The 230686-nt window shown below is 70.6% G+C and carries 198 protein-coding genes, 1 pseudogene and 1 riboswitch (1 of these 200 cut by a window edge); of the genes and pseudogenes, 89 read left to right on the top strand and 110 right to left on the bottom strand.

Going from position 1 to position 230686, the window contains the following annotated elements:
* Positions 1 to 232 precede the first annotated feature (232 nt).
* A complete protein-coding gene (locus ACIHFB_RS34395) occupies positions 233 to 823 on the top strand; it encodes a TetR/AcrR family transcriptional regulator (protein ID WP_365287892.1) in 591 nt (196 codons plus the stop codon).
* A gap of 82 nt (positions 824 to 905) precedes the next feature.
* On the opposite strand, the gene ACIHFB_RS34400 is transcribed toward ACIHFB_RS34395, so the two are convergent.
* Positions 906 to 1862 carry a DeoR/GlpR family DNA-binding transcription regulator gene (locus tag ACIHFB_RS34400; RefSeq protein WP_365287890.1) on the bottom strand — a complete coding sequence of 319 codons (957 nt, stop codon included), beginning with the start codon at positions 1860 to 1862 and terminating at the stop codon, positions 906 to 908.
* 166 nt (positions 1863 to 2028) lie between these two features.
* Positions 2029 to 3477, bottom strand: a complete 1449-nt coding sequence (locus ACIHFB_RS34405) for an NAD(P)H-quinone dehydrogenase (protein WP_400128975.1) — start codon at positions 3475 to 3477, stop codon at positions 2029 to 2031.
* A gap of 97 nt (positions 3478 to 3574) precedes the next feature.
* Between ACIHFB_RS34405 and ACIHFB_RS34410 the strand changes: the two genes are divergently transcribed.
* From ACIHFB_RS34410 to ACIHFB_RS34420, 3 genes are all read left to right on the top strand, one after another.
* The gene (locus tag ACIHFB_RS34410; protein ID WP_210585497.1) at positions 3575 to 4012 is read left to right on the top strand and encodes a gamma-glutamylcyclotransferase; all 438 of its coding nucleotides are present in this window, start codon (positions 3575 to 3577) and stop codon (positions 4010 to 4012) included.
* A gap of 92 nt (positions 4013 to 4104) precedes the next feature.
* Positions 4105 to 4929 (top strand): purine-nucleoside phosphorylase, encoded by an 825-nt coding sequence (locus ACIHFB_RS34415; RefSeq protein ID WP_365287886.1) that lies wholly within the window; start codon positions 4105 to 4107, stop codon positions 4927 to 4929.
* Positions 4930 to 5011: 82 nt separating this feature from the next.
* On the top strand, positions 5012 to 6643 hold the full coding sequence (locus ACIHFB_RS34420) for a phospho-sugar mutase (protein WP_400128976.1): 1632 nt from the start codon (positions 5012 to 5014) through the stop codon (positions 6641 to 6643).
* Between the two features lie 225 nt (positions 6644 to 6868).
* Here ACIHFB_RS34420 and ACIHFB_RS34425 read toward each other — a convergent pair whose 3' ends face one another.
* The 12 genes from ACIHFB_RS34425 to ACIHFB_RS34480 all read right to left on the bottom strand — a co-directional run bounded on the left by ACIHFB_RS34425 (position 6869) and on the right by ACIHFB_RS34480 (position 22321).
* Complete coding sequence (locus tag ACIHFB_RS34425; protein ID WP_400128977.1) at positions 6869 to 7594, bottom strand: hypothetical protein; 726 nt, start codon at positions 7592 to 7594, stop codon at positions 6869 to 6871.
* Positions 7591 to 8439, bottom strand: a complete 849-nt coding sequence (locus ACIHFB_RS34430; protein WP_365287880.1) for a phosphate ABC transporter ATP-binding protein — start codon at positions 8437 to 8439, stop codon at positions 7591 to 7593. The genes ACIHFB_RS34425 and ACIHFB_RS34430 overlap by 4 nt, the downstream gene beginning before the upstream one ends.
* 31 nt (positions 8440 to 8470) lie before the next feature.
* Complete coding sequence (locus ACIHFB_RS34435; RefSeq protein ID WP_400128978.1) at positions 8471 to 9427, bottom strand: sortase; 957 nt, start codon at positions 9425 to 9427, stop codon at positions 8471 to 8473.
* A gap of 88 nt (positions 9428 to 9515) precedes the next feature.
* Positions 9516 to 11189: a hypothetical protein gene (locus tag ACIHFB_RS34440; RefSeq protein WP_400128979.1), complete on the bottom strand. Its 1674-nt coding sequence runs from the start codon at positions 11187 to 11189 to the stop codon at positions 9516 to 9518.
* A gap of 96 nt (positions 11190 to 11285) precedes the next feature.
* Entirely contained in the window at positions 11286 to 12266 is a 981-nt protein-coding gene (locus tag ACIHFB_RS34445; protein ID WP_365287874.1) for a hypothetical protein, read from the bottom strand.
* A 247-nt stretch (positions 12267 to 12513) separates the two neighbouring features.
* Positions 12514 to 14994, bottom strand: a complete 2481-nt coding sequence (locus ACIHFB_RS34450; RefSeq protein ID WP_365287872.1) for a hypothetical protein — start codon at positions 14992 to 14994, stop codon at positions 12514 to 12516.
* The gene (gene pstS, locus ACIHFB_RS34455) at positions 14994 to 16694 is read right to left on the bottom strand and encodes a phosphate ABC transporter substrate-binding protein PstS (RefSeq protein WP_365287870.1); all 1701 of its coding nucleotides are present in this window, start codon (positions 16692 to 16694) and stop codon (positions 14994 to 14996) included. Before pstS ends, ACIHFB_RS34450 begins: the two co-directional genes overlap by 1 nt.
* Complete coding sequence (gene pstA / locus ACIHFB_RS34460; protein WP_400128980.1) at positions 16691 to 17953, bottom strand: phosphate ABC transporter permease PstA; 1263 nt, start codon at positions 17951 to 17953, stop codon at positions 16691 to 16693. Before pstA ends, pstS begins: the two co-directional genes overlap by 4 nt.
* Positions 17954 to 18090: 137 nt before the next feature.
* Complete coding sequence (pstC, locus tag ACIHFB_RS34465) at positions 18091 to 19095, bottom strand: phosphate ABC transporter permease subunit PstC (RefSeq protein ID WP_365287866.1); 1005 nt, start codon at positions 19093 to 19095, stop codon at positions 18091 to 18093.
* A gap of 158 nt (positions 19096 to 19253) precedes the next feature.
* A complete protein-coding gene (locus ACIHFB_RS34470) occupies positions 19254 to 19514 on the bottom strand; it encodes a hypothetical protein (RefSeq protein ID WP_365287864.1) in 261 nt (86 codons plus the stop codon).
* Between the two features lie 437 nt (positions 19515 to 19951).
* Positions 19952 to 21616 (bottom strand): hypothetical protein, encoded by a 1665-nt coding sequence (locus tag ACIHFB_RS34475; RefSeq protein WP_400128981.1) that lies wholly within the window; start codon positions 21614 to 21616, stop codon positions 19952 to 19954.
* Positions 21617 to 21664: 48 nt separating this feature from the next.
* Positions 21665 to 22321 (bottom strand): PH domain-containing protein, encoded by a 657-nt coding sequence (locus ACIHFB_RS34480; RefSeq protein WP_365287860.1) that lies wholly within the window; start codon positions 22319 to 22321, stop codon positions 21665 to 21667.
* 577 nt (positions 22322 to 22898) lie between these two features.
* On the opposite strand from ACIHFB_RS34480, the gene deoC reads away from it, so the two are divergent.
* The 3 genes from deoC to ACIHFB_RS34495 are packed head-to-tail and all read left to right on the top strand — an operon-like array spanning position 22899 to position 26202.
* On the top strand, positions 22899 to 23855 hold the full coding sequence (gene deoC, locus ACIHFB_RS34485) for a deoxyribose-phosphate aldolase (RefSeq protein WP_400128982.1): 957 nt from the start codon (positions 22899 to 22901) through the stop codon (positions 23853 to 23855).
* Positions 23856 to 23861: 6 nt separating this feature from the next.
* Entirely contained in the window at positions 23862 to 25319 is a 1458-nt protein-coding gene (locus ACIHFB_RS34490) for an aldehyde dehydrogenase family protein (RefSeq protein ID WP_400128983.1), read from the top strand.
* Positions 25312 to 26202 (top strand): aldehyde dehydrogenase family protein, encoded by an 891-nt coding sequence (locus ACIHFB_RS34495; RefSeq protein ID WP_400128984.1) that lies wholly within the window; start codon positions 25312 to 25314, stop codon positions 26200 to 26202. The genes ACIHFB_RS34490 and ACIHFB_RS34495 overlap by 8 nt, the downstream gene beginning before the upstream one ends.
* Before the next feature lie 52 nt (positions 26203 to 26254).
* On the opposite strand, the pseudogene ACIHFB_RS34500 reads toward ACIHFB_RS34495, so the two are convergent.
* Together ACIHFB_RS34500 and ACIHFB_RS34505 are read right to left on the bottom strand one after the other, a co-directional pair.
* A pseudogene (locus ACIHFB_RS34500) lies at positions 26255 to 26818 on the bottom strand (DinB family protein); the annotation flags it as partial.
* A 47-nt stretch (positions 26819 to 26865) separates the two neighbouring features.
* Positions 26866 to 27159: a hypothetical protein gene (locus tag ACIHFB_RS34505; protein WP_400128985.1), complete on the bottom strand. Its 294-nt coding sequence runs from the start codon at positions 27157 to 27159 to the stop codon at positions 26866 to 26868.
* A gap of 180 nt (positions 27160 to 27339) precedes the next feature.
* Between ACIHFB_RS34505 and ACIHFB_RS34510 the strand changes: the two genes are divergently transcribed.
* Positions 27340 to 28188 (top strand): helix-turn-helix transcriptional regulator, encoded by an 849-nt coding sequence (locus ACIHFB_RS34510; RefSeq protein WP_365287848.1) that lies wholly within the window; start codon positions 27340 to 27342, stop codon positions 28186 to 28188.
* Positions 28167 to 28379, top strand: a complete 213-nt coding sequence (locus ACIHFB_RS34515) for a DUF397 domain-containing protein (RefSeq protein ID WP_365287846.1) — start codon at positions 28167 to 28169, stop codon at positions 28377 to 28379. The genes ACIHFB_RS34510 and ACIHFB_RS34515 overlap by 22 nt, the downstream gene beginning before the upstream one ends.
* Before the next feature lie 7 nt (positions 28380 to 28386).
* On the opposite strand, the gene ACIHFB_RS34520 is transcribed toward ACIHFB_RS34515, so the two are convergent.
* On the bottom strand, positions 28387 to 29865 hold the full coding sequence (locus tag ACIHFB_RS34520; RefSeq protein WP_400128986.1) for a PQQ-binding-like beta-propeller repeat protein: 1479 nt from the start codon (positions 29863 to 29865) through the stop codon (positions 28387 to 28389).
* Positions 29866 to 29918: 53 nt separating this feature from the next.
* Positions 29919 to 30548, bottom strand: a complete 630-nt coding sequence (locus tag ACIHFB_RS34525; protein ID WP_400128987.1) for a hypothetical protein — start codon at positions 30546 to 30548, stop codon at positions 29919 to 29921.
* Between the two features lie 345 nt (positions 30549 to 30893).
* Between ACIHFB_RS34525 and ACIHFB_RS34530 the strand changes: the two genes are divergently transcribed.
* Together ACIHFB_RS34530 and ACIHFB_RS34535 are read left to right on the top strand one after the other, a co-directional pair.
* Complete coding sequence (locus ACIHFB_RS34530; RefSeq protein WP_400128988.1) at positions 30894 to 31565, top strand: uridine kinase; 672 nt, start codon at positions 30894 to 30896, stop codon at positions 31563 to 31565.
* Positions 31566 to 31596: 31 nt separating this feature from the next.
* A complete protein-coding gene (locus tag ACIHFB_RS34535; protein ID WP_400128989.1) occupies positions 31597 to 31938 on the top strand; it encodes a DUF6281 family protein in 342 nt (113 codons plus the stop codon).
* Positions 31939 to 32093: 155 nt separating this feature from the next.
* On the opposite strand, the gene ACIHFB_RS34540 is transcribed toward ACIHFB_RS34535, so the two are convergent.
* Positions 32094 to 32837, bottom strand: a complete 744-nt coding sequence (locus ACIHFB_RS34540; protein ID WP_365287836.1) for a SigE family RNA polymerase sigma factor — start codon at positions 32835 to 32837, stop codon at positions 32094 to 32096.
* A 241-nt stretch (positions 32838 to 33078) separates the two neighbouring features.
* Here ACIHFB_RS34540 and afsQ1 point away from each other — a divergent pair, with 241 nt between their 5' ends.
* The 5 genes from afsQ1 (at position 33079) to ACIHFB_RS34565 (ending at position 36860) form a co-directional block, all read left to right on the top strand.
* A complete protein-coding gene (afsQ1, locus tag ACIHFB_RS34545; protein WP_055611283.1) occupies positions 33079 to 33756 on the top strand; it encodes a two-component system response regulator AfsQ1 in 678 nt (225 codons plus the stop codon).
* A complete protein-coding gene (locus tag ACIHFB_RS34550; protein ID WP_400128990.1) occupies positions 33753 to 35324 on the top strand; it encodes an ATP-binding protein in 1572 nt (523 codons plus the stop codon). Before afsQ1 ends, ACIHFB_RS34550 begins: the two co-directional genes overlap by 4 nt.
* Entirely contained in the window at positions 35324 to 35926 is a 603-nt protein-coding gene (locus tag ACIHFB_RS34555) for a hypothetical protein (protein WP_365287832.1), read from the top strand. Before ACIHFB_RS34550 ends, ACIHFB_RS34555 begins: the two co-directional genes overlap by 1 nt.
* Positions 35927 to 36015: 89 nt before the next feature.
* A complete protein-coding gene (locus tag ACIHFB_RS34560; protein ID WP_365287830.1) occupies positions 36016 to 36567 on the top strand; it encodes a VanZ family protein in 552 nt (183 codons plus the stop codon).
* A 92-nt stretch (positions 36568 to 36659) separates the two neighbouring features.
* Positions 36660 to 36860 (top strand): PspC domain-containing protein, encoded by a 201-nt coding sequence (locus ACIHFB_RS34565; protein WP_365287828.1) that lies wholly within the window; start codon positions 36660 to 36662, stop codon positions 36858 to 36860.
* Between the two features lie 78 nt (positions 36861 to 36938).
* On the opposite strand, the gene ACIHFB_RS34570 is transcribed toward ACIHFB_RS34565, so the two are convergent.
* On the bottom strand, positions 36939 to 37286 hold the full coding sequence (locus ACIHFB_RS34570; protein WP_365287826.1) for an ATP-binding protein: 348 nt from the start codon (positions 37284 to 37286) through the stop codon (positions 36939 to 36941).
* A 131-nt stretch (positions 37287 to 37417) separates the two neighbouring features.
* The gene (locus ACIHFB_RS34575; protein WP_365287824.1) at positions 37418 to 38581 is read right to left on the bottom strand and encodes an adenosine deaminase; all 1164 of its coding nucleotides are present in this window, start codon (positions 38579 to 38581) and stop codon (positions 37418 to 37420) included.
* Positions 38582 to 38694: 113 nt separating this feature from the next.
* Between ACIHFB_RS34575 and ACIHFB_RS34580 the strand changes: the two genes are divergently transcribed.
* Positions 38695 to 39456 (top strand): prolyl oligopeptidase family serine peptidase, encoded by a 762-nt coding sequence (locus tag ACIHFB_RS34580; protein ID WP_365287822.1) that lies wholly within the window; start codon positions 38695 to 38697, stop codon positions 39454 to 39456.
* Positions 39457 to 39540: 84 nt separating this feature from the next.
* Here the strand turns inward: ACIHFB_RS34580 and ACIHFB_RS34585 are convergent, their stop codons facing one another.
* A complete protein-coding gene (locus ACIHFB_RS34585) occupies positions 39541 to 40503 on the bottom strand; it encodes a LysR substrate-binding domain-containing protein (protein WP_365287820.1) in 963 nt (320 codons plus the stop codon).
* A 62-nt stretch (positions 40504 to 40565) separates the two neighbouring features.
* Between ACIHFB_RS34585 and ACIHFB_RS34590 the strand changes: the two genes are divergently transcribed.
* On the top strand, positions 40566 to 41843 hold the full coding sequence (locus ACIHFB_RS34590; RefSeq protein ID WP_365287818.1) for an MFS transporter: 1278 nt from the start codon (positions 40566 to 40568) through the stop codon (positions 41841 to 41843).
* Positions 41844 to 42153: 310 nt separating this feature from the next.
* A complete protein-coding gene (locus ACIHFB_RS34595; protein WP_365287816.1) occupies positions 42154 to 43173 on the top strand; it encodes a sigma-70 family RNA polymerase sigma factor in 1020 nt (339 codons plus the stop codon).
* Here the strand turns inward: ACIHFB_RS34595 and ACIHFB_RS34600 are convergent.
* Positions 43057 to 43443 carry an STAS domain-containing protein gene (locus ACIHFB_RS34600; protein ID WP_365287814.1) on the bottom strand — a complete coding sequence of 129 codons (387 nt, stop codon included), beginning with the start codon at positions 43441 to 43443 and terminating at the stop codon, positions 43057 to 43059. The genes ACIHFB_RS34595 and ACIHFB_RS34600 overlap by 117 nt on opposite strands.
* Before the next feature lie 164 nt (positions 43444 to 43607).
* On the opposite strand from ACIHFB_RS34600, the gene ACIHFB_RS34605 reads away from it, so the two are divergent.
* The gene (locus ACIHFB_RS34605) at positions 43608 to 44528 is read left to right on the top strand and encodes an AEC family transporter (protein WP_365287812.1); all 921 of its coding nucleotides are present in this window, start codon (positions 43608 to 43610) and stop codon (positions 44526 to 44528) included.
* A gap of 55 nt (positions 44529 to 44583) precedes the next feature.
* Here the strand turns inward: ACIHFB_RS34605 and ACIHFB_RS34610 are convergent, their stop codons facing one another.
* The 8 genes from ACIHFB_RS34610 to ACIHFB_RS34645 form a co-directional block, all read right to left on the bottom strand.
* Entirely contained in the window at positions 44584 to 45867 is a 1284-nt protein-coding gene (locus ACIHFB_RS34610; RefSeq protein ID WP_400129176.1) for a thymidine phosphorylase, read from the bottom strand.
* 78 nt (positions 45868 to 45945) lie between these two features.
* Complete coding sequence (locus ACIHFB_RS34615) at positions 45946 to 46335, bottom strand: cytidine deaminase (protein WP_365287810.1); 390 nt, start codon at positions 46333 to 46335, stop codon at positions 45946 to 45948.
* Positions 46332 to 47597 carry an ABC transporter permease gene (locus tag ACIHFB_RS34620; RefSeq protein WP_365287808.1) on the bottom strand — a complete coding sequence of 422 codons (1266 nt, stop codon included), beginning with the start codon at positions 47595 to 47597 and terminating at the stop codon, positions 46332 to 46334. Before ACIHFB_RS34620 ends, ACIHFB_RS34615 begins: the two co-directional genes overlap by 4 nt.
* Complete coding sequence (locus ACIHFB_RS34625) at positions 47594 to 48715, bottom strand: ABC transporter permease (RefSeq protein WP_365287807.1); 1122 nt, start codon at positions 48713 to 48715, stop codon at positions 47594 to 47596. Before ACIHFB_RS34625 ends, ACIHFB_RS34620 begins: the two co-directional genes overlap by 4 nt.
* 1 nt (position 48716) lies before the next feature.
* The gene (locus ACIHFB_RS34630) at positions 48717 to 50276 is read right to left on the bottom strand and encodes an ABC transporter ATP-binding protein (RefSeq protein ID WP_400128991.1); all 1560 of its coding nucleotides are present in this window, start codon (positions 50274 to 50276) and stop codon (positions 48717 to 48719) included.
* Between the two features lie 208 nt (positions 50277 to 50484).
* Entirely contained in the window at positions 50485 to 51531 is a 1047-nt protein-coding gene (locus ACIHFB_RS34635; RefSeq protein WP_365287803.1) for a BMP family ABC transporter substrate-binding protein, read from the bottom strand.
* A gap of 559 nt (positions 51532 to 52090) precedes the next feature.
* Complete coding sequence (locus ACIHFB_RS34640) at positions 52091 to 53134, bottom strand: BMP family ABC transporter substrate-binding protein (protein WP_365287801.1); 1044 nt, start codon at positions 53132 to 53134, stop codon at positions 52091 to 52093.
* A gap of 328 nt (positions 53135 to 53462) precedes the next feature.
* Positions 53463 to 54683, bottom strand: a complete 1221-nt coding sequence (locus ACIHFB_RS34645) for a M20 family metallopeptidase (protein WP_365287894.1) — start codon at positions 54681 to 54683, stop codon at positions 53463 to 53465.
* 476 nt (positions 54684 to 55159) lie between these two features.
* Between ACIHFB_RS34645 and ACIHFB_RS34650 the strand changes: the two genes are divergently transcribed.
* Positions 55160 to 55843, top strand: coding sequence for a methyltransferase domain-containing protein (locus tag ACIHFB_RS34650; RefSeq protein ID WP_365287799.1), 684 nt, complete (start codon positions 55160 to 55162; stop codon positions 55841 to 55843).
* A gap of 24 nt (positions 55844 to 55867) precedes the next feature.
* Here ACIHFB_RS34650 and ACIHFB_RS34655 read toward each other — a convergent pair whose 3' ends face one another.
* The 4 genes from ACIHFB_RS34655 to ACIHFB_RS34670 all read right to left on the bottom strand — a co-directional run bounded on the left by ACIHFB_RS34655 (position 55868) and on the right by ACIHFB_RS34670 (position 60791).
* Entirely contained in the window at positions 55868 to 56950 is a 1083-nt protein-coding gene (locus ACIHFB_RS34655) for a hypothetical protein (protein ID WP_365287797.1), read from the bottom strand.
* 120 nt (positions 56951 to 57070) lie between these two features.
* The gene (locus ACIHFB_RS34660) at positions 57071 to 58009 is read right to left on the bottom strand and encodes an N-acetylneuraminate synthase family protein (RefSeq protein WP_365287794.1); all 939 of its coding nucleotides are present in this window, start codon (positions 58007 to 58009) and stop codon (positions 57071 to 57073) included.
* A gap of 8 nt (positions 58010 to 58017) precedes the next feature.
* Positions 58018 to 59319 carry a cytidylyltransferase domain-containing protein gene (locus ACIHFB_RS34665; protein WP_400128992.1) on the bottom strand — a complete coding sequence of 434 codons (1302 nt, stop codon included), beginning with the start codon at positions 59317 to 59319 and terminating at the stop codon, positions 58018 to 58020.
* 107 nt (positions 59320 to 59426) lie between these two features.
* On the bottom strand, positions 59427 to 60791 hold the full coding sequence (locus ACIHFB_RS34670) for a DUF6716 putative glycosyltransferase (protein WP_400128993.1): 1365 nt from the start codon (positions 60789 to 60791) through the stop codon (positions 59427 to 59429).
* Between the two features lie 177 nt (positions 60792 to 60968).
* Here ACIHFB_RS34670 and ACIHFB_RS34675 point away from each other — a divergent pair, with 177 nt between their 5' ends.
* The 3 genes from ACIHFB_RS34675 (at position 60969) to ACIHFB_RS34685 (ending at position 64268) form a co-directional block, all read left to right on the top strand.
* Complete coding sequence (locus ACIHFB_RS34675; protein ID WP_365287788.1) at positions 60969 to 61955, top strand: glycosyltransferase family 2 protein; 987 nt, start codon at positions 60969 to 60971, stop codon at positions 61953 to 61955.
* Positions 61955 to 63289, top strand: coding sequence for an alpha-2,8-polysialyltransferase family protein (locus ACIHFB_RS34680; RefSeq protein ID WP_400128994.1), 1335 nt, complete (start codon positions 61955 to 61957; stop codon positions 63287 to 63289). Before ACIHFB_RS34675 ends, ACIHFB_RS34680 begins: the two co-directional genes overlap by 1 nt.
* A 304-nt stretch (positions 63290 to 63593) precedes the next feature.
* Positions 63594 to 64268, top strand: a complete 675-nt coding sequence (locus ACIHFB_RS34685) for an FkbM family methyltransferase (RefSeq protein WP_365280577.1) — start codon at positions 63594 to 63596, stop codon at positions 64266 to 64268.
* A gap of 81 nt (positions 64269 to 64349) precedes the next feature.
* Here the strand turns inward: ACIHFB_RS34685 and ACIHFB_RS34690 are convergent, their stop codons facing one another.
* On the bottom strand, positions 64350 to 66677 hold the full coding sequence (locus ACIHFB_RS34690; protein ID WP_365280580.1) for a glycosyltransferase: 2328 nt from the start codon (positions 66675 to 66677) through the stop codon (positions 64350 to 64352).
* On the bottom strand, positions 66674 to 67984 hold the full coding sequence (locus tag ACIHFB_RS34695; protein ID WP_400128995.1) for a glycosyltransferase family 29 protein: 1311 nt from the start codon (positions 67982 to 67984) through the stop codon (positions 66674 to 66676). Before ACIHFB_RS34695 ends, ACIHFB_RS34690 begins: the two co-directional genes overlap by 4 nt.
* A gap of 406 nt (positions 67985 to 68390) precedes the next feature.
* Here ACIHFB_RS34695 and ACIHFB_RS34700 point away from each other — a divergent pair, with 406 nt between their 5' ends.
* Positions 68391 to 69500, top strand: coding sequence for an acyltransferase (locus ACIHFB_RS34700; protein WP_365281607.1), 1110 nt, complete (start codon positions 68391 to 68393; stop codon positions 69498 to 69500).
* 110 nt (positions 69501 to 69610) lie between these two features.
* On the top strand, positions 69611 to 70522 hold the full coding sequence (locus ACIHFB_RS34705; RefSeq protein WP_400128996.1) for a class I SAM-dependent methyltransferase: 912 nt from the start codon (positions 69611 to 69613) through the stop codon (positions 70520 to 70522).
* Here the strand turns inward: ACIHFB_RS34705 and ACIHFB_RS34710 are convergent.
* Positions 70507 to 71157, bottom strand: a complete 651-nt coding sequence (locus ACIHFB_RS34710) for a TetR/AcrR family transcriptional regulator (protein WP_400128997.1) — start codon at positions 71155 to 71157, stop codon at positions 70507 to 70509. The two genes, ACIHFB_RS34705 and ACIHFB_RS34710, sit on opposite strands and share 16 nt — an antisense overlap.
* 72 nt (positions 71158 to 71229) lie before the next feature.
* Here ACIHFB_RS34710 and ACIHFB_RS34715 point away from each other — a divergent pair, with 72 nt between their 5' ends.
* Positions 71230 to 72627: an FAD-dependent oxidoreductase gene (locus tag ACIHFB_RS34715; RefSeq protein ID WP_400128998.1), complete on the top strand. Its 1398-nt coding sequence runs from the start codon at positions 71230 to 71232 to the stop codon at positions 72625 to 72627.
* A 16-nt stretch (positions 72628 to 72643) separates the two neighbouring features.
* On the opposite strand, the gene leuE is transcribed toward ACIHFB_RS34715, so the two are convergent.
* The gene (gene leuE / locus ACIHFB_RS34720) at positions 72644 to 73288 is read right to left on the bottom strand and encodes a leucine efflux protein LeuE (RefSeq protein ID WP_365280595.1); all 645 of its coding nucleotides are present in this window, start codon (positions 73286 to 73288) and stop codon (positions 72644 to 72646) included.
* 51 nt (positions 73289 to 73339) lie between these two features.
* The gene (locus tag ACIHFB_RS34725) at positions 73340 to 74920 is read right to left on the bottom strand and encodes a methylmalonyl-CoA mutase (RefSeq protein WP_400128999.1); all 1581 of its coding nucleotides are present in this window, start codon (positions 74918 to 74920) and stop codon (positions 73340 to 73342) included.
* A 139-nt stretch (positions 74921 to 75059) separates the two neighbouring features.
* Here ACIHFB_RS34725 and ACIHFB_RS34730 point away from each other — a divergent pair, with 139 nt between their 5' ends.
* A complete protein-coding gene (locus tag ACIHFB_RS34730) occupies positions 75060 to 75893 on the top strand; it encodes a L,D-transpeptidase family protein (RefSeq protein ID WP_400129177.1) in 834 nt (277 codons plus the stop codon).
* A gap of 204 nt (positions 75894 to 76097) precedes the next feature.
* On the opposite strand, the gene ACIHFB_RS34735 is transcribed toward ACIHFB_RS34730, so the two are convergent.
* From ACIHFB_RS34735 to ACIHFB_RS34750, 4 genes are all read right to left on the bottom strand, one after another.
* Positions 76098 to 77150, bottom strand: coding sequence for a hypothetical protein (locus tag ACIHFB_RS34735; protein WP_400129000.1), 1053 nt, complete (start codon positions 77148 to 77150; stop codon positions 76098 to 76100).
* On the bottom strand, positions 77150 to 77824 hold the full coding sequence (locus ACIHFB_RS34740) for an RNA polymerase sigma factor (protein WP_365280604.1): 675 nt from the start codon (positions 77822 to 77824) through the stop codon (positions 77150 to 77152). The genes ACIHFB_RS34735 and ACIHFB_RS34740 overlap by 1 nt, the downstream gene beginning before the upstream one ends.
* A gap of 326 nt (positions 77825 to 78150) precedes the next feature.
* Positions 78151 to 78846, bottom strand: a complete 696-nt coding sequence (locus ACIHFB_RS34745) for a hypothetical protein (RefSeq protein WP_365280607.1) — start codon at positions 78844 to 78846, stop codon at positions 78151 to 78153.
* A gap of 59 nt (positions 78847 to 78905) precedes the next feature.
* Positions 78906 to 79523, bottom strand: coding sequence for an RNA polymerase sigma factor (locus tag ACIHFB_RS34750; protein ID WP_365280609.1), 618 nt, complete (start codon positions 79521 to 79523; stop codon positions 78906 to 78908).
* 241 nt (positions 79524 to 79764) lie between these two features.
* On the opposite strand from ACIHFB_RS34750, the gene ACIHFB_RS34755 reads away from it, so the two are divergent.
* Positions 79765 to 82506 carry an FG-GAP-like repeat-containing protein gene (locus ACIHFB_RS34755; protein WP_400129001.1) on the top strand — a complete coding sequence of 914 codons (2742 nt, stop codon included), beginning with the start codon at positions 79765 to 79767 and terminating at the stop codon, positions 82504 to 82506.
* A 67-nt stretch (positions 82507 to 82573) separates the two neighbouring features.
* Here the strand turns inward: ACIHFB_RS34755 and ACIHFB_RS34760 are convergent, their stop codons facing one another.
* The gene (locus ACIHFB_RS34760) at positions 82574 to 82996 is read right to left on the bottom strand and encodes a hypothetical protein (protein ID WP_365280613.1); all 423 of its coding nucleotides are present in this window, start codon (positions 82994 to 82996) and stop codon (positions 82574 to 82576) included.
* Positions 82997 to 83134: 138 nt separating this feature from the next.
* Between ACIHFB_RS34760 and ACIHFB_RS34765 the strand changes: the two genes are divergently transcribed.
* Positions 83135 to 83629, top strand: coding sequence for a DUF1877 family protein (locus ACIHFB_RS34765; RefSeq protein WP_365280616.1), 495 nt, complete (start codon positions 83135 to 83137; stop codon positions 83627 to 83629).
* A gap of 10 nt (positions 83630 to 83639) precedes the next feature.
* Here the strand turns inward: ACIHFB_RS34765 and ACIHFB_RS34770 are convergent, their stop codons facing one another.
* The 3 genes from ACIHFB_RS34770 to ACIHFB_RS34780 form a co-directional block, all read right to left on the bottom strand.
* Positions 83640 to 84215 carry a hypothetical protein gene (locus ACIHFB_RS34770; RefSeq protein WP_365280619.1) on the bottom strand — a complete coding sequence of 192 codons (576 nt, stop codon included), beginning with the start codon at positions 84213 to 84215 and terminating at the stop codon, positions 83640 to 83642.
* 86 nt (positions 84216 to 84301) lie between these two features.
* Positions 84302 to 84805 (bottom strand): hypothetical protein, encoded by a 504-nt coding sequence (locus ACIHFB_RS34775; protein WP_365280622.1) that lies wholly within the window; start codon positions 84803 to 84805, stop codon positions 84302 to 84304.
* A gap of 90 nt (positions 84806 to 84895) precedes the next feature.
* Complete coding sequence (locus ACIHFB_RS34780) at positions 84896 to 86506, bottom strand: glycoside hydrolase family 20 protein (protein ID WP_365281612.1); 1611 nt, start codon at positions 86504 to 86506, stop codon at positions 84896 to 84898.
* A gap of 201 nt (positions 86507 to 86707) precedes the next feature.
* Between ACIHFB_RS34780 and ACIHFB_RS34785 the strand changes: the two genes are divergently transcribed.
* The 7 genes from ACIHFB_RS34785 (at position 86708) to ACIHFB_RS34815 (ending at position 91952) form a co-directional block, all read left to right on the top strand.
* Positions 86708 to 87232 carry a 2-oxo-4-hydroxy-4-carboxy-5-ureidoimidazoline decarboxylase gene (locus ACIHFB_RS34785; protein ID WP_365280625.1) on the top strand — a complete coding sequence of 175 codons (525 nt, stop codon included), beginning with the start codon at positions 86708 to 86710 and terminating at the stop codon, positions 87230 to 87232.
* A 240-nt stretch (positions 87233 to 87472) separates the two neighbouring features.
* Positions 87473 to 87853, top strand: a complete 381-nt coding sequence (sdhC, locus tag ACIHFB_RS34790) for a succinate dehydrogenase, cytochrome b556 subunit (protein WP_365280628.1) — start codon at positions 87473 to 87475, stop codon at positions 87851 to 87853.
* Positions 87854 to 87858: 5 nt separating this feature from the next.
* Positions 87859 to 88341, top strand: coding sequence for a succinate dehydrogenase hydrophobic membrane anchor subunit (locus ACIHFB_RS34795; RefSeq protein ID WP_210593849.1), 483 nt, complete (start codon positions 87859 to 87861; stop codon positions 88339 to 88341).
* 19 nt (positions 88342 to 88360) lie between these two features.
* The gene (sdhA, locus tag ACIHFB_RS34800) at positions 88361 to 90115 is read left to right on the top strand and encodes a succinate dehydrogenase flavoprotein subunit (protein WP_365280632.1); all 1755 of its coding nucleotides are present in this window, start codon (positions 88361 to 88363) and stop codon (positions 90113 to 90115) included.
* Complete coding sequence (locus tag ACIHFB_RS34805) at positions 90115 to 90876, top strand: succinate dehydrogenase iron-sulfur subunit (RefSeq protein ID WP_365280635.1); 762 nt, start codon at positions 90115 to 90117, stop codon at positions 90874 to 90876. Before sdhA ends, ACIHFB_RS34805 begins: the two co-directional genes overlap by 1 nt.
* A gap of 150 nt (positions 90877 to 91026) precedes the next feature.
* Positions 91027 to 91629, top strand: coding sequence for a hypothetical protein (locus ACIHFB_RS34810; protein WP_365280638.1), 603 nt, complete (start codon positions 91027 to 91029; stop codon positions 91627 to 91629).
* Positions 91630 to 91631: 2 nt separating this feature from the next.
* The gene (locus ACIHFB_RS34815; RefSeq protein WP_365280641.1) at positions 91632 to 91952 is read left to right on the top strand and encodes a hypothetical protein; all 321 of its coding nucleotides are present in this window, start codon (positions 91632 to 91634) and stop codon (positions 91950 to 91952) included.
* On the opposite strand, the gene ACIHFB_RS34820 is transcribed toward ACIHFB_RS34815, so the two are convergent.
* From ACIHFB_RS34820 to ACIHFB_RS34830, 3 genes are all read right to left on the bottom strand, one after another.
* The gene (locus ACIHFB_RS34820; protein ID WP_400129002.1) at positions 91949 to 92848 is read right to left on the bottom strand and encodes a hypothetical protein; all 900 of its coding nucleotides are present in this window, start codon (positions 92846 to 92848) and stop codon (positions 91949 to 91951) included. The genes ACIHFB_RS34815 and ACIHFB_RS34820 overlap by 4 nt on opposite strands.
* Positions 92849 to 92945: 97 nt before the next feature.
* Positions 92946 to 95435: a DUF4132 domain-containing protein gene (locus ACIHFB_RS34825; protein ID WP_400129003.1), complete on the bottom strand. Its 2490-nt coding sequence runs from the start codon at positions 95433 to 95435 to the stop codon at positions 92946 to 92948.
* Entirely contained in the window at positions 95435 to 95827 is a 393-nt protein-coding gene (locus ACIHFB_RS34830) for a hypothetical protein (RefSeq protein ID WP_365280650.1), read from the bottom strand. Before ACIHFB_RS34830 ends, ACIHFB_RS34825 begins: the two co-directional genes overlap by 1 nt.
* A gap of 128 nt (positions 95828 to 95955) precedes the next feature.
* Here ACIHFB_RS34830 and ACIHFB_RS34835 point away from each other — a divergent pair, with 128 nt between their 5' ends.
* Entirely contained in the window at positions 95956 to 96384 is a 429-nt protein-coding gene (locus ACIHFB_RS34835; RefSeq protein ID WP_365280653.1) for a VOC family protein, read from the top strand.
* Positions 96385 to 96445: 61 nt separating this feature from the next.
* On the opposite strand, the gene ACIHFB_RS34840 is transcribed toward ACIHFB_RS34835, so the two are convergent.
* Positions 96446 to 98851, bottom strand: coding sequence for an MMPL family transporter (locus tag ACIHFB_RS34840; RefSeq protein WP_400129178.1), 2406 nt, complete (start codon positions 98849 to 98851; stop codon positions 96446 to 96448).
* Positions 98852 to 99020: 169 nt separating this feature from the next.
* Between ACIHFB_RS34840 and ACIHFB_RS34845 the strand changes: the two genes are divergently transcribed.
* Together ACIHFB_RS34845 and ACIHFB_RS34850 are read left to right on the top strand one after the other, a co-directional pair.
* Positions 99021 to 99710, top strand: a complete 690-nt coding sequence (locus ACIHFB_RS34845) for a response regulator transcription factor (RefSeq protein ID WP_365280656.1) — start codon at positions 99021 to 99023, stop codon at positions 99708 to 99710.
* Positions 99707 to 101167, top strand: a complete 1461-nt coding sequence (locus ACIHFB_RS34850) for a sensor histidine kinase (protein ID WP_400129004.1) — start codon at positions 99707 to 99709, stop codon at positions 101165 to 101167. Before ACIHFB_RS34845 ends, ACIHFB_RS34850 begins: the two co-directional genes overlap by 4 nt.
* A 27-nt stretch (positions 101168 to 101194) precedes the next feature.
* Here ACIHFB_RS34850 and ACIHFB_RS34855 read toward each other — a convergent pair whose 3' ends face one another.
* The 3 genes from ACIHFB_RS34855 to ACIHFB_RS34865 all read right to left on the bottom strand — a co-directional run bounded on the left by ACIHFB_RS34855 (position 101195) and on the right by ACIHFB_RS34865 (position 103299).
* The gene (locus ACIHFB_RS34855) at positions 101195 to 101596 is read right to left on the bottom strand and encodes an ATP-binding protein (protein WP_365280662.1); all 402 of its coding nucleotides are present in this window, start codon (positions 101594 to 101596) and stop codon (positions 101195 to 101197) included.
* A 106-nt stretch (positions 101597 to 101702) separates the two neighbouring features.
* Complete coding sequence (locus ACIHFB_RS34860) at positions 101703 to 102983, bottom strand: metallophosphoesterase (protein WP_400129005.1); 1281 nt, start codon at positions 102981 to 102983, stop codon at positions 101703 to 101705.
* Positions 102984 to 103056: 73 nt separating this feature from the next.
* Positions 103057 to 103299, bottom strand: coding sequence for an SCO4848 family membrane protein (locus ACIHFB_RS34865; RefSeq protein ID WP_365280668.1), 243 nt, complete (start codon positions 103297 to 103299; stop codon positions 103057 to 103059).
* A gap of 91 nt (positions 103300 to 103390) precedes the next feature.
* Here ACIHFB_RS34865 and ACIHFB_RS34870 point away from each other — a divergent pair, with 91 nt between their 5' ends.
* A complete protein-coding gene (locus ACIHFB_RS34870; RefSeq protein ID WP_365280671.1) occupies positions 103391 to 104665 on the top strand; it encodes a D-alanyl-D-alanine carboxypeptidase in 1275 nt (424 codons plus the stop codon).
* Here the strand turns inward: ACIHFB_RS34870 and ACIHFB_RS34875 are convergent.
* From ACIHFB_RS34875 to ACIHFB_RS34890, 4 genes are all read right to left on the bottom strand, one after another.
* Complete coding sequence (locus ACIHFB_RS34875) at positions 104613 to 105530, bottom strand: YihY/virulence factor BrkB family protein (RefSeq protein ID WP_400129006.1); 918 nt, start codon at positions 105528 to 105530, stop codon at positions 104613 to 104615. The genes ACIHFB_RS34870 and ACIHFB_RS34875 overlap by 53 nt on opposite strands.
* Entirely contained in the window at positions 105518 to 105931 is a 414-nt protein-coding gene (locus ACIHFB_RS34880; protein WP_365281616.1) for a GtrA family protein, read from the bottom strand. Before ACIHFB_RS34880 ends, ACIHFB_RS34875 begins: the two co-directional genes overlap by 13 nt.
* A gap of 173 nt (positions 105932 to 106104) precedes the next feature.
* Positions 106105 to 106977 (bottom strand): decaprenyl-phosphate phosphoribosyltransferase, encoded by an 873-nt coding sequence (locus ACIHFB_RS34885; protein ID WP_400129179.1) that lies wholly within the window; start codon positions 106975 to 106977, stop codon positions 106105 to 106107.
* A gap of 190 nt (positions 106978 to 107167) precedes the next feature.
* The gene (locus ACIHFB_RS34890; RefSeq protein WP_400129180.1) at positions 107168 to 107662 is read right to left on the bottom strand and encodes a phosphatase PAP2 family protein; all 495 of its coding nucleotides are present in this window, start codon (positions 107660 to 107662) and stop codon (positions 107168 to 107170) included.
* A gap of 210 nt (positions 107663 to 107872) precedes the next feature.
* Between ACIHFB_RS34890 and ACIHFB_RS34895 the strand changes: the two genes are divergently transcribed.
* Both ACIHFB_RS34895 and ACIHFB_RS34900 read left to right on the top strand, forming a co-directional pair.
* On the top strand, positions 107873 to 109222 hold the full coding sequence (locus ACIHFB_RS34895) for an FAD-binding protein (protein WP_400129007.1): 1350 nt from the start codon (positions 107873 to 107875) through the stop codon (positions 109220 to 109222).
* Between the two features lie 63 nt (positions 109223 to 109285).
* Positions 109286 to 110041: a decaprenylphospho-beta-D-erythro-pentofuranosid-2-ulose 2-reductase gene (locus ACIHFB_RS34900; protein ID WP_365280680.1), complete on the top strand. Its 756-nt coding sequence runs from the start codon at positions 109286 to 109288 to the stop codon at positions 110039 to 110041.
* Between the two features lie 67 nt (positions 110042 to 110108).
* Here the strand turns inward: ACIHFB_RS34900 and ACIHFB_RS34905 are convergent, their stop codons facing one another.
* Together ACIHFB_RS34905 and trpS are read right to left on the bottom strand one after the other, a co-directional pair.
* Positions 110109 to 110687 carry a 2'-5' RNA ligase family protein gene (locus ACIHFB_RS34905; protein ID WP_365280683.1) on the bottom strand — a complete coding sequence of 193 codons (579 nt, stop codon included), beginning with the start codon at positions 110685 to 110687 and terminating at the stop codon, positions 110109 to 110111.
* A 173-nt stretch (positions 110688 to 110860) separates the two neighbouring features.
* Complete coding sequence (gene trpS / locus ACIHFB_RS34910) at positions 110861 to 111874, bottom strand: tryptophan--tRNA ligase (RefSeq protein WP_365280686.1); 1014 nt, start codon at positions 111872 to 111874, stop codon at positions 110861 to 110863.
* Positions 111875 to 111974: 100 nt separating this feature from the next.
* Here trpS and ACIHFB_RS34915 point away from each other — a divergent pair, with 100 nt between their 5' ends.
* The 4 genes from ACIHFB_RS34915 to ACIHFB_RS34930 all read left to right on the top strand — a co-directional run bounded on the left by ACIHFB_RS34915 (position 111975) and on the right by ACIHFB_RS34930 (position 115097).
* Positions 111975 to 112577, top strand: coding sequence for an RNA polymerase sigma factor (locus ACIHFB_RS34915; RefSeq protein WP_400129008.1), 603 nt, complete (start codon positions 111975 to 111977; stop codon positions 112575 to 112577).
* Positions 112564 to 113448, top strand: coding sequence for a hypothetical protein (locus tag ACIHFB_RS34920; RefSeq protein WP_400129009.1), 885 nt, complete (start codon positions 112564 to 112566; stop codon positions 113446 to 113448). The genes ACIHFB_RS34915 and ACIHFB_RS34920 overlap by 14 nt, the downstream gene beginning before the upstream one ends.
* 93 nt (positions 113449 to 113541) lie before the next feature.
* Positions 113542 to 114270 (top strand): hypothetical protein, encoded by a 729-nt coding sequence (locus ACIHFB_RS34925; RefSeq protein WP_400129010.1) that lies wholly within the window; start codon positions 113542 to 113544, stop codon positions 114268 to 114270.
* A 62-nt stretch (positions 114271 to 114332) separates the two neighbouring features.
* On the top strand, positions 114333 to 115097 hold the full coding sequence (locus tag ACIHFB_RS34930; protein WP_400129011.1) for a hypothetical protein: 765 nt from the start codon (positions 114333 to 114335) through the stop codon (positions 115095 to 115097).
* 207 nt (positions 115098 to 115304) lie between these two features.
* Here ACIHFB_RS34930 and ACIHFB_RS34935 read toward each other — a convergent pair whose 3' ends face one another.
* A complete protein-coding gene (locus tag ACIHFB_RS34935; protein WP_365280697.1) occupies positions 115305 to 116756 on the bottom strand; it encodes a glycine hydroxymethyltransferase in 1452 nt (483 codons plus the stop codon).
* Positions 116757 to 117000: 244 nt separating this feature from the next.
* Between ACIHFB_RS34935 and rocD the strand changes: the two genes are divergently transcribed.
* On the top strand, positions 117001 to 118221 hold the full coding sequence (gene rocD / locus ACIHFB_RS34940; RefSeq protein ID WP_365280700.1) for an ornithine--oxo-acid transaminase: 1221 nt from the start codon (positions 117001 to 117003) through the stop codon (positions 118219 to 118221).
* A 98-nt stretch (positions 118222 to 118319) separates the two neighbouring features.
* Here rocD and ACIHFB_RS34945 read toward each other — a convergent pair whose 3' ends face one another.
* Positions 118320 to 119504 carry a glutathionylspermidine synthase family protein gene (locus ACIHFB_RS34945; protein WP_400129012.1) on the bottom strand — a complete coding sequence of 395 codons (1185 nt, stop codon included), beginning with the start codon at positions 119502 to 119504 and terminating at the stop codon, positions 118320 to 118322.
* 19 nt (positions 119505 to 119523) lie between these two features.
* Positions 119524 to 119880 carry a hypothetical protein gene (locus ACIHFB_RS34950; RefSeq protein WP_365280706.1) on the bottom strand — a complete coding sequence of 119 codons (357 nt, stop codon included), beginning with the start codon at positions 119878 to 119880 and terminating at the stop codon, positions 119524 to 119526.
* 118 nt (positions 119881 to 119998) lie between these two features.
* Here ACIHFB_RS34950 and ACIHFB_RS34955 point away from each other — a divergent pair, with 118 nt between their 5' ends.
* On the top strand, positions 119999 to 120853 hold the full coding sequence (locus tag ACIHFB_RS34955) for a hypothetical protein (RefSeq protein WP_400129181.1): 855 nt from the start codon (positions 119999 to 120001) through the stop codon (positions 120851 to 120853).
* 87 nt (positions 120854 to 120940) lie between these two features.
* Positions 120941 to 121357: a hypothetical protein gene (locus tag ACIHFB_RS34960; RefSeq protein WP_365280709.1), complete on the top strand. Its 417-nt coding sequence runs from the start codon at positions 120941 to 120943 to the stop codon at positions 121355 to 121357.
* Here the strand turns inward: ACIHFB_RS34960 and ACIHFB_RS34965 are convergent.
* The gene (locus tag ACIHFB_RS34965) at positions 121329 to 124112 is read right to left on the bottom strand and encodes an AAA family ATPase (protein WP_400129013.1); all 2784 of its coding nucleotides are present in this window, start codon (positions 124110 to 124112) and stop codon (positions 121329 to 121331) included. The two genes, ACIHFB_RS34960 and ACIHFB_RS34965, sit on opposite strands and share 29 nt — an antisense overlap.
* Positions 124113 to 124246: 134 nt before the next feature.
* On the opposite strand from ACIHFB_RS34965, the gene ACIHFB_RS34970 reads away from it, so the two are divergent.
* Positions 124247 to 125623: a tetratricopeptide repeat protein gene (locus tag ACIHFB_RS34970; RefSeq protein ID WP_400129014.1), complete on the top strand. Its 1377-nt coding sequence runs from the start codon at positions 124247 to 124249 to the stop codon at positions 125621 to 125623.
* Between the two features lie 44 nt (positions 125624 to 125667).
* Here ACIHFB_RS34970 and ACIHFB_RS34975 read toward each other — a convergent pair whose 3' ends face one another.
* Entirely contained in the window at positions 125668 to 127053 is a 1386-nt protein-coding gene (locus ACIHFB_RS34975; RefSeq protein WP_400129015.1) for a PLP-dependent aminotransferase family protein, read from the bottom strand.
* Between the two features lie 47 nt (positions 127054 to 127100).
* On the opposite strand from ACIHFB_RS34975, the gene ACIHFB_RS34980 reads away from it, so the two are divergent.
* Both ACIHFB_RS34980 and ACIHFB_RS34985 read left to right on the top strand, forming a co-directional pair.
* On the top strand, positions 127101 to 127628 hold the full coding sequence (locus ACIHFB_RS34980) for a carboxymuconolactone decarboxylase family protein (RefSeq protein WP_365280721.1): 528 nt from the start codon (positions 127101 to 127103) through the stop codon (positions 127626 to 127628).
* On the top strand, positions 127625 to 128350 hold the full coding sequence (locus ACIHFB_RS34985) for an isocitrate lyase/phosphoenolpyruvate mutase family protein (RefSeq protein ID WP_365280724.1): 726 nt from the start codon (positions 127625 to 127627) through the stop codon (positions 128348 to 128350). Before ACIHFB_RS34980 ends, ACIHFB_RS34985 begins: the two co-directional genes overlap by 4 nt.
* A gap of 3 nt (positions 128351 to 128353) precedes the next feature.
* Here ACIHFB_RS34985 and ACIHFB_RS34990 read toward each other — a convergent pair whose 3' ends face one another.
* From ACIHFB_RS34990 to ACIHFB_RS35010, 5 genes are all read right to left on the bottom strand, one after another.
* A complete protein-coding gene (locus ACIHFB_RS34990) occupies positions 128354 to 129313 on the bottom strand; it encodes an ABC transporter substrate-binding protein (RefSeq protein ID WP_400129016.1) in 960 nt (319 codons plus the stop codon).
* Between the two features lies 1 nt (position 129314).
* Positions 129315 to 131249 (bottom strand): ABC transporter permease, encoded by a 1935-nt coding sequence (locus tag ACIHFB_RS34995; RefSeq protein ID WP_400129017.1) that lies wholly within the window; start codon positions 131247 to 131249, stop codon positions 129315 to 129317.
* Positions 131249 to 132388 carry a glycine betaine/L-proline ABC transporter ATP-binding protein gene (locus ACIHFB_RS35000; RefSeq protein ID WP_365280732.1) on the bottom strand — a complete coding sequence of 380 codons (1140 nt, stop codon included), beginning with the start codon at positions 132386 to 132388 and terminating at the stop codon, positions 131249 to 131251. Before ACIHFB_RS35000 ends, ACIHFB_RS34995 begins: the two co-directional genes overlap by 1 nt.
* A complete protein-coding gene (locus ACIHFB_RS35005) occupies positions 132388 to 133917 on the bottom strand; it encodes a GMC family oxidoreductase (protein ID WP_400129018.1) in 1530 nt (509 codons plus the stop codon). Before ACIHFB_RS35005 ends, ACIHFB_RS35000 begins: the two co-directional genes overlap by 1 nt.
* 135 nt (positions 133918 to 134052) lie before the next feature.
* Positions 134053 to 135564, bottom strand: a complete 1512-nt coding sequence (locus tag ACIHFB_RS35010; RefSeq protein WP_400129019.1) for an aldehyde dehydrogenase family protein — start codon at positions 135562 to 135564, stop codon at positions 134053 to 134055.
* A gap of 200 nt (positions 135565 to 135764) precedes the next feature.
* Between ACIHFB_RS35010 and ACIHFB_RS35015 the strand changes: the two genes are divergently transcribed.
* On the top strand, positions 135765 to 136664 hold the full coding sequence (locus tag ACIHFB_RS35015; RefSeq protein WP_400129020.1) for a GNAT family N-acetyltransferase: 900 nt from the start codon (positions 135765 to 135767) through the stop codon (positions 136662 to 136664).
* Between the two features lie 52 nt (positions 136665 to 136716).
* Here the strand turns inward: ACIHFB_RS35015 and ACIHFB_RS35020 are convergent, their stop codons facing one another.
* The 5 genes from ACIHFB_RS35020 to ACIHFB_RS35040 all read right to left on the bottom strand — a co-directional run bounded on the left by ACIHFB_RS35020 (position 136717) and on the right by ACIHFB_RS35040 (position 141768).
* On the bottom strand, positions 136717 to 137706 hold the full coding sequence (locus tag ACIHFB_RS35020; RefSeq protein WP_365280744.1) for a malate dehydrogenase: 990 nt from the start codon (positions 137704 to 137706) through the stop codon (positions 136717 to 136719).
* A gap of 402 nt (positions 137707 to 138108) precedes the next feature.
* On the bottom strand, positions 138109 to 139287 hold the full coding sequence (locus ACIHFB_RS35025) for a DUF2690 domain-containing protein (protein WP_400129021.1): 1179 nt from the start codon (positions 139285 to 139287) through the stop codon (positions 138109 to 138111).
* Between the two features lie 459 nt (positions 139288 to 139746).
* A complete protein-coding gene (locus ACIHFB_RS35030; RefSeq protein WP_365281630.1) occupies positions 139747 to 140205 on the bottom strand; it encodes a helix-turn-helix transcriptional regulator in 459 nt (152 codons plus the stop codon).
* Between the two features lie 110 nt (positions 140206 to 140315).
* Positions 140316 to 140801, bottom strand: a complete 486-nt coding sequence (locus ACIHFB_RS35035; protein WP_365281633.1) for a DUF3017 domain-containing protein — start codon at positions 140799 to 140801, stop codon at positions 140316 to 140318.
* A 112-nt stretch (positions 140802 to 140913) separates the two neighbouring features.
* Positions 140914 to 141768, bottom strand: a complete 855-nt coding sequence (locus tag ACIHFB_RS35040; RefSeq protein ID WP_365280750.1) for a bifunctional methylenetetrahydrofolate dehydrogenase/methenyltetrahydrofolate cyclohydrolase — start codon at positions 141766 to 141768, stop codon at positions 140914 to 140916.
* Positions 141769 to 142044: 276 nt separating this feature from the next.
* On the opposite strand from ACIHFB_RS35040, the gene ACIHFB_RS35045 reads away from it, so the two are divergent.
* The 4 genes from ACIHFB_RS35045 (at position 142045) to ACIHFB_RS35060 (ending at position 146004) form a co-directional block, all read left to right on the top strand.
* On the top strand, positions 142045 to 142692 hold the full coding sequence (locus ACIHFB_RS35045; RefSeq protein WP_365280753.1) for a hypothetical protein: 648 nt from the start codon (positions 142045 to 142047) through the stop codon (positions 142690 to 142692).
* A 148-nt stretch (positions 142693 to 142840) separates the two neighbouring features.
* Entirely contained in the window at positions 142841 to 143587 is a 747-nt protein-coding gene (locus ACIHFB_RS35050; RefSeq protein WP_400129022.1) for an FHA domain-containing protein, read from the top strand.
* Positions 143584 to 145164, top strand: a complete 1581-nt coding sequence (locus ACIHFB_RS35055; protein ID WP_400129023.1) for a serine/threonine protein kinase — start codon at positions 143584 to 143586, stop codon at positions 145162 to 145164. The genes ACIHFB_RS35050 and ACIHFB_RS35055 overlap by 4 nt, the downstream gene beginning before the upstream one ends.
* 237 nt (positions 145165 to 145401) lie before the next feature.
* Positions 145402 to 146004, top strand: coding sequence for an ALF repeat-containing protein (locus tag ACIHFB_RS35060; RefSeq protein ID WP_365280762.1), 603 nt, complete (start codon positions 145402 to 145404; stop codon positions 146002 to 146004).
* A 37-nt stretch (positions 146005 to 146041) separates the two neighbouring features.
* On the opposite strand, the gene ACIHFB_RS35065 is transcribed toward ACIHFB_RS35060, so the two are convergent.
* The gene (locus tag ACIHFB_RS35065) at positions 146042 to 146746 is read right to left on the bottom strand and encodes a hypothetical protein (RefSeq protein WP_400129024.1); all 705 of its coding nucleotides are present in this window, start codon (positions 146744 to 146746) and stop codon (positions 146042 to 146044) included.
* A gap of 433 nt (positions 146747 to 147179) precedes the next feature.
* Between ACIHFB_RS35065 and ACIHFB_RS35070 the strand changes: the two genes are divergently transcribed.
* The 4 genes from ACIHFB_RS35070 (at position 147180) to ACIHFB_RS35085 (ending at position 151261) form a co-directional block, all read left to right on the top strand.
* A complete protein-coding gene (locus ACIHFB_RS35070) occupies positions 147180 to 148073 on the top strand; it encodes a hypothetical protein (protein ID WP_400129025.1) in 894 nt (297 codons plus the stop codon).
* Between the two features lie 107 nt (positions 148074 to 148180).
* On the top strand, positions 148181 to 148636 hold the full coding sequence (locus ACIHFB_RS35075; protein WP_365280772.1) for a hypothetical protein: 456 nt from the start codon (positions 148181 to 148183) through the stop codon (positions 148634 to 148636).
* Between the two features lie 69 nt (positions 148637 to 148705).
* Positions 148706 to 149170: a hypothetical protein gene (locus ACIHFB_RS35080; protein WP_400129026.1), complete on the top strand. Its 465-nt coding sequence runs from the start codon at positions 148706 to 148708 to the stop codon at positions 149168 to 149170.
* Positions 149171 to 149176: 6 nt separating this feature from the next.
* On the top strand, positions 149177 to 151261 hold the full coding sequence (locus ACIHFB_RS35085) for a peptidoglycan-binding protein (RefSeq protein ID WP_400129027.1): 2085 nt from the start codon (positions 149177 to 149179) through the stop codon (positions 151259 to 151261).
* 101 nt (positions 151262 to 151362) lie between these two features.
* Here the strand turns inward: ACIHFB_RS35085 and ACIHFB_RS35090 are convergent, their stop codons facing one another.
* Positions 151363 to 152349: an ArsR/SmtB family transcription factor gene (locus tag ACIHFB_RS35090; protein ID WP_400129028.1), complete on the bottom strand. Its 987-nt coding sequence runs from the start codon at positions 152347 to 152349 to the stop codon at positions 151363 to 151365.
* A 173-nt stretch (positions 152350 to 152522) separates the two neighbouring features.
* Between ACIHFB_RS35090 and ACIHFB_RS35095 the strand changes: the two genes are divergently transcribed.
* From ACIHFB_RS35095 to ACIHFB_RS35125, 7 genes are all read left to right on the top strand, one after another.
* Entirely contained in the window at positions 152523 to 153401 is an 879-nt protein-coding gene (locus ACIHFB_RS35095; RefSeq protein WP_365280783.1) for a hypothetical protein, read from the top strand.
* A 96-nt stretch (positions 153402 to 153497) separates the two neighbouring features.
* Positions 153498 to 153986, top strand: coding sequence for a hypothetical protein (locus ACIHFB_RS35100; protein WP_365280786.1), 489 nt, complete (start codon positions 153498 to 153500; stop codon positions 153984 to 153986).
* Between the two features lie 173 nt (positions 153987 to 154159).
* The gene (locus tag ACIHFB_RS35105) at positions 154160 to 154906 is read left to right on the top strand and encodes an FHA domain-containing protein (RefSeq protein WP_365280788.1); all 747 of its coding nucleotides are present in this window, start codon (positions 154160 to 154162) and stop codon (positions 154904 to 154906) included.
* Positions 154903 to 156297, top strand: a complete 1395-nt coding sequence (locus ACIHFB_RS35110) for a protein kinase (protein ID WP_365280791.1) — start codon at positions 154903 to 154905, stop codon at positions 156295 to 156297. The genes ACIHFB_RS35105 and ACIHFB_RS35110 overlap by 4 nt, the downstream gene beginning before the upstream one ends.
* Before the next feature lie 116 nt (positions 156298 to 156413).
* Positions 156414 to 156983, top strand: coding sequence for a M23 family metallopeptidase (locus tag ACIHFB_RS35115; RefSeq protein ID WP_365280794.1), 570 nt, complete (start codon positions 156414 to 156416; stop codon positions 156981 to 156983).
* A 151-nt stretch (positions 156984 to 157134) separates the two neighbouring features.
* Positions 157135 to 157704 carry a peptidoglycan-binding protein gene (locus ACIHFB_RS35120; RefSeq protein WP_400129029.1) on the top strand — a complete coding sequence of 190 codons (570 nt, stop codon included), beginning with the start codon at positions 157135 to 157137 and terminating at the stop codon, positions 157702 to 157704.
* A 124-nt stretch (positions 157705 to 157828) separates the two neighbouring features.
* A complete protein-coding gene (locus ACIHFB_RS35125; protein WP_400129030.1) occupies positions 157829 to 159565 on the top strand; it encodes a protein kinase in 1737 nt (578 codons plus the stop codon).
* A gap of 55 nt (positions 159566 to 159620) precedes the next feature.
* Here ACIHFB_RS35125 and purH read toward each other — a convergent pair whose 3' ends face one another.
* Positions 159621 to 161204 (bottom strand): bifunctional phosphoribosylaminoimidazolecarboxamide formyltransferase/IMP cyclohydrolase, encoded by a 1584-nt coding sequence (gene purH / locus ACIHFB_RS35130; protein ID WP_400129031.1) that lies wholly within the window; start codon positions 161202 to 161204, stop codon positions 159621 to 159623.
* Positions 161201 to 161830, bottom strand: a complete 630-nt coding sequence (gene purN, locus ACIHFB_RS35135) for a phosphoribosylglycinamide formyltransferase (RefSeq protein WP_400129032.1) — start codon at positions 161828 to 161830, stop codon at positions 161201 to 161203. Before purN ends, purH begins: the two co-directional genes overlap by 4 nt.
* A gap of 347 nt (positions 161831 to 162177) precedes the next feature.
* On the opposite strand from purN, the gene ACIHFB_RS35140 reads away from it, so the two are divergent.
* On the top strand, positions 162178 to 162993 hold the full coding sequence (locus ACIHFB_RS35140; RefSeq protein WP_365280809.1) for a hypothetical protein: 816 nt from the start codon (positions 162178 to 162180) through the stop codon (positions 162991 to 162993).
* A gap of 9 nt (positions 162994 to 163002) precedes the next feature.
* On the opposite strand, the gene ACIHFB_RS35145 is transcribed toward ACIHFB_RS35140, so the two are convergent.
* Positions 163003 to 164682: a DUF6350 family protein gene (locus ACIHFB_RS35145; protein ID WP_400129033.1), complete on the bottom strand. Its 1680-nt coding sequence runs from the start codon at positions 164680 to 164682 to the stop codon at positions 163003 to 163005.
* Positions 164683 to 164778: 96 nt separating this feature from the next.
* On the opposite strand from ACIHFB_RS35145, the gene ACIHFB_RS35150 reads away from it, so the two are divergent.
* On the top strand, positions 164779 to 165924 hold the full coding sequence (locus ACIHFB_RS35150) for a helix-turn-helix domain-containing protein (RefSeq protein WP_400129034.1): 1146 nt from the start codon (positions 164779 to 164781) through the stop codon (positions 165922 to 165924).
* A 78-nt stretch (positions 165925 to 166002) separates the two neighbouring features.
* Here ACIHFB_RS35150 and sucD read toward each other — a convergent pair whose 3' ends face one another.
* The 7 genes from sucD to ACIHFB_RS35185 all read right to left on the bottom strand — a co-directional run bounded on the left by sucD (position 166003) and on the right by ACIHFB_RS35185 (position 177035).
* The gene (gene sucD / locus ACIHFB_RS35155) at positions 166003 to 166887 is read right to left on the bottom strand and encodes a succinate--CoA ligase subunit alpha (RefSeq protein ID WP_400129035.1); all 885 of its coding nucleotides are present in this window, start codon (positions 166885 to 166887) and stop codon (positions 166003 to 166005) included.
* Positions 166888 to 166909: 22 nt separating this feature from the next.
* Complete coding sequence (gene sucC / locus ACIHFB_RS35160; protein ID WP_400129036.1) at positions 166910 to 168088, bottom strand: ADP-forming succinate--CoA ligase subunit beta; 1179 nt, start codon at positions 168086 to 168088, stop codon at positions 166910 to 166912.
* Positions 168089 to 168628: 540 nt separating this feature from the next.
* Positions 168629 to 170479, bottom strand: coding sequence for a hypothetical protein (locus tag ACIHFB_RS35165; RefSeq protein ID WP_400129037.1), 1851 nt, complete (start codon positions 170477 to 170479; stop codon positions 168629 to 168631).
* A 324-nt stretch (positions 170480 to 170803) separates the two neighbouring features.
* Positions 170804 to 171904: a hypothetical protein gene (locus ACIHFB_RS35170; RefSeq protein WP_400129038.1), complete on the bottom strand. Its 1101-nt coding sequence runs from the start codon at positions 171902 to 171904 to the stop codon at positions 170804 to 170806.
* A gap of 274 nt (positions 171905 to 172178) precedes the next feature.
* Positions 172179 to 173342 carry a VWA domain-containing protein gene (locus ACIHFB_RS35175; RefSeq protein ID WP_400129039.1) on the bottom strand — a complete coding sequence of 388 codons (1164 nt, stop codon included), beginning with the start codon at positions 173340 to 173342 and terminating at the stop codon, positions 172179 to 172181.
* 145 nt (positions 173343 to 173487) lie between these two features.
* Positions 173488 to 175899, bottom strand: a complete 2412-nt coding sequence (locus ACIHFB_RS35180; protein WP_400129040.1) for a DUF5682 family protein — start codon at positions 175897 to 175899, stop codon at positions 173488 to 173490.
* The gene (locus ACIHFB_RS35185; protein ID WP_400129041.1) at positions 175896 to 177035 is read right to left on the bottom strand and encodes an AAA family ATPase; all 1140 of its coding nucleotides are present in this window, start codon (positions 177033 to 177035) and stop codon (positions 175896 to 175898) included. The genes ACIHFB_RS35180 and ACIHFB_RS35185 overlap by 4 nt, the downstream gene beginning before the upstream one ends.
* Before the next feature lie 133 nt (positions 177036 to 177168).
* Here ACIHFB_RS35185 and ACIHFB_RS35190 point away from each other — a divergent pair, with 133 nt between their 5' ends.
* Positions 177169 to 178524, top strand: a complete 1356-nt coding sequence (locus ACIHFB_RS35190) for an SWIM zinc finger family protein (RefSeq protein ID WP_400129042.1) — start codon at positions 177169 to 177171, stop codon at positions 178522 to 178524.
* 106 nt (positions 178525 to 178630) lie between these two features.
* Complete coding sequence (locus tag ACIHFB_RS35195) at positions 178631 to 180259, top strand: DUF5691 domain-containing protein (protein WP_400129043.1); 1629 nt, start codon at positions 178631 to 178633, stop codon at positions 180257 to 180259.
* A 155-nt stretch (positions 180260 to 180414) separates the two neighbouring features.
* Here the strand turns inward: ACIHFB_RS35195 and ACIHFB_RS35200 are convergent, their stop codons facing one another.
* Entirely contained in the window at positions 180415 to 180831 is a 417-nt protein-coding gene (locus ACIHFB_RS35200; RefSeq protein ID WP_400129044.1) for a cobalamin B12-binding domain-containing protein, read from the bottom strand.
* A gap of 638 nt (positions 180832 to 181469) precedes the next feature.
* Here ACIHFB_RS35200 and ACIHFB_RS35205 point away from each other — a divergent pair.
* Together ACIHFB_RS35205 and ACIHFB_RS35210 are read left to right on the top strand one after the other, a co-directional pair.
* A complete protein-coding gene (locus ACIHFB_RS35205; RefSeq protein ID WP_365280843.1) occupies positions 181470 to 182333 on the top strand; it encodes an alpha/beta fold hydrolase in 864 nt (287 codons plus the stop codon).
* Between the two features lie 248 nt (positions 182334 to 182581).
* Positions 182582 to 184090: a M23 family metallopeptidase gene (locus ACIHFB_RS35210; RefSeq protein ID WP_365280846.1), complete on the top strand. Its 1509-nt coding sequence runs from the start codon at positions 182582 to 182584 to the stop codon at positions 184088 to 184090.
* A gap of 42 nt (positions 184091 to 184132) precedes the next feature.
* On the opposite strand, the gene pcrA is transcribed toward ACIHFB_RS35210, so the two are convergent.
* Positions 184133 to 186619: a DNA helicase PcrA gene (pcrA, locus tag ACIHFB_RS35215; RefSeq protein ID WP_365280849.1), complete on the bottom strand. Its 2487-nt coding sequence runs from the start codon at positions 186617 to 186619 to the stop codon at positions 184133 to 184135.
* Positions 186620 to 186954: 335 nt separating this feature from the next.
* On the bottom strand, positions 186955 to 188043 hold the full coding sequence (locus tag ACIHFB_RS35220; protein ID WP_400129045.1) for a ScyD/ScyE family protein: 1089 nt from the start codon (positions 188041 to 188043) through the stop codon (positions 186955 to 186957).
* Between the two features lie 263 nt (positions 188044 to 188306).
* A riboswitch (cyclic di-AMP (ydaO/yuaA leader) is annotated at positions 188307 to 188479 on the top strand.
* Between the two features lie 7 nt (positions 188480 to 188486).
* Here ACIHFB_RS35220 and ACIHFB_RS35225 point away from each other — a divergent pair.
* The 5 genes from ACIHFB_RS35225 to ACIHFB_RS35245 all read left to right on the top strand — a co-directional run bounded on the left by ACIHFB_RS35225 (position 188487) and on the right by ACIHFB_RS35245 (position 193208).
* Positions 188487 to 189644 (top strand): NlpC/P60 family protein, encoded by a 1158-nt coding sequence (locus ACIHFB_RS35225; protein ID WP_365280855.1) that lies wholly within the window; start codon positions 188487 to 188489, stop codon positions 189642 to 189644.
* 106 nt (positions 189645 to 189750) lie between these two features.
* Positions 189751 to 190563, top strand: coding sequence for an ABC transporter ATP-binding protein (locus ACIHFB_RS35230; protein WP_400129046.1), 813 nt, complete (start codon positions 189751 to 189753; stop codon positions 190561 to 190563).
* Entirely contained in the window at positions 190560 to 191321 is a 762-nt protein-coding gene (locus ACIHFB_RS35235) for an ABC transporter permease (protein ID WP_365280861.1), read from the top strand. Before ACIHFB_RS35230 ends, ACIHFB_RS35235 begins: the two co-directional genes overlap by 4 nt.
* Before the next feature lie 15 nt (positions 191322 to 191336).
* On the top strand, positions 191337 to 192131 hold the full coding sequence (locus tag ACIHFB_RS35240) for a MerR family transcriptional regulator (RefSeq protein ID WP_365280864.1): 795 nt from the start codon (positions 191337 to 191339) through the stop codon (positions 192129 to 192131).
* Positions 192132 to 192206: 75 nt separating this feature from the next.
* Positions 192207 to 193208 (top strand): tellurite resistance/C4-dicarboxylate transporter family protein, encoded by a 1002-nt coding sequence (locus ACIHFB_RS35245; protein ID WP_365280867.1) that lies wholly within the window; start codon positions 192207 to 192209, stop codon positions 193206 to 193208.
* Here the strand turns inward: ACIHFB_RS35245 and ACIHFB_RS35250 are convergent.
* Positions 193186 to 193539: a hypothetical protein gene (locus ACIHFB_RS35250; protein WP_365280870.1), complete on the bottom strand. Its 354-nt coding sequence runs from the start codon at positions 193537 to 193539 to the stop codon at positions 193186 to 193188. The genes ACIHFB_RS35245 and ACIHFB_RS35250 overlap by 23 nt on opposite strands.
* 413 nt (positions 193540 to 193952) lie before the next feature.
* Between ACIHFB_RS35250 and ACIHFB_RS35255 the strand changes: the two genes are divergently transcribed.
* Both ACIHFB_RS35255 and ACIHFB_RS35260 read left to right on the top strand, forming a co-directional pair.
* A complete protein-coding gene (locus ACIHFB_RS35255) occupies positions 193953 to 194996 on the top strand; it encodes an NlpC/P60 family protein (protein WP_400129047.1) in 1044 nt (347 codons plus the stop codon).
* Positions 194997 to 195123: 127 nt separating this feature from the next.
* Positions 195124 to 195756 (top strand): hypothetical protein, encoded by a 633-nt coding sequence (locus ACIHFB_RS35260; protein ID WP_365280876.1) that lies wholly within the window; start codon positions 195124 to 195126, stop codon positions 195754 to 195756.
* A 30-nt stretch (positions 195757 to 195786) separates the two neighbouring features.
* Here ACIHFB_RS35260 and ACIHFB_RS35265 read toward each other — a convergent pair whose 3' ends face one another.
* Positions 195787 to 196506, bottom strand: a complete 720-nt coding sequence (locus ACIHFB_RS35265) for a response regulator transcription factor (RefSeq protein ID WP_365280879.1) — start codon at positions 196504 to 196506, stop codon at positions 195787 to 195789.
* Positions 196506 to 197831 (bottom strand): PspC domain-containing protein, encoded by a 1326-nt coding sequence (locus tag ACIHFB_RS35270; RefSeq protein WP_365280882.1) that lies wholly within the window; start codon positions 197829 to 197831, stop codon positions 196506 to 196508. The genes ACIHFB_RS35265 and ACIHFB_RS35270 overlap by 1 nt, the downstream gene beginning before the upstream one ends.
* Before the next feature lie 143 nt (positions 197832 to 197974).
* Here ACIHFB_RS35270 and ACIHFB_RS35275 point away from each other — a divergent pair, with 143 nt between their 5' ends.
* Both ACIHFB_RS35275 and ACIHFB_RS35280 read left to right on the top strand, forming a co-directional pair.
* A complete protein-coding gene (locus tag ACIHFB_RS35275) occupies positions 197975 to 199480 on the top strand; it encodes a PspC domain-containing protein (RefSeq protein WP_400129048.1) in 1506 nt (501 codons plus the stop codon).
* Complete coding sequence (locus tag ACIHFB_RS35280; protein WP_365280887.1) at positions 199467 to 199706, top strand: hypothetical protein; 240 nt, start codon at positions 199467 to 199469, stop codon at positions 199704 to 199706. The genes ACIHFB_RS35275 and ACIHFB_RS35280 overlap by 14 nt, the downstream gene beginning before the upstream one ends.
* A 9-nt stretch (positions 199707 to 199715) precedes the next feature.
* Here ACIHFB_RS35280 and ACIHFB_RS35285 read toward each other — a convergent pair whose 3' ends face one another.
* Together ACIHFB_RS35285 and ACIHFB_RS35290 are read right to left on the bottom strand one after the other, a co-directional pair.
* Entirely contained in the window at positions 199716 to 200246 is a 531-nt protein-coding gene (locus tag ACIHFB_RS35285) for a DoxX family protein (protein WP_365280890.1), read from the bottom strand.
* Between the two features lie 182 nt (positions 200247 to 200428).
* Positions 200429 to 201724, bottom strand: a complete 1296-nt coding sequence (locus ACIHFB_RS35290; RefSeq protein ID WP_365280893.1) for a hypothetical protein — start codon at positions 201722 to 201724, stop codon at positions 200429 to 200431.
* A gap of 197 nt (positions 201725 to 201921) precedes the next feature.
* On the opposite strand from ACIHFB_RS35290, the gene ACIHFB_RS35295 reads away from it, so the two are divergent.
* Positions 201922 to 202815 carry a DUF4429 domain-containing protein gene (locus ACIHFB_RS35295; RefSeq protein WP_400129049.1) on the top strand — a complete coding sequence of 298 codons (894 nt, stop codon included), beginning with the start codon at positions 201922 to 201924 and terminating at the stop codon, positions 202813 to 202815.
* Between the two features lie 60 nt (positions 202816 to 202875).
* On the opposite strand, the gene ACIHFB_RS35300 is transcribed toward ACIHFB_RS35295, so the two are convergent.
* Positions 202876 to 203676: a class II aldolase/adducin family protein gene (locus ACIHFB_RS35300; RefSeq protein WP_365280898.1), complete on the bottom strand. Its 801-nt coding sequence runs from the start codon at positions 203674 to 203676 to the stop codon at positions 202876 to 202878.
* 140 nt (positions 203677 to 203816) lie between these two features.
* Between ACIHFB_RS35300 and ACIHFB_RS35305 the strand changes: the two genes are divergently transcribed.
* Positions 203817 to 204284: a pyridoxamine 5'-phosphate oxidase family protein gene (locus tag ACIHFB_RS35305; protein ID WP_400129050.1), complete on the top strand. Its 468-nt coding sequence runs from the start codon at positions 203817 to 203819 to the stop codon at positions 204282 to 204284.
* 40 nt (positions 204285 to 204324) lie between these two features.
* On the opposite strand, the gene ACIHFB_RS35310 is transcribed toward ACIHFB_RS35305, so the two are convergent.
* Both ACIHFB_RS35310 and guaA read right to left on the bottom strand, forming a co-directional pair.
* Positions 204325 to 205152, bottom strand: a complete 828-nt coding sequence (locus tag ACIHFB_RS35310; RefSeq protein ID WP_365280904.1) for an alpha/beta hydrolase — start codon at positions 205150 to 205152, stop codon at positions 204325 to 204327.
* 330 nt (positions 205153 to 205482) lie between these two features.
* Positions 205483 to 207063 carry a glutamine-hydrolyzing GMP synthase gene (guaA, locus tag ACIHFB_RS35315; RefSeq protein WP_400129051.1) on the bottom strand — a complete coding sequence of 527 codons (1581 nt, stop codon included), beginning with the start codon at positions 207061 to 207063 and terminating at the stop codon, positions 205483 to 205485.
* Positions 207064 to 207398: 335 nt separating this feature from the next.
* Here guaA and ACIHFB_RS35320 point away from each other — a divergent pair, with 335 nt between their 5' ends.
* Together ACIHFB_RS35320 and ACIHFB_RS35325 are read left to right on the top strand one after the other, a co-directional pair.
* Positions 207399 to 207686: a chorismate mutase gene (locus tag ACIHFB_RS35320; RefSeq protein ID WP_365280910.1), complete on the top strand. Its 288-nt coding sequence runs from the start codon at positions 207399 to 207401 to the stop codon at positions 207684 to 207686.
* Positions 207687 to 208520: 834 nt separating this feature from the next.
* Positions 208521 to 209546, top strand: a complete 1026-nt coding sequence (locus tag ACIHFB_RS35325; RefSeq protein WP_400129052.1) for a cell wall protein — start codon at positions 208521 to 208523, stop codon at positions 209544 to 209546.
* 76 nt (positions 209547 to 209622) lie between these two features.
* Here ACIHFB_RS35325 and ACIHFB_RS35330 read toward each other — a convergent pair whose 3' ends face one another.
* The 9 genes from ACIHFB_RS35330 to ACIHFB_RS35370 form a co-directional block, all read right to left on the bottom strand.
* Complete coding sequence (locus tag ACIHFB_RS35330) at positions 209623 to 211401, bottom strand: GMC family oxidoreductase N-terminal domain-containing protein (RefSeq protein WP_400129053.1); 1779 nt, start codon at positions 211399 to 211401, stop codon at positions 209623 to 209625.
* Positions 211402 to 211414: 13 nt separating this feature from the next.
* Complete coding sequence (locus tag ACIHFB_RS35335; protein ID WP_365280919.1) at positions 211415 to 213043, bottom strand: succinic semialdehyde dehydrogenase; 1629 nt, start codon at positions 213041 to 213043, stop codon at positions 211415 to 211417.
* A 137-nt stretch (positions 213044 to 213180) separates the two neighbouring features.
* Positions 213181 to 215004 carry a protein kinase gene (locus ACIHFB_RS35340; RefSeq protein WP_365280922.1) on the bottom strand — a complete coding sequence of 608 codons (1824 nt, stop codon included), beginning with the start codon at positions 215002 to 215004 and terminating at the stop codon, positions 213181 to 213183.
* 68 nt (positions 215005 to 215072) lie between these two features.
* Positions 215073 to 216710 (bottom strand): serine/threonine-protein kinase, encoded by a 1638-nt coding sequence (locus ACIHFB_RS35345; protein ID WP_365280925.1) that lies wholly within the window; start codon positions 216708 to 216710, stop codon positions 215073 to 215075.
* Positions 216711 to 216826: 116 nt separating this feature from the next.
* Positions 216827 to 218251, bottom strand: a complete 1425-nt coding sequence (locus ACIHFB_RS35350) for a serine/threonine-protein kinase (protein WP_400129054.1) — start codon at positions 218249 to 218251, stop codon at positions 216827 to 216829.
* Positions 218252 to 218326: 75 nt separating this feature from the next.
* Positions 218327 to 219991: a serine/threonine-protein kinase gene (locus ACIHFB_RS35355; protein WP_400129055.1), complete on the bottom strand. Its 1665-nt coding sequence runs from the start codon at positions 219989 to 219991 to the stop codon at positions 218327 to 218329.
* 144 nt (positions 219992 to 220135) lie between these two features.
* Positions 220136 to 223123, bottom strand: coding sequence for a protein kinase (locus ACIHFB_RS35360; RefSeq protein WP_400129056.1), 2988 nt, complete (start codon positions 223121 to 223123; stop codon positions 220136 to 220138).
* Positions 223124 to 223276: 153 nt separating this feature from the next.
* Complete coding sequence (locus tag ACIHFB_RS35365) at positions 223277 to 225283, bottom strand: serine/threonine-protein kinase (RefSeq protein ID WP_400129182.1); 2007 nt, start codon at positions 225281 to 225283, stop codon at positions 223277 to 223279.
* 320 nt (positions 225284 to 225603) lie between these two features.
* The gene (locus ACIHFB_RS35370) at positions 225604 to 227310 is read right to left on the bottom strand and encodes a glycerol-3-phosphate dehydrogenase/oxidase (protein ID WP_365280937.1); all 1707 of its coding nucleotides are present in this window, start codon (positions 227308 to 227310) and stop codon (positions 225604 to 225606) included.
* 282 nt (positions 227311 to 227592) lie between these two features.
* Here ACIHFB_RS35370 and ACIHFB_RS35375 point away from each other — a divergent pair, with 282 nt between their 5' ends.
* Positions 227593 to 228801 (top strand): nucleotide sugar dehydrogenase, encoded by a 1209-nt coding sequence (locus ACIHFB_RS35375; protein ID WP_400129057.1) that lies wholly within the window; start codon positions 227593 to 227595, stop codon positions 228799 to 228801.
* Positions 228802 to 228860: 59 nt separating this feature from the next.
* Here the strand turns inward: ACIHFB_RS35375 and ACIHFB_RS35380 are convergent, their stop codons facing one another.
* Positions 228861 to 229985, bottom strand: coding sequence for a GuaB3 family IMP dehydrogenase-related protein (locus ACIHFB_RS35380; protein ID WP_365280945.1), 1125 nt, complete (start codon positions 229983 to 229985; stop codon positions 228861 to 228863).
* A 117-nt stretch (positions 229986 to 230102) separates the two neighbouring features.
* Positions 230103 to 230686, bottom strand: the final stretch of a protein-coding gene (gene guaB / locus ACIHFB_RS35385; RefSeq protein WP_365280948.1) for an IMP dehydrogenase. 922 nt of this gene lie beyond the right edge of the window; only the last 584 of its 1506 coding nucleotides appear in the window; the start codon falls outside the window, past its right edge; the stop codon is at positions 230103 to 230105.

Consider the following 230686-nt stretch of genomic DNA (forward strand, 5'->3'; position numbering starts at 1 on the left):
TCAACGCCCACAAGGCGGGCACCATCAAGGGCCTGTCCGCCGAGGTCGGCTCGTCCATCACCTCCGGCGCCGCGATCTGCGAGATCAAGGACTGAGTCGTACGACTCCCTGAAGCGCCCGGCGGGACTGTGCAACGGCCAGTCCCGCCGGGCGCTTCTCGCTGGGCCCGGTCGGCCTGCCTCAATGGCATCCTGGAGGCACACACGGGCGGACGAGAAGGCAGGTGGGAGCGATGGCGGGCGCGACCTCACAGGAATCCGCGACGCCCCGCGCCATGCGCGCCGACGCCCGCCGCAACTACGACCGGCTGCTCACCGAGGCCCGCTCCGCCTTCGCCGCGCACGGCACCGACGCCTCCCTGGAGGACGTGGCCCGGCGCGCGGGCGTCGGCATCGGGACGCTCTACCGCCACTTCCCCAACCGCCACGCCCTGCTGAGCGCGGTCTTCGAAGACGGCGTGAGCGACCTGCTCTCCCGCTCCCGCGAACTCCTCGACGCCTCGGAACCCTGCGCGGCCCTGGTGACCTGGCTGCGCGAGATCGTCACCCACGCGGGCGAGTACCGAGGCCTGTCCCGAGCGCTGATGTCGGTATCGCACGACGACAGCTCAGCCCTCGCCCGATGCAGCGACCCGATCCGCGACGCGGGTACGGCCCTGCTGACGCGAGCTCAGAAGGCAGGCACGGTCCGCCCCGGCGTGGCCATCGGCGACCTGCTCCAGCTGACCCACGCCATCGCCTTGGCGGCGGAGGAGTCGCCGGGGGACCCGGAGTTGGCAGACAGATTGCTGATGCTGACACTCAGGGGACTGAAAGCGACCTAGGGGCGCGGGGAACTGCGCGACCAGCCCCCACCGACCCGCACCCGCGAGACGAAGCGAACCCCCTACGGCGAAGCGGCACAGCCTAACGCCGCCGCATATCCGCAACCCGCGCCCGCTCAGCCCCCGCAGACTCCCCCAGCACCCCAGCCGTCCGCAGCCCCTGCCCCGCAGGGACCCGGCGCGGCCCCGGCACCGGTACGTCCCGACGCTGCTGGCGCGCCGGGACCGGATCACCGCCCCCCGCCCCCGCGTTTCCCGATCCCCCGGCGACAGCGATCTGCACGCCTTGGTCGGCGAGAGCCTGAAGCTCGGTGGCCGCACGGTCGTCATGGCCGGGCGGTTCGTCCGTCACCAGCCGGGTGATCACATCCGTGGGCACGGTCTGGAACATCGTGTCCGTACCCAGCTTGGTGTGGTCGGCGAGGACGACTACCTCGGCCGCCGCCTGCACCAGCGCCCGGTCCACGGACGCCGACAGCATGTTGGACGTGGACAGCCCGCGCTCGGCGGTGAGCCCGCTTCCGGAGAGGAAGGCCCGGGAGACCCGCAGCCCTTGCAGCGACTGCTCCGCCCCACTCCCGACGAGGGCGTAGTTGGAGCCGCGCAGGGTACCGCCGGTCATGACGACCTCCACCCGGTTGGCATGGGCCAACGCCTGGGCCACCAGGAGGGAGTTGGTGACGACGGTCAGTCCGGGGACCCGGGCGAGCCGGCGGGCCAGCTCCTGGGTGGTGGTACCCGCTCCGACCACGATGGCTTCGCCCTCTTCGACGAAGTTCGCGGCGAGATCGGCGATAGCCGTCTTCTCGGCGGTCGCGAGATGTGATTTCTGCGGAAAGCCGGACTCCCGCGTGAACCCGCCCGGCAATACCGCACCGCCGTGCCGGCGGTCGAGGAGTCCTTCTGCCTCCAGTGCGCGCACGTCCCGCCGTACGGTCACTTCGGAGGTCTGGACGACGCGGGCGAGCTCACGGAGCGACACGGCCCCGTTCGCTCGCACCATTTCGAGGATCAATTGGCGACGTTCTGCAGCGAACACGAAACTGACAGTAACCCCAACGACCGTCTGCTTTCAGCAGTTTGCGCCGAATAACAGAAGTTGTTCGCACAGGAAGGCGGGAAGTGGTATAGGGCCTAGTCCCGCCGACTATGCCGTACGAATGCTCGACAACTCCCTGTGACCAGCGAGGAGTCGGTTCCAGCCGTCAGGCGTCGCCGTTCGTCTTGCGGGTGTGGAGCTGCCTCGCCACCTCGGCGATCGACCCCGAAAGAGAGGGGTACACGGTGAACGCGTTCGCGATCTGTTCGACCGTCAGATTGTTGTCGACCGCGATCGAGATGGGATGGATCAGTTCCGAGGCGCGCGGCGAGACGACCACACCGCCGACCACGATGCCGGTGCCCGGGCGGCAGAAGAGCTTGACGAAGCCGTCGCGGATGCCCTGCATCTTGGCGCGCGGGTTGCGCAGCAGCGGCAGCTTGACGACGACGGCCTCGATCTTGCCGCCGTCGACGTCGGCCTGGCTGTAGCCGACGGTGGCGATCTCGGGGTCGGTGAAGACGTTCGACGAGACCGTCTTGAGGTTGAGCGGGGCCACCGCGTCGCCGAGGAAGTGGTACATGGCGATCCGGCCCTGCATGGCGGCGACGGAGGCGAGGGCGAAGACGCCGGTGACGTCGCCGGCGGCGTACACGCCGGGTGCGGTGGTACGGGAGACCTTGTCGGTCCAGATGTGACCGGACTCGCGCAGCTTCACGCCCGCCTCCTCCAGTCCCATGCCCTCGGAGTTCGGGATGGCGCCGACGGCCATGAGGCAGTGCGAACCGGTGATGACGCGCCCGTCGGAGAGCGTCACCTCCACCCGGTCCCCGACCCGCTTGGCGGAGGCGGCGCGGGAGCGGGCCATGACGTTCATGCCGCGGCGCCGGAAGACGTCTTCCAGTACGGCCGCGGCGTCCGGGTCCTCGCCGGGCAGCACCCGGTCGCGCGACGACACGAGGGTGACCTTGGAGCCGAGGGCCTGGTAGGCGCCGGCGAACTCGGCGCCCGTGACACCGGAACCGACCACGATGAGCTCCTCGGGGAGCTCGGTGAGGTCGTAGACCTGGGTCCAGTTGAGGATGCGCTCGCCGTCGGGCTGGGCGTCGGGAAGCTCGCGAGGATGACCGCCGGTGGCGATGAGGACGGCGTCCGCGGTGAGCGTCTCCTCGGTCCCGTCGGCGGCGCGCACGACGACCCTGCGGGAGCCGTCGAGGGCCTGCATGCCCTCCAGCCGGCCGCGCCCGCGCAGGACGCGCGCGCCGGCCCGGGTCACGGAGGCGGTGATGTCGTGCGACTGGGCGAGTGCGAGCCGCTTGACACGCCGGTTGACCTTGCCGAGGTCGACACCGACGACCCGTGCGGGCGTGTCGATGTGCGGGGTGTCGTCGGCGACGATGATGCCCAGCTCTTCGTACGACGAGTCGAAGGTGGTCATCACCTCGGCCGTGGCGATCAGGGTCTTCGACGGCACGCAGTCGGTGAGCACCGACGCACCGCCCAGGCCGTCGCAGTCGACGACGGTCACCTCCGCGCCGAGCTGGGCGGCCACCAGGGCCGCCTCGTATCCGCCGGGTCCGCCACCGATGATCACGATCCGAGTCACGTACCCCATTGTCCCGCACGCTTCAGGGTGGTCCTGCCGAGGGGGGCGGCCCGAGATACCACTGTTACGGGAGGGGCGGCCGATGCGGCTGTCGTACGCTCGACCCATGTCGCTCTACGCCGCGTACGCCGGCAACCTCGACGCGCGGCTGATGACCCGCCGCGCTCCGTACTCGCCGCTGCGCGCCACCGGCTGGCTGAACGGGTGGCGGCTGACCTTCGGGGGCGAGCAGATGGGCTGGGAGGGCTCGCTCGCGACGATCGTCGAGGACCCCGTGGAGCAGGTCTTCGTCGCGCTGTACGAGATCGCGCCGATGGACGAGGAGTCCCTGGACCGGTGGGTGGGCGTGGGCCTCGACATCTACCGCCGGGCACGGGTGCGGGTGGTCACGCTGGACGGCGAGGAGCCGGCGTGGGTGTACGTCCTGAACGGCTACGAGGGCGGATTGCCGTCGGCGCGCTACCTCGGCGAGATCGCCGATGCCGCGGAGTCCGCGGGGGCACCGCACGACTACGTGATGGAGCTGCGCAAGCGGCCCTGCTGACGTCTTTTCGTCGGAAACAACAAGACAACGATCGCCATCCCGTCAGGTCTGTCATCTACGCGCGTAGGCCCAGACCGGCTACCCTCATGCGCGTGAACGCATCTCTTCTTCCGGACGACATCCAGGGCGATCCGTACGCCGCCGCCGACGCCGCCGCCTCGCGCCTGCGCGAAATCACCGGCGCCGAGACCCACGACGTCGCCCTCGTGATGGGCTCCGGCTGGGCGCCGGCCGTGGACGCCCTCGGCGCACCCGACGCCGAGTTCCAGGTCACCGAGCTGCCCGGGTTCCCGCCGCCGGCGGTGGAGGGCCACGGCGGCAAGATCCGCTCGTACCGGATCGGCCACAAGCGGGCGCTGGTCTTCCTCGGGCGCACGCACTACTACGAGGGCCGCGGAGTGGCCTCCGTCGCACACGGCGTCCGTACGGCGGTGGCGGCCGGCTGCAAGACGGTCGTCCTCACCAACGGCTGCGGCGGTCTGCGCGAGGGCATGCGCCCCGGGCAGCCGGTCCTCATCAGCGACCACATCAACCTCACCGCCACCTCCCCCATCGTCGGCGCGAACTTCGTCGACCTCACCGACCTGTACTCACCGCGGCTGCGGGCCCTGTGCAAGGAGATCGACCCCTCACTGGAGGAGGGCGTCTACGCCCAGTTCCCCGGCCCGCACTACGAGACCCCGGCGGAGATCCGCATGGCCCGCGTCATCGGCGCGGACCTCGTCGGCATGTCGACGGTCCTGGAGGCCATCGCGGCACGGGAAGCCGGGGCCGAGGTGCTCGGTATCTCCCTGGTGACGAACCTGGCGGCGGGTATGACCGGTGAGCCGCTGAACCACGAAGAGGTTCTGCAGGCGGGCCGGGACAGCGCAACGCAGATGGGATCGCTGCTGGCGCAGGTCCTGGGCAGGCTGTAACCCCAGCCCCCCAAAAAATCCGCGGGGGCGAGAAACCCGGCCCGCACCCGACACCGTACGGACACAACGAGAGGCACCCGACGTGCACGACGATCTCATCGCGCGGGCCCAGGCATGGCTCGCCGAGGACCCCGACGCGGAGACGCGCGAGGAGCTGGCGAAGCTCATCGACGCCGGGGACGTCACGGAACTCGCCGAGCGCTTCGCCGGCACCCTCCAGTTCGGTACGGCCGGACTGCGCGGCGAGCTGGGCGCCGGCCCCATGCGCATGAACCGCACGGTCGTCATCCGCGCGGCGGCCGGACTCGCCGCGTACCTGAAGAAGAACGGCGCGTCCGGCGGACTCGTCGTCATCGGCTACGACGCCCGCCACAAGTCGGCGGACTTCGCCCGCGACACCGCCGCCGTGATGACCGGCGCGGGCCTGCGCGCCGCCGTCCTGCCCCGCCCGCTCCCCACCCCCGTCCTCGCCTACGCCATACGGCATCTGGGCGCGGTCGCCGGTGTGGAGGTCACCGCCAGCCACAACCCGCCCCGGGACAACGGCTACAAGGTGTACCTCGGCGACGGTTCGCAGATCGTGCCCCCGGCGGACGCGGAGATCGCCGCCGAGATCGACGCCATCACCACCCTCACGTCCGTGCCCCGCCCCGAGTCCGGCTGGGAGACCCTGGACGACGCCGTCCTGGACGCCTATCTGGCCCGTACGGACGCCGTTCTCGCCGCCGGCTCCCCGCGCACCGCCCGCACCGTCTACACGGCGCTGCACGGGGTCGGCAAGGACGTCCTGCTGGCCGCGTTCGCCCGCGCCGGCTTCCCGGCCCCCGCCCTCGTCGCCGAACAGGCCGAGCCCGACCCGGACTTCCCGACCGTCGCCTTCCCCAACCCGGAGGAGCCCGGCGCGATGGACCTGGCCTTCGCGAAGGCCCGCGAGACCGAGCCGGACCTGATCATCGCGAACGACCCGGACGCCGACCGCTGTGCGGTGGCCGTCAAGGTGGGCGCGGACTGGCGCATGCTCAGCGGCGACGAGGTCGGCTCGCTCCTCGCCGCCCACCTCGTCCGGCGCGGCGCGCACGGCACCTTCGCCGAGTCGATCGTGTCGTCCTCCCTGCTCGGGCGGATCGCCGAGAAGGCGGGACTGCCGTACGAGGAGACCCTCACCGGCTTCAAGTGGATCGCGCGCGTCGAGGGCCTGCGCTACGGCTACGAAGAGGCCCTCGGCTACTGCGTCGACCCGGACGGCGTGCGCGACAAGGACGGCATCACCGCCGCCCTCCTCATCACCGAGCTGGCCTCCGAGCTCAAGCAGGACGGCCGCACCCTCCTCGACCTCCTCGACGATCTCGCCGTGGAGCACGGTCTGCACGCCACCGACCAGCTCTCCGTCCGCGTCGAGGACCTGTCGGTCATCGCGGCCGCCATGCGACGCCTGCGCGAGCAGCCGCCGACGGAGCTGGCGGGCCGGGCCATCACCAGGTCCGAGGACCTGACGCGGGGCACGGACACGCTGCCGCCCACCGACGGCCTGCGCTACACGCTCGACGACGCCCGGGTCATCGTCCGCCCGAGCGGCACGGAGCCGAAGCTGAAGTGCTACCTGGAGGTCGTCGTACCGGTCGCCGCGCACGACGGGCTGCCCGAGGCGCGGGCCGAGGCCGCCGAGGTGCTGGCCGCCGTCAAGCGGGACCTCTCGGCGGCCGCCGGCATCTGAGCCGTACGACCCGTCCTGGCCCCATGGCGCCCTGGTTCACGGGGAGTTGGGCTGTCGCATGCTTCCCGGCCGCCCGCATCGATCGCAGCCGGGCGATGCTCGAACCGCGGTACGGATGCACTCCTCCCCCCTTGGAGGCATCCGCCCCCGAGGTGGACCGCCGCCCCCCTGTACACACACTCAGGCGGGACACCGGATGCCGCAGGTACGGGCCGGGCACGGGGTTCAGACACGCATGAGGTAGCTGAACCCCGTGTCGGGTCCCACACACGACTGAAGGGTGAGGTCGCCCCAGTAGAGCCCGGCGGCGGGGACTCCGCGGCCCGGCGTGATGTAGTTCGCGTACACCTTGTAGGCCCAGGTGCCGCTCGGCGAGGCGATCGTGACGCGCGTGCCCACCGGCAGGGTGGCGAAGCGGTCGAAGCCGCAGAAGTCATGGCCGACGACCACGGCCGTACTCAACTCGTAGCCGTTCTCCGTGCCCAGCGTGGGACCCGTCCACTGCACCGCGTCCCGGCACGCGTCCACCTCGTCCTGACCGCCCCGGACGATCCGCGCGTACCAGCTGCCGATGCGGATGGTGGTCCCGGTGGGGCGGCCTTCGGGAGCGGCCTTCGTGTCGGACTCGGGAGTCGCGGGGGCGGAGGCGGTACGGCGGGCGGTGGCCGACGGCGTACGGCGGGACAGGTCCGGGCCGCGCACCGGGCTGCTCGCGGAGGCCGAAGGCGACGGGCCGCCGGTGTCGCCGGGGCGCGGCCGGGTGCGCTCGGGGCTCGGCGAGTGAGCGGGCGCGGACGGCCGCGCGCTCGTCGGCGCGGCCTCCGTCGCCGTGCCCGGCGGGACCGCGGCCCCGGCCCTGGCCTCGCGCGTGACCTGCGTACCGGCCCCGCAGCCGGCGAGCAGAGTCGCGGCCGTGAGCGCGCCGACGGCCCTGGCGGCGCGCCCCCTCATCCGAACCGGCCGTTCACGTAGTCCGAAGTGCGGTCGTCCTGCGGGGAGTTGAACATCGCGTCGGTGTCGCCGTGCTCGACGATCACGCCCGGGGTGCCGTGCGAGGCGAGGAAGAAGGCGCAGTTGTCGGAGACCCGGGCGGCCTGCTGCATGTTGTGCGTGACGATGACGATCGTGACCTCCTCCTTGAGGTCGTGGATGGTCTCCTCGATCCGGCGGGTGGACGTCGGGTCGAGGGCCGAGCAGGGCTCGTCCATCAGCAGCACGCGAGGGCGTACCGCCAACGACCGTGCGATGCAGAGGCGTTGCTGCTGACCGCCGGAGAGCGCACCGCCGGGCTGACGAAGCCGCTCCTTGACCTCCTTCCACAGGCCCGCCTTGGTGAGGCACTCCTCGACCAGGTCGTCCCTGCCGTCGCGGGTCGACTTGATGGCGTTGAGCTTCAGGCCGGCGAGGACGTTGTCGTAGATCGACATCGCCGGGAAGGGGTTCGGCTTCTGGAAGACCATCCCGATCTGCCGGCGGGCGTGGGTGATGCGCCGGCCGCGGTCGTAGACGTCCTCCTCGTTCAGCAGCACCCGCCCGGCGAGTGAGGCCGAGCCGATCAGCTCGTGCATACGGTTGAGGATCCGCAGGAACGTCGACTTTCCGCAGCCGGACGGGCCGATGAGCGCGGTGACCTCGCGGGCGGGCATGGTGAGGGAGACCCGGTCGAGGACCTTGTGGTCGCCGAACCAGGCGGAGACGGCGTCGGCGCGGAGGGTGGCGGGGCCGGCGCCCTCTCGCGTTTCGATGCGCGGCTGGACGACGGTGTCGGTGAGGCCGGGATTCTCGGTGGTGGACATCGGTGTCAACTTCCGTGCGTGGTCCGGTGGTTCAGAGCAGGTTCGGCAGAAGTGCCGTGATGGCCTGGGAGTCGGCGAGACCGAGGGCGGCGAGCAGGGGTCCCGCACAGATCCAGGTCTGCCAGCGGCCCCAGACGCGGTGGGCGAACACCGCGAGCAGCGCGGCGAGCAGCAGGCCCTGGGTCCACAGGAAGACGCCGAGCCAGGCGTTCCCGTCCGTGCCCAGGGCCTGTTCGGACAGGGCGATCCAGCCCGACCGCAGGTCGCGCGGCGGGTTGGGCAGCACGGGCGTCAGCAGCTTGGCGTCGACGCGCACCACGCCGCTCGGGGTGTACGGAGCACCGGTCGAGGTGATGAGGGTGAGCCGCCCCTGTCCCGCGCCGGGGGCGACGGGCAGTTCGTCGCCCGCGTTGCGGATCCCGGTGACCTCGTAGACCGACTTGCCCTGGCCGGTGGTGAGTTCGAAGCGGGTGCCGACGGGCAGGTTGTGGATGTGGTTGAAGGGGCTGCCGTACGCCCACTGGCGGCCCATCACGACGACCGTGCCGGCCTGGCCGGGCAGCGGGGTGTCGCGGCGGTGGCCGGGGCCCGACATCAGCACGGTGGAGGTCGTGCCCTCGGCGACGACCTCCTTGATCTCCAGCGCGGGGATGCTGAGCAGCGCCACGGGTGCGCCCTGCTCCAGCAGGTTGCCCTCGAAGTCGCGCTGGCCCACGGGGGCGGTGCCCAGGGCGAGTTGGCGGCGCAGTTCGTCGTAGGCCGTCTGCTGGTCGCGGGCGTGCTGGAGGTGGCCGACGATGGTGAGGTTCGCGGCGAAGCCGAGGAGCACGGCGGCCAGGACGCACAACGCCGCTCCGGCGAGGGCGAGGCCGGGGCGGGCGGGGGGCCGAGGGGGCTGCTGCTTCGGCTCTTCGGTGGGCGGCGGCGGGTCGGGGGGACCGGCCGGAGGTGCCGACGGGTCGGCGGAGGGCGGGGCGAGCGTGGTCACGGCGTGTGCTCCTGGAAGCCGGAGGGTGGGACGAGGGGCGGGCGGGCCCGGAGGCGCGTCGGCGTGCGCCCCCGGACCGCCCGGCCGGTCAGTGGTGCTGCGGGGTGTCGCCACCGAAGGTCAGCAGACCCTTGCGGCGCATATGGAGGACCAGGGCCGAACCCGCGCAGAGCAGCGCGAGGGCGGTCAGGCCGATCGCGCCGACCTGGGCGCCGGTGGAGGCCATGGAGCCTGATCCGGTACCCGAGCCGCCGGTGTCGCCACCGGTGTCACCGCCTGCTGCGCCACCCGTGTCCGTACCGCCGTCGCTGTTGCCGGCCGAGTCGGACGGGGAGGGCTCGGGGCTCTCGCCGGGCACGTCACCGGTCGAGAACGCGAAGTCGACGGAGTTCCCGTCTTCCTTGTCCTCGGCGAGGCTCAGCAGGTGGTCGCCGTCCCCGATCTTCTTCGGGACGGTGAACTCGTACTTGTCGACGGTGCCTTCGGCGTTCGCCTTGGCGTCCTTGAAGGTGTCCTCGCTGTCGGCGAGGGTCACCTTGACCGCGGCGTCCTTGGTGTAGCCGTGGGCGGTGATGTTCACCGTCTGGCCGGGTTCGAGGTTGGGGTTCTCGTCGAGGGGGTTGCCGTCCTCGTCGGTCACTTCGAGGTCGGCGGGGTCGGTGGGGTCGGGGTCCGCTTCGTCGGTGCTGACGAAGAGGAACTGCGCCACCCGGGAGTTCGAGCCGCTCTCGTCGAAGTTCAGCGAGGTGTCACCGCTGATGCTCTGGTCGGGGACCGTGTACGCGTAGTCCACGACCTTGCCCTCGGCGTTCACGGTCGCGTCCGGGAAGGTCGTGCTGGACGTCGGCGACTGAGCCACCTTGACCGTGGCCCCCGGCGTGAAGCCCTGGACCGTGATCTTCACCGACTGGCCGATGGCGAGGGTGGGCTTGGCCCCGAGGGTCTTGCCGTCGGCGTCCTTGGCGGTGACGAGATAGCCGATGTTCGCGGTCGCACTGCCCTCTGCGGTGCTGAAGCCGTCGGGGTCGGAGGGCGTGAAGACGCCGGTGTACTGGTGGGGGCCGCCGATCGCGGGCGCCTTGACCGTCAGCTCGGCCTTGCCGCCGGTGACCTCGGCCGTGCCGACCGAGGTGCCGCCGCTCTTGAACTCCACGGAGCCTGCGGCCGCCGCGGGGCTCACCGTGGCGGTGAGCTTGAGGTCGCCGCCCACGGCGACACCGGAGGCCGCGCTCAGGGTCAGGCTCGTGGCCTGCTGCTGGAGCAGGGTCCAGGTGTCGCCCGTGACACTGATCTTGGCGAGGAAGACGGGGGAGGCGGTGCCACCGGTGCAGCCCAGACCCACCGTGTACGTACCGTCGAGCGGCGTCCCCGCGGGTATCCACGCGCGCAACGCCTGCTCCAGGCTCTTCTTGGCCGCGCCGTTCATCGACTTGAGGCCCAGCGTGAACGGAGCGGTGCCGACCGGGACCTTCTCCACGCTCTGGGCGAGGTTGGTCTGCACGTTGGCGTCCGTCGGCTTGTACACCTTGAGGACGCCTGTGGTGTTGGCCGGGTCGGGGCAGCCGGCGGTCGTGGTGACGGACGTGGCCATGGGGTCGTCCGCGATCTTCCCCGACGCCGGGGTCAGCGTGAACTTGCCGAGCTCCGTCGCGGCGTTGGCCTTGCCCGAGAACGCGAGAACGCCGGCCAGGGCGGCGCACAGCAGGGCACAGCATGTCAACAGCGACACCGGTGATCTGAGTTGTGCCAGACGGTGGTTCATGTGGTGGTCCCCCCGAGGGGTTCGGTTGTGGATGGACATGCCGTGAGGCCGGGCACCCGATGGGTGCCCGGCTGTTGTGCGGTTACGGCGTGGTGCTCAGCGCTCGGCCTGGAAGGCCTGGGCGCCGCAGTCGTCGCCGAGGCTGCCGAAGCCGTAGGTGGCGATGGTGGCGTCCTCCGCGCAGACCTTCGAGCCGGAGCCCACGAAGGTCTCCGCGATCGGCTGCGTGGCCAGCTTGTTGGTCGGGACGACGTTGTAGACGTCACGGGCCAGCGGGAAGGCGACGTTCAGCGAGCCGTCGGCGGCGTTGCGCGGGGCGACGCCGTTGATGCTGCCGAGGACGGCGTCACCGAGACGGGGCTCGACGACGAGGTTCTCCTGGGCGATGTACTGGGCCACGGAGAACGGGACGATGTCGCCCGCGGTGTCCAGCACCGTGCCGTCGTTCTCCTGGACGCCCTGCTGGACGCAGGAGCCGGGGGTGGTGACGTTGATGGACTGGAGGAAGAACTGCCGGGTGCCGGAGTTGGCCTGCGGCAGGATCGGGGTGAGCGCCACGCCGTCGAGCGAGGTGAGGGTGCACTCGTAGATCGACTTGAGCTCACCCGCGGTGAGGTTGTCGCGCAGGCCGCTGCCGGCCGGCTTCGCCCAGGTGACCGCGTCCTTGGCGTACTTGATCCAGGTCAGGTCCGTGGTGGACGAGTCCACCGGGCCGCGCGAGGAGCGGGCGAAGTCGAAGCAGCCGGTGCCGCCGTCCACGGCGGTGCGCAGGGCGTCGATGCCGGCCGAGGAGCCGTTGGGCCGCGCGATGTCGGTGCACTCGGCCTTCGCCTTGGTCGTGATGGTGGCGGAGCCCGTGGCGTTCCAGGAAGCGATGACCTTGCCGTTGGCGTTCGTGACCACGTCGCCGAGACCGTTCAGCACGTCCTGGGTGGTGTCGGAACCGCCGCCGGCCAGCTGACGGAGGTCGGTGACCGGGCTGGGGTCCGCGTAGGCGGCGGGAGCGGCCAGGGCACCGAGGCCGAGGGCGACAGCACCGATACCGGCACCGATACGCATGCGGGACTTGACGTTCACTTCGGTTCTCCTCCGTGGGAACGGATCGAGGAATGGACGTACAAGCAAATCCGGATTCTCTTTCGCCACCGACCCGTCGGCCGGTCGCCGAGAACAATTCCCCAGACTCACTCGGGGGGCCACTAATTCCGGCCGCTGATCAGGTTACGAATCCGTTTCCTAGGTGACTCCAAGGGAATTCACGAAACGGTGCGCGGATTCCCCGGAACTCATTTACGTCCCGGGGAATCCGGTTGACCGGCGGCGGTCAGCCGCTGCCGGCCGCCCGGCGGGCGGAGAGCCGCAGCATGACCGGACCGGCCAGCGCGGCGACGCCGCCCGCGATGAGCACGCCGAGCAGCACCCAGCGGATCAGTCCGAGCACCTCCGAGGGCGTGAGCCCGCCGGACTGGGCCACGTTCTGCTTCGCCGGATCCGTCTCGGGCGCGCCGGGCGGGGACGTACCTGCCCCGTCCACGCCCGCCGCGCCGGCCGTGCCACCGGCCGCTCCGGCCGAGTCGCCGCCGGTCAGGCCGCCGCTGCCGGTACCGCCGTCGAGCCCGCCGGCCGTACCGCCGCCGGAGCCGGAGCCGCCCGGCCCCTCCGCGCCCGCGCCCGGTGGCTCCGGGGAATCCGGCGCGCCCTTCTCCAGCCGCTCGGCGGCCTGCTGCGCCTGCTCACGCAGCGCGGTGGGCAGCGGGGCGTAGCCGTAGGGAAGTTGGCCCCCTGCCGTGCCCTGCGCCTGGCCCTTGTCGGCCGCGTAGCGGATCACCTTGGCGTAGTCCTGCCGCGCGTCCTCGGCCTGGTCGAGCGAGGCCGCCGCGTACACGACGGCGGCCAGCGGATAGGCGCCGTCCTTCATTTCGGCGGGGTCGGCAGCCCTGACGCCGGCCACGTCCGAGTCGGGCATCTCGGCGACCGCCTTGAGCAGGGACGCGTCGGTCGGCTCGATGTACTCGCCGTCGGCGTTCGGCAGGGCGGCGGTGCCCAGTTGGTAACGGACGGCGGACGCGTTGTCCACGATGCCGAACGCGCGCTGCTGGGTCAGTGCCGGGCGGCCGAGCAGCGTCATCTTCGACACGTTGTTGCCGGCTTGGCATTCATAGGCCGTGCCGATGTCACCACGACGGATCTTCAGCGCCCCTTCGTGCATATCGGTCGCGTAGGGGACGACGTCCTGCCCGGTACGGTCCATCGTGAAGCCGGAGTCCCCGCCGCACTTGACGCGGGTGGCCGCGAGGTCCGTCTTGGGGAAGTAGTCCAGGGAATCCGAGATCACCCCGTCCTGGTAGGCGGGGTTCACCTTCATGCCCGAGGGATCGGCTTTCCCTTCGATGAACTCCCTTGCTGCGGGGTCCGCGAGAATGTAGTCCCACACGATGCGGGCCGAGTCCGAATTCTCGGAGGTGACGACCAGGCCCAATGGAGCGTTTCTTTCGTTCTGGGCCAGGGCGTCGAGCCCGGGATTGAGCTGGAGGAATTCGGGGTCCACCGCAATCGATCTCGGATTGCCGGAGAGATACGCGGGAACCGGCTCGGCCGGCGAAACGAGGCTGCCGGGGTAGGACTGGGTGAGCGCCTTGGCCAGCAGTCTCTGGTTGAGCTTGACGTCCTTCACCGGCAGGGACTGGAAACGCCCGTCCGTACTCGCCTCGTACATCCAGACGAAGCTGATCGTCAGGCCGCTGATCGCGACGGGCGCGTGCACCACCGGTGTCGCCCCCTCCGCCGTCCGGACGGGGTCCAACGTCATGGCGAGCCCGGTCGAGGAGTCGCTCGGCGCGGTGACGCTCTCCCGGGCGTGCTGCTCGCTGGACTGGGTGTAGGTGAACCGGTGCGTTCCGGTCTTGCACAGTTCGGCCTGCCACGACGTGATCGCGTCGGTGGCCAGCTCGGAGCCCTCGATCCCGCGCTCCGGCTTGTCCGGGTCGCAGTTGTCCGTGACCGGCTCGAAGGCGAGCGGGAAGGCGATCCGCTGGTTCCAGTTGGACTGGCTCAGCGCCGATGTCTGCAACGACTGGTTGGCGCCCGTTCCGTTGGGCTCGTGCTCGCCCCGCGGGACCACGACCAGCCAGCAGGGCCGGATCCGGCCCGCCGACGTCGTGCGCGCACCGCAGCCCAGGTGCGGCGACTCGAGCGCCGACTTGACCTCGAAGGCCACGTCACCGCCGCCGTTGCCGTCATTGGCCGCGTAGGAGATGGAGTTGGTGTCGCCGTTGGTGAAGTACGTGAAGTCCGAACGCGAGGTGGTCCGCGGTCCCTCCACCGGCCGGAAGGGCACGAAGAGGGAGCCGTTGGGGTCCGTCGCGTAGTCCTTGTCCAGGGAATCGATGGCGGGACTGGCCTGGCGGGTGTTTCCCGGCAGATCGCCCAGCGTCTCCGCACCGAACTCGCACTGCTCCCGGTCCGGCCCCGTCTCCGCGTCGTCGCCCCAACACTGCATGATCTGGAGGAAGTTGTGCTTGAGACCGCCCGACTGGGGCTTGCCTCCCGTCCAGGTGACCCGAACCGCCTGGCCGCGCAGTCCCTCGGTCTGATGCACCGTGACCTCGAGGTCGGAGAAGTCGTCGTAGGTGCCCTTCGACCCGCTCTTGGTCACCGCGGACTCGTCGGCCACGGCGGCCTGCGCCTGGTCCGCCCCCTCGGGCAGCGGCAGCAGCGCGATCACCACGGCGGTGAGCAGACACCCGACACCCGCGGTCACCCGCCCCCGACGCCCGCGAGGCACCCGTATCGACAGCCCTCTCATCACAACTCCCCCTTACGGCGCGTACGTGCCGCCAGCATCCGCGCGGTGAGCGGCGGTCCGATGACCACCGCGACGAGCAGTACGGCCGACAGGGCCATCAGGGCGCTGCGCATCCCGAGCGCACTGTCGGAGGCGAGGCTCACGGGGTTCGCGGCGACGGACGTGTCGCCCGTGCCCGCCCCGTCGCCGCTGATCAGCTCACCGGTGTCCGGGTCGATGACACCCCCGGTGGAACCGTCGGTCGCGGCGGCGCTCTCCGTGGAGTCGGGTCGGCCGTCGCCGTCGCTGTCGGGCCCGCCGGTGCCGCCGCCCGTGCCGCCGGAGCCCCCGGACCCGCCGGTGCCGCCGCCGGAGCTCGAACCGCCGGTGCTGCCGCCGCCCTGCGCGCCGGGATTGACCGTGGTGGGAGCCTCGGCGCCGCCCGTGCCCGTCGAGCACTGCGTCGGCCCCTTCTTGTCGCAGGACTTCGGGAACGGCGCGTTCTTGATGAGCGTGTTGGTGCCGCCCGAGAAGGTGGGGTTGCGGCAGTCGTTGATGTCGATACTGCCGGTGGGCGCGCCCGGCACCTTGCGGATCTGGTCGAAGCCCGCCTGGACGAGGTTCTTCGGCAGCGGCGAGTAGCCCAGCCGGTCCGCCTGCTGCTGACCGTCGCAGAGGAAGTAACGGGCGAACGTGCCGAGCGAGTTGCCCTTGCCCTTGGTGAAGCCCGCCTCCTCCTTCGTCGGCAGGATCATGTAGCTGTAGCTGGAGAGCGGATAGGTGCGGGAGTCGGCGTTCTTGTAGACCCCGTCGAGGATCTGCGTCAGATAGTTGGCGGACTGCTTGTTCTGGTTGATCTGCGCCTTGGTCAGCGCCACCGCCACGCTGGAGGCCGTCGGCTCGACGTAGTAGTTGTTCTTGTTGAGCACCTTGGCCACGGGGAAACCGGTGTTCTTGGCGTAGGAGTACTCGACGTACGTGATCGCGCCCTCACCGGACGGCTGGCGCACATGGCCGGAGACGCCGAGCGAGGTCGACTTGGAGACCATCGCGGAGCCGCTGAGCAGCGGGTAGTTGGAGGTCATGCCGCAGTTGCCGCTGCCCCGGCCGGTGCGGGAGCAGAAGTCGCTCCACAGGGACCCGTACTCCTTGGACATCCAGGTGGTGAACTGGGCGCTCGTACCGGAGCCGTCGGAGCGGACGACCGGGACGATGGTGCGGGCGGGCATGGTCAGGCCCGGGTTGTCCGTGCGGATCGCCGGGTCGTTCCAGCGCGTGATCTTCCCCGTGAAGATCTTCGTGATGACCTCGCCGGACAGCCGCAGGTTCGTGACCATCTTGCCGTTGATCTTGAGGTTGTACATGAACGCCGTACCGCCGGCCACGATCGGCATATAGGCGTAGCCGCGCTGCGGCGGGACGTCCGTGACGCCCTGTTCCTTCAGGCCGTACGGGATTTCGGAGACCGCGAAGTCGACGGTGTTGTTCTTGAACTGCTCCCGGCCCTGCGAGGAGCCGTTGGCCGTGAAGTTGACCGTCATGCCGTAGTTGGCCTTGACGTTGCGGACCCACTGTTGGACCGCGTTGGAGCTCCAGGTCGAACCGGAGCCGGTGATCTTGGCGTAGGAGGCGGCGGCAGCGGGTGGTGTCTGGACGGCGAGCAACGCGCACAGCAGTGACAGCACGGTGGCCGCCAGACGGAAACGAGTGGCGGGTTTCACGACGAACTCCCGGGTTGGGTACGGACGGTGGGGCGCGGGGCGGGAAGTGAGGGGGCCGAACGGTCGGCGAAGCGACGCGCGTCACGCTTGGACGCGAGGACGCGGCGGTGTTCCTGACGGCGCGTCAACTGACCCGGGCCGCGGCCGCCGATGATGCGGGCGGCGATGAACAGCGTCAGCACCAGCGCCATGAGCAGCGCCGCAGTACCGAAACCGCGGGAGATCATCGTGGGCTCGGGCGACTTGACGAACTCGAAGGTCACGAGCGGCAGGGAGACCATCGGGTCGTGCAGCGGATTGAGGTTGAGCTCATTGGTGAAACCCGCGGTGAGCAGCACCGGAGAGGTCTCGCCGATACCGCGCGCGGTGCCGAGGATCACGGAGGTGGTCAGGCCGGAGCGGCAGGTCGGCAGGACCACGTGCCAGACCGTGCGCCAGCGGCTCGTCCCCATCGCGTACGCCGCCTCGCGCAGCGTGCCGGGCACCAGGCGGATGACGACGTCGGCGGCCCGGATGATGATCGGCAGCATCATCACCGAGAGGGCCAGGCCGGCGGCGAGGCCGGACTGGTCGAGACCGAGGCCGACGATGGCCGTCGCGTAGATGAACAGACCGGCGACGATCGACGGCAACGCTGTCATCGCCTCGACGATCGTGCGCACGAACCGGGCGAAGGGGCCGGGCACCTCGTTGAGGAACACCGCGCAGATCAGCCCGGACGGCACGGTGATCGCCAGAGCGATCGCGATCATGATCAGGGTGCCGACCGCGGCGTGCAGCGCACCGCCCACGCCGAGCGGCTCCAGCGGACCGGCCAGCTCCATGTCCTCGGTGAAGAAGTTCAGGTGCACCAGCGCCTTGCGGCCCTCGACGATCGCGTAGAACACGACGAACGTGAGGATCACCACGAGCAGCACGCCCATCGACCGCACCACCGCCGCCGCGATCCGGTCGACGATCGTGGGCCCGTCCTCGTCGAAGGAGACCAGCAGCGCATAGATCAGCAGGAAGAGGCCGTACGCCATGACGACGAAGCCGACGGCGCCGTTGAACGGCAGCAGCCAGGAGAACAGCAGCCAGGTCAGCGACAACGCGGAGGCGGCGGCACCGATCACGGCGTAGGTGTCGGTGGCGCGCAGCTGCGTCAGGGCGCGCCGACGCTCCCCGCCCGGTTCGGTGCCGCGGGACGGGCCCGGCAGCATGGTGCGCGGACGGCCGGTCGCCTGACGCGCACCGGGCGCTTCAGGGGCAACGGTCATGGTCGGATCTCATTCCTGGGAGGAAAAGGGGCGCGGGGCTGTATCGAGTTACGGCTCCGCCGTGCGGGAGCGACCAGCCACGACGGCGTGCGGACGACAGACGGCAGACGGCACTTCGGCGCACCCCCAGCGGAGCGTCAGGCGTCGCTGGACGCGCCCGATCGGGAACGGGCGACGATGGTGGAGGCCGCGAAGTTGACGATCAGCGTCATGACGAACAGCGCGAAACCGGCCGCCATCAGCGCGGACATGCTGAACTCGCTCGCCTCGCCGTAGCGCAGCGCGATCAGCGACGAGACCGAGCTGGTGCCGGACTGGAGGACATGCCACTGGACCTCGAAGGTCACCGAGATGATCATGAAGACGGCGATCGTCTCGCCCAGCGCGCGGCCGAGCCCGAGCATCGTGCCGCCGATCATGCCGCCCTTGCCGAACGGGATGACGACGCTGCGGATCATGCCCCAGCGGGTCGCGCCGAGCGCGTAGGCGCCTTCCCGTTCACCGGCGGGCGCCTGGGAGAAGACCTCGCGCATGATCGAGCAGATGATGGGCGCGATCATCATGCCGACGACGAGCCCCGCGATGAACGTCGAGGACGTGTAGATGCTCTCGGGCGCGAGCGGGTCGTTCGGATCGGCGCCCCGTACGTCGAAGACGGGGATCCAGCCGAAGTACGCGGAGATCCAGCGGGCCGTGGGCAGGATCTTGTCCTGGAGGAAGAACAGCCCCCACAGGCCGTAGACCACGGACGGCACCGCGGCCATCAGGTCGACGACGCTGATCAGCGTCCGGCGCAGCCGCGGCGGGGCGTACTCGGAGATGTACAGGGCCGCGCCGGTGGCCAGCGGCACGGCCACCAGCACCGCGACGGTCGCGATGAGGACGGTGCCGACGAGCACGGCCGCGATCCCGAACTCCCCGCTGCCCGGCGCCCATTCGGCGGTGGTGAGGAACGACCAGCCGGCCTTGTCCAGCGCCAGCCACGCCCGGTACAACAGGAAGCCGCCCACCAGCAGCATCACGGCGAGCACAAAGCCGCCGCCGGACCGCAACACCATACGGAACACCCGGTCGGGCAGCCCGGGATCGGCGTAGAGCCGTCTCGGTACGTCGATGTCGCCGACGCCCGCCGTCACGGTCACGGGCTGCGGCTGTCTGGTTCTTCTCAGCGAAGGCACGTTTCAGACACTCCGTGCCATCGGTTGACATGCCCATCCTGAAAGGTGAACGAGCGGTTCCCTGGGGGCAACTTCGGGCCCTGTCCGGCCTGATCCGCCGGACCGGCCCTACGCCGGACCGCTCATGTCTCGCCCCATAACTCCGGTCCCGCGTGGCCCAGCTCGGGCAGCATCGCGCGGAACCGGTCGTAGGAGGAGCGGCAGGTGGCGTGGCGTTCGTAGGTGCGCGCGGAGCCCGCCAGATGCTTGCCGGCGCGGTCCCAGATCACCCACACCCAGCCGCCCTCCGTGCTGTGCTGGATGCCACCGCCCGTCTCGGCGTGCCGCGCACAGAGCCGGACGAACGCGTCCCTGCACCGCGCGTGCGAATCGTGCGAGGTCAACGACACAGCGACCGAACGCCCGTTGGGCGCCACAAGCCGCCAGCCGAAACCCCCCTCTCCATTGATGTCGATCTGACATCTCATTCCCACGACCGCGACGGCAGGTCTTGCCGCCCCGCCGGACCGATCCATTTCCCCACCCCCACCGCCCGTCGAAGAGTGAAACCCACGGTGCTCTGTCACGAGGCGAGAAAATCCGCAGGTACGGCGCTATGGACGGCAGTAGCAATCTACTGAGACGCCTGTGAACGCGAACGGACAAAAGCAACTGCCGGTCGCACGCTTCATGTTGAAGTATCCCCTAGGTAACCCCTAGGACAGATAGCGAGAAAGCGCTCGCTGAGCGTCCGGGACAACGTTGCCAATACCGGTCGGAACCGCTCCCATAGGGTCACTTGGGGGCCCAAGTGACCCTATGGGCACTCGTGACCGGCCGTTCACGGCAACAGCGTCAGCACGGCCGCCCACCCCGCGCCCAGCACCACGGCCAGCGGCCACAGCGGCAGCCCGAGCTGCCGGGCCCCGCCCGCACCGGTCGGGCGTAGCGCCGGATCCTGCCACATCGCGCTGATCTCGGCGGCCGTCCGCTCATAGGGATGGACCAGCCCGAGCCTCCGCTCCAGCCACGGCCAACGCGGCGTGTGCACGGTCCAGCGCGGGAAGGAGACCCGGTAGCTGTCCACCGTGAACTCCGTGCCCTTGCACCGGACGACCCGGATGTGGTCCCAGGCGATGTGGTGTGTCCTTCTGAGACCGTTGAACCACAGCCCCTCGGCGTCGGCGGTGATGCGCCAGGCGACCATGACCGGCAGCAGGAGGGCGCCGATGAGGCCGAGGATGCCGCCGATGACGTACCGGAACGCACCGCTCTCACCGTGGATGCCGTAGTAACCCCACAGCACCAGCACGGAGACGACGAGAACGTCGAGCCGGCCCGCACGCCATCGCCGTACCGCCCCGGCCTCCGCGCCCGCACCGACGGCCGCGGCGGCCGCCCGCCCGCGCTCGGCGTACGCCTCGGTGCGCTTCGCCTTCGCGAGCCGACGCCGTAGCGCGCGGGGCGTCACGAGCCGCACGGGCCCGGTCGACCACTCCGTCACGGGAGGCTCACCGGGCTCCTCGGCGGCGCTGACGAGGGCGACTTCGGCGCCGTCGTGGGGCAGGCCGTGGAGGACGGCTTCACGGAGGGGGCCGGGCTGGTCGCTCTCGAGCCGTTCGAGGAGCGCGATCAGGTCTTCGTCGTCGTCATCGCCGTCGTCCTGACAGCCGTCGTCGTCATCGTCGGAATCGTCGTCCTGATCGTCGTCCGCCTCCGATACGGCGACGGTGAACAGCGGGCGCAGCGCCGTCACGTCGTCGGCCGCGAAGACCTCCGTGTCCGCATCCGCGTTCTCCCGCACCAGCACCCGCAGTACCGGCACCGGCACCCCGCGCAGACGAGCGGCCCGCCTTCTGCCCAGCACACCGGAGAGCAGCACGGTGGCGCCGAGGCCGGCCACGTACCAGCCGAGGGCGGGTACGGCCTGCCGGTCCTCGGCCAGGTCGAAGTGACCGCCGAGACCGGCCGGTACGGCACCGAGGACGATCAGCACGAGCCCCGCCCCGGCGAGAAACCAGCCGCGCTTCAGCGGCCCGTCCGTGTCCGGCAGTACCGCGGTGACTTCCCCGGCCGCCGCGCGGGCCGCCCGCCGCTGCCGTCTCCGCCCGGCCATCCGGGCCAGCGCGGCCGCCCAGATCAGTACGACGGCCAGGACGAGCGGCACCGCCACGCCGTACGGCAGTCCCAGCAGTGGGACGAGGACGATCAGGGCGGGCGCGGAGAACCGTACGACCTCGGGCCGCACCAGTACCCAGACGACATGGAGTGCCACCACGGCGGCGACCCAGGGGTGCAGCTCCGCCCCCACGGCCAGCGAGCCGGCGACCAGCAGACCGGCCACGACCGTCGCCGCAGCCGACCGTTCCCCCGGCCGCACCGGAACCCAGCGCGGCGGAAACGCCTGTGTCCAGCGGCGCGCCTGCTCGCCGTCCCAGTCGGGACAGCCGTCGGGCAGGGCGGTGGCGGGCAGCGGAAGGGGCTGTCCCTGACTCGTCGTGCTCATCACTTCCCAGACACTCGGACCACGTGGGGGGGCGGAGAGCCGGAGGGGTCAGCCCACCGCCAGCAGAATCGCCAGCAGCACCGCTCCGGCGGCCGCGGGGCCCACGATCTCGTACGCCCAGCGCGCGACGGTCTCGCCCTGTGCGCTCTCCGCCGTCGCCCGTGCCTCCTGCAACTCGCGCAGGTCGTCCATGGCCTGGTCGCTCGCCGCCCTGGTCGGGCCGGCCGGCGCGGAGCCGCCCCGCGTGATGCCTCGGGTGGAGTCCTCGCCGTGTGCCATCGCCCTGGCCTCCTGCCGGGCCGCCTTCTTGCGGGCGCGCAGTGAGACCGGGATGGCCCAGAGCTGGAACTTGGCGCCGGAGCGGTCGACGACCTCGTTGGAGTAGCCGGAGCGCAGCGAGGCGACCTGCCCCCAGGGCAGCACGATCACGCGGAAGGGGTTGCGGATGCGCAGCCGGTCCTCGTTCACGTACACCGCGGGGCGCACGGTGAAGGCGACGATCAGCGGCACGACGAGGATCATCGCCGCGAGCGCCAGCCAGGGGGTGCTGCCGTCGCCCTGGACCAGGGCGTCGATGCCGAGCCAGGCGATGAGGCCGAGCAGGAGGACGCCGCCGGCGATGCCGCCGGAGGACCTGAAGACGCGGTCCTTGTACTCGGGGCCCGGGGACGGGGGGGTCGGGGGCTGGGGGTCCGGCGTGGTCATGCCCCGATTCTGCCGTATGCCTGCGGCGGGCTTGGCCGGGGCGCCGTTTCGTCGTGGGGGGCCTGTGGTGTGCGCGAGTGCGGGTCTCGTCGTGGCTGGTCGCGCAGTTCCCCGCGCCCCTTGGGTGGGACCAGGGCCCACCGCCTGGAGGGCGCCCTTCCTCGGGGTGGACAGCCGCTATCGCGCGAGTGCGGGTCTCGTCGTGGCAAGGCGCGCAGTTCCCCGCGCCCCTTGAGTGGGACCAGGGCCCGCCTGCTGGAAGGAACCCCGCCTCGGGGGTGGGCAGCCGCCATCGCGCGAGTGCGGGTCTCGTCGTGGCTGGGCGCGCAGTTCCCCGCGCCCCTTGGGTGGGACCAGGACCCGCCTGCTGGAAGGAACCCCGCCTCGGGGGTGGACAGCCGCCATCGCGCGAGTGCGGGTCTCGTCGTGGCTGGTCGCGCAGTTCCCCGCGCCCCTTCGGTGGGACCAGGGTCCGCCGTCTGGAAGGGACCCTTCCTCGGGTGGGGCCGGGGGCGTCTGCTGGAAGGAAGCCTTTCTCGGGGTGTACAGCCGCTACGCGCGTAGATATGCTCGTCTGGTGACCATGCCCACCACTGCACACACCCTCACGGACGTGGCGGCCTCCGAGAGCACGCTGCGTCGGTTCCTTCACGGGCTGCCCGGCGTCGACGGGGTCGGCCTGGAGGCGCGTGCCGCCTCGCTGGGGACCCGTTCGATCAAGACGACCGCCAAGGCGTACGCCATCGATCTGGCCATCTCGATGGTCGACCTGACGACGCTGGAAGGCGCGGACACCCCGGGCAAGGTCCGGGCGCTCGGCGCCAAGGCGGTCCGCCCCGACCCGACCGACCGTACGGCCCCCGCCACGGCCGCCGTCTGTGTCTACCCGGACATGGTGGCCACCGCGAAGGAGGCCGTCGCCGGCTCCACGGTCAAGGTCGCCTCGGTCGCCACCGCGTTCCCGGCGGGCCGTGCGGCGCTCGGCGTCAAGCTGGCCGACGTCCGCGACGCCGTCGCCGCCGGCGCCGACGAGATCGACATGGTCATCGACCGCGGCGCCTTCCTCGCGGGCAACTACATGAAGGTGTACGAGGAGATCGTCGCCGTGAAGGAGGCCTGCGGGGCGAGCGCCCGGCTGAAGGTCATCTTCGAGACCGGCGAGCTGTCGACGTACGACAACATCCGGCGCGCGAGCTGGCTCGGCATGCTCGCCGGCGCCGACTTCATCAAGACGTCGACCGGCAAGGTCGCCGTCAACGCCACTCCGGCGAACACGCTCCTCATGCTGGAGGCCGTGCGCGACTTCCGTGCCCAGACCGGCGTGCAGGTGGGCGTGAAGCCGGCCGGCGGCATCCGCACCTCCAAGGACGCGATCAAGTTCCTGGTCGTGGTCAACGAAACCGCCGGCCCGGACTGGCTGGACAACCACTGGTTCCGCTTCGGCGCGTCCTCGCTTCTGAACGACCTGCTGATGCAGCGCCAGAAGCTGGCCACCGGCCGCTACTCCGGTCCCGACTACGTGACGGTGGACTGATCCATCATGGCTTTTGAGTACGCACCGGCCCCCGAGTCCCGCGCGATCGTCGACATCGCGCCCTCCTACGGGCTGTTCATCGACGGCGAGTTCACCGAGGCGGCCGAAGGCAAGGTCTTCAAGACCGTCAGCCCCTCCACCGAAGAGGTCCTCTCCGAGATCGCCCAGGCCGGTTCCGAGGACGTCGACCGCGCGGTGAAGGCCGCCCGCAAGGCCTTCGAGAAGTGGTCCGCGCTGCCCGGCTCCGAGCGCGCGAAGTACCTCTTCCGCATCGCCCGCATCATTCAGGAACGCGCCCGCGAGCTCGCCGTCCTGGAAACCCTGGACAACGGCAAGCCCATCAAGGAGACGAGGGACGCCGACCTGCCCCTCGTAGCCGCGCACTTCTTCTACTACGCGGGCTGGGCCGACAAGCTGGAGCACGCCGGGTTCGGCCGGAGGACGACAAATGGGCACAGCGGCGCCGCACCGCGGCCGCTGGGCGTCGCCGGCCAGGTCATCCCCTGGAACTTCCCGCTGCTGATGCTGGCGTGGAAGATCGCCCCGGCGCTGGCGACAGGCAACACCGTCGTGCTGAAGCCGGCGGAGACCACGCCGCTGAGCGCCCTCTTCTTCGCGGACATCTGCCGGCAGGCGGGCCTCCCGAAGGGCGTCGTCAACATCCTTCCGGGATACGGCGACACGGGCGCCGCTCTCGTCGCCCACCCGGACGTGAACAAGGTGGCCTTCACCGGCTCCACCGCCGTCGGCAAGGAGATCGCCCGCACGGTCGCCGGCTCGACGAAGAAGCTCACCCTCGAACTCGGCGGCAAGGGCGCGAACATCGTCTTCGACGACGCCCCGATCGACCAAGCGGTGGAAGGGATCGTCAACGGCATCTTCTTCAACCAGGGCCAGGTGTGCTGCGCGGGCAGCCGGCTGCTGGTGCAGGAGTCGATCCAGGACGAGCTGCTGGACTCCCTCAAGCGCCGGCTGTCGACGCTGCGTCTCGGCGACCCGCTGGACAAGAACACGGACATCGGAGCGATCAACTCCGCCGAGCAGCTCTCGCGCATCACCTCGCTCGTCGAACAGGGCGAGGCGGAGGGCGCCGAGCGCTGGTCCGCGCCGTGCGACATCCCCTCCTCCGGCTACTGGTTCGCGCCGACGCTCTTCACGAACGTCACCCAGGCCCACACCGTCGCCCGGGACGAGATCTTCGGCCCGGTGCTGTCCGTCCTCACCTTCCGCACCCCGGACGAGGCCGTCGCCAAGGCCAACAACACTCCGTACGGCCTCTCCGCGGGCATCTGGACGGAGAAGGGTTCGCGGATCCTCGCCGTGGCGGGCAAGCTGCGCGCGGGCGTGATCTGGTCCAACACGTTCAACAAGTTCGACCCGACCTCGCCCTTCGGCGGCTACAAGGAGTCGGGCTTCGGCCGCGAGGGCGGTCGCCACGGCCTGGAGGCGTACCTCGATGTCTGACCGTTTGAGCGTCTTCAAGACCTACAAGCTGTACGTCGGCGGGAAGTTCCCGCGTTCCGAGAGCGGCCGGGTGTACGAGGTGACGGACTCGAAGGGCAAGTGGCTCGCCAACGCGCCGCTCTCCTCCCGCAAGGACGCCCGTGACGCGGTGGTCGCCGCCCGCAAGGCGTTCGGCGCCTGGTCCGGCGCCACGGCCTACAACCGCGGCCAGATCCTCTACCGCGTCGCCGAGATGCTGGAGGGCCGCCGCGACCAGTTCACGCGTGAAGTGGCGGACGCCGATGGCCTGTCGAAGTCGAAGGCGGCCGTGGTCGTCGACGCGACGATCGACCGCTGGGTCTGGTACGCGGGCTGGACCGACAAGATCGCCCAGGTGGTCGGCGGCGGCAACCCGGTCGCGGGCCCCTACTTCAACCTGTCCTCTCCCGAGCCGACGGGCGTGGTCGCGGTCCTGGCCCCGCAGGAGTCGTCGTTCCTGGGTCTGGTGTCCGTGCTCGCCCCGGTGATCGCGACGGGCAACACGGCGATCGTGGTGGCGTCGGAGAAGTCCCCGCTGCCCGCCCTGTCGCTGGGCGAGGTCCTGGCCACCTCCGACCTGCCGGGCGGTGTCGTCAACGTCCTGTCCGGCCGTACGGCGGAGCTCGCGGCGCCGCTCGCCTCTCACCAGGACGTCAACGCGATCGACCTCGCGGGCGCCGGCGCCGACGACGACCTCGCGAAGGAACTGGAGATCGCGGCCGCCGACAACCTCAAGCGCGTCCTGCGTCCACAGCCTGTGGATTACACCGAGACACCGGGCACGGACCGCCTGACGGCGTTCCTGGAGACGAAGACGGTCTGGCACCCGACGGGTTCACTGGGAGCGTCGGGCTCGTCGTACTGACGGCCACAACAGACCGGAGCGCCGCGCTTCCCCACCGTCCGGGGGAGGCGCGGCGCTTCACTTCACTTCCGTCCTGCCAGCGGTAGAGGTCGCGCAGCAGGGAAATCTCGGCGCCGTGATGGATCAGCTCCCTGTTGACGTGCAGGACCCTGTTCTCCATGGGAAACCGCTCGGGACCCACCGCGGGCGGATTCTCCAGGTCGGCGTCCGAGAGCTCTCGGACCCCCTCGTTCCATCTCCCGTACATCTCATCGAGCTGTTTCAGCGCCTCTTCAGCGGTCCCCGCGTAGGCGAATGTCCGGGAGTCCACGTCCTGGCCGCCGAAGTACCATCCGACCCGATAACCCAGGCACGAGACGATGATGTGCGCCAGCCGCCAGGCAATCGTGGTCACCGGCGCCGGCGTCGGCACCAGGTCACGGGACGCGGAGTCCATCGTCCACTCTCCCGAACCCTCAGACATCGGTGCGGCCGACGTGCCACGTGGGCGAATGCTCCAGCAGCCTCGCACCGGCTCCCAGAAGTACTCCTCATCGGTAAGACCGTCCAGCCGCGGCCGCAGGTTCTTGCGCCAGTACCAGTCCAGCTGCTCCGCGAGCCGCTCGCTCCTTGTCAATTCCGCACACTACATACAGCGAAAACCTGGCTGCACCCCTCACGGGCTCACAACACCTCGCCCCGGCTCCGGGCGTTGGCGTCGGCCACCCGGGCCCACAGCAACGCCTCCGCCTGCTCACGGACTCGCAGCGGCTGCACGTCACCGGGCCGCGCCGTCCACTCCATGCCGCCGCCCTCGGGGCGCAGCCACACGAGCCCGTCCTGGTGGTCCATGACGATCCCGGGTCTCTCCATCCGCGTGTCCTGGGCGAGTTGACCGACCGGAAGGCGGGTCCTCTCCAGGTCGGCGCGACCGGGTCGGGGCGTCGAGGGTGGCTGCTGCGGCTTCTCGCTGTTCACATCCTCAGCGTCCTGGTGAGCGACGGCGATCGACCAGGGTGACGGTGTTCCGAACCGACTTACGGAACGCCCGCCACCTGCCCGTCTTCACGGTTCGCGCCCACACTGTCACCGACCGCAACTACCGTGGACACGGCGCCGACGTCCCCTCCCGGGACAGGGAACAGAAGGGACACCCAAATGACCCAGCCCGCCCACGACCTCGACCCCGCCCGCTCCGCCCGAGACCTGTACGGCGTGGAGCTGCGCCGCCAACGCCTGGCCGCCGGGCTCTCGTTGGACCGGCTCTCGGACATCGTCAACTACAGCAAGACGCACCTGCACGGGGTGGAGACGGGGGAGCGACTGCCACTGCCGCCGATCTCGGAGAAGTTGGACGCGGCTTTTGGGACGGGGGAGTTGTTCCAGGGGCTGTGGGGGACGGTGAAGCGGGAACGTACGCCGAGGCGGTTTGATCACTGCTTGGAGTTGGAGGCGAAAGCGGCGCGGATCCAGGAGTTCAGCGCGACCTTCATCCCCGGTCTGCTCCAGACGAAGGCATACATGCGCGCGCTGTTCGAAGTGGGCGAGCCGGGAATGACCGCCAAGGAGATCGACGGCTTGGTGGAGGCCCGCCTGAGCCGTCAGGAGGTGCTTCGGGGAGACAATCCGCCGGAGTGCTGGTGGATTCTCGGCGAGGCGACGCTGCGGCAGGCCGTGGGCGGCCCGGCGGTAATGCGCGAACAGCTCGCGGCACTGCTGCCGCTGGTGCACACGAGCCACACAACTATCCAGGTCGCCCCGTTCGCCCTGGGCGCGTGCGCTCTGATGAGCGGCACGCTCATCCTACTCACGCTGCCGGACAACTCCACCACCCTGTACCAGGAAGTTCCTGGGCACGGAGAGGCCTTCGACGACCGGGAGATGGTCATGCGGCGTGTGCGGAACTACGATCTGATGAAGGCCTGGGCCCTCTCTCCGCGAGAGTCCGCGGCTCTGATTGAAGCAACGATGGAGTCATACGAGCCATGCGAGTCACCCCGGATCTGATCACCGCCCGCTGGCGCAAGTCCTCTTACAGCGGTGGCGAACAGGGAGAGGCCTGCGTCGAAGTCAGCGACGACTTCCCCGGCACCGTCCCGGTCCGCGACGGCAAGCACACAACAACCGGCCCCGTCCTGATACTGGACGTCACGGCCTGGCAGCCGTTCGTCGACGGCGTCAAGGACGGCTCCCTATAGGCATCGGTCATCCACGCACAGTCGCCCCTGTGCAGAGATGCACGAGGTCGAGCTCTTCACCTTCGATCCGGACGAACTCGCCGTCCACTTCAGCGCTTTCGGCTCCGGACTTCTCCCACAGCTTCCTCCCTCGCCTGATGTCCACGGCTCGCAGGGAGAGTTCAGTGGAGAGAAGCACCGCGATCCCGTCCTTCACGGCGATCGCCTCAAGCGGCCAGCCTGGCACTTCGAGATCCCACTGCTTCTTTCCGCTCCCGGTGGCGAGCGCGACGATCCGCGAGTGCGAGGGATCTTTCCCCGTCCCCGTATTGATCTCCGAGATCAGCGGGTCGTCAGAGGTGTCCCGGGTGAGGACCAGCCCATCCGCCACTCGCAGGGCGACCGGGTATCCGTACGCCGGAAGCTGGTAGGTCCATTTCGTCACGCCGCTGGTGAGGTCCAGCGCGATGACCTGTCCGTCGGCATGCAGGATCACGATGCCCTCGTGGACGAAGGGTTTGTCCTGACTGGACCGTGGAAGATCACGCTGCCAGAGGATCCTGCCCGTTGCCGCCACCGCACAACTCACATGGACGGCGGTGCTGGACCCGGGATCGTTGGGGTCGCCGATCGACCAGCCGAAAAACAGAGCGACTTCGCCGGAGATCTGAAAAGGGGTCCCGGAGAGACCGTCCCGCGCGTCGCGATGCCACATCGCCCTGCCGGTGCCGGGCCGCAGACCCGTCGCCAGGGCTCCTCCCATGCGGGAGACGACCACCGCGTCGCGGTGCGGAAGAAAGCTCTGGATGTCATGGGTGGGGTGCGAGAACTCCCATACCTCCGCACCGGTCTCCAGCTCGACGGCATGCAGGACGTCGGTCTGTGTTCCCAGCCCGCCGGGCCTGGGTTTGATCAGCAGCAGGTCTCCGCCGACCGCCAGATCCGCGGGATGTCCGACCTTCCGGCGCCACACCTCGCGGCCCGTGTCCGCGTCCAGGGCCATGACGACTCCGGCGTCCGGGCCGTCCTGAGGCGACGCTTCGTCAGTACGCCAGTACAGGGAGGTGAACAGGAGCTTCCCGGCGGTGACCGGTGGATCCTGCTGCACGGTGTCAAACGCACCGGCATGCGGATCGCCGGCCCATCGGGTGCCGAGGCCGGTCGGCCTGAAGCGCCACTTCTCGGCACCGGTCCGGGCGTCGTAGGCCCAGATGTTCCCGCCCACCTGCGTGATGAACAAGGATGTGCCGACGTGCACGACTGCCTCGTGGTTCACCGGCCGGGGAATCGGCCAGGACCTCGTTCTGGGTGGAGCGGCAGTCCCTGACGGGCTTGGTGAACTGGGCGGCGGCTCAAGAATCTTCGGGTCGTCAGGCGTCTCGGGTGCGTCGCTCCGCTCGCGCCAGAGCAGTCCTCCACCGACTCCTCCGAGTACTGCCGCGCCGTGCAGAAAGGCGCGCCGCGGGATCCTACGCTCCGGCTGCCTGCGCCCCGCTGATGCGTCCATGATCGACTCCCAGATTCTCCGGATCAGTCTTCGGACCGGGCACGGGTCTTCGCCTACAACTCCCGTAGCGTCGGCGTCACACCGCTGTCGCCCGCTTTCCGCCCCGCCATGAAGTCGTTGACAATCGAGTCCCGGCATTTCCGGTCCGCGAACTCACCGAGCATGTCGGAGTTCGAAGCCAGCGAAAATTCCCCCGGCACCGGGATGAACCCCTCGGCGTCGGACTCCTTGAGCTCAAGGGTCACGCGGTAGAGCCATACCGGGCTGGAGTGATAGATCGGTTCCTCGGTGCCGAAGGTGATGGCGAGCGTGTCCCCCCGCCGTGGTTTCACCTCAAAGCGCACCGGCACGGTCTCCCGGGCGCCGGCGGTGACGTTCGAGGGGACGCTGTAGGTGTACGTACCCGTGACCGCGAGGTCACCGCCGACGGCGTCGCACGGGTCCAGCCTGCGGACTTGCTTGAAGGTGATCCGCGCCTCGGTGATCACGGCCGCGAGGTCGCCGCCGTTCTTGAGGGTGACCGCGACCGCCGGGGTCCTGAGCGGATACTTGCCGGTCTGCTCACCCGTGGCCGAGGACGTCTCGGTGTGCTCCACCGCCAGTTCTCGCACGTCAGCCACCTCGACGGTCAGCTCCGCCGCGGGCGCCTGCTCCAACGGATTCGGCAGCCAGCCGGCCAGCACACTTGTGGTGGTGGCAACGACCGCGAGCGCGGAACCCTCAAGGATTCTCTTCGTGACCGGCCGACGGGCGCTCGCACGGACACGGCTCCGCAGTCTCGTGATGCGTGAGGGGGCAGAAGCGCTCAAATCAGGGACCTCGCAGCACAGGAGCGGCCAGTTGGCCGTCGATTCGGCGCGAGCGTACTGACGTCCGCCACCGCGACGGCTGCGATTGCGTTGAGATCACCCGTTCGTGAGTCCGATCCCCGGCGGTACAAGGCGGGAACGCTCCTCCGTCCAGGGCGAGCGCGGCTCTGTGGTGCGACGCACGCTGCAAAGCCCGCCCGCGGGGTCGATGAACACCAGGTGAATGCCGCACACTGGTGTCCCGTGAGTCCCCAGCCACCCATACCGACGCGAGTCGTGCTGCTCTGCGGCCCTTCCGGCTCCGGCAAGTCCCTCCTCGCGGCCCGCTCCGGCCTTCCGGTGCTGCGGCTCGACGACTTCTACAAGGAGGGCGACGACCCGACGCTGCCGCAGGTCCTCGGGAGCTCCGACATCGACTGGGACCATCCCGACTCGTGGGACGCGGACACGGCCGTGGCCGCCATCGTGGAGCTGTGCCGCACGGGCCGTACGAACGTCCCCGTCTACGACATCTCCCTCAGCGCCCGCACCGGCGAGGAGGGCGTCGACATCGGGCGCACCCCGCTGTTCATCGCGGAGGGCATCTTCGCCGCCGAGATCGTCACGCGCTGCCGTGAGCTGGGCGTCCTGGCCGACGCGCTGTGTCTGAGCCGCGGACCGGTCAGGACCTTCCGCCGCCGTTTCCTGCGGGACCTGAAGGAGGGCCGCAAGTCGGTCCCCTTCCTCCTGCGCCGCGGCTGGCGGCTGATGCGCGCCGAGCGCTCCATCGTGGCCCGCCAGACCGCGCTGGGCGCGTACGCCTGCGACAAGGAAGAGGCCCTGAGCCGCCTCGCCGCAGCCGCCGCGGGCCGCCGCCCGGCACGAACGAACACGGCGCCCTCTCCGTCGTAGGTCCGAAGACCCGCGCTCGGAAGGGACGCCCATGACAACTGCTCTCCGGATCGGCCGACGGCTGCTCGTGACGGCCGTACTGCTCGCCTCCGCCGTCGGATGCTCCACGGGCACGGGGTCCTCGGGGGACGCCTCCTGCGCGTATCTGGTGCAGTACGGGGATCGCGAGTATCTGGGCACCGGCAGCGGCGACTTCGCGGTCGGCGAGAGACTGGGCACCGCGACGATCCCGGTGTGCAACGACACCGGGGACGACGAGGACGCCGTGCCCGCGCGGAGGACCACCGCGTACTCGGTCCAGGGGACGGATCCCACCGAGGTCATCGCGGTCGGCGACACCCCCGGCGAGGCGATCCTCGCGACGGTTCGCTGACCACACGCAGAAGCGGGACTGGACGGACCCCCCGGCCCTCCAGTCCCGCTCCCTTTGTGCTTCCCCCCGTGGTGCTACCCCCGTTGTCCCCCGTGACCCCGTTGGTCCCCCCGGTACCGCTCCCCCGTACTTCCCCCGTGCGTCCCCCCAGACCTTCAGGCGACAAGCTCGCCGAAGGACTCCTCCTCGTCACGGCCGAAGCTCAGGACCTCGTCGTCGCGCAGCCGGCGGAGTGACCGCCAGATGCTGGACTTCACCGTGCCGACACTGATGTCGAGGATCTCCGCGATCTCCGGGTCGGTGCGGCCCTCGTAGTAGCGGAGGACCAGCATCGTGCGCTGGAGTTCGGGCAGCCGGGCCAGCGCCTGCCACAGGACCGCGCGCAGTTCGGTGCCGCGCATCGCGTCCGTGTCGCCGGGCGTCTCCGGCAGTTCCTCGGTCGGGTACTCGTTCAGCTTGCGGCGCCGCCAGGCGCTGATGTGCAGATTGGTCATGGTGCGGCGGAGGTATCCGCCGACCGCCGCCTTGTCACTGATCCGGTCCCAGGCCTTGTACGTCGAGAACAGCGCGCTCTGGAGCAGGTCCTCGGCCTCGAAGCGGTCGCCGGTGAGGTGGTAGGCGGTTGCGTACAGGGAGGCGCGGCGCTCCTGGACGTAGGCGGTGAACTCCACCTCCGACAGCGAGCGACGCTCCCCCGTGTCCTCCCTGTACGCGGTTCCCCCGTGCGGTTCCCCCGTGAAACCGTCAACCACCGTCATGTATCCGGTGTGCTGACGCCCGGTGCCGCGAACGCACCCCCGCCCGTTCACGGCACCGGACTTCTCGGAACCCCGGCCCCCGTTCACGTCGTGCAGACGCGTGACAACTGCGCTTGCGCTCGTGCTGTGCAGCGTGTTCATCTCGCGCCCCCCGTCGTGGACTTCCCGGTGTTCGGTCTCGCTCGGCCCTGTTCGGCCTCGCTCCCTTGCCTGTGCCCAAAAGCTTGCCGAGCCGACTTCATGGCCGTGTCCGTCGACTGTCACAGACCTGTCACAGGGGTCCCCCTCAGTCACCTCACAGTCCGATCACGGAAAACAGCGCTACGTGCACGGAGCCGTACAAGTGTCGAAACCCCGCCCCACCATGGGCCAGAATGAGCCCGTGCCTTCCCTGTTGCTGATCGAGGACGACGACGCCATCCGTACGGCCCTGGAGCTGTCACTGACGCGCCAGGGACATCGGGTTGCCACCGCTGCCACCGGTGAGGACGGTCTGAAGCTCCTGCGCGAGCAACGACCGGACCTGATCGTGCTGGACGTGATGCTGCCCGGCATCGACGGGTTCGAGGTGTGCCGGCGCATCCGGCGCACGGACCAGCTGCCGATCATCCTGCTGACCGCGCGCAGTGACGACATCGATGTGGTGGTCGGTCTTGAGTCCGGTGCGGACGACTACGTCGTCAAGCCCGTGCAGGGACGGGTGCTCGACGCCCGGATCCGGGCCGTGCTGCGGCGCGGGGAGCGCGAGGCGAACGACGCGGCGACGTTCGGCAGCCTCGTCATCGACCGCGCGGCGATGACCGTGACGAAGAACGGCGAGGATCTTCAGCTCACCCCGACCGAGCTGCGGCTACTGCTCGAACTGAGCCGGCGGCCCGGCCAGGCGCTGTCCCGGCAGCAGCTGCTGCGGCTGGTGTGGGAGCACGACTACCTCGGTGACTCGCGGCTGGTGGACGCCTGTGTGCAGCGGCTGCGCGCCAAGGTCGAGGACGTGCCCTCGTCCCCGACGCTGATCCGGACGGTGCGCGGGGTCGGATACCGGCTGGACTCTCCTCAGTGACACCAGCGCAAGGCGGCTTCCGCGGCTGGGCCGCGGCTCGGGTGGGACAGGTTGCGGGGCTGCGCTTCACCAGTCTGCGGCTGCGGCTGGTCGTCGTCTTCGGTCTGGTCGCGCTCACCGCAGCCGTGTCCGCGTCCGCGATCGCGTACTGGCTCAACCGCGAGGCCGTGCTCACCCGCACCCAGGACGCCGTGCTGGCCGACTTCCAGCAGGAGATGCAGAACCGCGCCGGCGCCCTGCCCGAGCACCCCTCACAGGACGAACTCCAGCACATCGCGGGCCAGATGGCGAGCAGCAGTCAGCGCTTCAGCGTGCTGCTCGTCGCCCAGGACGACAGCGGCAGGACGGTGTACGGCAACTCCGGCGCCCTGGACGGCTTCGCCCTTCAGGACGTGCCGAAGTCGCTGCGTACGGCGGTGAACAAGCAGCAGGAGGTCAACGAGAACAACCAGTACGCGTACCACCTGTACTGGCAGCGCACGGTCGACCACGACACCCCGTATCTGGTGGCCGGCACCAAGGTGATCGGCGGCGGGCCGACCGGCTACATGCTCAAGTCGCTGGAGCCGGAGGCGAAGGACCTCAACTCCCTTGCCTGGTCGCTGGGTATCGCCACCGGGCTCGCCCTGATCGGCTCCGCGCTGCTCGCGCAGGCCGCCGCCACGACCGTACTGAAGCCCGTGCACCGGCTCGGTGTCGCCGCCCGACGGCTCGGCGAGGGCAAGCTGGACACCCGGCTCAGGGTCTCCGGAACCGATGAACTGGCCGACCTGTCAAGGACGTTCAACGACGCCGCCGAGGCGCTGGAGAAGCGGGTCGACGACATGGCCGCGCGGGAGGACTCGTCCCGGCGGTTCGTCGCGGACATGAGCCATGAACTCCGTACGCCACTCACCGCGATCACCGCCGTGACGGAGATCCTGGAGGAGGAGCTGGAGGCGGAGACCGGGTCCATGGACCCGATGATCGAGCCCGCCGTACGGCTCGTCGTCAGCGAGACCCGGCGGCTGAACGACCTGGTCGAGAACCTGATGGAGGTCACCCGCTTCGACGCGGGCACCGCACGGCTGGTCCTGGACGACGTCGATCTCGCGGACCAGATCACCGCCTGTGTGGACGCGCGGGCCTGGCTGGACGCGGTGGAGCTGGACGCCGAGCGCGGCATCCACGCCCGGCTCGACCCGCGCCGCCTGGACGTGATCCTGGCGAACCTCATCGGCAACGCGCTCAAGCACGGCGGATCGCCGGTGCGGGTGTCGGTGCGCGAGGCGGTCGAGGACATCGTCATCGAGGTGCACGACCACGGACCCGGCATCCCCGAGGACGTCCTGCCGCACGTCTTCGACCGCTTCTACAAGGCGAGCGCCTCCCGGCCGCGCTCCGAGGGCAGCGGGCTCGGCCTGTCCATCGCCCTGGAGAACGCGCACATCCACGGCGGCGAGATCACCGCCGCCAACTCCCCCAAGGGCGGCGCGGTGTTCACGCTGTCGCTGCCGCGCGACGGGTCGGAGCTGACGGCGCCGGAGACCGACGAGAACGACAGCAAGCGCGCCGAGGGGGACGCCTGATGACCGGACGCCGATGGGCGGCCGTTCCCGTACTCGCCGTGCTGCTGGCCGGGTGCGGGATCCGGGCCACCGAGGTGCCGACGGACTTCGGCCCCGCGCCCTCGCGTGTGCAGTGCTCGCTGACCGGGCCGGACACCTCGAAGCAGGCCTCGCGCGGGCTGCCGGTGCAGGTCTTCCTGCTGTGCCGGTCGTCGCTGGTGGCCGTCGACCGTGAGGTGCCCGTGCCGGACGGTGCGGCGGGCTCCGCGCGGCGGGTGCTGGTGGCGCAGGGCCTCCTGGACGAGCTGGCGGCGACGCCGTCGGCCGCCGAGAAGGAGGCCGGGTACACCACGGACGTGCGCGGCGGCATGACCGTCGACGCCCCGCGCCCCGACGACCCCGACGACGCCCTGCGCCTGAGCACCCGGCCCCAGGACCTCACCTCCTACGCCCTCGCCCAGATCGTCTGCACGTTCTCCGACTCGGCCGCGGCCGAGGGCGACGGCTCGGTGATCCTCGGCGGCCCGGACGCCGAGGCACCGCAGCGCTACGAATGCACGGACGAGGTCCGTTCGAGGCCGGGCACTCAGGCGCCGCCGTCGGCTGGGGTCACGGACGGCTGAGCCCGGTCGGGGCACTGTGGCGTATGCCTCACACCCCTGTCTGTCGAGTTTCCGGAACCGATCGTGCCGAGGCCCGCGTCTAGGGGGGCGTGCAGCGTGAAGGCTCCATCGGCGGCGGTGCCGCGATTCGCATCCGTGTGGCAGGAGGTGTCCTCCTCGTCGCACATCTCGCGTTCGTCGCCTGGCTCACACTGCGCCCCCTGGACGTGCCCTGGGTGATGCCGGCCAATCTGCGTCCGTTCGCCGGTATCAGGGCCGATCTGGCGCTCGGCTGGCCGGAGGCGGCCCGGCGCATCGGCGAGGGACTCGGGCTGCTCGCACCGCTGGGCGTACTGCTTCCGCTGGCCCACGGCAGGCTCCTCGCCTCCCCGCTCGGCTCCCTGGTCCGTACGGTCGCCGCGGGCGCCCTGATCTCGCTCGGCATCGAGCTGTTGCAGACGGGTGTGCCGGGTCAGGTCGTGGACGTCGACTCGCTGCTGCTGAACACGGTGGGCGTGGCCCTCGCGCATCTGGCGCTGGTCCCCGCGGGCCGCTACGCGCTCCGCCGCAGGACCGAGCGCAAGCGGCGTACGACCGTCCGCCAGGAGGAGTCGACTCAGGGTCGGACCCCGACGATTCCCAGGGTCGGGATCGCACCGTAGAGCGACGCTTTGCCCCCTTCCGCTCCGTAGCGTTGATGTCAGATGAGGCCCCCGGACGGAGGCCTCGTACCGACGCTCACGAAGGAGCCGAAATGACCGCCCTTGCCCGCCCCACCAACGGCCGCATGATCGGCGGAGTGTGCGCAGCGCTGGCACGGCGCTTCGGCATCTCCGCGACCACGATGCGTGTGATCTTCCTGCTCTCCTGCCTGCTGCCGGGCCCGCAGTTCCTGCTCTACATAGGTCTGTGGATCTTCCTGCCCTCGGAGGACAAGGCGCGCACGTCCTGGTAAGTCCCGTGCGTGACAACGCCGATGGGGCGCACCCCCGATCAAGGGGTGCGCCCCATCGGCGCGCTTCGAGGCCGGGGTTCAGCCGACCGGCACCGCCATGACGGGCACGGCCTGCACCGGCAGCCCGCCGAGCAGCCCGGCGACGGGGGCGGTGAGGCCGGTGGCCACGGCCCAGCCGGCGAAGGCGGGGGACGGGACGGGCATCAGCACCGCCGACTGCTCCGCGGGCTTCTCCTTCTCGCCGGCCGGCAGCGCCTGGGTGACCTGCTCCGCCGGGAGCGCCGTGCTCGCCAGGCGGGCGGTCTCCAGCACCGAGCCGGCGTCCGGGACGACGGCCGGGGCGGCGCTCGCGGAGCCGGCACCGGCGGCGGCGAAGGCGGCACCGAGAGCGGCGACACCGAGGGTCTTGGCAGCAGACTGCTTCATCGTGAATGCGTCCTTGAATGGGTCGACGGGATTGTTCACGACCGTAAACATTCCATGCCGCCAACTGCAAATACCGAAATGCGGACGGGTTGTGAATGCCGTCCGCATTTCGTGTGCGCCGAAGCCGCCGATCAGTCCTCGGATGCCGTGGAACCGCTGGTGGAAGCGGTCTGCCGAAACAGCCATTCGGACTTCAGCTCGGCATATCCGGGTTTCACGACGTCATTGATCATCGCCAGTCGTTCATCGAAAGGAATGAATGCTGACTTCATAGCATTGACCGAGAACCACTGCATGTCGTCGAGCGTGTACCCGAATGCCTCGACAAGGTGCTCGAATTCACGGCTCATACTGGTGTGGGACATCAGCCGATTGTCGGTATTCACGGTGGCCCGGAAATGCAGGCGCCTCAGCAGCCCGATCGGGTGCTCGGCGTACGAGGCGGCGGCGCCGGTCTGGAGGTTGGAGCTGGGGCACAGTTCCAGCGGGATGCGCTTGTCCCGTACGTACGAGGCGAGCCGCCCGAGCTTCACCGAGCCGTCGGCCTGCACCTGGATGTCGTCGATGATGCGCACCCCGTGCCCGAGCCGGTCGGCGCCGCACCACTGGAGGGCCTGCCAGATGGACGGCAGCCCGAAGGCTTCGCCGGCATGGATGGTGAAGTGGTTGTTCTCGCGCTTGAGGTACTCGAAGGCATCGAGGTGCCGGGTGGGCGGGAAGCCGGCCTCGGCGCCGGCGATGTCGAAACCGACGACGCCCAAGTCCCGGTACCGGTTGGCGAGTTCGGCGATCTCCAGGGCACGGGCGGCGTGCCGCATGGCGGTGAGCAGGGCGCCGACGCGGATGCGCCGGCCGTTCGCGTGGGCGATGCGCTCACCCTCGCGGAAGCCCTCGTTCACGGCCTCGACGACCTCTTCGAGGGTGAGTCCGCCTTCGAGGTGCTGCTCGGGCGCGTACCGCACCTCCGCGTAGACGACGCCGTCCTCGGCGAGGTCCTCCGCGCACTCGGCGGCGACCCGGACGAGCGCCTCGCGGGTCTGCATGACGCCGACGGTGTGCGAGAAGGTCTCCAAGTACCGCTCCAGCGACCCGGAGTCGGCCGCCTCGCGGAACCAGTCGCCGAGCTTGTCGGGGTCGGTCTCGGGGAGCTGGGAGTAGCCCGACGCCCGGGCGAGGTCGACGATCGTGCCGGGGCGCAGCCCGCCGTCGAGGTGGTCGTGCAGCAGAACCTTCGGTGCCCGGCGGATCTGGTCCGAGCTCGGAGTGTTTCCCATCGGGTCAGTCTCGCTCGTCATTTCCGCACTCTAACTCCTACGCGCGTAGAGCGCCTGTCGTACGAATCCGTCGATACGCAACGGTGACCGTGCCGAAGGGTGGCGTACACCGCTGCTTCTGACACTGTTCTGTCATGGCACAGCAAGCGACGCCGGTTCGCACGGCCCGGCTGGGGAGGGCGCTCGGCCCGGAGCAGACGGCGGTCAGCGGGGCGGTGCTGCTGCTCCCCGGCGGCGACGAGATCTCCGACCGCAGGCCGTCCCCGATGCTGGCGGCCGCGTCCGTACGGGCGTTGGGCCGCCGGCTGGCACGAGCGGGCCGCGTCCAGGGGCTGGTGACGCACGTCGTGCACTACCGCTACCGCGGCTGGAACGGCAGCGAGGCCCATCTCGCCCGCGACGCGTCCTGGGCGGCCAGCGAGGTCGTACGACGCTACGGCGACGTCCCCGTCTGCCTCGCCGGCATCGACATGGGCGGCCGGGCGGCGCTGCGCGCGGGCGGGCACGACGCCGTCAACTCCGTGCTGGCGCTCGGCCCTTGGCTGCCCGAGGAGGACATGGCCGCGCCCCCCGAACCGGTGAAGCAGCTCGCCGGGCGCCGGGTGATGATCGTGCACGGCACGAACGACGAGCGCACCGACCCCGAGTTGTCCTTCCGGCTCGCGGCGCGCGCGAAGAAGACCAACCGGGACGTCTGCCGCTTCGAAGTCCACTCCGACCGCCACGGGTTGCAGCAGCACCGCGACGAAGTCCTCTCCCTCTCCGCGGACTTCGTCATGGGCGCGCTGTTCGGGCATGCGTTCTCCCGGCCGGTGGAGGACGCGTTTGCCGCTCCGCCGCCGCTGGGGCTTCGGATGCCGTTGGCTGCTGGGTTCGGGCGGTCTTTGAGGCGGTAGAGCTCGGGGCTTTCGGTTGTGTTCGGGCTGCGGGTCTGTGGGGGCTGGTCGCGCAGTTCCCCGCGCCCCCAAGGCGGCTGGGGCTCAGGTGGGGAGCAGGTTGCCCCTTTTTGAGAGCAGGAACCTTTTGAAGGCGGCCACCGGCGGAGTGTCCGGGTGGCCGTCGAGCCACGCGACGCCGATCTCGCGTACTGCGCGCGGGGCGGTGACCGTCAGCTCGACGACGCCCGGCCGGGCCACGGCGGGCGGTGGCAACAGCGCCACTCCCAGCCCCGCCGCGACCAGCCCCCGGAGGGTCTCCGCCTCCTCCCCCTCGAAGGCGATGCGCGGCTTGAACCCGGCCTCCTTGCACACGTCGTCGGTGATACGGCGGAGCCCGTAGCCGGGTTCGAGGGTCACGAAGACCTCGTCGGCGGCCTCGGCGAGACGGATGCGCTTGCGGGCGGCGAGGCGGTGGTCGGCCGGGACGACGAGGCGCAGCTTCTGCTCGTCGAGGCGGCGGCCGACGAGGTCGGGCGCGTCCGGGACGGGCGAGGTCAGACAGAGGTCCAACTCCCCCGCCCGCAGGCGCTCGATCATCGCCTCGCCGTAGTTCTGGACGAGGCTGAAGCGGACCCTCGGATGGTCGGCGCGGAAGGCGCTGATGAGCCCGGGAACCGTCTCCCACCCCATGGTGTGCAGAAACCCGAAGGCGACCTTGCCCGCGGCCGGGTCGGCGTCGGCGCGCACCTCGTCGGCGGCGCGCTCGATCTCGGCGAGGGCACGCTCGACGGAGGTGAGGAAGGTGCGCCCGGCGGGAGTCAGGGAGACCGTACGGCCGCGGCGGGCGAACAGGTCGACGCCCAGGTCCTGTTCGAGCCGGACCATGGCGCGGGAGAGGGTGGACTGCGGGACGTTCATCTCCTGCGCGGCCCGGGTCACATGCTCGGTGCGGGCGACGCCGGCGAAATAGGCGAGGCGGGGAGCCAGCAACCTCGACATCTCCGCCATGTCTTCTACGTCACCGGACGGTGACAGGTGAGGCTGTGACCTCTGCTGATGCTGCATGGGAACGATTATGCCGATTCCATGCATTGGACGGATGAGCGGACGCTCTTTACCTTCGAAGCATGCCTGCCAGTACCAAGGCGTCCACCCTCGTGGGCGCCGACCCAGCTGTCCCCACCGTCGCCGACTCCCGTATGGCCCCGGGCGGCCCCGGCTACCGCCGGATGAGCTTCGCCCTGTTCCTCGCGGGCGTGGCGACCTTCGCGCTCCTCTACTCCACCCAGGCCCTCCTCCCCCTGATCTCCGGCGAGTTCGGCGTGACGGCGAGCGACGCGAGCTGGACGGTGGCGGCGGCGACGGGCGGCCTGGCGCTGTTCGTCCTTCCGATGAGCGCGCTCTCCGAGCGTTACGGCCGTCGTACGGTGATGACGGCGTCGCTCGCGGTGGCGGTGACGGTCGGGATGCTGGTCCCCTTCGCCCCCTCGCTGCCCGCGCTGGTCGCGCTGCGGGCGTTGCAGGGCGCGGCGCTGGCGGGCCTGCCCGCGTCGGCGACGGCGTACCTGGCGGAGGAGGTCCGCCCCAAGGCGCTGGTGACCGCCATCGGCCTGTTCGTCGCGGGCAACAGCGTCGGCGGGATGAGCGGCCGGGTCATCACCGGCTGGGTCGCGCAGGAGTGGGGCTGGCGGGTCGCGGTCGGGGTCATCGGCGTGATCGCGGTGGCCTGTGCGGTGGCGTTCCGCCTGCTGCTCCCGTCCCCGAAGCACTTCACGCCGGGCTCGCTGCGCCCCGGCGTCCTGGTCCGTACGGTCCGCGACCACCTCTCCAACCCGCTGCTGCGCCGGCTGTACGCGATCGGCGCCCTGTTCATGACCGTCTTCGGCGGCGTGTACACGGTGATCGGCTACCGCCTCGCCGAGGAGCCCTTCGGCCTGCCCCAGGGCATCATCGGCTCGATCTTCCTCGTCTACCTGGTCGGCACGGTGTCCGCGTCCACGGCCGGCCGGCTGGTCGGTCGCCTGGGCCGCAGGGGCGCTCTGTACCTGGCCGGCGGCACGACGGCGACAGGCCTGCTCCTGTCCATCGCCGACTCCCTCCCCCTGGTCCTCCTCGGCCTCGTCCTCATCACGGCCGGCTTCTTCGCCGGCCACGCGGTCGCCTCCTCCGCCGTCAGCAAGACAGCCACCACAGGCCGCGCCCAGGCCTCCGCCCTGTACCAGTCGGCCTACTACATCGGCTCCAGCGCGGGCAGCACCGTCGGCGCGATCGCCTTCCACGCGGGCGGCTGGGCGGGGACGGTGGGCGTCGGCCTGCTGGCCATCCTCGGCGTCGTGACGATCACGGTCCTCGGTTCGAGGGCGGCACGGGTCGCTGCGCGAGGGGTACCGGTGGCGGCGCACTGAGGGCTTTTCGCCCCCACCGCCCCTACCCGTCCCGTCCTCCAGGGGGCTCCGCCCCCTGGACCCCTGCTCCGCAGGTCCGCAAAATCCAGCCCGTCCGGCGTTTGAGGACGAGGCCGTCAGGCCGACGGCGGGGGTCTGGGGGCGCGGCCCCCAGGGACGGGACGGGTAGGGGCGGCGGGGGCGAAAGAGCTCTGACCTGCACGTTCCCCCACTCCGCACGCCATTGTCAGTCCCCTGCGGTAGCTTCCAAGTGCTGGACGCAATGAGGCGTACGACACAGGGAACGGCCACAGGGGTGGGTGGACGATCGATGACCGACAGCACGACGACGACAACAGACCTCGACGACAAGCTGGAAGCACACCGAGTCGAGCTGACCGGCTACTGCTACCGCATGCTCGGCTCAAGCTTCGAGGCGGAGGACGCAGTCCAGGACACCCTCGTCCGAGCCTGGCGCAGCTACGACAGGTTCGAGGGCCGCTCCAGCCTCCGCTCCTGGCTCTACCGCATCGCGACGAACGTCTGCCTGGACATGCTCACCGCAGGCAACAAACGCGCCAGGCCGATGGACCTCACCGACTCCACCCCCCTCGCCCAGGCCGCCCTCTCCCCCCGCCCGGACAACACCTGGCTGGAGCCGATGCCGGACGCCCGCGTACTCCCCACCACCGCCGACCCGGCGGAGGCGGCGATCGCCAAGGAGTCCGTGCGGCTCGCCTTCATGGCCGCCCTCCAGCAACTCCCGCCCAAGCAGCGCGCGGTGCTGATCCTGCGCGAGGTCCTGGCCTGGAAGGCGAGCGAGGTCGCCGAGCTGCTCGGCACCACGGTCGCTTCGGTGAACAGCGCACTGCAGCGCGCCCGCGCCACCCTCGCCGAGCAGGACCACGGCAAGGCCACCGAGGCAGCGGTGGCCGACCCGCTGGACGAGGAGCAGCAGAAGCTCCTGGAGCGCTATGTCGCGGCGTTCGAGGGCTATGACATGACGGCTCTGACGGCGTTGCTGCACGAGGACGCGATCATGACGATGCCGCCGTTCGACCTGTGGCTGACCGGACACGAGGACATCACCGGCTTCATGACGACTCTCGGCGCCCCCTGCGCCGGCTCGCACCTGGTACCGGTCCAGGTCAACGGCCTGCCGGGCTTCGCCCAGTACAAGCCGGACCCGGAGACGGGCGGCTTCACGCCCTGGGCGGTGCAGGTCCTGGAGATCTCAGACGGCCGGATCACCGGGTTCCACTGCTTCCTGGACACCAAGCGCTGGTTCCCGCTGTTCGGTCTGCCCCTCCATCTCGAAGCGGAGACCGACCAGGTCGAGGAGGGCGTGTAGCGCGGGGTCGGGATCTCGGAGCCGGATCCGGCCCCCGGCCCGCCGGGCGGCGAGTTCGAGCCGGGCGAGCAGGTCGATGATGCCGAGGCCCGGCGGCCCGAGCCCCCCGACATCACACACCACCACTCCGGCCCCTGTGGCCTCCAGCAGCGCGCGCACGTCGTCGCACCGCCCTGTCACCTCATCCCGGGTGACGGGGCCGGCCAGCACGAGTACAGCGGGTGTCATGGCGTCCACGAGCGGTAGACCGGACGGGCGGACAGAACTCATCGGGGCAGGAGTCCGACCGGAGTCCCAGCCGGCGTCCCGACCGGAGTCCACCGACCGGGATCACATTGACCTGCGGCCCTTCTGCCCACGAGGGTTTGCTGTATGCCCCACGCAACAGCACCGCCCTGGATACGGCACGCCCTTCTCACCTTTGAGGAGGCTCCGTGCAGGGAGTGCTGACCGGCTTCGCGGTGATCGCGGCGGTCATCGGCGTGGGGTATGTCATCGGCCTGCGCGGATACCTGGGCGACCAGGGCCGCGAAGTCCTCACCAAGCTCGCCTTCCATGTGGCATCCCCGGCCCTGCTGTTCACCACCCTCGCCCAGGCCGACCTGTCGGTGATCTTCTCCAGCCGCCTGCTGGTGACCGCGCTGAGCACGGCAGCGGCAGCGGGCGTCTTCGTCGCGGTGGGCGCCGTACGCGGCTGGGGCCTGGGCCGTACGACGATCGGCGCCCTGTGCGCCGGCTACGTCAACTCGGGCAACCTCGGCATTCCGATCGCGGTGTACGTCCTGGGCGACGCCTCGCTGGTGGCGCCGGTGCTGCTGTTCCAGCTCCTGCTGATGACGCCCGTTGCACTGACGGTCCTGGACCTCTCGGCCCGGGACGGCAAGGATCCCCTGTGGATGCGGCTGCTGACACCGCTGCGCAACCCGATCGCCCTGGGCTCACTGGCCGGCGTCGCGGTCTCGGCGACCGGCTTCCGTGTCCCGGCACCCGTCATGGACCCGGTGACGCTGATCGGCAACATGTCGGTCCCCGCCGTCCTGCTCGCCTTCGGCATCTCCCTGTGCGGCAGCACGATGCCCGGCCGCGGCCCGGACCGGCAGCTGGTCCTGCTGTCGGTCGCGTTGAAGTCGGTGGGCCAGCCCGCGGCAGCCTGGGCACTGGCGGCCGGCGTCTTCGGCCTGCACGGCGCCCAACTCCTCGACGTCGTGGTGACATCGGCACTCCCGGCCGCGCAGAACCTCTACACCTACGCGTCGAGATACCAGGTGGGCGAGCGCCTGGCACGCGACTCGATCCTGGTGTCGACGGTGCTCTCGGTACCGGTGCTGGTGGTGATCGCGACCCTGCTCGGCTGAGGCGCCGGTATGCGAAAGGGGCCGGAGCCCTGAGGCCCGGCCCCTTTCGGGCGCGTCAGGCGATACGTTCCAGCACCACCGGCGACGCCGTGAAGCCAGTCCCGGGGGCGCCGATGTCGTACGAACCCTCGACCGCCTCCAGCGCATACTCGAACCGCTCCGGGGTGTCCGTGTGCAGGGTCAGCAGCGGCTGGCCCGCGGTCACCGTGTCCCCCGGCTTCGCGTGCATCTCCACGCCCGCGCCCGCCTGGACCGGGTCCTCCTTGCGGGCACGCCCCGCGCCCAGGCGCCAGGCCGCGACGCCGATGTCGTAGGCGTCGAGGCGGGTGAGGACACCGGCGGACGGGGCCTTGATCACGTGCCGTTCCTTGGCCGTGGGCAGCTCCGCGTCCGGGTCGCCGCCCTGGGCCGCGATCATGCGGCGCCAGACGTCCATGGCGGAGCCGTCGGCCAGGGCCTTGGCCGGGTCGGCGTCCTTCACACCGGCCGCGTCCAGCATCTCCCTGGCCAGGGAGATGGTCAGCTCGACCACGTCGGAGGGCCCGCCGCCCGCCAGCACCTCCACCGACTCGCGGACCTCCAGCGCGTTGCCGGCCGTCAGACCCAGCGGTGTCGACATGTCGGTCAGCAGCGCGACCGTCTTCACGCCGTGGTCGGTGCCGAGTCCCACCATCGTCGACGCCAACTCCCGTGCGTCCTCGATGGTCTTCATGAAGGCGCCGGTGCCGACCTTGACGTCCAGGACCAGCGAGCCCGTACCCTCGGCGATCTTCTTCGACATGATCGACGAGGCGATCAGGGGGATGGCCTCGACCGTCCCGGTCACGTCGCGCAGCGCGTACAGCTTCTTGTCCGCCGGGGCCAGACCGTCGCCCGCCGCGCAGATCACCGCGCCGACACCGTCCAGTACGGACAGCATCTCCTCGTTCGACAGCAGCGCCCGCCAGCCGGGAATCGACTCCAGCTTGTCCAGGGTGCCGCCGGTGTGGCCGAGGCCGCGGCCCGACAGCTGCGGCACGGCCGCCCCGCACGCCGCCACCAAGGGCGCCAGCGGCAGCGTGATCTTGTCGCCGACACCGCCCGTCGAGTGCTTGTCGGCCGTCGGGCGGGACAGGGACGAGAAGTCCATGCGCTCGCCGGAGGCGATCATCGCGGCCGTCCAGCGGGCGATCTCGCGACGGTTCATGCCGTTGAGCAGGATGGCCATCGCGAGTGCGGACATCTGCTCGTCGGCGACCTCCCCGCGGGTGTACGCGTCGATGACCCAGTCGATCTGTGCGTCGCTGAGTTCACCGCGGTCCCGCTTGGTACGGATGACGGAGATGGCGTCCGACAACACAACAGCCATGGCTTTCCTTCCGGCGTTCTGAAAAAGTGCGCGGCCCCTCTGAAGCGGTTCAGAGGGGCCGCACGGGAGTTACTTGGTGAGGTGCCCCGGCCCGAAGGCCTGCGGCAGCATCTCCGACAGCGGCAGGATTCCCGCCGGGGTCTCCAGGAGCAGGTCCGGGCCGCCGAACTCGTAGAGCAGCTGCCGGCAGCGGCCGCACGGGACGAGGATGTCGCCGTTGCCGTCGACGCAGGTGAAGTGCGTCAGCCGGCCGCCGCCGGTGCGCTGGAGCTCCGAGACCAGACCGCACTCGGCGCACAGCCCGACCCCGTACGAGGCGTTCTCGACATTGCAGCCGGAGACCGTGCGGCCGTCGTCGACCAGGGCCGCGACCCCGACCGGGTAGCGCGAGTAGGGGGCGTAGGCATGGGACATGGCGTCCCTCGCCACCGCCCGCAAGGCACCCCAGTCGACGGTCACTTGCCTTGCCCCTTCCGGTACGGCAGGCCGTCCGCCTTCGGCATCCGCAGGCGCTGGGCCGACAGCGCGAGGACGATCAGCGTGATGACGTACGGCGTGGCGGAGACGACCTGGTTGGGGACCTCGTTGGTGCCGGCGTACCAGGTGAACATCAGGCCGCCGATGAGCAGGGTGATCACGGAGGACGTGTACTTCTTCCGGAACGCCAGCCAGATGGCACCGATGGCCAGCAGCAGCGCGCCGAGCAGCAGCAGCGCGTGGACGTTCTCGGAGCCGCCGCGCAGGTTGAGGCTGTCGGTGTAGCCGAACAGGCCCGCGCCGATGGCGAGTCCGCCCGGCATCCAGTTGCCGAAGATCATCGCGGCGAGACCGATGTAACCGCGCCCGCTGACCTGGCCCTCCAGATAGAAGGGGTTGGCGACGATCGACAGGAAGACGCCGCCCAGGCCCGCCAGACCGCCCGAGATGATCACGGCGATGTACTTGTACTTGTAGACGTTCACACCGAGCGACTCGGCCGCGACGGGGTTCTCACCGCAGGAGCGCAGCCGCAGACCGAACGCCGTGCGCCACAGGATCCACCAGGTGGCGGGGATCAGCGCGATGGCGATCAGGGTCAGCCAGGAGACGTTGGTGATCAGACCGCCGAGCAGGCCCGCGATGTCGGAGATGAAGAACCAGCCGTGGTTGTTGAGGTCTCTGAGCCAGTCCGACAGTCCGGGCACCGTGAAGTGGCCGAGCGTGTCCACCGCCGGGGACTGCTTGGCCGAGCCGCCCTCGTGGCCCTCGAAGGCGAGGGGTGCGAGATAGCGGGTGGCGCCGAGGGCGAGGATGTTGATGGCCACACCGGAGACGATGTGGTTGACGTTGAAGGTGACGGTGACGATGGCGTGCAGCAGACCGCCGGCGCAGCCGCCGATGACGCCGATCAGGACACCGGTCCAGGGGCCCCACTGGAATCCGGCCCAGGCACCGAACCAGGTGCCGAGGATCATCATGCCCTCGAGGCCGATGTTGACGACGCCCGCGCGCTCGGCCCACAGACCGCCGAGACCGGCCAGGCCGATCGGTACGGCGAGTTGGAGCGCGGTGGACATCTGGCTGACGTTGGTGATGCCGTCGGCACCGGTGATGATGCGGACGATCGAGGTCAGCGCCAGGGCTCCGGCGATGACCAGCAGCAGGACGGGCAGCGACAGGCGGCGGCCGGTCGGCGCCGCGGGCTGCAGCGTGGGCTGGTTGACGTCGGTCGCGGTCGTCATCGGCCAGCCACCTCCTTCGTGGTGTTGGTGGCGCCGAGGACGTGACCGGCGGCCAGTTCGGCGCCGACGCGGCGCTGCTGGCGGCGCAGACCCCACTCGCGTACGGCCTCGTAGGAGACGACGACCGAGAGCACGATCAGGCCCTGCATGATGACCGCGATCTCCTTGTCGTAGTCGTGGAAGTCCAGTTCGGGGGATGCCTTGTCGAGCCAGGCCCACAGCAGGGAGGCGAAGGCGATGCCGACCGGGCTGTTGCGGCCGAGCAGGGCGATGCCGATACCGAGGAAGCCGATGCCGGTGGGGAAGTTGAGGTTGTAGGTGTGGGCGTCGCCGAGCAGGATCGGCAGGCCCGCGAGCCCGGCGAGGCCGCCGGAGAGCAGCATGGCGGTGAGCACCATGCGCTTGGGGTCGACCCCGCTGGCCGCGGCGGCGCTCTCCGAGGCGCCGGAGGCGCGCAGGTCGAAGCCGAACCGGGTGCGGTTGAGGGTGACCCAGAAGCCGATGCCGAGGAGCACGGCGAGGATCACCAGGCCGTAGATCTCGCCCGCGTCGCCCATGTTGATGCCCGGCACCCAGCCGGACTCGTGCATCTCGCCGGTGGTGTTGTTGTTGCCGACCTTGACGCCGAAGACGTTCGGCAGCCACAGGTAGGCGATCACCGAGGTCGCGATGGCGTTGAGCATGATCGTCGCGACGACTTCACTCACACCCCGGGTGACCTTGAGGACACCGGCGATGCCGGCCCAGAAGGCGCCGGTGCAGATGGCGGTCAGCAGCAGCAGCGGGACCTGGAGAACGGCCGGCAGGTTGGCGTGGGCGCCGACGATGGCGGCCATCATGGCGGCGAGCTGGTACTGGCCGTCGACGCCGATGTTGAACAGGTTCATCCGGAAGCCGATGGCCACCGCGAGCGCCGCGATGTAGTACATCGAGGCCTGGTTGATGATCAGGACCTGGATGTCGGAGAACCCGAGCTGTTCGAACATGATCGTGAACGGCTCGACCGGGTTCTTGCCCGAGGCGATCAGCACGATCGAGCTCAGGGCGAAGGCCACGGCGAGCGCGATGACCGGTCCGGCCACCGCGAGGAGCACGCGCTCCTTGTCGAACTTCTTCATATCAGCGGGCCTCGTCTTCGCCGGGCTCAGGGGCGGCTTCGGGGGTTTCCTCGTGCTCCAGATGACCGGTGGCCGCACCGGTCATGGCCGTGCCGAGCTCCTCCGGGGTGATGGTGGCGGGGTCGGCGTCGGCGACCAGCCTGCCGTTGTAGATCACCCGGAGGGTGTCGGACAGGCCGATCAGCTCGTCCAGGTCGGCGGAGATCAGCAGCACGGCCAGGCCCTCACGGCGGGCCTCGCGGATGTGGTCCCAGATCGCGGCCTGGGCGCCGACGTCCACACCCCGAGTCGGATGCGCGGCGATGAGGAAGCGCGGCTTGTGGGTCATCTCCCGCCCGACGATCAGCTTCTGCTGATTACCACCGGACAGCGAGGCGGCGGTGACGTCGATACCGGGCGTCCGGACGTCGTACGCCTCCACGATCTTCCGCGTGTCCTCCTGCGCGGCCTTCGGATCGAGCCAGACGCCCTTGGCGTTGGGCTTCTCCGTGACATGGCCGAGGATGCGGTTCTCCCAGAGGGGCGCCTCCAGAAGGAGACCATGCCGATGCCGGTCCTCGGGGATGTACCCGATCCCCTGCTCGCGGCGCTTGCGTGTGGTCCAGGAGGTGATCTCCTCCTCGGCCAGCGTGATGACGCCCGAGTCGGCGGCCTTGAGCCCGATCAGGGCATCGACCAGCTCGGTCTGCCCATTGCCCTCGACACCGGCGATGCCGAGCACCTCACCGGCATGGATGGTGAAGGTGATGTCGTCGAGCAGGGCCTTCCCGCCCACCGCTTCCAGCCGCAGCTTCTCCACGCCGATGACCGGACGATCAGTAACCGTCGATTCGGCGGTCTCCGGCGTGGGCAGCTCACTGCCGACCATCATCTCGGCGAGCTGACGCGGCGTGGTCTCGGCAGGAACGGCGGTACCCACGGTCGTACCCCGCCGAATGACGGTGATCTCATCAGCGACCGACAACACCTCGCCCAACTTGTGCGAGATGAAGATGACCGAGAGCCCCTCGGCCCGCAGCTCGCGCAGGTTGTCGAAGAGAGCGTCGACTTCCTGCGGCACGAGCACAGCAGTGGGCTCGTCCAGAATCAGAGTGGTCGCACCCCGGTAGAGAACCTTGAGAATCTCCACCCGCTGCCGAGCAGCAACACCGAGCTCCTCCACCAGCACATCGGGCCGCACCCCCAGCCCATACCGCTCGGAGATCTCCTTGATCTTCCGTCGAGCACGGCCCCCGATGCCATACAGCTTCTCGCTGCCCAGCACCACGTTCTCGAGGACCGTCAGATTGTCGGCGAGCATGAAGTGCTGATGCACCATGCCGATGCCACGCACGATGGCGTCGGCAGGGCTGCCGAAGCTGACCTGCTCGCCGTCGACGGCGATCGTGCCCTCGTCCGGCTTCTGCATGCCATAGAGGATCTTCATCAGCGTCGACTTGCCGGCGCCGTTCTCACCGACCAAGGCATGAACGGTGCCCTTGCGGACGCTGAGGTGAATGTCGTGGTTGGCCACGACGCCCGGAAAACGCTTAGTGATCCCGGCGAGCTCGACGGCGGTCACCTGACCGTGGACCGCCGCTCCGGCCGGAGGGCTGCTGGACGCGTTGATGGCGCACACTCCTGGGGACGGGGGTCGTCTACGCGCGTAGCGCCCCTACGGCATACAAAGGGGCGACGCATCGCTGACAACGGGGTACGGGGAGAAGCCTCCCCGTACCCCGTTGAGCGGACGTAACCCCGCGGTTACACGCTGCTCAGGGTCTCGATATTCAGCTGGACTTGACCTTGATCTCGCCGCTGATGATCTTCTCCTTGGCCGTCTCGATGGCTTCCTGGAGCCCGGCGTCGTCGGCAAACTTGGGGTTGGAATTCGCCAGGCCGACCTGACCTGTCTTCAGATCGCCCCTGACGATACCGGTCTCGGGCTTACCGTCCTCGACCGACTTAGCCAGGTTGTACACCGCCTTGGCGACGTCCTTCGTGGCCGAGGTGAGGATGGAGTCCTTGTACGAAGCCAGCGCGGCCTGCTTGTACTGATCCGAGTCGACACCGATCGCCCACACCTTGTTGGCGGCGGCGGCCTCGATCACGCCCTGCCCAGACAGACCGGCAGCCGCATACACAACATCGGCCTTCTTCTCGATCTGCCCCTCGGCGGCCGACTTGCCCTTGTCAGGGCTCGAGAACCCGCCCTCCTCCGCAGTCTGCGTCAGATACTGCGAAAGCACCTTGACCTTCGAATCAGTATCCTTGACCCCCTGCTCGAAACCGGCCTGGAACTTGTGGATCAGCGGAATGTCAACACCGCCCACAAAGCCAACCGTGTTGGTCTTCGTGGCCTTCGCCGCGGCCACCCCTGCCAGATACGAGGCCTGCTCCTCGGAGAACACCAGGTCGGCCACATTGTCGGCCTCCACCTGGGAGTCGTCGACGACGCCGAAGGTGGTGTCCGGGTACTTCTCCGCGACCTCCTTGACGGCCGGCGCGTACGCGTAGCCGATGCCGATCACGGGGTTGTACCCCTGCTTCGCCAACGAGGCCAACCGCTGCGCCTTGTCGGCATCGGTCTCCCCGTCCGTCGGCTCGACATCGTCCGTCTGGTACCCGAACTCCTTCTTCGCCTGCTCCAGCCCCGCGTACGCGGCGTCGTTGAAGGACTGATCGCCCTTGCCGCCGACGTCGTAGGCGATGGCGAGGCCCTTGTCACCGTCCGACTCCGACGAGGCGGACGTAGACGTACCGCCACAGGCGGAAAGTGCAAGGGCGAGGGAGGCGGTCGCTGCGCCTGCGACCGCGAGGCGGGAAACCCGGCGCATGTGTGGTGCTCCTGTCGTACAAAGCGCCGCACGGATCGGCTTCGGCGCTGGCTTCGCCGCAGATTAACGCGCGTAGACCAGCCTGAAAACCCCTTCTGTCCACCTTGTTATCCGCCCGTGCCCAAGCTGTACGACGGTGGACGCCCGGCGCTGACGCGTTAACGCAGATCGAGGTCGCCCGGGGGTGGGACACGCAACCCGGCGCTAACGGGTTGCCGCCTGCGCCCACCCGTGCCGCCCCAGGCGGCACGACTGCCCGCAGCCGGGCGGGGCGGGTGCCCGCGGCTGGACGGGGTGGCACCCGCGATGGGTTGGGACGCCCCGCAGCCACCGGCAACCCGTTTTGGCACGACCCGCAGTCGACCGCGGCGAGAAGGGGGCGTGGTGGGGGTGTCTGCCCGCAGCGGTTGGCGCGTCAACGCGGGCACCTTTCCAAGTGACCGATTTCGCGCCGTTCCGAGGACGGACACCCCCACCACGCCCCCGACCCCCCACAAGCCGAAGCGGGCGGCCGCCCCAAGGCAACCACCCGCTTCCCCCCGAACCCAACAACCGAGTACTACTCGGTCTTGACCTTGATGGTCCCGTCGATGATGCCTTCCTTGGCCTTGGCCACGGCAGCCGACAGCCCCGCGATCTTGGCGAACTCAGGGTTGCTCTCGGAGAGGCCGACGCCGTTCACCTTCAGGTCGAACGTCTGCGTACCGGTCAGCGGCTTGCCGTCCTCAACCGACTTGGCCAGGGCATACACCGCACCGCCGACATCCTTCAGAGCAGAGGTCAGGATGTAGTTCTTGTACGAAGCCAACGCAGCCTGCTTGTACTGATCGGAGTCAACACCGATCGCCCACACCTTCGCCTTGGCCGCAGCCTCGATCACACCCTGCCCCGACAGACCGGCAGCCTGGTAGACGACATCGGCGTTGTTCTCGATCTGCCCCTCGGCCGCAGCCTTGCCCTTGTCAGGGCTGGAGAACCCACCCTCCTCGGCAGTCTGGGTCAGATACTGCGAGACGACCTTGACCTTCGGGTTGGTCTCCGCGACGCCCTGCTTGTAGCCGGCCTCGAACTTGTGGATCAGCGGAATATCAACACCGCCCACGAAGCCCACCGTGTTGGTCTTCGTAGCCTTCGCCGCAGCCACACCGGCGAGATACGAGGCCTGCTCCTCGGCGAAGACGAGGGACGCGACGTTGTCGCCCTCGACGACCGAGTCGACGATGCCGAAGGTGGTGTCCGGGTACTTCGGAGCGACTGCCTCCATCGCGGGACCGTAGGCGAAGCCGATGCCGATCACCGGGTTGTAGCCCTGCTTGGCCAGCGAGGCCAGCCGCTGCTCCTTGTCGGCATCCGTCTCACCCTCGGTGGGCTCGACGTCGTCGGTCTTGTAGCCGAACTCCTTCTGGGCCTTCTGCAGACCCGCGTACGCGGCGTCGTTGAAGGACTGGTCGCCCTTGCCGCCGATGTCGTACGCGATGGCAAGGCCCAGGTCCTCCTTGGCCTCGTCACCACTGTCACTGCTGGTGCCACCGCAGGCAGTCGCGGCGAGTGCGAGCGACGCGACCCCCACCGCGACGCGGGTCAGTTTGGATATCCGACGCATCGTGAAGTTCCCCATTCTCCAAGCCCCGCAGTGGGTGCTGAGTTCGGCGCACATTAACGCGCGTAGACACTCCTGGGAACGGGGTTTCGCGTGGCCGTTATCCATTCGTGCCGATGGCCGGTTACGTCCTTGTGAACCACCGGATCGAAAGGTGTTCTTGGGACACCGCACCCCATAGGTCCCGCACGCTCCGTGTACCGGGGGTGCCTTCAGCGTGATGGCGCCCGGGCGTGAACGCCATGCGCTCAGGCTGCCCCCGCTCCGCCCCGGCCGCAACCGGAGCGAACGAACCTCCCCGCACGCATCAGCGACTCAGCACCTCAGCGCCTCACACCCCACCGTCGATGAGCGCGGCAGCGGTGAACATCTCCACACCCACCGTGATCGCCGACTCGTCGGCATCGAAGTCCCCCTGATGCAGATCACGCACGGTCCGCTCACCAGGAGCCCGCACCCCGAGCCGCGCCATGGCACCCGGCACCTGCTCCAGGTACCACGAGAAGTCCTCGCCCCCGAGACTCTGCTCGGTGTCCTCCACGGCCTCGGCACCGCGCCGCGCGACCATGGCGTCCCGCAGCAACTCGGTGACGGCCGGATCGTTGACGACGGGCGGCACACCACGCACGTAGTTGATCTCGGACTTGGCCCGGTACAGATTGGCGATCTCGTCGATCGCCGCGTGCACGATGTCGGGGGCCTGCCGCCAGGCCTCGAGGTCCAGGCACCGCACGGTCCCGGACAGCTCGGCATGCTGCGGAATGACGTTCGGTGCGTGCCCGGCCTCGACCCGCCCCCAGGTCACGGCGAGCCCGCTGCGGGAGTCGACGCGCCGGGAGACAAGAGCAGGCACGTCGGTGACAACCCGAGCGGCCGCGGTCACCAGATCGGTGGTCAGATGAGGCCGAGCGGTATGCCCACCCGGCCCGTCCAGCGCGATCTCCAGCCGATCGCAGGCCGACGTGATGGCCCCGGCCCGCAGCCCGATCCTCCCGGCGTCCACGCGCGGATCGCAGTGCACGGCGATGATCCGCCCGACTCCGTCCAGCACGCCGCACTCGATGGCATCGGCGGCGCCACCGGGCAGCACCTCCTCGGCGGGCTGGAAGAGCAGCCGCACGGGCCGCGGCAGCTTCCCCTCCCGGTGCAGCTCGGCAAGCACGAGCCCGGCGCCCAGCACCACAGTCGTATGCACGTCGTGCCCGCACGCATGCGCCCGATCCGGCACGGTGGACCGATACGAGCACTCACTCTTCGTGTCCGGAATGGGCAACGCATCGATGTCGGCGCGCAGCGCGAGCATGGGCCGTACGCCGTCCCAGTCCCCGATGTCACAGACGAGCCCGGTCCCGATGGCCAGCACGCGCGGGGCGAGGCCGGCCTTCTCGAGCCGTGCCTTGATGGCCGCGGTGGTGCGGAACTCCTGGTTGCCGAGCTCCGGGTGCATGTGCAAGTCGCGCCGGAAGGCGACGAGTTCGGCACGCAGCGCCTCGGGCAGCGCGCCGGGAAGCACGGCTTCCCCGGGGAGATCGGCCTCGGACTCCAGTGACATCAGTTGCTTCACCCTCTGAAGGGTAGAACGCCCGGGTGGCCAACTGACCCACGATCAACAAAAGTTCAACCCGTTAGGGGAAGAAAATCTGGCCGCCAGACGCATGGCTGTCGAGTGAGGTGGGTAAACTCGCCCGACTTCCGGCCGAGTGGATCATGAGATCCGCGATTACCCACTCTCCACGGATACCACGCCTGCCGCGTACCCGGCGGTTCTGTTCACCTGTCGGAACGGCGGCCCCCGGAATCACAGGCGCCACATGACCTGGGCATCCACCGCCACCCCACGCTCCCCCGACCGCGCCCCCCACACCGCCGCGACCACCGTCCGACCGGCGTACGGCCGCCCCACGACCACGCCCCCACCAGGCACGCGCCCTCCCCCGGGACCGGCAAGCGGGCGGCCGGGAAACACCCGGCACCGCCGAAGCAGCGGTCAGCCAAACCGAGCCCCCGACCGAGCCCGGCCCCACTAGCGTGCGCCCCGTGAACCCCGAAACCCCCGACTTCGAAACCCGCGACTTCCTGAACGCGACCCGGACCTCGTACGACTCCATAGCCGGCGAGTACAGCGACCGCCACGCCGACCATCTGGCCGACCTCCCCCTGGACCGGTCCCTGCTCACCGGCTTCGCGGAGCTGGTGCGGGCCGCCGCGCCGCATCCCGTCGCCGACCTCGGCAGCGGCCCCGGCGCCGTGACCGCGCGTCTGCACGCCCTCGGCCTGCCGGTCTTCGGCATCGACATCTCACCGCGGATGGTGGGCCTGGCCACCCGCACGTACCCCGAACTCCGTTTCCACGTCGGTTCGATGACGTCGCTCGACCTTCCGGACGAGACGCTGGGCGGTATCGCCGCGCTCTACTCGGTCATCCACATCCCCGACGATCACCTGCCGACGACGTTCGCGGAGTTCCACCGCGTCCTGGTCCCCGGCGGCCATGTGCTGCTCGCCTTCCAGACCGGCGACGACGACGGCCACGAACGCCTCACGGAACGCTTCGGGAAGAAGATCGCGCTCGACTACCACTGGCGCACCCCGGACACGGTGTCCGACCACCTGACCAAGGCGGGCCTCGACGTCCGGGCCCGCGTCGTACGCGAACCGCACGAGGACGAGACCCGCCCCCGCGCATTCCTCCTGGCCCGCAAGCCGGCGTAGCCCACACACCCGGCCCGAAGGGCGTCACACAGCAGTGACCGCCGACAACCGGTGCACGTCCCGTGCCGTCCCCGTCACCCCGGACAGGAACCCCTGCGCACGGGGCGAGGCGGTCTCCGTCAGCCAGGCGGGATCGATGTCGCACACGGCGATCCGGACCTCCGTGCCGGACAGCGCCAGCGGCAGGGTGTGCACGACCGTCGACGGGAAGCTGAGGATGGTCCGTCCGATCGGGCCCCGGCGGGCGATGAGCTCCAGGGGAAGATCAGGGCGGACGATCTCCAGGCCCGTCTCGACCGCCAGCCGGTGGAGCTTCTCGGTGCTCTCCCGGCGGTGCGCGAAGTAGCGGGCGGCGCCGTGGGCCTTGGCGAGGGAGCGGACGGCCTCCAGATAGCGGTCGCCGTCCACCACGCCGGTCTCCACCAGCGAGGTGCCGACCATGTCCGCGCCCCTGGTGATGCGGGGCGGGCCGAAGCGGAAGCGGGTCCAGGCGAAGGTGTTGGCGGTGACCGTCACTCCGGGCGGGGTCTCCTCCATCGGCATGGAGGAGAAGATCTCCACCCGGCGCTTCCCGCCGGGCGTGAGACGGCGGCGGGCCGAGGACGACACCGGGGCGAAGATCAGGTCCCGGGGCCCGGGCCGGCCGCCCTTGCGGTGCCAGCGGACCAGGCGCTCGCCGCGGGCCAGTTGGGCGACGAACTCCATCGTCGCCGTGCCGTCGTCGACGACGACCAGGTCACGTGCCTTGGTGATGGTCAGCAGCAGCTGTACGTACCGGGAGAAGGGGTCGCCGAGGACGACCCGGTCGGCCCGGCGGAGCACGCCGGTCAGGCCGCCGATGGTCTGGAACGGCGCCATGGCACCGCCCCGCGCCTCCTCCCAGCGGACGTCATGGCCCTCGTGGCGGGCCAGCTCGGCCATCCGGCGCAGCTGGCCGCGGGTCATCGGATCGATCGGGGAGAGCACCACGAGGGTGAGCCCCCCGCCGGAGGCTTCCTGGGAGTGCAGGCTCTGGGCGTGCGCCCACTCCAGCACGTTCAGGAGCTGTACCGGACTCTCCACGAAGGCGAGAGTCTTCAGGCCGGCTGACCCGGCACGGGGGCTCATCGGCGTACGACCGTCCCGTCGTAAGGCGCTGTCTGCGCGCTGGGAACTCAAGAGGCGTTTTTCTGGGCGGAAGGGGCGGACGCCCGCCGGCGTCCGCCCCGAACCGCTGTCTGCTGTGGATCAGACCTGGACCGGCTCGCCCGCGGCGGCGGCGATCTCGGCCTCGGCGACGACGCCGTTGACGCGGCGCAGCTTCTTCATCGGGCCGAGCTCGGACTCGTAGACCTTCTTGACGCCGTCACCGAGGGAGGCCTCGATGGTACGGATGTCGCGGACCAGGCGGACCAGGCCCTGCGGCTCGACGGAGGCGGCCTGGTCGGAGCCCCACATGGCGCGGTCGAGGGTGATGTGGCGCTCGACGAAGGTGGCGCCCAGGGCGACCGCGGCGAGGGTGGTCTGGAGGCCGGTCTCGTGGCCGGAGTAGCCGATCGGGACGTTCGGGTACTCCTTCTCCAGCGTGTTGATCACGCGGAGGTTGAGCTCCTCGGCCTTCGCCGGGTAGGTCGACGTGGCGTGGCACATCAGGATGTTGTCCGAGCCGAGGACCTCGACCGCGTGGCGGATCTGCTTCGGGCTCGACATGCCGGTGGAGAGGATGACCGCGCGGCCGGTGGCGCGCAGCGCCTTCAGCAGCTCGTCGTCGGTGAGGGACGCGGAGGCGACCTTGTGGGCGGGGACGTCGAACTTCTCCAGGAAGGCGACGGCCTCGGTGTCCCACGGGGAGGCGAACCACGCGATGTTCTTGGACTTGCAGTACTCGTCGATCTGGCGGTACTCGTCCTCGCCGAACTCCACGCGGTGGCGGTAGTCGATGTAGGTCATCCGGCCCCAGGGGGTGTCACGCTCGATGTCCCACTGGTCGCGCGGGGTGCAGATCTCCGGCGTGCGCTTCTGGAACTTGACCGCGTCACAGCCGGCCTCGGCGGCCACGTCGATCAGCTTGAAGGCGTTCTCCAGCTCACCGTTGTGGTTGATGCCGATCTCGCCGCAGACGTAGACGGGCTTACCGGGGCCGACTTCACGCGAACCGAACGAACGGATACGGGTGTTGGTGCTCATGGCTTTCCTTACTTGGTGAGGGAATCGAGAGAGGGGCCGAGGATCCAGCTGGCGATCTCTCGGATCGCGCCGTCGCCGCCGGGGATGGTGGTGACCACGCGTGCGGCGCCGCGCACGACGTCGTGGGCGCTCGCGACCGCCACGGGCCAGCCCACGAGGGCGAAGCACGGGAGGTCGTTGACGTCGTTGCCGACGTAGAGCACGCGCTCAGGCGCGATGCCCTGCTCCTCGCACCACTGCTTCAGTGCGAGGTCTTTCCGGTCGATGCCGTGCAGCACGGGAATCTGCAGCTTCCGTGCGCGGGCGGCGACGACCGGGTTCTGCTCCGTGGAGAGGATCAGCATCTTCAGGCCCGACTTGCGCAGGGCGGCGATGCCGAGGCCGTCTCCGCGGTGCACGGAGACGAACTCCTTTCCATCGGCGTCGATCAGCACCCGGTCGTCCGTCTGGGTGCCGTCGAAGTCGAGTACGACCGCGTCGATGTCGGCGGCGGTCGGCAGCGCACCGGGACGGTCCGCGTCGAACAGGGGGGCCAGCGCCCTGGCCCGCGCCAGCTCGTGGTGGTCGTCGATCTCCAGCACGCGGGCGGGGTCCGTGCGGACCAGCTCGGTGCGGCCGAAGAAGCGGTGCCTGTGCTCGCGGAAGCCGCGGGCGTCCATCGCGTAGGCGGCGCCGGTCTCCAGGAAGTCCTGGGGGCGGTCCTGCCGGCGCGGCCGGAACGACTTGTCGTGGTTGACGCCGTAGCCGCCGCCGCTGGTGGTCGTGCGGGTCGCGAGGGTGTCGGTGCCGCCCTCGGCCGCCTCGCGCTCGGCGCGCACGGCCGTGGGCTCGTCGTCGCCGTGACGCCACACGAAGCCGTGGAAGGGCGCGACGGTCAGCGAGGTGTCGGCGCCGTTGGCGACGATCGCCTTGACGACGCCGTCGATGTCCTCGCGGACGATGAAGGGGCTGGTGCACTGCACGAGCAGGACCACGTCCACCGGCGAGCCGTGCTGCGCCTCGTGCGCGTCCATGGCGTGCAGGACGGCGGCCTCGGAGGTGGCGGTGTCGCCGGCGATGGCGGCGGGGCGCAGCACGACCTCGGCGCCGGCCTGGCGGGCGGCGGCCGCGATGCCCTGGTCGTCGGTGGAGACGACGACGTCCGTGACGAGCCGGGAGGCCCGGCATTCGCGCACCGCACGGGACACCAGCGGTACGCCGCCGACGGGGGCGAGGTTCTTCGCGGGCACGCCTTTGGAGCCGCCGCGCGCGGGGATCACAGCGAGCACGCGACGCACCGAAGCGCCCTGGTCTGCTTGTGAGTTGGGCATGGACATAACTCCTTGGACATCTTGCGAAGGGCCTTGGTTGCCTCGAGAAGGCCCCGCTTTTTCTCGCGAGGGATGCGGGACGCGTCCCGGCGCCCCGGTCAAATCGCTCACAGCTCCCCCATACGGCGGATCACGGGCGCGACCCGCTGGACGCCGTGCCGATAGGCACCGCGCGCCGCCCGGCGCACGACCTGCCGGACCGGTCCGGGCTCCTTGTCGGCCGCGGGCGCGCCGGGCAGCGGGCTGCCGTCCGGGCCGAGGTGGTGGCGGGCGAGGATGCCGGGCAGATAGCCGGGCGCGGTCACCGGTGTGTAGTACGGGGTGAGGGGCGGCAGTTCGGGCGAGGCGAGCAGCTTGGCGATCCGCTCGCGGCCCGCGTCGAAGGCGTTCTCGTACGTGCCGTCCGCGGCGACACCCTGCCGGGACACCCACTCCTCGTCGGGCGTGGGCCGGTGGCCCTCGTCGAGCTGGTCCCAGGAGGCCAGGCAGCCGGAGCCCACGAAGTGGTGGTTGCCGAGCGTCTCGCGCACACCCAGGTCGGACAGGATCACCGTGGGGATGCGCCGGTGCAGGGCCTCCAGCGCAGCCGTGGAGCTGATGGTGACCAGCAGGTCGGTGCGGTCCAGGACCTCGCCCATGTGCCCGTACACCAGGCTGAAGTTGGCGGGCAGATCTATCTTCTGCGCCAGCTTCTGGTAGGGCAGCTCCTCGATGTGCGTGGTGTGCTCACCCGGCTTGGAGCGCAGCTTGAGCAGCACCTCGCGCTCGGGGTGCTTGCGGGCGTGCTGGATCAGCCGGTCCAGCAGGTACGTACGGTCCTTGCGGCTCTCGGGGACCGAGGGCTGGGCCGCGAACACCACGGTGTACGGCTCGTGTTCACCGGTGTAGGCGGCTCCGCCCAGGAACGGCAGGGCGACTTCGGTGACCGACGAGGAGTCGGCGCCCACTCCGTCGTACACGGCCCGGAAACGGTCCGCGTCCTGGCGGGAGTTGGCGAGGACGAGGTCCGCACCGTGCCGCAGCAACAGGCCGTCGGCGAGCTTCTCGTAGACGACGCCGACATAGCCGGTGACGACGACGGGACGCTTCGGGCGGCCCTCCCAGATCCGCGCGAGGCCGTGCAGCATCGCCTGGACACCGCCGCCGACCAGGGAGAGCACGACGATGTCGTACTCCTCCTGCGCCATGGCGCGCAGAAACTCGACGGCTGTCACCTCCCGCAGGGAGTCGGCCGTGACACCGACCTCCGCCAGCTGGCGGGCGGTTGGAGTGGCCCGGCCGCGTAGCAGAAATCCGCTCAGGGCAGGGGCAACTTGCGTGTCACCTTGTGCTCCGGTTTCCATTGACGGGCCCGGAGCGATGCGACCCGCGGTCAGGGCACCCCATTTCCACCGGGTGTCGGAGTCCGCGAGTACGGCGATCCGCGGGGGCTTGCTTGTACTTGCTGGCACATCCAAGACGCTAGGAAGCATTTCCTAGGTATAGCCCAACCGCGACTCAACAGAAGGTTAACAACAGCACCACGACAACCGAACTGGCCCGTCAAACCTGCGGAAGTACTCGGCATGCACCGTTCCGACACACTGAGTTCACCTGTAGTACGATCACCAGAAAGTTCTGCCGCCGGAGGTCCCCCTAGGCTTCCGCACGTGCCAAAGCTTTCCGTGATCGTGCCGTTCTACAACGTGCAGCAATACGCCCCCGACATGCTCAGAAGCCTTCGCGTGAACGCCAGGCGCGACTTCGAGTTCATCCTGGTAGACGACAAATCGAAGGACGAGACACCTGCGATTCTCGAACGAGCCGCCGAGGAACTCTCGGACGTCGCTCAGGTGCGCCACATCCGCCACGAGGAGAACGGCGGGCTGGCCACCGCGCGCAACACGGGCCTCGACGCGGCGACCGGCGAGTACCTGACCTTCCTCGACGGCGACGACTGGCTCGCGCCGGGCTACCTCTCCGACCTGGTGGCCGCCATCGAAGGGCTGGGCTGCGACTTCATCCGCACCGACCACGTCCAGGCGACCGCCCGCGCCCGCACCATCCACCGACACCCGCACGGCCGCCGCAATGAAGTGCTCAACCCGCGCGAGGCGATCCTCCCCGTCGACCGCTCGACCTCGGTCGACTACGCCTATGCCTGGGCCGGCGCGTATCACCGCCGGCTGCTGGACAAGGGGTTGCTGCACTTCACCGACGGTCTGCGCACCGCCGAGGACCGGCCGTGGATCTGGAAGCTGCACCGCGAGGCGGAGTCGTTCGCCGTGGTCGGTCTGCTCGGCGTCTTCTACCGGCGCGGGGTCGCTTCCTCGCTCACTCAAATTGGGGATGTCCGTCAACTCGACTTCATCCGCGCCTTCGACCAGGTGATTGAAGAGACGGCGACCGACCGGGACGCCGAGCTGCTGCTGCCGAAGGCCGTACGGACGTACTGCGCGATCATCGCCCACCATCTCTCCGAGATCGACAAGTTCGAGCCGGAGGTGGCCAAGCAGCTGCGGATCCGTTCCGCGGCGGCGATCAAGCGCATGCCGCAGGACCAGCTCGTCGATGTGCTCGACACCATGGACCTGCGCCGGGCCAGCAAGCTGCGGCGGTTGCGGCGCCGGGTCACCACTGCGAAGGCGGCCGCCTGATGTCCTCCCGTACGACCCAGATCTTCTGCGCCTCGACGCTGTACGGAGCGGCCACCCTCGCCGCCGCGATCGACTCGGACTGCTTCGCCGAGGCGGACCGCCGGCTGCTGCTGGTGTTCAACAACGCCGGGACGCCGGAGACCACTCCTGCGGTCGACGAGATGCCGGGCTTCGAGTCGCTGCGCGACCACTTCGACGGCGTGCTGTCGTTCAACGAGGCCATCAAGCCCTTCCACCCCGGCGCCTGGGTGCCGCGCCCGGACGACATCCCGTTGTTCGAGCGGTATCTGCGGCTGCTGTGGGACCTGGGCGACGACCGGGTGGAGCTGGTCCTGGAGTCCATCCAGGTCAGCCCGGCGCTCACACTGGCCCAGCTGTTCAACGGCGCCCCGATCGACGTCTACGCCGACGGCCTGATGAGCTACGGCCCCACCCGCAACAAGCTGGACCCGCTGGTCGGCACCCGGGTACGGCGCCTGCTGCACCTGGACCTGGTGCCCGGTCTGACGCCGATGCTGCTGACCGAGTTCGACGTCCCGGCGCAGGTCGTACCGGGCCCCGCGTTCCTGAAGGTGCTCAGCGGACTCGGCGGCGCCGTACCGGAGTTGCCGGTCCTGCCGGACAACGCGGCACTGCTGCTGGGCCAGTACCTGTCCGCGCTGAACATCCTCTCCCCCAAGGAGGAAGAGGAGCTGCACGTGCGGATGATGCGCGGAGCCGTGGAGCGCGGGCACCGCTCGATCGTGTTCAAGCCGCACCCCACCGCCCCGGCCCGCTACAGCCGGATCCTGGAGACCGAGGCCGAGAAGCTCGGCGTCGACCTCACCGTCCTGGACACTCCCGTCCTCGCCGAGGTGCTCTTCGAGAAGGCCCGTCCCGGACTGGTCGTCGGCTGCTTCTCGACGGCGCTGTTCACCGCCTCCGCGTTCTACGACCTCCCGGTCGCCCGCATCGGCACCGAGCCGCTCCTCGACCGGCTGACGCCGTACCAGAACAGCAACCGCGTGCCGGCCGTGCTGGCCGACGCGGTACTGCCGGACCTGGAGGGCCGCAAGGGCGAGGACACCGTCGCGACCGACACACTGGGCGCCCTGGTCGCCGCCATAGGGTTCACCATGCAGCCGCAGATCTACCCGAGCCTGCGCCCGGCTGCGGAGCGCTACCTCTCCGCGCACTTCGGCCCCCGCACCCAGCGCTACTTCAAGCGCAAGCGGCTCACCTCGCTCGGGCTGCCCGGCGGCATCCCCGAGCGGCTGTCCTTCCTGCCGCGCAACGCGACGGCACGGCGTGTGGTGCGCCGGGCACGGGCGCTGAAGAAGGCGGTACGCCGCTGACGTCCGGACGTCCGGTGTCCTTACGCAGTGGGCGCGGCCGCCCCGTGACTCCACCGTCACGGGGCGGCCGCGCCCACTGCGTACATTTGTTCCGGAAGCCATCCACAGGCCATGAGGACAGCCCTACGATCGCGGGATGCGTATCACCCAGCTCGAAGAAGCGAATGCCCGCATGCTGGCCCACGCACCATCCGTTCGGCCGGTCTCCACGAGCGACATCATTGTCACCCACCGCAAGAAGCACCCTTATCGAGGCTACGCAGAGATCAACTCTCCTTATTGCCCACCATTCGTCATGTTCTGCGTGAACGACGACGCGGTCGCCCTCGACACCTTGTGGAACGGCAAGTTCGGCTACGAGCCCGGAAGCCTCGCCACCTGGTCCCGGCTGGCGGCGCAGAGCGCAACGATCGCCGACGTCGGAGCGCACGTCGGCTATTTCTCGATGATCGCCGCCCTCTCCAACCCGAAGGCGAAGATCCACTCCTTCGAGCCGGTGGACCAGATCCACGCCCGTCTCTCCGTGAACGTCCGGTCGAACGGCGTTCAGAACGTCAAGCTCTACCAGGCCGGCGTCTCCAGCCAGGCGGGGTGGGCCGAGATCAGCGTCCGCTTCTCGGGAAACCTGCTCTCCACGGGCTCGACCCTGGAGGCGGCCGCCGCCGACGCCGAGCAGAAACGCATCCGGCTGCTGCCGCTGGACGAGGTGTTCGCCGATACCAAGCTGGACCTCATCAAGATCGACGTCGAGGGTCATGAGATGTCGGTCCTCGAAGGAGCCCGGCAGGTGCTCAAGCGCGACCGGCCGACCGTGATGCTGGAAGCGCTGCGGGACGCCGAGATGGACGGACTCCTCTCCGAGTTCAACCCCCTGGGATACGACTGCAACTGGGTCACCGAGGCCGACGGAAAGCTCGTGCCGTGGTACGCGCCCCGGCCCGCCAAGACGCGGAATCTGCTGTTCACACCGAACGACTGAGACACAACGGGTGGGCCCGGAAGGGACTTCCCTTCCGGGCCCACCCGGTTCAGAGACAGCGGCGACCGGTTTCGGCGCGGATCAGCCGCCGAGGATCGCCCGCAGGTCCGCCGCGTTCGCCTCGGTGACCTTCCACAGTTCCTGCTGCCGGCCGTGTACGTCGGCGACGGTGGCCGCGTGGTCGCGGAGCAGGTCCTTGGAGCGCTCCACCAGGCGGGCCGCGAGGTGGCGGTCGTGCACGGACACACCCCACTCGGGCCGCTCGATGTCGCGCAGGAAGTACGCCATCTTCGGGTGCGAGATAAGGCTGATGATGGGCGTGCCGCAGCCGAACGGGATCATGCCCGCGTGGCCCCGCATACCGATCACCAGCTTGGTGCGGGCGTAGAGGTCCCTGATCTCGTCGTTCTCGAAGTCGTACATCGGGATGACGGGCATCGAGATGCCGTGCTCGCGCCGCAGGTCGAAGACGATCTTCTCGTCGTCGAGCGAGTGCGCCACGCACTGCACATCGCCCAGCTCGCCCAAGTCCCGTACCGCCTGGGCCATCTGGGCCAGGAAGTAGCTGTAGTCATGGCCGAAGCGCAGTCCCGCGCGGTCGTAGGCGGCGTTGATCAGGATGGTGTCGTCGCGCTTGACCGGGTCCTGCCAGCCGGGGACCAACTGCCGCGTCACCGTGGTCGGACAGGGCTGGAAGCGCACCTTGTCGTGCAGGTGGGCCGGCAGCATGCCGCGCACCTTCTCGATCGAACCGTGGTTGCGCAGCCCGAAGAAGGAGGACTTCTCCACGAGGAGGCGCAGCGACTCCCGGAAGCGGTTGGCCCGGTAGGACTGGCCGTCGAAGGCGTTGAAGCCCACGGCGTAGACCGCGATCGGTACGTCGATACGGCGCATCAGCTCGTCCGGGACGTTCCACTGCCAGGCGCTGTTGCCGTTCGGCATGGTGTCCGGGATGAACAGGCCGCCGCCGCCGATGACCAGTCCGCGGCGGGCGTTGACGCGCTCCAGGGCGGACTCGTCGAACAGCCGGTGGGCGTGGACCGAGTGCCAGCGGCGGGAGGTGGTGTCCGGCCCGAAGGCGCTGCGGACGCTCTCCGGGAGCAGCTTGTCGCCCGCGTTGCCCTGCCGGTCCATGTAGAAGGCGACATGGGCCAGCTGGTCCTCGGCGGTGCCCTGCTCCTGCGCCGGGACGGCCGCCGCGCGCTGCGCCCACAGCCGGCTGGGGCGGTGGGTGATGTCGACGGACATGCCGGCCGTCGCGTACTTCAGGGCCGAGGCGTTGTCGCCGTGCACCCAGGCCATCTGGGCGAGCCGGGAGTAGGCGGTGGCGGCCCGGTTGGGGGCGGCCGTCGCCATCAGCAGCTGTGCCTTGGCCTCGTCGTAGCGGGAGACGCTCATCAGGGCGTGGCCGAGCACCTCGTGCGGCCAGGCCTCGTCGAGGGGGATGCGGACGCGCTCGAGGATGTCGACGGCGTCCTGGTAGTTGCCGTTGGCGACATGCGCGGCGGCCACCTTGCGGGCGGTCTCGATGTCGCCGGTGCGGGCGACGTGCGGGGTGCCGTAGTGCACGACCAGGTCGTGGTGGAGGCCGCCCGAGGAGGCGAGGTAGGCGGAGTGGAACTCGGCGTCGTCCAGCTCGAACTCGCGCCACTTCTCCTCGGCCAGGCTGTACCCGGACTCGCCGCCCTGCCACGGCTTGTGCCGGCCGGTGAAGTGCAGGATCGCCGTGTCGTCGGGCACCGGCAGGTCGCCGGAGAGCCGCCGCTTGACGAAGTTGTAGCGGGCGTCGAGGCGGATGAAGTCGCCGTCGAGCACGGCGTTCAGGATGCCCTGGTCGTGCTTGTCGAGTTCGTAGTCGCCGCTGCGTCCGGTCGCGTCGAGCTTGGCGCAGAAGGCGTCGCTGAGGTACTCGCGCTGGATGACCAGCAGACCCGAGTTGAGCTTGTGCTGTCCGTAGAAGAACTGCGACACGGCCGCCAGGCCCTCGCGCAGCTTCAGCAGCTCGCCCAGGTCGCCGAGGACGACCATGTCCGTGTCGAGCGTGATGACGGTGTCGTACTCGCGCATCCGGAAGACGTCGAGGATGAAGTACGCCTTGCGGACCAGGTAGTTGTCCTGGTCGCCCTTCTGGTACGAGTCGTAGTGCGTGTCGTTGACGCGGCGCAGCACGATGCGCGGGTGCAGGGCGCGGATCTTGGCGATCGAGCCGGGGCGCAGATCGTCGTAGAGGACGACGAAGTCCTCGCACACGCTCGGGTTGGACAGCGCGAGGCTGCGCAGCAGGACGAGAAAGCCGGGCAGGTAGTTCTCGTCGACGTAGGACGCGAAGGCGATGCGCCGCTTGCCGGTGATGTCGGCCGCGGAGTGCGTGGCCTGTGCGGGGGCCCCGGTCAGGGAAGTCGTCGTCATCGCAGGGATATCCTCATGTCGGTCACGCTCTGGGCCCGCTGCATGACCCAATCCTTCTCGCTGGTGTATTCGTGCACGGACGTGATGGCGAGCTTCATCGCTTCCTGGACGCGGTAGGCGCCGCTCTCGTAGAAGTCGAAGCCGATCAGGTCCAGCGTGGGGCTGACGTCCAGGAAGTCCAGCAGGTACAGCATGTTGAAGCCGGTGGTCGGGATGCCCGGCCAGACGTCGCTGCCGAGCCTGCCGATGTTGCGGACCGGCCAGCGCAGCGATTCGTCGCCGAGGAACTCCTGGGCGCCGGGCACCAGCCGGTTGCGCAGCGACCACTTCCAGTCGCCGGAGATACCACCGAAGACCAGCCGGGTGTCGACCGACTTCTCCCAGTTGAAGCCGTGCTTGTGGATCGTGGCGTGGATGTCCGTACGGCTGCCGGTGTGCTTCGGGTCGATGCGGTACGAGTTGAAGCGGACGACCAGGTCGTACGCGTCGATCTCGGCGCCCATCGAACTGGCGCCCACCCGGCCGGAGTTGGCGATCAGGCAGATGGACTTGCCGGCGATCCGGTTGCGGAACTCGCCGAGGCTGATCCACTTCACCCCGCCGATGGCGGGGTCGGCCACGGGGCCGCGCATACGGCTGCGGCGCTGCTCGGCGTAGAGGGCGAGGACCTCGGTGAGGGCGGTGACATCGGTGTCAAGACAGATGCGCAGGTCCAGGTACTGGCTCAGCAGGTCCTGCCGGTCGGCCACGGGGGCCTCGTCGGCGGCCAGCGCGATCAGCGAGCCGACCATCCGGGGCTCGGCTTCGGCCCAGTCCCCGGCGGCGTGCAGGGCGAGACCCTCGGCCCAGACGTCGGTCGCGTCGCCGCGGGCGAACTCCCCGGCACGCGGGACCTGACGCTTGAGCAGCTCCAGCAACTCGCGCTCGCGGTCGCGGGCGACACGGAGTCCGGCGACCTTCGCGGTGACGCCGAAGCCGTCCTCGTCGGTGAGGGTGAGGTACTTCTCATACGCCTCCACCGCCTCGGCCTCCTCGCCGAGGGCCTCCAGGAGGCGGGCGCGCAGTCGCCAGCCGGCGCGGGAGTTCTTGCGGTGGGCCAGGACGGTGTCGCTGATCACCAGGGCGAGGTTCAGCTCGTCGTCATAGCCGCACTTCAGCGCCTGGTTGGCGACGGCGAGCAGGGCGTCGAGCAGTTCCTGGCCGAGCCCGGAGGCCGGGGCCGTGGTGCCCTTGACCGCACGCTTGAGCAGCGCGGTGGCTCCGCCGGCCGGGGCGGGCGCGGCAGCGGCGGGTGTGGTTCCCCACACGACCAACAGCTTCCGCAGCTGCTCCGAGAGATCTATTCGGCGGCGGTCGATGCTTCCGACGAGTTTGCCGCTGTGTACAGCGCACGCACGCAAGCAGTCGTCCAGCTCCCCCCCACGCGCACGTGCCCTTCTGGTCTGGACCCTCGTCATGGCACTCCTGTTGTGTTGCCAAGCCAATGCTTTGTGTTTGCTGCCGCGTATCGGCTGTTGGGGGGATCTTGGAACTGTTTGCGCATCCGTGGGGGGATGAAGGAAAAAATTAGAAAGTGAAAACTACCGCAAGGTGAACTCCCGGCAACCAGGGGGGTAATCCCTGGCCCGTCAACCAAGTCATACCTGTGATTCGGACTAATGTGCTGGGGTCACCCACAGGAGCTAACCCGTCGAGGGGATTTTCGTGACCAGCCTGACCGTCCGACCGGCACCCGAGACGGCTCCGCTGCCGGAACGGACAAAGCCCCGCGAAACGCGACTGCGCGCCCTCGACGGACTGCGACTCATAGCCGCGCTGATGGTGGCCGCCTACCACTACGGCGGCCGGGGCGGTGATGTCACCACCGCCTGGGGCAGCTCCCCCAAACATCAGTTCCCCACCCTTCACACGTGGTTCTCGTACGGCTGTCTCGGCGTCCAAGTGTTCTTCGTCATCAGCGGGTTCGTGATCTGCATGAGCGGCTGGGGCCGCCCCCTGAAGTCGTTCTTCGCCTCCCGCGCCTCCCGGCTGCTCCCCGCGTACTGGGCCGCGATCCTGATCGTCACTGCCGTGTTCGCGCTGCCGATGGTCGCCTACAAGGCACTGTCGCCCAGCGAGACGCTGGTCAACCTGACGATGCTTCAGTATCCGATGGGAGTGGATCGTACGCTCGGTGTTTGCTGGACTCTGTGGGCCGAGGTTCGCTTCTACGCACTGTTCGCGCTGTTTGTCGTACTCCCGGGGGCGACCCGACAGCGAGTGCTCATGTTCTGTGCGGGCTGGACGGTACTGGCGGCTATCGCGCAGGGCGCCGATCAGCCGCTGCTGGACATCTTCGTCATGCCCGAGTACGCCCCGATGTTCATCGGCGGCGTCGGCCTCTATCTCGTCCACCGCGACCGGCGCGACCCCTACGCCTGGGGAATCGTCGGCGTGAGCTGGCTGATCGGGCAGCACATCGTGGTCCAGAGCCTGTGGCGCGCACCGAGCCCGGACGCCTTCGCCAACCGCTCCCAGCTGGTGATCATGCTCGTGGTGACGTTCGGCTTCGTGGCCGTCGCGGCGATCGCGCTGGGCTGGCTGAACTGGGCGAACTGGCGCTGGCTGACCGTGGCCGGAGCCCTGACGTACCCCTTCTACCTGGTCCACGAGCACCTCGGCTGGGTGGTGATACAAGCGCTCCACAAGAAGTTGTACGTATCCGCGGGGCTGACGTTCATCCTGACGATCGCCACGATGCTGGTGCTGGCCTGGCTGCTGCACCGCTTCGTCGAGAAGCCGCTCGGCCCGAGGCTGCGGTCCGCGCTCGCCAAGGCGCGCTGACGGGGTCCGCCGTACGCTGAGGTCCGCAGGCCGTTCGTACGAGGTGAGTTGTTCACCGGACGTTCAGCCCATCGATAGATTGCCCGGCACCGAGTGAGCAGGCTCGCTTCATGGCCAATCCACAGCAGATCGACACGCACCCCGGTGAACTGAAAGACGTCCCGGGCTGGTTCCCACCCCTGGACCAGGTGTTGTTCACCTGGTTCCTGGACCGGCAACAAAGACTGGGGCAGCGCGGCGACCTGGTGGAACTCGGCGTCTTCATGGGCAAGAGCGCGATCCTGCTGGGCGAGCACCTGGAGGACGGCGACAAGTTCACGGTCTGCGACCTGTTCGAGAGCGACGCCCCGGACGGGGCCAACCGGGCCGAGCACAACAAGTCGTACGGATCGCTCACCCGGCAGGCCTTCGAGCGGAACTACCTCGCCTTCCACGACAGCCTGCCGAAGGTGATCCAGGGTCCCAGCTCCCTGATCTCCCAGGAGGTCGACCCGGACAGCTGCCGCTTCCTCCACATCGACGCCTCGCACCTGTACGAGCACGTGCACGACGACATCGGCGCCGCGCACGACCTGCTGCTGCCCGACGGCATCGTCGTCCTCGACGACTTCCGCTCCGAGCACACCCCGGGCGTCTCGGTCGCCACCTGGGAGGCCGTCCTCAACCGGGGGCTGCGCCCGGTCTGCCTCAGCACACAGAAGCTGTACGGCACTTGGGGCGACCCCGAGCCCGTCCAGAAGGAGCTGCTCGCCATGCTCCGGGAGCGCACGGACGTCGGGCTGAGCATCCAGGACGCCGCAGGGCACCGTCTGGTGCGCACGCGCGCCAAGAAGGGCATGCAGCCGCCGGCCTTCCCGCACTCCCGCTACTACAAGGAGCCCGAGCCGGAGCCGGCCCCCGCACCCCGACCGCCGCGCTCACGCGCCCGGCGCATCGGCCGGGATCTGCTCCCGCCGATCGTCACCCGGGCGGTGCGCAAGGCGCTGGCCGGCCGCACGAAGGGCGCTCAGGCGACCCCGTAGCGTGTCTCGATCCCTGAAATGATCAGGGCCAGCCCTTCCTCGAAGTGCTGGTCGTAGTCCTCGAAGATCTCCGCGCCCGCCTTGGCCGACAGAGGGAACTCGGCCATCAGGCGGGCGCGTTCCGCTACGTCGAAGCCCTCGCGGCGCTCGCCGGGCAGCGGCTCGACGCCTTGCTCCTCGGTGACGAAACCGATCGTGTAGAGGTACGTCGTCGAGCTCGCGCGGACCGCCTGGGCCAGGGTGAACCCGGCGGCCGTGAAGAGGCGCAGGTTCGCCTCCATCTGCCCGGCGTGCTCCAGACCGGTGAAGCGGGTGCCGCTGAACACCTTGGCGCCGTCGCGATGGGCCAGCAGCTCCGTGCGCAGGGCGCGGTTGGACGTCAGCAGCCGGTCCTGCCAGGTGTCCGAGGGGTCGGGCGGATTTCCGGCGGCCATCCGGCGGAACATCTCCGTCGCCATCTCGTCGAGCAGCGCCTGCTTGTCCTTGAAGTGCCAGTAGAGGGCCGGCGCCTTGACGTCCAGCTCCCTGGCGATGGCGCGCAGGGTCAGACCGTCCAGACCGACCTCGTTCAGGAGCTTCAGGGCGGTCTCCGCGACCCGTTTGCGGTCGAGGGGCGCTCGGCGTTCCGTAGTCACGCTTGACAGCTTAACAGCGTTAAGGGCACTATCGTCATCGAGGGAACTTAACAGCGTTAAGGAAAGTGGATCATGACTGTTGACGTACTGATCGTGGGTGCCGGCCCCACCGGGCTGGCCCTCGGCGTCGACCTGGCCAGGCGTGGAGTCTTCGCGCTGGTCGTCGAGCGGGCCGACCGGCTGTTCCCCGGCTCGCGCGGCAAGGGCATTCAGCCGCGCACCATGGAGGTCTTCGACGACCTGGGCGTCCTGGACGCGATCCGCGCGGCGGGCGGCAGCTATCCGGTCGGGATGATCTGGCAGAACGGCCGGCGGGTGGGCGAGCACCAGATGTTCGACCCGGCCGAGGCGACGGAGGACTCTCCGTACAACGCGCCGTGGATGGTGCCGCAGTGGCGCACCCAGGAGATCCTGTTCGCCCGGCTGACAGAACTCGGCGGGCGGGTCGAGTTCGGCCGCGAGGTCGTGTCGGTCGAGCAGAACCCGGCGGCCGTGACCGCGCACTTCGCCTCGGGGGCCGCGGTCACCGCCCGCTACCTGGTCGCCGCCGACGGGGGCCGCTCGGCCGTGCGCCGGGCGCTGGGCATCGGCATGACCGGGGAGACCGTGGACCCGAGGCCGGTGCTGGTGGCGGATGTGCGGATCGCCGGCCTGGACCGCGACAACTGGCACATCTTCCCGCCGCGCGAGGGGGAGGACTTCCTCGCGATCTGCCCGCTCGCGGGCACCGATGACTTCCAGCTGACCGCGGGCTTCCCGGAGGGCACCGATCCGGACCTGTCCCTGGACGGTGTGCGCAAGATCGTCGCCGACCGTTCGCATCTCGCCCCCGACGACGTGACCGAGCTCCGCTGGGCGTCGGACTTCCGTCCCCGGGCGGCGCTGGCGGACCGCTTCCACGAGGGCCGGGTGTTCCTCGCGGGGGACGCGGCACATGTGCACTCGCCCGCCGGCGGGCAGGGGCTCAACACCAGTGTCCAGGACGCGTACAACCTGGGCTGGAAGCTGGGCGCGGTGCTGCGGGACGGGGCACCGGCGGGGCTGCTGGACACCTATGAGGAGGAGCGGCGGGCCAACGCCGCGGACATGCTGGGTCTGTCCACGAGCGTGCACCGCGGCGAGGTCCGGCGGGGCGCGGCGACGCGGCAACTGGGGCTGGGGTACCAGGGCTCGTCGCTGACGACGGAGACACGGCAGGCTCCCGGCCCGGTGCGGGCGGGCGACCGCGCACCCGACGGCACCCTGGACGGCGTACGCCTCTTCGACGCCTTCCGCGGGCCGCACTGGACGCTGGTGGCCGTCGACACGGTCGCCCCCGATGTGCCGGAGTCGGTGCGGGTCGCCGGCGGGGGCGCCCAGGAGGCCTACGGGACCGGGCTGTTCCTCGTACGGCCGGACGGCTATGTCGGCTGGGCCGGCGAGGACGCGGCGGGGCTCGCCGGGTACCTGACGGAGGTGGGCCTCCGATGAGCGCTCCCGAGGCCGGCTAACTGGCCAGGGACAGTTTCACCGCGAATCCGAGGAACAGTGCGCCCGCGGCCGAGGTCGCTCCCGCCGACAGGCCCTTGCGGCGGCGGAAGGCGGTGGCCAGCTTGGTGCCGCTGAATATCAGGGCGCTGAGGTACAGGAAGCTGGCGAGCTGGGCCAGGGCGCCGAGGACGACGAAGGAGAGCGCAGGGTAGGCGTACCCCGGGTCGACGAACTGCACGAAGAAGGCGACGAAGAACAGGATCGCCTTGGGGTTGAACAGACTGACGACCAGCGCCCGGCGGAACGGCCGCTCATCGGTGGCGGCAGGCGCGTCCTGGGCATCGGCCTTGTCCCGACGCGTCCGCCACATCCCCCACGCGGCCCGCATCATCCCTATCGCCAGCCAGGTCAGATACCCGGCGCCGGCGTACTTCACGATCCCGAACAGCACGGCGTTCGCCTGGAGCAGGGAGGCGACTCCGGCCGCGGAGAGGGTCATCAGGACGGTGTCCCCGCACCAGACTCCGGCCGCGGCGGTGTACCCGGCGCGGACGCCACGGCGGGCGGCGACCGAGAGGACGTACAACGAGTTGGGGCCGGGCAGCAGGACGATCAGGACGAGGCCGGCCAGATAGGTGGGGAGATCGATGACACCGAACATGCACATGAGTCTCGCACGAGGGTCTGACACTCCCGTCCCGAATTTCGCGGATCAGAACACGTCGCTCGGCACATACGCCCCCCACACCTCCCGCAGCGCGTTGCACACCTCCCCCACCGTGGCCCGTGCCCGCAGCGCCTCCTTCATCGGAAACAGCACGTTGTCGTCCCCCTGGGCCGCCTTCTTCAGGGCCGTGAGCGCCGAGTCCACCGCCCGCTGATCCCGCTCGGCCCGCAGCTTCGCGAGGCGTTCCGCCTGCCGGGCCTCGATGGCGGGGTCGACGCGCAAGGGCTCGTACGGCTCCTCCGCGTCGAGCTGGAAGCGGTTGACGCCGACCACGACGCGTTCGCCCGCGTCCGTCTCCAGGGCGATCCGGTAGGCGTTGCGCTCGATCTCGCCCTTCTGGAAGCCCCGCTCGATCGCCGCGACCGCGCCGCCGAGTTCCTCGACCTTCGTCATCAGCTCGACCGCCGCCGCCTCGACGTCGTCCGTCATCCTCTCGATGACGTACGAACCCGCGAAGGGATCGACCGTGGCCGTCACATCCGTCTCGTACGCCAGGACCTGCTGGGTGCGCAGCGCCAGCCGGGCGCTCTTGTCCGTGGGCAGGGCGATCGCCTCGTCGAAGGAGTTCGTGTGCAGGGACTGGGTGCCGCCCAGCACCGCGCCCAGGGCCTGGACCGCGACCCGCACGAGGTTCACCTCCGGCTGCTGGGCGGTCAGCTGCACCCCCGCCGTCTGCGTGTGGAAGCGCAGCATCAGCGACTTCGGGTTCCGCGCCCCGAACTCCTCCCGCATCACCCGCGCCCAGATCCTGCGCGCCGCGCGGAACTTGGCGACCTCTTCGAGCAGCGTCGTCCGGGCCACGAAGAAGAACGACAGCCGGGGCGCGAAGTCGTCCACGTCCATCCCCGCCGCCACCGCGGTCCGCACGTACTCGATGCCGTCCGCCAGCGTGAAGGCGATCTCCTGCGCCGGCGAGGCGCCCGCCTCCGCCATGTGGTAGCCGGAGATCGAGATCGTGTTCCATTTGGGGATCTCGGCCCGGCAGTACTTGAAGATGTCCGCGATCAGGCGCAGGGACGGCTTCGGCGGGAAGATGTACGTCCCGCGGGCGATGTACTCCTTCAGCACGTCGTTCTGGATGGTGCCCGTCAGCTGGTCCGCGCCGACCCCCTGTTCCTCCGCCACCAGCTGGTAGAGGAGCAGCAGCAGCGCCGCCGGGGCGTTGATCGTCATCGACGTGGAGACCTTGTCCAGCGGGATCCCGCCGAACAGCACCCGCATGTCGTCGACGGAGTCGATGGCCACGCCCACCTTGCCGACCTCCCCGTGCGCGATCGGGGCGTCGGAGTCGTGGCCCATCTGGGTGGGCAGGTCGAAGGCGACCGACAGGCCGGCGGTGCCGTGTGCGATGAGGTCCTTGTAGCGGGCGTTGGACTCCGCGGCCGTACCGAAACCGGCGTACTGGCGCATGGTCCAGGGGCGGCCCGTGTACATCGACGGGTACACGCCCCGGGTGAAGGGGTACGACCCCGGCTCGCCCAGCTTCTCGGCCGGGTCCCAGCCTTCCAGCACCTGCGGCCCGTACACCGGCTCGATGGGCAGTCCGGACTCCGACTCGCGCGTCATGCGTGTGCCTCCCGCCTTGCTCGGCCCCGAACTCAACCATGCCGCCAAGTTCGCAACCGGGCACCCACGGGAAACATCTCACGTGACGTACATCTGGGGCATGGGTGAGACGGCGGGGGTCGGGATGCGTACCACGGGCATGCGGAGATCGTGGGCGGGCGCGCTCGCCGGGGTGTGTGTGCTGACGGGGTGCACGGTGCAGGCCGCGGGCTCCGAGGGCGGACAGCAGCCGCCGCCGGTGCGGATCGACATCTCCCGTACGCCGTCCGACGACAAGCCCCGCGCCGAGCCGAGCGCCGAGCCCAGCCGGAAACCCAGCCCCAAGCCGGCCCCCACGCCGCCCAAGGTGCTGTTCGGGCCGGGCGACACCGGGCGGGACGTGCGGGAGCTCCAGGCCCGGCTGCGTCAGGTCGCCTGGCTCTTCGACGGGCCGACCGGAACCTACGACGATCTGACGGAGCAGGCGGTCAAGGGCTTCCAGGGCAAGCGCGGACTGGCGAGGACCGGCCGGACCGACGAGGTCACCTGGCAGCGGCTGCTGGGGATGACGAGCGAGCCCGGCCAGTGGGACCTCTATCTGATGGGCGGACAGCCGGCCGACGCACCCGACGCCCGCTGTCTGACCGGCCGGGTGCTGTGCATCAGCAAGACCAGCCGGACACTGCGCTGGATGGTCGACGGGCGGACGGTGACGACGGTGCCGGTCCGCTTCGGCTCGCAGTACACCCCCACCCGGGAAGGTGTGTTCCAGGTCTACTGGAAGTCACGGCACCATGTGTCGACGCTCTATGACTCGCCGATGCCGTACGCGATGTTCTTCAGCGGCGGCCAGGCGGTGCACTACTCGTCGGACTTCGCGGCCACCGGTTACGCCGGCGCCTCGCACGGCTGCGTCAACGTACGGGACGAAGCGGCGATCGCGGAGCTGTTCGCGCAGGTGAGGAACGGCGACAAGGTCGTCGTCCACTGGTGAGAAGCGAGTGGGGCGCGGGCGGGACCGGGGGAACGTGTCCCGCCCGCGCCGATGCACGAGCCGTAGGTACGGGGGGAACCCCGGCTCTGTGCGACGGCCGATGACCAGTCGGCTCATTCATTACTGCGTCGCGACGGCCGAAAACGTCACGCGTGTCGCGAGAAAAGTTCAGGCGGAGATAAAGTCGCAGGTCAGACGGGTTGTTCAGGCCCCGAGTGCGCCGAGGACGCTGTACGACGGGCTGGGCGACGGCTCGGGAGAAGCCGGCGCCGGGGAGGCCGTCGCCGCACGCTTCGGCAGCAGGGGGGCGAGGTCGGGCAGCGCGGGGGCGCCGTCGTCCCCGGTGTCACCGGGGACTATGCCGCTGCCGTCGTCGTCGCCGCCTCTGTCGTTCTCGTCGTCGTCCTTGTTCTCGTCCTGGTCCTTGCCGGAGCGGCCCTTGGAGTCGCCGGACGCGCCGTCGCCGTCGGCCGCGTTCAGGACGGCCTTGCAGTACTTCGTCACGCGTCCGGAGCCGCCCGCCATGTCCTGGAGGGCACGTCGGCGGTCGGCGGGCAGTTCCTTGCCGTCGCGCACATCGCGGCAGGCCGCGGTGACCGAGCCCCACCAGTTGCGGAAGCCGTCGACTCGGCCCGCTGTGCCGGGGGTCTCCTCGGGCGCCTGACCACTGGGCTGGGTGCGCTGCGGGGGTGTGCCGCCGGCGGGAGCGTTCGGGGTGCTCTCCGGCGTGGACGTTCCGCTTCCGCCGTCCGGGGTGTCCTTCGGCGGGGGCGACACCAGCGGGCGCTCGGGGGTCGCGGCGGCCGAGACCGAGGCGCCGGGCGCCGGTTCCTCCCCGCCGAACGGGGTCGGCAGCACGCCGGTTCCGGCCGCGACCCCGACGCCGCCGACCATCACGGCGGCCAGCGCGGCGGCCAGACCCAGGCGCAACGGACGGGCCCAGCCGGGGCGCCGCTCGGCGCGGACGGGGGTGCCGATCCGGACGAGCCCGGCGTCGGCGGCCCCGTGCCGGGCACCGCCGAAGACCACCGTGGCCTCGCCGTTCTCCGCGCGTACCTTGCGGAACGCGGCCAACGCGGCGGCCTCACCGGGGAGTTCGGCACCGGTCGGCGGGGGCGCCGCGGACAGCGCACCAAGGGTTTCGGTGAGGCGCGCGGCGCGGTCGCGGGCGGCGGGGTCGACAGCTTCCAGTGACTCACCGCGCAGCAGGAGTTCCGCCGTTTCACGGTCCAGCCATCTGTACTGCTCGTCGGCCATCACATGTCCTTCTGCGTCCGCGCACGCGTATGCGTCACACTCGCGGACGTCACCGCACGGTCGTGCGGCTCTCTCTGCGGCGGCAGGCCGTCGAGCCCGCCGATCGATTCCGGATCGGCTTCCGGGTGGTCGCCCAGCAGTTCGGCCAGCCGCTTCAGCCCTCGGTGCGCCGCCGTACGGACGGCGCCCGGGCGCTTACCGAGAGTCTCGGCGGCGGTCTTGGCGTCGAGGCCCACCACCACGCGCAGGACGACGGCCTCGGCCTGGTCCTGCGGCAGCCGGGCGATGAGGGAGAGCGCGCTGTCCGTGGCCAGCGCCTCGATGGCCTCGCCTGCCGTGTCGGACTCGGCGGCCTTCCCGGTCAGCTCGGTCTCGTCGCCGCCGATCGCCGGGCGACGGCCGCGCATCCGTATGTGGTCCAGCGCGCGGTTGCGGGCGATCCGAGCGGCCCAGCCGCGGAAACGGTCCGCGTCGCCGCTGAACCGCTCCAGGTCACGGGCTATCTGCAGCCAGGCCTCGGAGGCGATGTCCTCGGCGTCGTAGTCACCGACGAGCGTCCGGACGTAGCCGAGCAACCGCGGGTGCACCGCGCGGTACACAGTCCGGAACGCGGTCTCGTCCCCGTCCTGTGCCGCAAGCACCGCGGCTGTCAACTCCGCGTCGTCCCCCAGCACCCGTATTCCTCGGTAGATGGTCAGTAGTCGGCCGCGGCTTCGGAGCCGCCGATGCTCACGGTGATCAGTCACCTTCCCCGTCCGGCGCGAAAGGCACGTTACGACCTGAAACCGCTGCTCGTCCATGTCCGTACAAGATGCAACTACCGGGTTGCGGCGCGAGGTGTGACAGAAAACGCACTCATGGCGCTGTAGGAGATACGGGTCGCCGCGCGGCCCGTGCCGCGCGACGGCCGGGGCCTCTCCTGTGGGGGGTGGCGGCCCCGGCCGTTGCTTTGGCCCTCAACTTTCCGGCCAGGCTGGGGAGTTGAGTGAGCGAGTGCGGACTAATTCTTCGCCTTGGGCTTCGCCGGGTCGGCTCCATGCCCCTTAGCAGACGCTTTCTCGTTTTTGTCTGCCTTGCCATGGGATGTCGTCTGCGCCAACTGCTCGGCACAGTACGCGGCGACGCCGTCCTCCCCGCCCGCGGCCTCGATGAGCCGCTGCCAGGCGGTCGACTCCAGCGCCTTTCCGTTGCCCTTGACCTGCTCGTAGGCGCGGCAGTGCGCCTCGGTGTCCTTGGCGGTGGCGGGACGGTCCGGGCGTACGGACTCGGTCGGGGAAGGGTGCGCGGCCGGTGTGTCGGCGGCGGCGGAGGCGGGCGCGTCCGGGCGGTCGTGCGCGTCGGAGGACGTACCGGCGCTACCGATCGCGGCGACCGCGACACCGCCGAGGGTGAGGCTCGCAAGGAACACGGAGAGGGTGGCCTTCAGAGAGCGCTTCACACGCCGTTGCTCCCGGGGCCGCCAGTCGTCGCGACGGCGCGTACGGGCCTGGTGTTCCCCGGCATCCCGGGCGGCCCGGAACGCGGCCACGGCCCGATGCTCGGCGTCGGTGCCGGCGTCGTCCGCGCGCATCGCGGTGGCCAGCAGCCCCTCCAGACCGGTCCCGTCGTGCACCTGCCCGGATCCGGACACGGCGTCGTCCGGTCGCGCACGCCGGGGGCCGGATGCGGCCCGGTCTCCGCGCTGCCGTTCTCCCATGTCCGATCCGTTCCTCGTCCGGCCCTCCGGCCTGTCCGGCGGCCCGCCGCGTTCTCCGCTCACTTCGACTCCCCCAGCGTGCGGGGGCCGTCATCCGTCACACGCTCGACTCCCAGCTGCTCGGCCAGGCGCTTGAGACCCCGGTAGGCGGCGGTGCGTACCGCGCCGGGGCGCTTGCCCAGCACGCGGGCGGCGGCGGGGGCGTCGAGGCCGACGACCACGCGCAGCAGTACGGCCTCGGCCTGCTCGCGCGGCAGCCCGCGGACCAGCTGGAGGGCGTGCTCGGTGGAGATGGCCTCCAGCGCCTGGTCGTGCGTGCTGTGCGCGGAGGCCAGGTCCAGTACGTCCTGCTCCGTCGCCGTCGACCGGGGCCGCACCTTCTGCCGGCGCAGATGGTCCAGCGCCCGGTGCCGGGCGATGGTCGCGGTCCAGCCGCGGAACCCGGCCCCGTCCCCCTTGAACCGCCCGAGATCCCGGGCGATCTCCAGCCAGGCGTCCGAGGCCACGTCCTCGGCGTCGTCGCCGACGATCCCGCGCAGATAGCCGAGCAGTCCGGGCTGCACGATCCGGTAGGCGACGGCGAACGCGGCCTCGTCACCTTCCTGGGCCCGCGCGACGGCCGCGCCCAGTTCCCCGTCGTAGGCGCGCACGCGGCGGGGTTCCCCTCCCTGGCCCAAGAACTTTCCTCGTCCGTACCGAGTTCGTGGTGGATCCGCACGGCGCGACTTCACCGCCTCTGCGAACCTCCCCCACGATCAACAGCGTCGGGCTTCACGGAAGTGTCACAGCGCCCCGGGCCGCCCCACCGGCTCGGGAGTGACGTAGGGCACACCTCGTCGACGTGATGTTCACAGATCGCCCGGCGCTGTAAGGAAGGCCCACTCCTGTGACGGGTGGGCCCTTTGTTGATTCCTAGGGGTGGGACATTTGAGTCGCAAGTCGACCCATGCGTACAAACCGCTGAGCCTCAAGCGAAGAGCGTGGCTGACCATCGGGGCAGTGGTACTGGGGGGCGCGGGAGTCGTCACCTACGCCGTCGCCGAACCGAGTTCCGATCAGGCGGCCCAAGTCGCCCGCGACAAGCGGCCCGTGAAGGTCCATGACTTCACGATGAAGGCCGCCGACGCCGGCAAGCGGGAGCTCGCGAAGACCGGCACCGAGCAGTTCTCACTGCTCGGGGTGACCTGGGCGGAGGACGCCCAGCCGCTCGACGGGACCGCACAGGTGCGGACCCGGAGCGTGGAGACCGGCGCCTGGTCCGGCTGGCAGGACCTGGACGTCGACGACGCACATCCCGTCGACCGGTCCGAGCCCGGCGCGGAGGATGCCCGGGGCGGTTCCGAGCCGCTGTGGGTCGGACCGTCCGACGGTGTCGAGGCCCGTGTCGTCGTCGCTGGGGGTACCCCCTCTGGGGGAGGGTCGGCGAGTGCCGGTCTGCCCAAGGGACTTGAGATCAACCTCGTCGACCCGGGTGTGACCGCCCGGGAGGCGAAGAACAAGGCGCTGGACGGGGCCGGCTCCGACCTGGATGCCGCGGCCTTCGCCGTGGAGGACCCGAGCGCGTCGCCGTCGGACTCCCCGACTCCGAGCACCGAACCCTCGCCCACCGACTCCCCGTCGGCCTCGGTGTCCCCGAGCGCGAGCACCGGCCCGTCCCCGAGCGGGAGTTCGAGCCCGAGCGCTTCGCCGAGCCCGACGGTCCCCACCGCCCCGCCCTCCACCGTCCACCGGCCGCCGGTCATATCCCGCGCCCAGTGGGGCGCGGACGAGTCGATGGTCGAGGACCCGCCGGAGTACATCGACAAGGTCAGCGCGGTCTTCGTGCACCACACGGTCGGCACGAACAACTACAGCTGCGCCGAGTCGGCGGCGCTGGTGCGCGGCATCATGGCGTACCACGTCGAGACCGAGAAGTGGAACGACATCGGCTACAACTTCCTGGTCGACAAGTGCGGCCGGATCTTCGAGGGCCGCGCGGGCGGCATCGACCTGCCGGTGCGCGGCGCGCACACCTACGGCTTCAACGGTGACTCGACGGGCATCGCCGTCCTCGGCGACTTCGAGGGCGACGCGAGCGCGGTCCCGCCGAAGCCCGCCGGCAAGCCGACCCGGGCGACCCTGGAGTCCGTGGCCCGCGTCGCCGCCTGGAAGCTCGGTCAGTACGGCGGCAACCCGACCGGCAAGGTCACGCTGACCGCCGCCGCCGACACGGGCGTGTGGAAGGCGGGCCAGCAGGCCACGCTGAACACCATCTCCGGTCACCGCGACGGCTTCGCCACCGCCTGCCCGGGCAAGAACCTCTACGCCAAGCTGGGCGAGATCCGGCGCTTCGCGGCGAGTGCGGGCAAGAACTCCGCGATCCCCACCGCCGACCTCAACCGTGACGGCATCACCGATCTGGCCGCCGGCACCCCCAAGGCGAACCGGGTGACCGTGGTCCCGGGCGGCGTCGACGGTCCTGTCACCACGGCGAAGCTGGGCCTCACCCAGAACAGTCCGGGCGTCCCCGACTCCTCCGAGACCGGCGACGACTTCGGCGCCTCGACCGCCTGGGGCGACGTCAACGGCGACGGCTACGCCGACCTCGCGATCGGCTCGCCGGGCGAGGACGACACCAGCGGCAACGCCGACCGAGGCCAGGTGTCGGTGATGTACGGCCCCGCCCTCACGACCGGCTTCTCCTTCACCACGTCGGGTGTCACGGCGGCGGGTGCGAAGCTCGGCACGGCCCTCGCCGTGGGCGACTTCAACGCCGACGGCAAGGCGGACGTCTTCTCCGCCGGCACCGGCAAGGGCGGCAACTGGAACGTGCGGACGGCCAACGGCGTCCACACGTACGGCACCCTCACCACCGCCACGGGTGCGATCGCCTACCTGGACGCCGCGACCGGCGACTTCAACCGGGACGGCTACGCGGACGTCGCCGTCAACTACCGCGACACCGGCGGCATCGGCCGCGTCGTCCGCTTCGCGGGTTCGGCCACCGGTCTGGCCAAGGTCGGTGTGATCTCCGTCAGGGGCGGCCGCTCCATCGCCGCGGGCGACGTCAACGGCAACGGCTACGACGACATCCTCATCGGCCAGCCGTACGCCGCCGAGTCCGGCGGGAAGACCGGCGGTCAGGTGACCATGGTCCCGGGCACGTCCACCGGCTTCACCACCACCGGGATGACGACGATCCACCAGGACAGCACGGGAGTCCCCGGCGCCAACGAGACGAACGACGCGATGGGCGCCTCGGTCTCGGTCGGCGACTTCAACGCCGACGGATACGCGGACGTCCTCACGGGCGTCCCGAACGAGGACATCACCCGCAGCGGCGTCGGCTACACCAACGCGGGGGACGCCGTCCTGGTCAAGGGCACCTCGTCCGGTCTCACCGGGTCCGGTGCGGTCGCGGTCTCGCAGGACACCGCGGGCGTCCCCGGCGCCACCGAGAGCAGCGACGCGTTCGGCACGTCCGTGGCGCTCACGGACCTGTCCGGGTACGGACGGGCCGACCTGGTGTTCGGCGCGGCGGGCGAGGACGCGGGCAACGGCCTGCTGACCTACGTCCCGAGCAACAGCACGGGGCTCGGCTTCTCGCAGGCCGTCATGTTCGGCACGGGCGCGCTGGGCACCCCGAAGGGAGCCCGGCTGGGCCAGACGCTGGCACCGTGACCGCCGGCTCCTGAGAGCCGTACGGCGGTTGGCCGGGGCCCTGTGCAGTGGGCAGGGCCCCGGCCGGTCAGTGAAGTGACGTTCCGCCGGTCGCGTCGCGGCAGAGCAGCCGCAGCGACCCGTCCCCGGCGAAGCAGCGGCGCGCCTCGTCGATCGGGTCCCACAGCCGGCCGTCGGGTGTGCGCACCCAGTGGTCACCGCCGCCCGCCCACCACTCGGCGCCGGTCTGTCGGACGACAACCTCACCGGCGTACGCGCCGAAGCCCCGCAACACGCTCTCCACTGCGGCGTACGGCGTGCCCTCGCGGCGCAGTTCCTCGATCATCCGGTCGACACGCCACAGACTCTGAGCCGTGTAGTCGAGCCGAATCCGCGCGCCCTCGCGCATGGTCGCCACCGCGTCCGCCGCCCACCGCACCGGCTTCACCGCGGCCTGGGGCCTGGTCTCCTGCTGTGTCGTCACATACGGAAGAGCGAGGTCAGCGAGCATTTCGTCACCCGGATCCGGCCACTGCGCGAGACCGGCGCAGGACCACCCCACCGCCTGCACGACGCGCACAGGATTCGCCCAGCACAGGGGGTTTACGCCTCAGTGACGATTCGGGGCGTCCGTGCGCTCTTGTCACCGATGAGCATGTACTTCCACTTGCGCGCCGTGCCCCCCGCGGCCCTGCGCAACAGCGCCGCCTGGCAGCAGAAGCTCTTCGAGGACGACTGGGACACGGTGCGCCGACGCATCGACCGGCACCGCGAGGAGATGCTGGACCGGCACTACCTCGACCACCAGCTCCTGTACGCCTGCACGTCCCCGCACCACACCGAGGAGGGACCGTGGGCCCATGTGGTCCTCGGCGGCCGACCGGTGCTCCATCCCGAGCCGGGCAGGCCGCCGTTCCTGATGCTGACCGCGGCCCAGGTGGTCCGGGTCGCCGCGTTCCTCACCAAGTCCGACTTCGACGCCCTGTGGCGTCCGGTCCACGACCGACTGCTGCCGCGCTACGGCGGACCCGACGCGGAGCCGGAGATCCGCTGTGCCTTCGCTGCGGCCCACCGCGATCTGACGGCGTTCTACGCACGCACCGCGGAATACGGCGACGCGGTGGTGAAGTGGCTGGTCACCTGAGCAGGAGCGGTCAGCTCCGCCCGCGCGCCCGTCGCGACACGACCGCGCGCAACACGCGCCGCCCCTCCGTCGACACCTCCAGCGCCTGGCGCAAGCCGCCCGCGCCATGGCCGGCCAGCAGCTCCAGGACGGTGATCTGGCGGCGCAGTTCGGCGGCGACGAGCGGCGACAGACCCGCCGTACGGCCCTCGCGGCGGGCGTCGAGCGAGGCCTGTTCCCCGGTCGGGGCGATGGCCTCCAGCAGCCGGTGGATCTGGAGCGAGGCGACGGAGCAGGCGTCGGCCCAACGCCGTATCTCGAAGTCGGCCGGCTCGACGGGGGCGGCGGCCAGCATGCGGCGGGCCAGGAGCACGGCTTCGTCGTCGGCGTACTCCTCGGGTCCCGCGCTGTCGAGCTTGCCGCGGGCCTGCTCCAGCCGCGCTCCCCAGTCGCCGGTGTCCCCGCCGTCCGCGAGGCTCGCCCACAGCGGCCGCAGGATCTCGTCGTCGTCACCGCCCAACAGCGGTACGCACCGATCCAAACAAGCCAACCCGCTGGCAGCCAGACCGCGTTCGTCGGCCTGAGCGATCAGTTCCACCAGGCTCATCCACGCCTCCCTCAGCGGGGTACCGCGGGGCGCCTACCTTTACGGAGCCCGCACTTCCCCTTACTGCGTGCGACGGCCCGGGAGTGTCACAGGGGCACGACGCCGAGCCGGTCGAGCATACGGAAGAATAGATTTTCGGCCAACGGATCGGCGTCGGAGGTGAGAACGTCGAGCAACGGCCCGTCGGACACCTCGTACCCGGCCTCCTCCGCCCAGGCGACGGCCCGCTCGGCGGCGTCACGCGGCTCGAGGAAGTAGTCCTCCAGCGTGAGCCCTTCCTTGTCGGCGCCGAGATACCCGGCCATCGCGGCCCGCGCCAGACACGTCGACCACGCCCCGCTCTGCGGGCCGGCCGCCTCCACGACCGCACAGGCGCTGTCCATGACGTAGCCGAAGAGCGCGGGCGCCCCGCTCTCCTGGGCCAGCGCGTTCATGCTCCCGATGTCGCCGTCCCCGCTCGGGTACTCCCACACCTGCCAGCCGCCGGGCGCGGACGCCCGTAAGCTCATGCCCTGCGCGCCGGACAGCGCCGCCAACTCCTCGAGCGGCCGCTCGCTGCGCCCGACCACGAAGTACCCCCAGTAACCCATCCCGGCCCCCTCCTGGCTTCAACTCGGGCCGAATACATCACAGTCGTACGCGAGTTCGCAGCCGTACCGGACAATTCGCGCGTGTCGCCGTCAGCCCAGCCGGTTCGCCAGCGCCTTGAAGTCCGCCCAGGACAGCTGCGGCCGATCCGGGTTCCACAGCTTCTGGACGGTCGCCGCCAGCGGCAGCCGGATACCGGCCGCGACCTGGTCCTGGGTCTGCGAGTTCGCGAGATCGCACCACACGGCGAAGGACGCCCCGAGGATCTGGTCCTCGTACCGCACCGCCACCGCCTGTGTACCGCGCACCACCCGCGGCGTCCACTGCTCGTAGATGCGTTGCCCCGTCGGATAGACGAAGGTCTGCGGCTGCCCGAGGACGTAGTAGAGGAACTCGTCGTTGTAGTTGACGAGGTCGCGCCCGGCGCTCAGATACTCCACCGGCTGCCGTGCGCCGATCTCCTTGCCCGTCCAGTACGCGACCTGGAGGTCCTCGGCGGCCTCGACGGACGTACCCGCGTAGAAACCGTCGTTCCACGCGCGCATCGTCCGGTCGTGTGCGCGGATCGTGTCCGCCCGGTCGTTGAGCCAGCCGGTGGCGAGGTCGGCGACGGTGGCTCCGGAGCCGTACGTCTGCGTGGCGGCGGAGGCCAGCTGCGGATAGGAGGCCTCGGGGTTGTCCACGGTCAACGCCGCGTACTCGTCGCCACCGAGATGCCAGTAGCCGCCGGGGAAGAGGTCGGCGTACTCGTTCAGCAGATCGTCGACGATGGTGGCGGACTCGTCCTTGGAGATGTCGATCGCACCCCGCGGCGCCACGCCCTGAACGCTGCGCAACTGGAGATCGGGGTGAGCGGCGATGACCGCCCCGAGATGCCCGGGCGAGTCGATCTCGGGCACGATCGTGACGTGCAGGCTCTCCCCGAGAGCGACGATCTTCTTCACCTGCGCCTTGGTCAGATGCTCCTTGGACACGATCTCCGGGTGGGTGTCGGACTGGATACGGAACCCCTGGTCGTCAGAGAAGTGCAGCCCCAGCTGGTTGAACTTCAGGTCGGCCAGCTCGCGCACCCGGTCCTCGATCCAGTCGGCCGTGAAGTGCTTGCGGGCGATGTCGACCATCAGCCCCCGCTGCGGCTTGGCCGGCTCGTCGCGTACGACGCCCTCCGGCGCCGTACCGCCGTCGTGCACCGCCTGCTTGAGCGTCCGGGTGCCGTAGAACACGCCCGAGTCGGCCGGCCCGCTGATGTTCACCCGCCCGCCACGCACGGTCATGGCGTACGACTCCGGGTCCGCGCCCTCGTCATCGTTCAGCGCCAGCCGTACGTCCCCGCCGCGCACGTCGTCCTTCTCGCCCGCGTAACTCAGCCCCAGCTCACCCGCGAGCAGCCGCCCCTCGTCGGCGAGTTCCGCGTCGTTCACGACCACCCGCAGACCGCGGGCCGGCTTCCAGCCGGGCCCACGGGCGGGAGTGTGCGCACGTACGGCGGGGATGGTGCGGGGCGTCCGGGACAAGGGGTAGGTGCGGGTCGGGCTGGGACCGGCACTGGGGCTGCGGCTTTCCGAGGGGGTCCCCGCCGACGTCGTACCGGCCGCGGGCAGCCGGGACGCCGAACCCACGTCCGGACCGCCCTCGTCCCCCGATGCCGCCCAGAACCCGACGCCGAGCCCGATCGCCACGACGGCCGCCGCCGCGACCAGCATCCGCCGCCTGTCCGTCCATGCCGAGATCCGGCGCCTGTGCTGACTCACAGCGCCAACCTAGGGCCTGACCGAAGCGACATCCGTCCACCACGCGTTCCGAAACTCTCCCGTGCGGGTGAAATTCGGGCATCCGTCGGACACGTCATGTCCGATCTCGATAACGTGGCGGCGCATATCTCACACCATCCCCTGCCGAATCACGTGACGCCCACACACCTCCCTGGCCAAGTCGCCATACCCGACCAGACCCGGGGCACGTCCTCTCCCCTGGGCCACTTCAACACGGCCCCCGTCGACGAGGCCCACTCCACCCTTCTCACCTGCCTCCGCAGCCTTCGCTGGGCTCAGCGGCTGGCCGACCACCGCCCGTACCCGGACCTCGAGTCCCTCCTCGCCGCATCCGACGAGGCGGCGTACGACCTGACGGCGGCGGATCTGTCGGAGGCGTTGGCGGGAGAGTCTCTTCCCGAGCTGCCCGTCGGAACGTACTCAGCGGCGCATACGGCGCTAAGCGCGGCACATGCCGCATACGAGGCACGCTTCGGTCACGCGTTCGTCATCTCCGTCGACCACCTGCCGCCGACCGAAGTCCTCGACCAGGTCCTGGCAGGAATCCGGTCACGATTGACAAACGATCCCGAAGAGGAACGCGTCGTGGCGGCAGAGGAGCTCCGTCGCCTGGCAAGGGGACGGCTGAGGGACGCCGTCAGGGGCGCGGGGCTGTGACGATGTGCGGCTCCGCCGCGTGGGCGCAACAGGCCCCCACGGCGCCGCCCCCGGCACATAACCGCACACACCACCCCGAATAGCCCGTTCGACTGCCACTTTGATCACACGTCAAGGCCCCGGCTCAAGCACAGCGCAGCGCCTCGCTACGATGCTGGGGGCCGGTGGACCGTACCCGGCCGGGCCCGACCGACAGCACAAGCCGGCGCGGCCCCAATCCCCGCTCCCGGAGGAACTTCCGTGCCGGCTGGAACGCTGTACCGCGGCCGGGAAGGAATGTGGTCCTGGGTGGCTCATCGAGTCACCGGCGTCCTCATTTTCTTCTTCCTGTTCGTTCACGTACTGGACACCGCCCTCGTCCGTGTCTCGCCCGAGGCATACGACGACGTGGTGGCCACGTACAAGACGCCGATCGTCGCGCTGCTGGAGTACGGCCTCGTCGCCGCCATCCTCTTCCACGCGCTCAACGGCCTGCGTGTCATCGCCGTCGACTTCTGGTCCAAGGGCCCGCGCTACCAGAAGCAGATGCTCTGGTCCGTCGTCGGCCTGTGGCTCGTACTGATGCTCGGGGCGATCTACCCCGTCCTCGGCCACGCCGCTCGTGAAGTGTTCGGGAGCTGACGCGCATGTCCATCACCGAGAAATCCGCAGCCGGGATCGGCCCCGTCGAGGGCGACTCCGTCTACACCGTCGACAACCCCGCGCCGCTGATCGAGGCTCCGCGCAAGCGCACCAGGAAGACCCCGAAGTCCACACGGGGCAACTTCGAGATGGCCGCCTGGCTGTTCATGCGTCTGTCCGGCGTCGTGCTGGTCGTCCTGGTCCTCGGCCACCTGCTGATCCAGCTCGTGCTGGACGGCGGTGTGTCGAAGATCGGCTTCGCCTTTGTGGCCGGCCGCTGGGCCAGCCCCTTCTGGCAGGTCTGGGACCTGCTGATGCTGTGGCTCGCCATGCTGCACGGCGCCAACGGCCTGCGCACGGTCATCAACGACTACGCGGAGCGCGCGAACACCCGGCTCTGGCTCAAGGGCCTGCTCTACACCGCCACGGTGTTCACCATCCTGCTGGGCACGCTGGTGATCTTCACCTTCGACCCGAACATCCGCTAGGCACGGGGCTGCGAGAATCATGAAGATCCACAAGTACGACACAGTCATCGTCGGCGCCGGCGGCGCCGGCATGCGCGCGGCCATCGAGTCGACGAAGCGCAGCCGCACCGCCGTGCTCACCAAGCTCTACCCCACCCGCTCCCACACGGGCGCCGCGCAGGGCGGCATGGCCGCCGCGCTGGCCAACGTGGAGGAGGACAACTGGGAGTGGCACACCTTCGACACGGTCAAGGGCGGTGACTACCTGGTCGACCAGGACGCCGCCGAGATCCTGGCGAAGGAGGCCATCGACTCCGTCCTCGACCTGGAGAAGATGGGCCTGCCGTTCAACCGCACCCCGAACGGCACCATCGACCAGCGCCGCTTCGGCGGGCACAGCCGCAACCACGGCGAGGCGCCCGTCCGCCGGTCCTGCTACGCGGCCGACCGCACCGGCCACATGATCCTCCAGACGCTGTACCAGAACTGCGTCAAGGAGGGCGTGGAGTTCTTCAACGAGTTCTACGTCCTCGACCAGCTGATCACCGAGGTGGATGGTGTGACGCGGTCGGCGGGCGTCGTCGCCTACGAACTGGCCACCGGCGAGATCCACGTCTTCCAGGCGAAGGCCGTGATCTACGCGTCCGGCGGCTGCGGCAAGTTCTTCAAGGTGACGTCGAACGCGCACACGCTCACGGGCGACGGCCAGGCGGCGGTCTACCGTCGCGGACTGCCGCTGGAGGACATGGAGTTCTTCCAGTTCCACCCGACCGGCATCTGGCGCATGGGCATCCTGCTGACGGAGGGCGCCCGCGGTGAGGGCGGCATCCTCCGCAACAAGGACGGCGAGCGCTTCATGGAGAAGTACGCGCCCGTCATGAAGGACCTCGCGTCCCGTGACGTCGTGTCCCGCTCCATCTACACGGAGATCCGTGAGGGCCGCGGCTGCGGTCCCGAGGGCGACCACGTCTACCTCGACCTCACCCACCTCCCGCCGGAGCAGCTGGACGCCAAGCTCCCGGACATCACCGAGTTCGCGCGCACCTACCTGGGCATCGAGCCGTACACCGACCCGATCCCGATCCAGCCCACCGCGCACTACGCGATGGGCGGCATCCCGACGAACGTCGAGGGTGAGGTCCTGCGCGACAACACCACGGTCGTCCCCGGCCTGTACGCGGCCGGCGAGGTCGCCTGCGTCTCGGTGCACGGCGCGAACCGCCTGGGCACCAACTCGCTCCTGGACATCAACGTGTTCGGGCGCCGGGCGGGCATCGCGGCGGCGGAGTACAGCCAGAAGGCGTCGTACGTCGAGCTGCCCGAGGACCCGGCGCGGCAGGTGATCGACCAGGTCGAGCACCTGCGCGCCTCCACCGGCACCGAGCGCGTGTCGACCCTGCGTCGCGAGCTGCAGGAGACCATGGACGCGAACGTCATGGTGTTCCGGACCGAGCAGACGATCAAGACGGCGGTGGAGAAGATCGCGGAACTCCGCGAGCGCTTCAAGAACGTCTCGATCCAGGACAAGGGCAAGCGGTTCAACACGGACCTGCTGGAAGCGATCGAGCTCGGCAACCTGCTGGACCTCGCCGAGGTCATGGCCGTGTCGGCCCTCGCCCGCAAGGAGTCCCGCGGCGGTCACTACCGCGAGGACTACCCGAACCGCGACGACGTCAACTTCATGCGCCACACCATGGCGTACCGCGAGGTGGGCGACGACGGCACCGAGTCCATTCGTCTCGACTACAAGCCGGTCGTCCAGACCCGCTACCAGCCGATGGAGCGTAAGTACTGATGGCAACCCCTGTTCTGGACAAGGTGGAGGCGGAGGCCGCGGCGTCCCCCTACATCACGGTCACGTTCCGCGTCCGCCGCTTCAACCCGGAGGTCTCGGCCGAGGCGACCTGGGAAGACTTCCAGCTGGAAATCGACCCGAAGGAGCGCGTCCTCGACGGCCTCCACAAGATCAAGTGGGACGTCGACGGCACGCTGACCTTCCGTCGCTCCTGCGCGCACGGCATCTGCGGCTCGGACGCCATGCGGATCAACGGCAAGAACCGCCTTGCCTGCAAGACGCTGATCAAGGACATCAACCCCGAGAAGCCGATCACGGTCGAACCCATCAAGGGTCTGACGGTCCTCAAGGACCTGGTCGTCGACATGGAGCCGTTCTTCCAGGCGTACCGCGACGTGATGCCGTTCCTGATCACCAAGGACACGAACGAGCCCACGCGCGAGCGCTTCCAGACCGCTGAGGACCGCGAGCGCTTCGACGACACCACGAAGTGCATCCTCTGCGCCGCCTGCACGTCCTCGTGCCCGGTCTTCTGGAACGACGGCCAGTACTTCGGCCCCGCCGCCATCGTCAACGCGCACCGCTTCATCTTCGACTCGCGTGACGAGGCCGGCGAGCAGCGCCTGGAGATCCTCAACGACAAGGACGGCGTGTGGCGTTGCCGCACGACCTTCAACTGCACGGACGCCTGCCCGCGCGGTATTGAGGTCACGAAGGCGATCGCGGAGGTCAAGAAGGCGCTGATCACTCGGCGGTTCTGATCTTCCGAGCCCTGCCTCAGGGCCCCGTTTCCTTCACTTTGGAAACGGGGCCCTCTGGTGTTTTTGGCCGGTTCGCGCTCCTGCCGAGGCGGTCATTCCGCCGTCACACTCCGATACGCGCGCTGACCAACGCTTCCGGAGAGGGGCGACGTGGCGGAGTACACAGATCCCGGACCGGGGGACATCCCCTGGAACGCGCCCGCACCACTGGGGTACGCGCAGGCAGACGCGGCGGCCCTGTTCATCGCCGCTCCGTTGCTGACCGCGGCCGCCCTCTCGCTGGCGGGTGTGGTGGGTGGGGCGGACGACGAGTTTCGCTGGCCCGGTCCGATCCTGTTGATCCTCGTCTTCGCGGCCCTCGCTCTGGTCGCGAGCATCCAGCTCAACTACCACGGGCGCCTCTACCTGTACTCGCACGATGATCTCGTTAGCTGGTACTCCGACGACTTCGTCAAGAACAACAAGCTGGTCCTGTACCAGAAACAGAGCGAAGCCCAGGAGCAGTGGAAGACCTACAACTCCCTGGCGGTGCGCTGTTTCAACACGGGGACCGTGCTGCTCGGCATCGGGGTCGCCGCGGCTCTCGTACCGCCCAGGTGCAGCATGCAGACCGAATGGCGCTGGACCGCGGCCGGCATCGTGTTGAGTGCCACCATCGCCGACGCCATCTGGATCACCTATCTGCAACTGAAGGTGGCACACCGCCCGAGCAGAATCCTGCACGCTCTGCGTCGCCTCACCGGAAGGAGCTGACCATGCTGACCTCGACCGAACTCCCGGGATTCCCGCCCCCGGACTTCCGGCCGCGCTGCATCGGGTGTCTGGAACTGATCTTCCCGGCAGACACGGACTGGACCAGCTATGCGGAAGGAGAACTCGAAGCCTGGGAAAGGGATCTGCCCACCTGCGGTGTGCCTGCGAACCATGTGTTCCGGGACTCCCATGACAGGACCGGCAATCACACCCCCAATTGCGCCTATGCCGACCTCCCGCCCATCGCCCTGTGGCAACGCGACATCACGATCGCGAACCGCGTTCGCCGGAGGCTGTGGGAGGCCCGGCAGAGCTGTCCCTAGTCGTTCGCGTCCGGCGTGCCATGGTGCTCGTACGGGAGATCGGGCATGCTGCGGCCGCTGAGCAGGTCGGACACCCGGGTGAACAGTTCCCGCTCGTCCTGCGGACCGTCGGGAAGCCGGTAGTGCAGCGCTCTCGCCAGATCGAAACGGTGGAGGTCGTACACCACGTGCATCAGCGACGCATACGCCTGGGCGACGGTGACAGCCCCCTTGTAGGCCACGGCCGCGAGGAACGGCACACAGGCGCACATCCACCACAGGCCCGGCTCGTCGTACAAGGCTGTCCACGACACCGGGGTCAGCACCAGAAGACACCAGCAGAGGTTGACCGCCGCGTCCAAGGCGTCCCTCGTCGAGTGCAGCGCAACGGCGGCGCGATCCGAGACCTGCATATGGATGCGTGACCAGGACGCGAGGGTGGAGAGTCCGTATCGCTCGCCGGCCCTCAGCTCGCCGGCGCGCAGCGCGTTGCCAAGGGCTGTCGGAAGCAGGACGTCCCCGGGTGGGTATGCGCTCAGCCGTCGTGCCACGTCGGCCCGCACGCGTTTCACCGTCGCACCGGCGTCCGCGGCCATGACGGCGCGCTTGCGCAGGGACACCCAGCGCCGCCGCTGCATGTCGATCAGCACCGTGGCCACCCCCGCTGTCCACGGCCACCGGTCCCAGTAGCCCTCCAGTACACGTACGGCCCGAACCTGGAAGGGCTGGAGGAGCATCGCGAGAAGCGACGCGCCCGCGAGAAGGGCGAGCACCATGATGGCCGTGTGTCCGGCGTCCCGGGGCAGCACCTCGTCCCATCGGCTGCGGCCCGTGAAACTCCCTGCGCGCACGAGAGTCCAGAGACAGGTGACGAAGAGCCCGCACGGCAGGAAACCGACTGTCAGCAGCCGCCGCACGAAGCCGCCTCCCCTGCGCCCCGCCTACCCCTTGTCTCTCTCGACGCCCATCAGTATGGCTTCCCCTCGCATGTGACGCAGTCCCAGCTCGGCGCTCTCACAGCTGGCTCAGGATCGTCGGATCCGTGATCTCCGTGTCCTTGGCCAGCATCATCGCCTTGCTGAGGATCACCGCCAGCATCCGATCCCCCTCGAAAGGCAGGTAACCGGTCTGCGGGGACGCCGGGTTCGACTTCGGGACGATGCAGAGGTACTGGTCGTTCGGGGTCATCAGGATGTTCCCCGAGCCGAGATGGATCTTGTACGTGTGGAGGTCGCCCTTGACGTGCAGGAATCGGCCTTCCAGGTGGCAGCGGTTCGCCATGGCCAGCCTCGGTATCAGGCGCTCCAGCAGCGCGCGCCTCGTCTGTGCGCTCTGGCCCAGTTCTCCGAAGCCGTACGACGTCCAGTACTCGCGGAAGCGGCCGCCGGGGCCGCCGTCCTGCCAGGTCGGGTCGTTCCCGACGCTGGCCACGCCGACGAACAGGTCGACGTCGCGCAGGACTTCGGAGAGGACGAGGGGTGGGATGTCCGCGAGAGGGAGTGGCTCGATGGGGGTTGCTCCGTCGCGCAGCCACATGCGGTACTCGCCTCCGCAGCAGTGCGCCGAGTTCTGCGGGGCGTCGACCGGGTAGAAGCGGACCTGGTCGGTGCGCAGCCGGAGGAAGCTGCCGGAGTCGGTGATGTCCTCGTGGTTCTCGCCGCCGTCGCCCTCGATCCAGTACTCGGCGCGTAGGCCCCACTGCGGCAGGTCGCGGCTTGCGGGCGGTGCCTCGTCGTCGACTGCCAGGCGCAGTTTGTTGTGCCAGCCGCGGACGGCGGTGAGGGAGTGGAACTGGTGCTGGCGCAGGACATGGGCGGCGAAGCGGTTGGAGTACGTGCCCGTCGTGCGCTCGGCGTCCGTGAGCAGGTACACCTCTCGGTGGGCCTGCTTGAACGGCTGGGTGATGCCGTGCCGTTCAAGCCAGTCCCGCCAGGCGACGATCTCGCCGGGTTCGTGCCCGACCGGGTGCCAGAGGGTCACCTCGTGGCCGTCGGTCACGGGGGTGTCGGCGAGGGTGCGCAGTTCCCCGGCGGCGTATCCGACCGTCGTGCCGTCGACCGTCCAGAGGAGACGGCGGGCCAGGGAGCCCACCAGAGGGTGGTCGATGTAGCGCTCGCGCCAGGTGGCGTAGCGCCAGGCGCGCCGGGCCAGGAACTGGCGGTCCAGGCGCTCGCTCTGGGCGGAGAGCATCTTGTCGATGTCCTTGACGGCAGCCTTGAGCTCTTTGAGTTCTTCGGCGTGGTCGCGTCTTGCGGCGGCGGGCACGCTCTTGAGCACCTTGCCCGTCGCATTGCGCCAGGTCAGCTGCGCCTTGGTGCCATGTACCTCCAACAGGGCGGTGATATCGCCCAGTTGGTGCCGGGCGCGGCCCACTTCCGTCAGCCCGTACGCCGGGACGGCCAGTTCCTCGATCTCCTCCCGCGCGAGGCCCATCGCCTCCGCGCGGGCGTCCAGCGCCGAGTTGAGCAGCTTGAGCGTGCCCTTGTAGGTCACGCGGGTGGCGAGGCGGGCCAGTTCGGCGAGGGCGGCCTCGCCGTCGAGGCGGGCGAGAGCGTTCACCCCGGCGTTGGCCACCTTGGGATTCACCGGTCCGAGGCCGGGGACCTTGCGCAGGGCCTTCTCGACCAGGGCCCCGAGGACACGGGCGGTCTCGGCGTGCGCGGGGAGGAAGGAGAGCAGCCAGATCAGACCGCGCAGGGCGTTGGCGTTGTACGGGTCGAAGGCCTCGTTGACGTATGCGCCCTCGTAGGCCTTCAGCAGGGGACGGGTCCGCGGCCGCCCCACCAGGCGCAGCGAGGCCAGCAGTTGCTCGCGCACGAGGTCTTCGCCGAGGGCGTCGATCAGAGCGCGCCCTGCCTTCTCCCACTTCGCGGAGGGGCGGGCGGCGGTGGCGGTGGTGGCGTGGGCGAGCAGCCGCTGCCCGTCCGGCCCGAGCCGGACGACGTCCGTCAGCGCCTGGTCGGACCACGCCTCGCCGGGGTTCAGGACGGGAGTGGTGAGGCGCCGGACGAGGGCGCCCAGCTTGCTCGCGCCGTTCCACAGCATCAAATGGGAGCGGCGGATCACCGCGACGAACTCGCCCGGGAGTTGACGGCCGTCGGCGAACTCCTGCTCGGCGAGGCGGGTCAGCAACTCGGTGTCGTACTCCGTCTCCCGATCGGCGGCCAGGCGGATCAAGGTGTCCCGGACCTCGCGCGGCTGGCCTTCGGTCAACTTCGCTCCCCTGATGTTGCCGAGCAGGATCACGATCTGGCGGCGGGTGACGATGTCCGCGTCCGGATGGTCGTAGTCGGTGGCGAGGCGGAGCAGCAGCGCGCCCTGGAACCGGCCCGATGCCGCGCGCAGCGCTTCGACGACCTTGGTGCCCTCCCTGCCGCCCCAGCGGCCGTCGATCATCGCGCCCAGCGCGAGCAGCTCGGGCGCGAGCCGGTCGGGATCCCCGGCCTCGATCCGGGCGAGGACGTCTCGGACCGACCGGGCGTACTCCGCGGGCGACGTGATCATCAGCCACCCACCAGCGGTACGAGCTTCAGGAATGTGACCTCGGTGCCGAGCGCCAGCTCGATCTCCTCGTCGGGGTCCGTGACCTGACGGTCTCCCACGAGCACCAGGAAGCCATTGCCGGCGAACGCCTTCAGGGCCAGCGCGGTCTGCGCCTCGGGGTCTATCCGGCGGGGCGTGCGCAACGCGTAGCCGTTCAGCACGCGCTCCGTGTCCTCCGGCTGGACCAGGCCCTGGAACACGCCCGGCATGCGCGCGTTGTACTCGGCGACCTCCTGGAACACCCGGCGCCGGATCAACTCACCCACAGTGAGCCGCTCCTCGGCGATCTCGAGCCCCCAACCGGCGCCGCGATCCCCCGTTGTCGTCTCGTCGACGAACATCACGATTCCCATGCCGACGACAGTACGACCCACCACTGACAACGCCCCGTCCGCCGGATTCGGGAAGCCGCCTCGCCCAGCCGAGTGACCCCACGGTCAGCCCCCGAGGCCTCCGGAAGCTCCGTACCTAATCTGATCTCATGGCAGATGAAGAGTCATACGAACTGCTCGGGTTCGACAACGTGCTGTTTCCCGTCGGGGACCTCGGTGAGGCCGTCGACTTCTACGAGCGGGCGGGGTTCGCGGTGGCGTTCCGGTTCGACGAGGGCGGGATCGCGCTGCTGAAGGTGGGGGACGAGACGCCGGGGATCCTGTTGCGGGCGGAGGAGGCGTTCGGGCACCGTCCGCCGGCGTGGCCCTCGACCCGGGTGTGGCTGGAGGTGCCGGACGCTCGGGCGACGGTCCGGCCGCTGGCCGCCGTGGGGATCCCGACGCTCGACGAGCCGCACTCCGTGGCCACCGGCTGGACCGTCGAGATCGCCGACCCGTGGGGGAACGTCGTCGGCTTCACGGACTACTCGAAGCGGCCTGAACTGGGGCGGGCGAGCCTCAGCGCCTCCGCGTCCTGACCGACCCCACCGGGGAGGAGTACGAGAACCCGTCCCCGCACTCCTCCAGGCAGGCCGGCCGCTAGTTGACCGCGTCCACCTCACCCTCCGCGAGTTCGACGTCGTACACCAACGGCCCGTCCTCCACGACCACATGCCGCGCCCGTGACCCGTACGACGTCGCCGTCGTCGCCAGCAGATACGCCCCCGGCGCCGGGACGGACAGGATGTACGAGCCGTCGGCCAGGGAGGTGACCCGGTCCAGCTGGCGGCCTCCCTTGGACAGGAGGGTCACCGCCGCGCCGTCGACCGGCTCGCCGTCGGCCGTGCGGATGAAGCCATGGATGACGGAGGCACCGCCGCCCTCCACAGCGGCTTCCTCGGGCTCTTCACGCGGCTCCACGGCCAGGTGCGGCAGCCGCTTCTCCAGCCCGGCCGGCAGCCACCAGTTGGAGTTGCCGAGCAGGTGCATCGCGGCCGGTACCAGTGCCGTACGCAGGATGAACGCGTCGAGGGCGACCGCTCCCGCGAGGCCGATGCCCGCCATCGCGGCCTCCAGTTCACCGCTGAGGATGAAGGCGCTGAAGACGCACATCATGATCAGGGCGGCGCAGTTGATGACGCGGCTGGTCTCGGCCAGGCCCACGCGGACCGCCCGCGCGTTGTCCTTGGTGTGCACCCACTCCTCGTGCATGCGGCTCACCAGGAACACCTGGTAGTCCATCGAGAGGCCGAAGAGCAGGGACAGCATGATCACCGGGAGGAAGGCGGCGATCGGGCCTTCCTTGCCGACGCCGAGGAGTTCGGTGCCCCAGCCCCACTGGAAGACCGCTACGAGGACGCCGAAGGACGCGGCCGCCGCGACGAGGTTCATCACCGCGGCCGTCAGGGGCACGACCAGCGAGCGGAAGGCCACCATCAGGAGCAGGAAGCCCAGCGTGATGATCGCCGCGATGAAGTACGGGAGGCGGTCGGCGGTCACCGACGCGAAGTCCTTGGACACCGCCGTCACCCCGCCCACGTGCGCCTCGACGTCGGCCGCGGGGATGACGTCGTCGCGCAGGCGGTCGATCAGCCGGTCGGTCTCCGCATCCTGCGGTGAGGTCGTCGGGACCACCTGGATCACCGAGATGCCGTTCGCGGGCGGCAGTGCGGCGACCTCGGCCACGCCCTCGGTCGACTCGATGCGCGAGACGAGCCCTGTCGTGGCCTCGCCGTCCACGACGACCTGGAGCGGGCCGTTGAAGCCGGGCCCGAATCCCTCGGCGAGCAGGTCGTAGGCCTGCCGGGTCGTCGTCGACTCCTGGTGGTTGCCCTGGTCGGAGGTGCCGAGCCGGATCGACAGGACGGGGATCGAGAGGCCCACCATGACGAGCAGGGCCACGGCGGCGATGGAGCGGGGGCGTCGCTCGACGTACGCCGACCAGCGCGCGGCGAGCCCGCTCACGTTCTCCGGTTCCGGTCCCGCCGCGGCCAGTCGACGTCGCTGCCGGCGGCTGAGGACCCGCATGCCGAGCAGTCCGAGGAGCGCCGGCAGCAGGGTGACCGCGGCCAGCACGCCCAGCACGACGGTCAGGGACGTCGCGATGACCACGCCGTCGAGGAAGCGCAGGTTCATCACCAGCATGCCGGCGAGGGCGATGACCACGGTGCCGCCCGCGAACAACACGGCGCGTCCCGAGGTGTTGAGGGCCTTCACCGCCGCCTCTTCCGGCTTCATCCCGCGCAGGATGCCGCGCCGGTGCCGGGTGACGATGAACAGCGCATAGTCGATGCCCACGCCCAGGCCGATCAACGAGCCGAGCAGCGGGGCGACATCGGGGACGTTCGTGACATGGCTGAGCAGCCCTGTCCCCATCATGCCGATGCCGAGGGCGACGACCGCCACGACGATCGGCAGCAGCATCGCGAAGAACGCGCCGAAGGCGAGGAACAGCACGATCGCCGCCGCCAGGACGCCGACCAGTTCGGAGGTACCCTGGGCCGCCTCCTGGACCCGGGTGATCGCCTGACCGCCCAACTCCACTTGCAGTCCGTCGCGTTCGGCGTCCTGCGCCGTGTCGACGACGTCCTCCACCAGCTCCTTGGGTACGGCGTTCGCCTGCTCGGTGAAGGTGACCTGGGCGTACGCGATCCGCCCGTTCTCACTGATCTGTGCCGCTCCGCCCGCACCCGCGTAGGGGCTGGTGACCTCGCCGACTCCGTCCATGCCCGCGATCTCGTTCAGCGCGGGCTCGATCCGGGACCGTACGGACTCGTCCCGTACCGAACCCTCGTCGGCCTTCCACACGATCGTGTCGGTGTCGCCGGAACTCTCCGGGAAGGCCTTCTCCATCAGGTCGTACGCACTCTTGGAGTCCGTGTTCGGCAGGGAGAAGACGTTCGCGTAGTCCGTGCCCGCGGTCGATCCCGCGAAGCCCACGCCGAACAGTGCCCCCACCCACAGCAACAGGACCACCAGCCGGTGCCGATAGCACCACCGCGCCAATGCCGCCACGCTCAAGCTCCTTTGTCGCTCGGTTCGGTTGGTCCCCCAGGTCCTGGGCAACAGGATTGGCGGCGGCACACGCGCGTGGACATGACCCGCCCATGACTCTCAAGGAACTCCAAAGACCGGAACCGGCCCCGTTGTCAGTGCCCGCGCCGATACTGGGGACATGTCGAAGGCACCGGGCACCGTGCTGGTCGTGGAGGACGAGGAGAGCATCGCCGACGTCCTCGCCATAGCGCTGCGCTACCACCGGTTCGAGGTGATGACGGCGGGCACAGTCCGCGAGGCGCTGACGCTCGCCGAGCACACGCGTCCGGACGCCGCCCTGCTCGACGTCATGCTGCCCGACGGCGACGGGCGGGCGCTGGGCCGGGAACTGCGCGCGAAACGGCCCGACCTGGCGCTGGTGTTCCTGACCGCGCGGGACTCGCCCGCCGAGATCGTCGGCGCCCTCGGCTTCGGCGACGACTACATCACCAAGCCGTTCAACATCGACGAGGTCGTCGCGCGGATCACAGCGGTCCTGCGGCGCACCCGCTCCGCCGACGTCCTCCCCCAGCGCCCGCCGCTGCGCTACGGCGATCTGGAGCTGGACGAGACGACGTACTGCGTGCGCCGCGCGGGCCGGACGGTCGAGCTCACCCCCACCGAGTACGCACTGCTGCGCTTCCTGGTGCGCAACGGCGGCCGGATCGTCCCCAAGGAGCAACTCCTGCGTCACGTCTGGCAGTACGAGCACACACCACCCGAATCGACCGTCGTGGAGACCTACATCAGCTATCTGCGGCGCAAGCTGGACGCCCTGGGCGCACCGGTGATCACCACCCGGCGCGGCGTCGGATACGGACTGGCATGAGTTTCGGGCCGTATCGCTGCAAGCGCGGCGGGATCCACTCGCTGCGCGCCAAGCTGACCCTGGCGAACGTGGCGCTGCTCGCGCTCGGCATCGCCATGGCCACCGCGGTGAGTCTGATGGCCGCACGGCACTATCTGCTCGACAAGGTGGACTCCGAGCTGGTGAGCGAGCGTGCCTCGCTGATGAACGCCGGATTCAACATGGAGCAGATCGAGTCGCTGGGCGAAATGAGCGTCGCCCTGGACAAGTTCGCGGGCAACAACACCGACGCCCTGCCCAACACCGCGTCGTCGGTGTTCGTCGCCGTCGACAGCGCGGGGCGCCCGGTGGCCCTCGGCCCGCTCGCACCGACGTCCCGGCAGCGTGCGGTGGCCGAGGCCGCGGGCGACCCGGCCGCGGTCGCCGCCGAGGCGGAGCCGCAGGACGTGCGCATCGAGGGCGAGTCCTACCGGATGGTCGGGGCGGAGCTGACCGACGGCACGACGATACTGATCGCCACGTCCACCGAGGCCCTGCACGAGGGCATGGCCAAGGCGCTCAAGCTGGACTTCGCCTTCGGCACCGTGCTGTTGGCGCTGCTCGCCTGTCTGACCATGCTGAGCGTGAGCCGTCGGATGCGTCCGCTGGAGGACATGGTGGAGACGTCCTCGGCGATCGCCGAAGGGGACCTGACCCGGCGTGTGCCGTCCAGCCGGGAGGCCACGACGGAGGTGGAGCAGCTGCGGCTGGCCCTCAACTCCATGCTCCAGCAGGTGGAGTCGGCGTATCTCACCCGCGAGCGCAGCGCAGCCCAGCTGCGCCGCTTCGTCGCCGACGCCTCGCACGAGCTGCGCACACCGCTGTCCGCGATACGCGGCTACCTCCAGCTGTTCGACCAGGGGATGCTGACCGAACCGGCCGAGCGGCAGCGCGCCGGGGAGCGGGTGATGGCGGAGTCCGACCGGATGGGGCGGCTCGTCGACGAACTGCTCACCCTCGCCCGTCTCGACCAGCAGCCCGAACTGCAATTCCGGAACGTCGACTTGAGCCGCCTGGTGCGCGACGTCGCCGAGGACCTGCGGGTCCAGCAGCCCGACCGGCCCCTCACGGTCGACGCCGCCGGCTCCCTGCTGGTGCACGCCGACGAGTCGGGGCTCCGGAAGGTCCTGGGCAACCTGGTGGGCAACATACGCACGCACACGGCGGCCGATGTGCCGGCGCGGCTCGCTGTGGAGCGCCGCGACGGCGTCGTGCGGCTGTGCGTCGAGGACAAGGGCCCGGGGCTCGCCGAGGAGGACGCGGCCCGGATCTTCGACCGGTTCTTCCGGGCCGGGGGCGGTGCGGGCAGCGGGCTGGGCATGGCGATCGTGCAGGGGGTCGTACGGGCGCACGGGGGTGAGGTGGCGGTGCGGACGGCGCCGGGTGAGGGGCTGGCGGTGACGGTCACGTTGCCGGTGCGGGCGCCTATACCGTCGTAGCGCCGGAAGCCCACGCGACCGTAGAGGCTAGGAATCGGCCGGCACCAGCGCCCATACGGTCTTGCCGTGTCTGCCGCGGCTCCACACGCCCCACGCCGCCGCGATGTGCTCCACGAGTTGGAGCCCGCGGCCGGTCTCCTCCGACTCGCCCACCAGCCGCAGCCGGGGCTCCACCTGGCCCTCGTCCGACACCTCTATGAGACACGAGCCATCGGCGAGAGCGGTCACCGCCACCTCGAACTCGCGCTCCAGCAGAGGACCGTGGCGTACGACGTTGGTGGCCAGTTCGGACACCAGCAGGACGGCGTCGGACAGCGCGGGGTCGTCCGGGCCGTGTCCCCAGTCGGCCAGGTGGTCGCGCACCCGGCGCCTGGCGAGACCGACGGAAGCCGGATGCCGGGGCAGCCGGAAGGAGTTGCGTCTCAGCACGTCTGCTCCTCATCCCGCACACACCTCCGTCACATGATGCTGCGTGGGGAAGCTACCCGGTGCCGCCCGGCGCAAGTCAAAACCGCGAGATCGCGTCGGAACCGGCTCACGCCTGGCGGGACGCCAGCTCCACCACCGTGATGTCCGACGCGGCCCCCACCCGTGTCGGCGGACCCCAGGCGCCCGCGCCGCGGGTGACGTAGAGCTGGGTGTCGCCGTAGCGTTCCAGGCCTGCGACGGTGGGGTTGGCCAGCTCGGCGAGGTAGTTGCCGGGCCAGAGCTGGCCGCCGTGGGTGTGGCCGGAGAGCTGGAGGTCGACGCCGTGGTCGACGGCGTCGTGGATCTGGACGGGCTGGTGGGCGAGGAGCACGCACGCGCGTGCCGCATCCCGGTCGCCGAGCGCCTTGCCGAAGTCGGGCCCCTGGCCCTCGCTCTCGCCCGCTACGTCGTTGACGCCCGCGAGGTCGAAGTGGGGCAGTTCCGTGCGGGCGTTCTCCAGCGGGCGCAGGCCGAGCCGGCGCACCTCGTCGACCCACTGTTCGGCGCCGGAGAAGTACTCGTGGTTGCCGGTGACGAAGTAGGCGCCGTGCCGTGCCGTCAGCTGCGCCAGGGGTGCCGCGGCCGGACCCAGGTCCTTGACGCTGCCGTCCACCAGGTCGCCGACCACCGCGATCAGGTCGGGCTGGGTGGCGTTGATCGTGTCGACGACCCTTTGCGCGAAGCCCCGGCCGAGGACCGGACCCAGGTGGATGTCGCTGACGACGGCGATCCGGAAACCGTGCGCCGAGCGCGGGAGCTTGGCCAGCGGGACGGTGACGCGCTTCACACTCGGGCCGTTCAGAACGCCGTACGTGCCCACACCGACCGTCCCGACGGCGGCCACCGCCGCGGCGCCGCCGATGACGCGGGAGACGAAGAGGCGGCGGGAAGGGCCGGGCGCGTGGGTGTCGGGCTCCGGGGCGGGCGTGTCGGCTGCCGGGTCCCGCTTGGGGGGCGTGGGGGTGGCCGCGCCGGCGGCTCCCACCGCCACCGGCTCCTCCCGCGACACGGCGGCCCCGGCCGACGCCCGCCGTTCCAGCCACCGTCGCAGCAGCGGTCGTAGGACCTCTCCCACCGCAACCGCGAGGAGCAGGTAGATCGACAGGGCCAGCCACAGGAAGCCCGGCCAGGCCAGCACCTGCTGGAGCCAGAAGGGCGCGCCGGAGCGCTCGGCGACCAGGGCCCCGACCGCCAGTGCCCAGCCGCCGGCAATCACCACCACGCCCATGCGGCGCACCAGGCCCGGGCCCCGGGTCGTGTCGCGGAACAGACGGCGCCAGACGAACCAGTTGCCCGCCACCAACGCGCCCAGCACGAGGAGCGCCACGAGCGCGAAGACGATGACCACGGTGTCGTATCCCTACAGTTGCGGACGGTGCCGTACGGCTTGCTGTTGCGGACGGCGCTTTGCGTCTTGTCGGTTATGACGTTCGGCGCAGTGCTCGAATTCCGCGCAACCCGATGCTTCCGACGACCGTCCCCAATACGAAGGAAACGACGGCGAGCAGCAGGTGCACCCAGAAGTAAGCGGTCGGGTCGCCGGCGTCGTCGAACGCGAGCCCGCTGCCGTCCTTGACGAGGTTCTTGACGAAAGTGATCCAGATGATCCAGCTCCACACCCCGAAAGCGAGCAGGAACCAGGAGACGGGGCGGCTGAGCTTCATGCGTTCAGTATCGCCGCCGTCTGTCCGGATCCGCCGCCGGGGTGAGGCGGGCAGCGGGACTTCCCGGCCCGCGGCAGGTACGTTCTCGACCGTGCCCGCACCCATGAAGACCACCAGGCGATCCCTGCTGGTCACTTCCGCCACGCTGTTGTCCCTCTCGCTGACCGCCGCGCCGGTTCTCGCAGCCCCCAAACCGACACCGTCGCCCTCGGTCACTCCCCCGGCGAAGATGTCGACCGTGGGCGGCGCCCGGCTCGGGAAGGCCGGGACACAGGTCAATCTCGCCGGCGGGGTGCCGGTGCTCCCCAAGGGTCTGTCCGCGCGGTCGTGGATCGTCACCGACGCCGAATCGGGTGATGTGCTGGCCTCGCACAACGCGCACTGGCGGCTACCCCCGGCGAGCACGATGAAGATGCTGTTCGCGGACACCGTGCTGCCGAAGTTCCCGAAGACCATGAAGCACCAGGTAGTGCCCAGCGACCTGGCCGGCATCGGCACCGGATCCAGCCTGGTCGGGATCAAGGAGGGCGAGTCGTACACGGTCCACGACCTGTGGCTCGGCGTCTTCCTGCGGTCCGGCAACGACGCCGTGCATGTGCTGTCCGCGATGAACAAGGGCGTCGCCAACACCGTCAAGCAGATGAACGCGCACGCCGACGAGCTCCAGGCCCTCGACACGAACGTCGTCAGCCCCGACGGCTACGACGCGCCGGGGCAGGTGTCGTCCGCGTACGACCTGACGCTGATCGCCCGCTCCGGGCTCCAGAAGAAGGACTTCCGCGAGTACTGCTCGACGGTGAGCGCGAAATTCCCGGGCCAGACAAAGAAGAACAGCAAGGGCAAAACGGTCCGCGAGAAGTTCGAGATCCAGAACACCAACCGGCTGCTGACCGGCGACAGCGACATCTCCCAGTACCAGGGCATCGCGGGCGTCAAGAACGGCAACACCACCAACGCCGGCGCCACCTTCACCGGCGTCGCCGAGCGGAACGGCAAGGTGCTGCTGGTCACGGTCATGAACCCGGCGAAGAACGGGCACAACCAGGTCTACAAGGAGACCGCCGCGCTCTTCGACTGGGGCTTCAAGGCGGCCGGCAAGGTGAAGCCGGTGGGCGAGCTGGTGGCGCCGCGCGGTGCCGCGCAGTCCAGCGCCCAGCCGGGGGCGAACGATGCCGGTGAGGCCGGTGGTGCCGGGGACGCGTCCGCGAAGCCGGTGGCGGGCGCCGCGGCCGAGAGCGGTTCCGGCGGGGTCGGGGTCGCGTTCGGGATCATCGGCGGGGTGCTGGTGCTGCTCGCGGCGGGCGCGTTCCTGGTCAACCGCCGGTGGCCGCTGCCTGATCTGGTACGTCGTCGGACTCGTCCGTAACCTCGGCGATCTCGGTCTCCTCGCTCCCCGTCGCCGTCCACGCGGCACAGAACAGGACCAGCTTCGAGGTGAAGTTGATCCACAGCAGCAGGGCGACGGGGACGCCGAACGCGCCGTACATGCTCTTCGCGGCCACGCCCTGCATATAGCCGCTCAGCAGCAGCTTCAGCAGCTCGAACCCGATCGCGCCGATCAGCGCCGCCACGATCAGCCGGCGGCGCGGCGGTTCGACGCCGGGCAGCAGGGTGAGGACGTACAGGAGCACCAGGAAGTCGGCGAGTACGGCGACGACGAACGCGGCGGCACGCAGCAGGAGCCCGCCCCAGCCGTCGCTGTCGATGCCGAGCTGGTCGGTGATCCAGCCGACCAGCGCGGAGGCGACGGTGGAGACGGCGATCGTGACGAGGAGCGCGCCGCCGAGCCCGAACAGGATGCCGGTGTCCTTGGCCTTGCTGAGGACCGGGTTCTCCTCGCTGTCGGGCAGCTCCCACACCGCGCGCAGACAGTCCCGCATGGAGCCCACCCAGCTGATGCCGGTGAACAGCAGGACGACGCCGGCGATGAGGCCGACGGTGCCGGCGTTGGCCACCAGGCCGTCGATGTTGAGCTGGTCGGAGATGCCGGGCACCTGATCTGCGATCTTGTCCTCCAGCTCGCTCTGCCGGGACGTGCTGAGGGTCGCGGCGGCGATGGCGGCGGCCACGGTCAGCAGCGGGAAGAGCGCCACGAAGCTGATGAACGTCATCGCGGCGGCCAGCCGCGTCCACTTCACCCGGTCGAGGCGCTCGTACGACCGCCACGCGTGCGTGGTCATCAATCGGGCCACCAGCGGCCCGACGACGGGAAGCTTTTTCAGCCAGTCCATGATCCGACTCTGCCCTCGTTGCGGAATACCAATGTCCGAGTGCCCCAAAATCGCAGGACAGTGGCGAGCGCCATGCCGATTCCGGCGCCGGAGACGGTATCCGCGCGCTGCGAGGTGAAGCCGAGGCCGTAGTGGCTGACGGCCAGGCACAGAAGCTGGACGAGGGCACCGGCGGCGTTCACCGCGAAGAACACGGCGAACGGGCGCAGGCCCCGGCGGCCGGTGTCCCGGTAGGTGCCGTACGCGTTGCCCACGTAGGCCACCGAGCAGCCCGCCACGAAGGAGATCGCCTTGGCGGTGAGGGGTTCGAGACCGGCGGGTCCGCGCAGCCAGGTGAACAGGGCGAGGTCGACGGCGTAGGCGAGGAGGCCCGCGGCGGCGAAGCCGAGCGCTTCGCGGATGGTGCCGGGATGGGTCGTCGGTCGGGTGCGGGTCCGTCGTGGCTGGTCGCTCCCCCAAGTTCTCGGCTTCGCTCGAACCCGGGGGGACCCCCATCGCGGCGGAGCCGCATGTCGATACGCCCCGCGCCCCTTGGGGGCGTTGTCCGACCGCGACTGACTTTCTGCGGGCGCGTCTACCAATTGGCCACCGCCAAGGCGTACATCGCGAGCCATGCCAGGGCGATGAGTGCGAGGGCGCGGTCGCGCAGGACGACGTCCTCGGGTTCGCCCGCGGTGCCGCGGTCGGCGAAGACGGCGTATCTGAGGATCGCCACGATGAAGGCGACCATGGACAGCTGCCGCCACGGGAGCACACTGGTGTGCGGGACGCCGCCCTCCTCCAGGGCCCACAGGCAGTAACCGAGGACCGCGACCCCGGCCGCCAGTTGCCACACGAAACGCAGGTAGCCGGTGGTGTATTCGCTCAGCAACGCGCGCGTGGCGCCCTCCTTCCCTGCCATCTGGACGGCTTCGGAGTAGCGCTTGGCCGACACCATGAACAGGGCCCCGAACCCCGTGGTGATCAGAAACCAGCGCGACAGCGGGATACCGAGCGCGAGCCCGCCGACCACCGCCCGCATCAGGAAGCCGGTCGTGACGACGACGAGATCCACGACCAGGACGTGCTTGAGGCTGATGCAGTACGCCAGTTGCATGCCGATGTAGGCCGTCAGCAGCGTCGCCACGGCGGGTGTGGTCAGCCAGGTCGCCGCGATCGGCGCGAGGACGGCGAGGGCGCCGCCGACGGCGTACGCGAGCGGTACGGGGACCTGGCCGGCGGCGACCGGGCGGTGGCACTTGGTGGGGTGGGCGCGGTCGGCCTCCGCGTCGCGCGCGTCGTTGATCAGGTAGACGGCGGCGGCACAGGCCGTGAACAGCGCGAAGACCAGCGCGATTCGCGTGAGCGCGCCCGGCGCGAGCAGTTGACCGGCGGCGGCAGGGGCAGCGACGACCAGGACGTTCTTGACCCACTGTTTGGGGCGTGCGGTCGTGAGGAGGGCGCCCAGGAGGGTGCGGTTGGGGGGCGGGACGGGGCGGTCGTGGGGGCTACGGCGGTGGAGGGTGTGTTGGCCCTGGAGGGGTGGGTTGCCGGTGGGGTACGCGCCGTTGGCCGGGCGTGTGGTGTCGGTGAGGGGCGCGCTGTTGATCGCGTGCGCCGTGCCGGTGGCGTGCGCGGTGTTCGTGAGAGGCGCCGTCTCAGTCACGCGGGCCGCCCCCTCGCATCCAGCGCGCCCCGATACGTGCCGTGAGCGCGCCGAGGGCGGCGCCCGCCGCCACGTCGGAGGGGTAGTGCACGCCGACGACCAGGCGGGAGAGGCACATGGCGACGGCGAGCGGGGGGACGAGCGGGGCGCCGAGGGCGCCGTAGGCGACGGCGGCCGCGGCGGCCGAGGTGGCGTGGGAACTCGGGAAGGAGTGCCGGCCGGCGGTGCCCACGCGGGGTGCGAGATGCGTGGGGCGCGCCCGGCGCACAACGCGCTTCACGCCCATGCTGGCTACGTGCGCACCTGCGGTGAGCGCCGTTCCCCGCAACCAGGCGCCGCGCCGAGCGCCGTCCACCGCCGCCCCCGCGAGACCGGCCGCGATCCACAGTGCACCGTGCTCACCGGCCCAGGACAGGGCACGCGCGGCGACCGCGACGCGCGGGTCCGCACCGTAGGCGTGGAATGCCGAAAGGATTCGGTGGTCCATGGTGTCGGGGGAATCCGGATGAGCAGAACGTTCGGTCGTGCCGCGATCGTCGATGTCGTCGAAGGTCTTGAAGTCGTCCACTGGACTCACTGTTCACGCCACCATGGACGAAACTCTGACAATATTGAGCGACATCCAATTAATCACCCATTTCGGGGAGTAGCGGAATTTTACAAACAGGCCGACATATAGGGGCGATACGGTCACAGCATGTCTGCCGACACCGTTTCCGTCACGGGATGGGGCCGCACCGCTCCCACCGTCGCCCGTCTGATCCGTCCACGGACGTACGAGGAGGCCGCGGCGGCCGTCCGTGGCTGCGGGGCCCGCGGCGGCATCCCAAGGGGGCTGGGACGGGCGTACGGGGACGCGGCGCAGAATGCCGGCGGGTCGGTGTTCGACATGACGGGCCTGGACCGCATCCACGCGATCGACGCGGACGGCGGCACCGTCCTGTGCGACGCCGGCGTCTCGCTGCACCGCCTGATGGAAGTCCTCCTGCCACTCGGCTGGTTCGTCCCCGTCACGCCCGGCACCCGCCATGTGACGGTCGGCGGCGCGATCGGTGCCGACATCCACGGCAAGAACCACCACGTGTGCGGCTCGTTCTCCCGGCACGTCCTGTCGCTGGAACTCCTCACCGCCGACGGCGAGATCCGCTCCGTCGCCCGCGGCACGCCCCTCTTCGACGCGACCACGGGCGGCATGGGCCTGACCGGAGTGATCCTGACCGCGACGGTCCAGCTCCAGCCGGTACGGACCTCGCTCATGTCGGTCGACACCGAACGCGCCACGGACCTCGACGACCTGATGGCCCGTCTGACCGCCACCGACCACCACTACCGCTACTCGGTCGCCTGGATCGACCTCCTGGCACGCGGAGCGGCGACAGGCCGCGCGGTGCTGACCCGCGGTGACCACGCACCCCTCGACATGCTGCCCGCACGCGCGCGTAGAGCCCCCTTGGCCTTCCGCCCCACCCAGCTGCCGGCCGCACCCGCCCTCCTCCCGCAGAGGCTGCTCAGCCGCACCACCGTGAGCCTCTTCAACGAGCTCTGGTACCGAAAGGCGCCACGCGCGCGTACCGGTGAGCTCCAGAAGCTCGCCACCTTCTTCCACCCCCTCGACGGCGTCCCCCACTGGAACCGCGTCTACGGCCGCAGCGGCTTCGTGCAGTACCAGTTCGTCGTCGGATACGGCCAGGAGGACGCGCTGCGCCGGATCGTGCGACGCATCTCCGAGCACCGGTGCCCGTCGTTCCTCGCCGTCCTCAAGCGCTTCGGGGACGCCGACCCGGGCTGGCTCTCCTTCCCCCTGCCCGGCTGGACGCTGGCCCTGGACATCCCGGCCGGACTGCCCGGGCTCGGCGTCCTTCTCGACGAACTGGACGGGGAGGTGGCCGCGGCGGGCGGGCGCGTCTACCTGGCCAAGGACTCCCGGCTGCGCCCGGAACTGCTCACCTCGATGTACCCCCGGCTCGACGGGTTCCGTGCTCTGCGCGCGGAGCTGGACCCGCGCGGGGTGTTCGTGTCGGACATGTCGCGCCGGCTCGGTCTCTGACGAGTCGAGTCCGCAAGAGCCCCCTGAGTGTCCGTGAGAGTCGACTCATCCCTAGGAGCTGTCGTGAAGGACGCCTTCGGCATCCCTCAGTCCCTGCTCGTCCTCGGCGGTACGTCCGAGATCGCGCTGGCCACCGCACGCCGCCTGATCGCCCGCCGCACCCGCACGGTGTGGCTGGCGGGCCGCCCGACGCCCGCGCTGGACTCGGCCGCCGCCGAACTGCGCGCCCTGGGCGCCGACGTGCACACCGTCCCCTTCGACGCGCTCGACCCCGACTCCCACGAGACGGTGCTCGGCAAGGTCTTCGCCGAGGGCGACATCGACATGGTGCTGCTCGCCTTCGGGATCCTCGGCGACCAGGCCCACGACGAGCGTGAGCCGGCCGCCGCGGTACGGGTCGCGCAGACCAACTACACGGGCGCGGTGTCGTCGGCGCTGGTCTCCGCGCGCGCGTTGCAGACCCAGGGCCACGGCTCCCTGGTCGTGCTCTCCTCGGTCGCCGGCGAGCGCGCCCGCCGGGCCAACTTCATCTACGGCTCCAGCAAGGCCGGCCTCGACGCCTTCGCCCAGGGCCTGGGCGACGCGCTGCACGGCACGGGCGTGCACGTCATGGTCGTACGCCCCGGATTCGTACGGTCGAGGATGACCGCCGGTCTGGAGGAGACACCGCTGGCCACGACCCCGGAGGCGGTCGCGACGGCCATCGAGCTGGGGCTCAGGCGGCGTTCGGAGACGGTATGGGTGCCCGGGGCACTACGGCTGGTGATGTCGGCGCTGCGGCATGTGCCACGGACGGTGTTCCGGCGGCTGCCGATCTAGGACCGCCGGGACCGGCACGGAGCGCCTGTGCCGAAGGTGGCGTCGGTCGCCGCTTTCGGCGCGCGCCCTAGCGGGCCGGCAGGGAGCCGCGCTCCACGTGGCCCGGCTGCGACGGCACCACGGCGCCCCCGAAGGCGAACTCGCGCAGCTTGCGCCACACCCCGTCGGCGCCCTGTTCGTAGAGCGCGAAGCCGGTGCAGGGCCAGGCGGCGGCGTAGTCGTCGAGTTCCTCGAAGGCGCGGTCCATCGCCTCGTCGTCGATGCCGTGCGCCACCGTGACATGCGGGTGGTACGGGAACTGCAGTTCGCGCGCCACCGGACCGGAGGCGTCGCGGATCTGCTTCTGCAGCCAGGTGCAGGCCGAGGCGCCCTCGACGACCTGGACGAACACGACCGGGGACAGGGGGCGGAAGGTGCCCGTGCCGGACAGCCGCATCGGGAAGGGGCGCGCCGCCGCGGCGACCTCGACGAGGTGCGCCTCGATCGCGGGCAGTTCGCCGTCGTCGACCTCTGTCGGCGGCAGCAGGGTGACATGCGTGGGGATGCCGTGAGCAGCGGCGTCGCCGAAGCCCGCGCGCCGCTCCTGGAGCAGGCTGCCGTGAGGCTCCGGGACCGCGATCGACACACCGATCGTTACGGTCCCCACGTCGTCTCCTGTCGTCCTGTCGGTTCGTCCGGTGAACAGGGGTGACCGCTGGTGCGGCCATCCGGCTATCGACTGTACGGCCACGGCTGTGCTGCGGGCAGGCGCAAGCGTAGTGATGTGCAGCGCTGTGCGGTGGTACGGCTCTCGTGCCTGCGGCGGTGCCGTGGTGCGGGCTAGTGCTTGGCGGGCAGGAAGCCCACCCTGTCGTACGCCTGTGAGAGGGTCTCCCCGGCGATGACGCGCGCCTTCTCCGCGCCCTTGGCCAGGATCGAGTCGAGCGTCTCCGGGTCGTCCAGATACTGCTGGGTGCGCTCGCGGAACGGCGTCACGAACTCGACCATGACCTCGGCGAGGTCCGTCTTGAGCGCACCGTAGCCCTTCCCCTCGTACTGCTGCTCCAGTTCCGCGATACCGGTGCCGGTGAGGGTCGAGTAGATGGTGAGCAGGTTGCTGACGCCCGGCTTGTTCTCGGCGTCGTAGCGGATGACCGTGTCGGTGTCGGTGACCGCGCTCCTGACCTTCTTCGCGGTGGCCTTCGGCTCGTCGAGCAGGTTGATCAGCCCCTTCGGGGTCGATGCCGACTTGCTCATCTTGATCGACGGTTCCTGGAGGTCGTAGATCTTCGCCGTTTCCTTGAGGATGTACGGCTTCGGGATCGTGAAGGTCTCGCCGAAGCGGCCGTTGAAGCGCTCGGCGAGGTCGCGGGTCAGCTCGATGTGCTGGCGCTGGTCCTCGCCGACCGGAACCTCGTTCGCCTGGTAGAGCAGGATGTCCGCGACCTGGAGGACCGGGTAGGTGAACAGGCCGACGCTGGCGCGGTCGGCGCCCTGCTTGGCGGACTTGTCCTTGAACTGGGTCATCCGGGAGGCCTCGCCGAAGCCGGTGAGGCAGTTCATGACCCAGGCGAGCTGGGCGTGCTCGGGGACATGGCTCTGGACGAAGAGCGTGCAGCGCTCCGGGTCGAGCCCGGCGGCGAGGAGCTGGGCCGCGGCGAGGCGGGTGTTGGACCGCAGCTCCTTCGGGTCCTGCGGGACCGTGATCGCGTGCAGGTCGACGACCATGTAGAACGCGTCGTGGGTCTCCTGGAGGGCCACCCACTGGCGGACGGCGCCGAGGTAGTTGCCGAGGTGGAACGAGCCTGCGGTGGGCTGGATTCCGGAGAGCACACGGGGACTATCAGAGGCCATGTTCACCATTCTCTCAGGTCCCAGGGGGCGATCCGGAACCGGCTGAGAACTGGCCGGGAACAGGTGGGAACCGATCCGGCTCCGGCGGTGTAACAAGACTGTGAGGACGCGGGAGGGGGGCCGCATCGTCGATGAGGCAGCGGTGATCGCACGCGTACGCGCCGGAGAGCCGGAGGCGTATGCGGAGCTGGTGCGGGCCCATACGGGCATCGCCATGCGTGCGGCCGCGGCGCTCGGGGCGGGTGCGGACGCGGAAGACGTGGTGCAGCAGGCCTTCGTGAAGGCGTACTGCGCGCTGGGACGGTTCAGGGACGACGCGGCGTTCAAGCCCTGGCTGCTGTCGATCGTCGCCAATGAGACGAGGAACACAGTGCGGACGGCAGCGCGTCAACGCACGCTCGCCGGCCGTGAGGCGTCGTTCGTGCAGGCGGAGCCGCTGATACCGGAATCGGCGGACCCTGCGGTCGCGGCTCTGGAGATAGAGCGCCGGGTGGCGCTCCAGTCCGCCCTGGAGAAGCTGAGCGAGGAGCACCGCCTGGTCGTCACCTATCGCTATCTGCTGGAGATGGATGAGTCGGAGACAGCCCAGGCCCTGGGCTGGCCCCGGGGCACGGTGAAGTCCCGGCTCAACCGCGCATTGCGGAAGCTGGGCAGACTGCTGCCGGATTTCCAGCCTCGGGAAGGAGGTGATGAGCATGAATGACGGACGCGGGCCGTACGACGACCGGGACGGCGGTCGGCGACGCGGCGACGGCGCACGGCTGCCGGAGGAGCTGCGCGCGCTGGGGCGGTCGCTGGACCGGCCCGGAGCCGACGGTTCCGAGACGTCCGAGACGATGGTCGAGCGGGTGCTGGAGCAGATACTCGCCGAGCATGTGCCCGTGCCGGTGGCCGAGCCGCCGGGCGGCGGTGAGCGGCTGCGGGCGGTCCGGAGGTGGACGCGGGTGCGGTGGCGCTCGCTGACCGCGGCCCTGTGCGGTCTGCTGACGGTGCTGATGCTCACACCTCCGGTGCGGGCCGCGGTCTACGACTGGTTCGACTTCGGCGGGGTCGAGGTGCGGTACGACCCGTCGGCGGTGCCTTCTCCCGGCGCCGAGGTGCCCGGCTGCGGGCGGTCGGTGTCGCTCGCGGAGGCGGAGCGGCGGACCGGGTTCGAGCCGCTGGTGCCGGACGAGTTCGGCACTCCGGACGCGGTGACGGTGACGGACGAGCCACAGGGCCGGTCCCTGGTGACGCTGTGCCGACGGGTGGACGGGCGCACGATCCGGCTGGACGAGTACCCGGCCCGCCTGGACGTCGCCTTCGCCAAGAGAGTGCGCGAACAGCCGGAGTGGCTGGCGTTGAGCGGCAGTCCCTCGGAGTGGGCCCTGTGGTTCCCGCGGCCGCATCTGCTGAGCTTCTGGCTGGTGGACGAGGACGGCGACCGCTATACGCGCAAGGAGCGGACGGCCGGTCCGACGCTGCTGTGGATGCACCGCACGGACGGCGAGGACGTGACACTGCGGCTGGAGGGGGTCACGTCGATGGAGCGGGCGGTGGAGATCGCGAAGTCGCTCGGGAAATCCTCAGAATAGTGCGGGAGAGGTGGGAACCCAGGCGGGTCGGGCGGTGTACCAGAAGTGACACGCGGCTCGCGGACGAGCCGCACCGGACCGCTGGGGGACCCCATGGTGAGGATTCGTCAACTGATCGCTACGGCAGGGATGTTGGGCGCCGTCCTGGCTCCGATGCTGCTGTGGGCACCGCCCGCGTCCGCCGGGGGACCGACGAGCGTGCTCGTCGTCTCACCGACCACCCAGAAGGCCGTGGGGCTCTACACCACATCTCCGGAGTACGGCCGGCTACAGAATCTGCTCGATCAGTCGGGCAGCGGTCGCGGCGCAGACGCGCAGGCTCGTGACCTTGCCGCCGGCTCGGGCGACCAGGTCAACATCACCTGGATGATCCACGACGTGACGCCCTGGCGGCAGGACACCGTGCTCGTGGGCTACGACGGCGACATATTGATCAACACGGCAAGGGGCACGCCTCCCGAAGGAAGCGACCAGTGGCGCAGGCCTCAGCAGCCGACGCAGCTGCGGGCCCTGCTCACAAAGGTGGGCGTGATCGGCAAGGCCGCGCACCAGGGATCCGTCGGCGTCGCCCCGGCGCCGGGAGAGTCGACCGAGGCCGCTGCGGGCACGGACGACGCGGCGAACGAGGCGGCCACCACACCACGGGCAACCGCCACGGGCGGAGCCGATGACACCGAGTGGTGGTGGGCGCTCCCGGGCGCTGCTGCGGGAGCCGTGCTGGCGCTGGTGCTGCGACCGTTCGCCTCGCGGAGGCTGCCCCTGCCGCAGCTGCGCGGGGAGCCGGAGCCGCGACAGGAACTGCGCGACATCCGAGGCCAGTGAATCAGCGGAGAGTCCGGAAGCTCAGAAGAGGGGGGACAGCGGTGAAATCGGGAGGGGGACGCATGCCACACCGTCGCAGACGCGCAATCGGGCGACTCGCCGCGCTGGCACCGGTCCCGATGGCGCTGGCTCTGTTCACCGCACCCGCGGTCGCCGCGCCGGAACCGGGTGGGGACATCCCCGACCTGGCGGTCGTGACGGCGAACGGCACGGGCAGGACCACGGTGCTGCGCTCCGGCGAGCGGGAGTTCGCCGATCTGTGGCAGCTGCTGCAACCGACCTACGTCGGGACTGAGCGGGTGCCGGACGAGTGGTTCGAGGGCCGGTATCCGCCCGTGCGGATCATCGTGGTCTGGGGGATGACGGGGATCGGCGGCTGGCCGCAGTCCAACCGGCCGCCGGGCGGTGATGTGGCCTTGGAACGGCAGGACCAGCTGTTCATGGCCGGTGACGGCACCCCCTGGGTCCGCTCGGATCCCGCGCCGGATGTGCAGGACGACGACATCCGCTGGCACCGGGCGCCACGCTCGGTCTTCGCGGACCTGGACACGACGGGGCTGCTGGGCACGGTCGGAGACGGGAGGGCATTGGATACGGGTCCGGATGCGGCCTCGGGTGCGGCGGGTGCAGGTTCGGCGGAGGACGGCGCGGGCAGGGCCGGTGACACGCCCGTACAGGGGTCGGGCGATGTCTGGTGGGCTGTGCCGGGGCTGGCCGTCGGTTTCGTGACCGGTGTCGGCGGCACCCTGCTGATACGCCGCGCGGCGGCCGGGCACGAGGCCGGGCCGCCGCGGGACGGGCCACGACAGGAGCTGATCGATCTCTGAGCCCCGTCGATCGGCCTCCGGGGGGAGGCCGATCGAGCACACGGGTTTCGGGGCCTTGGCCTCCGGCGCCGGTCGCGGGGAGTTGTCCCGTCGGTGGCGTGGGCTGCGGGCGCCGGTCCAGGAGATCGGTGCGCGGCTTCCGCCAAGCCCGCCGGTCCAGCGGACCCGTCCCCTCCGTGGCGTCGGCTGCCGACGCCGGTCGGGGCCTCAGCCCAGGTCGATCTCCGGGTACAGCGGGAAGCCGGCCACGAGGTCGGTGGCGCGGTGGGAGATCTCTTCCGCGACCTTGGGGTCGAGGATGTGGGCGGCCTTGGAGGGGGCGCCCGACTTGGTGGTGCCGGGCTCCGTGGTGGTGAGGACGCGGTCGATGAGGCCGGCGACCTCGTCCATCTCGGCGGTGCCCAGGCCACGGGTGGTCAGAGCGGGGGTGCCGATGCGGATACCGGAGGTGTACCAGGCGCCGTTGGGGTCGGACGGGATGGCGTTGCGGTTGGTGACGATGCCGGAGTCGAGAAGGGAGGCCTCGGCCTGGCGGCCGGTGAGGCCGTAGGAGGAGCCGACGTCGATCAGGTTGAGGTGGTTGTCGGTGCCGCCGGTCACGAGGGTCGCGCCCCGGCGCATCAGGCCTTCGGCGAGGGCGCGGGAGTTGTCGACGATGCGCTGGGCGTAGTCCTGGAAGGAGGGCTGACGGGCCTCGGCGAGGGCGACGGCCTTGGCGGCCATGACGTGCGGGAGCGGGCCGCCGAGGACCATCGGGCAGCCGCGGTCGACCTGGTCCTTGAGGGAGTCGTCGCACAGGACCATGCCACCGCGGGGGCCGCGGAGGGACTTGTGGGTGGTGGTGGTGACGATCTGGGCGTGCGGGACCGGGTCGAAGTCACCGGTGAGGACCTTGCCGGCCACCAGGCCCGCGAAGTGCGCCATGTCCACCATCAGGGTCGCCCCGACCTCGTCGGCGATCTCCCGCATGATCCGGAAGTTCACGAGACGGGGGTAGGCGGAGTAGCCGGCGACGATGATCAGCGGCTTGAACTCGCGGGCCGACACCCGCAGCGCCTCGTAGTCGATCAGGCCGGTGGCCGGGTCGGTGCCGTAGGAGCGCTGGTCGAACATCTTGCCGGAGATGTTCGGGCGGAAGCCGTGGGTGAGGTGGCCGCCGGCGTCCAGGGACATGCCGAGCATGCGCTGGTTGCCGAAGGCCTGGCGGAGCTCGGCCCAGTCGGCCTCGGAGAGGTCGTTGACCTGGCGGACGCCGGCCTTCTCCAGGGCGGGGGCCTCGACACGGGCGGCGAGGACGGACCAGAAGGCGACGAGGTTGGCGTCGATGCCGGAGTGCGGCTGGACGTAGGCGTGGCGGGCGCCGAAGAGCTCGCGGGCGTGCTCGGCGGCGAGGGCCTCGACGGTGTCGACGTTGCGGCAGCCGGCGTAGAAGCGGCGGCCGATGGTGCCCTCGGCGTACTTGTCGCTGAACCAGTTGCCCATGGCGAGCAGGGTGGCCGGGGAGGCGTAGTTCTCGGAGGCGATCAGCTTGAGCATCTCGCGCTGGTCGTGCACCTCCTGGCCGATGGCGTCGGCGACGCGCGGCTCGACGGCGCGGATCACGTCGAGGGCGGCGCGGAAGGCGGTGGACTCGGTGGAGAGGGGCTGCTGCTCTGACATGTCGTCGGCCTCCGGGCGGCGTGGCTGAAGCGGTCACGGTTCACGGTTCGGCCCAGGCGCACGGCACTCGCTCGTCGGGCCCAGGGGTCAGGCCTTGGAGGGCCGCTCCCCGATGGTCGGTCCCATCCCAGCGCGCCAGTCACGGCCCGCGATCAGCCTACCGGGCGCATGAGTCGGCTCGGCTCCCGCGTCCGGCATCCGAGCGACGATAGGAAGGGGGTCCGCCTCATGTTCGGGAGTTGCCGTGACCGCTACGGAAAGCCTCATCGAAGCCGCCGACGCCCACAGTGCGCACACCTACCACCCGCTGCCGGTCGTGGTGGCGACGGCGGACGGGGCCTGGATGACGGATGTCGAGGGCCGGCGGTATCTGGATCTGCTGGCCGGGTATTCGGCGCTCAACTTCGGTCATGGCAACCGGCGGTTGATCGATGCGGCGAAGGCGCAGTTGGAGCGGGTGACGCTGACGTCGCGGGCGTTTCACCACGATCGGTTCGCCGCGTTCTGCACGGAGCTGGCCGAGCTGTGCGGCATGGAGATGGTGCTGCCGATGAACACCGGCACGGAGGCGGTGGAGACGGCCGTGAAGACGGCCCGGAAGTGGGGGTACCGGATCAAGGGCGTGCCGGCGGAGATGGCGAAGATCGTGGTCGCGGGCGGCAATTTCCACGGCCGTACGACGACGGTCATCAGCTTCTCCACGGATCCCGAGGCGCGCGCGGACTTCGGGCCGTACACGCCGGGCTTCGCGATCGTGCCGTACGGGGATCTGACGGCGATGCGGGAGGTGATGACCGAGAACACGGTGGCGGTGCTGTTGGAGCCGATCCAGGGCGAGTCGGGGGTGATCGTGCCGCCGCCGGGTTATCTGTCGGCGGTGCGTGAGCTGGCGCGGGAGCGGAACGTCCTCTTCATTGCCGATGAGATCCAGTCGGGGCTGGGGCGGACGGGACGTACGTTCGCGTGCGAGCACGAGGGGGTGGTGCCCGATATGTATGTGCTGGGGAAGGCGCTCGGCGGTGGTGTCGTCCCGGTGTCGGCGGTGGTGTCGAGTGCCGAGGTGCTGGGGGTGTTCCGGCCCGGGGAGCACGGTTCGACGTTCGGCGGGAATCCGCTGGCCTGTGCGGTGGCGCTGGAGGTGCTCGCGATGTTGCGGACGGGCGAGTTCCAGGCGCGGGCCGCGGAGCTGGGCGACCATCTCCAGCGGGAGCTGGCGGCGCTGGTCGGCACGGGACGGGTGACGGAGGTGCGGGGGCGCGGGCTGTGGGCGGGTGTCGACATCGCCCGGGCGTATGGGACGGGGCGGGAGGTGTCCGAGAAGCTGATGGACCGGGGTGTACTGGTGAAGGACACCCATGGGGTGACGATCCGGATCGCGCCGCCGCTGGTGATCGGGAAGGAGGATCTGGACTGGGGGCTCGCTCAGCTGCGGGGTGTGCTGGAGTTCTCCGCTGGAAGCAGGTGACGAAGCCGCGCGCCGGTGGGGGCTGGTCGCTCCCCCATCGCGGCGGTAGCCGCAAATCCGATACAGCCCCGCGCCCCTTTCGGGGTGTTTCAGTCCCCTCAGAGGATCACGTGCGGCAGAAAGCGCGCGTACTCGTCCGTCACCAGCCCCGACGACTCCCGGATGCCCAGGCCTGCCGACTCGTTCTCGACGACCCAGGCGCCGAGGACGACCCGATTGCCGTCGAAGTCGGGGAGCGGTGCCAACTCCTGGTAGCAGCAGGGCTCTTCCCGGATGACGGGATCGGCGCCCGGGTCGTGGATGGTCACGCCGGCGCCCTCACGGCCGAGGAGGGGCTTGGCGACGTAGCCCGTGGTCTTGGCCAGTTCGTGTGGTCCGTCGAGGTGGGCGGGCAGCAGGTTCGGGTGGCCCGGGTACAGCTCCCAGAGGATGGCGAGCAGCGCCTTGTTGCTGAGCAGCATCTTCCAGGCCGGTTCGATCCACAGGGTGCTGCCGGTGCCGCCGCCGTTGTCGAGGGTGTCGAGGACGTGATCGGCGAAGCGGTCGCTGGTGAGCCATTCCCAGGGGTAGAGCTTGAAACAGCTGCGGATGAAGCTGAGTTGGTTGTCGACGAAGCGGCCGGAGAGGTGGTCCCAGCCGATCTCCTCCATGGAGATCCAGGAGGTGTCCAGGCCCGCCTGTTCCGCCGTCTCCTTGAGATAGGCGACGGTCATGAGGTCCTCGCCGAGTTCGTCGGCCGAGGAGTGGGCGAAGTAGAGCGGGCCGCCGGGCGGGAGGAGCGCGGACTGCTTCTTCCAGGCGTCGACGAGGCGTTCATGGAGGGAGTTCCACTGGCCGGCGCCCGGGAAGCGTTCCGCCATCCAGAACCACTGGGGCGAGGCCGCCTCCACCAGGGAGGTGGGGGTGTCGGCGTTGTACTCCAGCAGCTTCGCCGGGCCGGTGCCGTCGTAGCGGAGGTCGAAACGGCCGTAGACGGTAGGGAGTTCGGTGCGGCGGTGCCAGGCTTCGGCGACCGCCTCGACGATGCGCGGGTCGTGGATGCCGAGGTCGGCGAAGCGGCCGGCGGTGACGATGTGCTCGGCCGCTGCCAGGCACATGCCGTGCAGTTCCTCGACGACCTCCTCCAGCGCCTCCACCTCCGGGAGTGAGAAGACGTAGTAGGCGCTCTCGTCCCAGTAGGGGCGCAGGGAGTCGTCAGGGTGGCGGGTGAGGGGGTAGATGAGCCCCTGCTCCTCGACTGTCTGCTGCCAGCCGGGGCGGGGCTCGATGGTGCGGCGTTCCATGACTGTCGTACGTTCCCGTTCAGCCGCCGGAGCTGCCCTTGTCGCCGCTGCCGAAGCCGCCCCGGTCGACTCCGCTGCCGCCGCCGGTCCCGCCGCTTGTCGAACTGCCGGATCCCTTGCCGGGCTTGGTGAAGGAGCCGCCGTTGACCCGGTCGCCCTTCTTCTTGCCGCCGTAGTAGTAGGCGCCGTTGACGGTCGTGGCCGACTTGCAGTTCTTGTCGCCGACGACGTTGTAGCCCTTGCCGAGGAGGTAGCTGTCGCGGTCCACGCAGCGCTTGTCCGGGTCGGAGGAGCAGGAGGTGAGGGCCGCGGCGAGCAGTCCCATGCCGCCGAGCACGACCGTGCCCGAGCGCAGTTGTCGGCGTGCGTCCGCCATGTTCGTGTCTCCCCGTTGATGTGCGATCTTCGGCGGTCAGCTTAGGGATCGGTAAGAGCCCCCACGCAGCCAGGTCTCCCCTCGCCTCCTCCCCTACAGTCACTTTGTGCTCTTTGGAATGTTGTGCGCCCTTGGTGCCGCGGTCTGCTTCGGTACGGCGACGGTGTTGCAGGCGATGGCGACGCGGACGGCGGACACCGGTCGGGGCGGGGAGGCCGCGCTGTTCCTGCGGGCGGTCCGGCAGTGGCGGTATCTGGCCGGGCTTGCGCTGGACGGGCTGGGGTTCGTGTTCCAGGTGGCCGCGCTGCGGTCGATCCCGATCTACGCGGTCGGTGCGGCGCTGGCGTCGAGCCTGGCCGTGACGGCGGTGGTCGCCGCGCGGCTGCTGCGCGTACGGCTGAGCGGGGGCGAGTGGGCAGCGGTGGGCGTGGTGTGTGCCGGGCTCGCGATGCTGGGGATCTCGTCGGGGACGGAGGGCGACCGGGGCGGGCCGGCGGCGTTGGAGTACGCGATGCTCGCCACGGCCGTCGCGGTGCTGCTGCTCGGGCTGAGTGCCGGGCGGCTGCCCGAGCGGGGACGGGCGTTGCTGCTCGGTCTGGGGGCCGGGTTCGGGTTCGGGGTGGTCGAGGTGGCGGTGCGGCTGATCGACTCGCTCGCGCCCTCGGCTCTGCTGGCCGATCCGGCGACGTACGCGCTGCTGCTGGGCGGCGGTGCCGCGTTTCTGTCGCTGACCTCGGCCCTCCAGCGGGGGTCGGTGACCACCGCCACCGCCGGGATGGTGATCGGGGAGACCATCGGGCCCGCGCTGGTGGGTGTGGTGTGGCTGGGCGACCGTACGCGGGAGGGGCTGGCGTGGCTCGCCGTGCTGGGGTTTCTGGTGGCCGTGGCGGGGGCGTTGGCGCTGGCGCGGTTCGGTGAGGTGACGGAGGGGGCCGAGGGGGCGCCTCCCCCACCGGCCCCGGGGATTCCCTGAGTCCGTCCCGGAGGTCCGGAGGGTGTGGGGATCCCTAGCGTTCCGTTGTGCGGCCGGAGAGCCGGCCGGGACAGACAGGGGGTAGTCATGGGACCGAACGACGCTCAGATCGTGCGGGTGTTCAGCCGCGAGCCGAAGGGACCGATCGCGGATCTCACGCTGGATCCCACCAAAGACGCCGAGATCGTGGTGGAAGCGGAGGCCGGCGACACTCTGCACCAGACCGGGGGAAAGTACTCGGTGACGCTCGTCGTGCGCGACATCAGCGACGGCACCGCGATTCCCGCGACCGTGGCGGGCGCTCCGCAGCCCAATGAGGTGAAGGGCTCGTTCACCGACGCCAACTGGCCGAACCTCGCGGCCGGTTTCGACTTCGTCATCAGCAGCGCCACGCTCCAGAACCACCGGGGGCACCTGGCGCAGGCGTATGGATCGGTGCTGTACGGCACAGGCAAGCCGGGTGTGACCTTCGCGGTCAGCCAGCCGTTCCAGATCCTTCCGTAGCCGCACCGATCCGGGCCACGAGCTCCACCCGGGACCGTATGCCCAGCTTCGCGTAGGCATGGCTCAGGTGGTACTCGACGGTCTTCGCGCTGAGGACCAGCTCGCGTGCGATCCGGCGGTTGGTCAGCCCGGTCACCGCGAGCTGCGCCACGGCGTACTCCTGCGGGGTCAGCCGTTCGCGCGCTCCGGGGAGAGCGGCGGGGCCGCCGTCGGGCGCGGCCCCGCAGGCGGCCAGCTCCCGGTCGCAGTGGCGCAGGAAGGGCACGGCGCCCAGTTCGGCGAAGCCCGCCCGGGCCGCCCGCAGCTGCTCCAGGGCCGGGGTGCGGCGGCCGGCGCGGCGCAGAAAGACACCGAAGTCGAGCTCGGCGCGGGCCCGTTCGAGGGGCAGGCCGAGGCGCGCGCCCCGGTCGAGGGCCTCGGCGAAGGCGTCCCGGGCGAGTTTCGGCTCGCGGCGGGCGGCGTGCAGGTTGCCGCGCACCCGGCAGACGACCGCCAGCGTGGAGGCACGCAGTCGGCGGGCGGCGCGCCGTTCCAGCGCGGTCAGCACCTCCTCGGCCTCGTCGAGCCGACCGGCCGCCACCAGCGAGTCGGCGAGCAGGTCGCGCCAGACCGTGAGACCGGGTTCCGCGGTGAAGTCCAGGTCCTCGTGGACGAGGAGGGTCCTCAGCAGGGCGACGGCGGTCGCCGGGTCGCCGCGGACGAAGGCGAGGTAGGCGCGTCCGTACGTCACGAAGACCTCGACCATCGCCGACTCCTGGACCACGGGATGGTCGCGCGCGCTCTTCAGGCGCTCCTCGGCACGCTCGTACTGGCCACGGGCGGTCAGCAGAAGCGCCTCCTCGGCGTGCACGAGGGGAGCGATCCACCCCTGGCCGAGGTCGGCGGCGACCGAGGACGCCGTCTCCCAGTGCGGCATGGCCAAGTCCCAGGCCCCGTCGAGGAATTCGGCCTTCGCCAGGATCGCCAGGGCGATCACCCGCAGGGGTACCGGTCCCTGGCGGGCGAGTTCCGCGGCCCGCTCCAGGTCGCGGCGTGCCCGTGCCGGGCGGTCGGTGTACATGTACAACAGGCCCCTGCCCATGAGGAGTTCGATGTCCTCGGGCCCCACCAGCGGGGCCTCGGGCAGCTCCGCCGCCAGCCGGAACCCCTCCTCGAAGGCGCCCAGCTGCCCGAGCGCGGCGAGGTGGATGAAGCGCAGGGTCCCTCCGGAGCGCGCCCGGCCGCCCGCGCCCCGGGCCGGCTCGGCCCAGCGGCACACCTGGGTCGAGTGGCCGCCCATCATCTGGACCATCACGTACTGTTCCGCGATCCGCGCGTCCAGGCCGGGGTCCGCTCCGGGTGTGCGCAGCCGCCATGCCTCGTCGAGCAGCGCCCGGGCCTGGTGGACGCGTCCGGCGACCAGCGCGAGATGGCCGCGGGCGCAGCACCGTAGGGCCTCGTCGGTGGCCTCCGGCAGCGCGGCCGCGACGGCGTCCGCCTCCTCCTCCCGGCCGTCGAAGAGATAGGCCTCCACGGCCTCGCAGGCCAGCCGGCCCCGCTCCGGCGGGGAGGAGGCCAGCCGGGACGCGTACCGCACGAGGGGCGCGGCCTCCACCCAGCGGCCGACGGCACCGCGCCGCCGGGCGCAGTCGGCGAGTTCGGCGGCCAGCCGGTCGTCGGGACCGTGCGCGGCGAGCGCTCGATGGTGCAGCCGGACGAACTCGTCGTCCTCGGTCCCGGCGGCCCTGGTGTGCAGCTCGGTGCGGCGTACCGGGCCCAGCTCGTGGTAGACGGCCGCCCGGACCAGGGGGTGGGTGAACGCGATGCCGGTCGTCGTGTCGTGCGGGGCCTCCTGGAGCAGCCCCTGCGCCAACGCCTCACCCAGGGCGGCCAGCGGCTCGGCCACCCCCGCGAGGCGGGCGGCGCGGTCCAGGGTGCAGTGCGTGCCGAGTACGGCCGCGGCCTGCACCAGAGCGCGGGCGGGCGGGCCGCAGCGGGCGAGCCGGTCCAGGACGAAGCGGGCGTACGACTGCGGGGCGGGCAGTGGGGACATGGCGGTGCCCGAACCCCTTTCGGCGGCGGAGGAGGACCGGAGCACGGCCGCCGGCACCTCCTCGAGCAGGGCGAGGCAGTGCAGCGGGTTGCCGTCGGTGTGGGCGTGCAGACGGTGGGCGGCGGCCGGGGGCAGCGGCTCGGTCAGGTACCGGGCGCTGAGTCCGACGAGGTCCGTCGCCGCGAGACCGCCCAGGCGCAGCCGTACGGAGCTGTCGTCGGTCAGGATCCGGCGCAGTCCGCCGGGCAGCCGCGGGTCGCCCATGTCGCGCAGCGCGAGCAGGGCGAGGACGCGGTCGGCACGCAGTCGGCGCAGGGCGAAGGTGAGCGCGCGCAGGGAGGGTGTGTCGGCCCAGTGCGCGTCGTCCACGACCACCACGACGGGCTCCTCGTGCTGCAACTCCCCCAGTGGTTCGAGGAGTTCGGCCCCTGCGGTGAGCGGGTCGGTGTGCACGGGGCGGCCCAGGAGCTGACTCAGAACGCCGTACGGCAGGTCCGCCTCGTGCTCTTCGCCCGCCGCCGCCAGGACGTGCCCCTCGGCCGTGCCGGTGATGAAGTGCCGCACGAGTGCCGTCTTGCCGATGCCGGCCGGGCCCTCGACGACGACCAGTTGCGGGCGGCCGGCGGATGCCTCCCCGTACAGCCGGCGCAGCTCGGCGAGTTCGTCCGTGCGTCCCAGGAACGACGCCCCGTTGCCGCGTCCTGCGGGCATGGCAGCGTGCATGACGGCCCCTCCCCCGAGATCACGGCCCACGGCACACCCCGGGGACATCCCTGGGTGGTCACCGGAGGTGGACCGGTGGCCGTGTCCGTACGTTGGCTCGAGTCCAGGATCCAGGTCGGTGACGGGGGAACGCGGTGAAAGCCGAGGAATTACGGCAACAGGGCAGGGTTGCGGCGGCACTTGCGGCGGCCAGGGGTCCCATCGGCGCGCTCCCGGCGGAGCTGCTGGTGGTACGGGCACGCGCGCTGTGGGACATGGAGCACACGGAGGCCGCCGCTGAGCAGGCCTTCGAGGCGGTACGGCGTGATCCGACGCTGCCCGCCGCCCGCGCGATGCGGGGTCTGGCCCAGCTCGACGCAGGAGACCTCGGGGCGGCCTGGGACGAGGCCGAGTACGCGCAGAAGCGGGCGCCGGAGGAGCCGCTGACGTACCTCCTGCTGTCCGAACTCCACGGGGAACACGGGCAGTTCGAGGAGGCTGCCGCGTTGCTCTCGGAAGGTGTCAGGCGCCGCCCGTTCGACGCCGATCTGCGGCTGCACCGGGCCGGCTGGCTGTCGCAGATCGAACGCGGGGAGGAGAGCCTGCGCGATGTGGAGGTCGTGCTCACCCGGTTCCCCGAGCACGTCCTGGCGCTGAGCGTCCGGGCCGCGCTGCTCGGGGCGTCGGACCGGGCGGACCGGGCCCTCGACAGCGCCGGGGAGGCCGTGCGGCTGGCCCCGAAGTGTGCGGGGGCGCTGATGGCCCTGGGGCTGGTGCATTTCTGGCGCGCTGAGGACGACGTGGCCCGTCGGGTACTCGGCCGCGCGGTGCGGACGGCGCCCGCGAGTCCCCGGATCGCTACGGTGCGGGCGCTTCCCGAGTTGAGGTCCGATCCACGCGCGGCCCTGGCCCTGCTGCCCGACGGCAAGCTGTGCTGCCGGCCCTCCGTCCACGCCGACATCCGCTACCTCCAGGCCGTGTGCCACCACTGCCTCGACGCACCTGAGGAGTCCCGGCGCCTGCTCGACTCCGCGCTGGAGTACCAGCCGTGGCACCTGGAATCCCTCGATCTGCGCTGCTGGCTGCTGCTGCTCGCGGACGAGGAGGAGGGCGCGCTGCGTGATGCGCAGGCCGTGCTGGCGCGGCACCCGGACGAGCTGCGGGCACGGTCCGTGCGCGGCGCCGTGCAGGTGCGTCACGAGCGCTGGAACGCGGCGCTCGAGGACTCGTCGGTGGCGCTGGCGACCGACCCGCAGGACGTGTTGTCCCTGTGGGTGCACGGCACGGCCTGCGCCATGACCGGCGACACCGAGCGCGCCCGGGCCGCTCTGTCCCGGCTGACCGCCGTCGACACGACCGGCGAGTTGACCCGTCGGCTCGCCGCTCTGGTCGCGACCGCCCGACCGGAGGCCGACCGGACCGACTGGTCCAAACGGACCTGGGAAGTGCTGCACCGGGTGGGGACGGTCGTCAGCCTCGCGGGCGTTCTCGCCGGGGTGGGCGGATCCGTGGGCGGCGGATCGTCGGCCTGAGACGGAGCCGCCCCGTACCGGCGAACCATCGGCCCGGCCCCCCCCTACGGCAGCACCCTGCACAACGCGTCCAACGCCCCCGCCCACGCGTGGTCCGGAGGCGTCCCGTACCCCACGACCAGGGCGTCCAGGGGCTCGGCGACGGCCGCCCGGTGACGGAAGAAGGACAGTCCGTGCAGGGCGAGGCCCTGCCAGTTGGCCGCCTGGACCACCGACTTCTCGGTGCCGGACGGCAGCCGCAGGACGGCGTGCAGGCCGGCCGCGACGCCGGTGGCGTGGACGTCGGGGGCATGTGCGGCGAGGGCCGCGACCAGGGCGTCCCGGCGACGCCGGTAGCGCAGCCGGGCGGCCCGCACATGGCGGTCGTAGGCCCCGGAGGTGATGAACTCGGCGAGTGTCAGCTGGTCCAGCGCCCCGCAGGTGTCCACCTCGCCCTTCGCCGCCGCGGCCTTCTCCGCGAGGGCGGGCGGCAGCACCGCCCAGGCCAGCCGGAGGCCGGGGGCGAGTGACTTGCTGGCGGTGCCGAGGTGGACGACACGGTCGGGGTCGAGACCCTGGAGGGCGCCGACGGGCTGGCGGTCGTAGCGGAACTCGCCGTCGTAGTCGTCCTCCAGGACCAGTCCGCCGGTGCGCCGCGCCCACTCGACCACGGCCGAGCGGCGGTCGGGGTGCAGGGGCGCGCCCATCGGGAACTGGTGGGCGGGGGTGAGCAGGACGGCGCCCTCGTCCGTCAACTGTCCGGTGTCCGTGCCGAGTTCGTCGAAGGGCAGCGGCTCCGTGTGCAGCCCGGCCGAGGTCAGGCGGTTCCAGTGCGCGTCGAGGCCGTACGACTCGACGGCGACCGTCCGTGCTCCGCGCGCCCGCAGGAGTTGGCCCAGGATGTCCAGGGCCTGGGTGAAACCGGCACAGACGACGATGCGTTCCGGGTCGGCACGTACGCCCCGGGCGCGGGCGAGGTAGCCGGCGAGTGCGGAGCGCAGTTCGGGGCGGCCGCGGGGGTCTCCGTAGCCGAGGGCGGAGTTCGGGGCGGCGGCGAGCGCGCGGCGGGCGGCCCTGAGCCACTCGGTGCGCGGGAAGGAGGCGAGGTCGGGGGTGCCGGGGATGAGGTCGTACGCGGGGCGGTGCTGCTCCCGGCGGCGGGGTACGGCGTCCGGGGGCGGGACGACCGTACGTTCCGCCACTCTCGTGCCCGAACCCTGGCGGGCGGTGAGCCAGCCCTCGGCGACGAGGTCGGCGTAGGCGTCGGCGACCGTGTTGCGGGCGATGCCCAGGTCGGCGGCGAGGGCGCGGGAGGAGGGCAGCCGGGTGCCGGGGGCGAGGCAGCCGGTGCGGACCGCTTCGCGCAGGGCGTCGGTCAGGCCGCGGCGCACGCCGGAGCCGGTCGGTTCCAGATGCAGGTCGACGCCCAGAGTGGCCCATGATTCCGCCATGGAAATGGACCATACCCCTGGGCTGCCCGGCTCCTAGGGTCGAATCCATGACGAACAGCGACACCCCCGTGGACTACGCCCCCGAGCACACCCCCCGACTGGACTGGACCCGGCACGTCCCCGAGGTCTACAAGGCCATGGTCCGCCTCGACGCGGCCGCCAGGAAGGGCCTCGACGCGAAGCTCCTGGAGCTGGTGAAGATACGTGCGTCGCAGCTCAACCGCTGCGCGCTCTGCATCGACATGCACAGCAAGGACGCGCTCGCGGCCGGCGAGAGCGTCGAGCGGATCATCCAGCTGAGCGCCTGGGAGGAGTCGCGTCACTTCTACACGGAGAAGGAGGCGGCGGCGCTGGAGCTCACGGAGGCCGTGACCGTGCTGACTGGGGGCACCTCCCAGACGAAGTCTGGGGGAGGTTTCGTGGTGGACGAGGTGTACGAGACGGCCGCCAAGCACTTCGAGGAGGCCGAACTGGCACAGCTGATCGCCTCGATCACGGTGATCAACGCATGGAACCGGTTCGGCGTGACCTGCCGGATGGTGCCGGGCCACTACACGCCGGGGGACCACAGGTGACGGACCGCGTCGACACCTTCCGCGCCCTGCACCGAGGGCGGCTGCCCGATGACCCGCTGGTGCTGCCCGGCCCATGGGACGCGGCGAGCGCACGGGCGTTCGTGGCGGCCGGGTTCCCCGCGCTCGCGACGCCCAGCGCGGGGATCGCCGCCAGTCTCGGGTACGAGGACGGGCAGACCCCCGCCGACGAGATGTTCGCCGCGGTGGCGCGGATCGTACGGGCCGTCGACGTGCCCGTGTCGGCGGACGTCGAGGGCGGGTACGGGCTCGACCCCAAGGAGTTGGTGGAGCGGCTGCTGGAGACGGGGGCCGTCGGGTGCAACCTCGAGGACTCCGACGAGGGTGCCCTCAAGGACCCGCGGGAGCACGCCGAGTGGCTCGCCGAGGTGCGGTGGTACGCGCCGGCCGAGCGGCTCTTCATCAACGCGCGCGTCGATACGTTCGTCCGCGGGGTCAAGGAACCCGAACGGGCCATCGAGCGGGCCGCGTTGTATGTCGCCGCGGGCGCCGACTGCGTCTATCCGATCGGCGCCCCCGTCGACGTACTGCCGCTGCTGCGGTCCGGGATCCAGGGCCCACTGAACGTGTTCGCCCGGCTCGACGGCGAGGGCCCTTCGCCCGCGGATCTGGGGGAACTCGGGGCCACCCGCGTCACGTTCGGGCCGGGGCTCCAGCGGGAGGCGACGGCCGCGCTGCGGGTGATCGCCGACCGACTGAAGTAGCGGTCAGGACAGCCACGCCCGCCATGTCGACTCGTGGCCGTCCACCCACTTCTTCGCCGCCTCCTCGGGGCTGAGCTTCTGGTCGGCGATCAGCAGGGAGACCTCGTTCTGGTCCTCGGTCGTCCAGTTGAAGTCCTTCAGGAAGCGGGCCGCCTTGCCGCCGCTCTCGGCGAAGTCGGCGTTGAGGTACTTCTGGAGCGGGGTGTGCGGATAGGCGCAGGCGACCTTCGCGGGGTCGGCGTCGCAGCCCTCCTTGTACGCCGGGAGCTTCACCTCGGTCATCGGGACCTTCTTGAAGAGCCACTGGGGGGCGTACCAGTAGGTGAGGAAGGGCTTCTCCTCCTTGGCGAACTGTTTGATCTGGGTGATCTGGGCGGCTTCCGAACCGGCGAACACCACCTGGTAGTTCAGGTCCAGGTTGTTCACCAGCGCCTTGTCGTTGGTGACGTAGGAGGGGGAGCCGTCCATCAGCTGGCCCTTGCCGCCGCTCTCGGCGGTGCGCAGCTGGGAGGCGTACTTGTCGAGGTTCTTCCAGTCCGTGACGTCGGGGTGCTGTTTCGCGAAGTACGTCGGCACGTACCAGCCGATGTGCCCGGTGACGCCGAGTTCGCCGCCGTTCACGATCGTCTTCTTGTCCCGGACGTAGCGCTGTTCCTGCTCCGGGTGCCCCCAGTCCTCCAGGAGCGCGTCGACGCGGCCCTGGCTGAGCGCGTCCCAGGCGGGGACCTCGTCGACCTGGACGGTGTCGACGCGGTAGCCCAGCTTGTGTTCGAGCAGGTACTGGGCGACGGCGACGTTGGCCTGCGCGCCGACCCAGGACTGGACGGAGAGCGTCACGGTCCTGGCGCCCTGCGCATTCGCGAAAGGCGACGCCTGCTTGGTCATGTCGGCGGCACCGCAGCCGGTGAGCAGCAGGAGTGCGCCCACGGCGGCGGTCGTACTCATCCTCGTACGAAGTCGCATGTCACGCTCCCTTCTTCGCGCGGCGTCCGGTCGGTTGCGTCACCCGGTCGAGCATCAGGCCGAGGCAGACGATCGCGGCGCCCGCGACCAGGCCGGTCGCCAGGTCGCCCTGGGCGAGGCCGAAGACGACGTCGTAGCCGAGGGCTCCGCCGCCGACCAGGCCGCCGATGATGACGACGGCGAGGACCAGGACCACGCCCTGGTTGAGGGCGAGCAGCAACGCCGGGCGGGCGAGCGGGAGTTGGACCTGCCGGAGCTGCTGGGCGGGGGTCGCGCCGAGTGAGCGGGCCGACTCCAGGGCGGCGGGGTCGACCCGGCGCAGGCCCTGGGCGGTGATGCGGACGACGGCCGGGAGGGCGTAGACGACGGCCGCGGCGACGGCCGGCGCGCGGCCCACGCCGAACAGTGCGACGACCGGGATGAGATACACGAACTGCGGCATCGTCTGGAAGACGTCCAGGACGGGACGGAGCAGACGCTCGACCCGGTCGCTGCGGGCCGCCGCGACACCGGTCGCGAAGCCGAGGACGAGGGTGACGGCGACGGCGGCGAGGACCTGGGAGAGGGTGTCGAGCGAGGAGTCCCAGACGCCGAGCGCGCCGATCGCGGCCATGGCGAGGACGGCGGTCAGCGCGGTGCGCCAGGTGCCGATCAGCCAGGCCAGTGCGGCGACGATCAGCAGGACCGACCACCAGGGCAGCCACTGGAGTCCGTCCCGGACCGGGTCCAGGACCCAGGTGGTGAAGCGGGCCGCCCAGTCGGCGGTGCCGCCGATGACGGGGACGCCGGAGTAGAGGTGCGCGGTCATCCAGTCGACGACCCGGTTGACCGGGTCGTCGATGGCGACCGTCCAGGCGTCGGGCCAGTCGACCCGGCCCGCGAGCCGGGCGGCGAGCGCGACGGCGAGGGTGGCGACGGCCGCGTACGCCCACAGTGCCTTACGGCCGTCCCCGCGCTGTTCTCCTGCCGCGCCGGTCACCCGGTCCAGCACGACCGCGAGCAGCACGATCGGAATCCCGGCCGCGAGCGCGGCGCCCACGTCGACCGAGGCCAGCGCCTGGTAGACGCGGTCACCGAGACCGCCGCCGCCGATCACCGACGCGATGACCGCCATCGACAGCGCCATCATGATCGTCTGGTTGAGGCCGAGGAGGAGTTCCTTGCGGGCCAGCGGGACACGGGCGGTCAGCAGGCGCTGGCGTGCGGTGGAGCCGAGCGACTCGACCGCCTCCAGCACCTCCTTGTCGGCGCCGCGCAGGCCCAGCGCGGTGAGGCGGGCCATCGGCGGGGCGGCGTAGACGACCGTGGCGAGGACGGCCGCGGGGACGCCGATACCGAAGACCAGGACGACGGGGAGGAGGTAGGCGAAGGCGGGCAGCACCTGCATGGTGTCCAGGACCGGGCGCAGGACTCGGTCCATACGGTCGGACAGCCCGGCGGCGAGACCGAGGAGCGCGCCGACCACGACCGAGGCGAGGACCGCCGCCACCATGAGGGCGAGGGTCTGCATGGTCGGGATCCACATGCCCAGAAGCCCGCAGGTCAGCAGGGCGGCGGCGGTACCGAGGGCGAGGCGCACGCCTGCCACCCGCCAGGCGATCAGCGCGCCGAACGCGGTGACGCCGGCCCATCCGGCGGCCAGCAGGAGCAGATAGACGGCGCGTACGGAGACGACGACCGCGTTGCTGACATGGCCGAAGAAGTAGAGGAACAGGGGGTGGCTGTCCCGGTTGTCGATGATCCAGTCGCTGGTTCTGGTGAGGGGCCCGGACAGATCGACGGTCAGTGCGTCGGGCCAGGCGCCGCTCGCCCAGCGGGCGTCGGCGAGGGGGACGAGGATCGCGGCGGCGAGGGCGAGGAGGGAGAGCTTGGCCACCGCGCGGTTTCTGAGGATCGCGGGGAGTGTGCGAGGGGTCGGTGCGGTGATCGTTGCCATCAGACGGACTCCGCGTGGGTGTTGCCGTCTGGTTGGGTCGCTTGCCGCCGCTTGGCGGGTGCCGCTGCGCCCACCCGTGCCGCCCCAGCGGCACGACTGCCCGCAGCTGCGCCGGCTACCACGCCGAGCAGGGCGTCCGCGTCCACGGTGCCCCGGCAACGGCCGTCCTCCACAACGCAGGCAGATGTGCCGAGGTCGGCGACCACCTTGATCGCTTCGGCGACCACGGCGTCGGCGGCTATGGCGCCCGGGTGATCGGAACCGCCGCACTCCCCCGCCCGCATCGCCGTACGCACCGTCATGACCTGCTCGCGCGGCACGTCCCGCACGAACTCCCGGACGTAGTCGTCGGCCGGGGAGCCCACGATCTCCTCCGGCGTCCCCAGCTGCACCACACGGCCGTCACGCATCAGCGCGATGCGGTCGCCGAGCTTCAGCGCCTCGCTCAGGTCATGGGTGATGAAGACCATCGTGCGGCCCTCCTCGCGGTGGAGGCGGATGACCTCCTCCTGCATGTCCCGCCGGATCAGCGGGTCGAGGGCGCTGAACGGCTCGTCGAACAGCAGGACTTCGGGGTCCACCGCCAGCGCCCGGGCCAGGCCCACCCGCTGGCGCTGTCCGCCGGACAGCTGGCTCGGCCTGCGCTGCTCCATGCCCTCCAGGCCGACCTTGGCGACGACTTCGGCGGCGCGCGCACGGCGCTCCGCCCTGCCCACGCCCTGGATCTCCAGGCCGTACGCCACGTTGTCGAGGACCGTGCGGTGCGGAAGCAGGCCGAAGTGCTGGAAGACCATCGCGGCGCGGTGTCGGCGCAGTTCGCGCAGCCGGGGCTTGTCCATCGCGCGGACGTCCTCACCGTCGATGGCGATGGTGCCGGACGTCGGTTCGATCAGCCGGGTCAGACAGCGGACCAGGGTGGACTTGCCGGAACCGGACAGGCCCATGACGACGAAGACCTCGCCCTTGCGGACGTCGAAGGAGACGTCCCGGACGGCGGCCGTGCAGCCGGTGCGGCCGCGGAGGTCGGCGGGCTCCAGGGAGGCCAGCTCCGGGTCGGCGGGGACGCGGTCCGCTTTCGGGCCGAAGACCTTCCACAGGCCCTGGACGGAGAAGACGGGTGTGTTCGGGGTCGTGGTCATCACGCGTCACCACCGATCAGGTCGACGGCCTTCTCCCCGACCATGAGCACCCCGATCATCGGGTTCACGGCGGGCATCGTCGGGAAGACGGACGCGTCGGCGATCCGGATTCCGTCCAGGCCGCGGATCCTCAACTGCGGGTCCACGACCGCCTGTTCGTCGGTCGCCGCGCCCATACGGCAGGTCCCGGCCGGGTGGTAGACGGTGTGCGCGACCTTGCGGGCGTACTCGCCGAGTTCCGCGTCGCCGAGGATCTCCGGGCCCGGGCACACCTCGCGCCTGAGCCAGCCCGCCAGGGGCTCCGTCCTGGCGATCTCGCGGGCGATGCGGATGCCGTCGACGAGGGTGCGGCCGTCGTAGTCGTCCTCGTCCGTGAAGTAGCGGAAGTCGAGGGCGGGCTTCTCGGCGGGGTCGGGGCTGGTCAGGTACAGCCGGCCGCGGCTCTTCGGCTTGGGGATGTTCGGGGTCATCGAGACGCCGAACTCCGGCCGCTCGTAGCCCAGTCGCTCCGGGTTGTCCGTGAACGGGATCTGGTAGAAGTGGAACATCAGGTCCGGGCCCGCGTGTTCGGGGTCGCGGCGCACGAAAAGGCCCGCGTCCGAGTCCATCGCGGAGTTCTCCGGGATGGGGCCGTCCGTCTCCCAGACGATCACCGACTCGGGGTGGTCGAGCAGGTTCTCACCGACGCCGGGCAGGTCGTGGACGACCGGGATGCCGAGCGCCTCCAGATCCTGCCGGGGCCCGATGCCCGAGTGCAGCAGCAGGCGCGGCGAGTCGACGGCGCCCGCGCACAGCAGAACCTCGTTGCGGGCTCGTACGACGAACTCCGCGCCGTCCTTGTCCCGTACCCGCACGCCCTCGGCCCGGGTGCCCTCCAGCTCCAGCCGGTACGCCCAGGTCTGAAGCAGGATCGTCAGGTTCGGGCGCTCGTCCATCACCGGGTGCAGATACGCCACCGACGCGCTCGACCGCTTGTTGTCCTCCGGGTGGTAGGCGAGGTCGAAGAAGCCGACGCCCTCGGTGAACGGCTTCTTGTTGAAGCCCTCGACGCGCGGCACGCCGAGTGCGGCCTGGGCGGCGTCGACGAAGTCGCGGGCGATGGCGTTGCGGTCCTTCTCGTCGACCGGGACGACGTTGTTCAGCAGCCGGGCGTAGTACGCCTCCATCGGCACCGCGCCCCACCCCTGGGCACCGGCCGCCTCCCACTCGTCCCAGTCGGACGGCAGCGGCTTGAAGGAGATGAGGGTGTTGTGGCTCGAACACCCGCCGAGGACGCGGGCGCGGCTGTGCCGGATGTGGGAGTTGCCGCGGGGCTGCTCGGTGGTCGGGTAGTCGTAGTCCAGTTCGCCGCCGAGGAGGCCCATCCAGCGGCGCAGGGTCAGCACGTCGTCGCGGCCGACGTCGCTGGGGCCGCCCTCGATGACCGCGACGGTGACGTCCGGGTTCTCGGTGAGGCGGGAGGCGATGACGGAGCCCGCGGTGCCGCCACCGATGACGACGTAGTCGTAGACGTGGGGGGTTTCGGACATGGGGGTAACTCCAAAAGGGATCAGGCTTGAAGGGGGCGTGACTGGACGCGCCCCAAAGGGGAGCGGGGAACTGCGCGACCAGCCACGACGGCGCCGCAGACGACACACGACCTGTCGCGGCACTTCCGTAGTCGCCTATCCGGCGAACCACCGCACCGGCTTCGGCGCCAGGTTCTGGTAGACGTGCTTGCTCTCGCGGTACTCGGCGAGTCCGGCGGGACCGAGCTCGCGGCCCACCCCGCTCTTGCCGAAGCCGCCCCACTCCGCCTGCGGTAGGTAGGGGTGGAAGTCGTTGATCCAGACGGTGCCGTGCCGCAGCCGGGCGGCGACCCGGCGGGCGCGTCCGGCGTCGGTGGTCCAGACGGCGCCCGCGAGCCCGTACTCCGTGTCGTTGGCGAGAGCGACCGCCTCGTCCTCCGTACGGAACGTCTCGACGGTGAGCACCGGGCCGAAGACCTCTTCGCGTACGACCTTCATCTCGCGGTGGCACTGGTCCAGGACCGTCGGCTCGTAGAAGTAGCCGGTGGCCGGGCGCTCGGCCGACGGCTCGGGGCGCTTGCCGCCGGAGCGGAGCAGCGCGCCCTCGGCCAGCGCGGAGGCGACGTACGACTCGACCTTCGTGCGCTGCTGCTCGGAGACGAGCGGCCCGCACTCCACGCCGTCCTCGGTGCCGCGGCCGAGGCGGATCTTCGAGGCCCGGCGGGCGAGTTCGGCGACGAAGCGTTCCCGGACCGACTCCTCGACGATGAGCCGGGCGCCCGCGGAGCACACCTGCCCGCTGTGGATGAACGCGGCGTTCAGGGCCTGGTCGACGGCCGTGTCGAAGTCCTCGTCGGTCGAACAGGCGTCGGCGAACACGACGTTGGGGTTCTTGCCGCCGAGTTCGAGGGCGACCTTCTTGACGGTCACGGCGGCGGCCTGCGCGACCTTGGTGCCGCTGATCAGGCCGCCGGTGAAGGAGACGAGGTCGACGTCGGGATGGTCGGCGAGCCGGGCGCCGACCGAGTGACCGGGCCCGGTCACGATGCCCGCGACCCCGGCGGGCAGACCGGCCTCCGCCAGCAGGTCGATCAGGGCGATCGTGGTCAGCGGAGTGATCTCGCTCGGCTTGATCACGAAGGTGTTGCCGGCCGCGAGCGCCGGGGCGATCTTCCAGCTGGCCTGCAACAAGGGGTAGTTCCAGGGCGTGATCAGTGCGCACACGCCGACCGGCTCGTGCACGACGACGCTGTGGATGTCGGGCGAGCCCGCGTCGACCACCCTGCCCGCGCCCTCCGCCACCACCAGATCGGCGAAGTAGCGGAAGGCGTCGGCGACGCAGTCGATGTCGACCCGGCCCTCTTCGACCGTCTTGCCCGCGTCCCGGCTCTCCAGCAGCCCGAGCGCCTCCCGGTCGCGGACGAGGAGGTCGGCGACCCGGCGCAGCAGCGCGGCACGCTCGGCGACGGGGGTGTGCGGCCAGTCCCCCTCGTCGAAGGCCCGGCGGGCCGCCGCGACCGCCAGGTCGGTGTCCTTCTCGTCCCCCTCCGCGACCACGGCGAAGGGCAGGGCGTCTGCCGGGTCGAGGATCTCGCGCGTGGCGCCGGAGACCGCTTCCAGCCACTGGCCGTCGACATGGATCGTCCGCTGCGTCTGCTGCCTTGCCATGATCGGTATTGCCTTCCGTTCCTGTTCAGTGCCCCTGAGTCACATATGTGTTGCTCCCGAGGACCGTGAGCACATGCCCCCGGCCCTCGGATACATGCGCAATGCATGGCCGAAAGTGGGCCGCGTCACTGAACATGCGGGCGAATAGGGCGAAAGGCGGCTCCCTGGACTCCTCAGAATCCTTTGACTAAAGTCAAAGAATGGAGCCCGTACACACGGAACCGGTGTCGACGGAGCAGGTGGCGGCCTTCCGTCGGTTCAACCGCTACTTCACGCGCCGCATCGGCGCACTGGACGACCACTACCTCGGCCAGGACCGTCCGCTCGGCGAGGCCCGGCTGTTGTTCGAGATCGGTGACGGCGTCTCTCTGCGCGAGCTCAGGAGCCGACTCGGCCTGGACGCCGGGTACTTGAGCCGGATGGCGAAGGCCCTGGAAGCGCAGGGCATGGTCCGAGTCACCGTGCACCCCGACGACAACCGGCTGCGGATGGTCGCGCTGACCCCGGCAGGACAGGTCGAGCTGAAGGAACAGCAGCGCCGGGCCAACGCCCTCGTGGCCCACCTCCTCGGCGGCCTCACCGACACCCAGCGCGCCGACCTGACCGAGGCGATGACCACCACCCGCCGCCTCCTCCGCCTCGCCGCCATCACCGTCGACCTGGTCGACGGCGCCTCCGCGGACGCGCGGGCCTGCCTGGACGCCTACGCCGACGACATCGACGAGCGGTTCCCGGAAGGGTTCGACAAGTCCGACCTCGTACGAGCGGACGAGGTGTCCGGGGACGCCGGGGCGTTCTTCGTGGCCTACGAGGAGGACAGGCCGGTGGGCTGCGGAGCACTGCGGCGGCTGGGGCCCGGCGTCGGCGAGATCCGGCATGTGTGGGTGCACCCCGACGCCCGGCGCCTCGGGCTCGCCCGCCGGATCCTCGACGCCCTGGAACGCGAGGGCCGACGTCGCGGCTTCGACGTCGTACGACTGGACACGCACGCGACGCTCTCGGAGGCGCAGGCGATGTACCGGGCGTGCGGGTACACGGAGATCGCGCGCTACGACGACAACGTCTACGCCAGTCACTGGTTCGAGAAGCGGCTGGGCTGAAACACAGATCCCCGGGTGGCCGATGCCGCCCGGGGATCAGTGGTTCAGGAACTCAGATGAGGCCGAGGGAGCGGACCGCCTCGCGCTCCTCCGTCAGTTCCTGCACGGACGCGTCGATGCGGGCGCGGGAGAACTCGTTGATGTCCAGGCCCTGGACGATCTCGTACTTGCCGTCCTTCGTGGTGACCGGGAAGGAGGAGATGAGGCCCTCGGCGACGCCGTAGGAGCCGTCCGACGGGATGCCCATGGAGACCCAGTCGCCGTCCGCCGTGCCGTTGACCCAGGTGTGGACGTGGTCGATGGCGGCGTTGGCGGCGGAGGCGGCCGACGAGGCGCCGCGGGCCTCGATGATGGCGGCGCCGCGCTTGGCGACGGTCGGGATGAAGTCCTCGGCCAGCCACTTCTCGTCGTTCACGACCTCGGCGGCGTTCTTGCCGGCGATGGTGGCGTGGAAGATGTCCGGGTACTGGGTGGCGGAGTGGTTGCCCCAGATCGTCAGGCGCTTGATGTCGGCGACCGTCGAGCCCGTCTTCTTCGCGAGCTGGGTCAGCGCGCGGTTGTGGTCCAGGCGGGTCATGGCCGTGAAGCGCTCGGCCGGTACGTCCGGGGCGGCGGCCTGCGCGATGAGCGCGTTCGTGTTGGCCGGGTTGCCCACGACGAGGATCTTGACGTCGTCGGCGGCGTGGTCGTTGATGGCCTTGCCCTGCGGCTTGAAGATGCCGCCGTTGGCCTCGAGGAGGTCGCCGCGCTCCATGCCCTTGGTGCGGGGGCGGGCGCCCACGAGCAGGCCTACGTTGGTGCCGTCGAAGGCGACGTTCGGGTCGTCCGTGATGTCGATGCCCTGGAGCAGCGGGAACGCGCAGTCGTCCAGCTCCATGGCCGTGCCCTCGGCGGCCTTCAGCGCCGGGGTGATCTCCAGGAGGCGGAGCTTGACCGGCACGTCCGCGCCGAGCAGCTGGCCGGAGGCGATGCGGAAGAGCAGGGCGTAACCGATCTGGCCGGCCGCGCCGGTGACGGTGACGTTCACGGGAGTGCGGGTCATGGCGTTCTCCGTATGACAGCTGGCGGTGGGGCGTCGCTGCCCCGGGGGTTCGAATGATCGATCTCTTGGCATCAAGAGAGATCCAGCGGTCAGGCTATCGCGCATCCGGAATCCCGGGCGTCCGGGTCCCTGTGGCCCACCCCACAGCCACCCGAAAAGGAGGGGGCGGCCGCCATGCCCGGGAGAGGGGGGGACAACGGCGGCCGCCGGTGGGGGTACCGAACCAGCCGGACTCCCGTGGGGGTATCGGTCCGCCTGCCCGCGATGCGGGCCGCCATGCCTGCCGTAGCGGAATTTGTTTCGTTCCGCGAAGTGAGGGTCCGACGGGTTGCGCGAAGCGGGGGCCCTAGGGGTTGCCGCCCCGGACCCCCGCTCACAGCAGGCCGACTGCACTCACCTGCGCTATTGCGTGCAGCCCAGCTCCCCGGACGCCAGCGTCACGCACGCCTCCGCCTCGCCCGCGTCCTTCACGGCCACCATCGGCGTGTACGCGATCGTGTCCCCGGCGGTGGTGATGGAGCCGGTCTGTTCCGCCGACCCCACCGTCACCCGCACCTCGTCCCCCTGCGCGGCGCCGGTAATACGACCCCAGGCCGCGCCGCAGGTCTCGCTGTACCGCACCTCGACGACGGCCGTGCCGACGGTGGCGGTCTTGGCGGTGGTCACGAGGTCTCCACTGCACCCCATGGTTTCCGCGTCCTTGCCCGTGCAGGTGGCGCCGCTGCACTCCACCCCGGCCGGCAGCGAGGGGTCGGTGGTGGCGGACGGCGAAGGCGACTTGGCGGTGTCCTTCGGATCGTCGTCACCGCCGCGCTCCGTGAGGAAGAACGCGGCCGCGACCACGACGAGGACGCCGACGACTCCCGCGAGGAACATCGTCGCCCGTCGCTTCCCCGACGTCCCGCCGGACGGCGAACCGCCCCCCGGACGGGGCCCCTGCGGCGGTTCGCCGTACGAGCCCGGCCCGGCGGCACCCGGCGCCACGGAACCCACGCTCGCCACGGGCGCGGGCGCGGCCGCCGCCGCAGCAGCCGTTCCTCCCCCGGCCGACGAAGGCCCCGTATACCCGGCCATCCCCCAGGAGTTGCCCCCGGAGGAGCGACCGGACGCACCGGGCTCGGAGTCCCGCACTTCCGGTCCCGTCGGCTGCGGCGGGACCGTCGGTGCCACACCCGCCGGTCCCGCGATGCCCGGCGTCGCCGTCGCGCTGCCGCTCTTGCGGGCCGTCTTGCCGCTCTTGGCATTGGCGGGCGGCGCCCCGAACTCCCCGAGCGCGGCACGCGCCTGGGAGATCCGGATCGCCTCCATGGTCATGTCGTGGCGCATCTCCGAACGGCTCCAGGCACGCTCGGCGAGCTCCCACATGGTCGTCAGATGGATGGGATTGGTCCCGGTCACCTCGGCCAGGGCGACGATCGCGCCCTTCGGCGCGAGCAGCCGGCCATTGAGATAACGCTCCCAGGACGTCTTGCTGTAACCCGTGCGGTCGGCCACGGCCGCCACGCTCAGGCCGCTGCGGTCCACGAGCCGCCGCAGCTGGCTCGCGAACTCCCTGACCTGCGGATCCAGTTCATCCGGCAAGGCCCTCCAACGAGGCATTGCTCCCCCCTCTTTCCCCCCGGTCGTGCTGGTCTCTTGCCCCCGCGCGTGATGCCCTCTGCCGAGTCCCCGTTCTGGCTACCCACAGGGATGCGCCCAGTCAGGATCTCAGTTCCCGGGGTGGGGGCGCACGGGTGCATCGGGGCCGTGGGCATGCACCGTTGCACGCCCACCGGCACGTGGTCCAGTCTCCCACCGGTGGTGCCCTCTCCCCGACTCCACCCGGCAGTACTCCTGGCAGACGCTCAGGACGTCCCGGACCGTCCCGATTGACCACGCTAGCCCTGTTGTCGAACGACTTCCCCGCAAATCCGCGAACTTGTCAACACATCGACACACAGAACGCACATACTTGGTCACGAAAAGCGCACGGGTCCCACAACGCTCAGCTCACGCGCCCTCGGCGCTCATGCGCCTTGGGCCCTGGCGGACCCAGCGGCCCTATCCGAAGACGAGGACACCGATCACCGTCAGCGCCAGCAGGGTCAGCACGAGCGCGACGGCCACGACGAGCAGCCTGCGGGACGGGGCCGCGGGCGGCTCCTCCTCCGGTGCGTCCCACCACGGGCGCGTGGGGTACTCCTCGTACTCCTCGGCGCCCCCGGCCCCGTCGTCCTTGTGGGGAACCGTCGGCCGCGGCCACGCCTCGACCGCCATCTCCCAGCGCACGCCGAGGCGTTCGGGGTCCACGTCCGCGACCCGGCACAGGGCGACGACGGCCTGCCGGGGCGGGGGCTGGGTGGCGTTGAGATAGCGGTGCCAGGAGGACTTGCTGTACGCGGTGCGCGCGCCGAGCGCCACGAGGCTGAGGCCCGTCCTGTCCTTCACCTCACGCAGCTGCTCGACGAAATGCCGTACCTCCGGCGGCAGATCCTCCGGCAGCGGCTGCCAGGCGCCCATCATCCACCTCCACGGCATCCCTCTCTCGGCCCGGTCGCTGCACATGACGACGTCAGAGGAAGATCGGTTCCACCCTCCCCCGCCGCCGGACAACCGCCCCCCGCGGAGCGCTACGTGTCGACCGTGAAGTGCAGCGTGTCCTTCAAGAACGGGATCACCAGCCACGGATCCGGCTGCACCATCATGGCCAGCAAAACGATCGCCAGGCCCAGCACGCCGTACGTGGCGATATCCGTGAACCGCGACCGGACCGCGAGCATGCCCACCCCCGGCAGCACCCCGCGCAGCACCGCGCCACCGAGCAGGGCGACACCGATCAGCAGCGTGCCGATACGGAACGCGTCCAGCGCGGTCACCAGCAGGCCCACACCCACCAGGCCCAGCACGGCGAGCATCGGCCACTGCCGGGCGGGCGCCGGGGCGTCACCGGGGGCGGCGCGGCCGCCGCCCTCCGGACGCGCCGTGTCCCTGGTGAACAGCGGGAAACGGCGGGTGACCCGGCGCGGCCTGCCCTCGGCGTCGGGCGCGCTGATGGGGTCCCGCACCTCGAGGTCCTCGAAGTCCTCAGCGCCCTCGGCGTCCTTGGCATCCGTCACCTCGGCGGCCTCGGTATCCGTGACCTCGGCGCCCTCGGCATCCGTGACCTTGGCAGTCTCGGCGGCCTCGGCGGACTCACCGGCGCGTGCGGCCTTCTCCACGTCGCTTCCCTCAGCCGACACTGCGCTCCGCCGCCTCGACCACGTTGACCAGCAGCTGCGCCCGGGTCATCGGGCCGACGCCGCCGGGGTTCGGGGAGATCCAGCCGGCGACCTTCGCGACGTCCGGATGGACATCGCCGACGATCTTGCCCTCGGCGCTGCGCGAGACACCGACGTCCAGGACGGCGGCGCCCGGCTTGACGTCCTCGGGACGGATCAGATGGGCGGAACCGGCGGCGGCGACGATGATGTCGGCGTTCCTCAGATGCGCCGACAGGTCGCGCGTCCCCGTGTGGCACTGGGTCACGGTCGCGTTCTCGCTGCGCCGGGTCAGCAGCAGCGGCATCGGGCGGCCGATGGTGACACCGCGGCCGACGACCACGACCTCGGCGCCCTTGATCTCGACGCCGTAGCGGCGGAGCAGGGTCAGGACGCCGTTCGGGGTGCAGGGCAGCGGGGCGGGCTCGTTGAGCACCAGCCGCCCGAGGTTCATCGGGTGCAGGCCGTCCGCGTCCTTGTCGGGGTCCATCAGCTCGAGGATGCGGTTCTCGTCGATGCCCTTGGGGAGCGGCAGCTGGACGATGTAGCCGGTGCAGGCCGGGTCCTCGTTCAGCTCGCGGACGGCCGCCTCGATCTCCTCCTGCGTCGCCGTGGCGGGCAACTCGCGCTGGATGGAGGCGATGCCGACCTGGGCGCAGTCGCGGTGCTTGCCGGCGACGTACTTCTGGCTGCCGGGGTCCTCCCCGACCAGGATCGTGCCGAGGCCGGGCGTGACGCCCTTCTCCTTCAGCGCCGCCACGCGGGCGGTCAGGTCGGACTTGATCGCGGCTGCGGTGGCCTTGCCATCGAGAATCTGGGCGGTCATGGGTCCCATCTTCGCGGATGACGCCCTCCCGGTTCCAATCCGGGTCTCCGGTGGCCCCGGGCGCCGTATCTCCACCCGTATCCGCCCATGATCAGCGATGTTGCACTTGCACAACACATAGGGAATGCGGCTGGACAAGTAAGAGGCGTCTAAAGAACGATGAGGCGCTAGTGCCGCGGGGCAGTACCGGGGGGACGAACCGCATCCGTAGAACTTCCTCCGAGCCATGCCGCGCGTCGTCCCCGCACTGGATCAAAACGGAGGAAGGACCGCTCGATGAGCTTCGGCGACCCGAACAACCCTTATGGCCCGCCCCAGGGCCAGCAGCCCGGCTACCCGCCGCAGCAGCCCCCGGCCCAGCCGGGCTACGGCTATCCCCAGGGCGCGCCTCCCCAGCAGCCGCCCGCCTACGGCTACGCGCAGGGCCAGCCCGGCCAGCCCGCGTACCCCGGCTACCCGGGATATCCGGGATACCCGGGCGGGAACGCGATGCCCGTCCAGATGCCCGGCCTGATGAAGACGGCGCGGGTGCTGCTCTTCATCCTCGCCGGCTTCCAGCTGCTGTTCGGTCTCATCGCCGGCATCGCCGTGGGCGCCGCCCAGGACCTGTCCAACGGCGTCGGCAGCGGCGACGACACCGACGCCCTGGCCGGCCTCGGCTTCCTGGCCGCCGGACTGCTGCTCGTCCTGGGCGCGCTCTCGATCTTCCTGGGCGTCAAGTTCAAGAACGGTGGCAGCGGCATCCGCATCACCACGATCGTGTACGCCTCGCTGATGATCCTCGGTGGCGTCGTCAACATCGTGAACGGCGCGAACGGCTCCGCCACCTTCGGCGGGCTCATCTCCCTCGCCTTCGCCGGAATCATCCTCGCGTCCATGGTCAACAGCGCGGGGTCGGCCTGGTTCAACCGCCCGCGGTACTGAACGGGCCGGCCCGCGAACTCGACCGGCCGTCCGATCGGTTCGCGCCAAATCATGTGCCTGGGCCGTGTCTCACCCGTGCAGGGGGGACACGGCCCTGCTGCGTCGTCCTAATCTGAAGCGGTAGCCGCCAGGCACGGGGAGACGCACCTTGTACAGCATCATCGTGGTACCGCCGCCGAGCGCGGAGGACGAACCCGACCGCCCTCAGATCCGACTCGCCCCCGGTGAACGGCTCACCTTCGGGCGCGGCGCGGACAACGACCTGGAGATCGCTCACGACGGCGTCTCGCGCCGCGCGGGAGCCATCGCCGCGCAGGGCGCCTTCTGGGTCCTGAGCAATCTCAGCGCCGGTCAGACATACGTCGTGGAGAACCCGGAGGGCGCGGGCGAACACATCAAGGTGGGGCCGGGTCGACTGGACGCGCCCGTCCCCTTCGAGTTCTCGCGGATCGTGCTGCCCGCGGCCGGCGATCTGCTGCCGGTCGACGTCTGGGCGCCGCGCCACGACTACCTCAGCACCGGGGGAGGCCTGGACGGCGCGACCACCGCGCCCGCGTTCTCCTTCGACCGCACCAAGCGCTACTTCGCCGTCCTCGCGGCCCTGTGCGAACCCCGCCTGCGCGGTGAACCGCACGCCCCGCTGCCCACCATGGACCAGGTCGTCGAACGCCTGCGCCCCAACTGGCCCGCCGCATCCCGCACTTCGGTGCAGTGGAACATCGACTACCTGGCCGTGAAGCTGCGCCTCAAGCCCGGCCCGGACACGGCGGACACCGGCCCGCGCCTCAACGGCAAGAAGGAGACCCTGGTCTCCCTCGCCCTCCGCTTCGACCTCGTACGGGAGGACGACCTCGTCGTCCTGTCGGCCCCCTCCCCCGGCCGGGTGGCCCCGTGACCGAGCCGTACGCCGTGCCCGTGCCGAAGGGGTACCGGGTGGGCCCGTGGGAGGTGCGGGCGCCGATCGCCACGGGGGCGTTCGGGAGCGTGTACGAGGCGAGACGCGCCGACCCCGATGCCGGCCCCGACCTCCCCCGTACCGCCGCCCTGAAGTTCCTGCCCACCGGCACCGGAACCCCTCGCCAACTCACCCACCTGCGCGAACTGATCGAGCGCGAGGTCGAGTTGCACCGCAGGCTGAAGCAGCCGCGGCTGATCCGGATGTACGACACGTTCACCGTCGACGACCCGGCCCACCCCGCCCTCGACGGCGCCACGGTCCTCGTACTGGAGAAGGCGGAGGGGTCGCTGTCCGCCCTGCTCACGGCGGAGCCCCGCCCGGCCGGAGGTCCCGCCCTGCTCGCGCAGATCTGCGAGGGCCTGGCGCAGCTGCACCACGCCGGCTGGGTGCACGGAGATCTGAAACCGGCCAACGTCCTGCTGATGCGGGACGGTTCAGCCCGCCTCGCCGACTTCAACATGGCGGCGGAGCTGGAGGGCACGCACGCGTACACGCCCGCCTTCTCGACGCCCGACTACACGCCGCCGGAGCTGCTCTGGTCGGAGATCGGCGAACGTGGCCGCCGTATCCGTCCGTCGGCCGACGTCTGGGCCTTCGGTGTCCTGGCACATCTCGTGCTGTCCGGCTCCTTCCCCTTGCCCGGCGGCACCCCGACGGCCCGCCGCGACGCGGCCGCCGCCTACGCCCGCGGCACCGACGAGCTGCGTCTGTCGCCCGAACTCCCCGACGTCTGGCGGGAGATCGTGCGGGACTGTCTGACCCGGACGCATGCCGACCGGGTCGGGACGGAGGCGCTGCTGAGGCGGGTGGAGACCGCGGCGGGAACGACCCGCTCCCCCCGTCTCCCCCGCGCCCTCCTTTCCCGCAGCCGCTCCCGCCGTACGACCGTGCTGGCCGCCGCGATCGCCACCGTCGGTGTGGCGGCGCTCGGTTACGGCATCAGCACCTGGGCGGGCGGCGGCACGGCTGGGAGCGGGGCCTCCGGCGGCGGGACCGGGAAGGTCACGGCCGCCGCCTACGGCGCTGCGGAACTGCGTACGGACAAAGGCGTCCCGGTGGCCTACCGCCGCCTCATCGTCGACTCGGCTCACGACTGCGTCCAGGAAGAGGTCACCCCGGCGCTGATCGCCGCCCTGCTGAAGGCGGAGAGCAACTTCGACCCGAACCTCTCCGACCCGGGCGCGGGTGGGGAGGGCGAGTACGGCATCGCCCGCTGGACCCCCAGCATCCTGCGCTGGTACATCAGCCCGGACGGCGTGCCCCCGACGGCGACTCCCGAGCCTCCCCTCACCCCCGCCGAGTCCATCCCGGCCGTGGGCCGCTATCTCTGCTTCATGGAACCCCGCCTGAACTCCACCGGCCTCACCGGCGACCGCAGGGTCCTGCTCGCCGCCGCCTACCGGACCTCGACCAAGAAGGTGAACGCCGCGGGCGGTGTTCCCCCGCAGTACCGCGACTACGCCGCCCGCGTCGCCCACTACCTCAAGGAGTACACGCCGCCCGGCGAGAAGTGACCCTGACAGTTCCCAGGTACTGCTCGCGCCCGGCCGGCGCCACGGTCGAAGTGGCCTCCGGCTCCCTCGGGGGAGGGTCGGAGGCCGCACTTTGCTGTGCTCTTGGAAAGGGGGCGGCAACAACCACTCATGAACACTGCCTGCACCCGGCAGTGAAACCACGACCGGCCGATGCGACGATCTCCGAGTCTCCGCTCTCCAGTTCGAGAGCTCTCGGTCCGCAAGGAAGGTCCACCCGTGAAACTGACCCGAGCCGCCCTGACCGTGGCCGCCACCGCGCTGACCCCGGCGCTTCTGTTCACCGCACCTGCCTTCGCCGCCGACGCAACGACCTCGTCGACCACCGTGACGGCGGCATCGCCGACGGACGACCCCACCACGCCGGTGGACGAGATGTCGGAGGAAGAACTCCGCATCGCGATCCTCCGCATCCTGGCAGACGCCGACCCGAACAGAGACAAGGGCGTCATCAGAGAGGCCAACGAAGCGCTCGACGGCACCGTGGAGGACATGCGCTACTTCCTGACGACCGGCTACCGGCTCGCCCAGGACGAGGACGACACCGTCGCCATCTTCCGCATCCTCGCCGACGAGGACTCCGGCAAGGCGGTGTACCGGGAGGCCACCAAGGCCATCGAAGGCACCATGGACGACCGGCGTGCCTTCCTGGAGACCGGTTACCGCCTCGCCCAGGCCGAGGACGACCGCGTGGCCGTCGCCCGCATCCTCGCCGACCCGACCGTCAGCGACGCACTGCGTGCGGCCGCGGAGGCCGTCATCGACGGCACGCCGGAGGAGTTGCGGTACTTCCTGGAGGTCGGGCAGTACGAGGTGGATTAGCCCCGCAGAGACGCGATGAAGAAGGCCCGGGCGGGACTCAGGCGCCGGCCGGCGTCCGCGTGGCGGCTCGGAGCAAGGACGCCCCTGCCGGAGTGAGGGTGTGCAACACGGCAGGGCCGTTGCGGGTGGTGGTGATGAGCCCCCCGTCGCGCAGCGCGGTGGCATGTCTGCTGGCGGAGGATGCCGAGACTCCGGCGGCGCGGGCGATCTCGCCGGTCGTGGCGCCGGAGTACGCGGCACGCAGCGCGACCGCGCGGGCCCGCCCGAGCAGGCTGGTCAGGGGTGCGTCCGGGGCATCGGCACCGTGCGGGCCGTCCGGCGGCGGGCTCTGCTCGTGGAGCAGCGAGTACCAGAGCACGGGCGGCAGTTCCGGGTCGGCGAAGGCGACCGGCTCACCCCAGTTGAAGTACGAGGGGACGAGCGTGAGCCCGCGTCCGTTCAGATGCAGGTCGCGGTCGTCGGTCTGCCTGGGGTAGTTGGCCTCCAGGACGGGCGGGCGCCAGTTCAGCATGGGCCCGAGTCCCGAGAGCATGCCCTCGACTCCGCCGTCCAGGAGCCCACGGGCGCGCGCCGCCCGCTCGGCCTCGATCCGGGCCTGTGCGTGGTCCTCGTACGGCGCGACGACCGCGTCATAGTACGCGCGCAGCATCCCCACGAACTCCCTGCGCGCCTCCAGCCCGGCCAGGTGCCCGGCCCACGAAGGGGCTCCGATGGTCCGGTCGAGGATGGCCATCTCCTTCATGACCCGTTGCGGAGGCGTGGCCAGAATTGATTCCACTCCCGCATCCAGGTCGCCCACCGCATCGGCGGGAGTCAGAAAGTCCGGAAAGTACGCGGCCCTTGGATAAAGGGGCAGGAAAACGCTCCGCAAGACACGCTCCAGCCCCCTCTCCCGAAGCTGTTGCCGTGCCGTGCGATACCACCCGGCGTAGGCCCACCGCCCCCTCCGCGACTGTAATCGGTGCAGACTCGCGGCGATCTCCGAGAGCGGATCAGGCGCGGTGGCAATTCGGGTTCTCGCCAGATCCGCGTAGCTGAAATGAATGCGGAGCATGTCGTTCTCCCCCATTGAGCTCGGCTTTTGCTCTACAGCGCAACAGCATTGGTTCGGCACGGTCAGCGGGGCGATCGTAGGTCGCGGAGATCAAGACGCGATAAACGGGGGTTCAACGGGCATGAGGCGCATGTTTAGTTCGGCCTGCGCGAGTGTCGCGATCGTCACCGCCACGACCGCCGGCTGCACCGCGGCGGCCGAACACGGCGGCCAGGGACGTGAGTTGACAGCGACCGAGGAGGTCGTGGTACGGCGTGCCGAGCAACTGCTCGTCAAGGAGTGCATGGAGAAGAAGGGCTTCAAGTACTGGGTGGGGGCCCTCCCGACGGTCGACGACCTGAAGGGCGACGGCTTCTTCCTGACCAACGTCGGCTGGGCAAAGCGGAACGGCTACGGAAGCCGGCTTCAGAAGAAGGCCCAGAACGTCCAGCGCGACGACCCGAACAGCGCATACGCCAAAACGCTCCCGCGGGAGGAACGCGCCCGGTACAGCGACACACTGCTGGGCTCGACGTCGAGCGGGATGCTGACGGCCGACCTTCCCGTCGGCGGCGCGGTCCAGGCACCTCGTGACAGCTGCCTGGCCGACGCCAAGGGCCGGCTGTACGGGGACTTCGAGACCTGGTTCCGGGCCGAGAAGACGGCCACGAACCTGACGCCTCTGTACCAACCGGACCTCGTCAAGGACCGGCGATTCACGGACGCGGTCAAGAAGTGGTCGGCGTGCATGCGAGTGGCGGGCCATGACTACGCCAAGCCGTCGCAGGCCCGCGAGAAGCTCACCGAGCTCACCGAGGGCCTGAGCGAGGAGAAGGCGTACGCCGTCGAGGTCGACCTCGCGGTCGCCGAGGCCACCTGTGCCAACGAGACGCCGTTGGCCAGGACGACACGCACGCTCGACACCGAGTACCGGGAGAAGCAACTCCCGCTGTACGGCGATGACATCGCCGCCTACGAGCGCATGAGCCTGGACGCGCTCGCCCAGGCCGAGGAGATCACCGGCTCGACGGCCTGACCCAGCGCCTGTCGTCCGGGGACCGGGCATCCGGACTTCCAGTCTTCCGCGGCGCCAGAGCCGCGGGGCACCGCAACACCACATCCACACACAAGGAGTGATGCATCATGCGCAAGATCCTGGCCATGGCCACGACTCTCGGTCTCGCGGGCCTCGGGGCCCTCGTCCCGGCAACCGGCGCCCAGGCCGCCACACCCTGCGACAACGCTTACAACGCCCTCGATCCCGGCAAGTTCGCCGCGTACAACGCCACCAACTGCGGCACCCTTCTCGGCAGCACCGAGGGCCAGGACCAGGACTGGGGCAACAGCACCGGCGTCTTCCAGGGCAGCGACACCAACCAGGCGACGTCCCTCATCAACAAGGGCACGAGCGGCATGCGCGTCCAGCTCTTCAACGGGACGGGGGACGACTGGGCGGGCGGTCACACCTGCCTCACCCAGGGCGAAAAGTACATGAGCAGCCTCGACAACCAGTACTTCACCACCGGCATCGAGGTGAACAACCAGATCAGTTCCCACCGGTGGATCTGGTCGGGATGCGGGACGGTCCTGGACTCCTGAGCCGACCCCCACCCGTGGCCCGCCACCTCCCGGCGGGCCACGGGCAACACCTGAGACAAGGAGCCCACCATGCGCACATTCTCCGCCACGCTGACGGCACTCGCCCTCGCCGCTCTCGGGGCCCTCGTCCCGGCAACCGGCGCCCAGGCCGCCACACCCTGCGACAACGCCTGGAACAGCGCGCCGCCCGGCTACCTCTACCTCTACGGGTCCACGAACTGCAACGGCCTCCTCGCCCGGGCCGGCGCCGATGACCCGGACTGGGATGACACCTCCGGCCCCGTCCGCGGCCTCGACACGGGCGATGTGGGTTCCCTGCTCCAGAAGGGAACCACCGGCATGGCCGTCAAGCTCTACGAAGGCCCGGGTCACACCGGTGACCACGTGTGCCTGACTCGCTCGGAGCCCTATGTGAGCGAGACATCGGAGCTGACGTTCCCCGACGGCCGCCCTGTGAACTCCATCCGTTCGCACCAGTGGGTGTCGGCGTCGGAGTGCGCTGCCCGAGACCGTCCGAACCGAAGAAAGCAGTGATGTCGAATGCCGTCCATCACCATTGAGAAGCGCTCCACGTGGGCCCAGTACATCTCTCTCATTCCGGAGCCCGACAACCAGGACATCATCGCGAGATACAGCAAGCCCCCAGAGGTGTCCAACAGGGCATGGGAGCCCTGGACGGGCGGTGTGTTCATTCACTACATGGGGAAGGGAGGTTCGTTCTCCTCGGGCTCGGAGACAACCTGCCGGAAGGAGATAGCGAGCATCTTCTCGGACCACTGGTACGAGGCCGAGGACATCATGTACAACTTCCTGGTCTGCCCCCACGGAATCATCTACGAGGGCCGGGGTTACCAGAGAGGCGAGGCCAACGGCGGCCGCACCATCGACGTGGGCGGCCGGACACTCGGCCGGAACACCGCCTTCTACTCGATCCAGGGAATGCTGGGCACCCAGGACGAGCCGACGACCGTGATGCTGACGTCGATGAGGGATCTCATCCACCATCTGCGGTACGAACTCGGCTCCGACCGGAAGGCCGGGGAGCTGATTTTCCCGCACAGCGCCGACGACTTCCCCACGAAGTGCCCGGGCACGTTCCTGTCGCCGTACGCGAACAACGGTTCGTTCATCGACCCCGAACCGCCGGTGTCGGGCGGCACCGGGAACAAGCCCGCTCCCGCCCCGCCCGAGTTGAGGATCATCTCCCGAGCGGGCTGGGGAGCCCGGCCGCCCCGAGACGTGGCGAAAGTCCCGGCCTCGGAACGCGCGGGCTTCGTCGTGCACTACTCCGCCGGCCCGCCCACCCAGACCGTACGGGCGATCCAGAACTACCACATGGACTCGAACGGCTGGTGGGACATCGGCTACAACTTCCTCGTGGACCAGGGCGGCCGGATCTACGAGGGGCGCGGCTGGGACAACGAGGGCGCGCACACCCGCGGTTACAACAGATCGCACATCGCGGTGTGCTTCATCGGCCGGGACGGTGACGCCACCGTGGCGGCGAAGAGAGCGATCCGCAGCCTGTACGAGAAGACCAACAGCGTCGTCGGCCGGACCCTCTCCACGACGTATCACAGCGCTCTGGACTCCACGCAGTGCCCGGGCAACGACCTGCGGTCATGGGTGGGGCAGGGCATGCCGACGGACGGGCTGTCGGACGTCGTGGGCGGCGGCGACGGTACGCCCGGCGACAGCTCCGTGCGGGCCGTAGCAGCGCAGCAGCAGGCGGTCAACGGCCTTGGACACACCCCGCAGTTGGTGGTCGACGGCATCTTCGGACCCAGGACCGAAGCGGGGGTCAAATGGCTCCAGAACAAGGTCGGTACGGATGCGGACGGCATCTGGGGCCCGAACACGGAGGCCGCGTACCGCGCCTACATCGGCACCGGCACCGGCAGCAACGGCCTGACCTCGATCCGGTCGATCGCCTCCCAGCAGAGCGCCGTGAACAGCCTGGGACACTCCCCGGAGTTGGACGTCGACGGCATCTTCGGTACCAAGACCGAGGCCGGGGTCAAATGGCTCCAGGACAAAGTCGGCGTCAGCGCCGACGGGTTGTGGGGACCGGCCACGGAGGGCGCGTACAACGACTACACGGGCGGAAAGGCGCCGCACTCCGACGGCGGCCTCACGACGATCCGTTCGGTCTCCTACCAGCAGAGCGCGGTGAACGGACTCGGACACACCCCGCAGTTGGACGTCGACGGCATCTTCGGGCCGCGTACCGAAGCGGGCGTGAAGTGGCTCCAGGGCACCGTCGGGGTCACCGCCGACGGGCTGTGGGGGCCTGACACCGATGCCGCGTACGGCCGTTACGAGGACGGTGCCCGTCTGACGGTGGACGGCGTTTTTGGCCCGAGCACCGTCTCCGCGACCCAGCAGGCCATCGGCGTCACCGCGGACGGCGTATGGGGCCCGGATTCCAGGCAGGCCCTGCAACAGCACCTGAACAACTGGGCCGACGCCGAGCTGACCGTGGACGGCGACGTGGGCACGGCCACGGTGAAGGCCCTCCAGCGACACCTCAACACCATGATCGGCGCGGGCCTCACGGTCGACGGCGACTGGGGTTCGGCCACGACCAACGCTCTGCAGGCCGCCCTCAACCAGGGGAGGTTCTGACCCGTCGAGCGTGCTGACCTGACCGGGCCGCGCGGTCTCCGGCTCCCTGGGGGGAGGGCCGGGGGCCGCGTTTCCCCATGCGGGGCCGCGCGGCCGGCTGCTCAGCCGCCGTGGACCAGGGCGGTGCCGAGCAGGGTACGGCGGTGCAGGACGCTCGTGCCCGTCCGCTCGGTGGTCACCAGGCCGGCGCGGCGCAGTACGGCCGTGTGGCGGCTGACGGTCGAGGGTGAGGTCGTCAGGCGGGCGGCGAGCGAGGTGGTGGTGTGCGGAGTGCCGAGGTGACGCAGCGCGGCGGCGCGGGTGGGGCCCAGCAGGTCGTCCAGGGCCGTTGTCGCCGGGTGGTCGGGGGTGTCGGGCAGCCACAGCGGGCCCCGGGGGACGGGGTAGACCAGCACGGGCTGGAGGTCGGCGTCGGCGAGGGTGACGGGTATGTGGATGGCGTAGAGGCTGGGGATGACCGTCAGGCCGCGGCCTTGCAGGTACAGGTCACGGTCGACCGGGTAGTCGGCCTCCAGGACCGGCGGTCTCCAGCGCAGGGTGGGGCCGAGGTGGGCGAGGAGTGCTTCGCTGCCGTGGTCGAGCAGACGCTGCACCTGGCTCTCGCGGTCGGCGCCGACCTGGGTGGCGGAAGCGGTGGAGCAGGGGGCGAGGGCGGCCTGGTGGTAGCGGCGCAATGCCGTACCCAGGCGCCGCAACGCGGGCGGCCGGCCCCGGGCCAGGTCGTCCAGCCAGCCGGCCGGCCGGGCGACCTCGTCGGCCAGCAGGGCGATGTCGGTGCGCAGCCGCCGCTTGCCCGTCGTGAGAACTGCCTCGATCCCCGTCTCCAGGTCGGCCGAGGGCCCGTTGGCGGCCGGGGTGAGGAAGTCCGGGAAGTATCCGGTGGGAGGCACCAGCGACATCAGCAACCGCACATCCGCGCCCAGGCCGGCGCCGGCCAGCGAGGAGCGAGCACGGCGCGACCACGCCGTGAAGAAGAAGTCCGGGCAGGCCAGTTGATGCAGGCTCAGCACCGACTCCCACAACACGTCCGCCCGCTGCGCCAACCGCACCCGCCCCAGATCCGCGGCGGTGAAATGAATACGAAGCACGTGTCACCCCCCCATGCGCTGCCCAGGCCGTCTCTAGGACGCGGCACAGGGGGAGGTCGGTTTCTTCCTCGGGTCCCCTGGAACTCTCCAGGTACCCACGGCTCCGTACACGCCCCACAGTGATGCACGAGCGCCCACCACAGAGGAAGGCGCTCCAACGGGGGAGACGAAACGTGGGACGACGCGCCATGTCCGCACTGACGGCGGCGACGATCATGCTGGGGGTGTTGGCGGGGTGCCGCGGCGGCTCCGACCAGGGCGCGGCCGGTGAGCAGGTCCGGAACCTGACCCCAGCCGAGGAGCTGCGGATCTCGGATGCCGAGCAACTGCTGATCAAGCGCTGTATGAACCGGGCCGGCTTCCGCTACTGGACGTGGCATGTGCTGTCGGCGGCGGAGAGGCGGCCGATCGGCTATGTGCAGGACGACGTCGCCTGGGCGCGCGAGCACGGGTACGGCAGCCGGATCGCGGCCAAGTCCGAGTGGGGGCGGAAGCACAACCCGAACGGTGCCTATCGTGGCTCGCTCCCGGTCGCCCGGGGCAAGGCGTACGACGCAGCTCTGGACGGCGGACCGGGCACTCCCGTACTCACGGCGGAGGTACCGGGTGGCGGCACGATCCACCGCCGGGCGGGCGGTTGCGTGAGCGAGGCTCAGAAGCAGTTGTACGGCGACCTCGACACCTGGTTCCACGCGGACAAGGTGGCTGACAACCTCCGCCCGCTGTACGTACCGGAAGTGATGCGCGACAAGCGGTTCGGGGAAGCGCTGCGGGCCTGGTCGGCCTGTATGCGCCGGGCGGGCCATCACCATGCGGACCCGGGCCGGGCGCGCGAGGCCGCGACGAAACGAGGTTTCGCGACCGAGACGGAGATCGCGGCGGCAGACGCGGCATGCGCTCGCGAGACCTCACTGAAGACGGTCGGCAAGGCCCGGGAGGCGTACTACGTCGAGAAGTTGACCGCCGACTACGGCGAGGAACTCGCGACGCATCGACGGCTCCGCTGGGAAGCCCTGGCTCGGGCCGAGAAGCTCGTCGGCCCCAGGCGCTGATCTCGCCCGAGCTCCGTTCACAGACTTCCGCGGCGATTCGTCGTGGACCGGCATGCCTGGAACAAGGCAGCCATAAGCACTCAAACAGGAGGAAAGATGCGAAAGCCATTCATAGCCATCGCCGCCCTCGCGCTGGCCGCCGTCGGTGCCGGAATACCGGCCACGACCGCTCAGGCGGACGAGCTGAGCGTACGCGGGCCCGGCTGCAATGCCGTATGGCCCGACGACCGCAACGGCAACGTCTACGCCTGGTCGGGACGAGACTGCACCGGCATCCGACTCGGGTACACACAGGGGGACGACGCGAACTGGGCCACGTCGTCCGACGACGACTTCTACGGCTCCGACAACGACAACGCCGAATCCGTGATGAACGCGGGCTACCCCGCGGGCGAGGACGTCGTCGCGTTCTACCGCCACGCCAACTACGCGGGGGGTTACGGCTGCCTCGACTCGGACGAGCTCTACGCCGACGATCTGAGGGACAACTACTTCACCGGCACCAACATCAGCATGGACAACCAGATCTCGTCCCACCGATGGGTCTACCCCAGTGGCTGCCTCGCCGGAAGCTGGATCAGCTGAGCAGCTGACGCCGGCTCACCCGTGGCCCGCCGGTACCCCCGGCGGGCCTCCCGTGTCCGGCGTGCCGCCCGTCGCCGCGCCGCAAGCCTTTTGCGGCCTCCCGCAATACCCGCTCCTCGCATCCCGACTCCCCCTAACCTGCCGCTAGTTCATCCATGGGGGAGGAAACGCACATGCACAGCATCATCGTCGTACCCGGCAACAGCTTAGGCACCGGCGACCAGTTCCACCTCACCTGCGGTGACACCCTGTCCTTCGGTCGCAACGGCCGTACGGGGACCTCGTCGGGCCCGCATCTCACCATCCCGCACGAGGGTGTCTCCCGAGACGCCGGAGAGATCACGGCCGTGGAGGCGCACTGGACGCTCAGCAACCTCAGCGGCGCGCAGACGTACGTCGTCGAGAACCCGGAGGGCGCCGGCGAGCATGTCAAGGTCGCGCCGGGACGGCTGGCGGCGCCGATCCCGTTCGAGTTCTCGCGGGTTGTCCTGCCGGCCGGCAGCGAGTTGCTGAGCTTCGACGTCTGGGCACCGCGCCATGACTACCTCGACCGGCCGGGCCCCAGAGCCGGCGCGCCCACCGCGTCCGCGTTCCCGCTCGACCGGGACCGGCGCTACTTCCAGGTCCTCGTCGGCCTGTGCGCAGCCCGTCTGCGCGGCGAACCGCACGCTCCGCTGCCCACCGCCGAGGAACTCACCGAACTGCTGCGCCCCAACTGGCCTTCGGTGTCGCGCACTTCGGTGCAGTGGAACATCGACTACCTGGCGGTGAAACTACGGCTGAAGCCCGCCCCGGACACCGTGGCCGAGAGCGGCCCCCGCCTCAACGGCCGGAAGGAACGGCTCGTCTCCCTCGCGCTGCGTTTCGATCTCGTACGGGAGGACGACCTCGCTCTGCTGAAGCACGGTGCCGAGCGATGAGCCTGGACGCGACGCCGCACACCGTGTCCGTGCCGAAGGGGTATCGGGTCGGGGCCTGGGAGGTGCGCGAGCCCATCGCGTCAGGGTCCTTCGCCAGCGTGTACGTCGCCCGCCGCGCGGATTCCGCCGACGCGGCACAAGACCTCCCCGCCGAGGTCGCCCTGAAGTTCCTGCCCACCGGCACCCGCACCCCACGCCAGCTGTGCCACCTCCAGGAACTCACCCGGCGCGAGACCGAGTTGCTGCGCCGACTGCAACGCCCTCGCCTCATCCGGATGTACGACACCCTGACCGTCGACGACCCGGACCAGCCGTACCTCGACGGTGCCACCGTCCTCGTACTGGAGCGTGCGGAAGGCTCCCTGGACCTGTTGCTCGACCGGCCGGGCGAGCGGCGGGCGGCGGGCGGGCGGGCCGTCGCCGTCCCCGGCGGGCCTTCGCTGCTCGCCCAGATCTGCGAGGGCATCGCCCACCTCCATCACGCGGGCTGGGTGCACGGCGACCTCAAGCCGGCCAACGTCCTGCTGATGGCGGACGGTTCGGTACGGCTCGCGGACTTCAACATGGCCGCCGAACTAGAGGGCACCCACGCCTACGCGCCCGCCTTCGCGAGCTCCGACTACTCACCGCCGGAGCTGCTGTGGGCCGAGGTCGGCGAGCAGGGCCACCGGATCCGGCCCACCGCCGACATCTGGGCCTTCGGCGTCCTCGCCCACCTGGTCCTCACCGGCGCCCTGCCGCTGCCCGGAGCGACACCGGGCGCCCGCCGGGACGCGGCCCTGCGCTACGCCGACGGCCGCACGGAGCTGCGCCTCTCGCCCGAACTCTCGGACGACTGGCGGCAGATCGTCACCGACTGCCTCGCTCCCACACACGCCGCCCGCGCCCCGTACGCCGCCCTGTCCCTGCTCCGCCGGGTCGAGGCCGCGGCCGGGGCCGCCCGCTCACCGCGCCTGCCACGGCTGCAACCGCGCCGCGGCCCTCACCCGGCCCTGCTGGGCGGACTCGCCCTGGTCGCGGCCGGGTCTCTGGCCACGGCGGGGTTCCTCGCCCTGCGCGAGCCCGCGCCCCAGGGGTACGCCCGCTGCGACCGCGGTGACGTCTGCTTCTTCACGAAGGCGGACGGACAGGGCGAGATGTGCGCCTGGTACGAGTTCGACGACAACTGGCTGGACGGGGCCATCACTTGTGACTGGGTGAAGCAGACCAGGCCCAAGTCCGCCTTCAACAACGGCTACGACCTCGTGGACGGCGACCCGCTGGAGGACGTCAAGCTCTTCGGCCGGGCCGGGAGGGTGGCACCGGTCGGGTGCATCCAGTCCAACGCGAAGGTCAACCTCCCGGGCGACGGCCTGTTCGTCCGCTCCCACGACTGGGTGACGGCCTGCTGATGCCCTACAACTTTCGAGGTTCCCGGCCGTCGCCGTTCCGCGCATGATCGATGCGTTCGGTCACAGCAGGAGCACGACAAGCAGTTCGACGGACTTCACAACGGGGGGGACCACTGATGAAGGCGCTCACAGCCGCCGCACTGACCCTGGCGGTGAGCACGGGGCTCGGCACGGGGACGCCGTCGTACGCCGGAGGGCAGTACGAGGCGGCAGCCACCAAGCCCAAGTTCCAGATGCCGTTCGAGTGCGACACCCACTGGCAGCTCAACACCTACGACAGCGGCCACAACCCGGCGCTGGACATCGTGGTGAAGGGCAACACCGGGTCCGGCGGAAAGCCCGTCCACCCCGGCTACCAGGGCAAGGTGGCCCAGACCTTCTGGGACAACGGCGCCGGCAACGTGATCATCATCAGCCACGGGGGCGGCTGGTACACGGCGTACTACCACCTGAAGGACAAGCACAACAAGTACGTCCAGAAGGGCGACAGCGTCACCGCGAAGACGCTGATCGGTCATATCGGCGCCGAGGGCAGCTCCACCGACTGGGCCCACCTGCACTACGAGCAGCGCTACCGGACGGACGGCATCCCGACCGAGGATCACCGCAGGCCCGCGCACTTCAACGGCAAGCAGTACACGGGCGTCGGCAAGACGTGGAAGGACGTGACCAGCAAGAACTGCTGACGCCCCGGACCGGGGACCGAGGGGGGAACCGGGGGCGAGGGGCGCACCGTACGCATGGTGCGCCCCTCAGGCGTGCCACCTCGTCATGCGATCATGATCATGGCAAACGCGCCACACGTTCCACGGGGGAAGGACCCACATGAAGTTCCGTATGACCCGCACCCGTCTGACCACCGCCGCGGTGAGCGCCGCCGTCGCGGGCGCACTGGCGGTCAGCGCCTCACCGGCTTCGGCATCTGCGTCCAACGGCTACGTCAGCGGCGGCGGCTCGTTCTACGACGACTTCGCCGACGAGGGCACGCTGTCGACGTCGTCGCACAAGGACAGCAACGCGACCTGCCTGTGGCAGATCATCCTTTACGCGGAGGGCGTCAAGGAGAGCAACGGAACGCAGTTCGACTACGCCGACATCGACGGCAAGTTCGGCTCGAACACCGCGTACGCCACCAAGCAGTTGCAGAAGGCCTGGGGGCTGACGCAGGACGGCAAGGTCGGCAAGAAGACGTTCGGCTCGGCCGACGACAAGTGGAACGCGTCGACCAGGGCGGGTGAGCTGGAGTACCGCAGCACCGGTTCGACCTCCGCCACGAAGTACAAGATCCGCTACCACGGCTCCCGCTACTACTTCGACGTCTACCGCACCTCGTCCGGCATGTACCGCTTCCTCCACCAGGACGCCTGGCGCCTCGCGAGCTACAGCAACAACAGCGGCTGCAACTGATCACCCCTGCGCTCGTCGGCCTCAGGGGCACTCTCCCGCCCCAGGGACGATAGCCTCGCGTCAACTCGCGTGGCACAGCGGCGCGTTGTGTGCAGAGGGATCAGCAGGATCAGTCGGGGGACCCATGACAGACCAGTGGCAGCCCATGCCGTCGAACACCCCGGCGTCGGATGACGCCGCGTTGAAGCAGGCGGGCGCCAAACCGCTGCAACCGGCCGACCCCGGCCGCATCGGACCCTACGTCCCCCTCGGGTTACTCGGCAGCGGCGGCATGGGGCGCGTCTACCTCGCTCGGCCCGCCGACAGCACCCCCGGCCTCGCCGCCGTCAAGGTGATCCGGCCCGAGTACGCCGAAGACCCCCGGTTCCGGCGGCGGTTCGAGCGGGAGGCGTCCGTGCACGGACGCGTGCACACGCCGCGGGCGCCGGATCTGCTCGGCACCGGGTTCGACGACTCCTTGCTGTGGATGGCGACGCAGTATCTGCCCGGCCTCAATCTCGCCGACGCGGTCCGCGAGTGCGGCACGCTGGAAGTCGCCGGGGTGTGGCGGCTGGTCGCCGATCTCGGGCAGGCCCTGTCGGCGCTGGCCGCCGTGGGCGTCGTACACCGGGATCTCAAGCCGTCGAACGTGATCCTGTCCCTACAGGGCGCGCACGTCATCGACTTCGGCATCGCGCAGGCCGCCGACAGCAGCGCGATCACCTCGACCGGGAGCCGGGTCGGCACGCCGGCCTTCATGTCGCCCGAGTATCTGCGCGAGGGACGGTGCGACACCGCCTCCGACGTGTTCTCGCTCGCGGGAAGCCTCATTTACGCCGCCACCGCGCACGCCCCCTTCGGGGACGGAACGGGCGTCGACGTGATGCACCGTGTCGCCTTCGAGCAACCGAAGGCGGAGGTCATGGCCGAACTCGCCGCCGTGGACCCGGCGTTGGCCGCCCTGCTGTCCGCCTGTCTCGCCAAGGATCCCGCCGGGCGCCCCGTCCCCGAGCAACTCACCGACGCCGCGACGGGCGTCGGTCACGGCCACGTGGCCTCCTGGCACGAGCCGCTCCACGCCCGGCTGCTCGCCCGGCAGCAGGCCTGCGCCGTACTGGAACGTGTCGCCGTCCCGGAGCCGGGTCAGGAGACCGTCCAGTTGCGTACGTCGCCCGGGCAGCACACCACCTCCGCGCAGGTGCCCGGCGGCGAGCGGCGCAAGAAGCGGAAGGCGTACCTCGCGGTCGCCGCCGGTCTCGCCGTGTGCGCCGTCGTCGCGGGCGCCGTCCTCCTCACCCGCGCGCCCCTCGACGAGACCGCCTCGGCCGCACCGACGGCAGTCGGCACCGCCGACGACAATCCGGCCTCCCCGCTCCCCAGCTCCTCCGCCTCGCCCTCCGACGACGAGAAGGAGGAGAAGGGGAAGGACAAGGGGGAAGGGAAGGGAAACGGCTCCGGGGAGGAGAAGGGGGAGGCGTCGCAGAGCGCCGGCGCGTCCGTAGGCGGTGCCGATGGAGCGCGCTCCACCCCCGCCGACGACATCACCGCCACCGCCACGTCCGACGGCAACGCGAGTGGCGGCAGCGCCCCGACCGCCACGCCCACCAAGACCGCCACGACGCCGGCCACCCCGCCCTGGATCTCCCAGTGCACGTACTACTCCGGCACCGAACTGACCACCCGGGGCGACAAGGGCCAACGCGTCGTCCAGGTGCAGTGCATGCTCACCGAGCGCGGCTACAGCGTCGGCGGCGCGGGCGTGGACGGGCAGTTCGGCCAGGACACGGTCGCCGCGGTCAGGCTGTTCCAGAGCGACAAGGGGCTGGAGGTCGACGGCGAGGTGGGGCCCAACACCTGGGCCGGGCTGCGCAGTTCGTCATAACGGCGTGGGGCCCGCCGGTCGAAGACCGGCGGGCCCCACAGCGCTGCGTGCAGTCTCAGTGGAAGAAGTGCCGCGTGCCCGTGAAGTACATCGTCACGCCCGCCTTCTTCGCCGCCTCGACCACCAGCTCGTCACGGACCGAACCGCCCGGCTGCACCACGGCCTTGACGCCGGCCTCGGTGAGGATCTCCAGGCCGTCCGGGAAGGGGAAGAACGCATCGGAGGCGGCGTACGCCCCCTGCGTGCGCTCGGCGCCGGCCCGCTCCACCGCGAGCTTCGCGGAGTCGACGCGGTTCACCTGGCCCATGCCGACGCCGACCGAGGCGCCGTCCTTGGCGAGGAGGATGGCGTTGGACTTGACCGCCCGGCACGCCTTCCAGGCGAAGGCGAGCTCGCGCAGGTCCTCGGGGCTCAGCGCCTCACCGGTGGCCAGCGTCCAGTTGGCGGGGTCGTCGCCGTCGGCCTGGAGGCGGTCGGTGACCTGGAGGAGGGCGCCGCCGTCGATGGGCTTGATCTCGGCGAGATGCTGGGGCGCGCCCGGGGCCTTGAGCACCCGGATGTTCTTCTTCTTGGCGAGGGCCTCCAGGGCCCCCTCCTCGTAATCGGGTGCGACGACGACCTCGGTGAAGATCTCGGCGACCTGCTCGGCCATCTCCTTGCTCACCGGCCGGTTGACGGCGATGACCCCGCCGAACGCGGACAGCGGGTCGCACGCGTGCGCCTTGCGGTGCGCCTCCGCGACGTCCGAACCGATGGCGATGCCACAGGGGTTGGCGTGCTTGATGATCGCGACGCACGGCTCGTCGTGGTCGTACGCGGCACGGCGGGCGGCATCCGTGTCCGTGTAGTTGTTGTACGACATCTCCTTGCCGTGCAGCTGCTCGGCGAGGGCGAGGCCGACATTGCCGGGGGCGCCGGTGGGCGCGGTGTCGATGTAGAGCGCGGCGGGCTGGTGCGGGTTCTCGCCGTAGCGAAGGGTGCTCTTGCGCTCCAGGGTGGCGCCGATGAAGTCGGGGAACCGGGATTCGTCGACGGGGGCGTAGGTGCTCGCGAACCAGCCGGCGACCGCGATGTCGTACTCGGCCGTGTGCCGGAACGCCTCGGCGGCGAGCCGCTTGCGGGTGCTGAGGTCGAAGCCGCCGGTCTGTACGGCGTTCAGCACGTCGGCGTAGCGGGCCGGGCTGGTGACCACGGCGACCGACGGGTGGTTCTTGGCGGCGGCGCGGACCATCGACGGGCCGCCGATGTCGATCTGCTCGACGCACTCGTCGGGGGACGCGCCCGAGGCGACGGTCTCCCGGAACGGGTAGAGGTTGACGACCACCAGGTCGAAGGGGGCCACGCCCAGCTCGTCGAGCTGCTGCCGGTGGCTCTCCAGGCGCAGGTCGGCGAGGATGCCGGCGTGGACCTTGGGGTGCAGCGTCTTGACCCGGCCGTCCAGGCACTCGGGGAAGCCGGTGAGCTCCTCGACCTTGGTGACGGGGACGCCGGCGGCGGCGATGCGGGAGGCGGTGGAGCCGGTGGAGACGAGTTCCACGCCCGCCTCGTGCAGGCCGCGGGCCAGCTCCTCCAGGCCGGTCTTGTCGTAGACACTGACCAGCGCGCGACGGATGGCTCGCTTGTTGCTCTCGGCGGTCACTGGATAACTACCTTTCGTCCCTCAATGCGATAGCCGTTGCGGGCGAGCCGCCCCACGACATCGACGAGCAGCCTTCGCTCGACTTCCTTGATGCGCTCGTGCAGAGCGCTCTCGTCGTCCTCGTCCCGGATCTCCACCACGCCCTGAGCGATGATCGGTCCGGTGTCGACGCCGTCGTCGACGAAGTGGACGGTGCAGCCGGTGACCCGGGCGCCGTACGCGAGCGCGTCCCGTACGCCGTGGGCTCCCGGAAAACTGGGCAGCAGCGCGGGGTGCGTGTTCACGACCCGGCCGCCGAAGAGGGCCAGGAACTCCTTGCCCACGATCTTCATGAACCCGGCGGACACGACCAGGTCCGGCTCGTATGCCGCGGTCGCCGTCGCGAGGGCCGCGTCCCACTCCTCGCGGCTCTCGAAGTCCTTCACCTTGCACACGAACGTGGGCAGCCCGGCGCGCTCGGCACGGGCCAGCCCCTCGATGCCCTCCCGGTCCGCGCCGACGGCCACGATCTCGGCTCCGTACGCCTCGGTGCCGGCGGTCTCGATGGCGTCGAGGAGCGCCTGAAGATTCGTACCGGAACCGGAGACCAGCACGACAAGGCGCTTGGCCACGGGCTTGGCGGCCACGGTGGGGCCCTTTCTCGGGGGAGCGTTTTCCGTACGGCCGACGGTGCGTACGTGCGGTATGTACGTTCGTACGAATGCTTCGCGCCCCCGGATACGGGGAAGTCTACGAAGCGGCCGACCGTCAGCAACGATACCGGCACACCGGGCGGCCCCCATGGGACGGGGGCATGGCCGGAAGGTAGCGTCTGCGAGGAACGGACTGGGGAACGCGGTCGGCCTGTGGAGCGTTTCACCAAGGGACCGCCCACACAGGACCGGTCAGCAGCAACCACGAAGCCGTAGTAGCCGTAGTAGCCACAAAGCCTTGGCCGCCACGTCGTTATCAACAAGGGGAAGACGCTCACTTGATGCCGGACCGCAGCCTGCGACTCCTCACGCTCCCCCAGCAGTCGGTGCAGGGAGGGGAGCGCAGCGCCGTGCTGGTTCTGCGGGAGCGCCCCGCCTCGCCGCCCGACGCGCCCTCGGGCAAGCCGAACGGCGACGAGCAGGGCGGCCCGGCGCAGGAGGACAACCCGTTCGCGCCGCCGCCCGAGGGCACACCGGACCGCCCGTGGCGGCCACGGCGCCCGTCGGGCGACAACTCCTCCGGCGACGGTGACGGGGGTGGCGACAGCGGCTCGCGCTCTCCCTGGGGCAGCCAGTGGAGCGACCGCCAGCCCGGCCGCTCCCCCGGCGGTTTCGGCGACCGCCCCGGCGGCCAGGGCGGTCAGGGCGGCGGCCCCGAGGGCGGCCCGGGCGCGGGCGGCCCCGGGTCGAACATGCGCTGGGACCCGACCGACCCCTCCCAGCGCCGCGCTCGGTACTCCCTGCTCTCCGGCATGTGGGCCTTCTTCTTCGCCCTCTTCAGCTGGCCCTATGTGGCCCTGCTGCTGGGCGCCCTGTCCCTGTACTGGGGCATCACCGCCCTCCGGGCCAAGCCCCGCACCGCCGACCCCGACAACCCGGCGCCGACCACGAACGCCCGCCCTCAGACGACGGCCGCGGTGTCCGGCCTGGTCACAGCCTCCCTCGCCATCGCCCTCGTCGCCGCGACCTTCACCGCCCAGCTGGTGTACAGCGACTACTACACCTGCGTGAGCGACTCCCTCACCAACGAGGCGAAGCAGACATGCAGCCAACTGCTGCCGGAGGAGCTGCGGGGAGTACTGGGCACGGGAAGCTGACCACTGCTGTCAGTCTTCTGGTGACTGCGGCGGCGGCACCACCTTCTCCAGCGGTGCCCAGCCGGCGTCATCGCGCCACGCCGGTTGCGGATCACCGTCGGCGGGCAGCAGGTCGTACTCCTCGGAGGCATCGTCCTGTTCGGCGGGCGGCGACGGCTCGCTGGACACGGCCGCCGGCGTGACCTCAGGCGTCGCCGTCTCCGAGGCGTCGGCGCTCTCCCCCTTCGTACGGGAGAACCAGCCCCCGCCAGAAACCCGCGCCGCTCCGCGCCACCTCCACCCCTTCCGGCACCGCCAGGCCCGCACCACCACCGCCACCACAACCGCCACGCCCGCGGTCCACCCCATCGCCGCCCCGCCCGTCTGCCACCACACCGGCCCGAACCGAGCCAGCGCCGCGCCCCCGAGCGGCCCGCCCGACAGGACGGAAAGGACGGCGAACAGCCCCCCGCACAGCACAGCCGCCAACCCGGCCGTCCCCGCGGTCCGCCTGTGCCCCCAGGCAGCGCTCGGCGCACTCGCCCCGTCCCCGGAGCCCGTGGCACTGCGCCCCAGGGAAGCCACCCCACTCCAGGTGTCCGCCACCGCCCCTCCCTCGGAGCCCCCCGCCTCGCGCCCCCCGGAGGCCGACCGCCCCACGAACCACCCCACCGTCACCCCGGCCACCACCGGCACCACCCCCGCCGCCCAGTTCACCGGCGTACCGACCCCCGCATCCGGCACGGCCGCCAGCAGGGGGAACGGCGGCAGGAGTGGGGCCGGGGCCGAGGACAAGGGCGTCACGACGTGGCCCACACCCAGCGTGAAGCCCGGGCCCAGGGCGTACGACGCGCCCCACACCGCCGCGTTCGGCACCAGCGCGACGCAGAGCAACAGCACCGCGAACTGCCCGGACCCCCCTTCCGTCAGCTGAAGGAAGGACGCCCTGGCCGCCTCGCCGTGCCAGACCAGTGACACCGCCAGCAACAGCGCCCCACCGCCGACCAGCACGGCCGTACCGGCGCCCGCGGCTCGTGCGGCGGCGGCGAAACGGGACCGGAAGACGGGCCGCAGGACAAGACGCCGTACCCGCGCCGGCATATGGGGCAGCGCGCTGTTGATCAGGTCGTACGGGCGGGTGTGCGCCGTCCACACGCCCGCCCCCGCGGCCACCGCCACGACCAGCGGCACGCACACGCACACCCACAGCCATGACGGTCGCAGCGCGCCGCCCGACGCATACACCGCCGCGGCCGCGGCGACGACGACATAGCCGAGGACGACGCCCGTCCACGCCACCGCCGGCTCCGGCACCTCACCGTTCCGGCCCCCCTCCTCCTCACTGTCGTCCGCCGCCGCGTCCCGCGCCGCCCGGTGCACCAGCAACACCGGGAGCGCGAGCAGCAGCAGCGGGGTGACGCCGACCGGCGCGGGGACGCCGGAGAGCGTGTCGGTGCGGATCAGTTCGGCGCCGTGCGCCAGCAGCCACAGCGAGGCGGCGACATGCAGCGCACCGGTCGGCCCGCTGTCGGGATACGGCGAGCTGATCCACAGCACCAACACCATCACCGCGAACGACCCGAGCCCCAGTCCGGCCGCAAGCGCGCCACCCAGCAGGCTCGCGCCCAGCCCGGGCGACGGGTCGCGCAACCGGCTGAGCAGGAACGACAACGGCGATCGGCGAACGGTCATCTGGATCACGCCCGCCATGCTCCCAACGACACGCGCTTTCTCGTCGTAACAGGCGAACTACCGATGTGTCGCCCAATATATGTTTATGTACTTTTTCCCACGGAGGGGTGAGCCGTGACGCAGAGCCCTTCAACCCCGCTCCCCCCGCCCAAGGAACGCCGACGGCTGCGCGAGGCCCGGTCGTTGACGCAGGCTCAGGTCGCGGCACGGGTGGGGGTCGACTGCGAGACCGTCCGCGCTTGGGAGACCGGCCGGACCACTCCACGCGGCCGGAGACGGGAAACGTACGCCAATCTGCTGGCCGAACTCGCGGCCGAGAAGAAGGTGACAGCAGGTCAGGAACCCGCAGAGGAGCCTGCTCCCGTGGCCGCCGACGTCGCCGACAGCCCCGTAGAAGCCGCTGAACCGCCACCCTCACCCTCGTCGCTCACCCCGGAAGCCGTACCCGACCAGCTGTCCGACGCCCTGACGCCCGCTCAGGCCTTCGACGCGCTGTACGCGTTCTGCGCGCCCGCGCTCGTGCGGCAGACGTTTCTGCTCACCGGGCGCCGTGAGCTCGCCCGTGAGTCGGTCGAGCGGGCCTTCCAACTCGCCTGGCAGCGCTGGCCGGAGGTGGCCCGGGACCGGGACCCGGGGGGCTGGGTGCGGGCGACGGCCTACGAGTGCGCCCTCTCCCCCTGGCACCGCCTCCGCCCGCGCTACCGGCACCCCGAAGCACCCCCCGCCGACGCCACGGACCGCGCGCTGCTGGAGGTCATCCTGAAACTCCCGCCGCCGCACCGCCGCACGCTCCTGCTCTACGACGGGGTGGGCCTCGACCTGCCGGAGACGGCGGCGGAGACGGAGGCGAGCACACCGGCGACGGCGAACCGTCTGCTGCACGCGCGCGGGGCGATCACCGAACGGCTGCCGGAGCTGTCCGACCCGGCCGAACTCCACCACCGCCTCACCGCCCTCGCCTCCACGGAACGCCTCCGCGCCGCCAAGCCCCTGACCGTCCGCAGCGGCAGCGAGCGCCGGGCCACCTTCTGGACCCGTGCCGCGATCGCGTTCACCGTCGCCCTGATCGGCACGACGGCGCTCACCCTGCGCACGGCACCGACGCACTACGAGCCGCCGGTGTCGCCGGGGGCCGACGTGCAGGGCGTGCCGGCGAGGCAGGCGCCGGGGGCCTTGTCGCAGGAGGAGCTGGAGCTGCGGGAGGAACTGCGGGAGGAGACGGTGAGCGGCCCGGACAGACTCGTGCCGCTGAACGAGTGAGCGGGTGAGCGGGTGAGCAGACACGGCAGTGGGCCCGCACCCCCAAGGGGTACGGGCCCACAGGCGTTACTCGGTCACTCAGCCGGCGAGCAGCTCACGCGCCAGCTTCGCCGTCTCGGTCGGGGTCTTGCCGACCTTGACGCCCGCGGCCTCCAGGGCCTCCTTCTTGGCGGCGGCCGTACCGGAGGAGCCGGAGACGATGGCGCCGGCGTGGCCCATGGTCTTGCCCTCGGGCGCGGTGAAGCCCGCGACATAGCCGACGACCGGCTTGGTCACGTTCTCCTTGATGAAGGCCGCGGCCCGCTCCTCGGCGTCGCCGCCGATCTCACCGATCATCACGATGAGGTCGGTGTCGGGGTCGGCCTCGAACGCGGCGAGCGCGTCGATGTGGGTGGTGCCGATGATCGGGTCACCGCCGATGCCCACGGCCGACGAGAAGCCGATGTCCCGCAGCTCGTACATCATCTGGTACGTCAGCGTGCCGGACTTCGAGACCAGGCCGATGCGGCCCGGCTTGGTGATGTCGCCCGGGATGATGCCGGCGTTCGACTGGCCCGGGGTGATGAGACCGGGGCAGTTCGGGCCGATGATCCGGGTCTTGTTGCCCTGCGACACGGCGTAGGCGTAGAACGCGGCCGAGTCGTGGACGGCGATGCCCTCGGTGATGACGACCGCGAGGGGGATCTCGGCGTCGATGGCCTCGACGACGGCGGCCTTGGCGAAGGCCGGCGGCACGAAGAGGACGGATACGTTCGCGCCCGTCTTCTCGATCGCCTCGGCGACCGTGCCGAAGACCGGGATCTCGGTGCCGTCGATGTCGACGGAGGTGCCCGCCTTGCGGGGGTTCACGCCACCGACGATGTTCGTGCCGTCGGCCAGCATGAGCTTGGTGTGCTTCATGCCCGTGGCACCGGTCATGCCCTGGACGATGACCTTGCTGTCCTTGTTGAGGAAGATAGCCATGGCTGTGTCTGTCCCTCTTCCCTTACTTCGCAGCCGCGAGCTCGGCGGCCTTGTCGGCCGCGCCGTCCATGGTGTCCACGCGCTGGACCAGCGGGTGGTTGGCGTCGGACAGGATCTGGCGACCCAGTTCGGCGTTGTTGCCGTCCAGACGGACGACCAGCGGCTTGCTGACGTCCTCGCCCTTGGACTTCAGGAGCTCCAGGGCCTGGACGATGCCGTTGGCGACCTCGTCGCACGCGGTGATGCCGCCGAAGACGTTGACGAAGACGGACTTGACGTCCGGGTCGCCCAGGATGATCTCCAGGCCGTTCGCCATGACCTGCGCGGAGGCGCCGCCGCCGATGTCGAGGAAGTTGGCGGGCTTGACCCCACCGTGCGCCTCACCGGCGTACGCGACGACGTCCAGGGTGCTCATGACGAGACCCGCGCCGTTGCCGATGATGCCGACCTCGCCGTCGAGCTTGACGTAGTTGAGGTTCTTCTCCTTGGCTGCGGCCTCGAGGGGGTTGGCCGAGTCCTTGTCCTGGAGGGCCTCGTGGTCCGGCTGGCGGAACTCGGCGTTCTCGTCCAGCGAGACCTTGCCGTCGAGGGCGATGACGTCACCGGAGGCGACCTTGGCCAGCGGGTTGACCTCGACCAGGAGGGCGTCCTCCTTGATGAAGGTGTCCCACAGGGTGACGAGGATGTCGGCGACCTTCGCCGCGACATCGGCCGGGAACTTCGCGACCGCGACGATCTCGCGGGCCTTCTCCGGGGTGACGCCCTCGTTGGCGTCGATCGGCGTCTTGGCGACGGCCTCCGGGCGGGTGGCCGCCACCTCCTCGATCTCCACGCCGCCCTCGACGGAGGCGATGGAGAGGAACGTGCGGTTCGCACGGTCGAGGAGGAAGGAGACGTAGTACTCCTCCACGATCTCCGGAGCGGTCTCGGCGATCATCACCTTGTGGACCGTGTGGCCCTTGATGTCCATGCCGAGGATGTCCGTCGCACGGGCGACGGCCTCGTCCGGGGTGGCGGCGAGCTTCACGCCACCGGCCTTGCCACGCCCGCCGACCTTCACCTGGGCCTTGACGACGGACTTGCCACCGAGACGCTCGGTGGCTGCGCGGGCCGCCTCAGGCGTGTCGATGACTTCACCGGCCAGCACCGGTACATCGTGCTTGGCGAAGAGGTCCCTCGCCTGGTATTCGAACAGGTCCACGCGCTTCCGTCCCTATCAGTGATCTCGCGGTTCGTTGGATGCGTGGGCGTGCCGCGAAGGGCAACGTGACGTCCGCATGTGTCACAAGGGAGGCGCACACGGTGTCCGAGCGCGCGGCATGTCCGTCTCGCAGATTATCGCCGCTGCACGGGGGTCTCTAAATCAGGGGTCACACCTGAGCGGTGATACCTGTCACATGATGCCGCGATCACTGGCACGGCGTGCCGCAGGTGAAAGGCCTCACCGGGCTGGGGTTGACCCGGTGAGGCCTCTTCAACAGCCCCTCAACGGCGCAAAAGCGCCGCCTCGGGGGTGCTGGGCCGGTTGATCCCCACCCCAATGGGGATCAACCGGCCCGCCCGCGGGGTCTCGGCCGGACGGTCCGACGGGTTTCGGCCGTCCGGGTCCATTGCCGCGGAGTCGCTCCGCTGGTGGTGCCGTGATGAGCCCGTTGTTCGTCTGCGGGCCCGTCGTGGCTGGTCGCGCAGTTCCCCGCGCCCCTTGCGGGGCGCTGCAGAACCGCACATGACCTCGCGGGGGTCAGATGCTGTACGGGGTGCCGGTGAGGTTCTGCGCGTAGCCCGGGGTGATCGAGTCGGCGATGCCGTCGACGCCGGTGACGGCGTTCTCGGCGAGCGGGTTCACGGTGGTCCGGACGGTCTCGGTCACGTGCTGTGCGAAGGGCTGGACCTGGCCGGTGACACCGTGGACGAACGGGCCGACCTCACCGACGACACCGCCCACCAAGGGCTGCACCTCACCCGTGACGCCGTACGCCAGCTCCGTGGTGCTCCCGCCAACGCCCCGCACGACCGGGCGGACCGTCTCCACGACCGTGTCGACCAGCGGCTGCACCGCCCCGGTGACCCCCTGCGCGAACGGCGGCACCTGGCCCACGACGCCCTCGGCGAAGGGCACCGCCTGCCCGGCCACGCCCTGTACGAGCGGCGGTACGGCGCCGACGACGCCGCCCGCGAAGGGCTCGACGTCACCCACCACGCCGTACGCCAGCGCGGTCGCGTCACCGACGGCCTGCTGCGCGACCGGGACCACGCCGTGCACGGCGATGTTCGCGACGGGCGGCAGGACGGCGTCCGTGGTGTCGTCGGCGATCCGGCCGACCAGACCGGTGGCGTACGGCGGTACGTCCGCGACGACCCCGCCGACGACCGGCCGCACACCGGCCACGGCACCGCCGGCGACGCCCTGCACATCGGCGACCGCCCCGGTGGCGACCGGCGGCACGCCCTGCACGACGCCGCCCGCGACAGGCCGGACGTCCGCGACGACGCCGTACGCCAGCACGGTCGCGGCGTCGACGGCGTGCCCGGCGGTGGAGCCGACCCCGGCCACGGTCTGCCCGGCGACCGGCGTCACGCCGTGCACCGCGTGGGTGGCGGCGGGCACGACCCCGCCCACGGCGCCCTCGGCGACCGGCACGACACCGGCCACCGCCCGCCCGGCCACCGGCACGACACCCTTCACAGCGGCGCCCGCGACCGGCGGCACCACCGCGACGACCGTCTCCTCGACGACCGGCGCGACCGTCCCGGTGACGTGCTTGGGGACCGCGGAGACGGAGGCCTCGGCGGCTGTGGTGGCTCGTGCGGCGGTGGCCCGGGCGGTGTCGGTCACGCCCGTCGCGGTACGGCCGGCGCCCGCGACCATGTGCTGGGCCTTCGTCCGTACGACGCCGTCGATGCCCTGGGCCTGGGAACGGGCAGCCGACTGCGTGCCCTGGAGCTTCGTCTGGGCGGCGGCCAAAGCCCTCTCCAACTCGGGGGCGAAGGCGGAGAGGGGGCCGAAGAGGTAGTCGATGCCGCCGTGCGGTGCGGTGGTGGCGTCGGAGGCGGTGGTGTGGACCGTGGCCGTCGCCGTTGCCGTGGCGTGCTCGGCGGTGGCCTTGGCCTCGGCCTGCGCGGCGCGTGCGGCCTTGGCGCCCTGGATCGCCTGGGCACCCCGCACCTTGGACGCGTGCGGAACGGTGACCGAGGCGTCGACGTACCGGCGGGCCTGCTCGGTGGTGCCGGCGGTATCGGCCGTGGTCGTCCTGGCGGCCTTGTCGGCGGTGCCGAGGGCGCCGGTGGCCGTCTCCCGAGGGGAGGTCGAGGTCGCCCCGGTGGTGTCCGCGGCGCCCGAGACGGTGTCCGTGACGCCGGTGACGACGGAGTCGACCGTGTCGGTGACGTTCCCGAGCGTGTCGGTGAGGGTGGTGGTCACGCCCGAGGTGACGTCCGAGGTGACATCGGTGGTGACGTCGGTGGTCGTCGCGTCCGGCGTGGAGAGGGAGGAGGCGGGCAACTCGTCGGCGCTTGCCACGGAGGACCCGAGCGCCCAGGCGCCGGTGACACCGGCGGCTATGACGATGGAGCGGCGGATGTTCTTGTTCATACGTGCGTCAGATCCTTAGATCCTTGAGGGTTCGAGAGACCCGGGGAGGCCCGAAGGCCCTTGGAGCTCACGGGACTTCGGGAGGCTGGGACATGTCCGGTGCCGCCGCACCCCGATCGCGTCCGTCATCCGTCATCCGTCAGTCCGTCGTTCCGCCACGGTCCGGGGAGAGTGAACCGGTGGACGCGGATGTGGATCCGGATGCGATGACTGGTGCCGATACGGCTCCGGCGGCTTCCGCCCGGAGATCGGAGGGGTGTCCGGACGGGAGGGCAGACCTGGTCCGCCCCCGCGCGGCAGGTCTACGGCGGGGGTAGGTCTGCCCTATGCCGGGGAGACCGGAATGTCCGGGTGGCTGTCCCGGGTCTCGGCCGCGTCGGTACGCGCGGCGGCGCCGGCCACCAGCCGCAGCGGCGCCCGGTGGTTCAGCTGAACTGCATGCGCGTCGCCGTGCCGCGACGTACCGGCGTCGGCCGCCGAACGGTTGCCCAGCGAACCCCCCGGATCACCCGCGGGCTCCTGCCGCTCGGGCGCGTACTCGGTGGGCTGGACGCGATGCCCGGCGACGTGTGTCACGTCGCCGGCCGGTGTCACGTCTGCGACGAACGCCGGGCCGTAAGCGACGACCGCCGCCTTGTCCGTACGTTCCTCGGCGGCGCGTTCGTCCGTCGCCTTGCCGCCCGCATCCGCACCCGGCTGCGGTGTCGCCGTGACCGGAGCGGGGAGTGTCTGCCCCGGAAGCGCGGGAAGAACAGGCAGTTCGGGCAACCCCGGCAGGAGGCCGGGGAGTTCCGGCAGCGCCGGCGACTCGGGCAGCAACGACAGCGGCGGTATCTTCCCCTGCACCTCGGCCAGCCCGTCGGCCAGCCCCTGGGTCACACCCGTCACCAGATCGCCGACCGGCCGCACGACCTGCTCGCCGACCGACCCGACGACGTCCTCTGTGACCGGCCGAAGGATCTGGTCGGTGACTGGACGAAGCACCTGGTCGGTGACTGGACGCAGGACGTTGTCGGCGTCGGGCCGGGAACTGGGCGAGGGCGGCGTGGCGGGGGGCGACGTCGGGTTCGGCTGCGGGAGCCGCTGGTCGGCCTTGTCGCCCTGGGGGGCGGTGGCCTCGGGGGCGGTGGGGTGCGGGGCGATCGACTCCGGCGCCACAAGGTCGAGGAGGTCGAGCTCGGGCAGCGCCGGCTTGGTGAGGTTGGGCTCGGCCGCCTCGGAACTGCCTTGTCCGGGCGTGCCATTCGGCCGGGGTGTGCCCGGAGCCGGCGCCGCTTGCGTATGCCGCACGACCTCGGACAAGGTCGCCGAGGGCACCCCGTCCGCCGCCTGCGCCTGCTCCCCGTAGAGCAGCCCGAGTGCGAACAACCCACTCACCAGCAGCGCCAGTTGCAGCGCACGCCGTCCGGCCGCCGTGCGCATCACGCGCAGAGCGGCACCTGACGGGGCTGCTGAGCAGGTCAAGAGGGGACGGGTCCTCCCGTGCGGCGGAACGAGCGACAAGTCAGCGCGGCGCATCCGGGCAAAGGGAGCGCGCGTACCACTGACAAGGCGCCTCGATCCTTGCACGCGCCTCCCGAGGTCGCGCAAGCCCCCCTGACACCGATGGGTACACATGTCCCTTTTGCTGACCCAAGTCGGTCGACAAATCGTCAGCGAACCGACTTCCCCACCCGCCTGCGACCGCCCAATCCCGTCCTCACGCACTGTCCGGAACGGGCAGCGGCCGCTTCTCGATCGCGGCAGCCATCACCTCGGGGAACAGATCGGGCGTACAGGCGAAGGCGGGCGCTCCCAGCGCCGCGAGTGCGGCCGCGTGCTCCCGGTCGTACGCGGGCGCCCCTTCGTCCGACAGCGCGAGGAGTGTCACGAACTGCACCCCCGACCCCTTCATCGCCGCGACCCGCTTGAGCATCTCGTTCCGTATCCCCCCTTCGTAGAGATCGCTGATCAGCACGACCACCGTGTCCGCGGGCCGGGTGATCTGCGACTGGCAGTACGCGAGCGCCCGGTTGATGTCCGTACCGCCGCCGAGCTGTGTGCCGAAGAGCACGTCGACCGGATCGTCGAGCTGGTCGGTGAGGTCGACGACGGCCGTGTCGAAGACGACGAGCCGGGTGCTGATCGACCGCATCGAGGCCAGCACCGCCCCGAACACCGACGCGTAGACCACCGAGGCCGCCATCGACCCCGACTGGTCGATGCAGAGGATGACCTCCTTCTTCACCGACTGCGACGCCCGTCCGTATCCGATGAGCCGCTCGGGCACGATCGTCCGGTACTCCGGCAGGTAGTGCTTGAGGTTGGCCGCGATCGTGCGGTTCCAGTCGATGTCGTGGTGGCGGGGCCGGTTGACGCGGGCGCTGCGGTCGAGGGCGCCGGTGAGGGTGGCCCGGGTACGGCTGGCGAGCCTCTTCTCCAGATCCTCGACGACCTTGCGCACGACGGCCCGTGCCGTCTCCTTCGTGGTCTCCGGCATCGCCTTGTTGAGCGAGAGCAGCGTGCCAACGAGATGCACGTCCGCGTCCACCGCCTCCAGCATCTCCGGCTCCAGCACCAGCGTGGCCAGGCCGAGCCGGTCGATGGCATCACGCTGCATCACCTGCACGACGGAGGAGGGGAAGTACGTCCGGATGTCCCCGAGCCAGCGCGCCACGGCCGGCGCCGAAGCCCCGAGCCCCGCCGAACGGTCCCGCCCCGTCCGCGGCTTGTCCCCCTGCCCGTAGAGCGCGGCGAGCGCACCGTCCATCGCGGCGTCCTGCCCGGCGAGCGTGCATCCGGTGCCGTCGGCCGCGTCGCCGCCGAGCACCAGCCGCCACCGCCGCAGCCGCTCCTGCGCCGGGTCCAGCAGTTCGGCCGTCATCCGCGTGCCTCCGTACGCAGTCGTTCCCAGAGCGGGATCACCGGCACGGTCGCCTTCGGAGCGTCTTCGCTCCGCTGCCCCTGTCCGTCCCTTGCGGCGTCCACGACATCGCCCCTGTCCCTCGGTTCACTCAGCCGCTCACTCGTCATCCCGCCACCCCCGCAAGCTCGTTGCCGGCTTCCTCTTCCGCTTCGTCCAGCCCCAGCAGCAGCCGCACCACCGGCAGCACCGCGTCCGCGCGCTCCATGTCCAGGTCGGGCGCGAACCCGGGTATCCCGGAACCGGCGGCCGCCGTGCTCCCCCGCGTCCCCGGTCCGCGTCGGACCAGTTCGCCGAGGGTTCGCCGCACCCCGGACTCATACGCCGAGAACGTCCGCCGCAGCAGCGGCAGTACGTCCGTGAACGCCTCCGCCGGCACCCCCGTCAGCCATGCATCGACCAGCCCGAGCAGTCGCTCGTCGTGGACCAGGAGCATTCCGCCGCCCGAGCCGCCGCCGACGAACCCCTCGATCCACGCGGCCGCGTCCGCCGGCGGCGTCCCGGGCGACAGCACGAGCCCCATCAGCCGCGCCGCCTCGTCCTGCCCCAACTCCCCGTCGTCCAGCAGCAGCCGCACGGCCCGTCCTCGGACGACGCCGGGCACGGTGTCCCGTCCCGACAGCACCCGCAGCACCGACCGCCAGCGATCCTGGAGGTCGCCCGGGCCAGGGGCGGGAGCGTCGGCCAGCAGCCCCACCGCCCCGTGCACCGCGTCCACATGGCGCCGCATCTCCTCCGCCGCGTCCCCGTCGAGGGCGGCGCAGGCAGGGGGCAGGCCGACGAAGATCCGTTCGGCGAGGCCTGCCGCGACCTCGGCCAGGGCACCGGTGTCCGTGCCGCGTACGTCGCCGTAGCGCAGGGAGCGGACCAGGGCGGGCAGGGCCTGGGCGAGGTGGCCGACGTCGGCGTCGAGGGCGGCCCGGTCGGCGAGGATCCGCATCACCACGGGGAGCGCGTCCGGCAGTTCGGCCAGCAGACAGCGCTCGGCGAGCGCGGTGACGTCGGCGAGGCCCGGCGCGGTCACGGCGTCGCCCTCCGCCTTGGCGGTCGCGGCGGCGAGCACCGTCGTCCCCCACACCCCGGCCTCGGCGACCCGCACGGACAGCTCGGGCTCCCAGCGCAGCCGCCATGTCTCCCGGAACGTACCCGTGCTGCCCCGCGACACCGTCGGCTCGCCCCACTCGATGCCCAGCAGCCGCAGTCTGTGCAGCAGCCTGCTGCGCCCGGCGTCGGTCTCCTTGCGCAGGTCGAGCTCCAACTCCCGCTCCAACGACTCCGGTTTGAGCCGCAGCCGCCGCTGGATCCGGTCGAGGTCACGCTGCAACGGCACCGCGGGCGCCGACTGCGGCACCTCCCCCAGCACATCGCCGACGACCAGCCGGTCATGCACCAGCGCCAGCGGTATGTCCGAGCCCTCGCACATCACTGCCCGCACGGCATCGGTCGTCTCGCTCAGCCCGGGCAGCGGACGACCGCGCATCACGGCGAGCGTCTCCGCCAGCCGCACCGCCTCGATGACATGCGCCGAGGAGACGAGCCGGTCCTCGGCGCGCAGCAGTCCCGCGACCTTGGTCAGCCAGCGCTCGACCGGCCGGTCCGGCGCGCCGAACAGATGTCCGTACCAACCCGGCGAGTCGATGCCCGCGCCGTATCCGCTGACCCGCGACAGCCTGCGATGCGTCCACGGCACCCAGGTCATGTCCGCCTTGACCTTGGGCAGCCCCTTCAGCAGCGCCCGGTCGGCGGAGACGGCGGCCTTCTGCCGCAGCGCGGGCACATGCCAGGCCCCGCACACCACGGCCACCCCGTCCCCGAACTCGCGCTGCGCCGTCCGCACTTGGAGCCGCATATAGGCCTCCCGCACGAGATCCCGGTCATGACCTCCCGTCCCGTACGCCTCCCGCAACGCCCCCATGGCCTCTTCGAGCACGACGAACGGCGCGAACGCGTCCTTCTCCCCGACCCCCCGGTGCTCGACCACGTCCTCCCACCACCGCTCGGGATCGTCATAGCCGGCGGCCTCGGCGAGCACGGCCAGCGGATCGACACGGACATCGGCGACGTCGGGCTCCGGCACCTCCTGCGAACCGGGGCCCGCCGCATCCTCATCCCGCCCGGCGCCCTCGCCCTCTCCCTCGCCCTCTCCCTCGCCCCCGGTCCTCCCATCCCGCTCCCACGCCAGCGAATGCGTGGCCGGCAAGTCGATGAAGCGGGCCGGTACTTCGCGCTCCAGGGCCCAGCGGATCGCGACCCACTCGGGGGAGAACTCGGCCAGCGGCCAGAACGCCGACCGGCCGGGCTCGTCCACGGCGTGGGCGAGGAGGGCGACGGGCGGCCGCATCTCCTCGTCGGCTGCCAGCGGAATCAGCGCGTCGGCCTCGGGCGGACCCTCGATCAGCACGACCCGCGGCCGGGCCGCGTCCAGCGCGGCCCGCACGGCCCGCGCCGAACCGGGCCCGTGATGCCGTACGCCGAGCAGCAGCGGCTCCGCGGCGGAACCTCCCCCCTGGTCGCTCACGCGCTCACCTCCCGGCAGGCGCGGTAGAAGTCCGTCCAGCCGTCGCGCTCGCGGACGACCGCCTCCAGGTACTCCCGCCAGATGACCCGGTCGGCCGCCGGGTCGCGGACGACCGCGCCGAGGATGCCGGCGGCGACGTCGCCGGACCGCAGCACGCCGTCGCCGAAGTGGGCGGCCAGCGCAAGCCCGTTGGTGACGACGGAGATGGCCTCGGCGGTGGACAGGGTGCCGCTGGGCGACTTCACCTTCGTACGCCCGTCGGAGGTGATCCCGTCGCGCAGCTCGCGGAAGACGGTCACGACCCGGCGGATCTCGTCGACTCCGTCCGGCACGGCCGGCAGGTCGAGGGAGCGGCCGATCTGGTCGACGCGGCGCGAGACGATGTCGACCTCGGCCTCGACGCTCTCCGGCAGGGGCAGCACGACGGTGTTGAAGCGGCGGCGCAGGGCGCTGGACAGGTCGTTGACCCCACGGTCGCGGTCGTTGGCCGTGGCGATCAGATTGAAACCGCGGACCGCCTGCACCTCCTGGCCCAGCTCGGGGATCGGCAGCGTCTTCTCGGACAGGATCGTGATCAGCGTGTCCTGCACATCGGCCGGGATACGGGTCAGCTCCTCCACACGGGCCGTCATCCCCTCCGCCATGGCCCGCATGACGGGGCTGGGCACGAGGGCGTCGCGGCTCGGGCCGTGCGCCAGCAGCTGCGCGTAGTTCCAGCCGTACCGGATCGCCTCCTCCGGCGTACCCGCCGTGCCCTGCACCAGCAGCGTCGAGTCGCCGCTGACCGCCGCGGCCAGATGCTCGGACACCCAGGTCTTGGCGGTGCCCGGCACGCCGAGCAGCAGCAGGGCGCGGTCGGTGGCGAGCGTGGTGACGGCGACCTCGACGATACGGCGCGGGCCGACGTACTTCGGCGTGATCACCGTGCCGTCAGGCAGGGTGCCGCCGAGCAGATAGGTGGCGACGGCCCAGGGCGACATCTTCCAGCGGGCCGGGCGCGGGCGGTCGTCCTGCGCGGCCAGTGCGGCGAGTTCGGCCGCGAAGGCGTCCTCGGCGTGCGGGCGCAGCTCCTCCGATTCCTGCGCGGACGTGTTCTCGGGCATTTCGACGGACGTCGGTTCCACGGTCACAGACATGGCTGAGGCCCCCTCCAGCTCGGCCGGTTCGGATCTGGTGTCCACCGTGCACCACGCCACTGACAATCCGTTCTGACCTGCACAAACGCGCTCGCGAAGCCGATTGTCAGTGGTGGGATCTACCTTCGATGTCATGACTCAGCAGGGGGTGCGCTGGACTGCGGATCAGGTGCTGGCACTGGCGCCTGACGCAGCGTCACGCAAGGCGGGAAGCAAACTCGGAGCGGCGGGGCCGTGGTCCGAGGCGGGAAGTTCCGACGAGGGGACGGTGTGGGGGCTGTGCAAGGGCAGTGGCAGCAAGCCGTATCAGACGGTCGTCGATATCGCGGACGCCTCCGGGCCCGCGTACAAGTGCAGTTGTCCGAGTCGCAAGTTCCCGTGCAAGCACGCGCTCGGGCTGCTGCTGCTCTGGGCGGGCGGGGACGGCGCGGTGCCGCCGGACCAGGCACCGGACTGGGCGGAGCAGTGGCTCGCGGGCAGACGCCGGCGCACGGAGGAGAAGCGAGCGGCGGGGCCTGCGGGTTCGACTGCCGCCTCGGGTGATCCGGAGGCGGCCCGGCGGCGGGCGGAGCGCCGGGCCGAGCGGGTCACCGCGGGGGCGTCGGAGCTGGAGCAGCGCCTGGCGGACCTGCTGCGCGGCGGCCTCGCGGGCGCGGAGCAGGCGGGGTACGGGTTGTGGGAGGAGACCGCGGCCCGCATGGTCGATGCCCAGGCGCCCGGACTGGCCGCCCGTGTCCGGGAGTTGGGGGCGATCCCGGCGTCCGGTCCCGGCTGGCCGGTGCGTCTGCTGGAGGAGTGCGCGCTGCTCCACCTCCTCGACCAGGGCTGGCTGCGCCGCGAGCGGCTGCCCGAGGAACTGACGGCGACGGTCCGTTCACGCATCGGCCTGTCCGCATCGGCGGACGGCCCGCCGGTCCGGGACCGCTGGCTGATCCTCGCCCAGTACGACACGGCCGATCCGAAGCTGACGACACGCAGAATCTGGCTCCACGGCGCCGACTCGGACCGTACGGCGTTGCTCCTCTCCTATGGCGCCGCGGGCCGCTCCCCCGAACTGGCGCTGCCGGTCGGACTGGCCCTGGACGCAGAGGTGTCCTCTTATCCGGGAGCGGGGCAGCTGCGGGCTTCCCTCGGTGAGCAGTTCGCGCCGCCCACGCCCGCGGAGACACGTCCGCCGGGAGTGACGACCGGCCAGGCGGCCGCCCGTTACGGCGACGCGCTGCGGGACGACCCCTGGCTGGAGTCCGTGCCGGTCACGCTGGACCGGGTCATACCGACCCCGGACGGCGATTCCTGGCAACTGGCGGACGCCGACGGCGAAACGGCCCTGCCGTTGACCCCGTCGGCCCGCTCCCGCCCCGGCCTGTGGCGACTCGTCGCCCTGTCCGGCGGCGCCCCCGTCAAGGTCTTCGGAGAGTGCGGCCACCGGGGCTTCAACCCGCTGACCGCCTGGCCGGAGGGGACGGGCGGGGCGGTGACGCTGTGCTGAGCACACAGACGTCCCGCCCGACCGGACCTGCGACCCCGATGAGCAGCAACGACCTCTCGGCGCCCACCCCTTCAACCACCTCACGGCACCCAAGGAAAGGAAGCGTATGAACAGGCCCTCCGCTCCTGTGGATACGCCCGCGTCGGGCGCCTGGGAGGAACTCGTCACCGCCGCCCTGCTCGGGACGGAGCGCCGCACGCCACCGGGTTCCGCTCCCGGCCGGGACGCACCGGTGGCGCTGTTGGACGCGGCGGCCGTGGAGACCGTACGGCGACGGGCCGGGCTGCGACCCGCGCAGGCGGCCGAGCGTCCCGAACCGGCGCCCGAGGACCCACGCCCCGACCTGCCGTCCGCGGCGGCCCGCAGGCTCTCGATACTGCTGGCCGACCGTCCCGGCACGGGCACGGGCGCGGGCCGCGGCCGAGGCACGGCGCCGGACCTCATGGAGCTGCTGCCCCAGTGGCTCGCGGCGGCCAACTCCCGGGGTTTCGCGGCACCTCCCGAGCTGCTGCCCGCGCTGCTGGACGCGGCCCGGGGCCGTACGGATCTCAGGCCGGCCGCGTTGACGTTCGCGGGACCGCGGGCCGTGTGGCTCGCCCGTCTGAACGCCGACTGGCGGTTCGCCCTGCGTGCGGCGCCGGGCGGGGGCGCCGCGCTGCCGGGCGCCGAGGACACCGAGAAGGTGCGCCGGCTGTGGCAGGAGGGGCTGTTCGCCGAGCGGGTCGCCCTCCTCGCGGCGATCCGCGCCCGCGTGCCGGCCGCCGCCCGCGAACTGCTCGCGAGCACCTGGTCGACGGAGCGGGCGGAGGACCGTCTGATGTTCCTCGACTCGTTGCGGACGGGACTGGGACCGGATGACGAGCCCTTCCTGGAGCAGGCGTTGGCCGACCGGAGCCGCAATGTGCGGGCGACGGCGGCGGAGTTGCTGTCGGCGCTGCCGGGGTCGGCGCTGGCCGCGCGGATGGCGGTCCGGGCCGCTGCGTGCGTGGCCGTCGACCGGATGCCGGAGATACCGACGATCGCCGTTGAAGCACCGCACGAGTGCGATCCGAGCATGGAGCGGGACGGTGTTGTGACCAAGGCTCCTGCGGGACGGGGTGAGCGGTCGTGGTGGCTGGGCCAGTTGGTGGAGGCGGCACCGCTCGGGACCTGGCCCGGTCGGCTCGGCGGACGCACACCTCAGGAGATCGTGGCTTTGCCGGTCGCGGACGACTGGCAGGGCGAGCTGCATGCGGCGTGGTGCCGGGCCGCGGTGCGGCAGCGGGACGCCGAGTGGGCACGAGCACTTCTCGGTACACCGTCCGCACCGGAAGCGGGCGGTCCGGGCGCGGTGTCGCTGGCGGAGCGGGCGAAGCTGCTCGGCACCCTGGGCTGTGCCGAACGGGCCGAGTGGGTGGCCGGGTTCATCGCGGCGCACGGACTGTCCGAGGCGTTTCAGCTGCTCGGGGTGTGCGCGGTGCCGTGGGCCGTCCCGCTGGGGCGGGCGGTGGTGGACGCGCTCAACATCGCGCGGGACGCGGGGAGTTATCCATGGAGCTTCAGTGGGGTGATGGGCTTGGCCGAGCGCTGCCTGGAGCCCGGGGAGGCAGGACGGCTCGACGGGTTGGTGGCGGTACCCGACGAACCGGAGGACGCGTCACCGGGCGCCGGCGGCTACTGGGCGGAAGCCTTCCAGCGCCTGGCCACGACACTGCGGCTGCGGGCGACCATGGCGCAGGAGTTGGGGGCAATGTAAGGTCCACCGCCCCGCGGACGTACCGCCCTCCAGAAACAAGCGCCCCCGCAAACGCCCCAAGGGGCGCGGGGAACTGCGCGACCAGCCACGACGGCACCGCACTCACCCAACGACCCATGGCGCCACCACCCATCACGGCACTCCCAGCGGAGCGTCTACGCGCCTGCGGGCTGCCGCACGTTCTCCCTGACCCAGTCCACGATCGACGCCGTCGTGGCCCCGGGTGTGAAGATCTCGGCAACCCCCTTCGCCTTCAGCGGAGCGATGTCCGCCTCGGGGATGATGCCGCCGCCGAAGACCAGGATGTCCTCCGCGTCACGCTCCTTGAGGAGGTCGATCACAGCGGCGAAGAGGGTGTTGTGGGCGCCGGACAGGATGGACAGGCCGATCGCGTCGGCATCCTCCTGGATCGCCGTGTCGACGACCTGTTCCGGGGTCTGGTGCAGCCCGGTGTAGATGACCTCCATGCCGGCGTCGCGCAGCGCCCGCGCGATCACCTTGGCCCCGCGATCGTGACCGTCGAGCCCCGGTTTGGCCACCACCACGCGGATCGGACCGGCTGCCACACCCATCACTGCCTCCATGAAGCGACTACATGCATCCGTACCGATACGTACCCCGCACATCACCTGTGCCGTACCGGTCGCGCATGCCGTGTCCGCCGCCGTCCACCGCACCGAGTGCGCCGCGACGGCCCGGACACCTCACACCGAACCGGCCGGGGAAGTGAACGAACGTTATCTCCAGCATCCCGCAACCGGCAGTTTCGCGGTGCCGACCGAGGGGGAAATCACACATTGGGACACGTTAGCCGCGCACCGTTCCGCGTCTCTGCGGCCTCCCAGGCGCCGCAGACTCCTGCGACACAAGGGCCGTGGAGGGAACAAGCGCACCGGGAGCCGCATCGAGGCAGCCGCACCACCGCGCCGCAGGCCGCGCGCCGTGGCGGTGCAGCGCACCGACGGTGGCACGCAGGGCACGTAGGACAGGTACGGCACGACAGCGGGGACTCTCGTCGCCACACCGACAGGGCGCCTCGTCGCTTCATCGGCACCACAGGCGCGTCTCGCACCGCGGGCGCACCTCAGGCCACCCGCCGCACCCACCCCACGTGCCCCGCTCGCGCACCGTCGGCCGCCCTCGGCACGGCTTCCCATGAGGGCACACGGGGGACGGAGCCGTCCTTCCGCGTGCCGACAGGAGGTCGGCCATGAAGGTCACCAGGGCGGTACTGCCCTTTCTCCCCCTCTGCCAGAGCCTGCTCCCCAGCAAGCCGGCGGGGATGTCCATGACCCTCCTGAAGGCGACCGCCCTGGACCTCGCCATCCTCGCGGGACACCTCCTCCTCTACCCCTCGGGCATCACCCAGGAGCGCCGCGACACCGCCGCCGCGCTCCCCGCACCCGACACGGCGCAACTGCCGACGGAGGCCAAACCCCCGGTCGTCCTGCTGCACGGCTTCATCGACAACCGCTCGGTCTTCGTCCTGCTGCGCCGCAATCTCGCCCAGCACGGCAGGCACCGGGTCGAGTCGCTCAACTACTCTCCGCTGACCTGCGACATACGCACCGCAGCGGAACTGCTCGCCCGGCACATCGAGGAGATCTGCGAGCGCACGGGCAGCAAGCAGGTCGACATCGTCGGCCACAGCCTCGGCGGGCTGATCGCCCGCTATTACGCACAGCGCCTGGGCGGTGACATCCGCGTCAGGACGCTGGTGACGCTGGGCACCCCGCACTCGGGCACCCGGGTGGCTCCGCTGATGAACGCACACCCGATCGTCCGCCAGATGCGCCCGGGTTCGGACGTCCTCGAGGAGCTCACCCAGCCGGCGCCCGGCTGCCGTACGCAGTTCGTGAGCTTCTGGAGCGACCTGGACCACCTGATGGACCCGCTGGAGACGGCCCGCATCGACCATCCCGACCTGCTGGCGCACAACGTCCGGGTGAGCGGCATCGGACATCTCGCCCTGCCCGTGCACCCCGCTGTCGCGGCCGGCATACGGCAGGCCCTCGACACCGCACAGACAGGAGCCGAAACCGCCGCACGCACCGACGGCCTGACAGTGGCGTGACGACACCCCGCCCCGCACAACAGGAAAACAGCCGCGGCACAGCTCGCTGAGAGCCCTCAGCGAGCCCGGCGACATCGAACACTCTTCGAACGCAAGGCCAAACCCGCGCCCGCAGTCCCCCGAAACACGGCCGAATGCCCGTTTCCTGAAGGCGCGAAACCTGCCGAAGATTGTCGCGCCCGCGTACTGCCGGGTACAGTCGCCGCACTGCTCTGGCAGCCCCTGTTGTCGAGGCGAGAGAGAAGTTGGTGAACGAACGTCACCCGTCGGGGACCATGACCTCCCCGGCCCCGGCTTCCGACGCTGCCTCGGCGCATTACGCGTCGTACGGCGGACAGGAAGCCCAGTACGGTGACTTCACCACGTACGACTCCTACGCCGCGAACGGTATTCCCGCGGGCACGGAAACCGGCGCCTACGCCGCCCCGACCTTCGACGCCGACCCCCTGTTCGGCTGCATGCCGGGCGAGAACACGGGTTCGTACGACAGCGCCCAATGGTCGACGGGCAGCCAACAGGCCCTGAACTACGACGCCTACGCGGCCCAGCACCACGCCGCGTACGACACCGGCGCGTACGACACGACCGCCTGGACCAACGGCTACCAGCCGCTCTCCGCCATCCCGCCGCAGGCCACCGGCCCCGACGCCACCGGCCAGTGGGATTCGGGTACTTGGCAGCAGGCCGAGCAGTCCGGCACCCCCGCGGACCAGACCCAGCACTGGGAATGGGGCGCGCAGACCTTCGACACCGGCGCGTACGACGCCACGCAGTGGAACTCGGACGGCACCGCACACACGGCCGACGAGTACGAGCAGCAGGGCCAGTCCTTCGACCAGCAGGCGACGGCGACGTTCGAGCACGTCTCGTACGACGAACCCGCCCAGGGCGAGGACGGGTTGGACCACACCGTCTCCACCGGTGAGCTGCCTGCCGTAACACCACTGCTGGACGACCAGGAGGAGGCCGCCCCGGCGCCGCGCCCCGCGCCCTCGTCCCGCGCGGCCGCTCGTGGCGCGGGCCGCTCCCGCCGCCGTATGCCCGCCAAGCGCTCCGCGCTGCTGACGGTTGCCGTGCCGTCGGCGTGTGTCATGGGTGTCGCGGGGATCGCCGCCGCGTCCGTCGGCACTCTGACCGGCGACAGCGGTGACACGTCGACGACCGCGGCGGACACGAAGTCCGTGAAACCGGCCGCCGCGAACAACAAGCTGGACACCCAGCTGGAGAGCCTCTCGGCCGGCGCCGACGACTTCGCCGACCGGGCCAGTCGTACGCAGGAGCGCATCGACCTCAAGGCCCAGCAGGAGGCCGAGAAGAAGAAGGCGGCGGCGGAGGCGGCCCGCAAGGAGCGACTACGCCCCAAGTACGCCGTGCCCGTCGCCCAGAACGGACTGAGCGCCTACTTCGGCCAGTCCGGCATCAACTGGATGTCCGTCCACACCGGCATCGACTTCCCTGTCCCGTACGGCACGACGGTGATGGCCGCGACCGACGGCACCGTCCGTACGGAGTGGAACAGCTCCTACGGCAACATGATGATCGTGACCGACAAGGACGGTACGGAGACGTGGTACTGCCACCTCTCCACCTACCAGGTCTCCTCCGGTACGACCGTGAAAGCCGGCGACGCGATCGCCTACTCCGGCAACTCCGGCAACTCGACCGGTCCTCATCTGCACTTCGAGGTGCGGCCGGCCGGCGGTTCGGCGATCGACCCGCTGTCGTGGCTGCGCAGCCACGGGCTGGATCCGACGTAACGTGCCTGCGGGCCCCCGCCGTTCAGCGAGGGCCCGGCACCGTCAGAGCTTCTCCACCGGCGCGTACCGCAGCAGCAGCCGCTTGGGCTTGGTGTCGCCGAAGTCGATCGTCGCCTCCGCGTTTGCCCCTGTGCCCTTCACCGCCATCACCGTGCCGAGACCGAACTGGTCGTGCGTGACACGGTCGCCGACCGTCAGCGCGACCACCGGCTTCTCCGAGGTCCGCCGCGTGGCGAAGCCGGAGGCACCCGACGCCGACGAGCGGGACGAGGACAGCGAGGCGGCCACACCGGAGACCGGGCCCGCCGGAGCCGCGGAGGCACCGGTCCGCTTCCAGTCCACGTGCTGGTCCGGGATCTCCGCCAGGAAGCGCGAGGGCGGGTTGTACGACGGCTGCCCCCACGCGCTCCGCATCGACGACCGCGTCAGATACAGCCGTTCACGCGCGCGCGTGATGCCGACGTATGCCAGGCGCCGCTCCTCCTCCAGCTCCTTGGTCTGGCCGAGGGCGCGCATGTGCGGGAAGACGCCGTCCTCCATGCCGGTCAGGAACACGACGGGGAACTCCAGGCCCTTGGCGGTGTGCAGGGTCATCAGGGTGATGACGCCGGAGCCGTCCTCGTCCTCGTCGGGGATCTGGTCGGAGTCGGCGACCAGGGCGACGCGCTCCAGGAAGGCGGAGAGTCCGCCCGCGGCCTCGCCCTCCCCGGCCTCCTGCTCGAACTCCAGGGCCACGGCCGCGAGTTCCTGGAGGTTCTCGATCCGGGTCTCGTCCTGCGGGTCGGTGGAGGCCTGCAATTCGGCGAGGTAGCCGGTGCGTTCGAGGATGGCCTCCAGGACGGTCGCCGGTCCGGCACCCGACTCGACGATCGTCCTGAGCTCCTCCATGAGCACGTTGAACCGCTTGACCGCGTTCGTCGACCGGGCGGCCATGCCGTACGCCTCGTCGACGCGGCGCAGTGCCTGCGAGAAGCTGATCTTCTCGCGCTGCGACAGGGCGTCGATCATCGCCTCGGCGCGGTCGCCGATGCCGCGCTTGGGCACGTTCAGGATGCGGCGCAGCGGGACCGAGTCCTCCGGGTTGGCCAGCACGCGCAGGTAGGCCAGGACGTCCCGGACCTCCTTGCGTTCGTAGAAGCGGACGCCGCCGACGACCTTGTAGGGCAGGCCGACGCGGATGAAGACCTCTTCGAAGACACGGGACTGGGCGTTCGTACGGTAGAAGACCGCGACGTCGCCGGCCTTCGCGTCACCCGCGTCCGTCAGACGGTCTATCTCCTCGGCGACGAACTGCGCCTCGTCGTGCTCGGTGTCGGCGACATAGCCGGTGATGCGCGCGCCCGCGCCCGCGTTGGTCCAGAGGTTCTTGGGGCGGCGGGACTCGTTGCGCTCGATGACGGCGTTGGCGGCGGTGAGGATCGTCTGGGTGGAGCGGTAGTTCTGCTCCAGCAGGATCGTCGTCGCGTCCGGGTAGTCCTCCTCGAACTGGAGGATGTTGCGGATCGTCGCGCCGCGGAAGGCGTAGATCGACTGGTCGGCGTCGCCCACGACGCACAGTTCGGCGGGGAGCAGGTCGTGCTCCCCGGGGGGTACGTCGACGTCCTCGGGGGCACGCTCGGCGGTGCCGACGAGCTCGCGGACGAGGGCGTACTGCGCGTGGTTGGTGTCCTGGTACTCGTCGACCAGGACGTGCCGGAAGCGGCGGCGGTAGTGCTCGGCGACGTCCGGGAAGGCTCGCAGGAGGTTGACCGTCGTCATGATCAGGTCGTCGAAGTCGAGGGCGTTGGCCTCGCGGAGGCGCGACTGGTACATCGCGTAGGCCTGGGCGAGGGTCTTCTCAAAACCGTCGGTGGCCTGGGCGGCGAAGTCCTCCTCGTCGATCAGCTCGTTCTTCAAGTTGCTGATCTTGGCGCTGAAGGACTTGGGCGGGTAGCGCTTGGGGTCGAGGTCCAGGTCGCGGCAGACCAGGGCCATCAGACGCTTGGAGTCGGCGGCGTCGTAGATCGAGAACGACGAGGTGAAGCCGAGCTTCTTGCTCTCCCGGCGCAGGATGCGCACGCACGCGCTGTGGAAGGTCATCACCCACATCGCGTTCGCGCGCGGGCCCACGAGTTGCTCGACGCGCTCCTTCATCTCGCCGGCGGCCTTGTTGGTGAAGGTGATCGCGAGGATCTGGCCCGGGTGCACGCTCCGCTCGCCGAGCAGATACGCGATGCGGTGCGTGAGCACACGCGTCTTGCCCGAGCCGGCGCCGGCCACGATGAGCAGCGGAGAGCCCGAGTGGACGACCGCCGCTCTCTGGTTCTCGTTCAGCCCTTCCAGGAGCTGCGCCGGGTCGACCGCCGGCCGGTGCGCGCCGTCCCTGTAGTACGCGTCCCGGTCCGGCGGCGCGTCGAACTTCCCGGCGAACAGATCATCCGGAACCGGCTCCGGTACATGATCGTCCTCGGGGGGCGGCGGGGGTTCCTCCGCATGGGCCCGCGGGGCCTGGAGGTCCGCCAGGAAGCTGTCATCAAAGAGGCTGCTCATCGCTCTCCGAGTTTAGGGCCTGCCCGATGGCCCAGTCCGGGGGTCGCGGGGTCTGGCACGCACATCTGCCGCGTTGTCGTCAGTCGCCGACTCCCCCACTCTCGGCTTCGCTCGACCGGGGGGACCCCCATCGCGTCGACTCCCTCCTCCGCCTTGCAGCTGCACGCACCAGACCCCGCTCGGGTCTGTTGATCGGGCACCGGCGTGAATTCCGAACCGGGCCATCGGACAGACCCTAAGGCGCCCCACTGACAACCCGCCGCCGCCCTGAGAACATCGCCGATTTCCGAAGCCGTAAGGGTCTCAGAGTGCGCGAGCCCCCGGCCGCTTCAGAATCAGAAGCCGAGGATCTTCCAGACCTGGCCGCCCGGTGTCTTGCCCTGCCCCAGGTCCGTACCGTCCCGGTCCGCGATCGACCAGGCCGAGACATAGACCTTGCCGTCGTACGGGTCGACGGCCACGCCTGCCGGGAACGGGACCTTGACGCTCGTCCGTTTGCCGTGCGAGACCTTGGTCACCTGGCCGGCGAAGAGCTGACTGACGTACAGGTCGCCCTTGGTGTTGAAGGCGATGCCGGTGACCGAGCCGAAGCCGGACTTCCAGCCGAGGATCTTGCCGGTCCAGGGGTCGACGCGCCACACGCGCGCGGTGGGCTTCTCGGTCTCGCCGTTGAGTTCGCCGACGTAGAGCTTGCCGTCGGGGCCGAGGGCCAGGGAGGTCGGGACGGACTGGTTCTTGTCGTGGTCCGGGAAGACGGTGAAGGGGCGGGCCCGGCCCGACCGCGAGACCTCGATCAGGTCGTTGCCGGCGGCGTCCGCGACGATCTTGCGGCCGTCGGGGAGCGCGAGGACGGCGTACGGGTTGGACTCCACGGACGCCTTGTGCGGGTTGTACTTCAGTTCCACGGCCGAGATGTCCGCAGCGGTCCTCGCCTTGCCGTGCGTGATCTTCAGCAGCTTGCCGAGCTTGTTCCAGGGCGGGGTCGTGGGGACTCCGGCCTCCGGCGGGGCGAAGGTCTCGACGCCCCAGACCTTGCCGTGCAGCGCGGAGACACCGTCCACGCCGGTCGCGCCGCCGCCGTCCGGGGCGGCGGCCGAGGGGAGCCCCTGCACCACCCTGTGGTGCTTCCACGCGCCCCCGTCCCAGTAGATCTTGGTGACCGCCGAGCTGAGACCGATGCAGGTCTCGCCCTCCGGCCCCTCCCCGATGCACTTCTTGCCGCCACGGCCGGCTTCGGCGACGTACAGGCGCCCGTGGTCGTACGACAGCTGACGCGGATTGTCGAGGCCGGTCGCGATGACGCGGACGACCGGTTTGCCGGCGGTCCGGCCGTCGTGTCCGGCGTCGGCGCTCGCGGGGGCGATGCCCGCGGTGGCGGTGAGTGCGACTCCGGTGGCGATGACGAGTGCGGTGCGTTTCCTCATGGCCGTACTCCCTCTCAGCCGCCACGGCTCCCGACCGTGGCTGGCTGGAAGCTACCGGCCCGAAGCGGGCGGACGCCGTCACTCCGGACAAAATACGAACAAGTCACCGCAGACCCTTCCGGATTGACCACGGCGCGCGATTTTCTGGGCTAAGGTCACGAAAATGTATCGGGCATATCACCCATCAACCTTCACAGAGGCCACACGAGTTGGCTAGCGTTCCTCCAGGCCGTACGACCCCCACCGGCGAACGTCGCCGGGCCGCGCGGCCTCCGCCTAATCCGGCGCGTCCCCCTGGGCAGACCGGAGCCGGGGACCCACCGAACTTGGGGTGAATCGACCGGACTTCCCTTCGGGGAACGGTCGTAGGGCAACCCTTCCGAACCACCCGCCCGAACCCGACAGCTAACTCGGTAGGCGGACCATGGAAGGAGTCGCCTCCCTTGGCGTCGCACCGCAAGTCGCGTCCTTCGGGTACGCGCGTAGCAGGCATACGGACCCCCGCCCTGGCAACGGCGGCCCTCACCTCCGTGGCCCTGTTGTCCCAGACGGCCAACGCCGCACCCTCGACCGATGACAAGCCGAGTCTCGAAGAGGTCGAGAAGAAGGTCGACGACCTGTACCGCCAGGCCGAGTCGGCGACCGAGAAGTACAACTCCGCGAAAGAGAAGACCACCAAGCAGCGCAAGCGCGTCGACACCCTCCTCGACGACGTCGCCCAGCGCACCCAGAAGCTCAACGAGGCGCGCGAGGAGCTCGGTTCCTTCGCCGCGGCCCAGTACCGGACCGGCGCCTCCGCACCCGACACCGCGACCTTCCTGCTCGCGGACACCCCGCAGGACTACTTCGACCAGACCCAGCTGATGAGCCGGATGACCGGCCGCCAGAAGGAAGCGGTCGACGAGTTCGTCACGCAGCAGTCCGAGACGATGGACAAGCGCCGCGAGGCCACCGCGAGCCTCGAGACGCTCAACGAGTCGCAGGGCGACCTGAAGACGGCCAAGACGACCGTCCAGCAGAAGCTCACCGATGCGCGCGAGCTGCTGTCGAAGCTGACCGCCGAGGAGAAGGCGCGGCTCGCGGCGATCGAGGAGCAGAAGCAGCAGGAGGCCGCGCGCAAGGCCGCGGAACTCGCGAAGCAGCAGGCCGCTGCGGAGGCGGCGGCCCAGGAGGCGGCGCAGCAGGAGAGCGGCTCGAGTGCGTCGGACTCCCCCGGCACCTCCGTGACCGACTCCTCGTACGCCGCCAAGGCCGAGAAGGTCCTCGCCTTCGCCCGCTCCCAGGTCGGCAAGCCGTACGTGTGGGGCGCCACCGGCCCCGACTCCTACGACTGCTCCGGCCTCACCCAGGCCGCCTGGAACGCCGCCGGCATCTCCCTCCCGCGCACCACCTGGGACCAGGTGAACGCCGGCACGACCGTCTCCCTCTCCGCCGCCCAGCCGGGCGACCTGGTCTTCTTCTACGACGACATCAGCCACGTCGGCATCTACATCGGCAACGGGATGATGATCCACGCGCCGAAGCCGGGGGCTTATGTCCGCGAGGAGTCGATCTACTACGACGGTGAGTCGTCGATCCACAGCGTGGTGCGGCCGGCCTGAGGGCTCCGCAGGACCGCGCTTGACCTTGACGCCGGGTCAACCCTCCATCCTTCCGGCAGGAGCTTCTCGCAGTCGGCGGGAAGCTCCGCGGAGGAGGCGGATGACCATGGTGGCGCAACCGATCGCCGGTCCGGCGATTCGCGTGCGGGGTCTGGAGAAGTCGTACGGGAAGCTCGAAGTGCTGCGGGGTGTGGACTTCGACGTGGCGCGGGGCACCGTCTTCGCCCTGCTCGGCTCCAACGGGGCGGGCAAGACCACGACCGTGAAGATCCTCGCCACGCTCTTGAAGGCCGACGCGGGGACGGCCGGCGTCCATGGCTTCGACGTCGCCGCGCAACCGGCGGACGTGCGGGAGTCCATCAGCCTCACCGGGCAGTTCGCGGCCGTCGACGAGATCCTCAGCGGTCGGGAGAACCTCGTGCTCGTCGCCAGGCTGCGCCACCTCGATGATCCGGGCGCGATCGCGGACGACCTGCTGAGGCGTTTCTCGCTGACCGACGCGGGCGCACGGAAGGTGTCCACGTACTCGGGTGGGATGCGCCGCCGGCTGGACATAGCGATGAGCCTCATCGGGAATCCGTCGGTGATCTTCCTGGACGAGCCGACCGCCGGTCTCGACCCCGAGGGGCGCATCGAGGTGTGGCATGCCGTCAAGGAACTCGCCGAGTACGGAACGACCGTGCTGCTCACCACGCAGTACCTGGACGAGGCCGAGCAGCTCGCCGACCGGATCGCGATCCTCCACAAGGGTCGGATCATCGCGAACGGCACCCTCGACGAGCTCAAGCAGCTGTTCCCGCCGGCCACGGTCGAGTACGTCGAGAAGCAGCCGACCCTGGAGGAGATCTTCCTCGCGATCATCGGCAGCGAGGCCAAGAGCGAGGCCATCGGCACGAACACCCAGGGGGGACGAGGATGACCGCGTACTTCCTCGGCGACACGGCTGTTCTCACCGGGCGGACCCTGCGCCATGTCACACGCAGCGTGGACACCATCATCACGACCGTCATCACGCCGGTCGCCATGATGCTGATGTTCGTCTATGTGTTCGGCGGCGCGATCGACACAGGGTCGGCTTCGTACGTGAACTACATGCTGCCCGGCATCCTGCTCATCACCATCGCGTCGGGCATCTCGTACACCGCCTACCGGCTGTTCACCGACATGAGGAGCGGGATCTTCGAGCGGTTCCAGTCCATGCCGATCGCACGGTCCGGTGTGCTGTGGGCCCATGTGGTGACTTCTCTGGTCGCCAACCTGATCTCGCTCGTGATCGTCGTGGGTGTCGCGCTGCTCATGGGTTTCCGCTCGGGGGCGGGAGTGCCGGCATGGCTGGCGGTCGCCGGCATCCTCTTCCTGTTCACCCTGGCCCTGACGTGGATCGCCGTGATCCCCGGGCTCTCCGCGGCGTCGGTCGAGGGCGCGGGCGCGTTCGCCTACCCGCTCATCTTCCTGCCGTTCGTCAGCTCGGCGTTCGTGCCCACGCAGACCATGCCCGGCCCGGTGCGCTGGTTCGCCGAGCATCAGCCGGTGACGTCGATCGTCAACACGATCCGCGATCTGTTCACCGAGCAGCCGGTCGGCGACGACATCTGGACGGCCCTCGCCTGGTGCGTCGGCATCCTCGTCGTGGCGTACGCCTTCGCGATGGCCGCCTATCGCCGGAAGATCGCCTGAGGCAGGCTGGGAAACATGCTCACCATCAGCCAGTTGGCACGGCACGCCGGGGTGACGGTGCGGGCGGTACGCCACTACCACAAGATAGGTCTGCTGCCCGAGCCGGAACGCGACCGGTCCGGGTACCGGACCTACGACGCCGCCGCGGTCGTACGACTCATCCGGATCCACACCTTGGCGGACGCCGGCGTGCCGCTGGCCCGGGTGCAGGAACTCCTCGACGCCGGCCCTGAGGACTTCGCCGATGGCGTCCGGGGGATCGACAAGGACCTGCGCGCCGAGATCCGGCGGCTGGAGGGCACCCGCAAACGGCTCGCCAGGCTCGCCGCCGGAGAGCACCTGGCGCTTCCGCAGAGCGTCGTCGACTACCTCGACCGGCTGCGCGGTCTCGGGGTCCAGGAGCAGTACATCGAGATGGAGCGGGACGCCTGGATCATGATCGCCGCCCAGGTGCCGGACCTGATCGACTCCTTGATCGCCAAGAAGCACGAGGAGCTGGACGACCCCGACATGGTGAAGCTCTACAGACTTCTCAACGAGGCGCTCGACTGGCCGGACGACGACCCGCGGATCGTCGAGGTCGCCGACATCATGGAGCGCCTGATGATTCGCGCCGTGGAGGCCGGCGAGGTGGGTGCCGACGACGGCATCGACGACCAGTTCGTCGACCTGCTGGACTCAACCATGGTCGAGTCCTCACCGGGTGCCGCGCGGCTGTTGGCGATCCTGGAGGAACGGGGCTGGAAGGGCTGGACCCGCATCGAGCGGGTGCCCGCCGACCGGCTCAACACCGAGCCGCCGCCGTCCTGAGAGAGTGCCGAGAACCCACAGGGACGTGGGCGTGCCCCGCCCGCACGACGCGCGTCGCTCCTTAGCATCGGGCGTATGCCCCGTCCCTCCCCCCTCCGCGCCTGGTGGGCGCAGCGCCCGCCGGCGGCCGGTGCCGCCGTGATGGCGACCGGCATCGTGTCGGTCGGTCTGCATCTGACGGGGTACGAGGTCCTGTCCCGTATCGCTCTCGCCGTGGCCTGCGCGCTCTGGCTGGGGCTGGCCGCGGACTTCGTCGTACGGCTGCTGTGGGAGCGCGAACGGTGGGTGGCGGAGGCGGCCACACCGGGCGCGCTCACCGCCGTGGCCGCCACGACGGTCCTCGGCACCCGTTTCTCCGCCCTGGACCGGCAGACGCTCGCCGAGGCGCTGCTCGCACTGTCCGTCGTGCTGTGGCCGGCGCTGCTCGTCACCGTCGTACTGCACTGGCGGCGACGTATGCCGGGCGCGGTGTTCCTCGGCTGTGTGGCCACCCAGGGACTCGCGGTACTCGGCGCCACCCTGGCCGCCGCCGAGGGCTCGGCCTGGCTCGCGCAGGCGGCCATGGTGCTGTTCTGGCTGGGGCTGCTGCTCTACGGCGTCGCGCTGGCCTGCTTCGATCTGCGGCAGGTGACCGAAGGGGCCGGTGACCAGTGGGTGGCCGGCGGGGCGCTCGCCATCTCGGCGCTCGCCGGGTCGAAACTCGTCGCCGCCGACAGCCCGGGCCTGTATCTCTGGAACGACGACAACACCGACGTCCTGCGCTTCATGACCGCCGTACTGCTCGTGCTCGACCTGGCCTGGTACGCCGTTCTGCTCGTCGCCGAGTTCGCCTGGCCCCGGGTGAGCTACGACGTGCGGCGCTGGTCGACGGTGTTCCCGATGGGGATGACGGCGGCGGCGACGCTCTCGGTGTCCTCAGCCCTCGATGTGCCGTGGCTGGACGGGCTGGGCGAGGTGCTGCTGTGGTTCGCGGTGGCCGCCTGGCTCGCGGTCGCCGTAGGCACGATCGCGGCCGCACGGGCCGCCGTCACGTCCGCCGCCGCGGCTCAGGACGTCAGGTCCACAGCACCGCGATGAAGATGTTCGCCGTGGTCAGCAGTCCGACCAGGCCGAACAGCGGCTTCTCCACCTTCTCGTCGTCGCGCTTCACATAGACCAGGCCGAGGATCACGACCAGCAGCGCCAGCTTCACGCCGATCTTGATGTTGTCGACGGGCTGGTCGTCGGCCTGGTTGAGGCCGACCAGGATCGCGCCGGTGACCAGCATCGTCAGCGCGCCGTGCAGCATCGCCGGGACGAAGCGGGCGGTGCCCTGGCCCATCGCCTTCATCTGGGTGAGGAAGCCGCCGAGCAGCGAGGCGATGCCGATGATGTGCAGGCCGACGAAGAGATGGATGAGTACGTCCATGAGGCCGGAGCCTAATCAGCGGCGTACGGGCACATGACACCGGCCCGGCACAGCCATGTTGCATATATGCGGCCCATAGCACCCCGTCACTCCCTGGCGTCCCCGAACCCTCACTTCGGTCAGCGCCCTGTGTGAAGTCGACGGCCCCGGAACGGGATCACGGTCACATACGGTCAACGCGCGGCCTGCTCGCGCCAGTTCCGCGCAATGCGTTACCAGTCCGACACATCCGGGTTTAGCGTCCTCCACCAGGTGACCGGCTCCCCACCGCCGCCCGGGCCAGGGGCGGCAGTCGATCACCACCGCCGAGAAGGTCCGGCGGCGGCCTGCTCCCCCTGTGCGGGCCGCCGCCGGACGCGCAACCGCTCATGCCCCACGCAGCGGCGGTCGGACGAAAGGACGTGCAGGTCCACGTGGCAGCGCACCGCAAGCCCCGACAACGTTCGACCGCAGGCACTTCGGTCCGTACGGCCGCCACGATCGCCCTCGCGGGCGCGGCGACCGCGACCGGCCTCGACGGGACCGGACACGCGGAGCCGAATCTGACGCCCGCGCAGGTCAAGGCGAAGGTGGACCAGCTGTACCAGGAGGCGGAGATCGCCACCGAGAAGTACAACGGCGCGAAGGAGCAGGCGGAGGCGGCCGAGCAGCAGCTGGGGACGCTGCGGGACGAGGCGGCACGCAAGACGGAGAAGCTCAACTCCGAGCGCGACGCCCTGGGTTCGATGGCGGCCGCGCACTACCGCGACGGCGGCCTCGACCCCGCGCTCCAGCTCGCCCTCTCCGAGGATCCCGACGGATACCTCCAGGGTGCCGAGTTCGCCGAACGTGCGGGCAGCCGCCAGGCCGCGTCCGTCGACCGGGTGCGCAAACAGCTGCGCGAGATCGAGCAGTTGCGCGGCGCCGCGCATATCGAGCTGACCTCGCTCTCGTCGCGGCAGGCGGAGCTGAAGCGGCACAAGAAGACGATCACCGGCAAGCTGGACTCGGCCCGGCGTCTGCTGTCCCGGTTGACGGCCGAGGAACGGGCCCGGCTCGGGCAGGACACCGGCCGCGCCTCACGCGTTGGTGCGCGGGAGGGGCTCATGGGATCGCCGGCGGCACCCAACTCCCGTGCGGCCGCAGCCGTTTCGTACGCCTACCAGAAACTCGGCAGCCCCTATGCGTGGGGCGCGACCGGCCCGGACGCCTTCGACTGCTCGGGCCTCATGCAGGCGGCGTACCGCACCGCGGGCATCTCCCTGCCCCGTACGACATACGCCCAGATCGACGCCGGCCGCCGCGTCTCCCACGCCGAACTCCTCCCCGGCGACCTGGTGTTCTTCTACTCCGGCATCAGTCATGTCGGCCTCTACGTCGGCAACGGGATGATGATCCACGCCCCCAACCCCTCGGCCCCGGTGCGGCTGGCGCCGATCGACGAGATGCCGTTTGCGGGGGCGACGCGGGTGGCGTGAAGGCGCCCTTCGGCACACCAGTGGGCGTGGGCATGCTCACGGCGACGCGGTAGCGTCTGCGAAACGCTTCGTAGGTAGCGTCTGCGAAACGCTGCGTACGACGTCCCGTGCCCCCGAGAAGGTGTCGATGCCCGGCTCCCCATTGCCACCGCCACCCCCGCCGCCCCACACCAGGATGTGGCCGGACCGTGCGGCCCTGCTGGCCGACCGGGGACGTGCGCTGGAGGAGCTGCACCGGTGCAGCATCGGGGTGCACCGGGTACTGCTGCTGTGGCTGCTGGCGCTCGCCGCGATCATCGGGTGGGCACTGCTGGTGGTCCCGTTGCAGCAGATCGAGGAGAGGGATCCGCTCGGCTTCGTCCTCGGCCCGCTCTTCGCGCTGCTCGGCCTCGCCGCCCTGGCTCCGTCCGTCATCGCCGTCGCCGTCGCCATCCGGCGCGACCAGCGGATACGCCAACTCCTCGATGCCTGGCTCCAGTTGGACAGCGACCCATCGACGGACGTCGGTCTGCGCTCCCCCGGCCTCAGCCTCTTCTGGCTGCTCTCCTCCGTCGTGCTCTGCGCGATCGGCCTGTGGGAGTCGTTCACCTCGGCGGCCGGTGCGGAGCCGGGCCGGGCGCGTCACAGCGACGTCGTCCTCGGCATGGGCATCGGCACGATCCTGTGGCTGACGGGCTTGATCGGTGTGGTGAAGGCGGTACGGCACTACCGCTGGGCCCTGCGCGTACTGGGCCCGTCACCGCGGCCCGGGCACCACTGAACCGCGGCGGTCGTACCGACTCGTGCGTCCTCAGACCAGCCGTCGTGCCGTGGCCCAACGCGTCAGCTCATGCCGGTTCGACAGCTGGAGCTTCCGCAGCACCGCCGAGACATGCGACTCGACCGTCTTCACGGAGATGAACAGCTGCTTGGCGATCTCCTTGTAGGCGTACCCCCGGGCGATCAGCCGCAGGACCTCGCGCTCGCGCTGGGTGAGGCGGTCGAGGTCCTCGTCGACCGGCGGGGCGTCGGTGGAGGCGAAGGCGTCCAGGACGAAGCCGGCCAGCCTCGGCGAAAAGACGGCGTCGCCTTCCTGGACGCGGAAGATGGAGTTGACGAGGTCCGTGCCGGTGATGGTCTTGGTGACATAGCCGCGCGCACCGCCGCGGATCACGCCGATCACATCCTCCGCCGCGTCCGAGACGGACAGCGCGAGGAAGCGGACGGGCTGCTCGGCGTCCGCCATCAACGGGGCGCAGCGGCGCAGCACTTCGACCCCGCCGCCGCCCGGAAGGTGAACGTCGAGGAGGACGACCTCGGGCCGGGTCGCGGTGATGACCGTGACCGCCTGGTCGACGTCCGCGGCCTCGCCGACGACTTCGACGCCGGTCTCGTCGGTCCGGCCGATCTCCGCCTGTACGCCCGTACGGAACATGCGGTGGTCGTCGACGAGGACCACGCGCACATGCCGCTCGTCCGCGCTCCCGCCGGTCGACTCCACGGGCTCGTTCGCCTCAGTCGGGTCGCTCATCACGTGTTCTCCGCCCTCTCCATCTCCAGCTCGACCTCCGTGCCGCCGTCCGGCACCGCACGCAGCCGTGCCGAGCCGCCGTGGCGCTCCATGCGGCCGATGATCGATTCTCTGACACCCATGCGGTCGGCGGGTATCGAGTCGAGATCGAAGCCAGGTCCGCGGTCCCGGACGGACACGAAGACCTTGTTCCCCTCGACCTCGGCAAAGACCTGGACAGCGCCTCCCTCGCCACCGTACTTGGCGGCGTTGACCATAGCCTCGCGTCCGGCCTGCATTTGTGCACCGATTCTGTCGTCGAGCTCGCAGTCGCCGACCACCACGACCTCTATGGGGACGCCGTGCTTGTCCTCGACCTCCGCCGCGTTGCGCCGCACCGCCTCCGCGAGCGTGGTCGGCTCGTCCGCCTCGTCCTTTCCGGTGCCCTCGGGTTTGTAGAGCCAGGTGCGCAGGTCGCGCTCCTGGGCGCGGGCGAGGCGGCGGACCTCGTTCGCGTTCTCCGCGTTGCGCTGGATCAGGGTCAGGGTGTGCAGCACCGAGTCATGGACGTGGGCGGCGACTTCGGCGCGCTCCTGGGCGCGGATGCGCATCAGGCGCTCCTCGGACAGGTCCTGGGTCATGCGCACGAGGTAGGGACCGGCCAGGAGAGTTATCCCGACGAGGACCGCGAGGGCCGCCTGGAGGACCGAGCCGAGGTGGGCGGCGGACCCCTGGAGGACGAAGATGCCGGAGACGCCCGCCGTGACCAGCAGCACGCCGGCCACGGCCCGCAGCAGGGTGAGCGTGCGCTTGCGGCGGCCGACCTCGACCCAGCGGGCCCGGCGCGAGTTGTCCGCCTGGCGCCAGACGAGGGCGACGCCCGCGCCGACGAGCACGGCCGGCACCAGATACGCCTGGGCGCCGCTGCCCACATTCACACTGCCGACGAAGACCATGGCCACGACGACCATGAGGAGCAGGGCGACGATCTGCCCCTTGTCCGGCTTGCGGGCGATGAGTCTGCGGCGGCCGTCCGGCGAGGTCTCGGTGCCGACGAGGGAGGGCGGCCGCTGTGCCTCGACACCGCCGACGCCGAGCGGCACGAAGAACCAGAACGCCGCATACAGCAGAGCGCCGAGCCCGTCCGCCATGAACAGGCCGACGAAGACGAGCCGCACCCAGATCACGGGCAGCCCGAGATGCCCGGCGAGCCCCCGCGCCACGCCCCCCAGCCAGCGTCCGTCACTGCTGCGATAGAGCTTGCGCGGCGGCCGCGGTTCGACGAGTGGCGCTGTTGCGGCGTCCGGCATGCCATCGATGTTCACACGCCCGGCGGGCCAAGGCATCAGGGTCGACCCCCGATACTCCCCTGATCTTCGACAGCAGCCCTCGTCGAACGCTTCCCCGGCTCCGGCTCAGGGCGGATATCAGGGTCCGACCAGGGTCATTCCGACTCCCGCCACGGCGCTGCGCCCGTCACCATGGACTCATGACAGAGCACCAGCACGCCGCGACGGGTCCGGGACCCGGCTCCGGCCCGCGTCCCACTCCGGGCGCCGGGCCGCAGGATGCCGCGCCCGCCGCGGAGCAGGGGCCTCGCGCGCACGAGAAGGGAACCGCGCGGGCGCCAGGGGTCACTTCGGCGGCCGCGGCAGGCGGAGCGGACGGAACGGCCGATGCGCCCACCCCCACCGATGCCCCTGCCCCCACCGACCTCCCCGGCCCGCCCCACCGATTCCGGCGCGACCGGCGGCACAAGATGCTCGCAGGGGTGTGTTCCGGGCTCGGGCGGCAGTGCGACATGGACCCGGTGATCTTCCGGATCACGCTCGCGGTGCTCTCCGCGACCGGTGGCCTCGGCCTCCTCTTCTACGGCTTCGCCTGGCTCTTCGTCCCATACGACGACGAGGACGAGAACGAGGTGCGCAAGCTGCTGACCGGCCGAGTCGACGGTCAGGCGCTGACGGCCGTGCTGTTCGCGCTGGTCGGCTCCGGGGTGTTCCTGACCCTGCTGAACAACGGCGGGGTACTGGCCTTCGCCGTCGTGCTCTCCCTGCTCCTCGCGGGCGCCGGCTACTGGTCCCGGCACCGCAGCACCCCCGACCCCGACCCTCTGGCCGCCCAGGCCGTCGCGGACGCCCCGCCGGAGGCCCAGGCCCCGCCCGTCCCCGCCGCCCACTCCTCCTGGTGGCGCGACCCCATCGTCAAGGACGGCACGCACGAGGGCGGCACCGGCTATCTCTGGGGCCCGACGGACGCCCGCGCCCGCGACATCGCGGCGGCCGTCAACATCGGCCTCGACCCGTACGCCGGCCCCGACGACCCACGCCGCCGCCCGCCCGCCCGGGCACCCCGCCCGCGCGGCCCCCGCTGGATCGGCGGCTGGACCTTCCTGCTCGCCCTCGTCGCCGGAGGCCTGGGCACCCGCCTCACCTGGGACGAACACCCACTGAGCACCAGCCTCCAGACCGGGCTGTCCTGCGCCCTCATAGTCCTCGGCCTCGGTATCGCCATCAGCGCGTTCCTGGGGCGCACGGGAGCAGGCTCGATCTTCCTCGCGGTCATCACGGCGGCCCTGCTCGCCGCGTCGGCCGCCATACCGAAGGACATCGGCACGCAGTGGATGCACGAGACCTGGCGCCCCACCGCGGTGGCGGACGTACCGGAGCAGTACGAGCTGGGCACCGGCGTCGGCACCCTCGACCTGACCAGGGTCCCCCTCACCAAGGGCCAGACACTGGACACAGGTGCCGATGTCGGCGTGGGCCGGCTGAAGGTGATCGTGCCCAAGGACGTGACCGTGAAGATGACCATCGACGTGGGCGTGGGCGACATCCAGCTGCCGGGCGACGAGCAACGGGACGTGGACGTGCAACCGGGCCGGCACCAGGAGCTGACTCTGTCGCCCCCCTCGGGCACCAAGAGCACCGGGACACTCGACCTCGACCTCCGGGTCGGCGTGGGACAAGCGGAGGTGAGCCGTGCTGCGTCATGAAGTACAGCCCGGGAGGCTGATCGCGGGCGCCTTCCTGACCCTCGCGGGCATCATCTATGCGGGCGATGCCGGCGGCGCCTGGGAGACGCCGTGGTTCGCGGTGATCCCGCTCGTCGTGGTCGGCCTCTTCCTGGCAGCCACGGCCGCCATAGTCACCCGCGGCATACGCCGCCGACGCCACCGCACGCCCAGCCCGAGACAGGCCCAGCCGGACGCGCCGAGCTGAGGACCCGGGCTACCGGTAGCCCCCGGCCCGCTGTCGCCGTCGCGCCCGCAAGGAGGCGTCCAAGGACAACAGGGGCGCGCCCGCGAGGACGAGGGGCAGCCAGGCCATCAGGTAGGCGAGGTCATTGCCGTAGTAGTACGGCTCGGTCGCCCAGCTGACCGTCAGCCACAGGCTGAGGGAGATGAGCGCTCCGCCCAATGCCGCGAGACGGGCGAGCAGGCCGATCAGTGTGCCGATACCGACGGCCAGCTCACCGAAGGCGATGGCGTAACCGAAGCCGACGGGGCTCTTCAACGCCAGGTCGACCAGGTCCGGGATCGCCGCCGAGTCACGCACCGTACGCATCAGGTCGCCGACCGAGCCGGAACCGGAGTCCTTCAGGAAGGCGCTGTCGGTGAGTTTGTCCAGGCCCGCGTAGATGAAGGTGACACCAAGGAAGACGCGGAGCGGGAGCAGGGCGTAGCGGGTGGCCGTGTCCCGCCAGTCGCCGCCGCCGTCGCGATAGGGGGGGTGCGTGTCCGTACGAATGCCGTGAGTCATCGCTCGTAGCCACCTCTCGCCCGCATGTGACGTGACCCCTCAAAAGACCATACGCACGAACAGGCTGCACCGCTCAACCCCACCCGGACCAGTTTTCCCGACTTGGTGCAGCTTCTGAGGTGAGTCGGCCCGGTTGAGGTGGGCGGCACGCGCAACCGGGATGGGTGCCGGGGGTGGGTCGCTCAGTCCGTCACGTCGATCGCGTACCGGTTGGTCTCCACGCCCGCAGCGGTCACCACCTGCACCTCCGCCCGCCCCGGCTCCACATCCGCCGGCACCGGCACCGTCAGCACCGCATCCGTGGGATTGCTGAAGCCCCCGCTCACCGGCACCAAGGGAACATGCACATGCACCGCACCGATCCGGACGACCATCCGCGACAGCCGAGCCGCACCCTGCGCCCCCGGCGGCACGAACCCGGCCCCCCGGATCTCGATGTCGTCACCGGTGCGGATGGGCCCGTCCAGATCCCCGGCCTCCCGGGACCGCACCACCGACAGAATCACCGGCCGGCCGCCCTCCGCATACTTCCCGGCCACGTAGGTCGCCGCCGAGATCAACACCACGACCGCCAACCCCCATGGCAGATCGGGCAACTGATCCGGCCGTCGCGCCAACCGCACCGCCGCGAACAGCAAGGCAACCCCGCTGATGACGACGTACTGAATGTCGGCGAACGCCCCTCGCCCCGAGTCGTCCGTCAGCAGGTCGGCCGCCCGGGGCCGATCCGCCGGGACCTTCTGGAGCCGCTGCCCCAGCACCCGCACGCCGACGATCCGCCGCACCAGCACCGCGATCCCGCACACCACGGCGAGCACGGTCACGACCCCCGCGCCCCGGGCGAGTTCGAGTCCGGCGATCAGTGCGTCGCGCTCCTCGTGTCCGGAGGCCACCGCCAGACGACCGGCCAGCACGAGCACCGCGTAGGCCACGAACAGCACCCACGCCCCGGCCACCGCACGGGACGTGGACAGCCGGTTGTCGTCACCGATGACCGGCGCGAGCGCACCGCCGCGGGCCCGGTGGAACCACGACGCCGCCGTGAGCGCCCCGGCCACGACCAGCGCGGCGAGCAACCCGGCGGTCCGGGCGGCCGTCCAGCCGGCGCCGATCGCGGTGAGCGCCTGCGCAAGAAGCAGCAGGACGACCAGCGCCCACACGGCACAGGCCGTGCGCCACCACAGTCGTACGAGCCAGGCCTCGCCCTCGGCACGGCCGCGTTCGGCGACGAACTCCGCGGACTGGGTCAACTCCTCGGAGACCCACTGGCGGGAGGCCGAGGCCGAGTGGGCCACGGCGGCGGGCAGACCGTGCCCCGCCGCGAACTCGTCCCGCTTCAGCAGGAATTCGGCGACGGCTCGCCGATGCCCCGCACGGGCGCCGTGCGGACAGTCCCCGCATGTGCACCCACCCTCGTGCCCACCTGTACGCCCGCCCATGTCAGCGCCCCCACCCTGCCTCGCCTCCTGCACTGCCACGCCCGACGCCCACTTTCCTCAGAACCCGCATGCACACAACGACCGAGTCCCGCCCACCTGCGCGCAACCCCGTACCCCCGCAACCCCCTGCAACGAGAGCGCATTGTGCCCTACGCCACCCACCCACCGTCCGGCAGGTCTGGTCACCGCGGGGGAAGGGAGGCCCGCCGTGTTGACCCTGCTGCGAGAATTTCCCTATGGCCGAGATCATCCAGCGCGACGGGACCTGGGCCTTCGACGGCAGCAGGGTCAGGATCACGCCAGGCCTGCACCGCTCCGTGTCGCTGTTCCGGCAGACGTACGGGGAGATCGCCGTGCCGCTGGAGGCCATCTCCGGCATCGTCTTCGAGCCCGAACGCAAGCGTGGCCGGCTGCGGATGCGGCTGAGGGAAGGCGCCGACCCTCTTCTCCAGGCGACGGGCGGCAGGTTGCCCGATCCTGCGGACCCGTACCGACTCGTCGTGGACATCGACCGCTCCGGGGTCGCCGAGTACTTGGCGGAGGAGATCCGCCACGCGCTGCTCCTGGACCAGATCCCGGGCGACCCGACCAAGACCTATCTCCTGCCCGGCCCTCCGGTTCCCGTCTCGGTCCGTTCCTCCGACGGCACGGTCTCCTTCGACGGCACGCAGGTGCGGGTCGACTGGTCCGACACCTCCGACCGCGTCAAACGCGCGACGGGCCCGCGGATCATCGGCATCGACGACCTCGTACAGGTGGAATGGCTGCCCAACTCCGGTTACGAGGACGGCTTTCTGCGCTTCGTGACCCGCGAGACGGTGTTCTCCAAACTGCCCCCGGAGAAGGACCCGTACGCCCTGGACCTGTGGGGCAACGCCCGACGCGACCTGCTCACGGCCCTGGTCGCCACCGCGGTCACCGCGAGGCTCCCGCACCCGTCGGCCCGCACCGGCAGCGCCTTCGGCGAGTACACCGCACGCCCTCAACTGGCGGCGTCCGTACCGCCGCAGGCCGACCACCACGACGTACTCCTACGACGACTGCGGGAGCTGGGCGAGCTGCACCGCGAGGGCGTGCTCACGGACGAGGAGTTCGCGATGACCAAGGCGGCGGTGCTACGGGGCTTCTGACCCGTCTCCCGCAATCCGACCCCCACCCCCACCCCCACCCCCTCCCCGGCAACACGCGCTCTACGACAACAAATCCGGCTCACTCCGGCTGACGTCCTGCCACAGCGGCTGATAGTTGATCCACGCCACCAGATCGCCGCCCAGCTGCTCACGCGTCGCCACCGCGGCCTTGTGGTCGATGAGGATCGGCCGCCCGGCCGCCTTCGCCGTCAGCTGCACCTTGCAGGACCGCTCCAGCGACAGGAACCACCAGGCCGCCGCGTCGACCGAGTCCCCCACGGTCAGCAGCCCGTGATTGCGCAGGATCAGCGCCTTGCGGGAGGCGAGTGCGGCGGCGATCCGGCGCCCCTCCACCGCGTCCACGGCGACCCCGGTGTAGGCGTCGTACAGGGCGTGGTCCTCGTAGAAGGCGCAGCTCTCCTGTGTGATCGGGTCCAGCAGATCACCGAGCGCCGACTGCGCCCTGCCGTACACCGAGTGGCAGTGCGCGACCGCGACGACGTCCGGCCGGGAAGCGTGCACCTGCGCGTGCACGGTGAACGCGGCCTGGTTGACGTGATAGCGGCCCTCGATCACCTGCCCGCCGGCGTTGACCAGCACCAGATCGCTCACGGTGACGTGCTTGAACGGCATCCCGAACGGATTGACCCAGAAGCAGTTGCTGTACTCCGGGTCGCGCGCCGTGATGTGCCCCGAGACGCCGTCCTCGAAGCCGAGCCGCCCGAAGATCCGCAGCGCGCCGGCGAGCCGCTCCTTGCGATGCCGGCGCTCGTCGTCGACCGATTCGTGCATCGGCGGCATGGCGAACTGGAGCCGGTCGGTCGGCAGCGGCGTGGGTGTGGGCGGTGTGGGCCCGTGCATTGGTTCCTCCTGCACTGGGTTCCTTTACGGGGCGGAAGTTACCGTCGGTCAGCGCAAGTGAACAGAGCTGTTTTGTAAAGAAGAGGCGTGCAAACGAAATCGGACAGAAGGTGTCTGGTATCGGCGCCACACTCGTCTTCATGAACTGGGCAGCCTTCACCACCGCCGAACCGTCCCTGGCCGAACTGGTCGAGGAACGCTTCGGCGCCTTCACCCATCACGTCCTCGCCACCCTCCGCAAGGACGGCTCCCCGCGCACCACCGGCCTGGAGGTCCGCTTCCTCAACGGCGAACTCTGGCTCGGCATGATGCCGGACTCCCTCAAGGCCCTGGATCTGCGCCGTGATCCGCGTTTCGCGCTCCAGGCGAATCCCGGTCAGGGCCAGTCGATGGGCGGGGGCGATGTGCGGATCAGCGGGCGGGCGATCGAGGTGACCGACCCGGAGGTCAAGGCCAAGTACACCGAAGAGGTGGAACCGCCGGAGCCGTTCCACCTCTTCCGCACCGAGCTGACGGAAGTCGCACGGACCTACGTCGAGGACGACAAGTACCTGGTCGTCGAGGTCTGGAAGCCCGGTGAGCCCGTGCGCACGATCAAGCGCACCTAGGGCAGGCCGGAGCCGTTGTCGCTCTGTCCACGGCCGGACGTCACGGAGAGAGCGCGGCCAGTGCGGCCGCCACCGGCGCCGGGTCCAGTGGGCCGATGTGCGGTGCGGCGGGGAAGTCATGGACTCGGAACGGGTTGAGCGGCGTGCGGACGTCGGCCTCCGTGATCATCCGGTCCTGGAGCTTCGTGGCGATCGTCCGGTCCTTGCCGAAGCGAAGGTACGTGCGGGGCAGCCGTCCCCAGGTCTCCACCCGGCCGACGGCCCGTCCCGCGTAGGCCGTGGTCGACTCGTCCGTCTGCATGCTCCCGAGCCGCTGCCGGAACTCGTTGTCCGGATAGCCCGCGCACATCATCTCCCGAAGTGCCTTCAGGTCCCCGGCGTCACCCGTGCGGGGATTGAGCCGCATCACACCGAGCTGCTCGGGGTCCCCGATGATCTGGTCGAACGGTATGAGCGCGTTCTCGTTCTCCGGCGCCGCGGTGCAGGCGTCGGGGGTGGGCAGGGCGGGGCTGGGGCAGAAGGCCGCCATGTAGCAGATGTGGTGGAGCAGCTCCGGTACGGCGTTGCTCACCCGGCTCACGGTGGCGCCGCCCAGGCTGTGGCCGACCAGGACCACGGGGCCGTGCGCCGCCGCACGGCGGACGATGCGCGTGACGTGCGTCTCGTAGTCGTCCAGAGAGAGGGCGGCGACGGGCGAGGGCTCTGTGGCCATGGCCGCCAGGTCCTGCCGCTGGTACGACTCCGGGACGAACGCCTGCGAGCCGTGCAGCGGCAGATCCACCTGGACGACGCGGTGACCGCGCAGGGTCAACTCCTGTGCGACGGGCAGCCAGTACGCTCCCGCGCTGTGTGTGCCGTGCACGAGCACATACGTACACGGCCTCCTGTCCCGGCCGCCGTCATGCCGGGTCGCGGCAACTGAGGCTGTCGTGCCCGTACTCGCACCTAGGACAGTGCCACCCGCCGCGAGGCCAAGCCCTCGCAGGACACCCCTGCGCGTCGTGCCCCCACCCCTGCCGCCCTCATGATTCCTTGTCATGCCTCGACGCTAGGGGCGGGCCCACGGCCTCCGACATGGGGTCGGCCACCGAAACGGCCTGCGGCGGACCCCCGGATCCGCACTGTGGTCACCACCCGTCAGGCGGTGCGACACCGGCCAGGGGCAGCAGCAACCAAGCCCTGGGCTACGGGCTCGGACTCACTCCCACTCGATCGTCCCCGGCGGCTTCGACGTCACGTCGAGGACGACGCGGTTGACGTCCGCGACCTCGTTCGTGATCCGCGTCGAGATCTTCGCAAGCACGTCGTACGGCAGTCGCGACCAGTCGGCCGTCATGGCGTCCTCGCTCGACACCGGGCGCAGCACGATGGGGTGGCCGTAGGTGCGGCCGTCGCCCTGGACGCCGACGCTGCGGACGTCCGCGAGCAGGACGACCGGGCACTGCCAGATGTCGCGGTCGAGGCCGGCCGCGGTCAGCTCCTCGCGGGCGATGGCGTCGGCGTCACGGAGCAGGTCGAGCCGTTCCTTGGTCACCTCGCCGACGATGCGGATGCCGAGTCCCGGACCCGGGAACGGCTGGCGCTGGACGATCTCGTCCGGCAGGCCCAGCTCCTGGCCGACCATCCGGACCTCGTCCTTGAACAGCTTGCGCAGCGGCTCGATCAGCTGGAACTCGAGGTCCTCCGGCAGCCCGCCGACGTTGTGGTGGGACTTGATGTTGGCGGTGCCGGTGCCGCCGCCGGACTCGACCACGTCGGGGTACAGGGTGCCCTGGACGAGGAACTCCACCGCCGGGCCCTCGTCCGCGATGATCTCGGCCTGCGCCTGCTCGAAGACGCGGATGAACTCCCGCCCGATGATCTTCCGCTTCTCCTCGGGGTCGGAGACCCCGGCCAGCGCCTTGAGGAACCGCTCCTCGGCGTCCACGACCTTCAGCTGTACGCCGGTCGCGGCGACGAAGTCCTTCTCGACCTGCTCGCTCTCGCCCTTGCGCATCAGGCCGTGGTCGACGTACACGCAGGTCAGCTGGGAGCCGATGGCCTTGGCGACCAGGCCGGCGGCGACCGCGGAGTCCACGCCGCCGGACAGCCCGCAGATGGCGCGCTTGTCGCCGACCTGCTCGCGGATGGCGGCGACCTGCTCCTCGATCACGCTGCCCGTGGTCCAGGACGGCGTCAGGCCCGCGCCCCGGTACAGGAAGTGCTCCAGCACCTGCTGACCGTGGGTCGAGTGCATGACCTCCGGGTGGTACTGGACGCCGTACAGCTTCTTCTCGTCGTTCTCGAAGGCGGCGACCGGGACGACGTCCGTGGACGCGGTGACGGTGAAGCCCTCGGGGGCGGCGGAGCAGGCGTCGCCGTGCGACATCCACACCGACTGCTCGTCCGGGGTGCCCTCGAAGAGAGTGGAGGACGACCGGGAGACGTGCAGGGGCGTACGGCCGTACTCGCGCGCCCCGGTGTTGTCGACCGTGCCGCCGAGGGTCGTGGCCATCAGCTGGAAGCCGTAGCACATGCCGAAGACTGGGACGCCGGACTCGAAGAGCTCGCGGTCCAGGCGCGGGGCGCCCTCCGCGTACACCGACGAGGGGCCGCCGGAGAGGATGATCGCCGCCGGGTTCTTGGCGAGCATCTCCGCCACCGGCATGGTGCTCGGCACGATCTCGCTGTAGACCCGGGCCTCGCGGACGCGACGGGCGATGAGCTGGGCGTACTGCGCGCCGAAGTCGACGACCAGAACGGTGTCGGGAGCGGCGGCAGCGGGAGTCGCTGATGACACGGGTTGCCTTCCGGCGGCTTGACAGGGGCTGTGGCACCGATTCTAGCCGCGCCCGGGTGCCCTGCTTCCGTCTCAGGATGCGAACCGGCTTTGCCGTCACCGACGGCCACGGCATACTGACCCCATGCTCACGCACACGACGACCTTCGTCTTTACCTATGGCACCCGGCCCGCCGGCTGCCATGGTCGTGCCGCTTGAGCTACTGACAAGCGACTTACCAGGCGCCCCGGGCCGACAAGGCCCGGGGCGCCTGACGTTTTCCGGGTCCTGTCGCTCCGGGGCACCCCGTCCGAAGCCTTCCGAACTTCTGTGAACCCTTCAGAGGAGCCCCGACATGACCGCCACCGCAGCGGAGAAGACCGGCGCGCACACCAGCGAGGCCGCCGACACCATCACCGGCGCCCGTGAGCGCATCGACGCACTCGACGACCGGATCATCGGCCTGATCCAGGAACGGATGGCGGTCTCCGCCGTCATCCAGGAGGCCCGGATCGCCTCCGGCGGCCGGCGCGTGAACCTCTCCCGCGAGATGGAGATCCTCGGCCACTACAGGGAGGCCCTGGGCAAGCCGGGCACCACGCTGGCGATGACGCTGCTGGAGCTGTGCCGGGGGAAGGTCTGAATCCGCGTTCGCGGCACAGACGTACGCATGCCCTCTCACCCGTACGGCGCGTGACCGGCGCGCAAAACGCTTCGTTGGTCCCGGTGTCCGTGCCAGCCAGGGGCGGGCCCGAAGAACCACGCGTGGCTCACCTGGAGCGATGAGACGTACGGATCGTGCCGTGCGTCGTGGGACCTCGCTCCGGTCAGGTGACCGGACGGCAGGGGACAGCAGCCCGGTCACCCAAGAGAAACGGTCGGCTCCGGGGACGCCCGGGGCCGTCCGGCGGGAACACACCAGGATCGCCCCATGAGCGGTTCTGGACCGCCCCCGGATACGGCCAAGTGACCGTACGAGGATGCGTCAAAAGGTTGCGGCGGTCCCGCCCATCCAGCACGATGCGTACGAAGCCCCAAGTCCCGCCACGAACAACTGCATTGCCCTGTACTGGCACTACCAGAGGTCCAGACCATTCGCGCGCCCCGTACGCGCCGGGTCGCCGACCCAGGGCACACAAGGCCAGCGGCGCAACCCCCCGGCGCCGCTACCCAGGCACCGGCGCTGCCCTGACGTCGGTGCTGACCAAAGAAGGGCCCCGCGGCTCAAGCCCGCGGGGCCCTTCGCTTTGGGTGCGTGCAGTCGCCCCCCGGAGTCCGTGCAGCCGACGGACCGGCCCTCCCTCGAACGGGTGTGACTCAGGCCACATAAAAATTCTGTGAAGTGGAGGGCAACCGTTCACAGGGTTCGTGGATCAAACCATGCGTACCAAGGGCCACACCCGCGCCGTACAACGCGAGGCCCCTCCAATCCAACGCGTGCTGCCGACGGCAGCACACCCGGACTCCCGAGGTCTGCATGAAGCTTCGCCGTGCCATGGTGGCCGCGGCTGCGACGGCTGCCATAGCCCCGCTCGCACTGCTGTCCGCGCCCGCCGCGTTCGCGGAAGAGTCGGCCACCCCGACCGCCACCGAGACCGTCACCGAGACGCCCTCCGGCACCCCGAGCGACCCGGCCACGGCGACGCCGACCGACACCACACTCCCGACGGACACCCCGCCGACCACCGTCGCGCCGACGAACTCCGCGCCGACCGGGAGCCCCGCGCCCAGCGAGAGCGAGCCGGGCGAGCCCGAGCCGTCCGAGCCGGCCGAGCCGAGCGAGGACCCGTCGGACCCGAACGTCCCGTACTGCGAGGACCTCGACGAGGACTTCACCGACGCCAAGGTGTCCGCGGACATCAAGGGCCTGCCGGGCAAGATCGTCGCGGGCGACGGCTACCACGCCTTCAAGCTGGTCGTCACGAACGAGTCGAGCACCGATGTCGAGGGCGTCGCCTTCTACGCCGAGATCGAGAACTACGAGCTCGACGAGTCGAAGTACCTGAGCCCCTACGTCGACCTGGAGTTCAAGAACCCCGAGTCCGGCTCCTGGGACCGGATCGGCGACTCCGAGTGGGCCGGCGACTACTTCTTCGGCGTCGATTCGCTGAAGTCGAAGGCCAGCCAGACGGTCGACCTGCGCGTCAGCATCGACGCCAAGGCACCCGCCGGTGACGCCTACTCCTTCGCCTCCGGCGCCTACCTCGACAACATCGACGGCCAGGACTGCATCGCCGAGGGCTGGGCACAGTACGACTTCGAGGTCCTGAAGGCCGGCGCCGAGAACCCGGACCCGGGCACCGCCGCGCCGAGCGACAACGGCAGCAAGGGCTCGGTGAAGAAGCCGCAGGGCAGCCTCTCCGACCTGCCGACCGGCAACCTCGCCGACACCGGCGCCAACTCCGCGCTGCCCACCATCGGCCTGGTCAGCGGCGTCGCGATCGTCGCCGGTGCGGGCGCGGTGTTCGCGATGCGCCGCCGGAAGACCGGGGCGAACGCGTAACCAGAGCTTGACGCAAGACAGAGAAGGACCTGCGCTCGGAGGGGGGCGCAGGTCCTTCTCTTTGTGTCGGCCTTGGCTACTTCTTCGGCGGCACCGCCGGTATCCCCAGGAACGGCAGCCTCAGCGCGCCGAACGCGTCCGCCGGGACCACCGGCGACTTCGGCTCGACCGGCTTCAGCCGCTCGTACGGCACACCCTGCGCGGGACGCGGGTCCGCCTCGCCCTGGTTGGGCCAGTACGACATCGCCCGCTCGGCCTGGGCGGTGATGGTGAGCGAGGGGTTCACACCCAGGTTGGCGGAGACCGCGGCGCCGTCGACGACGGAGATGCCGGGATGGCCGTAGAGGCGGTGGTACGGGTCGATCACGCCGGTCTCGGGCGAGTCGCCGATCGGGCAACCGCCGAGGAAGTGGGCGGTGAGCGGGGTGCCCATCAGTTCGCCGACGTTGGAGCCGGCGAAGCCGTTGATCGACTCCGCGATCGCCGTCGCCCCCTGGGAAGCCGCCCTGATCTGCTTGGGGTTGGGGGCGCCGTGACCCTGGCGGGCGGTCAGCAGGCCTTTGCCCACGCCGTCCGGTTTCAGGTACGTCGTCAGGGAGTTGTCCAGCGACTGCATCACGAGGCCGATGATGGTCTTCTCCGACCAGCGGCGGTTGGAGAGGGAGCGGAGCACCAGGAGCGGGTGGCGCGCGGCGTTCTTCAGCCAGGCCGCGACACGCGACGCGCCTTCGGCGTAGGGGACCTGGAGGATCGACAGGCCGCCCATCGAGTTGGAGCCCTTGCCGTAGCGGACCGGTTCGATGTGGGTGTCGGCGTCCGGGTGGATCGAGGACGTGATGGCGACACCGCGCGTGAAGTCGACCCTGCGCTCGCCGGTGACCTTGCGGTAGCGCCGGTTGTCGGTCTGCGCGCCGACCAGGGCCTCGGAGTTGGTGCGGGTGAGCTCGCCCAGCCGTCCTGAGAGATAGGGGAGTTGGCCGGTGTTCTTCATGCGGTGCAGCAGCGTCTGGGTGCCGTAGGTGCCGGCGGCGAGGACGACTCGGCGGGCCTTGAAGGTGCGGCCCTCGTCCTTCTTCTTGTTGTCCGTGGACAGCGTGGCCACCGCGTACCCGCCCTGCGAGTCGTCGGTGACCGCGACGACCGTCGTCATGGGGTGCACGACCGCGCCCGCCTTCTCGGCGAGGTGGAGGTAGTTCTCGTTCAGGGTGTTCTTCGCCCCGTGACGGCAACCCGTCATGCACTCCCCGCACTCGGTGCACGCCTTGCGCACCGGGCCCGCGCCACCGAAGTACGGGTCATCGGTCTGCCCACCGGGCGCCGCCTTCGCGCTCCCGTCGGCGTCCTTGCCGTCCCCGAAGAACACGCCGACCGGCGCCATGTGGAAGGTGTCCCCCACGCCCATCCGCTCGGCGGCCGCCTTCAGGTGCACGTCCGACGGGGTAATGGTCGGGTTGAGCCGTACGCCGAGCATGCGCTGGGCCTGGTCGTAGTACGGCTTCAACTCCTCCTCCCAGTCGGTGATGTCACGCCACTGGGGGTCGTCGAAGAACGGCTTCGGCGGTACGTAGAGGGTGTTGGCGTAGTTGAGCGAGCCGCCGCCCACGCCTGCGCCGGCGAGGACCATGACGTTTCCGAGCAGATGGATCCGCTGGATTCCGTACATGCCGAACTTGGGGGCCCAGAGGTAGTTCTTCAGGTCCCAGGAGTTCTTGGGGAGGGTTTCGCGGGTGAAGCGGCGGCCGGCCTCCAGGACGCCTACGGTGTATCCCTTCTCGGTGAGGCGGAGGGCGGTGACGGAACCGCCGAAGCCGGAACCGACGACGATGACGTCATAGTCGTAAGCGTCATTGCTCACGCGCTGTCTCCTCTTACCGGAACCGGAATGCCTTCATGAGCCGCAGGCTCCGGCTCATGAACTGGGCGTACTTCTCGTCGTCCATCCCCAGCGAGGGCGCCATCGGCAGCAGCCGCTGCTGGGCCACCGTCTGGACCTCGGTGTACTTGAGGATGCCCTCGGAGCCGTGGCGGCGGCCGAGGCCGGAGTCCTTCATGCCGCCCATGGGGGACTGGACGCTGCCGTAGGCGGGCGCGTAGCCCTCGTTGACGTTGACCGTGCCGGTGCGCAGCCGGGCGGCGACCGCGCGGCCGCGGCTGCCGTTCTTCGTCCAGACGGAGGAATTCAGGCCGTACGGCGTGGAGTTGGCGAGCTCGACGGCCTCGTCCTCGGTGCTGAAGCGGTAGATCGACACGACCGGGCCGAAGGTCTCCTCCGCGCAGACCGACATGGGTTCCGTCACGCCGTCGAGGATGGTCGGCTCGAAGAAGTACGGGCCGATGTCCGGGCGGGCCACGCCGCCCGCGACGACCTTCGCACCCTTCTCGACGGCCTCGTCGACGTGCCGGGTCACCGTCTGGAGCTGGCGCTCGCCGACCAGCGACCCCATGTCGGCGCCGTACGCGAGGGACTTGCCGAGCCGCATCGCCTTGGTGCGGGCGGCGAACCGCTCCAGGAAGACATCGGCGATCGACTCATGGACGTACAACCGCTCGATGGAGATGCAGAGTTGGCCCGCCGAGGAGAAGCACGCGCGGACCGCGCCCGCCGCCGCCTTGTCGACGTCGGCGTCGTCGAGGACCAGCATGGCGTTCTTGCCGCCGAGTTCGAGGGAGACACCGACCAGGCGGGCGGCGGCGCCCTGGGCGACCTCGCGGCCGGTGCGGGTGGACCCGGTGAAGGAGACGTAGTCGGCGTGCTTGACGACCTCGGGGCCGACGACGGGGCCCTCGCCGAGGACGACCTGGAAGACGTCGGCGGGCAGTCCGGACTCGATCAGCAGGTCCCGGGCCCACAGCGCGGTGAGGCACGTCTCCGTGTCCGGCTTCATGACGACCGCGTTGCCCGCGGCGAAGGCCGGCAGCGCGTCGCCGACCGACAGCTCGAAGGGGTAGTTCCAGGGGGCGATCTGGCCCACGACGCCTCGCGGGTGCCGCAGTTCGGTGACGCGGGTGAGCACGGGGATGGCGCCGGTGTGCCCCTTGGGCCTCAGATACGCGGGAGCCCTACGGCCGTAATGGCGGGCCGCGACGGCGACGGCCTGCACCTCCTCGTGGGCGTGCAGCCGCGCCTTGCCGGTCTCCAGCTGGATGAGGTCGAGGACCTCGGCCTGGCGTTCCAGCACCAGGTCGTGGAAACGGAGCAGGACGGCAGCGCGCTGCCGTACCGGAACCTGCGCCCAGACGGACTGGGCCCTGCGGGCCGCCTCGAAGGCCTGCTCCACATCCTCGGGCGTGGAGTCGGGCAGGTCGGCCAGCTTCTCGCCGGTGAACGGCGTGTGACTGGCGGTCCGGCCCGATCCGGCCACGCCCTTGGTGAGCTGTGCGATCAGCTCGGGGGTGACCACGTCGGCGGCGGTACGGGCGCCCGCCGGAGCGGGGGCGAGCGGGTTGGTGCCGGTCTTTTCCGTGCCGGTCTTCTCAGGGGCCTGCGAGTCCGTCATGAGCCGCAGGGTATTCCGCGGCGGAGGCTTTGTGTACCCGGCGGTAATAGGGATTCACCGAGTACTCACACGGCGCCAGCGATCACTGGCAACGAATGCGCTGATCAGGGCGTTGGCCTGGGACGATCAGCGGTCGTTCAGTTCTTTCCGATCTCGAGACGGTCACGGGCGCCCTTGAACGCCGCCGTGCCCTTCTTCTCGTCCGCCGTCCCCTTGGGCATGTCCACGCGCAGTTCGTACATTCGGCTGTCGTCGGTGAGGATCATCAGCTCCATGACCCTCGTGGGGTATTCCTTCAGGTCGTAGGTGGTGTCGGCGAGTACGGCCTCGTAGCCGTCGACGGTGGTGCGCGTGTACTGCGTCCGCGCGTCCCCCTTGTAGCTGTCCCAGCCGGCGTGCGCCTCCTGGGCCTGGCCCATCGGTGAGCGGGGCGCCTTGTCCCACTGGGTGAGGCGGATCTGGACGGTCTCACTGTCGTCCGCGTAGATCACGATCCGCGGCTGGACGCCTGCGTTGCCCTGCCGGGCGTACTCGTCGTAGCCGGTCGGGACGGAGAGGACTGCGCCCATCTCCTCCTCGGGGTGCGCGGTCCACGGCTCGGACGTGGCGCCGGTCCCTTCGGTGCCGGGAGCCGAGGTGGTGCGGTCGGTCGCGGCTCCGCTGTCGGTGTGGTCGACGAGGGAAGTGCCGAGCCAGATGCCACCGGCGAGGAGGGCTCCGAGCAGGGCGGCGGGGAGGGGGTGGCGGAGGAGGGCGGGGCGGCGGGAGGTGGGGGTGGGCGGGGCCTCGGGGGTGGAGGCGGCGGCCTCAGGAGTGGGGGTGCTGTCCGGGGTGGGGCGCGGCTCCTCGGGAGTGGGCAGCGGCTCCTCGGGAGTGGGCTCGGGCTCCTCAGGGTCGGGCTGCGGTTTCTCGGCGTCGGGCTGCGGCTCCTGCGGAGCGGGCTTAGGTGTGGTGTCGGGTGCGGTACCCGGTGCCTTTGCCGGGACCGGGTCGGCGCCAGGGACCGGGACCGGGGCAGACACCTCGCCTGAAAGCTGTACCGTCCCGACATCGTCGGCGAACTCCCTCAGCTCGGAGGCATCCTGAGCCTCCGTCACCGGCGCACCCGTCACGTCGGCCGTCGGCCACCGTCCGGCCGCCGCCTCCAGGATCTTGCCGACCTCATCCGGTTCCGGCCGCCGCTCGGGCTCCTTCACCAGCATGCGCACGATGAGCGACCCGAGCGGTCCGGCCTGCTTGGGCTCGGGCGGATCGGCGGCGAGGATCGCGGCGAGGGTGGACTCCAGCGTCGTACGGCGGAAGGGCGACCACCCTTCCACGGCCGCGTACAACAGCACGCCCAGGGACCACAGGTCGGAGGCGGGACCGGCGCCGCGGCCGGACATGCGCTCGGGGGCGATGAATTCGAGGGAGCCGACGAACTCGCCGCTGAGGGTGAGAGATTCCTCGCCCTGGACATGGGCGATACCGAAGTCGGTGAGGACGACGCGGCGGTGCGGGCCGAGGAGGACGTTGGCCGGCTTGACGTCGCGGTGGACGATCCCGACGGCGTGCGCGGCACGCAGCGCGCCGAGGACGGCGAGGCCGACCCGGGCGGACTCGGCGGGTTCCAGCGGTCCGCGTTGCAGCACCTCGTGCAGGGACTCCCCGCGGACCAACTCCATGACGATCCAGGGGAGTCCGTCCTCGACCACGACGTCATGGATGGAGACGGCCGAGGGATGATCGACGCGGGCGGCGGCGCGGGCCTCGCGGTAGAGCCGGTGGGCGGCGCGCTGGTGGCCCGCGTCCTCCGGGTCGCCCGGCAACCGCGGCTGCTTGACGGCGACTTCGCGCTGCACGAGTTCGTCGAGCGCCCGCCAGACGGTGCCCATCCCGCCGGAGCCGATGCGCTCGACCAGCCGGTAGCGCCCACCGACCAGCCGGCCCTTGGGCCCTGCCGCGCCCCCGTCGTTGCTCATGCCCCATGACTACCGTGCAGGATGGCTCTTTGTCGACGCGATGCCTTGCGATCAGGCCGTATCAGGGCCTACGGCTTGCCGATGTCCAGGTTGGCGATCGTCACCCGCGCCACCTCACGCCCGCGCTCCGTGAAGTCGCCCTTGCCCGGATAGCTGATCGTCACCTTGTACATGTCGCCGGCCGTGGTCTTGTAGTAGAAGATCTTCAGCTCGCGGGGGCGCGGGTTCTGGCTGTCGGTCGTGGTGTACGTGACCGTGTTCTCGGCCGACTGCCTGCCCTGGTACGTGGTCCCCTTCGGCCTCGTCCGAGCGCCTTCCGGCATGGCGAAGTCGTAGTCGCCCTGGTCCTTGAACACCTCGTTGTCCGCGTACATTTCGGCAGCCGCGGAGTTCTTGATCTCGTTCGAGGTGTCCTCGGACTTCCTGGCCAGGTTCACGCCGATCCAGAGGCTGCCGCTCCAGTCGGAGTAGGTGACCCAGTTCTTGTCCGTGTCGTCGGCGTCCGGCCTGCCGACCTGGTAGCTCGCGGGCACTTGCAGTGTCACACCGAGCTTCGGGTTCGCCCGTTTCGTCCAGCCGTCCGGCACGGACCCCGCGAACGGGTCGGCGATCACCAGATACGCCGCCACCGCACCCGCGACGACCGCCGCGCCGATCCCGGTCAACGCCTTGCGCCCCAGCCGGACGCCGCCCTTGCCGCCCTCGGTGATCCGCACGGCCTGCGTGGCGGCCGGGGCCGGCGGATCGGCGGCCTGCTCCAGCAGCGCACGCGTCTGCCCCGCGTTCGGGCGGCGGGCCGAGTCCTTCTGGAGCAGGCCGTTGATGGCCTCGGCGAGCGGGCCGGAGGCCGAAGCGGGCGGTGCGGGCGCGGCGTTGAGGACGGACTGGAGGGTGGCCGGGGTGTTGCTGCGGCGGAACGGCGAGACACCCTCCGTCGCCGCGTACAGGACCACGCCCAGGGACCACAGGTCGCTCGCCGGGCCGGGGCGCTGGCCCAGCACCCGCTCCGGGGCGATGTACTCCGGCGAGCCGACGAAGCCGCCGGTGTCGGTCAGGTTCGTCTCGCCCTCGATCTGCGCGATGCCGAAGTCGGTGAGGACGACACGGTCGTGACGGCCGAGAAGTACGTTGTCCGGCTTGACGTCCCGGTGCAGGATGCCCGCCGCGTGCGCGGCCTCCAGCGCGCCCAGCACCTCAAGGCCGATTCTCGCCGCTTCCCGGACCCCGAGGGTGCCCTCCTGGAGCGCGTCGCCCAGTGAACGGCCCTGCACCAGCTCCATCACGATCCACGGCTGACCGTCCACGACCGCGACGTCATGGACGTTCACCACCGCCGGGTGGTCGAGCCGGGCCGCGGCACGTGCTTCGCGGCGCATCCGCTCGAAGGCGTTGGCGCGTTCACGGTCGGGAAGATGGTCCGGTATACGGGGCTCCTTGACGGCGACCTCGCGGTCCACCGTCTCGTCCTTGGCCCGCCACACCGTGCCCATCCCGCCGTGCCCGAGCTTGGCCAGCAGCCGGTAACGACCCGCGATCAGCCGCCCGGCGCCCGGCTCCTGAACGGGCGGGGACTGCTGCGGCACCACTTGGGTCGGAGACGCGTACGGGTTGTCGGGGTGCGGCACCGCCGCGGGCGGGTGCGGCGGTTGCAGACTGAAACTCGTTGGCTCGTCGGCCCCGTAAGGGGCTCCCCCGTTGCTGCTCATGGATCCATGCATATCGCGGCAGGCGCTCCAGGATCCACAGGGAACGCATTCCGGTCACAGAGCCGTGACTCAGCTTGCCGCTTATATTCCTTTTATTCCCGTACGAACATGTCGAGTCATGCCCGTACGAACATGTCGAGCGCCACGTCGAAATAGGCCCGCGCCTGCCGCGCCTGCCCGACCGGTGCCGACACCTGGAGTTCGTAGAACCGGCCGCCCTCCTGCCAGCACAGTTCATACGCGCGCCGCGCCATGTCCGCTCCGTTCCAGGTGAACTCCCAGCGGGCGGCGGGGTGTCCGTGGTGCGTGGTGGCGGTGACCCGGCCGTCGCGGTAGCCGGCGTGGGCGTCCGGCCCCTTCGCGTGTGCGCGCCGCATCGCGCCCAGGGGTCCGCCGGGCTCGGGCGGGGTGGCCCGGACACTCAGGCGGAAGGTTTCTCCACGTGATACGTACAGCCCCGGAGCTCGACGCGTGAACCCCTCCGGCACGGCCAACGAGAATCCCGCCGGTTCCTCGACGACCCGGTAACCCGAGGGAGCGGTCACCGTCGCCGTGGCACCCGGCGTACCGTCCCCGCCGTTCATGAGCAGCGCCGCCGCCGACACCCCCGCCCCCGCGGTCGCGGCGGCCAGCAGCGCCGCCACCAGCACGCGCCGCCGCCGGTACGCCACGGCCTGCGGCGCCAGTCGCCCCGTATCGAGGAAGTCCCGCAGCATCCGCTCGGCCTGCTCCGCGTCCAGCCGCCGGTCCGGATCACGGTCCAGCAGCCCTCGTACGACGGGCAGCAGCGGCTCGGCCTGGACGGGCGGACGTATGTCGTCGGCGACCACCGCGTGCACGATGCCGCCCAACGAGTCGCGCCGGAACGGCGATTCACCGCTCAGGGCCGCGCACAGCAGAGCGCCCAGCGACCACAGGTCCGACTCGGGGCCGGTGCGGACGCCGGTCATGCGCTCGGGCGCGGTGTACTCGGGCGAGCCGACGAAGGAGCCGCTCTCGGTGAGCGTGGTGGCCCCCGCCAGCCGGGCGATGCCGAAGTCGGTGAGGACGACGCGGCCGGTGGCCGGCTCCAGCAGGACGTTCGCGGGTTTGAGGTCCCGGTGCAGGACACCGGAAGCGTGTGCGGTGCGCAGCGCGCTGAGCAGGGCGATGCCGATCCGGGCGGCCTCGGGGGCGTCGAGCGGGCCGTGTGCGGAGATGTGGTCGGCGAGGGAGCCGCCGTCGATCAACTCCATGACGATGTACGGGCGTTCGTCATGTTCCACGACATCGTGGACGACGATGATGTGCGGGTGGCCCAGCTGGGCGACCGCGCGGGCCTCGCGCAGAGTGCGGTCACGCTGCTGCCGGACCTCGTCCGCGGAGAGGGTCTCGTCAGGGAGCAGTTCCTTCACCGCCACCTGCCGGCCGAGGAGTTGGTCCGTCGCCCGCCAGACGACGCCCATGCCACCACGGCCCAGCCGCGCCTGAAGCCGGTAACGACCCGCGATCAGACGGGGATTGCCCCATCGGCCGTCCCCCTGCTCCCCCTGGGTCCCCATGCGCCCCATCATGCCGCAACGGACGGATGCCCTCCGGGGCGGCGACCGGCCAAGTCAGGGACGGTGGCCGAAAGTTCAGGATGTGCTCGGCGGCTCCCGCCAGCTCCTCAGCACCGAGTCGAACTGCTCGCGCGTGGTCGACCAGTCCTCCGCGGGCGACGCCATGAGGATCGCGTACTCGGTACCGTCCCGGCCGATGTACGCCTCATCTATCGCGCGGTACGGCCCCGGGTAGTCCATGTCCTTGGGCAGCGCGGTCCATGTGTACTCCCACAGCGACGCAGGGCGGTCGCGGTAAATGTCCTTCTTCAGCGTCACCGTGTTGTAGTCGACCAGTCGCTCCGAGAGCGTCTGATCGAGGTTCTTCTGGTGCTCTACGGGGTCCGCGAAGTCCGGTGCCTTGTCGATGGCGATCCGGACGAGGTGCGTGCCACCGTCAGGGCTGTAGTCGATCTGCGTGAGCCCGCCCGCGTCGCCGAAGACAGAGCGTTCCCAGCCCTTGGGCAGGGAGAGGCCGAAGCCGACCGGGTCGTCGATGGCCTCCCAGCCGTCGGGGACCGAGCCGCCGGTCTCCGTGGGGCTCGGCGAGGTGGACGGCGACGGAGTAGGAGTGGGCGTGGGAGACACCGATGTGTCGTCCGTCTGCCTGCCCTCGTCCCACTTCTGCCAGGCCACGGCGCCACCCCCGCCGATCAGCGCGGCGAGTACGACGACCAGCGCGATCGTGCGCAGCCGGCGGCCCTTGGGCCGGGCGGGGGCGGGCGCCCCGGTGCCGGTCGGTGGCCCGAACGCCGTCGGTCCCGTGACGGGCGGGTACGGCGTGGCTGCGTCCGGCCTCTGAGGCCCCTGCGGCACATGTGCGGTGCCCGTCTCATGGCGGGTGGCCACATGTTGCGTCGGCACATACACCTGCGCCCCGCTCGGCCGCCGCCCCTCCGCGGCCTCCGCGAGCATCTGCTCGGCGGTCGATGAGTCGGGCCGTTCGGCCGGATCCTTGCGCAGCAGGGCGGTGATGACGTCGCCGAGCGGGCCGGCGTTCCGCGGCGCGGTGGGCTCCTCCTCGACGACGGCCTGCATGGTGCTCAGCGGCGAGGTGCGGCGGAACGGCGATCTGCCCTCCACCGCCGTGTACAGCGTGGCGCCCAGGGCCCACAGGTCGGAGGACGGACCCGGATCATGGCCGCGGACGCGCTCGGGGGCGAGGTAGTCGACCGAGCCGACGACCTCTCCGGTACGGGTGATCGTGTTGTCGCCCTCGATCTGCGCGATGCCGAAGTCGGTGAGGAGCACCCGCCCGTCGTGCGAGAGCAGGACGTTGCCGGGCTTCACATCCCGGTGCAGGACTCCGGCGGAGTGCGCGGCACGCAGCGCGCGCAGCACCCACACGCCGATCCGGGCCGTCTCCTCCGGTGCGACGCGTCCCTGTTCCTTCACCGCGTCGGCGAGCGAGTGGCCCTCCACCAGCTCCATCACGATCCACGGCCTGCCGTCGTGCTCCAGCACATCGTGCACGGTGACGACGGCGGAGTGGTTGATCCGCGCGGCCGCGCGCGCCTCGGCCCGGGTACGGGCGAGGAGTCGCTCCTGTTCGCTCTCGGAGACGTAGAGCGCGGCGGTCAGCTCCTTGATCGCGACCGCTCGGTGCAGCACCTCGTCATGCGCGCGCCACACACGGCCCATGCCGCCGCTGCCGATCGAGTCGGCGAGCCGGTAGCGGCCCGCGAGGAGCAGGCCCTGCATCTGATTCACGTTGCCCCGCAATGGTCTTGACAGGGTCAGACTAAGGATCGACCCGCCCGCTGGGAACCGCGGGGGTACCGCGGAGACCGCACTGTGATGGTTGTCGCTTCTGGGCGCGAAAGTGAACCAAGCCCGCGGACACCGTCAGCCGGTGAACTGGTAGGTGGCCGCGGCCTGCTCGTACAGCCGCGTCACCTCGTCCCGCTCGGCCTCCGGGCCGCGCAGTTGCAGCACGTGATACCGCCCGTCGATCAGGATCGCGAGGTTGCGCACGAACAGCTCGCGGTCGTCGGCGTCGGTCCAGGTGAACTGCCCCTCGGCCATGGTCCGTCCGCCGACCTGGATCGTCTTCAGCCCGGTGGAGGTGGCCCAGCTGGAGTCGCGGTACGGCTGCAACTCGGGCTCCTCCTCCCGCTGGTACGCCATCGGATCGCTGCCGTACTGGCCCGAGGTGTCCCGCCCCGGTACGACGATGAGCTCGAAGTCGTCGTGCGAGTAGACGACTTGCCCCCGCCCGTTCTTCGGCGTCCGGTCCCAGCCGTTGGCGACGGCGACGGCGAAGCCCTCCTGGTCCGTGCGCAGGGCGAAGCCGTCGGGGAGCTCGGGGGTGTCGGTCTGCGGCTCGTCGGATCCGGCCGACGTCGAAGGGCTGTCCGTGCCCGGTGAGGTCTGGTCGGGCCGCGGCTCACTGCTGGCCTCGGGCGACTGCGCGGGTGCCTCGCCGACCTCACCGGCGGACCCGGTCCGGTCGGTGGTATCGGCGCCGCTGGTGTCCGACTTGGGCATGAACAGCATGGCGTACGCGATCGCCGCGGCCATCACCAGCAACACCAGCAGCAACAACGTACGGCCGAGACTCCGCGGCGAACGGCCCTGCCGCGACGCCCGCTTGTGCCGCCCGTGCGCGCTCGTCGCCGGCAGCCCGGCGCGCCGTCTGCGCACCAGCTCGCCCTTGCGCCGCACGATCGGCAGCCGCTTCGGGTCGGCGGGCGGCGCGGCGACGACATGCACTCCGGCCTCGGGCTCGGGCGCCGACCGCACCAGCGAACGCAGCCAGCCCCGCAGCTCCTCGAACTCCAGCCGCTCGGTCGGGTCCTGGCGCAGCAGCGACTCGACCACCGGCCGCAGCGCACCGCACTCCTCGGCGAAGGCGGGCGGCTCCGCGCACACCAACTGCACCAGCTCGGCCGTCGACTCCTCCGGATACGGCGCATGCCCCTGCACGGCCCGGAAGAGCAACGCCCCCAGCGCCCACAGATCGGTGGCCGGCCCGATCGGCGCCGCCAACTGCCAGTTCTCGTGCACGGGCCCCGCCTGCTCCGGCGCCCACCGCTCCGTCACCGGCCCCACCACGGCCATCCGCGCCTGCCGCGCCCGCTCGGCCGCCAACGCACTGTCCGGCCCCCGCCGCACCGGCGCACCGGCCACGAGGTCGTCCCAGCGACTGGGGGGCGGGGTCGGGGAGACACCGTCGGGGGGCGGGGAAGCTCCGGGGATGGGAATGGGCACGGGGATGGGCCCCGGGACTCCGGGGACGGGAGCGTGTCCGCCAGAGGTGGGCGCGGGCCCGTTCCCTCCGGAAGGGAGCGCCGTACGGCCTCCCTGCCCGCTGCCCTGTCCAGCGCCTCGCCCATCGGCCCCGGCCTGCACACCACGCGGCACGGCCCCGTGCCAGGAGGCGCCGCCCGTGCCGTAGGGGTCGGCGATCTGCCCCGGAGCCCCGCCCGCGCCCGGCGACGCGACGCCGTTGCCCAGAACATTTGGCTGATTCTCGACACCCTGGCCGGAGGGGTACGACGACTGGTCCGCGTTGAATCCGGAGGGGGAGGGCGGGTGAGGCGCGCCCGTCATCCCGTCGGCATACGGCGACTGGCGCGAGCCGCTCCCATCGGCGTACGGCGAGTGAGGTGCGCCGCCCCCGTCGGCGTACGGAGCGTGATGGACATCGTTTCCGTCCGCGTACGGCGCGTGACGGGCGTCGATGCCATCGGGATACGTCGGCCGAAGCGCCCCGCCCCCCGGGGCGAACGGCCCCTGTGCCGAGCCCTCGGTCTGTGCGGGCGGGGTGCCCTCGGGGGAGGGGCGGGCCCCGGGGAGGGCGGCCCGGCTGTTCTGCTGCGCCTCCTGGACGCGGGCCGCGGCCCGGGCGCCCGCTCGATACGCGGCGATCGCTCCGGCGCGCGCGGCCCGGATGTCGCCGCCGGCTTCGGGGGCCCTGCGGGCGAGTTCGCTCGACGCACTCGTGCCGTTCGCCGCTTCCGCCCCGACCGCCGGCAGTCCCCCGGCTGCCCGGGCCTCGATCGCGGCCCGCCTCGCAGCCTCGGGATCGGCTTCGACGGGACCGGAACCACCACCACCGAAGCCACCAGGGCTCACAGGGCCACCGGCACCGCCGAACCCCCTGGAAGCCCCATGGACACCGGACCCGCCGCCCTCACGTCCGTCACCGAAGCCCGGGCCCGGGCCCGCTGCCGGACCACCGTCGGCGTCCTCGGCCGGTACCGGGTCGTAACCGCACAGCGCCTCCTCCGCCGCCCCGACCGCGAGGCCGGTCAGCATGACGCGGCCGTCGTCGCAGATGAGGACCGTGCGGGCGGTGATGTTGCGGTGGACCCAGCCGTGGGCGTGGAGGACGCGCAGGGCCATCAGGACGTCGGAGGCGACCTCGGCCGCCCGGTACGGGGTCAACGACTGCTCGGCGAGCAGGGCGGCCAGCGGCCGTGCGGCCACCAGTTCGCTGACGATCCACAGCGAACCGCCCTCGGCGAACACGTCGAAGACCTGGTCGAGCCGGGGATGGTCGGGAATCCGGGCCGCGGCCTGCGCGGCATCGACGGCGCGTCGCACCGCCGGGTCGGTGGGCCGCCGGGTGGCCGTACGCACCGGAGGACGCCGCGCACCACGCTCCCGCGCCGCGAATCCGTCCGGCAGCCGCGCGGTGAACCCGTCCGGCAGCCCCTCCGCGTCGAGCACCTCGGCCTCGACGACCTCCGGCAACGGCACCTGACGGACCAGGACTTCCTGCCCGCTGTAGGTGTCGAAGGCCCGGGTCTCGGTGAGTTCGTACTCGTCGGACGGCGGCAGCGGCAGGCGGTAGCGGTCGGCGAGTACCCGACCCGCATAGTCGTCCACGTTGCCTCCCCCGGCCGCCCGGTTGGTCAATTCCGTTCGCCTTGCGGCCCGTTCTGGATGCGTACGGTCCGCAACCATTCACGATACGTGCCGGAGGCAACCCGCAATGAGGGGATGACAGATCTCATGCCCGATTACCCCGGGCCGCTCACCTCACGACTTGGGTTCGAAGCTCTTCGCCAGCGTCTGCCAGGTGCTCTTGCGCAGATCGCTGTCCCAGTTCGCGGCTTTCGCGGTGTACATCAGCGCGTATCCGTGGTCATCGTCCACGACGAACCCGCGGTCGATGGTCCGGTACTTCGTCCCGCTCTCCGAATAGGTGAACTCCCAGTCGGCCGTGTTCCAGCCGCGGTAGCTCACCGCCTCTATTCGGATCTTCTTGTACTGGGAGCGCGACATGTACTGCTCCTGGCTCTTCCAGTCCGCCACCGGGTCGTCCTTGGGCGTGGACGTCCAGGCGATGAGCAGCTTCTGCCCGTCGGGCCCGGTGAAACGGTCACCCGAAGCCCCTGAGGTCTGGAACTTCCACCCCTTGGGCAGCCCGATCGAGTACTGGCCGCCCTGGTGCGTGGTCTCCACCCCGGCGGACCCGCCGGCCTCCGCGCCACTGTCGCCGGACGCACCCGCACTCGGCGTGCTCCCGGAGTTCGACCCGGCCGTCGACCCGGAACCCGCGGACTCCGTCGCCTCGACGTCCGTGCCCGTCCCCCCGCCCGCGTCCTCCTTGGTCGAGGCGCTGGCGCTCGTGGATGCCGAGGGCTTGGTGCCCCCGCCGTTCGCCGAGTCCTTCCCGTCGTCGTCACCGCCGCCGAGCGTCAACGCCAGCACCGTGCCGAGCACGGCGAGCACCAGTACCGCCGCGATGATCACCAGCGTCCGCTTCGGCACCACGTCGGTGAGCGGCGCCCGGGGGACGGACCGCGGCGGCAGGTCCGGCGGCGGCACCACGGGCCACCCCGAACTCCGGCCGGCCGCAGCCGCCTTCGTGCCCTGCGAGCCACGGTCCTCGGACGTCCCGCCCGAGGCCGATGCCGTACTCGGCTGCACCGGGTCGGTCGCGCCGACGTCTTCGGAGGCCGAACCCGCCGTGTCCCTCGTGGACTTGGTGCGGGCCGTGGCGGCGGCCGCGGTCGCCGCCCCTGCCGACACGGCGGCCTTCCGCACGGAACGCAGCGCGCCCCGCAGCCGCTCACCCGCCTCCGCGCCCGGCGAACCACCCTTGTCCGCAGGCTCGTCCGGCTGCGCGGGCAACGGCACGACCCTCGTCGCGTCCGCCGGCGGCTCCGGCTCGGCCTCCTTCAGCGCGGGTGCATGGATCACGGCATTGAGCATGGCCCGCGCACCGGCGTCGTCCAGCCGCTTGGCCGGGTCCTTGGTGAGCAGGCCGTAGATGACGTCCTTGAGCGGTCCCGCGTTCTTCGGCTCCTCCAGCGGCTCGGTCATCACCGCGGTGAGCGTCGCGATCGCGGAACCCTTGTCGTACGGCGGGGCACCCTCGACCGACGCGTACAACAGCCCGCCGAGCGACCACAGGTCGGCAGCCGGTCCCGGCTTGTGCCCGCGGGCCCGCTCCGGGGAGATGTAGGAGGGCGCGCCGACGAGCATGCCGGTCGATGTGATGGACGGGTCGCCCTCGACCTGCGCGATACCGAAGTCGGTGAGCACGACCCGGTCGGTGTCGGACTCCAACAGGACGTTCGACGGCTTCACGTCCCGGTGCAGGATGCCCTCGCGGTGCGCGGACCGCAGCACGTCGAGGACCGCGAGGCCGACCTCGGCCGCTCGCCTGGGTTCCAGCAGGCCGTCCTCCCGGATGACCTCGGCGAGCGACTTGCCCTCGACGAGCTCCATCACGATCCACGGCCGGTCGTCCTCTTCGACCACGTCGAAGACCGTCACCGCGCTGTTGTTGCGGATCCGCGCGATCGCCTTGGCCTCGCGCAGCGTGCGCGTGATCAGCCGTCGCTTCTCGTCCTCGTCGATGTTGGACGGAAATCTGAGCTCCTTGACGGCAACCGTCCGGCCCAGGGTTTCGTCCTCGGCACGCCAGACCGTGCCCATGCCGCCGCGGCCGAGCACATCTCCCAGCCGGTACCGCCCGGCGAGGAGACGTGCGCTCTTGTCCTGACGGGATGTCCCCGCCCGCTCCGCCTCCGACATGCGTCCCCTCATGCAACCCGCCCTGACAGAGCCTCCATTGTCCCTCACCCGGCAAGTGCCCGACGCCCAGGGGGCCCCTGGGGCCGCAGCGAGGCCCATCGACGCCACCGCTTCGGACACTACTGTCCGTTCCTGTGTCCCCCGGCCCCCTCGCCCTCGCCTCGGCCGGCTCCCGAGCGCAGTCAACACCGCCCGCCGACGCGGCCCTTCCGCCGCTGGTCACACGGGGGAAGGCACCCGCTGCGCCCGGGAGACAACAGGGCCCTACAGGCCTACAGGCCTACAGGCCTACAGGCCTACAGGCCTACAGGCCTACAGGCCTACAACGGCACGATGTCCGGCGCCCCCAGCCGTGCCGCGTCCGCCGTCAGGTCGTCCGGCTGACGCTGCGACTCCCGCTCCGCCTCCACCCGCTTTTCGTAGTGCTGGATCTCGCGCTCGATGTGGTCCTTGTCCCAGCCGAGGACCGGCGCCATCAGTTCGGCGGCCTCGCGGGCACTGCGCGTCCCCCGGTCGAAGGTCTCGATGGAGATGCGGGTGCGGCGGGTCAGCACGTCGTCCAGGTGCCGTGCGGCCTCGTGCGAGGCGGCGTACACGACCTCGGCACGCAGATAGTCGTCGGCGGCCTGGAGGGGCTCGCCCAGCGTGGCGTCCGCGGTGATGAGTTCGAGGACCTCCTCCGCCATCGCGCCGTACCGGTTCAACAGGTGCTCCACGCGCACCACATGGAGTCCCGTGCGGGCGGCGATGCGGGCTCGCGCGTTCCACAGCGCCCGGTATCCCTCGGCGCCGATCAACGGGACGTCCTCGGTGACGCATTCGGCGACCCGCAGGTCGAGGCCGTGCACCGCCTCGTCCACCGCGTCCTTGGCCATCACGCGGTACGTCGTGTACTTGCCGCCCGCCACGACCACCAGTCCCGGCACCGGATGGGCGACGGTGTGCTCGCGCGACAGCTTGCTCGTGGCGTCCGACTCGCCCGCGAGCAGCGGACGCAGTCCCGCATACACGCCCTCCACGTCGTCGCGCGTCAGCGGCACCGCGAGCACGGAGTTCACATGCTCCAGCAGATAGTCGATATCGGCGCTGGAGGCGGCCGGGTGTGCCTTGTCGAGATCCCAGTCGGTGTCGGTCGTGCCGATGATCCAGTGCCGGCCCCACGGGATGACGAACAGCACGGACTTCTCGGTGCGCAGGATCAGGCCGGTCGTGGAGTGGATGCGGTCCTTGGGCACGACCAGGTGGATCCCCTTGGAGGCGCGGACGTGGAACTGCCCCCGCTCCCCCACGAGCCCCTGTGTGTCGTCGGTCCACACGCCCGTGGCGTTGACGACCTGCTTGGCGCGGATCTCGTACTCCCCGCCCCCCTCCACGTCCTGCACCCGGGCGCCCACCACGCGTTCGCCCTCGCGCAGGAAACCGGTCACGCGCGCGCGGTTGGCGGTCTTCGCGCCGTACGCCGCGGCGGTGCGCACCAGGGTCGCCACGAAGCGGGCGTCGTCCATCTGGGCGTCGTAGTACTGCAACGCGCCGACCAGCGCCTCCTTCTTGAGGGCGGGGGCGACGCGCAGGGCGTGACGGCGGCTCAGGTGGCGGTGCACAGGCAGGCCCCGGCCGTGGCCGCGGGCCATCGACATCGCGTCGTAGAGCGCGACGCCCGAGCCGGCGTACAGGCGCTCCCAGCCCTTGTGTTGCAGTGGATACAGGAACGGCACCGGCTTGACGAGATGCGGGGCCAGCCGCTCCAGCAGCAGCCCGCGCTCCTTCAGCGCCTCCCGAACGAGCGTGAAGTCCAGCATCTCCAGATAGCGCAGGCCGCCATGGATCAGCTTGCTGGACCTGCTCGATGTGCCCGATGCCCAGTCACGCGCCTCGACCAGTCCTGTGGACAGGCCGCGCGTCACGGCGTCGAGGGCGGTGCCCGCACCGACCACACCGCCGCCCACGACCAGCAGGTCCAGCTCGTGCTCGGCCATTGCTGCGAGTGACTCGGCGCGCTGCGCCGGTCCCAGTGTCGCTGTCCTCACCGCTGCCTCCCGCTGTCGGTCGCGCAGGTCCCACCCGTCGGGTGAACCCCGTACGTCTCCCCCATGCCCAAATTCTGACCGGCTTGCCCGACTTCAGCCACCGCCCATCCGCCGACCTGTGGACAACTTCCACCGGCTCGCGAGAAGACACACGAAGACACAGGAAAATCAATGCCGCATAACGGTCATATTTACTCCTAGTGTGACATTGCGCTGGCCTGTCCTGTCCACAGGGTTTGCGCACCTGTCCCGCTTCGGCTACTGGGAAGGACGGCCCACGTCATGCCCGCAGATCTCGCCGTCATCGGTCTCGGCCCGTACGGCCTGCCTCTGGCCCAGGCCGCAGTCGCCGCCGGCATCCCTACGCTCGGTTACAAGACCGGGCCCGAGCCCGGCTCCCTCAGCCCCGCGGAACTGCGCCGGATGCTCTCGGGGGGTTTCCGGCCGACCACCAACCCGGCGGAGCTGGGCCGGGTGCGTACCGCCGTCATCTGCGCGCCGACCCCACGGTGCGCGGACGGCGGGCTCGACCTGGGCCAGGTGGAGGCCGCTGCGCGCACCCTGGCCGCCCGGCTGCGCCCGCACACCACGGTGATCCTCGAATCCGCCGTGCAGCCGGGTACCACCGAGGAATTCCTCCGCCCGCTCCTCGAAGAGGGCTCGGGACTGCGCGCGGGGCGTGACTTCCACCTCGCCTACTCCCCCAGCCGGGTCGACCCCGGCAACCGCGACTTCACCCCGGCCAACACCCCCAAGGTGATCGGCGGCCTCACCCCCGCCTGCACCGAGTCGGCCGCCGCCTTCTACGGCCGCCTCACCGACAAGGTGGTACGCGCGCGTGGTCCGCGCGAGGCCGAGACCGTGCAGCTCCTGGAGAACAACTTCCGGCACGTCAACGTCGCCCTGGTCAACGAGATGGCCGTCCTCTGCCACGACCTGGGCGTCGACCTCTGGGACGTGATCCGCTGCGCGGAGACCAAGCCGTTCGGCTTCCAGACCTTCCGCCCCGGACCCGGCGTCGGCGGCCACTCCGTCCCGCAGGACCTGACCGGCCGAGGGGGCCGCAGCCTGCGCATGGTCGAACTCGCCCAGCAGGTCAACAACCAGATGCCCCGCTACGTCATCCAGCGCGCCGCCGCCCTCCTCAACGAGCACGGCAAGTCGGCCCGTGGCGCGCGCGTGCTCCTCCTCGGCATCACCTACAAGCCCGACCTCGCCGACCAACAGTCCACGCCCGCCCAGGAGATCGCCGTCCGGCTGATGGAGCTCGGCGCCTCCGTCAGCTACCACGACCCCTACATCCCGTCCTGGAACGTCCTCGACCGCCCGGTGCCGCGCGCGGACTCCCTGTACGAGGCCGCGGCCGACGCCGACCTCACGATCCTGCTCCAGCAGCATCGGACGTACGACCTCCAGGGCCTTTCGGTGAAGGCGCAGCTGCTGCTCGACACACGCGGGGCCACGCCCACGGGGGCGGCGCACCGGTTGTGAAAGGGGCCCGGTCGCCCCCTCCGGGTGACCGGGCCCCTCCGCTCGGGCCAGGTGCGGCGTCAGCGCTTGTGCTGCGAATCCGCCACCGTGACCTCGACCCGCTGGAACTCCTTCAGCTCGCTGTACCCGGTCGTGGCCATCGCCCGGCGCAGTGCACCGAAGAAGTTCATGGAGCCGTCCGGGGTGTGGGACGGGCCCGTGAGGACCTCCTCGATCGTGCCGACGGTGCCGAGGTCGACCTTCTTGCCGCGCGGCAGCTCCTCGTTGACCGCCTCCATGCCCCAGTGGTGGCCCTGGCCCGGCACATCCGTGGCACGGGCGAGCGGGGAGCCCATCATCACCGCGTCCGCACCGCAGGCGATCGCCTTCGGCAGGTCGCCGGACCAGCCCACGCCGCCGTCGGCGATCACATGGACGTACCGGCCGCCGGACTCGTCCATGTAGTCGCGGCGGGCGGCCGCCACATCCGCCACCGCCGTGGCCATGGGGACCTGGATGCCCAGCACATTGCGTGTGGTGTGGGCCGCGCCGCCGCCGAAGCCGACCAGGACGCCGGCCGCGCCGGTGCGCATCAGGTGCAGGGCCGCGGTGTAGGTGGCGCAGCCGCCGACGATCACCGGGACGTCGAGTTCGTAGATGAACTGCTTCAGGTTGAGCGGCTCGTGCGAACCGGAGACATGCTCGGCGGACACCGTCGTACCGCGGATGACGAAGATGTCGACGCCCGCGTCCACGACCGCCTTGGAGAACTGGGCCGTGCGCTGCGGGGAGAGCGCGGCGGCGGTGACCACGCCCGAGTCGCGCACCTCCTTGAGGCGCCGGCCGATCAGCTCCTCCTTGATGGGGGCGGCGTAGATCTCCTGGAGGCGGCGGGTGGCCGCCTCGACGGGCAGGCCGACGATCTCGTCGAGCAGCGGCTGCGGGTCCTCGTACCGCGTCCAGAGGCCTTCGAGGTTCAGTACGCCGAGGCCGCCGAGCTCGCCGATGCGGATCGCGGTGGCCGGGGAGACGACCGAGTCCATGGGGGCGGCCAGGAAGGGCAGGTCGAAGCGGTAGGCGTCGATCTGCCAGGTGATCGAGACCTCCTTCGGGTCCCGCGTACGGCGGCTCGGGACGACGGCGATGTCGTCGAAGGCGTACGCCCGGCGGCCGCGCTTGCCGCGCCCGATCTCGATCTCAGTCACGTGTGTGGCCTTTCCCTGATGCGTTTCAGCGTCTTCCAGTATCGCCGACGGGTACGACAAGGGCGGCCCCGGAGCATCCGGGGCCGCCCTTGGACACGCTTCACGCGCGTGTGCGTCTCACTTGCTGCGGCTGTAGTTGGGCGCCTCGACCGTCATCTGGATGTCGTGCGGGTGGCTCTCCTTGAGGCCCGCGGAGGTGATCCGCACGAAGCGGCCCTTGGTCTCCATCTCCCCGATGGTGGCGGCACCCACGTAGCCCATGGTCTGGCGGAGACCGCCGACGAGCTGGTGCAGCACGTTGGCCAGCGGGCCGCGGTAGGGCACCTGGCCCTCGATGCCCTCGGGCACGAGCTTGTCGTCGGCGGAGACCTCGGCCTGGAAGTAGCGGTCCTTGGAGTACGACCGGCCCTGGCCGCGGGACTGCATGGCGCCGAGCGAGCCCATGCCGCGGTACGACTTGAACTGCTTGCCGTTGATGAACTGAAGCTCGCCGGGCGACTCCTCACAGCCCGCGAGGAGGCTGCCCAGCATCACCGTGTCGGCACCGGCGGCCAGCGCCTTGCCGATGTCACCGGAGTACTGGAGGCCGCCGTCACCGATGAGCGGGACACCGGCCGCACCGGCGGCGAGGGACGCTTCGTAGATGGCGGTGACCTGCGGGACGCCGATACCGGCGACCACTCGGGTCGTACAGATCGAGC

The organism is Streptomyces sp. NPDC051963, assembly GCF_044593495.1.
GTDB lineage: Bacteria > Actinomycetota > Actinomycetes > Streptomycetales > Streptomycetaceae > Streptomyces.

Coding starts and splice junctions, on each gene's coding strand:
- ACIHFB_RS34395 (WP_365287892.1), top strand. CDS start 233: ATGGCGGGCGCGACCTCACAGGAATCCGCGACGCCCCGCGCCATGCGC.
- ACIHFB_RS34405 (WP_400128975.1), bottom strand. CDS start 3,477: ATGGGGTACGTGACTCGGATCGTGATCATCGGTGGCGGACCCGGCGGA.
- ACIHFB_RS34410 (WP_210585497.1), top strand. CDS start 3,575: ATGTCGCTCTACGCCGCGTACGCCGGCAACCTCGACGCGCGGCTGATG.
- ACIHFB_RS34425 (WP_400128977.1), bottom strand. CDS start 7,594: ATGAGGGGGCGCGCCGCCAGGGCCGTCGGCGCGCTCACGGCCGCGACT.
- ACIHFB_RS34430 (WP_365287880.1), bottom strand. CDS start 8,439: ATGTCCACCACCGAGAATCCCGGCCTCACCGACACCGTCGTCCAGCCG.
- ACIHFB_RS34440 (WP_400128979.1), bottom strand. CDS start 11,189: ATGAACCACCGTCTGGCACAACTCAGATCACCGGTGTCGCTGTTGACA.
- ACIHFB_RS34450 (WP_365287872.1), bottom strand. CDS start 14,994: ATGAGAGGGCTGTCGATACGGGTGCCTCGCGGGCGTCGGGGGCGGGTG.
- pstA (WP_400128980.1), bottom strand. CDS start 17,953: ATGACCGTTGCCCCTGAAGCGCCCGGTGCGCGTCAGGCGACCGGCCGT.
- ACIHFB_RS34475 (WP_400128981.1), bottom strand. CDS start 21,616: ATGAGCACGACGAGTCAGGGACAGCCCCTTCCGCTGCCCGCCACCGCC.
- ACIHFB_RS34480 (WP_365287860.1), bottom strand. CDS start 22,321: ATGACCACGCCGGACCCCCAGCCCCCGACCCCCCCGTCCCCGGGCCCC.
- ACIHFB_RS34490 (WP_400128983.1), top strand. CDS start 23,862: ATGGCTTTTGAGTACGCACCGGCCCCCGAGTCCCGCGCGATCGTCGAC.
- ACIHFB_RS34495 (WP_400128984.1), top strand. CDS start 25,312: ATGTCTGACCGTTTGAGCGTCTTCAAGACCTACAAGCTGTACGTCGGC.
- ACIHFB_RS34510 (WP_365287848.1), top strand. CDS start 27,340: ATGACCCAGCCCGCCCACGACCTCGACCCCGCCCGCTCCGCCCGAGAC.
- ACIHFB_RS34515 (WP_365287846.1), top strand. CDS start 28,167: ATGCGAGTCACCCCGGATCTGATCACCGCCCGCTGGCGCAAGTCCTCT.
- ACIHFB_RS34520 (WP_400128986.1), bottom strand. CDS start 29,865: ATGGACGCATCAGCGGGGCGCAGGCAGCCGGAGCGTAGGATCCCGCGG.
- ACIHFB_RS34535 (WP_400128989.1), top strand. CDS start 31,597: ATGACAACTGCTCTCCGGATCGGCCGACGGCTGCTCGTGACGGCCGTA.
- ACIHFB_RS34540 (WP_365287836.1), bottom strand. CDS start 32,837: ATGAACACGCTGCACAGCACGAGCGCAAGCGCAGTTGTCACGCGTCTG.
- ACIHFB_RS34555 (WP_365287832.1), top strand. CDS start 35,324: ATGACCGGACGCCGATGGGCGGCCGTTCCCGTACTCGCCGTGCTGCTG.
- ACIHFB_RS34565 (WP_365287828.1), top strand. CDS start 36,660: ATGACCGCCCTTGCCCGCCCCACCAACGGCCGCATGATCGGCGGAGTG.
- ACIHFB_RS34570 (WP_365287826.1), bottom strand. CDS start 37,286: ATGAAGCAGTCTGCTGCCAAGACCCTCGGTGTCGCCGCTCTCGGTGCC.
- ACIHFB_RS34575 (WP_365287824.1), bottom strand. CDS start 38,581: ATGACGAGCGAGACTGACCCGATGGGAAACACTCCGAGCTCGGACCAG.
- ACIHFB_RS34580 (WP_365287822.1), top strand. CDS start 38,695: ATGGCACAGCAAGCGACGCCGGTTCGCACGGCCCGGCTGGGGAGGGCG.
- ACIHFB_RS34585 (WP_365287820.1), bottom strand. CDS start 40,503: ATGCAGCATCAGCAGAGGTCACAGCCTCACCTGTCACCGTCCGGTGAC.
- ACIHFB_RS34590 (WP_365287818.1), top strand. CDS start 40,566: ATGCCTGCCAGTACCAAGGCGTCCACCCTCGTGGGCGCCGACCCAGCT.
- ACIHFB_RS34595 (WP_365287816.1), top strand. CDS start 42,154: ATGACCGACAGCACGACGACGACAACAGACCTCGACGACAAGCTGGAA.
- ACIHFB_RS34600 (WP_365287814.1), bottom strand. CDS start 43,443: ATGAGTTCTGTCCGCCCGTCCGGTCTACCGCTCGTGGACGCCATGACA.
- ACIHFB_RS34620 (WP_365287808.1), bottom strand. CDS start 47,597: ATGACGACCGCGACCGACGTCAACCAGCCCACGCTGCAGCCCGCGGCG.
- ACIHFB_RS34625 (WP_365287807.1), bottom strand. CDS start 48,715: ATGAAGAAGTTCGACAAGGAGCGCGTGCTCCTCGCGGTGGCCGGACCG.
- ACIHFB_RS34635 (WP_365287803.1), bottom strand. CDS start 51,531: ATGCGCCGGGTTTCCCGCCTCGCGGTCGCAGGCGCAGCGACCGCCTCC.
- ACIHFB_RS34640 (WP_365287801.1), bottom strand. CDS start 53,134: ATGCGTCGGATATCCAAACTGACCCGCGTCGCGGTGGGGGTCGCGTCG.
- ACIHFB_RS34645 (WP_365287894.1), bottom strand. CDS start 54,683: ATGTCACTGGAGTCCGAGGCCGATCTCCCCGGGGAAGCCGTGCTTCCC.
- ACIHFB_RS34655 (WP_365287797.1), bottom strand. CDS start 56,950: ATGAGCCCCCGTGCCGGGTCAGCCGGCCTGAAGACTCTCGCCTTCGTG.
- ACIHFB_RS34660 (WP_365287794.1), bottom strand. CDS start 58,009: ATGAGCACCAACACCCGTATCCGTTCGTTCGGTTCGCGTGAAGTCGGC.
- ACIHFB_RS34665 (WP_400128992.1), bottom strand. CDS start 59,319: ATGCCCAACTCACAAGCAGACCAGGGCGCTTCGGTGCGTCGCGTGCTC.
- ACIHFB_RS34670 (WP_400128993.1), bottom strand. CDS start 60,791: ATGCTTCCTAGCGTCTTGGATGTGCCAGCAAGTACAAGCAAGCCCCCG.
- ACIHFB_RS34680 (WP_400128994.1), top strand. CDS start 61,955: ATGTCCTCCCGTACGACCCAGATCTTCTGCGCCTCGACGCTGTACGGA.
- ACIHFB_RS34690 (WP_365280580.1), bottom strand. CDS start 66,677: ATGACGACGACTTCCCTGACCGGGGCCCCCGCACAGGCCACGCACTCC.
- ACIHFB_RS34705 (WP_400128996.1), top strand. CDS start 69,611: ATGGCCAATCCACAGCAGATCGACACGCACCCCGGTGAACTGAAAGAC.
- ACIHFB_RS34715 (WP_400128998.1), top strand. CDS start 71,230: ATGACTGTTGACGTACTGATCGTGGGTGCCGGCCCCACCGGGCTGGCC.
- leuE (WP_365280595.1), bottom strand. CDS start 73,288: ATGTTCGGTGTCATCGATCTCCCCACCTATCTGGCCGGCCTCGTCCTG.
- ACIHFB_RS34725 (WP_400128999.1), bottom strand. CDS start 74,920: ATGACGCGCGAGTCGGAGTCCGGACTGCCCATCGAGCCGGTGTACGGG.
- ACIHFB_RS34730 (WP_400129177.1), top strand. CDS start 75,060: ATGCGGAGATCGTGGGCGGGCGCGCTCGCCGGGGTGTGTGTGCTGACG.
- ACIHFB_RS34735 (WP_400129000.1), bottom strand. CDS start 77,150: ATGGCCGACGAGCAGTACAGATGGCTGGACCGTGAAACGGCGGAACTC.
- ACIHFB_RS34745 (WP_365280607.1), bottom strand. CDS start 78,846: ATGGGAGAACGGCAGCGCGGAGACCGGGCCGCATCCGGCCCCCGGCGT.
- ACIHFB_RS34760 (WP_365280613.1), bottom strand. CDS start 82,996: ATGCTCGCTGACCTCGCTCTTCCGTATGTGACGACACAGCAGGAGACC.
- ACIHFB_RS34765 (WP_365280616.1), top strand. CDS start 83,135: ATGAGCATGTACTTCCACTTGCGCGCCGTGCCCCCCGCGGCCCTGCGC.
- ACIHFB_RS34770 (WP_365280619.1), bottom strand. CDS start 84,215: ATGAGCCTGGTGGAACTGATCGCTCAGGCCGACGAACGCGGTCTGGCT.
- ACIHFB_RS34775 (WP_365280622.1), bottom strand. CDS start 84,805: ATGGGTTACTGGGGGTACTTCGTGGTCGGGCGCAGCGAGCGGCCGCTC.
- ACIHFB_RS34780 (WP_365281612.1), bottom strand. CDS start 86,506: ATGCTGGTCGCGGCGGCGGCCGTCGTGGCGATCGGGCTCGGCGTCGGG.
- ACIHFB_RS34795 (WP_210593849.1), top strand. CDS start 87,859: ATGTCCATCACCGAGAAATCCGCAGCCGGGATCGGCCCCGTCGAGGGC.
- sdhA (WP_365280632.1), top strand. CDS start 88,361: ATGAAGATCCACAAGTACGACACAGTCATCGTCGGCGCCGGCGGCGCC.
- ACIHFB_RS34805 (WP_365280635.1), top strand. CDS start 90,115: ATGGCAACCCCTGTTCTGGACAAGGTGGAGGCGGAGGCCGCGGCGTCC.
- ACIHFB_RS34815 (WP_365280641.1), top strand. CDS start 91,632: ATGCTGACCTCGACCGAACTCCCGGGATTCCCGCCCCCGGACTTCCGG.
- ACIHFB_RS34825 (WP_400129003.1), bottom strand. CDS start 95,435: ATGATCACGTCGCCCGCGGAGTACGCCCGGTCGGTCCGAGACGTCCTC.
- ACIHFB_RS34830 (WP_365280650.1), bottom strand. CDS start 95,827: ATGGGAATCGTGATGTTCGTCGACGAGACGACAACGGGGGATCGCGGC.
- ACIHFB_RS34835 (WP_365280653.1), top strand. CDS start 95,956: ATGGCAGATGAAGAGTCATACGAACTGCTCGGGTTCGACAACGTGCTG.
- ACIHFB_RS34845 (WP_365280656.1), top strand. CDS start 99,021: ATGTCGAAGGCACCGGGCACCGTGCTGGTCGTGGAGGACGAGGAGAGC.
- ACIHFB_RS34850 (WP_400129004.1), top strand. CDS start 99,707: ATGAGTTTCGGGCCGTATCGCTGCAAGCGCGGCGGGATCCACTCGCTG.
- ACIHFB_RS34865 (WP_365280668.1), bottom strand. CDS start 103,299: ATGAAGCTCAGCCGCCCCGTCTCCTGGTTCCTGCTCGCTTTCGGGGTG.
- ACIHFB_RS34875 (WP_400129006.1), bottom strand. CDS start 105,530: ATGGACTGGCTGAAAAAGCTTCCCGTCGTCGGGCCGCTGGTGGCCCGA.
- ACIHFB_RS34890 (WP_400129180.1), bottom strand. CDS start 107,662: ATGGACCACCGAATCCTTTCGGCATTCCACGCCTACGGTGCGGACCCG.
- ACIHFB_RS34895 (WP_400129007.1), top strand. CDS start 107,873: ATGTCTGCCGACACCGTTTCCGTCACGGGATGGGGCCGCACCGCTCCC.
- trpS (WP_365280686.1), bottom strand. CDS start 111,874: ATGGCCTCTGATAGTCCCCGTGTGCTCTCCGGAATCCAGCCCACCGCA.
- ACIHFB_RS34920 (WP_400129009.1), top strand. CDS start 112,564: ATGAGCATGAATGACGGACGCGGGCCGTACGACGACCGGGACGGCGGT.
- ACIHFB_RS34925 (WP_400129010.1), top strand. CDS start 113,542: ATGGTGAGGATTCGTCAACTGATCGCTACGGCAGGGATGTTGGGCGCC.
- ACIHFB_RS34930 (WP_400129011.1), top strand. CDS start 114,333: ATGCCACACCGTCGCAGACGCGCAATCGGGCGACTCGCCGCGCTGGCA.
- ACIHFB_RS34935 (WP_365280697.1), bottom strand. CDS start 116,756: ATGTCAGAGCAGCAGCCCCTCTCCACCGAGTCCACCGCCTTCCGCGCC.
- ACIHFB_RS34945 (WP_400129012.1), bottom strand. CDS start 119,504: ATGGAACGCCGCACCATCGAGCCCCGCCCCGGCTGGCAGCAGACAGTC.
- ACIHFB_RS34950 (WP_365280706.1), bottom strand. CDS start 119,880: ATGGCGGACGCACGCCGACAACTGCGCTCGGGCACGGTCGTGCTCGGC.
- ACIHFB_RS34955 (WP_400129181.1), top strand. CDS start 119,999: ATGTTGTGCGCCCTTGGTGCCGCGGTCTGCTTCGGTACGGCGACGGTG.
- ACIHFB_RS34960 (WP_365280709.1), top strand. CDS start 120,941: ATGGGACCGAACGACGCTCAGATCGTGCGGGTGTTCAGCCGCGAGCCG.
- ACIHFB_RS34965 (WP_400129013.1), bottom strand. CDS start 124,112: ATGCACGCTGCCATGCCCGCAGGACGCGGCAACGGGGCGTCGTTCCTG.
- ACIHFB_RS34975 (WP_400129015.1), bottom strand. CDS start 127,053: ATGGCGGAATCATGGGCCACTCTGGGCGTCGACCTGCATCTGGAACCG.
- ACIHFB_RS34980 (WP_365280721.1), top strand. CDS start 127,101: ATGACGAACAGCGACACCCCCGTGGACTACGCCCCCGAGCACACCCCC.
- ACIHFB_RS34990 (WP_400129016.1), bottom strand. CDS start 129,313: ATGCGACTTCGTACGAGGATGAGTACGACCGCCGCCGTGGGCGCACTC.
- ACIHFB_RS34995 (WP_400129017.1), bottom strand. CDS start 131,249: ATGGCAACGATCACCGCACCGACCCCTCGCACACTCCCCGCGATCCTC.
- ACIHFB_RS35000 (WP_365280732.1), bottom strand. CDS start 132,388: ATGACCACGACCCCGAACACACCCGTCTTCTCCGTCCAGGGCCTGTGG.
- ACIHFB_RS35005 (WP_400129018.1), bottom strand. CDS start 133,917: ATGTCCGAAACCCCCCACGTCTACGACTACGTCGTCATCGGTGGCGGC.
- ACIHFB_RS35010 (WP_400129019.1), bottom strand. CDS start 135,564: ATGGCAAGGCAGCAGACGCAGCGGACGATCCATGTCGACGGCCAGTGG.
- ACIHFB_RS35015 (WP_400129020.1), top strand. CDS start 135,765: ATGGAGCCCGTACACACGGAACCGGTGTCGACGGAGCAGGTGGCGGCC.
- ACIHFB_RS35020 (WP_365280744.1), bottom strand. CDS start 137,706: ATGACCCGCACTCCCGTGAACGTCACCGTCACCGGCGCGGCCGGCCAG.
- ACIHFB_RS35030 (WP_365281630.1), bottom strand. CDS start 140,205: ATGGGCGCCTGGCAGCCGCTGCCGGAGGATCTGCCGCCGGAGGTACGG.
- ACIHFB_RS35040 (WP_365280750.1), bottom strand. CDS start 141,768: ATGACCGCCCAGATTCTCGATGGCAAGGCCACCGCAGCCGCGATCAAG.
- ACIHFB_RS35045 (WP_365280753.1), top strand. CDS start 142,045: ATGAGCTTCGGCGACCCGAACAACCCTTATGGCCCGCCCCAGGGCCAG.
- ACIHFB_RS35065 (WP_400129024.1), bottom strand. CDS start 146,746: ATGAAGGAGATGGCCATCCTCGACCGGACCATCGGAGCCCCTTCGTGG.
- ACIHFB_RS35070 (WP_400129025.1), top strand. CDS start 147,180: ATGAGGCGCATGTTTAGTTCGGCCTGCGCGAGTGTCGCGATCGTCACC.
- ACIHFB_RS35075 (WP_365280772.1), top strand. CDS start 148,181: ATGCGCAAGATCCTGGCCATGGCCACGACTCTCGGTCTCGCGGGCCTC.
- ACIHFB_RS35080 (WP_400129026.1), top strand. CDS start 148,706: ATGCGCACATTCTCCGCCACGCTGACGGCACTCGCCCTCGCCGCTCTC.
- ACIHFB_RS35085 (WP_400129027.1), top strand. CDS start 149,177: ATGCCGTCCATCACCATTGAGAAGCGCTCCACGTGGGCCCAGTACATC.
- ACIHFB_RS35100 (WP_365280786.1), top strand. CDS start 153,498: ATGCGAAAGCCATTCATAGCCATCGCCGCCCTCGCGCTGGCCGCCGTC.
- ACIHFB_RS35105 (WP_365280788.1), top strand. CDS start 154,160: ATGCACAGCATCATCGTCGTACCCGGCAACAGCTTAGGCACCGGCGAC.
- ACIHFB_RS35110 (WP_365280791.1), top strand. CDS start 154,903: ATGAGCCTGGACGCGACGCCGCACACCGTGTCCGTGCCGAAGGGGTAT.
- ACIHFB_RS35115 (WP_365280794.1), top strand. CDS start 156,414: ATGAAGGCGCTCACAGCCGCCGCACTGACCCTGGCGGTGAGCACGGGG.
- ACIHFB_RS35120 (WP_400129029.1), top strand. CDS start 157,135: ATGACCCGCACCCGTCTGACCACCGCCGCGGTGAGCGCCGCCGTCGCG.
- ACIHFB_RS35125 (WP_400129030.1), top strand. CDS start 157,829: ATGACAGACCAGTGGCAGCCCATGCCGTCGAACACCCCGGCGTCGGAT.
- ACIHFB_RS35140 (WP_365280809.1), top strand. CDS start 162,178: ATGCCGGACCGCAGCCTGCGACTCCTCACGCTCCCCCAGCAGTCGGTG.
- ACIHFB_RS35145 (WP_400129033.1), bottom strand. CDS start 164,682: ATGGCGGGCGTGATCCAGATGACCGTTCGCCGATCGCCGTTGTCGTTC.
- sucD (WP_400129035.1), bottom strand. CDS start 166,887: ATGGCTATCTTCCTCAACAAGGACAGCAAGGTCATCGTCCAGGGCATG.
- ACIHFB_RS35165 (WP_400129037.1), bottom strand. CDS start 170,479: ATGAACAAGAACATCCGCCGCTCCATCGTCATAGCCGCCGGTGTCACC.
- ACIHFB_RS35175 (WP_400129039.1), bottom strand. CDS start 173,342: ATGACGGCCGAACTGCTGGACCCGGCGCAGGAGCGGCTGCGGCGGTGG.
- ACIHFB_RS35185 (WP_400129041.1), bottom strand. CDS start 177,035: ATGTCTGTGACCGTGGAACCGACGTCCGTCGAAATGCCCGAGAACACG.
- ACIHFB_RS35190 (WP_400129042.1), top strand. CDS start 177,169: ATGACTCAGCAGGGGGTGCGCTGGACTGCGGATCAGGTGCTGGCACTG.
- ACIHFB_RS35195 (WP_400129043.1), top strand. CDS start 178,631: ATGAACAGGCCCTCCGCTCCTGTGGATACGCCCGCGTCGGGCGCCTGG.
- ACIHFB_RS35200 (WP_400129044.1), bottom strand. CDS start 180,831: ATGGGTGTGGCAGCCGGTCCGATCCGCGTGGTGGTGGCCAAACCGGGG.
- ACIHFB_RS35205 (WP_365280843.1), top strand. CDS start 181,470: ATGAAGGTCACCAGGGCGGTACTGCCCTTTCTCCCCCTCTGCCAGAGC.
- pcrA (WP_365280849.1), bottom strand. CDS start 186,619: ATGAGCAGCCTCTTTGATGACAGCTTCCTGGCGGACCTCCAGGCCCCG.
- ACIHFB_RS35220 (WP_400129045.1), bottom strand. CDS start 188,043: ATGAGGAAACGCACCGCACTCGTCATCGCCACCGGAGTCGCACTCACC.
- ACIHFB_RS35230 (WP_400129046.1), top strand. CDS start 189,751: ATGGTGGCGCAACCGATCGCCGGTCCGGCGATTCGCGTGCGGGGTCTG.
- ACIHFB_RS35235 (WP_365280861.1), top strand. CDS start 190,560: ATGACCGCGTACTTCCTCGGCGACACGGCTGTTCTCACCGGGCGGACC.
- ACIHFB_RS35240 (WP_365280864.1), top strand. CDS start 191,337: ATGCTCACCATCAGCCAGTTGGCACGGCACGCCGGGGTGACGGTGCGG.
- ACIHFB_RS35245 (WP_365280867.1), top strand. CDS start 192,207: ATGCCCCGTCCCTCCCCCCTCCGCGCCTGGTGGGCGCAGCGCCCGCCG.
- ACIHFB_RS35250 (WP_365280870.1), bottom strand. CDS start 193,539: ATGGACGTACTCATCCATCTCTTCGTCGGCCTGCACATCATCGGCATC.
- ACIHFB_RS35260 (WP_365280876.1), top strand. CDS start 195,124: ATGCCCGGCTCCCCATTGCCACCGCCACCCCCGCCGCCCCACACCAGG.
- ACIHFB_RS35265 (WP_365280879.1), bottom strand. CDS start 196,506: ATGAGCGACCCGACTGAGGCGAACGAGCCCGTGGAGTCGACCGGCGGG.
- ACIHFB_RS35270 (WP_365280882.1), bottom strand. CDS start 197,831: ATGCCTTGGCCCGCCGGGCGTGTGAACATCGATGGCATGCCGGACGCC.
- ACIHFB_RS35275 (WP_400129048.1), top strand. CDS start 197,975: ATGACAGAGCACCAGCACGCCGCGACGGGTCCGGGACCCGGCTCCGGC.
- ACIHFB_RS35285 (WP_365280890.1), bottom strand. CDS start 200,246: ATGACTCACGGCATTCGTACGGACACGCACCCCCCCTATCGCGACGGC.
- ACIHFB_RS35295 (WP_400129049.1), top strand. CDS start 201,922: ATGGCCGAGATCATCCAGCGCGACGGGACCTGGGCCTTCGACGGCAGC.
- ACIHFB_RS35300 (WP_365280898.1), bottom strand. CDS start 203,676: ATGCACGGGCCCACACCGCCCACACCCACGCCGCTGCCGACCGACCGG.
- ACIHFB_RS35305 (WP_400129050.1), top strand. CDS start 203,817: ATGAACTGGGCAGCCTTCACCACCGCCGAACCGTCCCTGGCCGAACTG.
- ACIHFB_RS35320 (WP_365280910.1), top strand. CDS start 207,399: ATGACCGCCACCGCAGCGGAGAAGACCGGCGCGCACACCAGCGAGGCC.
- ACIHFB_RS35325 (WP_400129052.1), top strand. CDS start 208,521: ATGAAGCTTCGCCGTGCCATGGTGGCCGCGGCTGCGACGGCTGCCATA.
- ACIHFB_RS35335 (WP_365280919.1), bottom strand. CDS start 213,043: ATGACGGACTCGCAGGCCCCTGAGAAGACCGGCACGGAAAAGACCGGC.
- ACIHFB_RS35340 (WP_365280922.1), bottom strand. CDS start 215,004: ATGAGCAACGACGGGGGCGCGGCAGGGCCCAAGGGCCGGCTGGTCGGT.
- ACIHFB_RS35345 (WP_365280925.1), bottom strand. CDS start 216,710: ATGAGCAGCAACGGGGGAGCCCCTTACGGGGCCGACGAGCCAACGAGT.
- ACIHFB_RS35350 (WP_400129054.1), bottom strand. CDS start 218,251: ATGGGGACCCAGGGGGAGCAGGGGGACGGCCGATGGGGCAATCCCCGT.
- ACIHFB_RS35355 (WP_400129055.1), bottom strand. CDS start 219,991: ATGCAGGGCCTGCTCCTCGCGGGCCGCTACCGGCTCGCCGACTCGATC.
- ACIHFB_RS35365 (WP_400129182.1), bottom strand. CDS start 225,283: ATGTCGGAGGCGGAGCGGGCGGGGACATCCCGTCAGGACAAGAGCGCA.
- ACIHFB_RS35375 (WP_400129057.1), top strand. CDS start 227,593: ATGCCCGCAGATCTCGCCGTCATCGGTCTCGGCCCGTACGGCCTGCCT.